Raw genomic sequence first — 220,096 nt, forward strand, 5'->3', positions numbered from 1 at the left:
TCCGGCATGTCCGGAGCCATTTGCATCGTCGCCAGAAGGAACCTCACGTGATTCGTAACCTGTTCAACGAGAAACATGTCCGTTACGCCGCTTGAATATTACGCACTATTTGATGAACTGGTCAGTAATGAGATAAAATCGCGCTGAATTACAACGACTCGGGCGGGAATAGAACTTCATGAGCCATATGACGGGGTTGGGAAGGGCGTGCGTATTGTTCGCCCTGGCGGGAGGCATGCAGGGCGCATATGCGCAAAGTCTGGCGGACAGCGGTTCGCCGGCCGTACAGCAGGCATCGGCGACGGTGGCGGCGATTCCGGTGATCGATTCGCAGACGTCGCTGCAGCCGCAGGCGGGCGAGTCCACGGGGCCGAGCACGGTCGACGACTTGCAGCGCCAGATCCAGGCGCACTCGCTGACGGAAATGCGCACGAGCTACAACGGCAGCTACGGCGCGAGCCTGCTGTTCAACGTGAAGGATGGTGCATACTTCGTCGCGCTGTTCCAGCAGAAGGCGTTCTGGCGTGTCATCAAGACTTACGACGAAACGCGTGCGGAAGCGATCTATCGCGATTTCTCGCGCCAGGCGGAGCGGCTGGCCGTGAACGAACTGCGGGCGGCGAAGCTGGAATCGCAGAAGGCGCAAATGGACAAGCAGATCGAAGTCACGCAGGATCGCGCGCGGCGTCTGCAGGCCGATATCTCGATCGCGCGCCAGCAGCAGGCGGCGGTCGCGGATCGCCAGAGGAGCGTACGCAACGAGACGGCCGCATTGCAGGCGCAGCAGGCCGAGCTTCAGTCGCAACTGCGTGCGTTGCAGCAGCAGGTGCGTTCGTTGCAGCGTGAGGCCGATGCGGGCCTGCCGACGACGGCACGCTGAACCCGGCAGCGGTGCGGCGACATGCCGCGCGGCAGCACAAGTAAAAAGGGCAAGCCGGTTGGCTTGCCCTTTTGCTTTACTGGCCGTCCGGCACGATTCGCCGGCGGCGCGTCACGATGACCGGCCCGCTGCCGCCGCGGGAATCCGACGACGAGGCGTTGCCGGATGCGTCGCCGGTGTCGCGCGGTGCGCCGTAGCTTTCGCGCGGTTCGCGAGGTTCGCGCGGGGCACCGTAGCCTTCGCGCGGCTCACGCGAGCCGTAACCCTCGCGCGGTTCGCGCGAGCCATAGCCTTCACGCGGTTCGCGGGAGCCGTAGCCGCCGTCGCCGCGCGATTCACGCGGGCCGCCGTGCGAGCCGTACGGGCTGTGACCGCCGCCTTCACGGCCGCCGGGGCGCCCGCCGGTGCGCGGCCCGCGGGGGCCGCTGCCGCCCGGGCGCGAGCCGCCCGTGTCGAGCTGGATCGTGGAAATCGCGCGCTTGTAGATGCCTTGCAGACCCACGGGGGTGCGCAGCATCACCAGGTACTGGTCGAACGACTCGATACACCCCGTCAGACGAATACCGTTGACGAGATAGATTTCAACGCGCTTACGTTCCTTGCGCGCCGAATTGATGAAGTCGTTTTGCGGATGGGATTCTGCGGGATTGGCCATTGAGGTGCGGCAGGAGCCTGCGTCAGAGAATATGTTGTGCGTGTGTGTGGCGTGTTCGTCCACAAGCCGTTTCGCGGAATTCTACCCTGTTCGATCGGGGAGCGCGAAGTCGTGATTGTGTCGAACCGTAACCCACTATAGACGTTCCAGCGCATTTTCGCGATTCGGCCAAACGGCAAATGCCATTTCGTTACGCCGCGTTACGACTCTCGCAAGGCCGTATCACCTTGGTTCGCGCGCCACGTTTACTTTAGTCGCGCGAGCCGGGCGGGCCGGTATATCAGGGATTCAGAACATGAACAAGAGGCAATGGGCAGGGTGGGTCGGGAGCGTGGCGTTGCTGGCTTCCGGCAGTGCGATGGCGGGGCATGTCGACCTGTCGGTCGGCATCGGCGTACCGGTCGCGCCGGTCTATGTCGAGCCGGCGCCGGTCTATGTGGCGCCGCAGCCGGCCGTGGTCGCCTATCCGGGCTATGGATACGGCTACGACGGCGATGACGACGACGATCGCTATCGCAAGTGGCGCAAGCACTATTACAAGCATTGGCACCGGCACCACGGCGACGATGATGACGATTGAGCCCGGGATCCACCCCGCCGGCGCGCATCAGAACGCGTAGTCGGGGTTTTTCGGGTCGAATGCGGTGTCGTCGAGCGTCGCCGGCGCGATTTTCTCGATGACGATCCGCTCGAAGATCCTGCCGTCGTTGTCATACGACTCGACGGTCCGGAAATAGGGCGCGTGCAGGTCGAGCCCGAGGACTTCCTTCTTCGCGTAGAACTGCGGCCGGCCGGTCGGTGTTTCGTAGGTGAGCGTAACGACGCGCACGCCGTTGATCGTTCTGGCTTCCACATCGGTCGGCCGCTGCACGCCGGCTTCCAGATATTTCTTCCCTTCGGTCAGGTACAGGTTCGTGATGAATTCGGTGCCGAGATCCTTCACCTGGTGATTCGACTGGGCGCGCGCGAGTGCGCCGTCGATGGCCGTCCACAGCGGAATCTTGCCGAGCAGGCCGCCGAGGTGGCCGTACATCTCGTCCTTGCGCTGCGTCGTGTCGTAGATGGTCTCCTGTCCGGCATGCGCGCCGCCCGGCAGCCATTTCGCATAGACGCGCAGCGGCTCGCGGGTGGTCTTCACGAGCATGCGGTCGGGCGTATCGGACCATTTTCCGCTGATGCGTTCCTGGCGCACCATCGTGAACTGGTAGGACGGATAGCCGTTGGGACCGTTACGGATATAGAGCGGCACGGCGAGCGGATCGAGTGCCTTGAAGAGCGCCGTGAGCGTCGCGTCATCGAGTTGCGCGAGCGTGCCGCGCTGCGCGGCCGTGCCGCGCTGCGCGGCCGTGCGCAGCCAGCGTGCCTGCTGCGCGACCGGCTCGCGTACGACTTTCGCGAGATCGGCCGGCAGGGCGATCTCCTGCGCCGCGCTCACGGCGCTGGCCGCTTCCTGCGCATGCAGGCCACTCTGGGCGAGCGACAGCATGCACACGACTGCCACGGCGGCGGCATGCCGCGCGTGGCGCTTCTTTCCTTCGTTCATCGACGGCGTCTCCCGGGGCGATGGATCGTTCAGCCTTGCTTCGCGGCCTTGATTTTGGCGAGTTCCTCGTCGCGCAACGCACGGCGCAGGATCTTGCCGACGTTCGTCTGCGGCAGCGCGTCGCGGAACTCGACGAATTTCGGCATCTTGTAGCCGGTCAGGTTCTTGCGGCAGTGTGCGAGCACGTCGTCGACCGTCAGCGACGGGTCGCGGCGCACGACGAACACCTTGATCCGTTCACCCTGTACCTCGTCAGGAATGCCGATCGCCGCGGCCTCGCTGATGCCCGGGTGCATCACCAGCACTTCCTCGATCTCGTTCGGATACACGTTGAAGCCCGACACGAGGATCATGTCCTTCTTGCGGTCGATCAGGCGGATGAAGCCGCGTTCGTCCATCACGCCGATGTCGCCGGTGCCGAGCCAGCCGTCGTCGTCGATCACCTTGGCCGTCTCGTCGGGGCGCTGCCAGTAGCCGCGCATCACCTGCGGGCCACGCACGCACAGCTCGCCCGGTTCGCCGACGGGCGCCCAGGTGCCGTCCTCGCGGCGAAAGCGCACGAGGGTGGACGGCGCGGGCAGGCCGATCGAACCGCTGAACGCGGCCATGTCGTTCAGGTCCACGGGGTTCATCGTGACGATCGGCGAGCACTCGGTCAGGCCGTAGCCCTCGACGACCGGCCGGCCCGTCACCTGCTGGAAGCGCTCGGCGACCGCGCGCTGCATCGCCATCCCGCCGGCCATCGCGAGCTTCAGCTTCGAGAAATCGCGCTTGCGGAATTCCTCGTTGTCGAGGAACGCGTTGTACAGCGTGTTGATGCCGGTGATCCCGGTGAACGTCTCGTTGCGAATGATCTTCATCACCATCGTCATGTCGCGCGGGTTCGCGATCAGGATGTTGCGCCCGCCGAGCCCCATGAAGATGAAGGCGTTCACCGTCAGCGAATAGATGTGATACAGCGGCAGCGGCGTGAGCACGGTTTCGACGTCGCCCGAGACCTGGTCGGCGATCCAGGCCTTCGCCTGCAGCAGGTTCGCGATCAGGTTGCCGTGCGTGAGCATCGCGCCTTTCGCGACGCCGGTCGTGCCGCCCGTGTATTGCAGGAACGCGAGGTCGTCGCGCGTGATCGGTACCGGCTGAGGCTTGCCGCGCGCACCGAGCGCGAGGGCGGAGCGCAACCGGATGGCCTGCGGCAGGTGGTAGGCCGGCACGAGCTTCTTCACGTGCTTCAGCACGAAATTGATCAGGCGTCCTTTCGCATTGAAGCCGTCGGCGAGCAGGTCGCCGAGCGCGGTGACGACGATGTTCTTCACCTGCGTTTCCGGCAGCGCGTCCTGCAGCGTGCGCGCGAAGTTCTCGAACACGACGATCGTTTGCGCGCCGCTGTCCTTCAGTTGGTGTGCGAGTTCGCGCACGGTGTAGAGCGGATTGACGTTGACGACGATCGCGCCGGCCTTCAGCGTGCCGAACAGCGCGACCGGGTACTGGAACGTGTTCGGCAGCATGATCGCGACGCGATCGCCGGGCTGGATGCCGATGCTTTGCAGGTACGACGCGAACGCGTCGACCTTCTGCGCGAGCGTGCGATAGGTCATCGATGCACCCGCGCTCACGTAGGCGACGCGCTCGACGAAGCGGCTCGTGCATTCGTCGAAGAACTGCACGAGCGACGCGTATTGCGTGACGTCGATGTCGTGCGGGACGCCGGGCGGGTATGACGCGTACCAGATGCCGTCGGTATTCGGCGGAACCTGGGCCGCTGCGGTTGCTGCGGAAGATGACATGACGAGTCTCCGGTCTTTGCTCTTGGCGAGGGTGGGCGCTTCGGCGCCGGCCCGTGCCCCGTGCCGCACGGTCGATCGACGGGGCGCCTCGACGCCCCGCACGACCGCGCGTTTCAATCAAATCGTGAACAGGACGCCGCGCGTGGCCTCGCGCGCTCAGTTCGTGGAATGCAGCGTCGCCGTATCGACGGGGCGCGTACCCGACTGCGGCAGCCCGAACGCTTCGCTGGCCCCCGCATCGTCGAGCACGGCCGCGAAGATCGACAGTTGCGCGCTGTCGGGCATCGGCGCTTTCAGCGCGGCGACGATCAGCGACGATAGTCGCGCGATCATCTGCACGTCGTTCATCGTGCGGCCTTGTGAAAACTCGTCGATCAGGCTTTCCGTTTCGGCGCCCGCGAGCGCGCCGGACAGCGCGCCGATCGCGAAGTGCAGCCGCCAGCCGAGCTCCGTGCGCGGCAGGTGGGGCAACGCGCGCTGGAACGCGTCGAAGAAGCGGCCCGCGACACTCGCATAGTGCGCGGTCAGAAAGTTGCGCACGAACGGCGACGGATCGGTGTACGCACGGCCGATCAGGCGCAGGAAGCCGGGCCCGCCGCGTTCGGGATTGCGCGAGGCCTTCAGCGCGGGAATGAACATCGCGCCGAGCACGTGCTCGCAGGTGATGTGCGTGCCGAGTTGTGCATCGAAGCGGTCGAGGATGCCGAGGCGCTCCTGGTTGAGCTGGTCGAGCCGGCGCGACAACATCGCGTGGATCAGCGCTTCCTTGCTGCCGAAGTGGTAGTTGACCGCGGCGAGGTTGACCGCCGCACGCGAGGTGATCTGCCGCATCGACATCGCCTCGAAGCCATGCTCGATGAACAGGTCCTCGGCCGCATCGAGGATGCGCGCCTTCGTCCCGCCGGTCTGCCGCGTGCCGGATGACCGTGCCCCGGACGGCCGTCCCGCGGATGGCCGCCCCTCCTGACTTACTGCCATGTCCCGCCTCCCATGCCGGTCGCCCGGCCGCGAACTGGTGATTTGTTTGTCTGATTCAAACAGTCGTTTTTATTAAGATAAAAAATCGCGGACCGAGCGGGCAAGCGGGGAATCTGGACAAATTCCTCTAGTTCGATGTGCGAATGCGGAAAGTATCGCGCGTGCCCTCGACAGGACGGGGCATGCGCGATGATGCGGTGCGGCAATGCGCGGGTTCAGGTGACCGTGCTACGTGTATTGACCGATTGCGTCATGTCGATGCCGCGCCGCTCGCGGCTGAACTGGATCAGCACGGCGATCACGACGGCGACGATGCCGGCCACGAGCGCGAGCGCGAAGCTGTAATTGTTGTTGTGCGAAACGGCGAGCGAGGCCTGCATCGTCGCGTTGCCCGACGCGAGCAGGTTGCCGAGCTGGTAGACGACGCCGGGGAAGGTCGCGCGGATCTCGTCGGGCGAGATCTCGTTCAGGTGGACCGGGATCACGCCCCACGCACCCTGCACCGAGATCTGCATCAGGAACGCCCCCGCGGCGAGGGCAACCGGGCCGCTCGAGAACGCCCACAGCGGCAGCACGGGCAGGGCGATCAACGCAGCGATGAAGATGGCGCGACGGCGGCCGATCCGTTCCGAGATCGCGCCGAACGACAGGCCGCCGACGATGGCGCCGATGTTCAGCACGATCGTGATCCACGACACGGTATGCGGATCGAAGTGATGCTGTTCGCGCAGGAACGTCGGATAGAGATCCTGCGTGCCGTGCGAGAAGAAGTTGAATGCGGTCATCAGCACGATCGCGTAGATCGTGAGTTTCCAGTTCTGCTTCAGCGTGGTGCCAAGGCTCGGGCGCGGGCGCTTTTCCATCTGCTTCCATGCCGGCGATTCGGGCACGTGCGAGCGCACGTACAGCACGAGCAGCGCGGGCAGCACGCCGACCATGAACATGCCGCGCCAGCCGATGTACTGGTAGAACAGGCCGAACACGACGGACGCAAGCAGGTAGCCGCTCGGATAGCCGGCCTGCAGCAGTCCCGACACGAAGCCGCGCGCATGGGTCGGCACGGTTTCCATCGTCAGTGCGGAGCCGACACCCCATTCGCCGCCCATCGCGACGCCGAACAACGCGCGCAGCACGAGCAGCGCGGTCAGGCTCGGCGCGAAACCCGATGCGAGTTCGAGCAGCGAGTAGCAGGCGATGTTGACCATCAGCGTCGGGCGACGGCCGAAACGATCGGCGAGCCGGCCGAAGATCAGTGCGCCGAGCGGGCGCATCGCGAGCGTCAGGGTGAGCGCGAACGCGACGGCAGGAATCGTCGACCCGAATTCGGCGGCGATGTCCTTCAGCACGAAGACCATCAGGAAGAAATCGAACGCATCGAGTGTCCAGCCGAGGTAGGCGGCGATCGTGACGTTGCGTTGTTCGCGGGTCCAGCTCATGTCCGAGGTCTCCTCGTTGGCTTGCGCGCTCACGTTGTGCATGCGGATGCCGGCCCGGCTTGCGCGTGGTGCGGGGGCATTGATCGAGTGTAGGCCGCGGCGTCGGACGATGTGGGGCGCGATAACGTTGAATCGGGAATAATCCCTAGGAAATGAACTGTTTCGGAAACGGCAATGCCGTCGCACGAAGCCGGCGACAGGCATCTGTATCATTCCGGAAGGCTGTTTGTATCTGTTTTGTAATGCGCCCGGTGCGCATCGTCACCGAATCAGGAGTCCCGATGACCGAACGTCCCGCCGCCACGCTGCCCGTGCTCGAGACTGCCCGGCTGTGGCTGCGTCCGCGTGTGCTGGCCGATCTCGACGCGTGCCTCGCGATGGATCGCGATCCCGAGGTCACGCGGCACATCGCGGGCCCGTGGCACGATCCCGTCGAGCATCGGCGCTTCGTCACGCACCGGATCACGTGTAACTATCCGCCGGGCCTCGGCTACTGGTCGATCTTCGAGAAGGCCGCGCCCGATGCATTCGTCGGCTGGATCCTGCTGATTCCCGACTACGTGGACGGTGCGCACGACGTCGAGATCGGCTGGCGGTTGCTGCGTGCGACATGGGGGCGCGGCATCGCGAGCGAAGCCGCGGCAGCCGTCGTGCGTCACGCGTTCGACACCGTGCGCCTGCCGCGCGTGATCGCCGATATTGCCGAGGCCAACAGCGGCTCGCTGAATGTCGCGCGCAAGCTCGGGATGCGTCGCGTGAGCGTCGTGCACGATAGCATTCCTTACATTCGACATCGTCTCGAGCGCAACGATCTGCGCGCGTAGCGCGGCGCCGTGCGAGGGCGGGGCGTCGGGCGGTTGTCAGAGATCGTCAACCGGACGCGTATCGAGGTCATGACGTATTAACGGCTCGCGCGATCAGGAGTATCGTTGCCGGAATTTCGCAACATGGGGTACGACCATGGCTCTCGGCAACGATGTTCACCTGATTCCCGTCAAGCTTGAAGACCTGCGTCCCACGCAGATGACGGTCGGCTATCGCGAAGTCAAGGCGAAGCGCAAGCACTGGAAGGCGCTCAGCAAGCGCGCGCGCAAGGCCGCGATCGATTCGCACTGGTTCCCGGCGGTGCTCGGCCCCGACGGGCTGCACTACATCACCGATCACCACCACCTCGGCCTCGCGCTGATCGAGGAAGGCGAGGCACGCGTGAACGCGATGCTGCTGAAGGATCTGTCATGGCTCGACGACACGATCTTCTGGCGGATGATGGAACACAACCAGTGGGTGCATCCGTTCGGCGCGGACGGCACGCGCCGCGACTACGCGAATCTGCCGAAGGCGCTGACGGGGCTCGTGGACGATCCGTACCGCAGCCTTGCCGGCGAACTGCGTACGGCGGGCGGCTATGCGAAGGATGCGACGCCGTTCAGCGAATTCCTGTGGGCCGACTACCTGCGCCAGCACGTGTCGCTCGACCAGATCCGCAAGAACTTCGCGAAGGCGCTCGACATCGCACTGCATCGCGCGCATGAGCAGGATGCACGCTATCTGCCCGGCTGGTCGGGCGTCATCGCCGTCAAGCCCTGACCGCCTCATGACGACCGCCCCGATCCGTCCCGATGCCGGCCCGCAGCATGCCGACCATTTCGCCGCGCTCGACACGGCCTCGCCGCCGCCCACGCGACGCATCGGCCTCGATGCGCTGGCCGGCCTGTCGATCGCGGGGCTGCTGATTCCCGAGGCGGTTGCGTATGCGGGGCTGGCGAACCTGCCGCCGCAGGCCGGTCTCATCGCGTTGCTGTCGGGGCTCGTCGTCTATGCGCTCACCGGCAGCAGCCGCTTCGCGATCGTGTCGTCGACGTCGTCGTCGGCCGCCGTGCTCGCGGCGACCGTGCTCGCGGAGTCGGGGGTGGCGCTCGCCGCGCAGCTCGCACTCGCGGCGGCGCTCGTCGCGATGACGGGTGTGCTGTTCATCCTGGCCGGTGCCGCGCGGCTCGGCGGCATGTCGGACTTCGTCGCACGGCCGGTGTTGCGCGGCTTCACGTTCGGCCTCGCGCTGACGATCGTCATCAAGCAGTTGCCGAAGATCCTCGCGATCTCCGTGCAGCACAGCGATGCGCCGCATGTCGCGCTCGACCTGATCACCGGCGCGCCGCATGCGAATCTCGCGAGCGTCGTACTCGGGGCGATCGCACTGGCGTTGCTGTTCGCGCTCGGGCGGAGCTCACGCGTGCCCGCGACGCTCGTCGTGATCGTGCTGTCGATCGCAGTCGGCTATGCGATCGAGTGGCAGCGATACGGGATCGCGATCGTCGGCCATATCGATTTCAAGCATATCGAGTTCGGCCTGCCGGCCCTCGACCGCAACGCGTGGATGCAGACCATCGAGCTTGCGTTCGCGCTGATGCTGATCCTGTACGCGGAATCGTACGGGTCGATCCGCAACTTCGCGCTGAAGCACGGCGACAGCGTGTCGCCGAACCGCGACCTCGTCGCGCTCGGCTGCGCGAACCTCGCGTCGGGCCTGCTGCACGGGATGCCGGTCGGCGCCGGCTATTCGGCGACCTCGGCGAACGAAGCGGCCGGCGCGCAGTCGCGCTTTGCCGGCCTGTGGGCGGCGGGCGTGGTCGCGCTGATCGTCTGGCTGCTGCTGCCGCAGCTCGCGCGCACGCCGGAGCCCGTGCTCGCGGCGATCGTGATCTTCGCGGTCAGCCACTCGCTGCATCCGTCGGTATTCCGGCCGTACTGGGCCTGGCATCGCGACCGGCTCGTGGTGATCGCCGCGCTGCTCGCGGTGCTCGTGCTCGGCGTGCTGCACGGGTTGCTCGCGGCCATCGGCGTGAGCCTGCTGCTGACGCTGCGCAAGCTGTCCGAGCCGAACGTCAGCGTGCTCGGCAGGCTGCGCGACAGTCACGATTTCGTCGACGTGGCGAGCCATGCCGATGCGAAGCCGGTGCCGGGCGTGCTGATCGTGCGGCCCGAGGCGCAACTGTTCTTCGCGAATGCGGACCGGATGCTGAACCGCGTGCGTGCGCTGATGAAGGCCGCGCCGGACGCGCATACCGTGATGCTGAGCCTCGAGGAAACGCCGGATGTCGACAGCACGACGATCGAATCGTTGCGCACGTTCGCGGCCGAATGCACGGCGCGCGGGTTGCGGCTCGCGATCGTGCGGCTCAAGGTGCACGCGCTGCACGCGTTGCGCCGCGCGGCCGACGATACGCTGCACGACGATGAAATGTCCGAACTGAGCGTCGACGAGAGCCTGCAACTGCTGCAAGCCCGGATGCCGCCGGACGGCAGCGACGGCACGACCGCCGCGTGACGGGGCGGCGCGCCGGCGCGCGCTATGGCGAAACCACGGCGTCGGCGGAGCGATCGATCATGGCGGTCACTTCGGCCGCCGTCGGCGCATAGGCGCCTGCATGCGCACAGGCGACCGCCGCGCACGCGGCTGCGTAGCGCAGATGTTCGGCGGCTGATGCATCGGGACGCGCGAGCTGGCTCGCGAGCCAGCCGCCGATGCTCGCATCGCCGCAGCCGACGGTGTCGGCCACGTCGGTCGGGAACGCGGGCTGGAACAGCACGATGTCACGATGCAAGAGCTGCATGCCGGATGCGCCGCGCGTGACGAGCATCGCGGCGTCCGGCGCCCACGTGCGCAGTTGCGCGAGTGCGGCGGCTTCATCGAGTTCGGGAAACAGCCCGCGCAGATCCTCGTCGGATACCTTGATCCAGTCGGCGAGCCCGGCCAGCCGGCGCAGTGTGTCGCGATACGACGGCGCGGCCATCGGTGCGCGGAAGTTCGGGTCGAACGAGATCCGCTTGCCGGCCGCCCGCGCAGCCTGCGCCACGTCGATCAGGCGCGACGCCAGCGGCTCGCGCACGACGCCGAGCGAACCGACGTGCACGATCTCGGCGGCGTCGAGTGCGCCGGCGGGCAGGTCCGCCGGATCGAACGCGAGATCGGCGCTGTTCTCGCCGATGAAGAAGTAGTGGGGCGGCTGCTTCGACACGACCATCGCGAGCAGCGGCGCGCGATCGACCTGCCGGATGAAGCGCAGGTCGAGCCCCGCGTCGGCGCTCTTGCGCATCAGCTCGTCACCGAAGGTGTCGCGACTGACCGTGCCGGCGAAGGCCGTCGGCACGCCGAGTCGCGCACCGACGCGCGCGACGTTCCAGCATGAGCCGCCGGCGACGCTATGCCAGTGCTGTGCGTCGTCGCGGATGAAATCGGTCAATGCTTCGCCGAATACGATCAGGCGGGGAAACGTCGTCGTCATGTCGAAACCTTGTGCCGCGGCGGGGTGCGCGGCGATGCAGCGATTGATCTGAAACGGCGGGCAGTGCGGGCCGTCGCACGCTGCGACGTGGCCCGGCACTGCCCGGTCGTGCGGACGGGGGGGCGCGATCAGCGCGGGGCGCTCCAGCCCTTGTAGCTCTTCACGTTGTCGCGCGTGATGAGCGTCGGCTCGATCAGGATCATCGGATTGGCTGGCTTCTGGCCGTTCATGATGCCGTAGCCGACGTTGACGGCCTGCTGCGCCATCGCCCAAGGGTCCTGGCTCGACGACGCCTGCACGAGCGTATTCGACTTGAGCGCGACCTCGATATCGGGCGCACCGTCGACCGACGTGATCACGATGTTCGGGCGGTTCAGCTGTTTCGCGGCGAGATCGCTGCCGATCGCCTGCGGGTCGTTGATCGTGAACACCGCGTCGAGCTTCGGAAAGCGCGTCAGGTAGCCCTGCATCGCATTCATCCCGCCTTCACGCGAGCCCTTGCCGTCCTGGTCGCTCGACAGCACCTTGATGCCGGCGCTTTTCGCGAGCACGGTCTTGCAGCCGTTGACGCGATCGATCACGGCCGACACCTGCGGGCCGTTCTCGATGATCACGTTGCCCTTGCCGTTGAGTTTCTTCGCGATGTAGTCGCAAGCCAGCTCGCCGGCCTTCACGTTGTTGGTCTGCACGGTCGCGTTCGCGCCGGCCGCCGCGACGTCGACCGCGACGACCGTGATGCCGGCCGCCTGCGCCTTCTTCACCGCCGGCTCGATCGCCTTCGGATCGGTTGCGTTGAGCAGGATCATGTCGACGTGCGCGGAGATGAAGTTGTCGATCTGCGTGAACTGCTTGTTCAGGTCGTAGTCGGCCGACACGGCCGTGACTTTCGCATTCGGGTTGAGCTGCTTGGCGCGCGCCTCGGCGCCCTTGACGATCGTGACGAAGTACGGGTTGCCGAGCGACCCGACCGTGACGCCGATCGATTTGAGCGGTTTGTCGGCCGCGTGCGCGGCGGAAGCGCCGAAGGCGAGTGCGCAGGCGACGGCGGTCAGGGCGGCTTTGTGCTTGAACATGTCGTGGTGTCTCCGTGAAGTTGCTTGGCGGGCGGGCGCAGGGATCGGCCTGCGCCGCCAGGTTGAATGGACGGGCAGGGGCTCAGGTACGGGCCGAATCGCGCTGGCGGTAGCGGTCGAGCGCGACGGCGCCGATGATCACGAGCCCCTTGATGATGTACTGCCAGATGTCGGACACGCCGAGCAGCACGAGCCCGTTGGTCAGCACCGCGATGATCAGCGCACCGATCAGCGTGCCGACGATCGAGCCGACGCCGCCGACGAAGCTCGTGCCGCCGAGGATCACTGCGGCGATCGCGTCGAGTTCGTACGACTGGCCGAGCTGCAGGCCGTTGGCCGCATAGAGCCGCGCGGCCGACATCACCGCGCCGAGGCCGGCGAGCAGCCCCGACGCCGCGTACACGAACAGCTGGATCGCCCGCACGTTGATGCCCGACAGGCGGGCGGCTTCCGGATTGCCGCCGACCGAATAGATGCGCATCCCGAGCACCGTGCGGCGCAGGATGAACCACGAGATCGCGATCACCGCGCATGCGATCACGACGAGCCACGGCACGCCGAGGATCGTGCCGTTGCCGATGAACGCGAACGGCAGTTGCGGATTGAACACGGTCGTGTCGTTGCCGATCAGGCGCGCGACGCCGCGCACGGCCGTCATCGCACCGAGCGTGACGATGAACGGCGGCAGGCGCAGGAACGAGATCAGCCCGCCGTTGATCGCGCCGAACACGAGGCCGACGACGAGCGCGAACGGCACGCCGAGCCAGCCCCAGCCCGGGATGGTCGACGCGAGCAGCGCCGCGACGGCCGCGGCGGCAAGCACCGAGCCGACCGACAGGTCGATGCCGCCCGTCAGGATCACGAAGGTCATGCCGGCGGCGAGCACGATGTTGATCGACGCCTGCTGCGTGACGATCGACAGGTTCTGCAGCGTGAAGAAACCGTCGGTCAGAAAGCCGAAGCCGATGCACAGGACCAGCAGCACCGGCAGCATGCCGGCCGTGCGGATCAGCGACTGCATGCGGGCGCGTTGATCGGCGCCGCGCAACAGCGGCGTACGGGTGGCCACCGGCTGGGCCGTCGCGGAAGCGAGGTTCCGCTGCTTGGTCGGGTTGATCATTTCGGTAACCTGAATGTAAGAAGAAGATGAAGAAGGCGAGGCTCAGTGCGCGTCGACGCGTTCGGCTTGCGAGCCGGTGGCGAGCGCGATGATGGCTTCCTGCGTGATGGGTGTGGGCGTGTAGCCGCCGAGTTCGCCGGCGATCTCGCCTTCGCGCATCACGAGCACACGGTCGGCGACACCGATGATTTCCGGCAGTTCGCTCGAGATCACGATGACACCCACGCCGGCCCGGGCCAGTTCGTTGATGATCCGGTAGATCTCGGATTTCGCGCCGATGTCGACGCCGCGCGTCGGTTCATCGAGGATCAGCACGCGCGGCTTCGTCTCGAGCAGGCGCGACAGCAGCACTTTCTGCTGGTTGCCGCCGGACAGCGCGCCGACGTTGACGTTCGCGTTCGGCACGCGGATCGACAGCGACGCAATGGCGTCCTTCGCGCGTTCGGCGCCGCGCGCGAGGTCGAGCGCACCGAGCCGCGCATCGCGGTTGCAGACCGAGATGTTGATGTTGTCGCGCACGCTCATGTCGAGGAACAGGCCCTGGCGCTTGCGGTCTTCGGTCAGGTAGACGAGGCCCGCATCGATCGCGTCGCGTGGCGAGTGCGCGCCGAACGTGCGCTCGCCCACCTTCACGTCGCCGCGCATGCGCGGTTCGGCGCCGAAGATCAGCCGCGCGAGTTCGGTGCGGCCTGCGCCGACGAGCCCCGCGATGCCGAGCACTTCGCCGGCATGCAGGTCGAGGCTGCAGCCGCGCACGCGCGCGCCATCGGCGATGTCGCGGACCGACAGCAGCAGGTGGCCGGGGTCGTATGGCGCGTGTTCCTTCTTGTAGAAACCGGAGATGTCGCGGCCGACCATCATCGCGACGAGGCGCTCGGCCGACAGCGATGCGCGTTCGAGCGTGCCGACGTATGCGCCGTCGCGCAGCACCGACACCCGGTCGGACAGCTCGTAGATCTCCGCCATCCGGTGGCTGATGTAGATGATCGCGAGACCTTCCTCGCGCAACTGGCGGATCAGGCGGAACAGGTGCTCGGTTTCGCGCGACGACAGCGGCGTGGTCGGCTCGTCCATCACGAGGATGCGCGCACGGGTGTGCACGGCGCGTGCGATCTCGACGAGCTGCTGCTCCGCGATCGACAGCGTGCCGACGAGCGTGTCGGGCCCGAACGATGCACCCAGGCGCGCGAGCACGTCCTCGCAGCCGCGCGCCATCGCCGCGCGGTCGATCGTGCCCCAGCGCCGGTTGCCGCGCCGCAGTTCGCGGCCGATGTAGATGTTTTCCGCGACGCTCAGGTTCGGCGACAGGCACAGCTCCTGGTAGATCACCGCGACGCCCGCATCGCGTGCGGCAAGCGGGCCGTCGATGTCGATGCGCTGGCCGTCGATCAGGATCTCGCCGCCGGCGTCGGCGCGGTACGCGCCCGACAGGATCTTCATCAGCGTCGATTTGCCGGCGCCGTTTTCGCCCATCAGCGAATGGATCTCGCCGGGATAGACGGTCAGGCTGACGTTGTCGAGCGCGCGCACGGCCGGGAACGTCTTGCTGATCCCGCGCATCTCGAGCAATGGGCGGGGCGACTCAGATCGCGACATGGTTGACCTCCTGCGAGTCGGTGCGGGCGCCCTTGAGGATGCCGGCCCGCGGGGAGAAGTTGAAGAACATCGGTAGCGTGGCGGCACCGATCGCACCGGCGTCGGCACCAAACGTGCCGCGTACGAGCACCGGCGTGCCGCGCGCTTCGGGCGCGGTGGCCACGAGCGCCGCGCGCAGGCGCGTGGTGACCGCGTCGAGCAGGCCCGCGTCCGTATCGGCGTCGAGCACGACCACCGGCGCGTCGACCACGCACAGCACCGCGCGCAATGCCGGCGCCAGCGCGTCGACGCAATCGTCGATCCATTCGTCGACGGCGGGCAGGCCGCGGGCGATGCACGCTTCGAGATCGGCCCGGTTGTCGACCGTTTCGCCGTGATGGCGCAGATGGCGCACCAGCGCATGCAGCGACGCGCGCGCGAGCAGGATGTCCCACGGGCCGCGCGGCGGCGGTGCGGAAGCCAGCCGGCTCGGTGGCACGGGAATCACGGCGATGTCGCCCGCATTGCCGGTCACGCCGCGCAGGCAGTCGCCATCGATCGCGATGCCGCCGCCGATTGCCGGCCCGATGAACAGGTAGACGAAGTCGTCGCACTGCCGGCCGTATCCGTAGAACAGCTCGGCGATCGCGGCGGCGTTGCCGTCGTTTTCCCCGAACACCGGAAGCGACAATGTGCGACCGAGGTCGGCCGCGAAGTCGACGTCTTCCCACGCGCGGAACGTGTCGGGTGCGAGGCCGAGTTCGCGCATCCACGCGCCGAGGTTGTACGGCTGAGCGACGCCGATGCCGGTCAGGCGCGCTCGGTCGTGGTCGGGAAGCAGGGCCTGCATCGCATCGATGTCGTGGCGGACGATCTCGAGCACGTCGGCAGGCGGCGGCAGCAGCGTGTCGTGCGAGCGGCGGCCGAGCACGTCGCCCGCGAAGTTGACGAGTGCGGTTTCGATGCGCATGCGGTCGAGATGGACGCCGATGCCGAACGCGCCGCGCGGATCGAGGCGGATCAGCGAGGCTGGCTGGCCACGCTGGCCTTCGGTGCGGCCCGCGAATTCGATCAGCTTCGCGTCGGCGAGTGACGCGATGATGCTGCCGACCGCCGTTCCCGTCATGCTCGCAAGGCGGGCGAGGTCCGCCTTCGACGCGCTGCCCGCGCGACGCAGCGTCTTCAGCAGCAGGCGCTCGTTGTAACGGCGCACGTTGGCCGAATTGCTTCCCTGGCCGAAGTGCGGGCTTCTCATGGTGTCTCCTTCCATGGTGCGCCGTTCGGCGGCGCATTAAATAAATCACGTTGATTTATTTAACCGCGTGAGCGACGTCATGTCAGCCTAGGGAAATCCCGGTTGAGGGCTGGATTGGCGGTGCGGGTGTCCGGAATCGGGGGCGGATCGTGGAGATCGAGAAAATTGGGCTGGGGTGGTTTGTGGGGCGGTCCGAACTGGGTAATGGCTCGTCGCCGGATTTGCCGCATGCCGTTACGGCTCGCCGGCGCTGGGGCGCGCAAACCGAGGCAACTGGATTGCTATGGGGACGAGGAGGGAGGTATGTTTCCGGGGCCGGTGTCAAGTCCTGGAATAGGTTGACAGTGTTCACCCGCTAAACGCCCGATGCACCGCATCGGGCGTTTTGTATTTGAGGGCGGCATGTGGCCGCTCGCAGTTGTAGATGTTCACCGACTGTTCGACCATCTTTGCGGCCTGCTTGAGATCGGCCGGGCGATGCAGCAAGAACTCGCCTTTGAGGATGCCGTTGATCCGCTCTGCCAGTGCATTCTGATAGCAGTCGTAGCCATCGGTCATCGAGCAGCGCAGACCATGGCGCCGATGGATGTCCTGGTAATACGTCGAGCAGTACTGGATTCCGCGATCGGAATGGTGAATCAACGGCTGGCGGCTTCGGCGCGTACGCAACGCCTTCTTGAGCGCCTGACTGACTTGCTCGGTCTGCAGACTGTCGTGGACGTGGTAGCCGACGATCTTGCGCGAGAACGCGTCGGTCACAAGGCTCAGGTACACGAACGGACCAGCGGTCGGCAGATAGGTGATGTCGGCAACCCAAACCTGCTCGGGGGCTTTCGGCACGATTTGCTCCGGGCCGGCTTTCAATAGGTTCGGATGGCGCCGGAAGCGATGATGGCTATGGGTGGTCTTGTGATACGCGCGGTGTGGCGCGACCAGTAGGCGCGCGGTGCGCAGCACGTCGAACAGCCGGTCCCGCCCCAGCTTGATACCATGCTCGACCAGCGTTGGTCCAAGCAAATGATGCAGCTTGCGCGTGCCCAACCTCGGTTGTCGCAGACGGATGTTTTGTACCAGTGAGGTGACGGTCTCGGCTTGCGAGCAGCGACGAGCCTCGCTCTGGCAACGCTTGTAATACGCTTGGCGGCTGATGCCCATGTATCGGCAGGCCCGTTCGACGCTCAGCTTTTCGACCCGCCTTTGCGCGACGACCTGCCCGAAGGCTTTTTTACGGTGATCCCGTAGTCCTTGCGCATCACGTCGATCACCGCCTCGAACAGCGCAGCTTTCTCCCGCGCTTCTCGCAACTGCGTCTCCAACTCCTTGATGCGCTGCTCAGGCGTGAGCGGCTTCGAATCTTGCTTCGGCATGGTGGAACCTGATCGCGCACGACCGGATGGATCGGCCCAATCCTGCAAGCCGTGCTTACGTAACCATACCAGCACTGTCGAGCGACCCTGGATGCCGTAGCGTCGCTGCGCCTCTTTGTAAGTCAGATCGCCTTTTTCGACTTGCGCCACCACCGACAGCTTAAAAGCCAGGCTGTAGTCCCGCTGCGTCCGCTTGATCCCTTGCTCCATCTGGCACCTCCTCGCCTCGGCGAAAAAGTGTCAACCTATTTCAGGATGGGTCACGGAAATGAAAAAAGGCCGGCTAGAAGCCGACCTTTTCAAAAACAGATGGTGCCCAGGAGAGGACTCGAACCTCCACGATGTTGCCACCGCTAGAACCTGAACCTAGTGCGTCTACCAATTCCGCCACCTGGGCACGTTTCGCTTGTTGCTGCATCGCGAAAGAACGCAATTATAGCGTGTTCGAAGGGGCTGTCAACACAATTTGAGGTCGCGAACGAAAATAATTGGGCGGGCTTGTTCGAGGCGTCGGGCAGGGCGAGCAAACACTGCGGCGGTCGACGTGTATCGTCGAAAAAACTTGGGATGCCGACCGGGAGCGTGAGCGCATCATTTCCGGATGCGGGAAATGAAAAAGTAGAAAGCGGATGGTGGTCAGCAGGGGAGCTCGATCACGCTTGCAAGCGGAGCCTTTCGAGATCTCGCGCGAAGCGAACAGGTGCTTTGCTTCCGGCGCTGGAAATGAAAAAAGGTCGGCTAGAAGCCGACCTTTTCAAAAACAGATGGTGCCCAGGAGAGGACTCGAACCTCCACGATGTTGCCACCGCTAGGACCTGAACCTAGTGCGTCTACCAATTCCGCCACCTGGGCACGTTTCGCTTGTTGCTGCATCGCGAAAGAACGCAATTATAGCGTGTTCGAAGGGGCTGTCAACACCATTTCATCGACGACGATGAAAATTATCGCCCTTCGCTGAACGGCCACTCACGCACCAACCGGTTCCGCCCGTTTCGCAGCGAAATTCCAGCGCTGCGCCTGGCTCGTATCGACGCGGGCGGGCAGCAGTCCGGCGGCCAGGAACGTGTCGGCGATCTGCTGCTGCTCGCCGAAATTTTGCGGCGCCACCGCACGGACGAGATAACTACGCCGCGCGTTCGCGCGCGCGATCGTCGCCGCGTCGAGTCCCCAGATCGGCGCGAGGGTATTCGCAGCCTCCTGCGGGTGGTCGCGCAGCCATGTGCCCGCCTGCGACAGCTGGTCGAACAGGATCTGGACGACGTCGGGCCGCGCGGCGGCGAAACTGCTGGATGCGAGGTAGTAGCGCTGGTACGACGCGAGTCCGTTGCCGTCGGCCAGAATCCGCACGTCGGGGTTCCGGTCGACCGACGCGACATAGGGATCCCACGTGATCCACGCGTCCACGCTGCCGCGCTCGAACGCTGCGCGGCCGTCCGCGGGCGTCAGGTAGTGGATCGTCGCATCGGCAGGCCCGAGCTTCGCGCGTGCGAGCGCGGCAAGCAGCAGGTAATGGCTGCCGGCTGCCTTCGTGACCGCAATGCGCTTGCCCTTGAGGTCTGCGAGCGTGCGCAGTGCGCCGTCCTGCTTGACGACGATCGCCTGTGCCTTCGGCGAAGGCGCTTCCTGCGCGACGTACACGAAACGCGCATGCGCGGCCTGCGCAAACACCGGAACCGTGTCGGCCACGTCGGCACTGAAATCGACGGCGCCAACGTTGAGCGCTTCGGTCAGCGGCAATCCGCTCGCGAATTCATGCCACGACACGCGCAAGCCGAACGGCGCGAGTGCCCGTTCAACGGTGCCGCGCGTCTTGAGCAGCGTGATGAGCGTCGACGATTTCTGGTAGCCGATACGCAACCCGTCGGGTGCGTTCTCGGCTTGCGTTCGGACGCCGGCGACAGTGAGACCTGCGGCCAGCAACGCGCGCGTAAATGCGCGGCGGTTCATCGACGTCATGGATCGTGCTCCTGGTTCGTTGCATCGAAGCGAGCCGTCTAACGTACCAACGAGGCGGGCGGACGATAACCGATAAATTCTGCTATCGATCCGGCTGGCGGGCATAAGAGAAGGCGAGGGCGCCCGATCGATGTCTCCTGCTTGCAATTTGATATGCGCATGGAGGACAAGGGGCTCGTCGAGCGTTGACGCAGCGTGAGCGATCGGCGGGTGGTGAGCATCGCGCTGACCGAAGCGGGGCAGGCGGTTGCCGTGCAGATCCCGGAGATTGCGCCGAAGGTGCTCAATGCCCGCTTGCGGAAATTTTCGAAGGCCGGTTTGATGAGCTGACCCGCCTGCTGCGCAAGTTCATCGGCGAATGAGCCGAGCGGCGTTTCCTGGGCTTGAAATGAAAAAAGGCCGGCTAGAAGCCGACCTTTTCAAAAAACAGATGGTGCCCAGGAGAGGACTCGAACCTCCACGATGTTGCCACCGCTAGGACCTGAACCTAGTGCGTCTACCAATTCCGCCACCTGGGCACGTTTTGCAGTAGCTGCTTGCTGCAAAGAAGCGAAATTATAGCGCCCCAATTATTCGTGTCAACACTTTTTTGCGATGCATCGCAAACCGGGCTCCGCCGCGCCGGCGGGCGGCATTCCGGTCATTTGGCGACACAGGCGGGTGATAGAATGACCCGCCGCCGTCAATATAGAACTGTCTGAAGGACACCTCTATGTTGATGCCGTGCACCATCAATCAACGCAACGAGAACAACCATCGATAAACCCTTGAGCAAATATCCGTACCCCATTCCGAGCCGTGAAGAGATTCTCGGCGTGCTGCGTACGAGCGACGCGCCGCTGGCCGCCAACGACATCGCAGAAGCACTGTCGATCAAGCGTCAGGAGCGCGAGGGGTTCTTCCGGCGTGTCGCCGCGATGGAACGCGACGGCCAGATCCGCCTCGACAAGCGCGGCCATTACCAGTTGACCCATCCGTCGAACTTTGTCGCCGGGCGCGTGCAGGGGCATCGCGACGGCTACGGGTTCGTGATCCGCGACGACGGCCAGGACGACCTGTTCCTGCCGAACGGCGAAATGCAGAAGGTGATGCACAACGATCGCGTGCTCGCGCGGATCGTCGGCTACGATCGACGCGGCCGTCCGGAAGGGCATGTCGTCGAAGTCACCGAGCGCGCGAACAAGCGCGTGATCGGCCGCCTGCTCAACGAGAACGGCGCGCTGATCGTCGCACCGGAAGACAAGCGCATCGGCCACGACATCCTGATCACGCAGAACGTGAAGAAGGCGAAGGTCGGGCAGGTCGTCGTCGTCGAGCTGACCGATTTCCCGAGCCGCCATTCGCAGCCGCTCGGCCGTGTCGTCGAGGTGCTCGGCGACATCGACGATCCGGGCATGGAAATCGAAATCGCGGTGCGCAAGTACGGCGTGCCGCACGAGTTCAGCCAGCCGGCGCTCGACGAAGCCGCCGCGCTGCCCGACAAGGTGCGGCCGACCGACCTGCGTTTCCGCGTCGACCTGCGCGACGTGCCGCTCGTGACGATCGACGGCGAGGACGCCCGCGACTTCGACGACGCCGTCTACTGCGAGCCGGTCAAGGTCGGCCGCGGCGACGGCTACCGGCTGATCGTCGCGATCGCCGACGTGTCGCACTACGTACAGCCGGGCAGCGGGCTCGATGCCGACGCGCTCGAGCGCAGCACGTCGGTCTACTTCCCGCGCCGCGTGATTCCGATGCTGCCGGAGAAGCTGTCGAACGGCCTGTGCTCGCTGAATCCGCAGGTCGACCGCTGCGTGCTCGCGTGCGACATGGTGATCACCGCGCGCGGCGAGATCAAGGCGTATCAGTTCTATCCGGCCGTCATCCATTCGGCGGCGCGCCTGACGTACACCGAAGTCGCCGCCGTCCTGTCGAACACGAAGGGGCCGGAGGCCGCGCGTCGCGCGGACCTGCTGCCGCACCTGCAGGACCTGTACGGCGTCTACAAGTCGCTGTTCGCCGCGCGGCAGAAGCGTGGCGCGATCGACTTCGACACGACCGAGACCTACATCGTCTGCAACTCGCAGGGCAAGATCGAGCAGATCGTGCCGCGCCAGCGTAACGATGCGCACAAGCTGATCGAGGAATGCATGCTGGCCGCGAACGTCTGCGCGGCCGACTTCCTGAAGCGTCACAAGCATCCGGGCCTGTACCGCGTGCACGCGGGGCCGACGCCGGAGAAGCTCGAGAACCTGCGCGCGTTCCTGCGCGGCATGGGCCTGTCGCTCGGCGGCGGCGAGAAGCCGCATGCGAGCGACTACGCGGCGCTGATGGCGCAAATTCGCGACCGGCCCGACGCGCAGATGCTGCAGCCGATGCTGCTGCGCTCGATGCAGCAGGCCGTCTACAGCCCGGACAACATCGGTCACTTCGGCCTGGCCTACGAGGCGTACGCGCACTTCACGAGCCCGATCCGCCGTTATCCGGACTTGCTCACGCACCGCGCGATCTACGCGATCCTGTCCGGCAAGAAGTACACGCCGAAGGCGCCGGACGGCTTCGAGCTGAACACCGCGCTGTCGCCGCGCGCCCGCGCGATGCAGCAGGCCGACGACGAATCGCGCGGCCGCTCGCGTTCGAACACGGCGATCTGGGAAGAGCTCGGCCTGCACTGCTCGGCGAACGAGCGCCGCGCGGATGAAGCATCGCGCGACGTCGAGGCTTGGCTCAAGTGCTACTTCATGCGCGACAAGCTCGGCGAGGAGTACGGCGGGATGGTGAACGGCGTCACGTCGTTCGGCATCTTCGTGCAGCTCGACACGCTCTTCATCGAAGGGCTCGTGCACGTCACGGAACTCGGCTCGGACTACTTCCAGTACGACGAGATCAAGAACGAGCTGCGCGGTGAACGCACGGGCATCCGCTACCGCCTGTCGGATCGGGTGCGCGTGCAGGTGAGCCGCGTCGATCTCGATGCACGCAAGATCGACTTCCGCCTCGTGCGCGATACGCCGGTGAAGGCGCCGCGTCCGTCGCCCGCGCCGGCTTCCGCTGGCGGCGGTGTCGACCGCGGCAATGGCCCGCGTGTACGCACGCTGCCGCAGGCGGACGAGCCCGCGCCGCGCCACAAGAAGGCCGCGAGTGCGCCGAGCGTCGCGGTGAAGGAAGCACGCGCCGCGCGCAAGAAGGGGGGTAGCGGTGGCGGTGCGGCGGCGAAGCCGACCGCGAAGAAGACACGCGCTCGCAAGAAGTACTGAGCGTTCGGGGCGGCGCCAGCGCCCGCCTGAAGTATCGAGAGACGCCGCGTGACCGGTCAGCCGGCAACGCGGCGCTTTCCTTTTCCATGGATCGCGGCTGCGCGTGTCGTGCGGCCGCACGTTTGATCGAAGGTTGTTCCAGTCATGTCACGTCTGAAGGTTCTTTACGGTTTTCATGCGGTGACCGCACGTTTGCGGCACGATGCATCGACGGTTGCGGAGGTGCTGTACGACCAGACGCGCCGCGACCGCCGCATGCAGGACTTCCTGCACACCGCGAAGGAAGCGGGCGTGCGGCTGATCGCGGCCGACGAAACGCGCCTGTGGGGCCTCGCGCATACCGAGCGTCACCAGGGCGTCGTCGCGCGTGTCGAGGACATCCCGCTCGCGCAGAACCTGTCCGAGCTGCTCGACGGCATCCAGGGCCCCGCGCTGCTGCTGGTGCTCGACGGTGTCACCGATCCGCACAACCTCGGCGCGTGCCTGCGTGTCGCCGATTCGGCCGGCGCGCACGCGGTGATCGCGCCGCGCGACCGTGCGGTCGGCCTGAACGCAACCGCGGCCAAGGTGGCGAGCGGCGCGGCGGATACGGTGCCGTACATCACGGTGACGAACCTCGCCCGTGCGCTGCGCGAGCTGAAGGACGCCGGCGTGTGGATCATCGGCACGTCGGACGAGGCATCGGCGACGCTCTACGAAACGAAGCTCGACGGCCCCGTCGCGCTCGTGATGGGCGCGGAAGGCGAAGGCATGCGCCGGCTGACGCGCGACACCTGCGACGAAGTGATGAGCATTCCGATGGCCGGCAGTGTGGAAAGCCTGAACGTATCGGTCGCAAGCGGCGTGTGCCTGTACGAAGCCGTGCGCCAGCGGCGCGTGAAGGGCTGACGCAGCCCGTCCCGCGCGCCCTGCGCGGGCCTCGAATGACCCGAACGACGCGTGCCGCGATGCGATGCGGCACGCGGCTCTCCGGAGCTCGCGACCGATGACCCTGTTTCGCGCTGGCGTATCCTGCGCCGTGCTGTGCCTGCTGGCTGCCTGCACGTCGCCGTCGCTCGTCGAACGCGGTACCTACTACGCCGACACGAGCCTGCACGCGCGCGGCGCCGATTCGCGGATCCGCTTTCTCGTGATGCATTACACCGAAAGCGACGAGGCGAAATCGCTGCGCACGCTGACCGGCGATTCGGTAAGCGTGCATTACGTCATCCCGCCGCAGCCGCGCGTCGAGCACGGAATGCCGGTCGTCTACCAGCTCGTTCCGGAATCGGAGCGCGCATGGCATGCGGGCGTCAGCGAGTGGCAGGGCACGACCGAGCTGAACGCGGTGTCGATCGGCATCGAGAACGTGAACCGCGGGCCGCTCGATCCGCAAAACCGCACCTGGCAACCCTATCCGCCCGAACAGGTCGCGGCGCTGACCCGGCTGTCGCAGGACATCGTCGCGCGTTACGGGATTCCGCCGACGCGCGTGGTCGGGCACAGCGACATCGCGCCGCAACGCAAGATCGATCCGGGGCCGCTGTTTCCCTGGCACGCGCTGGCCCTGGCCGGCGTCGGCGCGTGGCCGGACGATGCGGCCGTGGCCGCGCGGCTCGGCGGGCGTGATCCGCATGCGCCGGTCGACGTGCGCGAACTGCAGCTCAAGCTCGCGCGCTACGGTTACGACGTGGCCACCGACGGGGTGCTCGACGCACGCACGCGACGCGTGTTCGCGGCGTTCCAGATGCATTTCAGGCCGTCCGACTATGCGGGCAACCCGGACGCCGAAACCGACGCGATCGCGCAGGCGTTGCTCGACAAGTACCTCCCCGGCACGCAACCGGTGGACAACGCGCCTGCGGCGGGCGCGCCCTGAATCCGCCGTGCCCGGCACGCCGAAAAACGCGGGCCGTCAGCCGAGTCCGGTAAACTGGCGGTTTTCCGCAATCCCGCAGCATTACCACTCCATGACTCAAGACGAACTCAAACGCCTCGTCGGCCAGGCCGCCGCTGATTACGTGATCCAGAACGTGCCGGAAGGCGCCGTGATCGGCGTCGGCACCGGCTCGACCGCCAACTGCTTCATCGACGCGCTCGCCGTCGTCAAGGCGCGCTATCGCGGCGCCGTGTCGAGCTCCGTCGCCACGACCGAACGCCTGAAGTCGCACGGCATCAAGGTGTTCGACCTGAACGAGGTCGACTCGCTGCAGGTGTACGTCGACGGCGCCGACGAGATCGACGCGAGCGGCGCGATGATCAAGGGCGGCGGCGGCGCGCTGACGCGCGAGAAGATCGTCGCGTCGGTGGCCGATACGTTCGTCTGCATCGCGGACGCCAGCAAGCGCGTGCCGGTGCTCGGCGCGTTCCCGCTGCCGATCGAAGTCGTGCCGATGGCGCGCACGGCGATCGGCCGGCGCGTGACCGCGCTCGGCGGCGTGCCGGTGCTGCGCGTGACGAAGGACGGTGCGCCGTATATCACCGACAACGGCAACGAGATCATCGACGTGAAGGGGCTGCAGATCGCCGATCCGCGCGGTTTCGAAGCTCAGGTGAACGCATGGCCGGGCGTCGTGACGGTCGGCCTGTTCGCCGAGCGCGGCGCGAATCTGTGCTTGCTCGGCACGGAAAACGGCGTTGAAACGATCGTTTATTCGGCTAATTGAAAGATATGGAAAGCAGTCCGTAATGACATGTCGCATGTCGTAATGGACTGAATGTTTAAATCTTGTGGAAATCGGGCCCGGTAGGCGTAATGCGCTTCCCGGGCCTTATTTTTCGCCGTATAAATCACCCCGTCAAAAAGAGGGATAACCCTGTCAGGTGTTTACCAGATAGCGAAATATCGTCGAACTCATCAACTTATAGATCATAAGAACAGTCGTAACCAGGGCCGGCGGAACTGCGGAGCAGGTGTTCGCAAATCGACGCACGGGGAGGTGTCATGGAGCAGGGCAAAGACCGGTCACTGGTCGCGAAAGTGATGGATGGGCTTGTCTCGGGTATCGTCGAGGACAAGTACGGCGGCATCTTGCCGCCGCAGGACGTGCTGTCGAAAGAGTTCGATGTGAGTCGCACCGTGATGCGGGAAGCGCTATCGATGTTGCTTGCACGCGACATGCTCGACGTGCGTCCGAAAGTCGGCACGCGCGTGCGGCCGATGCGCGACTGGCGGATGATCGACGAAGACGTGGTGAGCTGGCGATTCCGGGCGAAACCCGATCCGCAGTTCATGCGCGACGTCATCGAATTCCGGATGCTGATCGAACCGCGCGCGACCGCGCAGGCGGCGGTGCGTGCGACGGCTGGCGACATCGCGGGCATCCGCGAAGCGTTCGATGCGTTCAAGGTGCTGCAGCCGGGCGACCCCGGCTACGACACGGCGGACGAGTTGCTGCACACGCGGATCGTGCAGGCGAGCGGCAACCAGTTTTTCCAGCAGATGGCGGCGATCGTGCGCGGTGCGGTGCGTCTCGTGAATCCGCGTGTCGTGCAGAAGGAAGGTGCACACGATGTCGTCGTGAAGGCGCATGCACGTGTGGTCGACGCGATCGAGCGTCGCGATCCGCGCGAAGCCGAAGCCGCTTCGCTCGCGCTGATCGATTTCAGCGCCGACGAGATCTCGCGCGATTTCTCCGTCGACGTGCCCATGCGCGCCTGACGCTGCGCGAGTCGCTCATCCGTGTGCCGCCGGGCCGTTTATCATGACGGCCGGCCGGCAGCGTGCCGGCCACCGTCATACGACCGACACGGAAGATCAGGATGAACGACAACGACCATCGCACGGTGCGCTTCGGCATCATTGGCGCAGGCAGCATCGCGCGCCGTTTCGCGCAAAGCCTCGCGCATGTGCCGGGCGCCACGCTTGCCGGTGCCTGGGCCCGCCGCGCCGATGCCGCGGCAGACTTTTGCGGAACGTACGGCGGTACGCCTGCCGCAAGCCTCGAAGCACTCCTCACGAGCGATATCGACGCGGTCTACATCGCGACGCTCCATGACAGTCACGCGCAGTACACGCTGGCCGCGCTTGCTGCCGGCAAGGCCGTGCTGTGCGAAAAACCCGCGACGCTGAACGCGGCGCAGCTCGACACCGTGCTGCGTGCGGCACGCGACGCCGGGCGGCTTTTCATGGAGGCGATGAAGCCGCCGTTCTTCCCGCTGTACCGTCAGTTACGTGCGCATCTGCATGACGATCCGATCGGCGAAATCCGGCTCGTGCGGGCAGGGTGTGCATCGTCGTCGGTGCCGGACGACCATGCCGTCTATCGCCTCGATCGCGCGGGCGGCGCGCTGCTCGATATCGGAATCTACGAGGCGTTTCTCGCGGTCGACTGGCTCGGCGCGGCGCTCGACGTGCAGACGCTCGGCCGCGTCGGGGCAACGGGTGTCGACCTGTTCGCAAGCCTGAACAGCGTGCACGCGAACGGCGGGATCGCGCAGCTCTTTTGCGGGCTCGACGTGATGGGGCGCGGCGACGCGCTGATCGCCGCGGCCGGCGGCCACGTGACGATTCACGAGAAATGGTGGAACCCCGCGCGTGCGACGATTCGCTATGCGGACGGGCGCACCGTCGAACTCGATGCGCCGGTCGACGGCGGCGGGCTGAACTACGAGACCGCGCATTTCTGCGACCTGCTGCGCGCGGGCAAGACCGAAAGCCCGATCATGACGCACGACCATTCGCGGCAGATGATCGCGATGACCGATGCCGCGCGCGCGGCGCTCGGCGTGCGTTATTCGGGCGAGTAAGCGGGAAGGCGGGAGCCGGGCACGCGTGCGCGGCCCGGTGGACGGCGTGCGCTCAGTGCCGCGACGGCAGCGACAGGCGCTTTTCGTACCAGCGCTGCACCCATTCGAGGATTTGGCACAGGATCCAGTACACGGCCGCGGCGGCGAGATAGAGCGGCAGCGGCTGATAGGTCGCCGCAATCACTTCCTGCGCGCTGCGCAGCAGTTCGGTCACGGTGATCACGGACACGAGCGACGTGTCCTTGATCAGGCTGATCAGGCTGTTCGACAGGCTCGGTACCGCGATGCGCAGCGCCTGCGGACCGATCACGTAGCGCAGCGTCTGCCCCCACGACAACCCGAGGCTGTACGCGGCGAGCCATTGGCCGCGCGCGATCCCGTTGATCGCACCGCGCATGCTTTCCGACATGTAGGCCGCGACGTTCGCGGATAGCGCGATGACGCCGGCGGGCGTCGGGTCGAGCGAGATGCCGAGGCTCGGCAGCCCGTAATAGATGACGAAGATCTGGACGAGCAACGGCGTGCCGCGCATCAGGCTCACGTACGCGCGTGCCAGCCACGCGAGCGCGTTGACCCAGATGCGTTCGAAGCCGTCGAGCGCTTCGCTTTGCCGGATGCCCATCATCGCGAGCACGACGGCGCCAAGCAGGCCGAACACCATCGACAGGACGGCGAACTTGACGGTCAGAACGGCGCCCTGGGCGAGCACCGGCAGCGATTGGACGAGCAGGGACGTTGTCGACATGGAATACGAATCGAATGCGTGCGCGAAAGCGCAATCATAAACCGGACGCATAAAACAAAGGGCGGCATCGTTACGGATGCCGCCCTTTCCGGCCCGCCGTCAGGCGGGAAATGCAGGCGTGCTTACTTGATCGGCTTCGTCACGTCGATGCCGAACCACTTGTCCGAGATCTTCGTGAAGGTGCCGTCGGCCTCGAGTTGCACCATCGCGTCGTCGATCGCCTTCTGGAACTTCGGGTTGCCCTTCTTGAACGGGATGCCCGACGGGTTCGCCGAACCGACGTTCGCGCCTGGGCGCAGCGGCAGTTGCGAGTTCTTCGTCAGGTACGCGAGCATCAGGCGGTCGTTGAGCGCCGCGTCGAGACGGCCGGCCGCAAGATCGCGCAGGTACTCGGGCGCGCCCGGGTACGTCTTCACGTCGATGCCCGGCACCGACTTCGCCATGTCCATGTAGTTCGTGCCGAGCGCGACGCCGAGCTTCTTGCCTTTCAGGTCTTCAAGCGACTTGAACTGGCGCGTATCGTCGTTGCGCTGGATCAGTTGCGCGGACGAGTACGTATACGCCGGCGAGAAGTCGAGCGTTTCCTTGCGCTTGTCGGTGATGCCGACCTGGTTGGCGATCACGTCGAACTTGCCGGCCTGCAGGCCTGCGATAATGCCGCTCCATTCGGTCGTCACGAATTCGGCCTTCACGCCGAGCTTCGCGGCCACGGCCTTCGCGATGTCGACGTCGAAGCCGACGAGTTCGCCTTGCGGGTTCTTCGAGTTGAACGGCGGGAACGTGCCTTCGAGGCCGACCCGCAGCGTGCCGCGTTGTTTCACCTGGTCGAGGAGGTCGGCCGCATGCGCGGTGGCAGCGGCGAACGACGTGCCGATCAGGCCGGCAACCAGCAGCTTCTTCAGCAGCGCAATCTTCATCGTGTGTTTCCTTGCCCTGTCCGGGTCATTGATTCTGGTAACGAGGCCGATGATAGCAAAAATGCAATCGACCACTAAATATCGTTTGTTTATGCCTATATTACGCGCTGCGTTCGCGGGCGACGGCCTTCACGCATTCCGCGACGAGCGCGGGACCGCGGTAGATGAACCCCGTGTAGAGCTGCACCAGCGCTGCGCCGGCCGCGAGCTTCGCCCGGGCATCCTCGCCCGAGAAAATGCCGCCGACGCCGATGATCGGCACTTCACTGCCGACTTCGGCGTGCAGCTTGCGGATCACTTCGTTCGACGCGTCGAACACGGGGCGGCCCGACAGGCCGCCGGCTTCGTCCGCATGCGGCAGGCCCTGGACGGCCGCGCGCGACAGCGTCGTGTTGGTGGCGATGACCGCCTCGATCTTGTGGCGCAGCAGTGTGTCGCCGATTTCCTTGACCTGTTCGTCGTCGAGATCGGGCGCGATTTTCAGGGCGAGCGGCACGAGCTTGCCGTGCAGGTCGGCGAGGCGCTGCTGCTTGTCCTTCAGCGCCGCGAGCAGTGCGTCGAGCTCGCCCGCGCCCTGCAGCTGGCGCAGGTTCTTCGTGTTCGGCGACGAGATGTTGATCGTCACGTAGCTCGCGAACGGGTACACGCGCTCGAGGCAGTACAGGTAGTCCTCGGCCGCGCGTTCGATCGGCGTGTCGGCGTTCTTGCCGATGTTCAGGCCAAGGATGCCGCGGTAGCGGGCGGCCTGGACGTTCTTCACGAACTGGTCGACGCCGTGGTTGTTGAAGCCCATCCGGTTGATCAGTGCTTCGGCCTGCGGCAGGCGGAACATCCGCGGGCGCGGGTTGCCGGGCTGCGGGCGCGGCGTGACCGTACCGACTTCGATGAAGCCGAAGCCGAGCGCCGCGAGGCCATCGATGGCCGCGCCGTCCTTGTCGAGGCCGGCTGCAAGGCCGACCGGGTTGCGGAAGGTGAGCCCCATCACGGTGCGCGGTGCGTCGGGCACGCGGGCCGACAGCGCGCAGGCAAGGCCCGTGCGGCCGGCCGCGCCGAGCGCGCGCAGCGTGAGGTGGTGAGCGTCTTCCGCATCCATCTTGAACAGGGATGCGCGGGCCAGCGGATAGAGGGAACTGAACACGGGAATAGGGCGGACAGCCGGAATGAATGACAACCCGCTATTTTACCGGGAGTTGGGCGGCAGGGGCGCGCTTCGCTTCGTTACCCTCGCGGCGCGCGTCAGCCCGAGCCGGAATGTCCGCCCGGCAACGGCGCGCGGGCCAGCGCCGCGTCGACCGGCGGCAGGTCGATCCGTTCCGGATCGAGTATCTTCCAGCGGCCGTCGATCAGCCCTTCGAGCGGGTGGAAGTTCGCCTTGTAGGCCATCTTCGGGCTCTCGCGGATCCAGTAGCCGAGGTACACGTAGGGCAGGCCGAGGCTCTTCGCCTGTTCGATCTGCCACAGGATGTTGTAGGTGCCGTAGCTCGTGTGCTGGTCGTCGGGCTCGAAGAACGTATAGACGGACGACAGCCCGTCGCCGAGGATGTCGATCATGCTGACCATGCGTAGCTTCCCGGGCTCGCCGCCCGCGGCGTCGAGGTCGCGAAATTCGACGAGGCGCGAGTTGATCCGGCTCTGCAGCAGGAATTGCTCGTACTGGTCGCGGCTGTCGCGATCCATGCCGCCGCCCGCGTGGCGTGCGGACTGGTAGCGCATGTAGAGCGCGTAGTGCTCTTCGTCGTAGTGCAGCGGCGAAACCGTCGCGACGAGCGTGCGGTGCCGTTTCCACATCCTGCGCTGCGTGCGCGACGGCGCGAACGCGTCGACGGGGACGCGCACCGGCACGCAGGCACGGCAGCCGTCGCAGTACGGGCGATACGTGAAGACACCCGAGCGCCGGAAGCCGGCCTTCACGAGCTCGGTGTAGATGTCGGAGTTGATCAGGTGGCTCGGCGTCGCGACTTGCGAGCGCGCGACGCGGCCGTCCAGATAGCTGCACGGATAGGGCGCCGTTGCATAGAATTGCAGCGCCGAAAGCGGTGAAAGCGGCAGCTCAGTCGGGTGAGTCATGGGCAGCTCTCGTTGCAGGGAGGGAGTGCCGCGCTAGCGCTCGATCCCGGAGGGGGCCGCCGTTTCGGCGCGGCCCGTCAGCGCGGCGAGCACGCGCTTGTCGAACTGCCACGGAATCGGCGGTTCGGCTACCGCGCTGCGCACGTGAGCGACAAAGGCCTTGCGTGCGATCTCGCGGCCGCCGAGCGACGCTAGATGCGACGTATTCTGCTGGCAGTCTATCATTTCCAGCCCCTGCTCGCGAAGGTGCGCGACGAGCGCGGCCAGCGCGATTTTCGACGCATCGGTCGCGTCCGCGTACATCGATTCGCCGAAAAACATTCGCCCGAACGACACGCCGTACAGGCCGCCGACGCGCCGCCCGTCGTGCCACGTCTCGATGCTGTGCGCGTTGCCGGAGCGGTAGAGCGACGTATACGCGTCGATGATCTCGGCCGTGATCCACGTGCCGCGCTGCCCTCGGCGCGGCGCCTGCGCGCACGCGCGCATCACGCCCGGAAAGTCGTGGTCGACGCGCACTTCCCATTCCGGCTCGCGCAGCACGCGCTTCAACGTCTTGCGCAGCGAGGGCGACACCTTGAATTCGGCCGGCACGAGGATCATGCGCGGGTCGGGGCTCCACCACAGCACGGGCTGGCCGTCGGAATACCACGGGAAGATGCCGCGCAGGTACGCGTCGATGAGGCGCGACGGCAGCAGGTCGGCGCTCGCGGCGAGCAGCCCGGGCGCGCCGGTCGCGGGACCGAGCGCGCGTTCGATGGGCGGAAACGGATCGTCCGGGCCGAGCCAGGGGACCATGGCGCAGGGGCTCAGCCGTTGCGCAGCGAGCGGAAGATATCGCCGGTGTGCACGCCGTAGTCGCCCGCGGCTCGATCGGCGAAGAAGAATCGCAGGGTCTGGCTGACGGTCGGGAACGCGATTTCGTCCCACGGGATGTCGGCTTCATCGAACAGCTTCACTTCGAGGCTTTCCTCGCCGGCTTCGAAACCCGGATCGGTGAGCCGCGCGAGGTAGAACAGGTGGACCTGATGCACGTGCGGCACGTTGAGCAGCGTGAACAGGTTCTGCACTTCGACGCGCGCACCGGCTTCCTCGAGCGTTTCGCGTGCAGCCGCTTCGGCCGTCGTCTCGCCCATTTCCATGAAGCCGGCGGGCAGCGTCCAGAACCCGTAGCGCGGTTCGATCGCGCGGCGGCACAGCAGGATCTGATCGCCCCAGACCGGGACCGTGCCGACGACGTTGCGCGGATTCTGGTAGTGGATCGTGCCGCAGTGATCGCAGACGAAGCGCTCGCGATTGTCACCCGGAGGAATGCGCGCGAGGACTTCGTGACCGCAGACGGAGCAGAATTTCATGTCGAGTGGAAGGGACGAGGTGATGCGAGTGTATCACCGGGGCGCGGCATTCTTGAACGCCTGCGCGTGCAGGCCGCGTGTCGCGCGAAGCGGGACGGGGCGGGCGGCGGAAAAACAAAAAGCCCGGCGCTGGGCCGGGCTTTTTGCATCATTCTGGACGTTGGTTGCGGGGGTAGGATTTGAACCTACGACCTTCGGGTTATGAGCCCGACGAGCTGCCAGACTGCTCCACCCCGCGTCCGTCGAAGAAATGAATTATAAGGAGTAACCCGAAGGCGTGCAAGCGCTTTCTGACAATTTCTTGTCGCCGCTTGTGGGGCCGGTACGGCGGGTGCGTGCGCTAGAATCGAGCGGTTTGTTTCGTTTCTTCGGCAGCGGGGCCGTGCGCGATCGCTTCGGCGCTGTTGCGACTCTCATTACTGTATCGACGGATTCATGGACATCGCTCACGATCTGCAATCGATCGGCGCGCAGGAACAGGCGCTTGTATTTCCCCATTTCGACCCGGCCCGCGCATGGGCGCTCGGCAACCGGATGCACGCGCTCGCGACGTCGCGCGGCCATGCGATCGCGATCGACATCGTCACGTTCGGCCAGCCGCTGTTCTACGCGGCGCTGGCTGGCGCCACGCCCGACAATGCCGACTGGGTACGCCGCAAGCGCAACGTCGTCGCACACTTCCGCCGCAGCTCGTACGCCATCGGCCTGCGCATGCAGCAGGCCGGCGCGACGCTCGCCGACAAGCACGGGCTGCCGGTCGCCGAATATTCGCCGCACGGCGGCTCGTTCCCGCTGACCGTCGCCGGTGCCGGCGTGATCGGCTCGATCACCGCGTCGGGGCTGCCGCAGCGCGCGGACCACGAATTCGTCGTCGAGGCACTGTGTGCCGAGCTCGGCCACGACTACGCCGTGCTGGCCCTCGCAAGGAGCTGAGCGATGCAGCTTCCCGGTTACGCATGGCTCGCGATCGCGATCGTCGCGGAAGTGATCGGCACGTCGGCGCTGCGCGCGGCGGACGGCTTCACGCGCCTCTGGCCGTCGTTGCTGGTCATCGCCGGTTATGGCATCGCGTTCTACTGCCTGTCGATCACGTTGCGCACGATGCCCGTCGGCATCATCTATGCAGTCTGGTCGGGCGCCGGCATCGTGCTGATCACCCTCGTTGCGATGCTGCTTTATCGCCAGGTGCCGGACCTGCCGGCCGTGATCGGCCTCGGCCTGATCATCGCCGGCGTCGTGGTGCTGAACCTGTTTTCGAAGATGCAGGCGCACTGAGCGTGCGACTGCCAATTGCCGGATGACCCTCATGACCGATTCCACTTTCGCTGCCGTTTCCGCCGAATCCACTCAGCCCGACGTGCGCGCGACAGTCGCGAACCGCATCGGCTTTCTCGAACTGAACCGGCCGAAGGCGCTGAATGCGCTGTCGGTCGGCATGATCCGGCTGATGCAGCAGGCGCTCGACGCGTGGCGCGACGATCCCGAGGTCGTCGCGGTCGTCGTGCACAGCCCGCATCCGCGCGCATTCTGCGCGGGCGGCGACGTGCGCTTCTTCCACGATGCGTGGCAGCGCGGCGACCGCGATGCGGTCGACACGTTCTTCATCGAGGAATACACGCTGAACCACACGATCTTCACGTATCCGAAGCCTTATATCGCGCTGATGCACGGCGTCGTTATGGGTGGCGGCATGGGGATTTCGCAGGCGGCGCGGCATACGGGCGGCCTGCGTGTCGTGACCGACTCGACGAAGATGGCGATGCCGGAAACGCGTATCGGCCTGTTCCCGGACGTCGGGATGAGCTGGTTCCTCGCGCGCACGCCCGGCGCGATCGGCCGCTATCTCGCCGTGACCGGCGCGACGCTCGACGCGGCCGGCGCGCTGTACGCGCAACTCGCCGACGTCTATCTGCCCGATGCCGCGCTGCCGGCGTTGCTCGATACGCTGCGCAGCGCGCGCATCGACAGCGGCGAGCAGGCGGTCGCGTGCGTGGCCGACGCGGCGGCCGCACACAAGGTCGTGCCGACGCCCGACACGTCGGCGCTGGCCGACGCGCGTGCCGGGATCGACCGGCATTTCGCGCAGCCGGACATCGGCGCGATCCTTGCGTCGCTCGACACCGAGCAGGATTGCGCGGCCGTCGACGGATGGGTGGAGAAGGCGACCCATGCGATGCGCGAACAGTTGTCGCCACTGTCGATGGCCGTATCGCTGGAAGTCGTCGAACGTGCCCGTGGGGCAACGATGGCCGATTGCCTGCGGCGCGATCTCGATCTCACGCGCTCGACGTTCGCGCGCGGCGACGTGATCGAAGGCGTGCGCGCGCTGATCGTCGACAAGGACCACCAGCCGGCCTGGCGTTTCAAGTCGTCCGCCGATATCGATCGCGCGGACGTGCTCGCGATGTTCGACAGCCCGTGGACGCCGGACACGCATCCGCTGCGGAAGCTGCAGGACTGACGTCGGTCGGACTGACCGAAGCGCGAGCTGGAAAAGAAAAGGCTGCCTGCATGTGTGCAGGCAGCCTTTTTCATGTGCGTCGACCGCGTTACTCGTCGCCTGCGTCGTCCGACATGAACGCGCGCATGAACACGAGTGCGCCGAAGCCCCATACCGCGTTCGCCGCGAAGCCGGCTGCGAGCACGGGCATCATGTTGCCCGACGGCCAGATGCCGCGCAGCGGATCGATCGCGAACACGCGTGCGGCCGTCAGCACGATGCCGCCGAACACCAGCGCGCCGATCCACGAGGCTTCGCGCTCCGGCGAGACGCGCAGCAGCCATGCCATCGGGATCGCACAGCACGCGCTGATCAGCGCATTCGCGACAAATTCAGGAATGCCGAGCGGCGCGAACGGCTGTGTCGAGAAGCCGGTTGCGGCGATCAGGTCGGCCGTATGAAGGAGTGCGAGCGTGGCTTCGCGGAAGAACAGGGCGGCCAGGAAGCCGGACAGGAATGGCAGGATGACTTTCTGCATCGATGAGTGCACCGCAGGCGCGCACGGCCGGGGCCGTCCGCGCGGAGTTATTCGGATAGGTGCGCCATTATAGGGCCCGCCCGCCGCGATATTCGCTCCAGCGTCGTGCTAATCACGAAAGCGGAAAACCTAAGCTCAAAAAAATCGTTCCAAAGCCCTGCACCGATCCCTAGACTGATTTCCCAGAAACAGCCGTGCAATCGCGTCCTCGCCCGCTGCACGGCCTGACCGGCGAGCCATCCCGATTCGAACGCACACCATGCATGCGCCGCTCATCCGCGACGCGAGCAGGGCGGTGTCTTTTTCAAATTCCGGCAAGGACAGTCAAGCAGGAGCAGCAGATGAATGTGTTCTGGTTTATCCCCACGCACGGCGACAGCCGCTATCTCGGTACGGCCGAAGGTGCGCGCGCCGCGGATTACGATTACTTCAAGCAGGTCGCGGTGGCGGCCGATACGCTCGGCTACGAGGGCGTGCTGCTGCCGACCGGCCGTTCCTGCGAGGATGCGTGGGTCGTTGCATCGAGCCTCATCCCGGCGACGCAGCGCCTGAAATTCCTGGTCGCGATCCGCCCCGGCATCGCATCGCCGGGGCTGTCGGCGCGGATGGCCGCGACGTTCGACCGCCTGTCGGGCGGCCGCCTGCTGATCAACGTCGTGACGGGCGGCGATGCCGCCGAGCTCGAAGGCGACGGCCTGTTCGCGGATCACGACACGCGCTATGAAATTACCGACGACTTCCTGAACATCTGGCGCGGGCTGCTGTCCGCGTCGCACGACAACGGCGGGTTCGACTACATCGGCAAGCATCTGCAGTCGAAGGGCGGCAAGGCGCTGTATCCGCCCGTGCAGCGTCCGCATCCGCCGCTGTGGTTCGGCGGCTCGTCGCCGGCTGCGCACGAAATCGCGGCCGATCACATCGACACCTACCTGACCTGGGGCGAGCCGCCCGAGGCCGTCGCGAAGAAGATCGCCGATATTCGCGCCCGCGCCGAGGCGCGCGGCCGCAAGATCAAGTTCGGCATTCGTCTGCACGTGATCGTGCGCGAGACCGAGGACGAAGCATGGCGCGACGCCGAGCGCCTGATCAGCCGCCTCGACGACGAAACCATCGCACGCGCGCAGAAGGCGTTCGCGAACATGGATTCGGAAGGCCAGCGCCGGATGGCCGCGCTGCACGGCGGCAAGCGCGGCGGCCGCGAGGCGCTCGAGGTGTACCCGAACCTGTGGGCCGGCGTCGGCCTCGTGCGCGGCGGCGCGGGCACCGCGCTCGTCGGCAATCCGGAGCAGGTCGCCGAGCGCATGCGCGAATACGCGGATCTCGGCATCGAGACCTTCATCCTGTCCGGCTATCCGCACCTGGAGGAGTCGTACCGTTTTGCGGAACTCGTATTCCCGCTGATCAAGGGCAACGGCGCGGCGAAGGCGACCGGCCCGCTGTCGGGCCCGTTCGGCGAGATCGTCGGCAACAGCTATCTGCCGAAAGCGGCCCAGAGCTGAGCGACAGGAGGCCTGCGATGACAACGAAAACGTCGACGACGGGCGCGGCCGTGGCTGCCCGCGCATGGCGCGGCGTCGCACCGTGGCTCGTGCCGCTCGCGCTGCTGGCGGCATGGGAAGTCGGTGCGCGCATCGGCTGGCTGTCGACCCGCGTGCTGCCCGAGCCGGTGGCGGTCGTGCGAGCGGCCTGGTCGCTCGTGACGTCGGGTGAAATGTGGGCGAACGTGAAGGTCAGCACCTGGCGTGCGCTGTTCGGTTTCGCGATCGGTGGCGGCGTCGGCCTCGCGCTGGGGCTCGCGACCGGCTTGTCGAAGGCGGCCGAGGTCGCGCTCGATTCGACGATCCAGATGATCCGCAACATCCCGGCGCTCGCGATGATTCCGCTCGTGATCCTGTGGTTCGGCATCGACGAGAAGGCGAAGCTGTTCCTCGTTGCGCTCGGGGTGTTCTTCCCGGTCTACATCAACACGTACCACGGGATCCGCTCGGTCGATGCAAACCTGATCGAGATGGCGAAGAGCTACGGCGTACGCGGCTTTGCGCTGTACCGCGACGTGATCCTGCCGGGTGCGTTGCCGTCGATTCTCGTCGGCGTGCGCTTTGCGCTCGGGCTGATGTGGGTGATGCTGATCGTCGCGGAAACGATCTCCGCGCAGTCGGGCATCGGCTACATGACGATGAACGCACGTGAATTCCTGCAAACCGACGTGGTGGTGGTCGGCATCCTGCTGTACGCGGTGCTCGGCAAGCTGGCCGATGTACTGGCGAAATGGCTCGAGCGTGTGACGCTGCGCTGGCACCCCGCTTATCAATCAGGAGCAAAGGCATGAATGCGACGACTTCGGCGGCCGCCTACGGCCCGCTCGCCGGCGCAGACCTCGAGGCCGAACTGGCGCAGGCGCGTGTCGCGGACGGCGACGCGCGGGACGCAGCGGTTCTCGAACGTGACGGCAGCGGATCCGTCGTTCCGCTCGCGCGGCGACGGCCAGGAAGCCCGGCGCCCGACGATGCCGTGACACTGTCGGGCGTCAGCAAGCGCTTCGGGGCACGCACGGTGCTCGACAACGTCGAGCTCGGCATCGCGCGCGGCAGTTTCGTCGCGATCGTCGGCCGCAGCGGCTGCGGGAAATCGACGCTGCTGCGTCTCGTTGCGGGACTCGAGCAGCCGAGCAGCGGCACGCTCCAGACGCGCGGCGAGGGCGGCGGCGAACTCGATACGCGGATCATGTACCAGGATGCGCGTCTGCTGCCGTGGAAGACCGTGCTGCAGAACGTGATGCTGGGCCTCGGACGCGGCGCGCGCGACCGGGCACGCGCGGTGCTCGATGAAGTCGGGCTGCTGGAACGCGCGAACGACTGGCCCGCGCAACTGTCGGGCGGCCAGCGACAGCGTGTCGCGCTGGCCCGTGCGCTCGTGCACCGGCCCCAACTGTTGTTGCTCGACGAGCCGCTCGGCGCGCTCGACGCGCTGACCCGTATCGAGATGCACGCACTGATCGAGCGGTTGTGGCGTGAGCATCGATTCACCGCGCTCCTCGTTACGCACGACGTGCAGGAGGCCGTCGCACTCGGCGACCGCATCCTGCTCATCGAGCAGGGGCGGGTGGCGCTGGATCAGCCGGTGCCGCTCGACCGGCCGCGGGCCCGCGCGTCGGCCGCGTTTGCGGCGCTCGAGGATCGCGTGCTGAAACGCGTGCTCGCCGGCGGGCCCGGTGCGGCCGACCACGGCGCACCGCATGAGACAGACAACGTTCGACCGGTCGGGCAGATCCGCTGGGCCGTTTAAATCCGGGCGGCAGCGGCCGCCCGTTCTGAGATCTTTTCTTCGGAGCGATCAACCTGATGAGCATCACCGCAATCAACGTACGTAACCAGTTCAAGGGCAAGGTCAAGGAGATCATTCGCGGATCGGTGGTTTCCGAGGTCGACGTCGAGACGCCGTTCGGCATCGTCACGTCGGTGATCACGACCCGTTCGGTTGACGAACTCGAACTGAAGGTGGGCGCGGAAGTCGTCGCGCTCGTGAAATCGACCGAAGTATCGATCGCGCGCCTCTGAGCCCGCGTGTCCTGCACCGGCGCGGCGCCGCGGGCAACCTGCCCGTTGGCGCCGCCCGACATTTGCGCAGCGCGTTTGCGTTGGTATTCGACGTCCGGACGAAGTGCTAGGATGGAGCGACACCGATGTCGGAGGCCAACGCATGACCCCCATCCTTTCTCCCGAAGCCATCGAGGCGCTGAAATGGATCGACCAGTTCGGTGAAAGCCGACCGGTTCCCGCTGCGTTCGACGACGTCGTTTACGCGTTGCTGAACGAGGGGCTGATCTACCAGGCGGCGGCCGACCGGGTCGACCTGACGGCCGATGGCAAGTCCTTTTTGTCCGACGAATACGATTGAGCGCACGGCGCCGGCCGCGCGGGCGGCCTGGCGCTGCGTCGCCACGGAGCGTGCGATGGAACCGAGAGGCAGCGACCTCGGCGATTTCAGCGAGCCGTACCGCGGCTTCGAGATCGAGGTGAAGACCGAGCAGGTCTGGGACGGCGAGCATGCGCATTACCGCGTGCTGCAGGGCGATGCCGTGCGGATCGACTGGCGGCGCGTCAAGGTCGACGGGATGCTGCTGACCGAACGACGCGTGATCGAGCGCGTGCTCGACGAGGCTCGGCGGGCGGTCGATGCGGAGCTGGGCGAGGGGTAGCACGCGTGCCGGGCAGGCACGGCCCGTGTTGCGGTAAAATACCCGGTTGTTTCCGCGCCGCCTGGCTTGTTGCCCGAAATCCATGTCCGTACCGTCTTCACTTCCTCCCCGCCGCGTATCCGTCGCGCCCATGCTCGACTGGACTGACCGCCATTGCCGGTCGTTCCACCGTACGCTGACGCGCGACACGTGGCTGTATACGGAGATGATCACGACGGGTGCGCTGCTGTTCGGCGATGCCCAGCGGCATCTCGCGTTCACGCCGAACGAATCGCCGGTCGCGCTGCAGCTGGGCGGCAGCGAGCGCGACGATCTCGCGCGCGCGGCGAAGCTCGGCGAGCAGTGGGGCTACGATGAAATCAACCTCAATTGCGGATGCCCGTCCGAGCGCGTGCAGCGCGGCGCGTTCGGCGCGTGCCTGATGAACGAGCCGCAGCTCGTCGCCGACTGCGTGAAGGCGATGCGCGATGCGGTGTCGGTGCCGGTCACGGTCAAGCACCGGATCGGGGTCGATGCGGTCGAGGACTACGCGTTCGTGCGCGACTTCGTCGGCACGGTGGCCGAAGCTGGCTGCGAAACGTTCGTCGTGCATGCGCGCAATGCGATCCTGAAGGGGCTGTCGCCGAAGGAGAATCGTGAGATCCCGCCGCTCAAGTACGACTATGCGTATCAGCTGAAGCGCGATTTTCCGTCGCTCGAGATCGTCATCAACGGCGGTATCACGACGCTCGACGAGGTTGCGCAGCATCTCGAGCATGTCGATGGCGTGATGCTCGGCCGTGAGGCGTATCACAACCCGTACGTGCTGGCGGAGGTCGATACGCGCTTCTACGGGTCGACTGCCGCGGTGCCGACGCGCGAAGAGGCCGAGGCGAAGCTGATCGAATACTGCGCGGCCGAACTGAAGCGCGGGACCTACCTCGGCGCGATCGTGCGGCACGCGCTCGGACTGTATCGCGGCATGCCCGGCGCACGCGGCTGGCGTCGTGTGCTGTCCGACAACAAGAAGCTCGCGCGAGCTGATCTGGCCGTGTTCGACGAGGCGCGCGCGCATCTGAACGAGGCCGAAGAAATTTTTGAAAAAAAAGCTTTGCAAGATTCAAAAGTGTTCGTATAATCTTGTTCTTCGCTGCTGAAACACAAAAGCAGCGAAGAACAAAAAGCAGTAACAGTGGTGGCTGTAGCTCAGTTGGTAGAGTCCAGGATTGTGATTCCTGTCGTCGTGGGTTCGAGTCCCATCAGCCACCCCAAAGAATTCCAAGCGGTATCAAGTTGTTAAAAACGGCACTGTCCCAAAAGACAGTGCCGTTTTTGTTTTGGAATTCCCAAATTGGGAATGACAGACCTCGTCGCTTTACGATCGTCATTCGATTGTTGTGCCGCCGGTGCAGCCGACCAACAACACGACACTCTGATCTTTGTTCAGTGATCTTGAACTTGGTCGAAGCGAGAAACGCCAGGACGAACAGAAACGACGACGATCTCGGCAGCGAACAACGCAGCTATACGCGCAACCCGTGCTTAACGATCGACCACATTGCTCGCGATCCCCACCTGAGCCGTTCGGGTATTTCTAAAAACCACCCACGACCACAACGCACCACCAGCCACCTTGGCGACGAACTGCAACGCGGCGATCGTCGGAAACACTGCCCCGAACGCAATAAGCGGGAAGACGATGGAGTCGACAGCCGCACCCGCGACGTTCGCGCCGTTGGCGCGCGCCAGTATCGGAAAGCGACGTGCGAGTTGAAACACGATTGCGCTTGCCACGGCTGCCGAACCGAACGCTACGAGAGACGCGAGGGCGATTTCCTTGGCAGCGGGATTGAGCGCGTAACTGACAACGCCGGCGGCTGCGATCAACGCAAACATCCGTGACCAAAGCGCGCGGCCACGCCAGTCCAGATGGAGCCGGTCTCGAATCGCGAGATCGAGTCCGATCAGAAAGAACGCGATGATCGGTGTAGCAGCGGGCCCGAAATGAGCGACCATCAGGTTCGCGACAGCGACTGCTGCGATATAGATCAAGACGTACATGATTTCCCTGCAATAAAGAGTGCGCGCTGCGTCGATTCGGAGCCGAAGTTTGCCATACATGGCTGATTAGACGGACAGGTAGCTTCACTACGAGCAAGCCGGGTGGAACGTCGCACGATTGGCGGACGGCCAGCGTTGCGAGCGACGGGCTATCGTCACTGTGTCGCCGGCTTTCATCAATGGATCTTCGACGCGAGATTGTATGGCCGTATCCCGTCGCCATGATGTTGCGAAGTTTCCTGTCCTAGCTAAGGTTCTTGCGCCCCGTGCCGTTATCTTCCATGGACAGCCCTCGTGCCTCGAATGCTGATCCATTTTCTTGCCTGCTCGCGTTCCGCGCGAGCAGGCTTTTTTCGTTTATGGCCGCGCTTTGCGCATGAATGGCGGAATGGGACAGGGAGTTGGCGTGAACCGACAGCGCGCAACAGTCTTACATTGGTGTAATGTGTCGGCTTCCTCGTGCCCTCATGCTTTGCAGGGCCGTTCGATCCCGACGACCAATGACGGTGTCGGGATTTTTTTTCTGCATCCCGTTGCACGGGCAACGAGTTGCAGCGATGCCCGGCGGGCAGGCGCTGACGTGATCGCGTCAGACGCGAAGAAGACGAGCGCTTGCGAACGTCACGAGCCAGTGGGTGGCGACGGCGCATGCGAGGCACGCGACGATAACGTGCGGAGTGCGATGCCTTGATTTCGTCGTCCCGGGATAGGCCGACACGGTATCGTTCGAGCGCAGCGTCGTTGAGGGTTGCATGCCGCAACGCGCGGTATATTTTGCGGCGAGACGTCCCGATCAAGAGAGCAAGCTGAAGGAGTGACCACCGATGCCGGAAACCCGGGCCACGCTGCGTACCGCGACAGCGCAAGACGCAAACCACATCGCTCGCCTGCACACGCTGAGCTGGCAAACCGCATACAGCCACATCCTGCCGGCTGCCTACCTGACCGACGAGGTGCCGACGGAACACGCGAACCGATGGCGGCACTATCTCGATCGCGATGAAAAAGAGTGGGGTCTCGTGCTGATCGCCGAGGTGGACGGCGAGCCCGTGGGCTTCGTCAGTGCCGAGCGTCCCGTCGACACGGTGCTCGGCGTGTTGCTCGACTGCCTGCACGTCCATCCTTCGCATCACGGAAGCGGCACGGGCAAGCGCATGATCGAAGCCGTCCGCGCCTGGGCGCGCACGATTGGCGTGGACAAGGTCCACCTGAAGGTGCTGGACGACAACAAACGCGCGATCGGTTTCTATGAATACAACGGTTGGCAACTGGCGGGTATCGAGACGAGCCGCATCGGCCAGACGGAGGTCACCGACCGGATCTATGCGATACAGGCGTAGCGGCCTGGCGACATTCGAGCGAACGGTCGCACGATGGGCGGCCGTCGCCGGGCGAAAGCCGAACGGACTCCGTCGCTACTCGCCGCAGTACCGCACGAGCAGATCGGCTTCGGTCTCGTGCACCTCGACGGGCAGGGTCGTTGCGCCTGCATAGGCAAGATAGCGCGCGCGATGCTGGCCGTTGCGGAACGACGCGACGCCGACCTTCGACAGGCCGGGGATGCCGAGCAGCGTTCGCGTTCTCGTCTCGCGAAACGTGATGTACGGCATGTCCGCAATCCTGTCCTGGTCAGGATCGAGGAATTCGCGAATGCCCGCGGCTTTTCCAGGGGCCCAGTACAGAACAGACGGCAACACGTAGTCCGTCGTGTCGCGGTCGGCACATGCCAGCAGTTTCGTCAGATCGATCGTGACGACCCGGTGTCGCGTATCGTCGGACGAGAAGACCCGCTTGAGGTGCGTATAGGCATAGGGGGTATGCCCGGGAAGCTGGATAACCCAGACTTCTACGCCATTTTCCTGTGCGTGGGCGAGTGCCATTGTTTCCTCTGATGTCGCAAGCGGCCTTATTGATTCCAGTTTAGCAGCGCGATTGCGGCGGCGCAGCAGGGCAATACCCGCAATAGGAAATCGGAGCGATTCGCGGCAGGAGCTGAACTGCAAGCAAAAATGCGGAGAGGAAGGGTGGGTAAATCGAATCCGGTCAGGTGTCGTCGATCGATATCGACAGGTCACGAGAATATCGCGATACTGCCCGCGGACATGATGCGCCGCGCGAATTTCATCGAAGATTCACGCAGTCTCGCGAAACCCAGTGCGCGGCTCATCATAAGAACAGAGCTGGCAGATTGATCGAAGAAAACCATGTCGTCGAAACTTGAAATCGAGTACCTCGATTACTGTTTCACCGCGACGCTTGAAATCAGGGCGTCCGGTCGGACAGGTGTTGTCGACTGGCATCTCGAATCCGATTCACGAAGCAAGACGCTCGCGTGGATCGTGTTCGACCGCTTTCTCGAGCGGCATGATTTCGTCGATGAAGAGGATGCGCGTGCCAACATCGTCGACTGGCTGGAGCGGCTGGCCGATCCGAGATCGGGCGCGTCGCTCGAAATGGCGAACGTGAATGCGGTTGTTGCCGGAGCGGTGGCGACGGGCGCATCGCCTACATCGACTGCCGAAATCGTCATCGATATCGCTGGCGAGCTCGACTGGATCGAGAGGGTCGCAGAATGGCTTTTCAGCTGACCGTCACGATGACGAAATCCGGTTGCCATGACGCGAGTCCCGGTGTTTGCAAAACGCGGTTTTGAAAAAATCGGTTCAGGAAAATGAAGCCCGAATCATGTCGATCGGAAAAATAGAATAAACCTGCTTTGACAAACACCCGCGACTGGCCGGAAACTGGGCCCGGGCCTGAAAATATCCGATTGAATCAAAACAAAATAAAACTCCAGACATGAAAAGAAGAACGCTGCTGACGGCGGGCGCGATCGTTGTCGCTGCCGGCCTGGCAGGCTGCACTGCAATGCTGTTCGAAGACGGCCATTACGAAGAGACAGTCGACCGATTCCTCGTCAGCGAGGACGGCAAGCAATTCGTCGTGCTCGGCAAGAAATATCACTACATCTTCGATATGCCGGAGCATCTCGGCGCGGTGCTGGCATCGCCTTACCGGAAATCGATCAAGGCGTCGCTATATGAGTTCGTCGCGCAAGGCAGCAAGATTTCGGGCGATTTCTCGCTGCGGCTCCACCGCGATGACATGACCGATGAGGATTGGAATCGTGCGCTGGAGGACGGCTTCACGAAGCTCGGAGACTGGGATCTGGGGATGAAGGGTGAACTGGCCGGATCGCGCTATCTCGCCGATGGTTTTGCGCAAGGCAAGACGTGGTCGTCGTTTACGCATTCGTACAAGATCCAGGTCACCGACCGCATCACGACGGCGGGCAAGGCCGTGCGTGTGCTCGCGACGCCCGTCACGCTCGCGGCCGACGGCGTGATGATGATCGGGGCCGTGGTGCTGTCGCCCATCATCGTGGTGACGCTCGCGCCGGTCGCGGGCGTTGGGCTCGGACCGTGACGCGATTCGCGCGGCACGCGAGCGAACCAATTGCTGCGGCATTGTCACCAAATGGTGAGTTGCCGCACAGATCGTTGCGCGGCCCACGCTCACAATTTGGCCGGTTGACCGTTCTACCCCGGCCCGGTCAACCGTTTCCCCGCTCGCTCGCGCAGGAGCGGGGGCTTTTTGCCCGTCCGACGCGGGAAGGCTGCGTCGACGGAACCGGACAGGCGTCCGGCGGGCGGCGTGATCGCATCGATTGCGCGCCCCGGCATCCGTTCGCCTGATCCGCACGAATCGCTTTCCTCGTGCCTGAGCGAACCCTCAGGCCCATCGCCGGTTTCGCCCGGTGATGCCTTGGTCCCGGCGGCGCGCAAGCATGCCGCCGGGATATTTTTTGCACCGGATGCGTTGCATCACGTGTCGCACAGCGGGCAGGTCGACTCGCTCAGCCAGCCTGTTCGACGCTGGTTTCCCATCCGTCGTAATCCCCGCCGAGTGCACGCACTTCGTGGTTGATCGCGATCGTATGGCGCGTGATGTCGGCCAGCGCCATGGTGCCTTCATGCGAAAACCGGACGGCCGACTTGCCGTCCTCGGTGGGCGCAACCGATTCGACCGGATAGCCTTTCGATTCGGCCCAATCCGCGAACTGATGCGCGTCGCTCGGGTCGGGGAAGTACGCCCAGTGCATCACGCGCCGGCTTACGTCGCTGGCGTCGCCTTTCTTCCGCAATTCATCCAGCACGCGCATGTCGCGCATGATCAGCCAGTCGTCGTCGGTCGGGTAGAGCGTCTGCCAGTACGCTTCCTTGTCCGGATCGTCCTGATGCGCGTACTGCAGTGCGTAGGTCGTCTGATCGGCCAGTGCGTCGACGATCTCCGCCGCGGCCTCTTCGTCGAACGGCACGTAGAAAAGGAAATCCCGGTGGCCGTCGACGGTGATGCGGCCAACCTGCACGCCACCTTTCGCGGTGATCGTGGCGTCGAGCAGATCCTCGATCTGCGCGAGACCGGCGAATTCGTCGCTGGTGGGCAGGCCTTCCGGCGACGGATGCGCAAAGGGGACGCGCACGCTGAGCAGCGACGTGCGCGGATCGCCTTCGGCGATTTCCGCAAAGCTGTGGTTGAAGCTGATGAAAGCCTGATGGTCGCCCATTCTGGCAGGGAAGGTTCCCCAGGCGTCGGTCATGTGTTTCTCCCGTGCACGATTGTCTGTTGACGGTTGTAAAGCGTCCCAATGTATCATCGAAAATCGCGTTGACCGGAGAAGCGCGCATGATCGCGAGTCTGGGCATCCTGGTGCCGGTCGAAGACGATCGCTTCCGGGCGGTGGTGGATTTCTATCGTTCGGCGCTCGCGCTGCCCGTGCATTCCGAAGGCGTGTCGGCTGCGGGGAATCCGTGGCATCGCTTTGTCGTGGATGGGGCGACGCTGACCATCCATACGGGCAGCGGTGGCAAGTTTCCGTACCCGGAGTTTCGTCCGACCGGCCATGGCATTGCGCTGGCCATCGAAGTGGCGCATGTCTCGGAAGCCGTCGCGCGACTTGAGTCGTGTCGCGTCAGTATCCTGAACGAATGGGACTCCGGCGACGGCACGATCGCGATTTCCGTGGCCGGTCCGGCGGGAAACGTCTGCGAGATCTGGGGCCGTCCGTGACCGTGCATCGGTACGGCGGGCCGCAAAAAAATCCGAAGGAGATGCTGATGTCGATGTTTGCGGTGAATGGTGTGCGAATCGATCCGCTCAGCGCGCGCGTGACGCACGTGCGCTGGGCGGCCGTGAATCCGTCTGACCGGTCGTGGGCGGCGACGCCAAGCGAGGCGCCGGTGGCGGACGTGGCGCGCGCGCTCGCGTCCGGAAACGATGTCCGTGCAATCTTCTCGGCATCGGACGCCACCGCGATCGGGCCCAGGCTGAAGCGCGTGCTGTATCGCGATGCGTCGGAAGGCATCGAGCTCGACATCGATGCAACGAACGAGTCGCGGACGCTGCGCGACCTGCCGCAAATCTGACCGGCGCGGCATGCGTCAGCGATAGCGGGTGCCATCGCTTCGATGCCGGCACCTGGCCGAACGGCCGCTAGTACGACGTCGATCGCGGGGAGTGGTATTGGACGATCGTCACCTGCTGCATTGCCGGTTGCGCTGAACGGTTCGACGGGCCACGGGATCTTCATCGAGCCGTTAACGGAAGCGAACACCGCAAACGCGTACGAGATCATGTCCAGACCGCTCATCGCCCTGTTGGCCTCCGCGCTTTGTCTGGCGCTGTCGGCTTGCCAGACCGCGCCCGAGCCGCCTCCGCTACCGTCACCCGACACCGCGTCGGCCGCTGCGGCCGTTCCGGCATCGTCGCCGTCCGAGCCGATCCGTGGAGTCGGCCAGGCACCTCATCTGGCAGGGCAGAGCCACTGGGCCATGGGTCAATGCACGACCAACGGCACCGTCAAGGTGTGCAACTGAACATGACCGATGCCGACGGAGCGTGGCCCGTTCCGCACGGACGAAGGCGCATTGTCGTGCGTCGATGCTTGCCTTCGCCGATCCCGACCATTTCCTGTCGGCAGGCCGCCTGGTCCGGTGCGTCGATAGGGTGTCCGGCCTCGATGAGCCGGTTGTCGTCGATGTGAGTGATCGCGCGATGAACGACGAAAGCGAAACCGCCGATTCCGGCTGGCACGTCGATCCCGTTGCGGAAACCGTCGTCGGCCAATTGCCGATGACACTGGCGGTCGACAGCCGGAGCCTGAAAAGAAGGGCGATCGTGTGCGCGGTGCTGGCCGTGGCGAGCCTGTGCGGTTTTGCGGCCGCGCCGGCGCTCTGGCCGGTGGCGGCACTGGCCGTGTTGCTGGCGCTGGCGGGGGCCGCCTTTTTCGTGTCGTCGCGGCGCAGGATGGCGCTGCATGTCGACGAGACGGGCTTCAGGCTGATCGGGGCTTTGCGCGAGCAACCCGTCACGCCGTGGCGTGACGTCACCGAATTCAGGATCATCAGCGTCGCCGGAAATCGCTACATCGGCTACCAATTTTCGGCGCTTTCATCGCGCAACAAGGTACCGGGTGGCGTGATGCTGCCGATCGCCCGGTTTGCCGATCTGCCGCTCGATGCGGTGGCCGGATTGCTGGAGGCATGCCGCCGGCAGTTCGGCATACCGGACAACGAGGCCGACCGACCGGGCCGATGACGCCCGATGTGGGGAACCCCGCGCGCCGATACCCGGGAAAACAAAAAAATGTCGGGCGCCGTGTCGATTTCCGCCGGGTTCGTCCGTCGTAGCATCGGAGGCGTGCGCATCGCGCGTCCGTCCCGATTCCGATACGACAACCGACCGAAGGAGCGACACCCATGTCCACGTCCGTCAAACCGATCCCGGAAGGGATGCGCACCCTGACGCCGCACCTGATCTGCGCCGGCGCAACAGCAGCCATCGACTTCTACAAGCGCGCGTTCAATGCGAGCGAACAGTTTCGCCTGGCGATGCCCGACGGCCGGCTCGCGCACGCGTGTCTCGTGATTGGCGATTCGACACTGATGCTGGTGGATGAAATGCCCGAGCACGGCGCGTTCGGGCCGAAGGCACTGAAAGGCACGCCGGTCTGCCTGCACCTGTACGTGCCGGACACCGACGCGGCGATCGCGAAGGCGGTCGCGGCCGGCGCGACGGTCACGATTCCGGCTGCCGACATGTTCTGGGGCGATCGCTACGGACAGGTCGAGGATCCGTTCGGCCATCGCTGGTCGCTCGCGACGCACCAGCGCGACCTGACGCCCGAGCAGATCGCGGAGGCCATGGCCAGCGCGCCGCCGTGCGGAAGCTGACGCAACCACGCAATCGCAGTTGAGCGGCAGGGCGGCGGCAGGCGCCTGCGCCCGGTCCGGCCGCGCTTACGTGCCGGCCGTCTTGCCGCGCTGCTTGTCCTCGTACATCCGTTGGTCGGCCGAGGCGAGCAGGCCGGCCACGTCGCGGTGGTGCGCGGGATCGTAGTCGACGTGCCCGACGCTGAACCGGATGTCATAGCCGCGCGCGTCGGCCGCGTTGCGTAGCGCGAGCGCCCGCGTCACGCGTTCGACCGGCTCGGCAACGTCGGCCGGGTCGATGGCGCTCAGCAGCACGACGAACTCGTCGCCGCCAAGCCGTGCGATCACGTCGCTGTCGCGCAGTGCGCCCGTCAGCGTTTCGGCGAATGCCTTGAGCGCGTGGTCGCCTTCGGCGTGGCCGAAGCGGTCGTTGATCGACTTGAAATCGTTCAGGTCGAAGAACAGCAGCACCGCGTGACGGTCGAGGCGATCGCACAGGCTCAGCACGTGGCGGGCGAGAATCTCGAAGCCGCGCCGGTTGGTCAGTTGCGTGAGTTCGTCGGTGGTCGCGAAATGCAGCGCGGCGATCTCGCGCTCGGTCATGTGGGCGAGATCGCCGAGCAGCGCGAGTTCGTCGGGTTCGAGCGAACGCGGCCGCGTGTCGATCAGGCACAGCGTGCCGATGGGCGCGCCGTTCGGCGCCGTGAGCGGTCGACCGGCGTAGAAGCGGATGCCGGGCGCGCCGGTGACGAGCGGGTTGTCGTGGAAGCGATCGTCGTTCAGCGCATCCTGGATCACCATCGTATTGCCCTCGAGCAGCGCATGGGCGCAGAACGACACGTCGCGCGACGTTTGCGTGACGTCGAGCCCGGCATGGCTCTTGAACCACTGCCGATCGTCGTCGACGAGGCTGACGAGTGCGATCGGTACGTCGAACAGCCTGCGTGCGAGACGCGTCAGGCGATCGAAGCGCTCTTCGGGCGGTGTGTCGAGGATCGAGAGCGAATGAAGCGTATCGAGCCGGGCCGCCTCGTCGGCCGGTTTCGGTGCGATTTGCATGGGCCTTGTCTTTTGTCCCGGCTGCGAGGCCGGTTACCGGATCGTCTGTCGGACAGTATCGCGCATTGTTCAGCGCATCGCCACGTTGAAAATCCGCCGACCGGTGGTTTCGGCCTGACACGAATCGATGCAGATGGGGTGAGAAGCGGGCGTCATGGGCCCGCGTTTCACCCCGATGCGCAATCGAAAGCGCGATACCTCAAGGTGCCCGACGCAGTGCCGTAAAACAGGGTGAGTCCATTCGTTCATCGCTCCCCATCGCACCATGGTTCGATTTCTCTACGCGGGCTATCTCGCGTTTGCGCTGTATCTTCTTTATCCGATGGTTCAGAACACGCTGGCATTCGGCGTCGTTTGCGTAAGCAGCGCGCTGCCGGGCGGCATCAGCGGCTTGCCGACGTCTCCGGCAAGCGGCGCGAGCGGACAGGCGAATCGCTGTGCGCCGACGGCGCAGGCCGGTGCCGCGACCGGGCGGGCGCCCGACATCCATTGAGTGCGGCGGCGCGCTGGCCATTCGGCTGAATTGCGCTTCGCGCCGCGCTCGCCGATCATCGGCAACACGGCGGATCGAACACGGGGCGCGCGCCGTGCGGCCTGCCTCAGTAGCTGGAGCGGTACGGCGTGCCCTGGTCGAAGCGGCTTTGCCAGTGCGTGAGATAACGCGACGCGAGTTGCGGGTTGTTCCACACCACGACGACGTTCTCGGAATTGCGGCTGGCCGCCGATGCGCTGTAGTTGAACGAGCCCGTTTCGACGTGCTCGGCGTCGATCACGAGGTACTTGTCGTGATGGATCGCATAGGCATCGATCGTGCGTGTCGGGATACCTGCGTTGACGAGCAGGTTCAACGCCTGCTTGCTGCTCTTTGCGCGATTGCCCTTGTCGTCGACGACCACCGCGACATTCACGCCGCGTCGCCTGGCCGCGAGCAGCGCGCGCGTGACGGGCGGCGACGTGAACGAATACGCGGCGACGCGGATCGAGCTGCGCGCGGCGCCGATCGCTTTCAGCACGAGCGCTTCGGCACCACCGTCGGGCGAAAATGCCGATTCGACGACCTGTGTCGCGGGTGCTTCGTGAGTGGGGGCCGGCAGCCAACGCGACACGTAGTCGATCGCCTGCTGGAGCAGCGATTCACTTTGCGTCTTGCCGAAGGCGGCGAACGGAGTGGCGAGCAGGGAGGCGGCGAGACAGGCAGCGGCGAGGCGATTGCGCGACAACATCTTGGACAGCGAACAATTTCGAGACAACGGGCCGTGAGTGTAACGCAGACGTGGCGGCCCGGTCACGTGTGGATGAGACGGGATGACGCATCGCGATGACCGCGATGGCAGAGGCGGTGACGCAAAGTTGCGTTGAGCGGGATCCCGTGATCGGGTTGATCCGCGGATGGGGGCGATAGCAGCGCGCGATTGCGCGTGCGATGGTGGGGCAGCGTATAAGCGCTGCGCGAGTGCAGCCGCGCAGGGTCGACGCGGCACGTGACAGCAGCACGAGTGCGACTAACGATCCGTGTGCGTTACACGTTCACTCACGGATGCGCGACGCTGCATCAATCCTCGGCCGCGGGCGCCCCGGCTGCTTCGGCTGCGATCCAACCGGGGCCACGCTCCGGCTGCACGTCGCGTGCGTCGAGCGGTTCGCCGCACGCGGAGCATACGGTGACCGCATGCATCAGATGGCCGCACGTGCGGTGACGCAACTGCACCGGCGGCCCCTGGCCGTCGTCTTTCCAGCGGTCGCCCCACGCAGTCAGCGCGAGCAGGGTCGGGTAGAGGTCGAGGCCCTTGTCCGTCAGCCGGTATTCGAACCGCGGCGGCCGCTCCTGGTACGCGCGCTTGACCAGCACGCCTTCGTCAACGAGTCGCGCAAGCCGCTCGGCCAGCACATGGCGCGTGAGGCCAAGCTGGGCCTGGAACGCGTCGAAGCGGCGGCAGCCGAGGAACGCGTTGCGGAGGATCAGCATGGTCCAGCGGTCGCCGAGCACGGCGAGCGTACGCGCGACCGAACAGTTCAGCGTGCCGATGTCATCCCATTTCATCGTCGAGTCTCTTGCATCCTTTGCGGCGGTTCGGCGAAATAGCGGGTTCGATTATAGAACCCGTCTTCGGTTTCAACGGGCCCGGCCACGTTGACAACCGGCGCCGTCGTTGCCAATAATTAGTTCCAATTTAGAACTTACTCGCGCGGCGACGCGCTTTCAACCCGGAGACAACCCGATGAACCCGCTTTCCCTGTCTGGTCTCGATCTGCTGCGCGCGGCGGTGTCGGGCGATGCACCGCTCGCGTCGATTGCCGAGACGATCCCGATGCGCCCGCTCGACGTCGAGCTCGGCTATGTGAAGTTTTCGGCGCGGGCGGACGGCCGGCACCTGAATCCGCTTGGTGGCGTCCACGGCGGGTTCGCCGCGACTGTGCTCGATTCGGTCACCGGGTGTGCGGTGCATTCGATGCTGGATGCGGGCGTCGGCTACGGCACGGTCGACCTGCATGTGAAGATGCTGCGGCCCGTGCCGCGCGACGTCGACCTGGTCGCGGAAGGGCGCGTGATTCACCTGTCGCGCTCGTTGGGCGTCGCGGAGGGCACGCTGAAGACCGCGGACGACAAGATCGTCGCGCATGCGTCGGCAACCTGCTTCATCCAGCGGCCGCAGTAACCGCGGGCGGCAGCGCCATCGTCCGGGGCGGCGCGTGAACTTCGTTGCCGGCGCCGAAGGCCGCCTGTAAGCGTAGGCGGAGCCTCTCTGAAGCAGTCGCTTCAATGTGATAGCGTTCCTGCTTTCCACTGACGCGACAGGAACAGCATGGAATACCGCACACTTGGCGATTCGGGCATCGAGGTCAGCCTGATCGGCCTGGGCACGATGACGTGGGGCGAGCAGAATTCGGAGCGCGATGCGCACGAGCAGATCGACTACGCGATCGGGCAGGGCGTCACGCTGATCGATGCCGCGGAGATGTATCCGGTGCCGCCGAAACCCGATACGCAGGGGCGCACCGAGGCGTACATCGGCACCTGGCTCGCGCAGCATCGCGCGCAGCGCGAGCGCATCGTGCTCGCGACGAAAATCGCCGGGCCGGCGCGGCAGCCGCACAATCCGCGCCATATTCGCGGCGAAGGCAACCAGTTCGACCGCAAGAACCTGACCGAAGCGCTCGACGGCAGCCTCAAGCGCCTGCAGACCGACTACGTCGATCTCTACCAGCTGCACTGGCCCGACCGCAGCACGACGACGTTCGGCCGTCCCGCCTATCCGTGGGTCGACGACGCCTATACGGTGCCGATCGAGGAAACCCTCGGCGTGCTCGCGGAATTCGTGAAGGCCGGCAAGGTGCGTGCGATCGGCGTGTCGAATGAAACGCCGTGGGGCGTCGCGCAGTTCCTGCGCGCGGCCGAGAAGCTCGGGCTGCCGCGCATCGCGAGCATCCAGAATCCGTACAGCCTGCTGAACCGCACGTTCGAGAACGGGCTGTCGGAATTCACGCATCGCGATGGCGTCGGCCTGCTCGCATATTCGCCGCTCGCGTTCGGCTGGCTGTCCGGCAAGTACGAGAACGGCGCGCGTCCGGCCGGCGCACGCATCACGTTGTTCGAACGCTTCCAGCGCTACAGCAAGCCGCAGGCCGTCGAGGCGACGTCGCGCTATGTTGCGCTCGCGCGGCGTCACGGGCTGTCGCCCGCGCAACTCGCGCTGGCGTTCGTCAATAGCCGCCCATTCACGCGCAGCAACCTGGTCGGGGCGACGTCACTCGAGCAGTTGAAGGAGAACATCGGCAGCGTCGACGTGAAACTGTCCGACGAGATCCTCGCCGAAATCGACGCGCTGCACGAACTGCAGCCGAACCCGGCGCCGTAAACGGCGCACGGCCCGCACGGCAGCGATGCCGCGGCGGGCCGCACCGGCGGCGCATCGTCGCGCCGCCGTTTCTTCCGTCATCGCATCTTGAGCCGTGTGCGCGCGACGAACAGCGCGGCGAGGCTCAGCAGCGCGCAGCCCATCAGATAGAGCGCCGGCGACAGCCGGTTGCCGGTCGCGCTGATCAGCCAGGTGATGACGAACGGCGCGAAGCCGCCGAACAGCGTGACACCCGTGTTGTAGCTGACCGCGAGCCCCGTTGCGCGGGTCTGCGACGGGAACAGCTCGGCCATCAGCGCCGGCAGCGCGCCGCAGTACATCGCCTTCAGCGCACCGATCCAGACCAGGGCGGCGAGCATCGTCGCGAACGACGCGTGACGCGTGAGCCACGCGAACGTCGGGTACACGGTGACGAGCATCAGGACCGCGGCGACCGCCATCATGCGGATCCGCCCGGTACGATCGGACAGGTGGCCGACGACCGGCGTGACGAGCGTGAGCACGAAGCCGGTCGCGAGCGTCGCCGCGAAGCCCGTCGATGCGGGCAGGCCGAGCTGCTTGATCGCATAGGTCGGCATGTACAGGATCATGTAGTTGATCGCGGTCGAGATCACGAGCGCGCCGATCGACAGCAGCACCCGCACCTTTTGTTCCGCGAACAGCTCGCGCACGGGCGCTTCCGAGCGTGCCTGCGTCTTGAACTCGACGCCTTCGTCGACGTAGCGGCGGATGTACAGCCCGACCGGGCCGATCGCGAGCCCGAACAGGAACGGCACGCGCCAGCCCCAGCTTTCGAGTTGCGCGGTCGTCAGCGTGGAGGTCAGCAACGCGCCGAAGCCCGACGCGAGCAACGTCGCGAGGCCCTGGCTCGCGAACTGCCAGCTCGACATGAAACCGCGCCGCTGCGGGGCGTGCTCGACGAGGAACGCGGTCGAGCTCGCGAATTCGCCGCCCGCGGAAAAGCCCTGCATCAGCCGCGACAGCATGATCCCGAGCGGCGCGAGCAGGCCGATCGATGCATAGGTCGGCATCAGCGCGATCAGCAGCGTGCCGGCCATCATCATCGCGATCGACAGCAGCAGCGACGCCTTGCGGCCCGCGCGATCCGCGTACGCGCCGAGCACGAAGCCGCCGATCGGCCGGATCAGGTAGGACAGCCCGAACGTGCCGAGCGTCAGCATCAGCGACGTCGCTTCGCTGGTGGCGGGGAAGAACAGCTTGGCGATCGTCACCGCGAAGAAGCCGTAGACGATCAGGTCGAACCATTCGAGTGCGTTGCCGATCGACGCCGCGAAGATGATGCGCCGGATCTTCGCGGCGCTGGGGCGGGCGGCTTCCTGCGAGGTCAGGGTGGTCGTATTCATCGTGTGTGCAGGTCCCGTGAAAGGGCGAAGCGCGTTACAGGGCGGCGCCGGCCGCGGCGGGCGGTCGGCGCGTCGTCGCCGAGATCCCAGAAGAGGCCGGCCATCATCTGCAGCCCCTCTCTGACGACGCTCGCGAGCAGGTGCTCGTCCGGTGCGTGCTGCGAGCACGCCGGGTACGAGTGCGGCACCCACAGCGTCGGCAGCCCGAGCGTGTCGGCGAACACTTCGTTCGGCAGCGTGCCGCCGAGATTCGGCAGGATCGCGGGCTTCTTGCCGGTGGTCCGCGCGAGCGACGCGACGGCCCAGCGCACCCACGGATCGTCCGGCGGCACGCGCGTCGCCGGTGCGCCGCGTTCGACGTCGATCTCGATATCGGCGAAGCCGTGTGCGTCGAGGTGCGTGCGCAGATGCGCGTGCAGCGCCTCCCAGTCGGTGCCGACGACGAAGCGCAACTGGCAGTGCGCATACGCGGCGGGCGGGATCGCGTTGACGGGGTGCTCGGGGTTGCCGGCCTTGAACGCGAGGATCTCGAACGTGTTCCAGCCGAACACGCGCTCGGGCGCGGTGAGGCCGGGCTCGCCCCAGTCGGCGTCGAGTGCCGGATCGCCGGGGCCGCCGCCGACGGAAAGATCGGCGAGCGCATCGCGCACGGCCGCCGGGATCGGCGGCGGACGCAGCCCCGCGACGCGAATCGCGCCGCGCGCGTCGACGAGGCTCGCGAGCGCATGCGCGAGCACGATCGCCGGATTGCGCAGCAGCCCGCCCCAGTTGCCGGAGTGATGCGCGCCGTCACGGGCGCGCAGGCTCAGCTTGAAATTGACCGAGCCGCGCGAGCCGAGGAACACCGTCGGGCGCGCGGCGGCGATGCGCGGGCCGTCGGATGCGATCAGCACGTCGGCCGCGAGCGCGTCGCGCTCCTGGCGGCACAGCGCGTCGAGGCCCGGCGAACCCGTTTCCTCGCCCATCTCGATCAGCAGTTTCGCGTTGAAGCCGAGCCGGCCGTCGCGCGCGTCGAGCACGCTCGCCAGCGCGGCCAGGTTGATGGTGTGCTGGCCCTTGTTGTCGGCGCTGCCGCGGCCGTACCAGCGGTCGCCGTCGGCCGTCAGCGTCCACGGCGACAGCGGCGCGCGCCACTGCGCGTCGTAGCCGCGCACGACGTCGCCGTGGCCGTAGATCAGCACGGTCGGCAGCGCGTCGTCTTCGTGGCGCGAGGCGAGCAGGAACGGGCCGCCGCCGTCGACGGGATTGTCGACGATCCGCGACGTGAAGCCGAGGCGCGCGGCTTCGGGGGCAATCTCGTCGGTCAGGTAGGCGCGCAGTGCGGCACCGTTGCCGCTTTCCTGGCTTTCGGTGCGCAGGCCGACGCGGCGGCTCAGGGTCGTGAAGAACGCACCGGATTCGAACTGGTTCAGCGCGTGCTGGATGGCGGCGGTACGGCTCAAGTCGGGTCTCCTCTGTCGGGTTCGCTGCACGCGCCGGATCGGGCATGCAGCGTGAAGTGCGATCGATTCTAGGAAGCCGTTTTTTTTGTCACAATGATCGAATTTCGAACCTTTCTTTGCCGAAAAGGCAAAGCAGCGCGGCCGGCAGCCGGGCGGAGACAGAACGATGGCGGCTTTCCTGCATGGCCTGGCGTTGCGGTATTTCGTCGAAGTGGCGCGTACCGGCTCGATCAGCGACGCGTCCGCGCGGCTGCACGTGGCCGTATCCGCGATCAGCCGCCAGATCGCGAAACTGGAGAGCGAGCTCGGCGCACCGCTGTTCGAGCGCCGGCCGCGCGGGATGGCGCTGTCGGAGGCCGGCGAGCGGCTGCTGGCATTCGCGCAGCGCAGCCTGCTGGAGGCCGAGCACGTGATGAAGGACATCGGCGGGCTCGACGCGCTGCACGGCAGCCTGCTGAAGATCGCGTGCTCGGAAGGGTTCGCGATCGACTTCCTCCCCGGCACGCTGGCCAGCTTCAAGGCGCGCCATCCGGGTGTCGATTTCTCCGTATGGGTGGTGTCGCCGGCGGACGCGACGCGGCGTGTGCGCGACGGCGATGTGGACATCGCGTTGAGCTTCAGCCTCGCGCCGGAGAAGGGCGTGCGCGTTGACCACACCGAACGCGCGCCGATTTTCGCGCTGGTGCGGCACGACCATCCGCTCGCGACGCGAGAAGCCGTGTCGCTCGCCGAGGTCGCGCGTTACCCGCACGTGCTGCCCGAGGCCGGCACGACGGTGCGCCAGCTGATCGACATCGCGTGTGCGCTCGACGGCCTGCTGCTCGAGCCCGAACTGACGAGCAACAACACGGCGGCGATGTACGGCTACGCGCGGCGCACGGGCGCGGTGATGTTCACGGGCCTGCTGTCGGTGCGTGACCGCTGCGCTGCGGACGGCTTCGTCGTCGTGCCCGTGACGAACCCGCAACTGCGCGAGCGCAGCATCCAGGTGCAGACGATGGCGGGGCGCGACCTGCCCGCGTCGGTTCGCGCATTCCGCGACCATCTGATCGATGCGATGCAGGCCGCGTCGGCGCCGCCGACTGCCGCGCGCGGCCCGAGAGGCCGGCCCGTGAGATAATCGTCAATCCGCCTTCCGTGTCCATGCGGCTCATCGAGCCGCATCGCCCCTGTTCGACGCCAAATTGAAGAACCTGATTGTCACCCTCGATCGCGCCGGCGAGTTCGACGAGATCATCGACGTGCGCACGCCGCTCGAGTTCGCCGAGGACCATATTCCCGGCGCGCTGAACGCGCCCGTGCTCAGCAACGAGGAGCGCGTGCTCGTCGGTACGATGTACCGCCAGGTGTCGCCGTACGAGGCGACCCGGGTCGGCGCGGCGATGGTCGCGCGCAACATCGCGCGCCATCTCGACACGACGTTCGCCGACCGTCCGCGCAACTGGCGGCCGCTGATCTACTGCTGGCGCGGCGGCAAGCGCTCGGGCTCGATGACGGCCTGGTTCAACCTGATCGGCTGGAAGGCGCGCCAGCTCGACGGCGGCTACAAGGCGTACCGCCAGTCGGTGTGCGCGACGCTCGATTCGCTGCCGACGCGCTTTCGCTACATCGCGCTCGTCGGCCATACGGGCTGCGGCAAGACGCGCCTGCTGAGCGCACTGCGCGACGTGGGCGCGCAGACGCTCGATCTCGAGGCGCTGGCGTGCCATCGCGGTTCGCTGCTCGGCGCGCTGCCAGGCAAGCCGCAACCGACGCAGAAGGGGTTCGATTCGGGGCTGGTCGAAACGCTTGGACGTTTCGACCCCGAATGGCCGGTGTTCGTCGAGTCGGAAAGCCGCCGGATCGGGCTCGTGCAGTTGCCGATCGCGTTGATCGAAGCGTTTCACGCGGGGCCGTGGGTGCATGTCGACGCGGCGCATGACGAGCGCATCGCCTTTCTCCTCGACGATTACGCGCACCTGTTCGACGAACCGGAGGCGTTCAAGGCGCAGCTCCATCGGCTGATCGGCCTGCACAGCCGCGAGCAGGTGACGCACTGGAAGGCGCTGATCGACGCGAACGCACGCGCCGAACTGTTCACCGAACTGATCGACAAGCATTACGATCCGGCCTACGCACGGACCTACCGCGCGGCATACAACAAGCCGAACCGGGCGCTGACGTTCACGTTCCGGCCCAACGCGGCCGACGGGCGCGATCAGGCGCGCACGCTGCTGGCCCAGCTCGCACAGGCCGGGCTACCCGCATCGGCCGCGTTTGCTGCAGGCGCGACATTCGAAACTGATCAAAACCAATCGACGACCACACGATGACGACCACACGCACCCAACCCAATCCGGCCCTCGGCTGGATGACCTTCCTGCTGATCGCGGTCGCGGGACTGTTCTATGTGAAATGGTTCCCGTACTACAACAAGGCGTTCGTGGCCGCCGAGCATCATTCGATCGGCCAGTCGATCCTGATGGGCACGTCAGCGGCCGCGCCCGAGCCGTCGCTGAAGGCCGCGCTCGACTACGCGTGGGCGTACGGCAAGGCGATCTGGCAGGCAATGGTGCTGGGCCTGCTGCTCGGCTCGGCCGTGCAGGCACTGCTGCCTGCGCACTGGGTCGCGCGCGTGCTCGGCCGTACCGGGTTCGGCAGCGTCGCCGCGGGCGGCCTGCTGTCGTTGCCCGGCATGATGTGCACGTGCTGCGCGGCGCCGGTCGTCGCGGGGCTGCGTGCGCGCCATGCATCGCCGGGCGGCGCGGTCGCGTTCTGGCTCGGCAACACGGTGCTGAACCCGGCGGCGCTGGTGTTCATGGGCTTCGTGCTCGGCTGGCACTGGAGTGCACTGCGCCTCGTGCTCGGCATCGCAATGGTGTTCGGGATCGGCTATCTGCTGAACCGTATCGCACGCCCCGAAGACCGCAGCATCGACGATGCACAGCTCGCCGCGCTGGCGGCCGAGCAGGCCGCGGCCGGCAATCCGTTCGTCCGCTGGATGAAACTGCTCGCGCGCATGGCCGTGCGGCTCGTGCCCGAATACATCGTGCTCGTGCTGCTGCTCGGCGCCGCGCGCGCGTGGCTGTTCCCGCATATCGGCCCGGACATCGGCAATCATCTCGGCTGGATCGTCGCGTTCGCGGTCGCGGGCATGCTGTTCGTGATCCCGACGGCAGGCGAGGTGCCGATCATCCAGGCGATGCTGTCGCTCGGCATGGGCGTCGGCCCGGCCGCCGCGCTGCTGATGACGCTGCCGCCGATCAGCGTGCCGTCGCTCGCGATGCTCGCGCGTTCGTTCAAGCCGTACATGCTGGCGATCGTCGCGACGCTCGTCGTCGTGTTCGGGATCGCGAGCGGCCTGCTCGCGATCGCGTTCGGGTTCTGACGCGCGCCAGCAGGGCGCAATCGTATTCATCCGGCGCCGCCGTTTCACCCGGGCGGCGCCATTTACAAGAAGCAAACAGGAAAACGCATGACCCAACCGAAGATCCATCCTCGACTCGAAAAGGCGCTGACGCGCGGCGATCTCGCGATCCGCCAGGCCAATTCCGCGCGGGCGACTGCCGTGCTGAACGCACTCGGCACGATGATCATCGAGGCCTCCGCGACGATCGGCGTCGAGGCCAGTATCGACATTCCGCAAGGCGACCGCATTTACGATCCGGTCAACGGCCTGTGGCCGCAGAAGATGCTGGTGTCGTTCGACGGCCCGGTGGACGAAGCCGACAAGGAAGAGCTGCGCACGGTCTATCTGCTGGCCGACGATCCGGGCATGCAGTTCCGCGTGGAGTGGCATCGCGCGGACGGCAAGCTCGGCCGCCAGGAAGGCGGCCCGCTCGCGACCGTCGCGTTCCTGACCGACGTCGAGATCCCGTGGAGCGACGACGACGAGTAACGTCGTCCGCATGAAGCCGGCGCCGGGTGCGCCGGCCGTCAGCGCATCATCCGCCGCCGGAACAGCCACGCGGACAGCAAGAATCCGCCGACCGCGTAACCGGCGAGCACCGCGACATGCAGCGCGATGTCGGTCGCCGGCCGGCCGAGCATCGCGGGCCGGATCAACTCGACGGCATTCGCGAGCGGCAGCGCCTGCGCCGCACGCTGCGCGATCGGCGGCAACTGCGTGATCGGGAAGAACACGCCCGACAGCAGCAGCATCGGCGTCAGCACGAGCGTCTGATAAAACATGAAGAAATCGTAGGACGGCGCGAGCGCCGTGACGATCATCGCAATGCTGGCAAACGCGAGGCCCGCGAGCGCGATCACGGGCAGCGCCGCGAGCATCGACGGAAACCGCGCATAGCCCAGCGCCCCCGCGACGAGCATGATCGCGGCCCCCGACAGCATCGCCTTGCTGGCCCCCCAGACGATCTCGCCGAGCACGATGTCGCCGAGCGCGAGCGGCGTATGCATGATCGCTTCCCACGTGCGCTGCACGTGCATCCGCGAGAATCCCGAATACATCGACTCGAAGCTCGCGGACATCATCACGCTCGACCCGACCGTGCCGGCCGCGAGGAACGCGATATACGACACGCCGTCGACATGGCCGAGCATCAGCCCGAGCCCGAACCCCAGCCCGAACAGATAGATCATCGGATCGGCAAGATTGCCGAACATCGACGCGAGCGCGAGCTTGCGCCAGACGAGATAGTTGCGCCGCCAGACGGCGATCCAGTTGGTCGCGTTCGCGGGCATGGCGATCGCGAAGCGCGACACGCGCGGGGGTGCCGACGGTGCGGCGGTGGAATAGTTGCGGACGTCCATGATCGATCAGTCCTGCATTTCGCGGCCGGTGAGCCGCAGGAACACATCTTCAAGATTGGCCGGGCGATGCAGATAGCGCAACCCCGTGCGACCCTTGAGTCGTGCACTGAGCGGCTCCGGATCGCTCACGTAGCAGAACAGCGTCTCGCCGCTGATCTCGGTGTGCTTCGCGAACGCCGACAGCTCGTCGCGCAGCGTGGCCGGATCGGGCCCGTAGATCTCGATCACGTCGCAGCCGATCTCCGATTCGATCAGCGCGTGCGGCGCGCCTTCGGCGATCTTGCGGCCTTCCTCGATCACGCACAGGCGGTCGCACAGGCGCTCGGCTTCTTCCATGAAGTGCGTGGTGATCAGGATCGTCTTGCCGCGCGCGAGCAGCGAGCGCAGCCGCTCCCACATGAGGTGACGCGCCTGCGGGTCGAGGCCCGTCGTCGGCTCGTCGAGCACCAGCACATCGGGATCGTTGACGAGCGCGCGAGCGAGCGTCAGGCGGCGCTTCATGCCGCCCGACAGCTCGCCGACCTTCGCATCGGCCTTGTTCTCGAGCTTCGCGAATTCGAGCAGCGGCTTCACGAGCGCGTGCGCAGCCTGCGCCGACATGCCGAAGTAGCGGCTGAAGACGAGCAGGTTCTCGCGCACGGTGAAGTCGGGGTCGAGATTGTCGAACTGCGGGACGACCCCGACGCGCTGGCGCGCATGTCGCGCACGCGATGGAACCGGTTCGCCGCAGAGCGAAATGGTGCCTGCGTCGGGATGCGTGAGGCCGAGCAGCATTTTCAGCGTGGTGGTCTTGCCGGCGCCGTTCGGCCCGAGCAGGCCATAGCATTCACCCGCCTGGACGGTGAAGGACAGGCCGTTGACGACGAGCTTGTCGCCATAGCGCTTTTCGACGTTCCGGAAATCGATCGGTGCAACGGACATGGGCATGTTGTCGTTGTAGGCGGGCGCGGAAGCGTTCCGCTGTTGCCGGATGCATGGCCGGTTGGCGAACCGATCGGACGATTGCGTGTCACACGGGCATGACCGAAGCGCACGACGCCGGCGCCTGATGGCCCGCTGGAGTACGAACGGGCCATTCTAGTGCATCGACTGCGTCTCTTCAGGGCATGCCTGCACGGTGCGATGCATGGACGCACCGATCTTGCACTGCATCATCGCGCACGAGCCGAGCGGGGCGAATCAGCGTTTTCCATCCCTTGCGTCCTGAATTGCGGCGCACCATGATGAATGCGTAGGCTCGGTGTTGCGACAGGGAGGTTTCATGGCTAGCTACAACAAGATTTTGCTGTGTTACGACGGCACGCTCGAAGGACGCAAGGCACTGCGTTGCGGCGCCAATCTCGCGATGGACCTGAAGGCCGAGACGCATTTGCTGTCGGTGGTCGACATGCGCTCGAGCATTGCACAGAGCGCGGGTTTGCTGACCGACGTCGCGTGCGGCCGGTTCGAGGAAACCGCACGTGAAATCCTGCAGGAAGGGGTGAACTGGCTGCGCGAGCGCGGCGTGCAGGCCGAAGGCCATTTCGCGTTCGGCTATCCGATCGACGAAATCGCGAACCTCGCGACGGAGCTGAAGGCCGACCTCGTCGTCGTCGGCCATCGGTGTCGCAGCGGGTTGTCCAGATGGTGGATGGGGTCGGGCAACACGCAACTGCTCGATCGCGTGAACTGCAGCATCCTGGTTGCGTGTTCGTCGGCGCAGGAGCAGAAGGAAGAAATCGCGCGGGAGCGTGAAGCGGCCACGGCGAACGGCAAATGATCCAATGATTCGATGACTGCCTGACCGGCGAATCGCGCCGGTCGGGCGTCGTGTCACGTCCGTGGGGCGGGCGCTGACCGCGGCCACTCAAGACCGGTCAAGCGTGCAGGTCGATCGCGGACAACTTCCACGAGAACAGCCCGAAGCGGTGGAATATCGCCGCATAGCGCGTGCCGTCGGCACTGCGCTGGTAGGTCACGACGAATTCATCGATATTCCGGTACCCGGCGCTGGTTTGCTGCTGGTGCGGCGCATGCGTTGCATCGACCGGGCTGGCCGGTGCGGCAGCGGCGGGTGGCGGCGATGACGCAGCTGGAGCGGCCGCATTGCTGCCCGGAGCGGCTGCGCTCGCCGGGGGAGCCGGATTGGCTGCAGGCGCAGCCGGCGCATTGCTGCCTGGCGGCAGATTCGACCATTCGGGTGGGCGCTCACCTGGATTGCCACGCGGTGGCAATCCGCTCATCAGCGCGGCTACGCCTTCCGGGGTCGCGTACGCATCGACCAGCGGGCCGATTAGTGCCGACCCGATCAGCGCGCCGATCACCGCGAACGGATTGTTCTTCTTTACCGCGTCGATCCGGCGCATCAACTCTTCCGTGACCTGCTGCTTCAGGCTGATGCGCAGCGACGGGAAATCGACATATTCACTGATGGCCTGCGCATCGCGCGCATCGATCGCCGATTTCAGGCGACCGAGCGCGACGTACGGCGACGCGTACGCATAGCCGATCGCCGTAATGCTGGCGACGGCCAGCACGACGATCAGCAGGGCCTTGAGCCGCCATGCGCGGCCCGAAGATCCGGTCACGTTGCCTCCGGTGCGGGGATGTTCCGCAATCAGAGACCGCCCGGCGTGGCCGATCGTTCCTCTGCGATGCAGCGATCGATCATCCGGCACACGGCATCGATCGTGCCGACCATGATCAGGCGCGAACGGCCGTGATAGACGCGCACCGGTGCACGGCGCGCGGGTTCGGCGTGATTCAGGCCGGCGTTCAGCGATACCCGCGCGAAAGCGGGGAGCGCCGACGGCAGCAGGGACGCCTGCCGTTCGACTGCGACTTCTTCTTGCACAGGCGCCGCCGCGGACAGCGGTGCGCAGGGCGTGCGGCCGCGCAGGTGACGCAGGCGGCCGAATTGACGGAAAGGCAGCAGACGGGCAAGGCGTTCCATGATGTTCTCCTAGCGAGACGGAATGTCAGAGTTCGCCCGAGCGAATCAGCCCGACGGCGATGCCTTCCAGCGCGAATTCCGCGCTGCCGGCCTTGACGAAGATGTTTTCGTAATCCGGGTTCTCCGCGATCAGTTCGAGACCGCCCGGCCGGCGCATCAAGCGCTTGACCGTGACGTCGTCGCCGAGGCGCGCGACGATGATCTGGCCGTCCTTCGCTTCCGTGCGCTTCTGCACGGCGAGGAGGTCGCCGTCGAGGATGCCGGCGTCGCGCATCGACAGGCCGCGTACTTTCAGCAGGTAGTCGGGCTTGCTGGAGAACAGCGCGGGATCGCACGCGTAATGCTGCGAGATGTGCTCCTGCGCAAGGATCGGGCTACCGGCCGCGACGCGGCCGACGAGCGGCAGCGACAACTGCATCAGGCCGGCGTGCGGCAGCGTGAACTGATGCGGGGCATCGTCGATGCCGAGCAGGCGGATGCCGCGCGACGCGCCGGCGGCCAGCTCGATCACACCCTTGCGCGCCAGCGCGCGCAGGTGCTCCTCGGCCGCATTCGGCGAACTGAAGCCCAGTTCGGCCGCGATCTCGGCACGGGTGGGCGGGAATCCGGAGCGCTCGATCGCGCGACGGATCAAGTCGAACACTTGCTGCTGACGGGCGGTGAGTTTGGTCATGGCTCAACTGTATGGATAGACAGTGAGCTGTATTTTTATACAGTAGTCCGCGAATTTCAAGTGTTACGTGAGGTTCGACGCGATCACGCCGGTTCCGACGCGATTTCACGACGCCCGGACGCCGGTTCATCTGCCACAACCGTCCATCCCGTCTGCGTTAGCACTTTTGAGTATTAAAAAATAAGGAACGATTATTTTTAATCATGTAACCCGTTCGTTAGACTGGCCCGACATCGCAATACCGACAACACTGGAGAACCAAGGATGGGCAAGCGCAACACGGGGCTGGTGGGCGGAGTGGGCCGCCTGATCGCAACACTCGCGCTGGGCGCGGCGGCGGCGCTGGGCGTCGCGACGCACGCACAGGCCGATACGACCTTCCTGAACGTGTCGTACGACCCGACGCGCGAGCTGTATCAGGACTTCAACCAGGCGTTCGGCAAGGAGTGGAAGGCGAAGACGGGCGAGACCGTCAACTTCAAGCAGTCGCACGGCGGTTCGGGCGCGCAGGCGCGCTCGGTGCTCGACGGCCTGCAGGCCGACGTCGTCACGCTGGCGCTCGCGTACGACATCGATGCCCTCGCGAACAAGGGGCTCGTCAACAAGGACTGGCAGAAGCGCCTGCCCGACAACGCGTCGCCGTACACGTCGACGATCGTGTTCCTGGTGCGCAAGGGCAATCCGAAGGGGATCAAGGACTGGGACGACCTGACCAAGCCGGGCATCTCGATCGTCACGCCGAATCCGAAGACGTCGGGCGGCGCGCGCTGGAACTACCTGGCTGCATGGGCGTACGCGGTGCGCAAGCCGGGCGGCAACGAGCAGACGGCGAAGGAATTCGTCACGAAGCTCTACAAGAACGCCGGCGTGCTCGATTCGGGCGCGCGTGGCGCGACCACGAGCTTCGTGCAGCGCGGGATCGGCGACGTGCTGATCGCATGGGAAAACGAGGCATTCCTGTCGGTCAAGGAATTCGGTACCGACAAGTTCGAGATCGTCGTGCCGTCGGTGAGCATTCTGGCCGAGCCGCCCGTCGCGGTGGTCGACAAGGTGGTCGACAAGAAGGGCACGCGCAAGCTGGCCGATGCCTACCTGAACTTCCTGTACAGCCCGCAGGGCCAGGAGATCGCGGCGCGCAACTACTACCGGCCGCGTTCGAAGAACGTGCCGGCGGAGCTGACGAAGCAGTTCCCGAAGCTGAAGCTGTACACGGTCGACGATACCTTCGGCGGCTGGACGAATGCGCAGAAGACGCATTTCGCGGACGGCGGCGTGTTCGATTCGATCTACAAGCCGCAGTAACGCCATAACGACAGCGGCGCGCCACGATAGCGCGCCGCATCCCCGACGGGCCGCCGGCGCGATTCACTGCGCCGGCGTTTGCGTCGGACCCGTGAGCAGCACCGACCCAGCAAGAGCATCCGATGACGACGTACACCTTTCGCAAGCCGAGCGCGCTGCCCGGTTTCGGCGTGACGCTAGGCATCACGGTGGCCTATTTGAGCCTCGTGGTGCTGATACCGCTCGCCGCCACGTTCCTGAAGACCGCGACGCTGTCGTGGGACCAGTTCGTCACCGCCGTCACGTCGCCGCGCGTGCTCGCGTCGTACCGGCTGACGTTTTCCGCCGCGCTCGGCGGCGCGCTGATCAACGCCGTGTTCGGTTTCCTCGTCGCGTGGGTGCTCGTGCGCTACACGTTCCCGTTGAAGCGGCTCGTCGATGCGATCGTCGACCTGCCGTTTGCACTTCCGACGTCGGTCGCCGGCATTTCGCTCGCGGCCGTTTACGCGACCAACGGCTGGGTCGGCCAGTATCTGGCGCCGCTCGGCATCAAGATCGCGTTCACGCCGGCCGGCGTGCTGGTCGCGCTGACCTTCATCGGGCTGCCGTTCGTCGTGCGCACGGTGCAGCCGGTGCTCGAGGATTTCGAGCGCGAGCAGGAAGAGGCCGCCGCGTGCCTCGGCGCGTCGCGCTGGCTGACGTTCCGCCGCGTCGTGCTGCCGGCCGTGCTGCCTGCGCTCCTCACCGGGTTCGCGCTTTCGTTCGCGCGCGCGCTCGGCGAATACGGCTCGGTGATCTTCATCGCCGGCAACGTGCCGATGAAATCCGAGATCACGTCGCTGCTCATCATCACGAAGCTCGAGCAGTACGACTACGCGGGCGCGACCGCGCTCGCGGTCGTGATGCTCGTCGTGTCGTTCCTGATGCTGCTGCTGATCAACACGCTGCAGTGGTATCTGCAGCGCCGCACGAGCAAGGGCGCGAGCGGCCCCGCGCCCGCCGCCGTCATCGCTACCGCAGCAGGAGGCCAGCAATGAGCCAGGAGGCCACCGTCGTGCTGAAAACCCCGTCGCCGGCCGCACGCGCCGCGAAACGGCTCGACCCCGTCAGCGAGTCACGTGTCGTGCGCTGGCTGCTCACGGGCATCGCGCTGGCGTTCCTCGCATTTTTCCTCGTCGTGCCGCTTGCCGCGGTGTTCGTCGAGGCGCTGAGAAAGGGCGTCGGCTTCTATTTCGAATCGCTGGCCGATCCCGATGCGTGGTCGGCGATCAAGCTGACACTGACCGTCGCCGTGATCGCGGTGCCGCTGAACCTCGTGTTCGGCGTGTGTGCATCGTGGGCGATCGCGAAGTTCGAATTCCGTGGCAAGGCGCTGCTGACGACGCTGATCGACCTGCCGTTCTCAGTGTCGCCGGTGATCTCGGGCCTTGTCTACGTGCTGTTGTTCGGCGCGCAAGGCTGGCTCGGCCCGTGGCTGCAGGAGCACGACGTGCAGATCATCTTCGCGGTGCCGGGCATCGTGCTCGCGACGATCTTCGTCACGTTCCCGTTCGTCGCGCGCGAACTGATTCCGCTGATGCAGGCGCAAGGCACCGACGAGGAAGAAGCCGCGCGCGTGCTCGGCGCGTCGGGCTGGCAGATCTTCCGCCGCGTGACGCTGCCGAACGTGAGGTGGGGCCTGCTGTATGGCGTGATCCTGTGCAATGCGCGCGCGATGGGCGAGTTCGGCGCGGTGTCGGTCGTATCCGGCCACATCCGCGGCGTGACCGACACGATGCCGCTGCACGTGGAGATCCTGTACAACGAATACAACTTCGCGGCGGCGTTCGCGGTGGCGTCGGTGCTGGCGCTGCTCGCGCTCGTCACGCTCGCGCTGAAGCTGATCGCCGAGCGTCATCTCGCGGCCGAACTGGCCGACGCGCACGACGCCGTTCCCGCACATGCCGGCCCCGTCGGCGCCGTTTCGTCGAAATCGTAAAGAGGCAACCAGAATGGGTATCACCGTCCGTAACCTTCAGAAGCGCTTCGGCGATTTCACGGCGCTCGACAACGTGTCGCTCGATTTCCCGCCGGGCGAGCTGGTCGCGCTGCTCGGGCCGTCCGGCTGCGGCAAGACCACGCTGCTGCGCGTGATCGCGGGCCTCGAGCACGCGGACGCCGGCCAGGTCGTGCTGCAGGGGCTCGACGTGGCATCCGTCGGCGCGCGCGACCGCCAGGTCGGCTTCGTGTTCCAGCACTACGCACTGTTCCGCCACATGACGGTCTTCGAGAACGTCGCGTTCGGGCTGCGCGTGAAGCCGCGCCGCGAGCGGCCGTCGGAAAGCGCGATCCGCGAGAAGGTGCACGAGTTGCTGAAGCTCGTGCAGCTCGACTGGCTCGCGCAGCGCTATCCGTCCGAGCTGTCGGGCGGCCAGCGCCAGCGCATCGCGCTCGCCCGCGCGCTCGCGGTCGAGCCGAAGGTGCTGCTGCTCGACGAGCCGTTCGGCGCGCTCGACGCGAAGGTCCGCAAGGAGCTGCGCGGCTGGTTGCGTCGTCTGCACGACGACCTGCACATCTCGACGATCTTCGTCACGCACGACCAGGAGGAGGCGCTGGAAGTCGCGGATCGCATCGTCGTGCTGAACCGCGGCCACGTCGAGCAGGTCGGCAGCCCGCAGGACGTCTACGATCATCCGCAGAGCGCATTCGTCTACGAGTTCCTCGGTGCGGCCAACCGGTTGCCGGGCACGGTCGCCGGGCGTGGCTTCGTCGCCGAGGGGGCGGCCGCGCCGATCGAGGTCGACGCCGATTTCGCCGGTCCCGCGAACGCCTATGTGCGCCCGCACGACCTTCAGCTGTGGCCGGTCGGCGAAGGGCACCGCGACGGCATCGCGGTGGACGTGCGCCGCGTGATCCCGCTCGGCGGCTCGGTGCGCGTGGAGCTCGAGGCGCGCGCGGGCGGTGCGCTCGAGGCCGAACTCGATCGCGACGCGTGGCGGGCGCTGTCGCTGCAGGTCGGCGACGGTGCGACGGCCGTGCCGCGCGCGGTGCGTGTGTTTCCCGCGCGTTGACGAGCAAATACAGGGCAGGGGGCGGAACATGCTCCGAATCGACAATCAAACAACGACAGCCTAAGAGGCATACCCATGAATTTTCAGCAATTGCGGTTCGTGCGCGAAGCGGTGCGCCAGAACATGAACCTGACGGAAGTCGCGAACGTGCTGTACACGTCGCAGTCGGGCGTGTCGAAGCAGATCAAGGATCTCGAGGATGAGCTGGGCGTCGACATCTTCATCCGGCGCGGCAAGCGGCTGACGGGGCTCACGGAGCCCGGCAAGGCCGTGCACCAGCTGATCGAACGGATGCTGCTCGACGCCGAGAACCTGCGCCGCGTCGCGCGCCAGTTCGCCGACCAGGACAGCGGTCACCTCGTCGTCGCGACGACGCACACGCAGGCGCGCTACGCACTGCCGAAGGTGATCCGCCAGTTCACCGACGTGTTCCCGAAGGTGCATCTCGCGCTGCGTCAGGGCAGCCCGCAGCAGATCGCGCAGATGATCCTGAACGGCGAGGCCGATCTCGGCATCTCGACCGAGGCGCTCGACCGCTATCCGGACATCGTCACGTTCCCGTGCTATTCGTGGCACCACACGGTCGTCGTGCCGAAGGGCCATCCGCTCGTCGGCCGCGAGAACCTGACGCTCGAGGAAATCGCCGAGTACCCGATCATCACGTACGACCAGGACTTCACGGGCCGCTCGCATATCGATCAGGCGTTCACGCAGGCGGGCGCCGTGCCCGACGTCGTGCTGACCGCGATCGACGCGGACGTGATCAAGACCTATGTCGAGCTCGGCATGGGGATCGGCGTGGTCGCGGCGATGGCCTACGATCCGCAGCGCGACACGGGGCTCGTCGCGCTCGATACGCAGCACCTGTTCGAGGCGAGCACGACGCGGGTCGGGCTGCGCAAGGGCGCGTTCCTGCGCGCATACGCATACCGGCTGATCGAGATGTTCGCGCCGCACCTGAACGAAGCGGAAATCGCGGGGCTGTTGCGCGAAGCCGTTTGACGACGGCGCGTCGCGCGCCATCCGCGCGCTCACCGCGGATGGCGCGACGTACCGGCGCGGGTTGTCATGAATTGGGCAGCGGCAGGCGATCCGCCGCTGCCTGGGTAGTTCGACTCACCGTATCATCGACCGCCATCGCGGTTTCCCGTCAGCCTCTTCGCCGCACGCGGCGAACGACATGTATTCGCTTGCCGGCACGACGACAAGAACACAAGAGGGTGCGCGCGTACGCCTCGTTTCGGGTTCGGCCATTTGCCCCATCGAGCGATCCATTGGCCGGCAAATGTGATTCAATGCGCGTGAATGCCGGGTGACGTGCGCTCGGGCCGTCCCTTGGCCGCCATCCTGCCGGCCGGATCGCACCAGCGACGCAATGCGTAACACCGGGAGACAGTGCGAAAGGCGAAGCCGGCAGCCCGTCCACCTTCACAAAACAAGGCATGCGGATTGCCGGTCCCGACACGCTTGGAGACATATCGCGCAGCACGCAACACGCGTGACGAAGAGGTAAACAATGAATCTGAAATGGTTTCTCTTCTCCTTCGAAGGCCGGATCGGGCGCCTGCCGTGGTGGATCTACGCGCTGGTTTCCACGGTGCTCAGCGCGATTTTCGATGCGAATTCGCGCAGTGCGCCGGAAGACGATCTGCCGCTGCTGGTGATGCTGGTGGTCGTCGTCATCGCGGTCGTCACGGTGTGGTCGTCGATTGCGGTCGGCGTGAAGCGGCTGCACGACATCGACAAGTCGGGATGGTGGATGCTGCTGCTGTTCGTGCCGATCGTCGGTGCGCTCGCGTTGTTCGTGATGAATGGCTTCATCGCCGGCACGCCGCATGCGAACCGCTTCGGCGAGCCGCCGTCGGCCGATGAAGACGAACCGGCGCCGCGGGACCCGGCGTGACTCGCGCTCCGAATAAACCCTTAAATATTGATCAGACAGGTTGCACACCGACGCGAATCGGTACAGCATAGCCTTCACTCCGCCGGCGTCCCGCCGGCGGCGGCGCGTCAACAACAGCACGCGCCAGGCAGTCGGCAGTCGGCCGTCTGCCTCGCCTCCATTCCGTGGTACCGACAGCAGCATCGATGGCCATTGCCCGGGTAGTGTGGCGCAAACGTTTGCTCACATTAAAACAACAGTCAAACAATAGTCCGGCCCGTGGGGGGCCGGTCGCCAGGAGATGAGTATGAATGTCCTCTTTCGCCGTCGCTTCCTGACCGCCGCGCTCGCCGCCGTCGCGGTTGCCGCCGCACCGGCCGTCCACGCGCAATCTGCAGCCAAGCCGAAGGTCGCGCTCGTGATGAAGTCGCTCGCCAACGAGTTCTTCCTGACGATGGAAACGGGCGCGAAGGAATACCAGAAACACAACGCGGGCCAGTTCGACCTGATCACCAACGGCATCAAGGACGAGACGGACACCGCGAACCAGATCCGCATCGTCGAGCAGATGATCGTGTCGAAGGTCGACGCGATCGTGCTCGCGCCGGCGGATTCGAAGGCGCTCGTGCCGGTCGTGAAGAAGGCGGTCGACGCGGGCATCGTCGTCGTGAACATCGACAACCGGCTCGATCCCGACGTGCTGAAGTCGAAGAACCTGAACGTGCCGTTCGTCGGCCCGGACAACCGCAAGGGCGCGCGCAAGATCGGCGATTACCTCGCGAAGCGGCTGAAGGCGGGCGACCAGGTCGGCATCGTCGAAGGCGTGTCGACGACGACCAATGCGCAGCAGCGCACGGCCGGCTTCCAGGACGCGATGAAGGCGGGCGGGATGAAGGTCGTGTCGGTGCAGTCCGGCGAATGGGAGATCGACAAGGGCAATGCGGTCGCCGCCGCGATGCTCAACGAATACCCGAACCTGAAGGCGCTGCTGTGCGGCAACGACAACATGGCGATCGGCGCCGTGTCGGCCGTGCGCGCGGCCGGCAAGCAGGGCAAGGTGCTCGTGGTCGGCTACGACAACATCAACGCGATCAAGCCGATGCTGAAGGACGGCCGCGTGCTCGCGACCGCCGATCAGTACGCGGCGAAGCAGGCCGTGTTCGGTATCGACACGGCGCTCAAGGCGATTGCCGAGCATCGCAAGCAGGCCGACATGTCGGGCGTGGTCGAGACGCCGGTGGATCTCGTGACGAAGTGACGCAGCCCCGATGCGGCCGCCGCCCTCAAGAATCTCGCGCGGCGGCCGTTATCCGAGGTGAGCGCGATCACGGCCACTGCATGCACATGCACTTGTGAGCGTCACACCCGCGCGCCGCGTGCGCGCGGCCGCAACCAGGATCGCGATGGACCCGACTTTCCAACCCTCCCGCGCAGCCACTCCCGTGCTGTCCGTATCCGGCGTCGGCAAGACCTACGCCGAACCCGTGCTCGCCGACGTCACGCTGACGCTCGAGGCGGGCCACGCGCTTGCGTTGACGGGCGAGAACGGCGCCGGCAAGAGCACGCTGTCGAAGATCATCGGTGGGCTCGTCGAACCGACCGCCGGCACGATGCAGCTCGGTGGCAAGCCGTATGCGCCGGCGAGCCGCACGCAGGCCGAGGCACTCGGCGTGCGCATGGTGATGCAGGAGCTGAACCTGCTGCCGACACTGACGGTTGCCGAAAACCTGTTCCTGAACCGCCTGCCGCGGCGTTTCGGGATCATTGATCGCGCGCGGCTGCGCGACGATGCGCGGGCCGCAATGGCGCAGGTCGGGCTCGACACGGTCGATCCCGATACGCCGGTAGGCGCGCTCGGCATCGGCCACCAGCAAATGGTCGAGATCGCGCGCAACCTGATCGGCGACTGCCGCGTGCTGATTCTCGACGAACCGACCGCGATGCTGACCGCGCGTGAAGTCGAGCTGCTGTTCGAGCAGATCGACCGGCTGAAGGCGCGCGGCGTCGCGATCGTCTACATCTCGCACCGGCTCGAGGAACTCGCGCGGGTCGCCGAGCGCGTCGCGGTGCTGCGCGACGGCCGGCTCGTCCATGCGGGCGACATGGCGGCGACGACGTCCGACGGGCTCGTCACGCTGATGGTTGGGCGCGAGATCGGCGAGCACATCGATCTCGGCGAGCGTCGTATCGGCGCGCCGCGGCTCGTCGTGTCGGGCCTCACCCGCGGGACAGCGGTGCGCGACGTGTCGCTCGAGGTGCGCGCGGGCGAGATCTTCGGCATCTCGGGGTTGATCGGTGCGGGACGTACCGAGCTGCTGCGGCTGATCTACGGCGCGGATGCGCCGGACGCGGGGGCGATCGCGATCGGCCAGCCGCCGAAGCCGGTGCGGATCGGTTCGCCCGTCGAGGCGGTGAAGCAAGGCATCGCGCTGATCACCGAGGATCGCAAGGGCGAAGGGCTGCTGCTGACGCAGTCGATCACCGCGAACGTGTCGCTCGGCCAGCTCGACCGGCTCGCGCGCGGCGGGATCGTCGACAGTGCGCGCGAAACGGCGCTCGCCGAGCAGCAGATCGACGCGCTGCGGATCCGCACGCACGGCGCGACGCAGGCGGTCGGCGAACTGTCGGGCGGCAACCAGCAGAAGGTCGTGATCGGCCGCTGGCTCGCACGCGACATGGGCGTGCTGCTGTTCGACGAGCCGACGCGCGGGATCGACGTCGGCGCAAAGTTCGAGATCTACACCTTGATGGGCGCGCTCGCGCGCGAAGGCCGCGCGCTCGTCGTCGTGTCGAGCGACCTGCGCGAGCTGATGCTGATCTGCGACCGGATCGGCGTGATGTCGGCCGGGCGCATGACCGCCGTGTTCGAGCGCGGCAACTGGACCCAGGATGCGCTGCTGGCCGCGGCGTTCGCCGGCTTCGGCCGCGAGACGCCGCCGGGCGGCGCGCAGCATCCGGACACGGGGCAGGCGCCAGGCGCCGCTCCCGGTACTTCGAATACAGGACGACAGCAATGACCCAGCCTCCCGTAACCCCGACCGACGCAGGCGCGCAGCAGGACCTGACGGGGCGCCGTGCGCGCACGCTGTCCGGCACGCGGCTCGGCCTGTCGAACTACCTCGGGCTCGCCGGTGCGCTCGCCGCGATGATTGCGCTGTTTTCGGTGCTGAGCTCGCATTTCCTGACCTACGATACGTTCAGCACGATCGCGAACCAGATTCCCGATCTCGTCGTGATGTCGGTCGGGATGACCTTCGTGCTGATCATCGCCGGGATCGACCTGTCGGTCGGCTCGGTGCTCGCGCTCGCCGCTTCGATGGTCAGCGTCGCCGCGCTGAAATGGCAGTGGGGGCCGCTGCCAGCCGCGCTGATCGGCATCGCGGTCGCGACCGCGACGGGCGCGCTGACGGGCGCGGTCACGGTCGGCTGGCGGATCCCGTCGTTCATCGTGTCGCTCGGCGTGCTGGAGGCCGCGCGCGGCCTCGCATACCAGCTGACGAATTCGCGCACGGCGTACATCGGCGACGCGTTCGATTTCCTGTCGAACCCGATCGCGCTCGGCATCTCGCCGGCGTTCCTGATCGCGGTCGCGGTGATGATCGCGGCCCAGTTCGTGCTGACGCGGACCGTGTTCGGACGCTATCTCGTCGGGATCGGCACGAACGAAGAAGCGGTCCGACTTGCAGGGGTTAACCCGAGGCCGTATAAAATTCTCGTATTCGCATTGATGGGCGCCCTCGCAGGGCTGGCGTCGCTGTTCCAGATTTCGCGGCTCGAGGCGGCCGACCCGAATGCGGGCGTCGGTCTCGAACTCCAGGTGATCGCCGCCGTCGTGATTGGCGGCACGAGCCTGATGGGCGGGCGCGGCTCGGTGATCAGCACGTTCTTTGGCGTGTTGATCATCTCCGTGCTCGCCGCGGGGCTGGCGCAGATCGGTGCGAACGAGCCGACGAAACGGATCATCACCGGCGCGGTGATCGTGGTGGCGGTCGTGCTCGATACGTATCGCAGCCGGCGCACACGCGTGCGGTAGAAAGACAGACAGAACAGACCAGAGAGAAACGGGAAATGGCGACGATCAAGGATGTGGCGGCCATGGCGGGCGTGTCGTTTACGACCGTCTCGCACGTGGTGAACAATTCGCGGCCGGTGTCCGCGGATGTGCGTGCGAAGGTCGAGGGCGCAATCCGCGAGCTGAATTACGTGCCGTCGGCCGTGGCGCGCTCGTTGAAGGCGCGTGCGACGGCGACCATCGGCCTCGTCGTGCCGAACAGCACGAACCCGTACTTCGCGGAGCTTGCGCGCGGGATCGAGGATCAATGCGCGGCCAACGGCTATTGCGTGTTCTTCTGCAACTCGGACGACGATCCCGTCAAGCAGCGCAACTACCTGCGCGTGCTGCAGGAAAAGCGCATCGACGGGCTGATCGTCGCATCGGCGGGCGAGGATGCGGTGCTCGCGCAGACGCTTGCGGATATCCACGCGCCGCTCGTCGTCGTCGACCGCAACATCGAGGGGCTCGCGGCCGACCTGGTGCAGATCGACCACGAGCGCGGAGCGTACCTGGCGACGCGTCACCTGCTCGAGCTCGGGCACGCGAAGATCGGCTGCATCACGGGGCCGACCGACACGGCGGTCAGCGCAATGCGCGTGCACGGCTTCATCCGCGCGATGGCCGAGCGCGGGGTCGACATCGTGCCGGGCGCGATCGCGGAAAGCGACTTCTCGTGCCTCGGCGGTTATCACGCGGCGTCGCGGCTGTTCGAATCGGTGCGGCCGAGCGCGATCTTCGCGGGCAACGACCTGATGGGCGTCGGCGCGCTGCGCGCGGCGGCCGAGCGCGGCATGCGCGTGCCCGACGACTGTTCGATCATCGGGTTCGACGACATCGAATTCTCCCGCTACACGTATCCGGCCCTGTCGACGGTCGGCCAGTCGGTGCGCGCGCTCGGCGAAATGGCCGCGCAGACGCTGATCGAGCGCATCGGCGGCGGCTCGACCGCCGTGCCGAGCCGCCGCCGCGTCGTGTCGCCGCGCCTCGTGCTGCGCGAATCGACGGCGGTCTATCGCGAGCCGCCGGCCTCCGGCGGTCGCGCATGACGGCGCCCGCGGCAGGCGCCGGCCGCGTGACGGTGGTCGGCAGCCTCAACATGGATCTCGTCGTGCGCGCGCCGCGCCTGCCGCTGCCGGGCGAAACGCTCGCCGGTCATGCGTTCGCGCAGGCGGCGGGCGGCAAAGGCGGCAACCAGGCCGTCGCGGCCGCCCGGCTCGGCGCGCAGGTCGCAATGATCGGCTGCGTCGGCGCGGATGCCCACGGCGCGGCCCTGCGCGCGGGGCTCGAAGCCGAGGGGATCGACTGTGCGGGGCTCGCGACGAGCGCATCGGCGTCGACCGGCGTCGCGCTGATCGTCGTCGACGATGCGAGCCAGAACGCAATCGTGATCGTCGCGGGCGGCAACGGCGAGGTCACGACCGAGACGGTCGCCCGGCACGAGGCTGCACTGGCGTCGGCCGACGTGCTGATCTGCCAGCTCGAGACGCCGCCGGACGCGGTGTTCGCGGCGCTGTCGGCCGGGCGTCGGCTCGGCCGCACGGTGGTGCTCAATCCGGCCCCGGCCGTCGCACCGCTGCCGGACGGCTGGCTGCCGCTCGTCGATTACCTGATCCCGAACGAGGTCGAGGCGGCCGCGCTGACCGCGCTGCCGGTGCGCGACCCGGCGGAGGCGGAAGCCGCCGCGCGCGTGCTGCAGGCGGGCGGCGCGCGCAACGTGCTGGTTACGCTGGGCGCGCGCGGCGTGCTGGCGCTGACGGCCGACGGCGCGGCGCGGCATTATCCGGCGCCGGTCGTGCAGGCCGTCGACACGACGGCGGCCGGCGATACCTTCATCGGCGGCTTTTCCGCACGGCTTGCGGCCGGCGCGGACGTCGACACGGCCATCCGCTTCGCGCAACGTGCAGCGGCACTGTCGGTCACGCGAGCGGGCGCGCAACCGTCGATTCCAACGCTTGCCGAACTGGCCGGATAGGGCCCGATCAAGCATCGTGGCCGGTTCGTCGCCAACGACGGCCGGCCGCGTCTCCACGACGCTCGCCGGCAGCGGAGCGCCTCCCATCCTTGACTTCCAACGTGCGCTGAAACACGCATTTTCATTCAGCTATTTGTAATAAACAGACGAATAATTCGAAAAAATAGCGGAAACACCATCAAGTTGTGCGATGCATGGTCGTAAATGCATCGAGTGAAGCAATGCTTCGAAGCGACGGGCCCGTCCCGTCCATCACGACGCAACACAGGAAGGATGATGGTGTTCAAAAACCTGACGATTCGTGCGCGCATCGGTTTCACGATGGCGTTTCTGGCGGTGCTCCTGGGGGTGATCGGCGGGCTCGGCGTGTACGGCATGACACGCGCGAACGATGCGACGCGCGAAATTTTCACGAACCAGATGCCGAGCGCGGTCGATGTGTCGGTGGCCGATATCTACGCCGCGCGTGAACGCCTTGCGCTCGACCGTGCGGCACTCCTGGCCGGCACGCCCGACGCGGCCGCCGCAGTCGAGCGAAGCCGCGGGATGCGCGCGCAGTCCGACGCGTGGTGGCAGAAATACCTCGCGTTGCCGCGCGGCCCGGAGGAAGACCGGATCGCCCAGGACGTCGCCGCGAAGCGGCAGGCGCTGCAGCGCGAGTGCGACGCGTTCGCGAGCGTGGTCGGGGCGAATCAGGCCGACCGGATCGGCGACGGCGCGAAGCGGCTCCAGGCGAGCTTCAACGACCTCGCGACGGCAAGCGAGGCGCTGCGCAACTTCCAGTTCACGGATGCGCAAGCCGGCTTCGATCACGCGGAATCCGTATACGACACGCTGCGCGTGCTGGCGATCGTCACGCTGGTGGCCGGCTTCGGCGCCGCGGTCGTGTCGTGGCTGACGCTGAGCCGCGCGATCGGCCGTCCGATTGCCGACGCGCTCGCGCATTTCGACGCGATTGCCGCCGGCGACCTGCGCCGGCCGATCGTCGTGGATCGCCGTGACGAGATGGGCCAGCTTCTCGAGGGCCTCGGCAAGATGCAGCGTGGGCTCGTCGACACGGTGCGCACCGTGCGCGGCGGCAGCGAGTCGATCGCGACCGCGGCGCGCCAGATCGCGGCCGGTAACATCGACCTGTCGTCGCGCACCGAGGAACAGGCCGCGGCGCTGCAGGAAACCGCGTCGAGCATGGAGCAACTGACCGGCACCGTGAAACAGAACGCGGACAATGCACGCCAGGCGAGTTCGCTGGCCGCGAACGCGTCGGAGATTGCAAACAAGGGCAATACGGTGGTCGGCCAGGTGGTCGGCACGATGGGCGAGATCAACGACAGCTCGGCGAAGATCGCGGACATCATCGCGATCATCGAAGGAATCGCGTTCCAGACCAACATTCTTGCGCTGAATGCGGCAGTCGAAGCCGCGCGGGCAGGCGAGGAAGGCCGCGGTTTCGCGGTCGTCGCGGGCGAGGTGCGCAGCTTGGCCCAGCGTTCGTCGACCGCGGCCAAGGAGATCAAGGTGCTGATCGACGCATCGGTGGAGCGCATTCGGTCGGGTTCCACGCTGGTCGACGAAGCAGGGCGCACGATGAGCGACGTGATCAGTGCGGTGCAGCGCGTGACGGACATCATGGGCGAGATCGCGGCGGCGTCGGAGGAACAGAGTGGCGGGATCGACCAGGTGGCGCGCGCGGTCGCGCAGATGGACGAGGTCACGCAGCAGAATGCGGCGCTCGTCGAGGAAGCCGCAGCTGCCGCGCAATCGCTCGACGAACAGGCCGGGCGCCTGCGTGAAACGGCGGCGGTCTTCCAGCTCGATGACGACACGGCACGCCCGGTCGGCGCGGCGCCGGTTGCAGTGCGTCACGCACCGCGTGCGGTGGCCGCCACGGTTGCGGTGCCCGTCCAGGCGGCTGCGCGCGACGATCGCGACGCACCGCCGAAACGCGTCGCCGCAGCGGCGCCGGTACGCAAGCCCGCCGCTGCTTCCGCGGCGCCCGCGCAAACGGCCGCCACCGCTGACGCGGACGATTGGGAAACCTTCTGATTCGCGCGCGCCGCGCATCTATCCCCATTTGGTGACGAACGACGCCCGCGACCTGCGGGCGTCGTCGTTTCTGCGACGGAAAAAATGTGACAGGCGACGTCATGAATGACGATCGTGCAACGTCGCATGCAGGGTGAAACCTGCATCGAAGGATGCGTGCACAGGTTGTGTGCCATGTTCCCGCATCCGTCGTACGGGTATTTCCGTAAGGGCGCTGCGAAAAAAATTTGTAACGGCGCACGCAACGTGTCGTCGAAAACGACCGCTCGAACGTATAGGGATGAAGGGGGAGGTGACGACGTCGGATGTGTCCAACACACAAGACGTTCCGTTGTTCGACGAGACGCGACGGATGCAGTTTCTGCGGCTCGGGACGTCGATTGTAAAACGACGAAATGTGTTGTCCAAGCGGTGTTGTCGAGAATGACGAACTTCATACGAAGAGTTCGTGAAAAAAAATAAGAAAGGGTTTAGGATGAATTCGAACGCGCTTGCTTCTGCGCAGTCGTACGAAGGCAGGCAAGTCTTCAGACTCAGGCGAGGGAGGTAGCATGGATATTTACAGCAGCTTCGCGAACCGCTTCGAAAAAACGCGAGAGGAAGAGCTCTCGCTGGAGGAGTATCTCGCGCTCTGCAAGAACGATCCATCCGCGTACGCGACGGCTGGTGAACGCATGCTGGCAGCAATCGGGGAACCTGAACACATCGATACCCGCAACGAGCCGCGCCTGTCGCGGATCTTTGCGAACAAGGTCATCAAGGTCTATCCCGCATTCCGTGAGTTCTACGGAATGGAGGAGGTGATCGAGCAGGTGGTCGCCTATTTCCGCCACGCTGCGCAAGGGCTCGAAGAGAAGAAGCAGATCCTCTATCTGCTTGGCCCGGTGGGCGGCGGCAAGTCGTCGATCGCCGAGCGTCTGAAGCAACTGATGGAGCGCGTGCCGTTCTATTCGCTGAAGGGTTCGCCCGTCAACGAATCGCCGCTCGGGCTGTTCGACTACGACGAAGACGGCCCGATCCTCGAGGAACAGTACGGCATTCCGCGCCGCTACCTGAAGAACATCCTGAGTCCGTGGGCCGTCAAGCGGCTGCACGAATACAACGGCGACATCCGCCAGTTCCGCGTGGTGCGCCGCTATCCGTCGATCCTGCGGCAGGTCGGCATCGCGAAGACGGAGCCGGGTGACGAGAATAATCAGGACATCTCGTCGCTCGTCGGCAAGGTCGATATCCGCAAGCTCGAACAGTACGCGCAGGACGACGCCGACGCGTACAGCTACTCGGGCGGCCTGTGCTTGGCGAACCAGGGGCTGCTCGAGTTCGTCGAAATGTTCAAGGCGCCGATCAAGGTGTTGCACCCGCTGCTCACCGCCACGCAGGAAGGCAACTTCAAGGGCACCGAGGGCTTCGGCGCGATTCCGTTCGACGGGATCATCCTCGCGCACTCGAACGAGTCGGAGTGGAAGGCGTTCCGCAACAACCGCAACAACGAGGCACTGCTCGACCGGATCTTCGTCGTGAAGGTGCCGTACTGCCTGCGCGTGTCGGAAGAAACCAAGATCTACGAGAAGCTGATCCGCAACTCGTCGCTGGCCGAGGCTGTCTGCGCGCCCGGCACGCTGAAGATGATGTCGCAGTTCTCGGTGCTGTCGCGCCTGCACGAGCCGGAGAATTCGAGCCTGTTCTCGAAGATGCAGGTGTATGACGGCGAAAACCTGAAGGACACCGATCCGAAGGCGAAGTCGTACCAGGAATACCGCGACTACGCGGGCGTGGACGAAGGGATGACGGGCGTGTCGACACGCTTCGCGTTCAAGATCCTGTCGCGCGTGTTCAACTTCGATTCGAGCGAGGTCGCGGCCAACCCCGTGCACCTGATGTACGTGCTCGAACAGCAGATCGAACGCGAGCAGTTCCCGCCGGAAACCGAGCAGAAGTACCTGTCCTTCGTGAAGGACGTGCTCGCGTCGCGCTACGCGGAATTCATCGGCAAGGAGATCCAGACGGCCTACCTCGAGTCGTATTCGGAGTACGGCCAGAACATCTTCGACCGCTACGTCACGTATGCGGACTTCTGGATCCAGGACCAGGAATTCCGCGATCACGACACGGGCGAGAGCTTCGACCGCGCCGCGCTGAACGCGGAGCTGGAGAAGATCGAGAAGCCGGCCGGCATCAGTAATCCGAAGGATTACCGCAACGAGATCGTGAACTTCGTGTTGCGTGCACGGGCGGCGAATGCCGGCAAGAACCCCGTGTGGACGAGCTACGAGAAGTTGCGCGTCGTGATCGAGAAGAAGATGTTCTCGAACACCGAGGAACTGTTGCCGGTGATTTCGTTCAACGCCAAGGGTTCGGCGGAGGAGCAGCGCAAGCATGAGGACTTTGTGAACCGGATGGTCGCGAAGGGCTATACGCCGAAGCAGGTGCGGCTGCTTTGCGACTGGTACCTGCGCGTGCGCAAGTCGTCATGACACGCGCGGTACCGCGCCCGTACGGCGTCGCCGTACGGGTGTTTTCAGAGACGCCGCCCGCATGACGGGAGACGGCATGTGCGGCGAGCGTCCCGGCGTATCGATTTTCGAGCGGGAGACCGGGAGTGCTTCATCAAATCATCGACCGCAGGCTGGCCGGCAAGAACAAGAGTATCGCCAACCGCGAACGCTTTTTGCGTCGCGTCAAGAACTACATTCGTCGTGCCGTGTCCGACGCGGTGCGCGACCGTAGCATCAAGGATATCCAGAGCACGCAGAGCATCACGATCCCGCGCAAGGACATCGCGGAGCCGAATTTTCGGCACGCGCCTGGCGGGCGTCGTGAATACGTGCACCCCGGCAACGAGGACTACGTGCGCGGCGACAAGATCCCGCGTCCGCAGGGTGGCTCGGGCGGCGGGGGGAGTCAGGCGAGCAACGAGGGCGAAGGGCAGGACGACTTCGTGTTCGAGTTGTCGCGTGACGAGTTCATGCAGTACTTCTTCGACGATCTCGAACTCCCGCGCCTCGTGAAGACGCACCTCCTGACGGTGCCGAGCTGGAAGAACGTGCGCGCGGGCTGGTCGGCGGAAGGCACGCCGAACAACATCGACGTCGTGCGTTCGCTGCGCAGCGCGCTCGGTCGCCGCATCGCGCTCGGCTCGCCGCTCGTCAACGAGCTGCGCGAACTCGAGGCGCAGCTCGAGGCGATGAAGACCGATCCGGAAGACCGGCGCGCGGAGATCGCGGTGCTCGAGGCCGAGATCCATCACCTGAAGGGGCGCATCTGGCGGATTCCGTTCATCGATCCGTTCGATCTGCGCTACATCAACCGCGTGAAGCAGCCGCAACCGTCGAGCCAGGCCGTGATGTTCTGCCTGATGGACGTGTCGGGCTCGATGGACGAGCAGCGCAAGGACCTGTCGAAGCGCTTCTTCATCCTGCTTTACCTCTTCCTCAAGCGGAACTACGAGCGCATCGAGGTCGTGTTCATCCGTCACCACACGCGAGCCGAGGAAGTCGACGAGGACACCTTCTTCCATTCGACCGAGAGCGGCGGCACGGTGGTGTCGAGCGCGCTCGAGCTGATGCGCAAGGTGATGAACGAGCGCTACTCGCCGACCGAGTGGAACATCTACGGCGCGCAGGCGTCCGACGGCGACAACTGGACCGACGATTCGCCCAAGTGTCGCAAAATCCTGGAAGAGGATATCCTCACGAAGACGCGTTACTTCGCGTATATCCAGGTCGCGCCGGAAGAGCAGAACCTGTGGCTGGAATACGCGCAACTGGCCTTGTCTCAGCCGCATCTCGCGATGAAAAAAGTCGAATCGGCTGCCGATATTTACCCGGTGTTTCGCGAATTGTTCGAAAAGCAGGTGGAAATGTCATGACGACCCGCCATCTGCACAACGAGTCGCGCGGCTATGCGCCGCGCCCTTCCGGCGACGACACGGCCGGCCCTGCCGCACCGCAGCAACGCGGGCAGGCCGAACCACCGCCGCCGCCGGCCGCCGACTTGCCCGGCCCAGGGCAAAAGGAAGCGCGTATGAACGTTGCCGAACGCAAGCCGCTGCCGTGCCCGTCCGACTGGACGTTCGAACTCCTCGAGGAATACGACACGCACATCTCGCAGGTCGCCGAACAATACGAGCTCGACATCTATCCGATCCAGCTCGAACTGATCAGCGCCGAGCAGATGATGGACGCGTATGCGTCGGTCGGGATGCCCGTCAACTACCGTCACTGGTCGTTCGGCAAGCATTTCCTGTCGACCGAGAAAAGCTACCGTCGCGGCCAGATGGGGCTCGCGTACGAAATCGTCATCAACTCGAACCCGTGCATCGCGTATCTGATGGAAGAGAACACGATGACGATGCAGGCGCTTGTCATCGCGCACGCGGCGTACGGGCACAACTCGTTCTTCAAGGGCAACTACCTGTTCCGGCTGTGGACCGACGCACACGCGATCATCGACTATCTCGTGTACGCGAAGAACTATGTCGCGGAATGCGAGGAGCGCTACGGCCTCGATCGCGTCGAGGAACTGCTCGATTCGTGCCATGCGCTGATGAACTATGGCGTCGACCGCTACAAGCGGCCGCAGAAGCCTTCGCTGTCGAAGGAAGCCGCGCTGCGGCGCGAGCGCGAGGCGTACCTGCAGTCGCAGGTGAACGAACTGTGGCGCACGCTGCCGGGCAAGAAGCCCGAGTTGATGGAGGAACAGGAAGAACGCTATCCGCCCGAGCCGCAGGAGAACCTGCTGTATTTCGCGGAGAAGAATGCGCCGCTGCTCGAACCGTGGGAGAGGGAGGTGATCCGCATCGTGCGCAAGATCGGCCAGTATTTCTACCCGCAGCGGCAGACGCAGGTGATGAACGAAGGCTGGGCGACGTTCTGGCACTACACGCTGCTGAACACGCTGTACAACCAGGGGAAGCTGGAAGACAGCTTCATGATGGAGTTCCTGCACTCGCACAGCAACGTGGTCTACCAGCCGCCCGTCACGAAGCCGTACTACAGCGGGATCAACCCGTATGCGCTCGGCTTCTCGATGATGAGCGACATCCGGCGGATCTGCGAAGCGCCGACGGAAGAAGACTACAAGTGGTTTCCGGAGATCGCGGGCACCCCGTGGCTGCCGGCGATGCACTATGCGATGCGCAACTTCAAGGACGAGAGCTTCATCGCGCAGTATCTGTCGCCGAGCCTGATTCGCGACATGCGGCTCTTCTCGGTGCTCGACGACGACATGCGCGATTCGCTCGAGGTGTCGGCAATCCACGACGATTCGGGTTACCAGTACGTGCGGCAGGCGCTGTCGCGGCAATACGACATCCATCACCGCGAGCCGAACATCCAGGTGTGGGCGGTGAACACGCGCGGCGACCGCAGCCTCACGCTGCGCCACTTCATGACCGACAACCGTCACCTGTCGAACGACAGTGACGAGGTGCTCAAGCACATGGCGCGGCTCTGGCAGTTCGACGTGTTCCTGGAAAGCGTCGACGAGGCCGGCACCGTGCGCAAGCGCTACGAGTGCCGCTACGTGCCGCCGGAGGTGCGGATCTGAACATCGTCAGCAGAAAGTTTGCATCGGACGCCAGCCTTGCGGCTGGCGTTTTCATATGACGAACGCGTGGCAGGAGAAAAATCTTCTACATCGGGACGAACCCGGAGAGCCCGTTACTTTACATTTCGCTAAAATCCTGTAGCGCCGTGCGCCGGAACCGGTGCCACGTACGATCGCACGCGGCGGCCCCCAGCCGTCTCGCCCAGAAAGCACTAAAAGGAACTGACCAATCCATGGACGTCCAGACCGACCAAGCTGCGCTGTCCGCGCATGACACCCGGCGGCGCGTATTCGCCATCGTCGGCGCCTCGTCGGGCAACCTCGTCGAGTGGTTCGACTTCTACATCTACTCGTTCTGTGCGCTGTACTTCGCGCCGGCGTTCTTCCCGAGCGGCAACACGACGACGCAGCTGCTGAACACCGCCGGTGTGTTCGCGGCCGGCTTCCTGATGCGTCCGATCGGCGGCTGGCTGTTCGGCCGCATCGCCGACCGCCATGGCCGCCGCAACGCGATGATGATCTCGGTGCTGATGATGTGCGGCGGCTCGCTCGTGATCGCGGTGCTGCCGACCTATGCGCAGATCGGCGCGCTTGCGCCGGCGCTGCTGCTGGTCGCGCGGCTGTTCCAGGGGCTGTCGGTGGGCGGCGAATACGGCACGAGCGCGACCTACATGAGCGAGGTGGCGCTGAAGGGCCGCCGCGGCTTCTTCGCGTCGTTCCAGTACGTGACGCTGATCGGCGGCCAGCTGTGCGCGCTGCTCGTGCTCGTGATCCTGCAGCAGACGCTGTCGGCCGGCGAACTGAAGGCGTGGGGCTGGCGCATTCCGTTCGTGGTCGGCGCGGCGGCCGCGCTGATCTCGCTGTACCTGCGCAAGTCGCTCGACGAAACGTCGACGACGGCATCGCGCGACAAGAAAGACGCGGGCACGATCCGCGGCGTGTGGCAGCACAAGGGCGCATTCTTCACGGTGGTCGGCTTCACGGCCGGCGGCTCGCTGATCTTCTACACGTTCACGACGTACATGCAGAAGTACCTCGTGAACACGGCCGGCATGCATGCGAAGACGGCCAGCAACGTGATGACCGTCGCGCTGCTCGTCTACATGCTGATGCAGCCGGTGTTCGGCGCGCTGTCCGACAAGATCGGCCGCCGCACGTCGATGATCCTGTTCGGTTCGTTCGCGGTGATCGGCACGGTGCCGCTGATGCATGCGCTGAAGGACGTGACGAGCCCGGTGGCCGCATTCGTGCTGATCACCGTCGCGCTCGCGATCGTCAGCTTCTACACGTCGATCAGCGGGCTGATCAAGGCCGAGATGTTCCCGCCGGAAGTGCGCGCGATGGGCGTCGGCCTGTCGTACGCGGTCGCGAACGCGATCTTCGGCGGTTCCGCCGAGTACGTCGCGCTGTGGTTCAAGTCGATCGGCAGCGAGGAAACCTTCTACTGGTACGTGACCGTGCTGTGTGCGATCTCGCTGCTCGTGTCGTGGCGGATGCGCGATCCGAGCAAGGAAGGGTATCTGCGTCACGAGCCGTGATCGCGTGCGGCGCAGCCCGGCCTTGCGGCCGCGGTTGCCCGCTGCGACAGGCAGTCAGCGGCGTCCCGCCATCATGGCGGGGCGCCGTTTTTTTTGGGGCGGGCGGCGGTGGCTCGGCGGCTCGGAAGGTCATCCCGGTGCCGGCGATATCGATATCGGAATCGCTTCGTTGTCCGGGGCAGGCGATCCCCTTATTCTGAGTCCGTAGTTCGTGTGACACCTCCTTGACTGGGATTCGCGCCCGCTGCTTGCAGCGGGCGTCTTTTTTTGTGCGCGGCGTTTCACACTGGCCGTTTGGCGGACTGGGTGACACAGGGCGGCACACCTATGATGGGTGATGCCTGTCCGCACGGCGATCCGGATCGGTCGGGCCGATGACGGTTCGACGATGCGTCGCGTCAAGGAGGAACACGATGAGCCCACCTGTGATCATGCATGGTTTCCGGGCTGGCGCCGTGCACCGGGCGAGCGCGATCGGTGATCACCCTGGTCGACGCGGCGGCTTCGCTCGCCGGATGACGCAAGCGCAGGGCGCGCGCGTTGCCGCGTTCCACGCTTGCGCGATAACGCGCGTCTCGTCACGAAGCGGCGGGCCGCCCGTTGCTTCCGGACGGATACCGATTCCTGTCCGCCGGCGGCGCCGCATGAGCCGGATCGCGTGCGGTTTGCCTGCACACGCATTCAGCGAAATGCGGTGCTGCGATGAGACATCGATCTCGAAACCCTGACTGGCATGCCGATTGGCGATTTTCGTTTGCCATCCGTGGCCGGGGAAAGATGGCGCGCTGGAAATTTATTTGACTTGTCCTATATGCATTTTTTCTGGATAGGAAATTTATCAATTTTTCACCTTATATTTAGCTTTGTTTTGGTTTTTGAATTAAATATTTCAATTGTTTACGGTTTTGAATTTATTCGATTGGCAGTATTGAGTCGTCGCCGTAGTGCACGTTGCGCACGCCGTTGTCAATGACCGGCCGGAAGGCCGTTTCGCCCGTCTGAGTCGTCGTTCTCCAATACGGCGGATCGGCAAATGATCCTTATATTTCTTACTTGTACTATTTGAGGAAAATTTGCCTGTAAATAGAATGGCGAGGTCGTCATTTTCTTGAATGGAAATTTAATTATTCGAGATGAGGCGATGCGATCTGCATTTCGGGAAAGCGGGCCTTCCTCAAAATTCCCAAGCCGATCGGGCTGTTCCGAGAACAATCATCCATTTTGAAAGGAACTTCAAAGATGAAAATGAACTTGCTTCGCGGTTGCGTCGTGGCGGGCATGGCGAGCGTTGCACTGGTGCCGTCGCTGGCTCACGCATTCGACGGCGAGCTGGCCTTTTACGGCAACATCACCGACGTCACCTGCAACATCAACGGCCAGGCGCCCGGCGAGGGCAACCGGCTTGAAGTGAAGCTCGGCGACCGAGTCAGCCCGGGGGTGTTCAACAAGGTCGGCGCGACGTCGGCGGCTGTTCCGTTCAACCTGCAGGTCGGTGGCAACGCGGGGTGCACCAACGGCACGAAGGTCGTGATCGATTTCGATCCGGTTTCGACCAACATCAATCCGGCCACCGGCAACCTGAAGCTCGTCGGCACCAAGCCGGCCGACGGCGTCGAGATCCAGATCAACGATGCGGGCAACGGCAAGGCCGGCAAGATCGTGCTCGGCAAGCCGCAGAACCTGACGGAGGCGCAGGTCGCGACCATCAAGGACAACGCTGCGACGCTGAGCTATACGGCGCAGTACGTGTCGACGGCCGCCACGGTCGGTACGGGTACGGGCAATTCGTTCATCCGCTACATGCTCGCTTACTACTGATCGGCACCTTTCCTCTTCCACGTCATGACCTTGTCAATTCGCATTCCTTATTTCCGCGTCGTGACCGGCGTCGTGGCGTGGGCCGCCTGCGCCACGCTGGCGCAGGCGGCGCTCCTGCTGGATGGTACCCGGGTGATTTTCCCCGAGCAGGCTCGCGACGTGACGGTCCGGATGGAAAACTCCGGCACGGAGCCGGTACTCGCACAGAGCTGGATCGACGACGGTCGCACCGAGGTGCCGCCCGAGCAAATGCGCACGCCGTTTGTCGTTGCGCCGACATTGGTGCGCGTCGAGGCGGGGCGAAGTGCCGTGCTGCGCATCACGAACATGCAGGAGCCCATGCCCGTCGATCGTGAATCGGTGTTCTGGCTGAACGTGCTCGAGGTGCCGGCGGTGCAGCAAGACGCGGACAACCGGTTGCGCTTCGCTTTCCGAACGCGCATCAAATTGTTCTATCGGCCCGCGGCGCTCGCGAACGACGCTGACACCGCGCAGGGCAAACTGATCTGGAAAGTATCTGCCGACGCGTCGCGCGCGGGCGGGCGACAGGTGTCGCTCGAGGTGTCCAATCCGACGCCGTACTACGTCTCGTTCGGGATGGTCGAGGGCGATGTCGGCGGAACCCTTGTCCCGGCCGGTGGCGGGATGGTCGCACCGTTCGGCACCCAGCGTTTCCCGTTGCCGGGCGGCGCCACGCAGTCGCATCGCCCGACGGCGGTGCGCTACATGGCCATCGACGACTACGGCGGGCGCAGCACGATAACAAAAAAACTGTCCGACTAATCAGTCGGCCATCGCAACGCTTTCAGAAGGCACGGCCCAGCATGCCGAGTCATCCATATAGATTCGGTATGCGAAATTAACGTATCCACATGCGCAGTTCAGCAGGTTTTCATTCTTCGTGCGCGTCGGAGAGGGAGCCGCGGCTTCCGCGGCGGCCTTGTCTCCTGGCAGTTGCTTCGGTATTCGCGTCGGTCGCGATGGTGTCGGGTACGGACGCCTTCGCAGATACGGCCGCGCGGGACGATGCGCGCCACGCGCCCTCCGACGCCTTGCCCGCTGTGCCGGCGGCCGGCGCGACGCATTTCGACGATTCGATGCTGATGGTCGGCTCGGGCAGCGAGCCGATCGATACGACGCCATTCGAACGTCCGAACGCCGTCGTGCCGGGGCTGCATCGTGCGGATCTGATCGTCAACGGGCAGTGGCGCGGTGCAGAGGACATCACGTTCCGTCGCGATGAACGCGGCGACGTGTTGCCTTGCTACGACCGGCGGCTGTTGCAGCGGGCCGGCGTCGACCTCGATCGCAGCGCGCGGGGCCAGGACGGCAGCCAGCCGCCGAATCCGATTCCCGACGGGCTGATTTGCGATGCTGCGCTGTCGCAGTACGTACCCGGCGCGGGACTGTCGTTCGATGCGGCCGAACAGAAACTGTATCTCACGGTGCCGCAGTTCTACATGCGGCTTGCCAGCCAGAGCACCTACGTCGATCCGGCGAACTGGACGAACGGCGTGCCGGCCGCGTTGCTGAACTACAACGCCAGCGCATTCACGACACGCTCCGGCGGCTACGAATTCTCGCAGCTGTACACGGGCCTCTCGATGGCGGCGAGCGCCGGGCGCTTTCGGATCCGCCACAACGGCAACCTCACGTGGTCGCAGCGCGGCGGCACCCGTTATCAGCGTGGCTATGTCTACGCGCAAACCGATCTCCCCGACTGGCACGCGCAGTTGCTGGCCGGCGAAAGTTCGACCAGCGGTGAATTGTTCGACGCAGTGTCGTTCCGCGGCGTGCAACTCGCCAGCGACGACCGGATGCTGCCCGACGAGCAGCGCTACTACGCGCCGGTCGTGCGAGGCGTTGCGCAGACGAACGCCAAGGTATCGATCTACCAGCGCGGCTATCTCGTTCATGAGACGACCGTCGCGCCAGGGCCGTTCGCGATCGACAACCTGCAGGCGATGAGCTACGGCGGCGACCTGAACGTGACGGTGACCGAGGCCAACGGCGAAGTGCGCAGCTTCTTGGTGCCGTTTGCGACGACCGCCCAACTGCTTCGCCCGGGCAGCACGCGGTTCAGCGCGATGGCGGGCCGGGCGATCGAGCTCGGCGGCGATATCGGCACGCAGTACGTCGGCCAGTTCACGGTGCAGCGCGGTGTCAGCAACGTGGTGACAGCCTATGGCGGCGCCGCGTTTGCGAACCGCTACCAGTCGATGCTGATGGGCGTCGCGCTCAATACGTCGATCGGCGGCTTCGGCACGGACATCACGATCGCGCGGACCCAGCCGCCAGGCGGCGAGCGCCTGACCGGGTCGAGTGTCCGCGTGTCATACAGCCGGAACCTGCCGAACAGCGGCACGAACTTTTCGCTGCTCGCGTATCGCTACTCGACGAAGGGGTATCTCGGCCTGCGCGACGCGTTGCTGCTGAACGGCCGCAGCGACGAGCGCGCCGGCGTCGCGTCGTCTTCGCGGCTGCGCAATCGGGTCGATCTCAACGTGAGCCAGCAGGTCGGACGGTCGGGCAACGTTTATGCGAACGGATCGGCGCTCAGCTATTGGGGGGGAAACGGGCAGTCGCTCAGCTTCACGCTCGGCTACAGCACGCAATGGCGTGACGCCACGCTGACCGCATCGGTGCAGCGCGTGCGCAACCTGTCCACGCGGGAATCGTTCGGCGGCGGAACGGGCAGCACGCTCGTCAGCGTGAACGTGTCGATTCCGCTCGGACGCAATTCGCGGCGCGCACCGATCTTCAGTACGCTCATGACGCACGACAGCAGCGCCGGCACGAGCGCGACGGCCAGTCTGGCGGGCCGTTTCGGCGAGCTGGGCGACGGCTCGTATTCGGTGTCGTCGAGCTACGACGGCAACAACCGGGCGTCGTCGGGCAGTTTCGGCGTCGGCTATCAGTTGCCGGCCGCGTCGCTGTCGGCGAATCTCGGCCTCGGACGCGACTACCAGCAGGCGTCGGCGAACGCGACGGGCGGACTGGTGTTGCACCCGGGAGGCCTGACGGCGGCGCCTATCCTGGGCGAGACGATCGGCGTCGTGCACGCACCGGACGCGCGCGGCGCGCTGGTGGCAAATACGAGCGCACGCATCGACCGGTTCGGGTATGCGATCGTGCCGAGCCTCATCCCGTATCAGCTCAACAAGGTCGATATCGATCCGAAGGACGTCCCCGAGGATGTCGAGGTCAAGACGGTGTCGCGCAGCGTCGCGCCGCGCTCGGGCTCGGTCGTCATGCTGTCGTACGACACGCTGAAGGCGCGCGCGCTGTTGATCGACGCGCAGACCGACGACGGGCGCCCGCTGCCGTTCGCGGCGCGCGCGCTCGACGCACGCACGGGCGCCATGCTGGGTGGCGTCGGGCAAGGTAGCCGCCTGCTGGTGCGCAGCCCCGACGACGAAGGGCAGATCCGTGTCGAATGGGGCTCGCGGGCGGATCAGCAGTGCGTGATCGACTACGCGGTGCCCGCGCAGGAGCGTACGACCCGAGGCTACGTGACGCTGACGCGCGTTTGCCGCGCGACGCCGACGATTGCGCCCGTCGCTGTTCCGGCGAACGGCCAGCGCAAGGAGCGATAGGTCCGATGCACCGTCTCGATTTTCGTTCTGCTCCCGCGGCGTTCCGGCCGTCGCGCCGCGCGCGCGAAAGGGCCGGCCTTGCCCGCATCGTGCGTGCGGCGGCGGTGGCGTGCGCGGCGAGCATCGTCGCAGTCACCGGCCACGCGGCGCTGTCCGTGGTTGGCACCCGCTTCGTCTATCCCGGCGATGCGCGTTCGCTGACGATCCTCGCGCGCAACGGCGGCAACGCGCCGATCCTGGTTCAGTCGTGGCTCGACGAGGGCGACGCGAATGCCGATCCCGCCCGCTTGCGCGTGCCGTTCATCGTCTCGCCGCCGCTGGCGCGACTCGATCCGGCACGGCCGCAGGCGTTCCGCGTGCAGTTCGTCGGCGGCGACTTGCCGGCGGACCGGGAGTCCTGCTTCTGGATCAACCTGCTCGAAGTGCCGCCGGCCGTGCCGACGCACGGCAACGCGCTGCACATCGCGTATCGGCTGCGCATGAAGCTCCTGTATCGGCCGCCCGGCCTGGCCGGCGATCCCGAGCAGGCGCCGAACGCGCTGGCTTGGGCACGCACAGGCCAGCCGGCCGCCCCATCGATCGTCGCCACCAATCCCACGCCGTACTACGTGACGCTGACACGTGTGCTGCTGCACGGCGTGCCGGTCGCACTGGCCGGTGGGGCCGTGGATGTCGTGCCGTTCGGCCAGGCCCGCATCCCGGTCGGTGCGCCGGCTGCTGAACAGCCGGGCGAGATCGTGTTCGACGCGGTCGACGACAGCGGCGCATCACAGGCCTATCGGGCACGGCTCGAACCGTAGCGAACGGGCGGCGCGTGGCGTCATGCGCCGGCCGCCGCGTACCAGCCCTTGGAGTACCCGTCCTGTCGGGGCATCGACAGGGTTTCAACCACAACACGGAAAAACAAACATGAACAAGACATACGCTTTGGTATGGAACGTCAGGCAGGGCGTCTGGCAGGCGGTCGGCGAACGGGTACGCCGCCACGGCAAGTCCGCGACGCGCGCGCGCGTCGTCGCGGTGCTGGTGCTGCTCGCGGGCGGCACGGCGGTGACGTCCGCGTATGCGCTGCCGGTCGGCGAGAACATCGTGTCCGGGAAAGCCGACATTCTTCGCTACGGCAACGGGCAGCAGATGTCGATCAACCAGCACAGCGACAAGCTGGTGACGGACTGGCACTCGTTCGACATCGACAAAGGGCAGCGCGTCACGTTCAACCAGCCGGGCGCGACGTCGATCGCGCTGAACCGGGTGGTCGGCCAGGACGGCAGCGCAATCTACGGCAATCTCGATGCGAACGGCCGCGTGTTCCTCGTCAATCCGAACGGCATCCTGTTCGGAAAGGGCGCGCAGATCAATGTCGGCGGCCTGGTGGCGACGACGCTGGACATCAAGAACGATGACTTCGATGCCGACCGCTTCCGGTTCTCCGGCCAGTCTCCGAGCGAAGTACAAAACTACGGCAATCTCGCGGCGAGCGAAGGCGGCGCGATCGCGCTGCTCGGCGCGACCGTCGTCAACCGGGGGATCGTTCAGGCGCAGATGGGCACCGTTGCACTGGCCGCGGGCAGCGACGCCACGCTGAACTTCGACGGCGGCAAGCTGCTCAGCGTGCAGATCGGCCAGGCGGCTGTCAACGCGCTGGTCAGCAACGAACAGTTGCTGAAAGCCGATGGCGGGCAGGTGCTGATGAGCGCGAAGACCGCCGATACGCTGCTGCGCACGGTGGTCAACAACCAGGGCACGATCGAGGCGCGCACGCTGAAGAATACGGCGGGCCGAATCTCGCTGGACGGCCACGACGCCGGTACCGTCAACGTCGCGGGCGTGCTGAACGCGAGCGCGCCGACGCCGGGCAATGGCGGCACGGTCGACACCCGCGGCGCCGACGTGAAGGTGGCGCTCGGCGCAATGGTCGACACGCGCGCGACCAACGGCCGCAGCGGCACCTGGCGCATCGCGTCGTCCGATGTGTCGGTCAAGGCGGGCGCGAACCAGCCGGGTACGATCGCGGCCGACACGCTGTCGCGCAATCTTGCGACCACCGACGTCGAACTGGTCGCCGAACGCGGCCCGACGTCGGTCGACGGGCCGGTGACCTGGGCCAGCGGCAACCGGCTGACGCTCGCCAGCCGGCAAGGCGACGTATCGGTCAACGGTGCGTTGCGTGCGACCGGGGCGAATGCGCGCGTGGCCATCGACGCGAAAGGAAGTGCGCGGATCGCGGCGCCGATGGCGCTGACCGGCCCGAACGCGCTGCTGACGCTCGACTACGGCGTCGCGTATTCGCTCGCGGGCGCCGCAGCCGTGACCCTGTCGGGCGCCGGGGCCGGGTTCGAGTCGAACGGCTATCGTTATACCGTGATCCAGAACCTGCAGCAGTTGCAGGCCATCAACGCGAATCTGGACGGGCTGTACGTCCTCGGCAACAACATCGCCGGCTCCTATTACGGCACCGCGTTCAAGACCATTGGCTCGGGCGCATCGTTCGCCGGCGTGTTCGACGGCCTCGGCAACACGATCAGTAACCTCAACATCGCGAGCAGCGACCCGTATGCGGGGCTGTTCGGCCGCAATACGGGAACCCTCGCGAACCTCAACCTGAAGTCGTTGCGCGTCAGCGCGTCGTCCGGTGTCGGCCCGGTGGCCATCGGCGGGTTGGTGGGCGAAAACGCCGGCAAGATCGCGAACGTGACCGCGACCGGCATGCAGGTGAATGCCGGCGCCAGCCGCAGCAATGCGCTGGGCGGCCTGGTGGGCATCAATCGCGGCGAGATTTCCCAGGCGTCGTATGCCGGATCGGTGGCGGGCAACGGGATGTCGTATGCCGTCGGCGGTCTGGTCGGCGAGAACAGCGTGGATCAGTCCAGCGGCATCGTGCTCGACAGCGAGTCCAACGCGACCGTATCGGGCGGTGCTTCGAATCTCGCATCGATCGGCGGTCTCGTCGGCGTGAACCGGGGCGGCGACATTCTGCGGTCGACCAGTCGCGGCACCACATCGGGCGCCAGTATCGCCGGCGTGAACGTCGGCGGGCTCGTGGGTGCGAACCTGCTCGGCAAGATCGCCGACGGCGCGGCGCTGGGGCGCGTGACGGGCGGCTCGAGCGGTACGGTGGGCGGGCTCGTCGGCATCAATACCGGCAAGATCGTCCGGTCGAGCGCGAGCGGTCTCGTCGACGGCCGATACGCGCAAGCGATCGGCGGCTTCGTCGGCCTGAACCAGGGCATCGTGGCCAACAGCAACGCACTGGGCGCCGTCACGAGCGCATCGACGGGGTCGACCGGCGGTTTCGTCGGCATCAACCTGGGCGCCGACGCGAGCATCGACATGGCGGAAGCGCATGGCACGGTCACCGGCGGCCAGGGCGCCAACGGCGGCTTCGTCGGCAGTCACCTCGGGGGCCGGATTGCCCACTCGGTCGCGCGCGGCAAGACGATCGGCGGCAACTACAGCAAGACGGGCGGCTTTGTCGGCAGCAACGCGGCGGCACTGTCCAACGTCGATGCGAGCGGCGACGTGTCCGGCGGGAGCTATGCGTCGGTGGGCGGCTTCGCGGGCGCCAACACGGCGTCCGGCACGATCGAGATCGCGTCGGCCACCGGCAGCGTGACGGGCGGTTCGTCGAGCACCGTGGGCGGGTTTGCCGGCGAGAACCTCGGCACGGTGCGCGATGCGTCGGCGTCGGGAGCGGTTCGCGCCGGCTATTACGCGACGCTCGGCGGCCTGATCGGCCTGAATGCGGGGTTCGTCGAGCGCTCGGCCGCGAGCGGGCGGATCAACGTGTCGTCGTACCAGACCTTCGGCGGCCTCGTCGGCATCAACCGGGGCACTTTCCGAAACAGCATCACGTCCGGCGAGGCGGCGCTGCAGAAAGTTGCCGGTCTTAATCTCGGCGTGATCGAGTAATGCGACGGGCGGCGGGCGCGCATGACGGGCGCCCGCCGCCGATGCAACGGGAGACAGCATGAAGACGATTCAATGGCGCAGGCCCGGGCGAGTCGGCCGGGCGTTGCGTCGCCTGGCGATGGCGGGATACATGATGCTTGCCTTCGGCACGCACGTCATGGCGCAAGGCAGTACCGGCGCGACGGCGCTGGAGTGCAGTTTCAGCAACATCGACGCGTCGGCCTGGCGCATGGTGACGCCGTTGACGAGTACGACCCCGGTAAACGCGATTCTGTATCAACGCACCGTGACGCTCTTCGTCTCGTTCACGTACGGCTCGGCTCCGACGGCGCACGAACTCGTGAGTGCGGCGCATTGGACGTCGGGCAGTCTCGTCGAGAACGGTGTCGCGCAAACAAATGTCAATGGTATCGGCTTCAAATGGGCCGGCGTGTCCGGCGATAGCGTCGAGCGCATGCTGCAGCAAAGCGTGCTGCCGATGGCGACCGCGAAGCACGCGCTCGTTCGCTCGGGTGAAGGCGGTATCGACTCGCGGGTGATGCGCTTCCGGCAGTTTCTGGTGCTCGACAAGCCGGTTTCGCAGTTGCCGCAGGGCAAGCTGGTCGTCAATAACCTGCCGGGCAATCCGACCGTCGCGATTTATGCGATCGACTTGCCGAAAGGTGTCGCGTCGGAGGGAAGCCCCGTGACGGTGCCGGAGCAGACGACGCCCCCGAACCTGTGCAAGCAGTTGAAGGCGTTTGTCGGCGTCGGCAACGTCTGCATCGGCAGCGAGTGCGAGATCCACGTGCCGAACCGCTGCGAGATCGGGTCGAACATGATCGTGCCGGTGACGCTCGGCAATTTCGCGATCAACAATTTTCCGACATTGCACGCGATGTCGAAGCCGGTCAGTTTCGATATCACGCTCAGCCAGTGTGCGGCCGCGGCGAAGCCGTCGATCAGTTTCCGCGACAAGGCCGTGCAGCCGAATCCGGACAAGACGCTGCTGCAGCTGAACGCAGCGGCCGGCCAGCCGGTCGCGCACGGATTCAACATCGTGATGACGAACGAGATGACCGGCGAGCGGATTGCCTATGGCGAACCGGGCACGGCCACCGCCTATCCGATGCGGCGCACGGGCGACCTGGCGACGCTCCCGCTGAGCGCGCGGTACATCCGCACCGGCACGGATGGCGAGCTGCGGCCCGGAAGCGCGAACGGGGCGGCGGAATTCACGTTTACGTTTCCGTGATGGCGCGCACCGCAACGGGCGCTCCTCATCACGAAACCCGCAGAGCAAAGCACCATTTGTTGGTTCGGATTCGCCGCACGCGCTGATACGTTAGCGGCTTCGCGACGACACACATCCGTCGTGATGTTCTTCGAACCGGGCCGCCGCGCGATCCGCGGCGGCCTTCATAACAAATCAGGTCGTGCTCATGAAATTCCACACGCTCGCTACGTGGCTCGTCGGAGCTGCGCTCATCACCGCCGGCGCCGTCGCGCACGCGGACCGTCTCGACGACATCAAGAAGGCCGGTGTGCTGCGCGTCGCAACGTTCGACAGCAACCCGCCGTTCGGCTATGTCGACGGCAAGAGCAATCACATCGTCGGCCTCGACGTCGACTATGCGAAGGCGCTCGCCGACAAGCTCGGCGTGAAGCTGCAGCTCCAGCCGACCAACCCCGCGAACCGCATTCCGTTCCTGACGTCCGGCAAGGTCGATCTCGTGCTCGCGAACTTCACGATCACCGACGAGCGCGCGAAGCAGGTCGACTTCAGCATTCCGTATTTCTCGTCGGGCCAGCAGTTTCTCGCGAAGAAGGGCGTGCTGAAATCGGCCGACCAGCTGAACGCGCTGCGCGTCGGCGCCGACAAGGGCACGACCAACGAGATCACGCTGCGCGAGAAATTCCCGAAGACGACGATCGTCGCGTATGACGACACGCCGTTCGCGTTCGCCGCGCTGCGCGCCGGCAACGTGCAGGCGATCACGCAGGACGGCCCGAAGCTCATCGGGCTGCTCGCGAACGTGCCCGACAAGCAGAACTACGAGATCCCGGCGTTCACGATCTCGAACGACTACATGGGCGTCGGCGTGCCGAAGGGCGAGACGCGCCTGCTCGGCTTCGTCAACGACACGCTGAAGGGGCTCGAGGCCAACGGCCGCGCCGGGCAGATCTACGACGCATGGTTCGGGCCGACGACGAAGACGCCGCTCACGCGCATCTTCCGGATCGGCGACAAGACCTGATCCGCATCGCACGCGCGCCGCGACCGGCCGGACCCTCGGCCGCGCGGCGCTTTCCGTTTTCTTCCGATCGCGCGCTTCGCGCCCGCAACACAGCATGCTCGGGTTGGCTCCCAAATATCTGTCCTGGCTCTGGCAGGGCTTCCTGCTGACGCTCGGCCTCGCGGCCGCGTCGGCCGTCGTCGCGACCGCCGGCGGGCTGCTGCTCGCGGTCATGCGGCATGCGCGCGGCACGGCGCCGCGCAAGGTGGCGGCCGCGTACGTCGTCACGTTCCGCAACACGCCGTTGCTCGTGCAGTTGCTGTTCTGGTATTTCGGCGTCGCGTCGCTGCTGCCCGATACATGGATCGCGTGGCTGAACGCGCGTCATGCGTCGAGCATCGGCCCGTTCACGCTTGCGTGGCCGTCGTTCGAGTTCGTCGCGGGCTGGGTCGGGTTGAGTGCCTATACGGCCGCGTTCGTCGCCGAGGAGTGCGAAGCCGGCCTGCGCGGCGTGCGGCGCGCACAGCACGATGCGGCGGCCGCACTCGGCCTCACGCCGATGCAGTCGCTGCGTTACGTGGTGCTGCCGCAGGCGGTGCGCATCGCGTTGCCGCCGCTGTTCGGCCAATACATGAATCTCGTGAAGAACTCGTCGCTCGCGATGGCGATCGGCGTGGCCGAACTGTCGTATGCATCGCGGCAGGTCGAGACCGAGACGTTCAAGACGTTCGCCGCCTTCGGCGTGGCGACCGTGCTGTACGTCGCGGCGGTGGCCGCGATCGAAGCGGGCGCGTATGCCGCCACGCAATGGCGCGACCGGCTGGGAGCGGGGCGCTGACGATGGATTTTTCGCTGCTGCTCGCCAATCTGCCGTACCTGCTCGTCGGCGCCTTTCCGGAAGGGCCGCTCGGCGGCGCCGCGCTGTCGCTGCTGCTCGCGATCGCGTCGGCCGTCGCCTCGGCCGTGCTCGGCATCGCGCTCGGCGTTGCGATGGCGCTCGCGCGCGGCCCCGTGCGCGTGCTGTTGCTCGCGTTCATCGGCTTCTTCCGCGCGATTCCCGTACTGATGCTGATTTTCTGGACCTACTTCCTGATGCCCATGCTGCTGCACATGGACGTGCCGGGGCTCGCGACGGTCGTGTGCGCACTCGCGCTGATCGGCGGCGCGTATCTCGCGCACGCGGTGCATGCGGGCATCGTCGCGGCCGGCGACGGGCAATGGCAGGCCGGGCTGTCGCTCGGGCTCACGCGCTGGCAGACGGTGCGCTACGTGCTGCTGCCGCAGGCGATCCGGATCATGACGCCGTCGTTCGTCAACCAGTGGGTCGCGCTCGTGAAGGACACGTCGCTCGCGTATATCGTCGGCGTGCCGGAGCTGTCGTTCGTCGCGACGCAGGTGAACAACCGGCTGATGGTGTATCCGGCACCGATCTTCCTGCTCGTCGCGCTGATCTATCTGGTGTTGTGCACGTCGCTCGACGGCGCGGCCCGCTGGCTGCTGTCGCGGCGCCCGCGCGCGGAACGCGCCGCGCACGCGGCAGCCGACTATACGGAACCCGCGCGGTGACGGCATGCCGCGGCCGTTTCGAATGGCCGACGAGGCCGTATCGATGAAAGTATGCCGCGGACAGCACGCCGGGCAGCACGGACCACGACGGTAGCGGGCCGGCCGCGCGCGCCGCTGCTCATCGAGCGACGGCGGGCGGCACGTGCATCACGACGCCGAGTAATGCGTATTGAAGACGGCGCGCAGCGTCGATGAATCGGTCGCGAAATCGCCCCACAGCGGCCCGTCGTTCTGCGCGAACGCGAACGGCGCCGTACTGATCGACGCGAGACGGAAGCGCCATTGCGCCGCTTCCTGGCGGAAGGCGGTGAGCTGCATGTCGGACAGCGCCGTCTGCGCGCTCGCGAGCGTGACGAGCGGATCGACCGGATTGTTCGCGACGCGCACCTCGAAGTGCAGGTGCGGGCCCGTCGCGGCGCCCGTCATCCCGACCGAGCCGATACGCTGGCCTTGCTTCACGGTCTCGCCCGTCTTGAGGCCGTGCGCGAACGCGGACAGGTGCGCGTAGTAGGTCGAGTACCCATCGGCGTGATCGACGATCACATAGCGGCCGTAGCCGCCCGGATCGGTGCCGACGAACGATACGACGCCGTCGGCCGCCGCATCGACGGGCGTGCCGCTCGGCGCGGCGAGATCGACACCCGTGTGGAACGCCATCGCCTGCGACAGCGGGTGAATGCGCTCGCCGAAGAACGAGCTGATGCGCGTCCACTTGACCGGCATCGTGAAGGCGGCGGCCTCGAGCGGCGAGCCGTCGAGCGCGTAGTACGCGCCGTGCTCGGCGCCCGGCGCGCGGAACCAGATCGCGCCGAACGTGCGGCCGGCAATGCGCAGTTCGAGCGCGGTGAGGCGCGGCGTGCCGTCGCTCGTATCGAACGCGACGCGGTAGTAGTCGCCGCGCTGCGCGCTCGCCCGCATCGCCACCTTGCCGCTGACGAGATCGCCGAGCTGGATGCGCACCTCGGGCGGCACGTCGAGACGGTTCAGCGTATCGGACAGCGTGAGCTCGATGTCGCCCGCGCGCATCCCGTGCTGGTTTTCGGGGGCCGCGAACTGGAACAGGCTCGCATAGCCGAGCATGTCGTTGCGGTGCGCGCTGAGCGGCGCGAACAGCCCCGGCTGCTGGCTGCGGTCGTTGCGTTCGCCGGCATCGTTGCGCTCGCCGATCGTGCGGGCGAGCTCGCTCGTCACGAAATGCTGCGCGGTGGGAAACGGCGTGTCGGACAGCACGCGCTGCGGCAGCGCGGCCGTGCCCGAGTCGACGGCGCCCGGCAGTTGCGACACGGCCGGCAGCGCGGCGAGGCCGAGTGCGGCGAGGGCGCCGAGCACGGCGGCCGGCACGAGTGCGCGCGCAATGCGCTGCGCGCGGCCGGGCGCGAAAGCATCAGGGGTAGCGGCAGACTTGACCAAGGTGTCCACATCCAGGAAAGCGGTTCAAAGGGGTGTGGGCAGGGTCCACCGGCGGCACATCCGCCGGGCAGCGACGGGGCGGGCGGCGGGCGTGCAACAAAACAGGCCCCGCCAGGGGCCTGTGTCGTTTCCGTTCGACCCAACGCGCGGGGCGGGCCCGCTTCGAACGGCGGCGTGCAGACCGGGTCGTACCCGGTTATCACGAAGACGCTAAAGAAAGATGACAGCGTCAGTCTACCGATGTTCCGCGAAACGTTAAAAATTTTAAAGGGGGTCAGCTCATTCGTTTCGTAGTGCGGTAAATCGGGTTAAATCAGCATTTATTACGACAAATTGCGTCAGTCCGGCAATTTGTGCGCGCGGATGCGCAGCGCGGCGGACGTGCGCACGGTGTCGAAGCCGGCGTCGAGCATGGCCTCGGCGTCGTTCCACAGGTTGCCGCGCAGCCGGTTGGTCCAGATCATCGACGCGAACACGCCTTCGAGCAGCGAGACGAGATAGACGGCGGCCAGGTGCACGTCGAGATCGGCGGCGACTTCGCCGGCCGCGATCGCGCGGCGCAGCAGCGCCTTCGTGATCCGCAGCATCTGCAATTCGAGCAGCATGCGGCGCCGCTGCAGCGCGCCGTTTTCCTCGCTCTGCTCGCACTTCGTATAGAGGATCACGAGCACGCGCTGCATCGGGCCCGGCTCGCCGCATTCCTGCAGATAGTGCGACGCGGCGCGCCGCAGCGTGGCGAGCGGGGGCAGCCCTTCGCCCGCGTCGAAGCCTTCCGACGTGCGCGCGAACGCGCGGTCGCACATCGCGAGACACACTTCCATCTTGTTGCGGTAATGGCCGTAGACGGCGCCGCGCGACATTCCGGCGGCCTCGGCGAGGTCCGCCATCGCGGTTTGCGCCACGCCTTTCTCGAGCAGCACGAGCTCGGCGGCGTCGAGGATCCGGTGCTTGATGGCGAGCGATTCTTCGCGGGTCTTGCGGGCCATGTCCTGAAATTCCTTACAATTCGCTGTCGTTTTATTGAGACAGTGTGGCGGTCAGATTGAAACGGTGTGTATTTAATCAGTCGTGACTGATTATAATCGGCCACCCTGAGCCGCCGCATTTTATCGGTGGCGAACGATCCGAGGTCACACATGAATAACAATCGCTCCCTGTTGCGCCACCGACTGGCGCCGTTCGCGCTGGCGGCCGTGCTGGCCCTGGCCGGATGTGGAAAGGGCGACAAGGACGCCGCGCCGGAGGCCGCGAAACAGGCGACGGTCGTGACGGTGCGCCCGACGGCCGTGCCGATGACCGTCGAATTGCCGGGCCGGCTCGATGCGTACCGGCAGGCGGAAGTGCGTGCGCGGGTCGCGGGCATCGTCACCGCGCGCACCTACGAGGAAGGCCAGGAAGTGAAGCAGGGCGCGGTGCTGTTCCGCATCGATCCCGCGCCGTTGAAGGCCGCGCGCGACGCCGCGCAGGGGGCGCTCGCGAAGGCGCAGGCCGCCGCGCTTGCGGCGAGCGACAAGCGCCGCCGTTACGACGATCTCGTGCGCGACCGCGCGGTGAGCGAACGCGACCACACCGAGGCCGTCGCGGCCGACACGCAGGCGAAGGCCGACGTTGCTTCCGCGAAGGCGGAACTCGCGCGCGCGCAGTTGCAGCTCGACTATGCGACCGTCACCGCGCCGATCGCGGGCCGCGCCCGGCGCGCGCTCGTGACCGAAGGCGCGCTCGTCGGCCAGGACCAGGCGACGCCGCTCACGACCGTCGAGCAGCTCGATCCGATCTACGTGAACTTCTCGCAGCCGGCCGCCGACGTCGACGCGCTGCGCCGCGCGGTGACGAGCGGGCGTGCGACGGGCATCGCGCAGCACGACGTCGCGGTGACGCTGCTGCGCGCCGACGGCACGGCGTATCCGCTGAAGGGCAAGCTGCTGTTCAGCGATCTCGCGGTCGATCCGACCACCGACACCGTCGCGATGCGCGCGCTGTTCCCGAATCCGGAGCGCGAGCTGCTGCCGGGCGCGTATGTGCGGATCGCGCTCGACACGGCAGTCGACCAGCGGGCGATCCTCGTGCCGCGCGATGCGCTGCTGCGCGCGGCCGACCGCTCGTCGGTGCGGGTCGTCGGCACGAACGGCAAGGTCAAGGACGTCGAGGTCACGGCCGACCAGATGAGCGGCCATGACTGGCGCATCACGCGCGGCCTCGCGGGCGGCGAGCGCGTGATCGTCGACAACGCCGCGCAGTTCGCGCCCGACACGGCCGTCAAGCCCGTCGAGAAGGCGCCGCCGTCGAAGGCAGCGCCGGCAGCGGCCGCTTCGCAGGCGGCCGCCCGTCAAACCTGACTGGTCAACACCACACCACCATGGCACGTTTCTTCATCGATCGCCCCGTCTTCGCGTGGGTGATCGCAATCTTCATCATGCTGGGCGGCGCATTCGCGATCCGCGCGCTACCCGTTGCGCAGTACCCGGACATCGCGCCGCCCGTCGTCAGCATCTATGCGACGTACCCGGGCGCGTCCGCGCAGGTCGTCGAGGAATCGGTGACCGCGCTGATCGAGCGCGAAATGAACGGCGCGCCGGGGCTGATGTATACGTCGGCCACCAGCAGTGCGGGGGCCGCGTCGCTGTACCTGACGTTCAGGCAGGGCGTGAACGCCGATCTCGCGGCCGTCGAAGTGCAGAACCGGCTGAAGACGGTCGAGGCGCGGCTGCCCGAGCCGGTGCGACGCGACGGCATCCAGGTCGAGAAGGCCGCCGACAACATCCAGCTCGTGGTCTCGCTGACGTCCGACGACGGGCGGATGACCGACGTGCAGCTCGGCGAATATGCGTCGGCGAACGTCGTGCAGGCGCTGCGTCGCGTCGAGGGCGTCGGCCGCGTGCAGTTCTGGGGCGCCGAGTACGCGATGCGGATCTGGCCCGACCCGGTGAAGATGGCCGGGCACGGCCTCACCGCGTCGGATATCGCATCGGCGGTGCGTGCGCACAACGCGCGCGTGACGATCGGCGACATCGGCCGCGCCGCGGTGCCGGCCAGCGCGCCGATCGCGGCGACCGTGTTCGCCGATGCGCCGCTGAAGACGCCGGCCGATTTCGGCGCGATCGCGCTGCGCACGCAGGCCGACGGCTCCGCGCTGTATCTGCGCGACGTCGCACGCGTCGAGTTCGGCGGCAACGACTACAACTATCCGTCGTACGTGAACGGCAAGGTCGCGACCGGGATGGGCATCAAGCTTGCGCCGGGCTCGAACGCGGTCTCGACCGAGAAGCGCGTGCGCGCGACGATGGACGAGCTGTCCGCGTATTTCCCGCCGGGCGTGAAGTACCAGATCCCGTACGAGACGTCGTCGTTCGTGCGCGTGTCGATGAACAAGGTCGTCACGACGCTGATCGAGGCCGGCGTGCTCGTGTTCCTCGTGATGTTCCTGTTCATGCAGAACCTGCGTGCGACGCTGATCCCGACGCTGGTCGTGCCGGTCGCGCTCGCGGGCACGTTCGGCGTGATGTATGCGGCCGGTTTCTCGATCAACGTGCTGACGATGTTCGGGATGGTGCTCGCGATCGGCATCCTCGTCGACGACGCGATCGTCGTGGTCGAGAACGTCGAGCGGCTGATGGTCGAGGAGGGGCTCGGGCCCTATGACGCGACCGTCAAGGCGATGAAGCAGATCAGCGGCGCGATCGTCGGGATCACCGTGGTGCTGACGTCGGTGTTCCTGCCGATGGCGTTCTTCGGCGGCGCGGTGGGCAACATCTACCGGCAGTTCGCGCTGTCGCTCGCGGTGTCGATCGGCTTCTCGGCCTTCCTTGCACTGTCACTGACGCCCGCGCTGTGCGCGACGCTGCTCAAGCCCGTGTCGGGCGACCATCACGAGAAGCGCGGCTTCTTCGGCTGGTTCAACCGCCTGGTCGCGAGCTCGACGCAGCGCTATGCCACGCGCGTCGGCAAGATGCTGAAGAAGCCGGTGCGCTGGCTCGTCGTGTACGGCGCGCTGACCGGCGCCGCGGTGCTGATGCTCACGCAGCTGCCGACCGCGTTCCTGCCGGACGAGGATCAGGGCAACTTCATGGTGATGGTGATCCGGCCGCAAGGCACGCCGCTCGCGGAAACGATGCAGAGCGTGCGGGAAGTCGAGTCGACCATCCGCCGCGACGAGCCGACCGCGTTCACGTATGCGCTCGGCGGCTTCAACCTGTACGGCGAAGGGCCGAACGGCGGGATGATCTTCGTCACGCTGAAGAACTGGAAGGAACGCAAGAACGAGGACGCGCACGTGCAGGCGATCGTCGCGCGTATCAACGAGCGCTTCGCGAGCACGCCGAACACGACGGTATTCGCGATGAACTCGCCGGCGCTGCCCGATCTCGGCTCGTCGAGCGGCTTCGACTTCCGGCTGCAGAACCGCGGCGGGCTCGACTACGCGACGTTCAGCGCCGCGCGCGAGCAGTTGCTGGAGACGGGCCGCAAGGATCCGGCGCTGACCGACCTGATGTTCGCCGGTACGCAGGACGCGCCGCAGCTGAAGCTCGACATCGATCGCGCGAAGGCGTCCGCGCTCGGCGTGTCGATGGACGAGATCAACACGACGCTCGCGGTGATGTTCGGCTCCGACTATATCGGCGACTTCATGCACGGCACGCAGGTGCGGCGCGTGGTCGTGCAGGCCGACGGGCTGCACCGGCTCGATCCGGACGACGTGAAGAAGCTGCGCGTGCGCAACACGCATGGCGAGATGGTGCCGCTCGCTGCGTTCACGACGCTGCACTGGACGCTCGGGCCGCCGCAGCTCACGCGCTACAACGGCTTTCCGTCGTTCACGATCAACGGCTCGGCCGCGGCAGGCCACAGCAGCGGCGAGGCGATGGCGGCGATCGAGCGGCTCGCCGGGAAGCTGCCGGCCGGCACCGGCTTCGCGTGGTCGGGGCAGTCGTTCGAGGAGCGGCTGTCGGGTGCGCAGGCGCCGATGCTGTTCGCGCTGTCGGTGCTCGTCGTGTTCCTCGCGCTCGCGGCGCTCTACGAGAGCTGGTCGATTCCGTTCGCGGTGATGCTGGTCGTGCCGCTCGGCGTGATCGGCGCGGTGCTCGGCGTCACGCTGCGGATGATGCCGAACGACATCTACTTCAAGGTGGGGCTGATCGCGACGATCGGGTTGTCGGCGAAGAACGCGATCCTGATCGTCGAAGTCGCGAAGGACCTGGTCGCGCAGCGCATGTCGCTCGTCGACGCGGCGCTCGAGGCCGCGCGCCTGCGGCTGCGGCCGATCGTGATGACGTCGCTCGCGTTCGGCGTCGGCGTGCTGCCGCTCGCGTTCGCGTCGGGCGCCGCGTCCGGCGCGCAGATGGCGATCGGCACCGGCGTGCTGGGCGGCGTGATCACGGCGACCGTGCTCGCGGTGTTCCTCGTCCCGCTGTTTTTCGTGATCGTCGGCCGCCTGTTCGACGTCGGCCCGCGCCGGCGCGGCGGGGCACAGCCGGCGACGATGGAGGGTTCTCGATAATGTTTGCGCTGAATGCCCGCGCCGTGCTGCGGGCCCAGGTTGCGCTGGCCGCCGCGCTCGCGCTGGCCGGCTGCACACTCGCGCCGCGTAACGAGCGGCCGGCGGCACCGGTGCCTGCGACCTATGCGCCGGTCGACGGCAGTGCCGCACCGGCGGCCGAGGTGTCGCCCGCCGACACCGCGCTGCTCGACGACTGGCGCGCCTACTTTACCGATGCCGCGCTGCAGGCGTGGATCGACGCGGCGCTCGCGAACAACCGCGACCTGCGGGTCGCGGCCGGCCGCCTCGAGGAAGCGCGCGCGCTGTACTGCGTGCAGCGCGCGGATCAGATGCCGTCGGTCGATGCGAATCTGGGTTATGACCGTACGCGCCAGTACGACCCGGTCGTGCGCGAAAGCGCGATCAGCGGGCTGTATCGCGCGGGCGTCGGCATCAGCGCGTACGAGCTCGACCTGTTCGGCCGCGTGCGCAGCCTGTCCGATGCGGCGCTCGCCGAATATTTCGCGACGGCGAACGCGCAACGCACGGTACGCATCGGCGTGATCGCCGACGTGGCGGGCGCGTACGTATCGGAGCGCTCGCTGCACGAGCAGCTCGCGCTGGCGCAGCGCACGCTGGATGCGCGCCAACGCATGGCCGCGCTCACGCAGCGCCGTTATGCGGCCGGCACGAGCGACGCGATCGAGCTGCGCTCGGCCGAGATGCTGGTGGCATCCGCGCGTGCATCGCAGGCTGCGCTGCAGCGCGAGCATGCGCAGTCCGTGCGGGCGCTGCAGTTGCTCGCGGGCGACTTCGCGCGCAACGTGCCGGATGACACGACTGCGCTCGACGCACTGTCGATCGCGCCGGTGGCGCCCGGTGCACCGAGTGCGCTGCTCGAACGGCGGCCGGACATCCGGCAGGCAGAGGCACGCCTCAAGGCCGCCAACGCGCAGATCGGCGCCGCGCGCGCGGCGTTCTTCCCGCGCATCACGCTGACGAGCGACTATGGCTCGGTCAGCGATGCGTTCTCGAGCCTGTTCAGCGGCGGCACGAACGTGTGGACGTTCGCGCCGCGCCTCACGCTGCCGATCTTCGCGGGCGGACGCAATCGCGCGAACCTCGATGTCGCGAACGCGCGCAAGCACATCGCGGTTGCCGATTACGAGAAGACGGTGCAGACCGCGTTCCGCGAAGTGGCCGACGCATTCGCCGCGCGCGACTGGATCGATCGCCAGCTTGCCGCACAGCAGGACGTGTATGCGGCCGACGGTGCACGGTTGAAGCTCGCCGAGCGCCGCTACGCGGGCGGTGTCGCGACGTATCTCGAACTGCTCGACGCGCAGCGCAGCACGTACGAGTCGGGGCAGGAGCTGATCCGGCTCAAGCAGCTCAGGCTCGCGAATGCGATCACGCTGTACCGTGCGCTCGGCGGCGGCTGGTCGCCGGCGTCGGCCGAGGCGGAGGCATCCGCGTAACGCCTGTCGCCTGACGCGACGACGCGTCGGGCGGCATGACGGCGGCGGTACGCTTCGGCGTGCTGCCGCCGCTTCCTTCAATCCGCACCGCAGCTCCAGCGATATCTTTCCCCACTGACAGGCCGGTCAGGACGCTTTTCATCGTGTCGCAACCGCACGCGTGCGTTCCGGAACAGCCCTCGTCTTGCGACCGCTCGTGTTGCCATTTCGCGCAAACGTGTGCGGGACATTTCTCCTTCCTTCTCCCATGCGATGTGGTCCGGATGTCGAGTTCCGGCGACCGCTCATGCGTGCGATTTACGATCCGGAATTGACGATCGAATTAATCATTTATTGGAAATAATGAGGGCGGCAAAGTGTCGCAGTAAAACGTTTGTACTCATTGCGCAATCGTTTGCGCGAAAAAATTATATTGATTGAATCGATCTTTAATTTCCTGTTTGTTGAAAATGATTTGATATCGGCGTTGCTGCCGGACAACGATGGCGGCTCTGGACAATGTTTTGTCCTTTTCGTGGATGATTTCACCAGAGCTAATGCCAGCAAGGAAGAGCGGGGCGGCGGCGACTATCTATCGAAAATTTCTTTAATCTTCAATTGCTTCCGTCGAATAAAAAAGGACTGCGGATAAAAATCACGGGATTGGAAATTGACGAGAAATAGTGTGGATTTAGAGGGCTAAATCGAACATTGTCAGAAGCATTTGACAATGATTTACAGAAAACTTTCACGATTATCTCGATAATGCGGCCTCGTGACGGACGGGAGCCACCACACGCTGCCGTTTGTGTCCGCCACGTCATCTACTCCATTTGTACTCCTTACGGGTAACGTCATGAAAAAATCCCTCCTGACCGCTGTCGCACTCGCGGCCCTGTCGACCTCGGCCTTCGCAGCGGGCACCGGCACGATCAACTTCACGGGCGAGATCGTCGCGGGCGCATGCGGCATCGATTCGGGTTCGGTCAACCAGACCGTGAACCTCGGCAAGGTGCCGACGAACGTGTTCAAGCAGGCCGGCGACAAGTCCACGCCGACCAACTTCGACATCAAGCTGACCGACTGCGACACGAGCGTCGCGCAGAACGCGTACTTCACGTTCACGGGCACGTCGAGCGCAGGCCAGCCGAAGCTGCTCGCGACGATCGGTTCGGCAACCAACGTCGGCATCCGCCTGCAGGCAGCATCGGGCGAATACCTCGACAACGGCGCCGAGCAGAAGGCACCGACCGTGCTGCAGAACGGCACGAACATCGCACGCTTCGCAGCCATGTACGAAGCGACCGCAGCCGGCGTGACGCCGGGTACCGCCGAGGGTGTCGCGAACTTCACCGTCCGCTACCAGTAAGTCGCCGTACCGGGGAAGGGTGCGCGCACCCTTCCTCGTTCGTTTTTCCTCCTTTTCTCCCTCCCTGGACTTCCGGTAGCACCGCGTGCGAATCAGACATTCCTTCCTTTGCGTCTCCGTGCTGGTTGTCGGCAGCCAGAGCCATGCGACGGAATTCAATTCGTCGTTCCTGAACATCGACGGCTCGAACAACGTCGATCTGTCGCAGTTCTCGCAGGCGGACTTCACGCTGCCGGGCGAGTACATGCTCGACGTGCAGGTCAACGACCTGTTCTACGGGCTGCAGGCGATCGAATTCATCGCCGTCGACACATCGGGGGCGGGCAAGCCGTGCCTGCCGCCGGAACTCGTCGCGCAGTTCGGACTGAAGCCGTCGCTCCTGAAGGACCTGCCGCGCTTCCAGGGCGGACGTTGCGTCGACCTCGGCGCGATCGAGGGCGCGACCGTGCGCTACCTCAAAAGCGACGGGCGGCTCAAGATCACGATTCCGCAGGCCGCGCTCGAGTTCACCGATTCGACCTACCTGCCGCCGTCGCGCTGGTCCGAAGGGATTCCGGGTGCGATGCTCGACTATCGCGTGATCGCGAACACGAACCGCAACTTCGGGACGGGCGGCAGCCAGACGAATTCGATCCAGGCCTACGGGACGGTTGGCGCGAACTGGGATGCATGGCGCTTTCGCGGCGACTACCAGGCGCAATCGAACGTGGGCAATACGGCCTACGCGGACCGCACGTTCCGCTTCAGCCGGCTTTACGCATTTCGCGCGCTGCCGTCGATCCAGTCGACGGTGACGTTCGGCGACGACTACCTCACCTCGGACATCTTCGACACGTTCGCGCTGACGGGCGCGTCGATCCGAAGCGACGACCGCATGCTGCCGCCGTCGTTGCGCGGCTATGCGCCGCTGATCTCGGGCGTCGCGCGCACCAACGCGACCGTGACCGTGTCGCAGGCAGGCCGCGTGTTGTACGTGACGCGCGTGTCGCCGGGCGCCTTCGCGCTGCAGAACATCAATACGAGCGTGCAGGGCACGCTCGACGTCGCGGTCGAGGAAGAGGACGGCAGCGTGCAGCGCTTCCAGGTGACGACGGCCGCCGTGCCGTTCCTCGCGCGCGCCGGGCAGTTGCGCTACAAGGCCGCCGTCGGCAAGCCGCGGCTGTTCGGCGGCGCCGGCATCACGCCGTTCTTCGGCTTCGGTGAAATCGCCTATGGCCTGCCGTTCGACGTCACGGCGTATGGCGGTTTCATCGCCGCGTCGGGCTACACGTCGATCGCGCTCGGCGTGGGCCGCGATTTCGGCGCGTTCGGCGCGCTGTCGGCCGACGTCACGCATGCGCGGGCGAAGCTGTGGTGGAACGGCGCGACCCGCAACGGCAACTCGTACCGCATCAACTATTCGAAGCACTTCGACGGGCTCGATGCCGACGTGCGTTTCTTCGGCTATCGCTTCTCCGAACGCGAATACACGAACTTCGCGCAGTTCTCGGGCGACCCGACCGCGTACGGCCTCGCCAACAGCAAGCAACGCTACTCCGCGACGCTGTCGAAGCGTTTCGGCGACACGTCGACTTATTTTTCCTACGACCAGACGACCTACTGGGAACGTGCGAACGAGCAGCGCGTCGGCCTCACGCTGACGCGGGCGTTCTCGATCGGCACGCTGCGCAACCTGAACGTGAGCGTGTCGGCTTTTCGTACGCAGAGCGCCGGTGCAAGCGGCAACCAGGTCTCGGTCACCGCGACGTTGCCGATCGGCGGCCGCCACACCGTCACGTCGAACCTGACGACGGGCAGCGGCAGCACGAGCGTGAACGCGGGCTACATCTACGACGATCCGAATGGCCGGACCTACCAGGTCAACGCGGGCGCGACCGACGGGCGTGCGTCGGCGAACGCGAGCTACCGCCAGCGCTCGTCCGCGTATCAGCTGACCGCGCAGGCGTCGACGCTGGCCAATGCGTATGCGGCGGCATCGCTCGAAGTCGACGGTTCGTTCGTCGCGACGCAATACGGTGTGTCGGCGCACGCGAACGGCAATTCGGGCGACACGCGCCTGCTGGTGTCGACCGACGGCGTGCCCGACGTGCCGCTGTCCGGCACGCTCTCGCATACCGATTCGCGCGGCTATGCGGTGCTCGACGGCATCTCGCCGTACAACGTGTACGACGCGACCGTCAACGTTGAGAAGCTGCCGCTCGAAGTGCAGGTGACGAACCCGATCCAGCGCATGGTGCTGACCGACGGCGCGATCGGCTTCGTGAAGTTTTCCGCCGCGCGCGGCAGCAACCTGTACCTGACGCTGACCGACGCGGCCGGCAAGCCGCTGCCGTTCGGTGCATCGGTGCAGGACGTGGCGAACGGCAAGGAACTCGGCATCGTCGGCGAGGGCGGTGCGGCGTTCCTGACCCAGGTTCAGCCGAAATCCACGCTGGCGGTGCGGGCGGGCGAACGCACGCTCTGCACGATCGACACGCTGCCGAGCCAGCTCCAACTCGAAGGCACGCCGATTCCGGTGACGTGCCAGACGCCCGGCGAGTCGCATGCAGCGGCCGCACGGGTCGAACGATGAATTCACGGATCCCGCGATGAAAAATTCCTTCTCCCTTTCCTTTCCGCGGCGCGCATGGTGCGTGCTCGCGACCGCCGGCGCGCTGTTCGCAGGCGCCGCGCAGGCGGCGATCGTGCCCGATCGCACGCGCGTGATCTTCAACGAAGGCGAACAGGCCGCGATCGTCACGATCACCAACAAGAGCACGACGTACCCGTATCTCGTGCAGTCGTGGCTCGAGGACGCGAAGGGCAACAAGATCACGTCGCCGCTGATGGTCGTGCCGCCGCTGCAGCGCGTCGAGGCGAACGAGCGCAACGTGCTGCGGATCGCGAAGCTGCCGGGCACCGGGCTGCCGGCCGATCGCGAATCGGTGTTCTACCTGAACATCCGCGAAGTGCCGCCGAAGACGGATACGCCGAACACGCTGCAGATCGCGCTGCATACGCAGATGAAGCTGTTCTATCGCCCGAAGGCCGTACAGCCGGCGCGCGACGAGGACTGGACGCTGCCGATGACGTTGCGGGTCGATTCGGCCGCGCACACGCTCGCGTTCGACAACCCGACGCCGTATCACATCACGATCGTCAACCTGGCTTCGGGGGCGCAGAAGACGCCCGTGCCGCTGGAGCCGGTGATGGTGAGCCCGATGAGCACGTCCGACGTGCCGTTCAAGGCCGCGACGCCGTCGACGCTGTTCGTCACGCATGTGGACGACTACGGCGGCCAGGTGGCGGTCGAGTATGCGTGTGAGGCAGGTGCTTGCAAGAGCGTGAAGAAATGAGCGGGGGCGCAAGACAACGCCTGTCGCCGCTCGCGGCATGGCTGCGCTGGGTCGTGCTCGCGATGCTGATCGCGGTGGTGCAGCCGGCATGGGCGCTGCGCTGCCTGAGCGACGGCGGCGCGGATTCGCTTACTGAGCCGATCGGCGGCGTCGCATCGTATCCGACGGACGCGCAGGACGGGTACGTGATCTGGGTATCGCCGCCGCGCACGACGACGGGGTACTGCTACAAGGACTACGGCGGGGACGCACTGGCCTTTTCCGAGAAGGTTTACTTCTACGCGAACCCGAGAATGCAGGATCCCGCCGCATGGGGACTGGAAATCGGCATTCGCTATGGTGGCCGGGACTATTTCGGCCTGGGTAGCGGGCCGGGCGCGCGCGTGGAAACCACCACCACCGTGGGGCCGTGCTCGCCCCGGGACTTTGCATTGGGGCGCTGCGAGAAGGTGCCGCTCAGCATTACCTATCAGGTGGTGGTGCGCAAGAAGGGTCAATGGATGCAGCCGCCGAACGATATCTATGCGGTCTTCCAGTTCGACGGCAGAGGCGGGCTCAATGCGGCTCGATCGAGTTTCCAGTACCGGTTGAGCGGGTTGTCGCGTCTGAAGCCGACACCCTGCCTCGTCGACGTGCTGGTGACGCCCGAGCCCGGCATCGTCAATTTCGGTCAGGTGCAGACCACCGGCAACGGCTTCCTGCCTGCCGTGCCGCGCCGGCGGTTCTCGCTGTCGCTGTCGAAGAAATGCAGTATCCCGATTCGCGTCGACGGCTATTTCGAGGCGACCAAGGGCACCGTGCAGAACGGTTTGCTGGTACCGGCGGCGAACAGCAATTTCGGGATCGGCCTCGAGGATAGTCAGGGCAAGGCGATCGAATTCAACAAGCAGTTCACGCTCACGCAGTTTGCGGCCAACGTCGCGAATCAGACCGTGATGCTCGATGCGGTGCTCAAGTCGTTCGGACCACCGAAGATCGGGCCGTTTGACGCCGCCGCCACGATCCGGATTTTCCTGTATTGAGCGTGGTGCAGCATGAGCGGCGTGCGCCGCGCAACATGCTGCCCGCACTGAATTTTCATTGATGTACGGACGGAGGAGAAGGGGGATGCATCCGAGACGCAGTGTCGTCGCGGCCGTGCTGGCCGTGTCGGCAATGAGCGCGGTTCACGCGCAGACGGTATCGGCCGGCGGTTATTCGCTGACGGTGATTGGAGACCTGGGCGGGCCGCGCGGCGTGCAGTACAACGGCAATGCCGTCAGCGCGGACGGCAAGACGATCATCGGTTCCTACTGGAGTGCAGCGCAGCCCGGCAACTCGATGGCCTTTTCTTGGTCGGCCGCGACGGGCTGGCAGAGGCTGGCCGCGCCGGCAAACGCTTACGATTCGATGGCACAGACGGTGTCGGCCGATGGGCGGGTGATCGGCGGTTCGATCAGCGCGCGCCAGGCGGACAGCAGCAACCTCGATCGATGGGCGGTGCGATGGCCCGGCGACGGTCGCACACAGAAACTCGTTCCGGATACGGCGGGCTGGGGTGCATGGGTCGAAGTTGCGAACCTCGCCGGCACGAGGATGACGGGCAGTTTCACGGCGACAGGTGGCCGGAATGCACGGTTCATGTGGGACCAGCCGAGGGGTTTCCGCGAGCTGCCGCCGGGCGGCGACTATGCCGTGCACCTCCTGTCGATGACCTCGTCCGGGAATGCGGCAACCGGGTTCGCCGGCAATGTCGACGGCGTGTATGGTTCGCGCGCGCTCCTTTGGACAGAACGAACCGGCGAACGACTGTTGCCGACGATCAACGCGGGCGTGGCCAGAATGGATATGGCCCGTGGCGTGACCGAAGACGAACGGACGATCGCCGGCTCGCTCGGCACCCTCGTGGACACGCCGGATGGACAACGGCTCGATTCGGAAGCCGTGCTGTGGACGAACGGCGGCGACAGCATCCAGCGGCTCGGTTTTCTCGACGGCGATGACAGCAGCTACGCGTCATCGATCAGCACGGACGGGCGGGTCGTCATCGGCGAATCGAGCAACGGGCAGACCGGTGTCGCGCGCGTCTTCGTGTGGACGCCGCAAAGCGGCATGCGCAGCCTCGTTGCGTTGCTCGAAGCGGCCGGCCTGTCGGCCGGCACGCTGAACCTGACCCACGTGATCGGCGTGAGCCCCGACGGGCAGACCATCACGGGGCAGGGCTATCGCGAAGACGACCCCGACGGGAGGCCGCAATTCTGGCAAGTGCACATCGATGCGGCGACGCTGCGTGCATTGCGGCCGGCGAGCCCGGGTGCGGACGCATCGCGGGTACAGGCGTCGCAGCCGAAGGCGATGTCACGCATGCTGGCGGCAAAGCCGAACGCAGCGATCCGGCGAGACGTCTGCCGCATGCCGGTCACTCCGGCGCGGCTGGTGCAATGCCGGCTGCTACCGGCCGCACGCTAGCGATCACGGTCGCATGCAGGTAAAGCGATGAAGCAAGGCGCCGGTTCCCCGGCGCCTTGTGTCGTTTACCGCACCCAGCGGCAAACCTTGTGATGGTGATGCTCGAAGTGACACACGCGGTGCGGATGGGCTTCGGCGATCGCCGGCACGAGTACGGCGGCGGCGAGCGCCGCGACGGTCAGGGTCTTGAGTAGCGTCTTCATATTGAGGTCCTGTCGTTGAATAGCGGGTCACGGGAGCGGCAGCGCATTACCACTGCGGCCGCTGATCGTCGCGGCGGTCGTCCCGGCGATCGTCGTGGCGGTCGTCATGCCCGCCGCGATGCTGAGCCTCCCAGTCGCGGCGCTCCCAGTAGCGATTTCCGTCCCAGTAACGATCGCCATGCCAGCCGATCGTGACTTCGGCCGGGCCAGGATAGGCGACGCAGCCGGTGAGCATCACGCTCGACAGCGCGCCAATCATGACGGCGGATAACACGATGGATTTCATGTTGTTCTCCCTTGGGGAAACGGCACGTCGATCGTACGGGCCCTCAAAATTTCACGTGGTAAGAAGTTGCTACCGCACATGACACCCGCAGGCATTTCGTCAGAATCTTGACAGCAAGCGGCAGCCGTATCCGCCGGGCAGACGCATCGGTCGCCGCTGCCACGACCGACTGCATACGTCCCATCTGCCCGAGCAACGATTCCATCGATTGTTCAGACAAATCCTGACAACCGAAAGGGTTATCTCGTAATCGAATTGAGAATGATTTGCGTTTACGTTAAATTGCGCTATCTCGGAATTTGACGGAGCAGATCGATGGCGATGGCGGAAGTGCTCGACCGACCGGTGGCGGCAGCGGCGAACCCGTTCCTCGGCAGTTATCCCGACCGGCCGCCGCGTGCGCGCCGCACCGCGGAGCCCCGTGCGCAGGGCGCGTTGCTGGACGTGCTGATCTCGCATCGCACGATGCTCGTCAATGTCGCGCGCGGCTTCGTCGGCTGCGCGAGCCGCGCCGAGGACGTCGTGCACGACGTGTTCGTGAAGCTCGTCGAATTCCCGAACCAGGACGCGGTGCGCCAGCCGGTCGCGTACGTGACGCGGATGGTGCGCAATGCGTCGATCGACGCGTGCCGCCGGCAAAGCCTCGAGAACGTCTATCACACGGAAGAGGACGACGGCTTCGACGTGCCGTCGCCCGAGCCGACGCCGGAAGCCGCGCTGCTGACGCGCGACACGCTGCGGCGCGTGTGGGCGGCGCTCGACGACCTGCCGGCGCGCAGCCGTGCGGCGTTCGAGATGGTGCGGCTGCGCGAGGAGACGCTGCAGACCGCGGCGCGCGCGCTCAACGTGTCGCAGACGCTCGTGCATTTCATGGTGCGCGACGCGGAACGCCACTGCGCGGAATGCCTCGACGCGTGCCATCGCGGCGTCGCGTGCCCGGTGTTCCTGGGCGGCCGCGCACGGCGCCGGTAAAAAACCGCGCCGGCCAAACGTCTATCAGACAGGAGCGGCCGAAACCGCCGCTTCGCCACCTTCAACCGCCTCAGCGATTCCCGATCATGACGCAAGCCACGACGCCTTCCGCCGACACCGATGACCTCGTCTATACGGTCGTCATCAACGACGAAGAACAGTATTCGATCTGGCCGACGTTCCGGCCCGTGCCGGCCGGCTGGCGCGAGATCGGCGTGAGCGGCCCGAAAGCCGACTGTCTCGCGCACATCGAGACCGTCTGGACCGACATGCGCCCCGCGAGCCTGCGCCGCGCGATGGACGGCGAGCGCGCATCGCGCGCGTCGTGACCTGCTGCGCCGAGGTTCGGCGCACCACCTGAAGAGGACGTTGCATGACCCTGCTTTCGTTGCCGACGCTCGACGACCTGCGTATCGAGCCGGGGCTGCCCACCGTCGTGTCGCCGCGCGGCAGCGACGGCATGTCGATCGACGACGTCGCGCCGATGGCGCGCGAGATCGCGGCCGACACGCTCGAACGGGCGGGCGGCGTGCTGTTCACGGGTTTTCACGTGCCGTCGATCGACGCATTCCAGCAATTCGCGGCGTCGTTTGGCGATCCGCTGATCGGCTATGAATACGCATCGACGCCGCGCAGCCAGGTCGAAGGCGCGGTCTACACGTCGACCGAATATCCGCCGCACCGCGCGATTCCGCTGCACAACGAGCAGTCGTATACGCGCGAATGGCCGCTGCGGATCTGGTTCCACTGCGCGCTCGCCGCGCCGAAGGGCGGGGCGACGCCGATCGCGGACAGCCGCGCCGTCTATCGCGCGCTCGATCCGGCGTTGATTGCGCGTTTCGAGAAGCGCGAGCTGCTGTACGTGCGCAATTTCGGGCAGGGGCTCGACCTGCCGTGGCAGCAGTCGTTCGGCACGGACGAGCCGGCCGAGGTAGAACGGATGTGCGCGGCGCGCGGCATCGAATGCGCATGGCGCACCGACGATGACGGCGAGCTGCTGCTGCGCACGCGCGAACGCTGCCAGGCCGTCGCGCGGCATCCGCGCACGGGGGACCGCGTGTGGTTCAACCAGGCGAACCTGTTTCACCTGTCGGCGCTCGACGACGACATGCAGGAAGCGCTCGTCGACGCGGTCGGGCTCGAGAACGTGCCGCGCAACGTGTATTACGGCGACGGCGAACCGCTCGAAGCCGACGCGCTCGCGCAGATCCGCGGCGTGCTCGACCAGCAGCGCATCGTGTTCCCGTGGCGCACGGGCGACGTGCTGATGCTCGACAACATGCTGACCGCGCATGCGCGCGACCCGTTCGAGGGGCCGCGCAAGGTCGTCGTCGCGATGGCGCAGAGTTATACGGTCCCGCGCGACCGAACGGAGGATTGATGACGCGTAGTACCGCCGCGCTTGCCGCGCGCGGGCTGTCGGTAGGGTATCGCGACCATGTCGTGATCGACGGGCTGGACCTGTCGATCGCGGCCGGCCGCGTAACCGCGCTGTGCGGACCGAACGGCTGCGGCAAGAGCACGCTGCTGCGCACGCTCGCGGGCCTGCAGCCCGCGCGTGCCGGCCATGTCGAAGTCAACGGCCAGCCGCTCGCGGCGTTTCGCCGCCGCGCACTCGCGCGCGAGCTGACGATGCTCGCGCAGTTCAACCAGATTCCATCGGGCCTCACGGTGCGCGAGCTCGTCGCGTACGGGCGCTATGCGTACGGCGGCTTCCTGCGCGGCCTGTCGCGGGCCGACCATGCGGCGATCGACGAGGCGCTCGAGACGAGCGGCCTCGCCGACGATGCGGACCGCGACGTCGGTGCGCTGTCGGGCGGCGAGCGCCAGCGCGCATGGATCGCGATGGCGCTCGCGCAGCAGGCGCCGATCGTGCTGCTCGACGAACCGACGACCTACCTCGACATCCATCACCAGCTCGACATCCTCGATGCGCTGCGCACGCTGAACCGCACGCGCGGGCTGACGATCGTGTGGGTGCTGCACGACCTGAACCAGGCGGCCGCGTACAGCGACGAGATCGTGCTGATGCGCGCGGGCCGCCTCGTCGCGCAGGGCACGCCCGATGCGATGCTCGATCCGGCGCGGCTGCGCGCGGCGTTCGGCGTCGAGATGCTGAAGCTTTCGCATCCGCAGACGGGCGCGCCGATGTGCGTGCCGGCCTACGGGCCGACGACCGACGGCGCGCCGCAGGCGGTGGGCGCTTTCGACCGGGATCTCGCCGTATGACGACGTTCGCGATGCGCAAGCGCCTCGCGGCGGCGGGGAAGGGCATGGCGTCGGGCCGGGCGGGCGCGATCGCGCTCGGCCTCGTCGCGCTGATCGCGGCACTCGCGGCGCTGCGCGTCGCGCCCGATCTGCGCGTGTGGTGGGGCGCCTTGCCCGGCAGCGATGCCGCCGCGCTCGCGCACGTGTTCCTGTTCGACCTCAACCTGCCGCGCGTCGCGGCCGCGCTCGTCGCGGGCGGCTGCCTCGGCATCGCGGGCGCGCTGTTCCAGTCGCTCACGCGCAATCCGCTCGCGTCGCCCGACCTGCTCGGCGTGACGGGCGGCGCCCAGCTCGGCTTGCTCGCGGCGATGCTTGTACCGGCGCTGGCCGGCGTTGCGTCGGTGCCGCTGCTGTTCGTCTGCGGGCTGGCCGCGGCCGCCTGCGCGATCGTCGCGGCCGGCGGCTGGCGCGCGACGCCGTTGCGGCTCGTGCTCGCGGGCAGCGTGTGCATGCTGCTGTTCGCGGCACTGTCGACGCTCGTGCTCGCGTTCTTCGAGCAGAACATCGCGGGCGCCGCGCTGTGGACCAACGGCAGCCTCTACCAGCCGGGCGCGACGGGCCTCGCGCTCGCCGCGCGCTGGCTCGTCGTGCCGCTCGTCGCGTTGCCGTTCGTGATCCGGCCGCTCAATCCGCTCACGCTCGGCGACGATGCGGCCGCCGCGGCCGGCGTGCGTGTCGATGCGACGCGGCTCGCCGCGACGATCGTCGCGGTCGCGTTCACGAGCGTGGCGGTCAGTATTGCGGGCCCGCTGTCGTATGTCGGCCTCGTCGCGCCGAACCTGCTGCGCCAGGTGCGCGGCGCGCGTGCGGCTCGGCTCGGCGTGCTGGTGCCGCTGTCGGCGCTCGCGGGCGGTGCGCTCGTGCTCATCACCGACAGTGCGGTGCTCGCGTCGGGTCTCGACGCCACGCTGTCGACCGGCGTCGCGATCGCGCTGGTCGGCACGCCGCTGATGCTCGCGATGATCCGGCGCGGCGCCGCGTGGTCTGGCGTGCTGCACGCGGATGCCGAACGCGCGTCGGGCGGCGGCTCGACGCGGCTCGTCGGCTGGCTCGAACGGCTCGGCTGGCCGCTGCGCACGGCGCTGTTCGTCGTGGCAGGCGCGCTGATCGTGTTCGTCGGCGTGTCGGCCGGCCCCGAGTGGCTGTCGATCGCGCGCTGGTCCGATGCGCTGTCCGGCCACGATGCGCTCGCGCGGATGCTGATCGACCTGCGCATGCCGCGCCTGTTGTGTGCGCTGCTTGCCGGCGCGTTGCTGGCGGTGAGTGGCGTCGCGATGCAAAGCGTCGTGCGCAATCCGCTCGCGGGCCCCGAAGTGCTCGGCGTCACGCAAGGCGCGGGGCTCGTCACGCTGTTCGCGTTGTCGACGTGGCCGCTGATGGGTCATGTGACGCTCGCGGCGGCCGCGCTGATCGGTGGCGGGCTGTCGCTCGCGATCACGCTCGCGCTGAATCACCGGCATCGCTATGCGCCGCTCGCGGTGGCGCTGACGGGTATCGTGATCGGCGCGCTGTGGACCACGCTCGCGCAATGGCTGATCACGCAGGAAAGCGTGCAGCCCGCGCGCTTCGTCGTGTGGCTCGTCGGCGGTACCTATGGCCGGAGCTGGGGCGAGGTGTCGATGCTGCTGCCGTGGTGCGTGCTCGCGGTGCCCGTGTTCGCATGGCTCGCGAAACCGCTCGACATGCTCGCGCTCGGCGAGGACCAGGCCGCCGCGCTCGGCCTGCCGGTGGCCGCGCTGCGGCCGCTCGCGCTGACGATCGCGACGCTCGCCGCGTGCGCGGCCGTCGCGGCGGTCGGGCCGGTCGGCTTCATCGGGTTGATGGCGCCGCACGTCGCGACGATGCTCGGCGCGCGCCGGCACCGGACGCGGCTGTGGCTCGCGGCCGCTTGCGGTGCGCTGATCCTTGGCGTGGCGGATCTCGCGGCGCGTACGGTCGTCGCGCCGCGCGAAGTGCCGGCCGGCGTGCTGACCGCGCTGGTCGGTGCGCCGTACCTGCTCGGGCTGCTGATCCTCGAGGGGCGCCGCGCCCGGCGCGCAGGGCGATGACGCCCGCGCTCGACGGCGCGCGCGCCACGCGTTTTTCGACGTTCGCGCCCGAACCGTTCGCCGAACACCTCGACGTCGTCTGGCTCGGGATGCCGGACGACGCTCACGATGCGCCGGGCCGCATCGTCGTACCCGTCAGCGCGTTGCCCGCGCATCGCGACATCGTGCTCGACGCGATGGTCGGCCATTACGGCGGCGATCCGGCGCAGCATGCGCGCGCGCTGATGTCGCAATGGAGCAAATACTATTTCGGCCGGGCGGCGCCGGCCGGCGTCGTTGCGGCGCTGACGCTCGGCCGGCCGCTCGACATGTCGCCCGAGCGCACGTTCGTCGCGCTCGACGACGGGATGCCCGCCGCGCTGTACTTCCCGCACGATGCGCTCGGCGTACCGTGCGACGACCCGGCGCCCCGCTATGCGGGGCTCGTCGCGCATCTCGGCGCGGTGATCGACCTGCTCGCGGCGATGGGTCGCGTCACGCCGCGCGTGCTGTGGAGCAACGCGGGCAACCTGCTCGACTATCTGCTCGATACGTATCGTTCGCTGCCATGCGCGGCCGATCCCGTCCGCGATGCGGACTGGCTGTTCGGTTCGCGCTGCGTGCATGGCGAGCCGAATCCGCTGCGCGTCCCCGTGCGCGATGCCGTGCCGCGCTCGATGCTGCTGCCGACGCCGTTTCGTGCGCGCCGCGTGTGCTGCCTGCGCTATGAAATTCCTGGAGAAACGCAACTGTGTGGAAGCTGCCCCCTGCTACTGACGATGGACGACGCGGCGCTGGCCGAACAGGACGCGATCCGGTGATGGATGCCGGCCGCCGGCACGCGCTCGGCGCACTCGCGGCGCTCGGCGCCGCGTGCTGCGGCGCGCTTTCCGCTTCGTCCGGCGCCGTTGCCGCGACGCTCGATGCCCACCGCGCGCAAGGGACGGTGTCGCTGGCCGGCAATCCTGTCGTGTCGCAGGCGAGTGCAACGATGCCGGTGCGCCCGCAACGCGTGGTCGCGCTCGACTTCATGTTCGCGGAAAGCGTGATCGCGCTCGACATCGTGCCGGTCGGGATGGCCGATACCGCGTTCTATCCGGGCTGGCTCGGCTATCGAAGCGACCGGCTCGCGAACGTGACCGATGTCGGTTCGCGCCAGGAGCCGGGCCTCGAAGCAATTGCGGCGGTCAAGCCCGACCTGATCATCGGAGTCGGTTTCCGCCATGCGCCGATCTTCGACGCGCTCGACCGGATCGCACCGACGATCCTGTTTCAATTCAGCCCGAACGTGTCGGACGGCGGCGTGCCGGTCACGCAGCTCGACTGGATGCGGCGGATCTTCCGGACGATCGGTGCGGTGACGGGGCGCGACGCGCGCGCGCAGGCGGTCGAGGCGCAGCTCGATGCGGGCATCGCGCGCAATGCGGCGCGGCTCGCGGCCGCGGGCCGCAAGGGCGAGCGCGTCGCGCTGCTGCAGGATCTCGGCTTGCCCGACCGTTACTGGGCCTATACGGGCAACAGCACGTCGGCGGGTCTCGCGCGGGCGCTCGGGCTCGATCCGTGGCCGAAGAAGCCGACGCGGGAAGGCACGCTGTACGTGACGTCGGCCGACTTGCTCAGGCAGCGCGAGCTGGCCGTACTGTTCGTGACTGCATCGGGAATGGACGTGCCGCTATCCGCGAAACTCGATTCGCCGGTGTGGCGCTTCGTGCCCGCGATGAAGGAACACCGGATCGCGCTGATCGAACGCAATATCTGGGGGTTCGGCGGGCCGATGTCGGCACTGAAGCTGGCCGACGTGATGACCGATACGATGCTGAAGCTGCCGGCCGTGCGTTGAGCGGAGTGCGCGGCGGTCGATCGGCGGATGACGTCGCTTCGACTTCGACGGGCAGGGCGCTGCGGTCGGCCTGACGCTTGGTGATCCGAGCGAGCCGCTACATGAACGCGCCACGCGCCCGTCATACTTCCTTCTGAAACGAAAATCGCCGACGCACTGCCATTGCAGTGCGTCGGCGATTTTTTCATCCACTGCCTGTTACGCGCTCAGCGCATCGACACCGTCCTGCGCGCGCGACCGCGCCGGCGTCGTATCGCTGACGATGCGCCCGTTGTCGAGCTTCAACAGGCGGTCGGCGAGATCGAAGTAGCGGTCGTCGTGCGTGATCACGATTACGGCCTTGCCGCGCGCACGCAGCTCGGGCAGCAGTTGCTCGTAGAACACGGCCTTGAACGACGGGTCCTGGTCGGCCGCCCATTCGTCGAACAGGTAGAACGGCCGGTCCTCCAGGTACGCGACGACGAGCGCGAGCCGCTTGCGCTGCCCGGTCGACAGCGCGCGGGTCGAGAACGCGCCGTCCACCACTTTCACCTTGTGATCGAGCGCGAGCTTCGCGACGAGCGCGTTCGCGCGCGCATCGGCCTGCGCGCGGGACGGATCGTCGGGATCGACGATGCCGAGCAGCGCATCGAACAGGTGGAAATCGTTGAACACCGCGCTGAAGCGTTGCCGGTACGCGGCGCGCTCGCGCCAGCCGATCGGGCGGCCGTCGACCTCGATCGTGCCTTCCTCGGGCTCGTAGAGGCCCGTCAGCACCTTCGCGAGCGTCGTCTTGCCGCTGCCGTTGCCGCCGACGATGAACACCAGCTCGCCCGGCTGGATCGTCAAATCGATCGGCCCGATGCTGAACATCCGTTCGTCGCGCTCGTGGAAGTACGCATGCGTGACGCCGCGCAGCGTGACGGCGCCGGCCGGCGGCACGTCGGGTGCGTCGGCTGCCGGCGGCACCGTGCGCAGCGCGCCGAATTCGGCCATCACGCCTTCGATCCGCGTGAGCGACACGCGGGCCGCGTTGACGGTCGGCAGGTTGTTCAGCAGCCCGTCGAGCGGCACGAGCATGAACAGGAACACGACGACGTAGCCGGCGGCCGCGGCCGGATCGGCATGCACGCCGAGCTGCGGCCAGAACGACGCGATGCCGAGGAACACATAGAACAGGAAGATGATCCAGCCGACCCCGACCGCATACGCGCTGAACGCGCGGCGGCGGTGGTCGCGCACTTCGCCGATCGCGGCGCCGAGCTGGCCGTCGACGAACTGGCGGGCGCGTTCATCGTGCAGCTTCAGTTCCTTCGCGCCGGAAAACAGCGAGCCGAGATAGCCGAACAGCCGGTCCTGCGCCTGGCCGGCCGCTTCGAGCGACGCGATCGCGCGGCGGTCGCCGGTGTGATAGCCGAGCGAGCCGGCGAGGATCGCGGCCAGCGCGAGCAGGCACACCGGCCACGACAGCCACGCGAGGTAGCCGAGGCAGCCGAACACGATCGAGCCGTGCATGACCAGGTTCGGCAGCGCGAAGAACAGCATCGACACGTTGGTGGCGTCGTCGGTCAGCACCGACTGCACGGGCGCCGCGCCGATCCGCTCGATGTCGCGCAGTTCGGCCGCGCCGACGCGCCGCGCGAGATGCACGCGCAGCCGCGCCATCGTGTCCTGCGACAGGCGGGCAAACAGCGTGCCCGACACGATCCGCGTGACGAGTGCGATCACCGCGCACAGCGCGAAGCGCCACGCGAGCGACGCATCGGCCGCGCCCGGCTGCGAGAGCGCGCGGTTCAGCGTCGCGACGAGCAGCACGCTCGCGACGCCGTTCAGCACACATGCAGTGAGCGCCAGCGCGAGCGACACACGGCTTTCGCGCAACAGCGCAAGGATCAGGCGCGCCGCGGGGCGGCCGGGGGAAGCGTCGAGGGACGGCGGGGAAGAAGGCTCGTGGGCGGCTGTCATCGGCAACGTCGGTAATGGGAAGGCAAGCGAAAACGCGGAAACGGCAAAACGGGCGCGAAAGCGGCGGGCGAGGCGGGCCCCGTTCCGGCTTTCCTCCCTGATAGACGAACGGGCCGCGCAAATATTTAGCGGCGCGTTCAAAAAAAGCGTCCGCACGCGCTTTGCGCACAAAACGGTAAAAAATCGGCCGCGCCGTTCGTCACACCAGTGAAGCCGCCCCAAGCGGCCCCGAGACTTGGCCGAAGCGGCCGGACCGAAGGACTTCACGCACATGACGAGTTTCCCGACTGCGCTGCATCACCGAATCCGCGAACTGGCGCGCATCGCGCCCGATGCACCCGCCATCGCGGTCCCTTTCCAGAATGACTTGCGCCTGTCGCGCGGCGCGCTCGACGCGCGGGCGTCGCGGCTGGCCCGGCAACTGCGCGCGGCCGGCGTCGGCGCGGAAGTGCGGGTGGGCGTGTGCGTCGAGCGCTCGGGCGAACTGTTCGTCGCGCTGCTGGCCGTGCTGAAGGCGGGCGGCGTGTTCGTGCCGCTCGATCCGCGTCATCCGGCCGCGCGCCTCGACTGGATCGTCCAGGATGCGCAGTTGCGGCACGGGATCGTCGACGCGGCCGGCCGTGCGGCGCTCGGCAAGCCGTTCGAACACGCGTTTGACGCAGCAGCAGAAGCTGGAGCGGCGGACGGGCAGGAGATTGCCGCCGATGAAGGGGGCGTGACCGTCCACCCGCGTTCGGCCGCCTACATGATCTATACGTCGGGTTCGACCGGCACGCCGAAGGCGGTCGTCGTCGAACACGGGCCGCTCGCCGCGCACTGCGACGCGCTCGCGGCCGCGCTGCCGATCGAGGCCGGCGACCGCCTGCTGCATTTCGCGTCGGTCAATTTCGACGCCGCGCACGAATGCTGGCTGGCGCCGCTCGCGACCGGCGCCAGCATCGTCGTGGCGCCGCCGCAGCCGTTCGCGCCGGATGCCGCGCATGCGCTGATGGCGAATGAATCGGTCAACGTGGCCGCGTTCCCGCCCGCGTACCTGCGCGAGTTCGCGGCGGTGGCCGCGCGCGACGGTGTGCCGCCGGCACTGCACGTGCTCGCGTTCGGCGGCGAAGCGCTGCCGCAGCAGGCGTTCGAATTCGTGCGCGGCACGTTCCCGTCGGTACGCCTGATCAACGGCTACGGACCGACCGAGGCCGTCATTTCGCCGATGCTGTGGCCGGTCGAGCCGGGCGAGACGCCCGTGCTGGCCGCCGACGATGCGTACGCGTCGTTGCCGATCGGCCGCGTGATCGGGCCGCGCGTCGCGCGTGTCGACGGCGGCGAGGCCGACGGCGTGGGTGAACTGCTGCTTGGCGGCGTCTGCGTCGCGCGCGGCTATCACGGCCGCCCGGCGCTGACGGCCGAACGTTTCATTCCCGATGCGGACGGCGAACCCGGTGCGCGCGTATACCGCACGGGCGACCTCGCACGGCTGCGCGACGACGGCGCATTCGACTATCTCGGGCGCCTCGACGATCAGGTCCAGGTGCGCGGCGTACGTGTGGAGCCCGCTGAAATCGCCGCGTGCCTGCGTTCGCATCCGGCCGTGGCCGACGCGGCCGTGGTCGCTGAAACCGGCAGCGGGCCGGCGCGGCTGATCGCGTGCGTCGCGCTGCGTGCGGCGGCCGACGATGCGGCGCTGAAAGCGCATGTGGCCGCGCAGCTGCCGGCCGCCTGGCAGCCGCATCGGTTCGTGCGGTGCGATGCGCTGCCGTACACGCTGAACGGCAAGATCGACCGTGCCGCGCTGCGCGAAAAGATCGCCGCCGCGCGCGACACCGCGCAAGGCAGCGGCGACGCGCCGCGCACGCCGACCGAACAACAGCTCGCGGGCCTCTGGCAGACGCTGCTCGGCCTCGACGTCACGCCGTCGCGTGACGACCGTTTCTTCGCGCTGGGCGCCGATTCGCTCGCCGCGATGCAGTTGCAGGCCGCGATCCGTGCCGCGGTACGCGTGAACCTGCGGCTCGACACGCTGTTCGCCGATCCGGCGCTCTTCGAACTGGCCGAAGCGGTCGATCGTGCGGAGCGCGAAACCGGCGAGCCGCTGGCCGCTATTGCCGCGCGCCGTGTGACGCCCGATGCGGGTGCGGCGGGTGTACCGCACGTCGACCGCGCCGCGTCGCTCGCACAGCAACGTTTCTGGGTACTCGCACAAACGCGCGATGCAAGCGCCGCGTATCACATCGCCGCACACTGGACGATCGACGGCACGCTCGATCGCGCGGCGCTGCAGCGCGCGCTCGATCACGTGATCGAGCGCCACGAAGCCTGGCGCACGACGCTCGTCGACAACGGCGACGGCGTCGTGATGCAGCGGATTCATGCCCATCTGCCGGTGTCGATCGCCGACATCGACCTGCGCGACCAGCTGCCCGCCGCCCGCGACATGCAAGCCGCGCGTCTCGCCGAGCGCGATGCGGCCGAACCGTTCGATCTCGCACGCGGCCCGCTGCTGCGCGCAACGCTGGTCGCACTCGCCGACGATCGTCACCGTCTGCTGCTGACCGCCCATCACGCGATCACCGACGGCTGGAGCTCGCGCTGCGCGTTCGACGAACTGTCGGCCGCCTATTGCGCGTATACCGAAGGCCGCGAGCCTTCGCTGCCCGACCTGCCGATCCAGTACGCCGACTATGCGGACTGGCAACGCGACATGCTGGCCGGCGGCGAGGGTGAGCGTCAGCTCGACTACTGGCGCGGCGCGTTGCGCGACGTGCCGGGCCCGCTCGCGCTGCCGGTCGATCGTCAACCGGGCACCACACGCACGCTGCAAGGCGCGCGCGTGTCGCTGCGGCTGCCCGACGCGGTCGCGGCCGACGTGCGGCAACTCGCGCGCGACGCGCAGGCAACGGTCTTCACGGTGCTGCTGGCCGGGCTCGACGCGTGGCTGTCGCGCCTGACCGGTGCAACGGACGTCGTCGTCGCGGTGCCGGTCGCGCATCGCCAGCGGCCGGAAACGCGCGCGCTGCTCGGCCTGTTCCTGAATACGGTCGCGCTGCGTGTGCAAGTGGCGCCGACGCTGCCGTTCCGCGCGCTCGTCGATGCGGCCCGCACGGCGGCGCTCGACGCGGTCGCGCATCAGGACGTGCCGTTCGAGCGCGTCGTCGATGCGGTGAAGCCGCCGGTCAAGCGCGGTGACGAATGGCTGCGCGTGAAATTCGCGCAGCAGTTCGACGCGCGGCACGACAGCGTGCTGCCGGGCGCGACGGCCGTTGCAACGCCGGGGCCCGACCTCGCCGCACGCTTCGATTTCGCCGTGGATTTCACCGACGATGCGAATGGCATCGAACTGGTCGCGGCCTATGCGACCGACTGCATCGACGCCGACACCGCGCGGGTGTGGCTCGACAGCTACGCGGCGCTCGTCGGCGCGGCCGCGCGCGATCCGCACCAAACGACGGCCGTATTGCCGTGCGACGCGTCGGCCGCTTCACGCCAGCCGCGCGACGGCCGTGCGCTGCGCGTCGAACATGCGGACATCGTCGCCGCGTTCGCGCGGCAGGCCGCCGCGTATCCGCATCGCGTCGCGCTCGCCGATGCGTCGGCGTCGCTGACGTTCGCCGAACTCGACGACACATCGAACCGCATCGCACGCGCGCTGACCCAGCGCGGCGTGGCCGCCGAAGCGTCCGTCATCGTCTGCATCGAACGCTCGGCGCGCTTCGTCGTCGGCCTGCTCGGCGCGCTGAAGGCCGGTGCGCTCGCCGTGTTGCTCGATCCCGCGCAGCCCGCCGCGCGACTGGCCGCGGCGGCAGCCGACTGCGGCGCGCGCTGGGCGCTCGTCGCGGACCCGGCCGCATGGCCTGCCGGCATCGACGCACAGCCGCTCGACGTCGACGCGCTCGCGCAGGACGCAACCCTCGCGCATGCGGCCGGCGTGCGCATCGCACCGCATCCGGAACAGGGCGCGTACCTGATCTATACGTCGGGCTCGACCGGCACGCCGAAGGGCGTCGTCGTGTCGCACGGCGCGCTGGCCGACTACGTGCAGGGGATGCTCGACGAACTCGCGTTCGCCCCGGACGCGTCGTTCGCGATGGTGTCGACCGTCGCGGCCGATCTCGGCCACACGACGCTGTTCGGCGCGCTGTGCGCGGGCCGCACGCTGCACCTGTTGCCGACCGCGTGCGCGTTCGATCCCGACCTGTTCGCCGAAGAAATGCGCCGCCGCGACGTCGGCGTGCTGAAGATCGTGCCGAGCCACCTGCAGGCGCTGCTCGATGCGCGTGTGCCGGCCGACGTGCTGCCGCGCCACGCGCTCGTGACGGGCGGCGAAACGCTCACGTGGGCGCTCGTCGCGCGCCTGGCAGCGCTTGCGCCGGCCTGCCGCGTGATCAACCACTACGGGCCGACCGAAGCGACCGTCGGCGCGATCGCCTGCGACACGGCGTCGATCGCCGCCGATGCGCGCGATCCGGCGAGCGGCGTGCCGCTCGGCCTGCCGCTGCCGAATGCGCGCGCGCTGGTGCTCGACGCGTTCGGCGCGTGCGTGCCGGCCGGTGCGGCGGGCGAGTTGTACCTGGGCGGGCCGGGCGTCGCGCGCGGCTACCTGGGGCGGCCGGCGCAGACCGCCGAGCGCTTCGTACCCGATCCGTTCGCGCCCGGTGCGCGGCTGTATCGCACGGGTGACCGCGTGCGCTTGCGTGCGGACGGCCGTCTCGCGTTCCTCGGCCGTATCGACGACCAGGTGAAGATTCGCGGCTACCGCGTCGAACCGGGCGAGGTGAGTGCGGCGGTGCGTGCGGCCGGCCCGGTTGCACAGGCTGAAACGCTCGCGATCGAACAAGACGGCCGCGTGCGGCTCGCGACGTTCGTCGTGATGCGCGATGGCGCGAACTTCGACGAGTCTGCCGTGCGCGCGGCGCTCGCCGCGAAGCTGCCTGACTACATGGTGCCGGCGCAGTTCGTCGCGCTCGCGCGCCTGCCGGTGACCGCGAACGGCAAGATCGATCGCGCCGCGTTGCGTGAACTGGCGGCCGTACCGGTCGTGACGGTCTCCGGCGATGCACCGCAGGGCGCGGTCGAAACGGTGCTCGCCGAAGTCTGGCAGGCCGTGCTGAAGGCGCCGAAGGTAGGCCGTGACGACAACTTCTTCGAGCTCGGCGGCGATTCGATTCTCGTGCTGCAGGTGATCGCCCGCGCGCGCAAACGCGGCGTGCGCTTCACGCCGAAGCAATTGTTCGACGGCCCGACGGTCGCCGAACTCGCGCGTATCGCGAAGACGGAGGACGTGACTGCCGCTGCCGCTGCCGCGCAGCCTGCCGTTGCAGTCGCAGCCAGCGCGCCGGTGACGGCGCAGATCCTGACACCAGCGCAGCAGCGCTTCTTCGCGCTCGATATCCCGCATCCGGGCCACTGGAACCAGTCGGTCGCGTTCGACGTGCGCGGGCGGTTCGACGCCGACGCATTCGCGCGCGCGTTCGACGCGTTGCTGACGCACCACGACGCGTTCCGCCAGCGTTTCGCGCGCGGCGCGGACGGTACGTGGCACGCCAGCGATGCCGCGAAGCCACACGACGCGCTGCCGTTCGTCGAGGTCTCCGCCCGCGACGCAGCCGACGCGCTCGCGCGCTTCGACGCGTTGCAGCGCCGTCTCGACCTCGGCCGCGGGCCGCTTGCCTGCGCTTGCGCGGCACGCTTGCCGGACGGCTCGACGCAGCTCTATCTCGCGATTCACCATGCGATCGTCGATGGCGTGTCGTGGCGCATCCTGCTCGACGACCTCGACACGGCCTATCGTGCCGCATGCGAACGCGCGCCGGTTCGACTGTCGCAGCCGGGCCTGCGCGCGGACGTGTGGGCCGCGCGGCTTGCCCGTGCGGCAACGGAACCGGCATCGCCGTTCGCGGCCGAAGCCGCTTACTGGGCCGGCATGGCGCAAGGTGACGACATCGTGCCCGACCATCCCGACGCAGCGGCGACGAATGCCGATGCGGCCGTCGTCGTGCAGACGATCGACGCGGCCTTGACCCGCGCGGCGCTGACCGATGCGCACGCCGCCTATCGCACGCAGACGATCGAACTGCTGGGCGCGGCGCTCGCCCTGGCGCTGGCCGGCGTGAGCGGTGCCGCATCGTGCCGTGTCGAACTGGAAGGGCACGGCCGCGAGGCGCTGTTCGACGACGTGGATGCCAGCCGCACCATCGGCTGGCTGACGAGCCATTACCCGGTGATGCTGCCGGTGGCAGCCACGGCAAGCGACACGCTGTGCGCGGTCAAGGACGTGCTGCGCGCGGTGCCGCACAAGGGGCTCGGCTTCGGCATGCTCGCGCACTACGGCGATGCGGCGACGCGTGCGGCGCTGGCCGCCGTGCCGCGTCCGCGCGTCACGCTCAACTATCTCGGTCAGTTCGACGCGCCGCGCGATGCCACGCTCGTGCCGCGCTTCGGCGGCACCGGCGTCGAGCGCGATCCACAGGGCCCGCTCGGCAATACGCTCGCGATCCACGCGTATCTCGACACGGATCGCGACGGCGCACGCACGCTGAAAGTGCACTGGATCTACGGCGCACCGCAATTCGAGCGCGCGACGATCGACGCATTTGCCGAACGCTTCGCATCGGCGCTGCGCGAGCTCGTCGACGCCTGCGCGTCGCGCGTCGCGCATCGCGGCGGTGGCGCGACGCCGGGCGATTTCCCGCTCGCGCAGGCCGCCGGGCTCACGCAGGCCGCGATCGAGCGCACGCCGCTCGACTGGCGCACGATCGACGACGTGTATCCGTTGTCGCCGATGCAGCAGGGCATCCTGTTCCATGCGCTGTTCGCGCCCGGTCACGCCAGCTACGTGAACCAGCTCGTCGCGACCGCGACCGCGCTGGACGCCGACCGGCTCGCGGCTGCGTTCGACGCGTCGATCGCGCGCCACGACATCCTGCGCACGAGCGTGATGCCGGACGAAGCCGCGCCGCTGCAGTGCGTGCATCGTCATGCGCGGATGCCGGTCGAACAACTCGACTGGCGCACGCGCGGCGACACGTTCGATGCCGACTTCGACGCATGGCTCGCGGCCGATCGCGCCCGCGGCTTCGACTGGCGCGAGCCGCCGCTGATGCGGCTCACGCTGATCCGCGTGACCGACGACGCATGGCGCGTCGTGTGGACGCGTCACCACGTGCTGCTCGACGGCTGGAGCACCGCGCGCCTGCTCGCCGATGTGCTGCGCGACTATCGCGACCCGGATGCCGTGTCACCGTTCGCGAGCCGCCCGGCGCTGCGCTATCGCGACTTCATCGCCTGGCTCGGCACGCGCGACCGCGTTGCCGACGAGCGCTTCTGGACCGAACGACTCGCACGACTCGACGCACCGACGCTGATCGCGGAACGGACGGCCGACCGCGCGGATGCCGAAATGGTCACGTGGCGTGCGACGCTCGATGCCGACACGCTGACGCGTGTCGCGCAGACGGCGCGCGCACTGAAGCTGACGGTCAACACGCTGGTGCAGGGCGCGTGGGCGCTCGCGCTGCAGCGGATGACGCACCAGCCGGCCGTCGCGTTCGGCGCGACCGTCGCGGGCCGCCCCGATGCGCTCGCGGATGTCGACAGCGTGCTCGGTCTCTTCATCAACACGCTGCCGGTGATCACGGCGCCCGCGCCGCAGCAACGCGCGGCCGACTGGCTGCAAACGCTGCAACGCGAGAACGCGGCCGCCGCCGAGCACGCCCACACGCCGCTCGCCGACATCCAGCGCTGGGCGCGCGGCGCGGGCGGCGCACTGTTCGACACGCTGGTCGTGTTCGAGAACTACCCGGTCGACGATACGGCGCGCGACGCCGATCCGCGCGCACTCGCGTTGAGCGGCGTGCGCAGCATCGAAGCGACCGATTTCGCGCTGACGCTCGTGATCGAGAGCGGTGTCGAGCTGACGATCGACTATGGCTACGACAGCGCGCGCGTCGACGCGCGGCAGGTTGAAACCTGGCACCGCGCGTTCGCGTGCGCACTCGATGCACTGGCCCGCACGCCGGATGCGCGGCTCGGCACGCTGTCGATCGCCGACGAAGCCACCCGTGACGCACTGGCGCGGGCGCAAGACACCGCCCACGCATGGCCGGCTGCGCAGCAACAGCCGCTGCATCTGCAATTCGCCGATGCCGCACGGGCGACGCCCGACGCGATCGCGCTCGAATACGCGGACGTTCACGGTGGCGTCCATCGCGCGACCTATCGCGAACTGGATGTCAGCACGTCGCGCATCGCGGCAGCGCTGCGCCGACGCGGCGTGCAGCCCGACACGCCGGTCGCGCTGTGCGTCGAGCGCTCGTTCGACATGGTGATGGCGCTGGTCGGCGTGCTGAAGGCCGGTGCGGCTTACCTGCCGATCGATCCCGACTATCCGGCCGAGCGCGTTGCCTACATGCTGCGCGACGCGCGGCCGGCCGTGGCGATCACGCAGGCCCACCTGCACGAGCAGGTCGAGGCCGCGCTCGGCGACGGCGTCGCGACGCAGTTGCTGACGGTGGCAGACCTGCTCGCCGATGAAGCCGCCAGCGGCGCCGCCGGCGCGACCGCCACGATCGACGACGCGCAGCTCGCGTACCTGATCTACACGTCCGGTTCGACCGGCAAGCCGAAGGGCGCCGGCAACACGCACGGCGCGCTCGCGAACCGGATCGCATGGATGCAGCACGCCTACCGGCTGACGCGCGACGACGTGGTGTTGCACAAGACGCCGTTCGGCTTCGACGTGTCGGTGTGGGAATTCGTGTGGCCGCTGGCGATCGGCTCGAAGCTCGCGATCGCCGCGCCCGGCGACCATCGCGATCCGGCGCGCCTGGCGGCCGCGATCGATGCGCACGGCGTGACGGTGTTGCACTTCGTGCCGTCGATGCTCGCCGCGTTCGCCGCGTATCTCGACGATTTCTCGGCCGCTGCACAGTGCGACAGCGTGCGCCTGATCGTCGCGAGCGGCGAGGCGCTCGCGCCTGAACTCGTCGCGAAGATGGCGCGACTGCTGCCGAATGCGACGCTCGTGAACCTGTACGGGCCGACCGAAGCGGCAATCGACGTGTCGCACTGGACCTGCGGCCCCGACGATGCGCATGCGCTTGCGGTGCCGATCGGCCATCCGATCGCGAACCTGCAACTGCACGTGCTCGATGCGGCATGGCAGCCGGTGCCGGCCGGCGCGACCGGTGAACTGTATCTCGCGGGCGCGGGCCTCGCGCGCGGCTATCTCGGCCGTCCGGCGCTGACCGCCGAGCGCTTCGTGCCCGATCCGTTCGTGCCGGGCGCGCGCATGTACCGCACGGGCGACCTCGCGCGCCGGCGCGCCGACGGTGCGCTCGACTACCTCGGCCGCGTCGACACGCAGGTGAAGCTGCGCGGCCAGCGGATCGAGCCGGGCGAGATCGAGGCGCCGCTGCGCGCGGCGCCTGGCGTGAACGACGCGGTCGTGATCGTGCGCGACGAGCAACTGATCGGCTATGTCGCATGCGGCGACGCGGGTCCGCTCGACCGGGCGGCGCTGCTCGACGCGCTGCGCGCGCAGTTGCCGGCCTACATGGTGCCGTCGCAACTGATCGAACTCGACGCGTTGCCCGTGACGCCGAACGGCAAGTGCGACCGCCATGCGCTGCCCGCGCCGGTGCGCGAAGCGGCGGCCGAAGTCGAGCTGGCGACCGACACGGAACGCGCGCTCGCCGAAATCTGGCAACGCGTGCTGCACGTGGATGCGATCGACCGCGACGGCGACTTCTTCCTGCTCGGTGGCCATTCGCTGCTCGCGACGCAGGCTCACGCGCAGGCGAACCTGCACTGGGGGCTCACGCTGCCGCTGCGCACGCTGTTCGACACACGCACGCTCGCGCGCTGCGCGGAAGCGATCGACGCAGCCTGCGCGGCCCGTGGCGAGACCGATGCGGCGAGCGCGATCGACGCGCTGCTCGGCGAACTGGAAACCCAATAAGGACGACGGATGACGAAGGTTCAACCCGACTGGCTCGCGCTCGCGACGCGTTTCGCGCAACTGCCCGACGCGCAGCGCGCGGTCTTCATCGACAAGCTCGGCGCGGCCGGCATCGACTTCCGCGTGCTGCCGATTCCGCCGCGCACGCCGCGCCACGACCGCGTGCCGGCGTCGTTCGCGCAGACGCGGCTGTGGCTGCACGCGCGGCTGATCGATGCGCCGGACGCGTATCACATCACCGAGCGCCTGGCGCTGACGGGCCCGCTCGACGCGCATGCGCTGCGCCTTGCGTGCGACGCGCTGATCGCGCGCCATGAGGCGCTGCGCACGACCTTCGACGAAGCGCAGGACGGCGTCGCGCAAACGATCCACGCACCGCTGCGCTGCCCGTGGCGTGAAACCGATCTCGAAGCGCTGCCGGACGCGCAGCGCATGGCGCGCGCGGAAGCCGTCGCGACGGCCGACGAAGCGGAGCCTTTCGATCTCGGCGCGGCGCCGCTCGTCCGCGCGCATCTGGTGCGCTTCGACGCGACGCATCACTGGCTCGCGCTGACCGTGCATCACATCGTGTCGGACGGCTGGTCGTCGAGCGTGATGCTGTTCGAGCTTGCGTCGTTCTATCGCGCCTATGCGTCGGGCGAACCGGTGCCGCTCGCGCCGCTGCCGATCCAGTACGCCGACTACGCGCTGTGGCAGCGCCGCTGGCTCGACGCCGGCGAGCGCGACCGCCAGCTCGCGTTCTGGCGCGAACGGCTCGATCCGCAACGCGGCGTGCTGACGCTGCCGGGCGCGACGGCACGACCGGCGCGCCGCAGTGCGCGCGGCGCACGCCATGTGTTTTCGCTCGACGCGCGCATCGGCGCGCAACTGCGCGCATTCGCGGCTGCATCGGGCGCCACGCCGTTCGCGGTGCTGCTCGCCGCGCTCGATGCGCTGCTGGCGCGCGCGACCGGCGACGCGCGGATCTGCGTCGGCGTGCCGGCCGCGAACCGCGAACGCGCGGAAGTCGCCGGCCTGATCGGCTTCTTCGTCAACACGCTGGCGATCGACGTCGACGTGCCCGCGCACGGCGATTTCGCGTCGCTGGTCGCACGCACGCAGCGCGCGCTCGTCGACGCGCAGATGCACCAGGACGTGCCGTTCGAGCAGGTGGTCGATGCGCTCGGCGTGCCGCGCAGCGCGAGCCACCATCCGCTGTTCCAGGTGATGGCCGCCTACGGCGAGCGCCGCGCGCTGCCGGCGCTCGGCGCGGCATCGGCTGCATTGTTGCCGTCGGGCACGCCGTCCGCGAAATTCGACCTGACGCTGTCGGTCGAAGCGACGCCGGACGGCACGTTCGATGCCGCCTTCATCTACGCGCTCGACCTGTTCGAGGCGGACGCGATCGCACGGCTGGCGGCTCGCTTCGTCACGCTGCTCGCCGATGCGCTCGCGCGCCCGGACATGCCGATCGGCGATCTCGACTGGCTGCCCGCCGATGAGCGCGCGCAACTCTTCGCATGGAACGCACCGGCAGGCGCAACCGAATCCGAACCGTTCGTGCCGGTGCATGCCCGCATCGCCGCGCATGCTCAGGCACGGCCCGACGCACGCGGCGTCGCCGATATCGATCGCGCGCTGACGCGCGGTGAAGTCGATGCGCGCGCGGCGCGCCTGGCGCGTCACCTGGTGGCGGCCGGCGTCCGCCCGGAAATGCGCGTCGGCGTTGCGCTGCAGCGCTCGGTCGACCTGCTCGTCGCGCTGATCGCGGTGCTGAAGTCGGGCGCCGCGTTCGTGCCGCTCGATCCGGCGCATCCGCGCGAACGGCTCGCGCAGATCGTCGGCGACGCGAACATCGCGCACGTGCTGACCGACCGCGCGAGCGCCGCGTCGCTGCCCGAACTGCCGGATCTGCGCGTGTGGCGCGCCGATGAAATCGATGCCCTCGACGAAGCCGCGCACGTCGTGCTGCCGGACGTACTGCCGGGCCACGCGGCCTATGCGATCTACACGTCGGGTTCGACCGGCAAGCCGAAGGGCGTGATCGTCGACCACGCGTCGTTCGCGCTGCATTGCGCGGCGATCGCCGAGCGCTACGGTGCGGGCGAGAACGACGTGTTCCTGCTGTTCCAGTCGGTCAACTTCGACGGCGCGCACGAAGGCTGGTTTTCGCAATACATGTCGGGCGCCGCCGTATCGGTGACGGCCGACGTGCTGTGGCCGCCCGCGCAGACCTGCGCGATGATGGTCCGCGACGGCGTGACGATGACCTACGTGCCGCCCGGCTGCGCCGCGCAGCTCGCCGAATGGGCGCTCGCGCACGGCGCACCGCCGACGCTGCGTTCCCTGACGGTCGGTGGCGAGGCGACGTCGCGCGAGGCGTTTGCGATGCTGCGCCGCGCGCTGCCGAACGTGCGCGTGGTCAACGGCTACGGCCCGACCGAGACGGTCATCACGCCGACGCTGTGGATGTTCCGGCCCGGCGACGATCTCGCGAAACTCGGCGACGCCGCGTACCTGCCGATCGGCACGCTGGTCGGTGCGCGCACCGCGCACGTGCTCGACGAACGGCTGCATCCGCTGCCGGTCGGCGTGATCGGCGAGCTGTACCTGGGCGGCGAGGGGATCGGCGTCGCGCGCGGTTATCTCGACCGCCCGGCGCTGACGGCCGAGCGCTTCGTGCCCGATCCGTACGGCGCACCGGGCGCGCGGCTGTACCGCACGGGCGACCTCGTGCGGCGTCGCGCGGATGGCGTGTTCGACTTCATCGGCCGCGTGGACCACCAGGTGAAGCTGCGCGGGCTGCGCATCGAACTCGGCGAGATCGAGGCCCAGCTTGCCGCGCACGACGCGGTGCGCGAAGCCTGCGCGGTCGTGCACGGGCAGGGCGCACTGGCGCAGCTCGTCGCGTATGTCGAACTGACCGCCGACGCGCAGGCGGCCGCGCAGCCGGTGGAAGCCGCGACGCTCGACGCGCACCTGCGCCGCACGCTGCCCGATTACATGGTGCCCGCCCAGCTGATCGTGCTCGACGCGCTGCCGCGCAACGCGAACAGCAAGGTCGACCGCGCACGGCTGCCGGCGCCGGTACGCGTCGAACGGGCGTACGAAGCGCCGCGCGACGGCGACGAAGCCGCGCTCGCGGCGATCTGGTGCGACGTGCTGAATCTCGAGCGCGTGGGCCGTGGCGATCACTTTTTCGATCTCGGCGGCCATTCGCTCGCCGCCGTGCGCGTCGCGACGCGCGTGGCCGAACGGCTCGGCCGCGACGTGCCGGTGCGCGCGCTGTTCGAGGCGCCGGTGCTCGCGCAGTATGCGTTGCAGGTGGCCGACGCGCCGCTCGCGGCGCATGCCGGTGCGGCGGCGCCGGGCGTGGCTGTCGCCAAGCCGGATGCACACGGCGTGTGGCCGCTGTCGCCGGCGCAGCTCGGCCTGTGGTTCCTGTGGCGTGCGCAGCCGGACAGCGCCGCGTACAACATTCCGGTCGCGCTGCGGGTGCGCGGCCCGCTCGACGTCGATGCGCTGCGTGCGGCGTTCGCGGATGTCACCGCCGTGCATCCGGCGCTGCGCGCGCGGCTCGTGGCACGTGACGGTGCACTGCCGGGCCAGCGGATCGATGCTACCGTTTCTGTCGAACTTCCGATGATCGATTTGTCGGCGCAAACCGATGCGCTCGCCCGCGCCGCAGCGCTGACCGACGAGGATGCACTCGCGCCGTTCGACCTCGCTGCCGATGCGCCGCTGTGGCGTGCGCGCGTGCTGCGTCTGGGCGCGGACGATCACGTGCTGTCGGTGACGATTCATCACATCGTGTCGGATGGCGAATCGATCGAGCTGTGGCTCGACGCGATTCGTGCGCGCTATGTCGCCCGCGTGCAGGGCGGCGCCGGCGCCGTGCCGGCCGATGAGGCCGTCCAGCTGGCCGCCCAACCGCTCGTGCTGCCCGCACCGTGCCATCCGGCCCGCGTCGCCTACTGGCGCGATGCGCTGGCCGATCTGCCGGCGCGCGTGCTGCCGCAGCGCGATGACGCACCGGCGGTGCCGCAATGGCGCGCGGCCCGCATCGCGTTCGAATTCGACGGCGCGCTGATCCGCGCCGCACGCGACACGGCATCGGCCGCGCACGCGACGCTGCCGATGCTGCTGCACGCGGCGCTCAACACCGCGCTGTTCCGCGCGACGGGTGCGGCCGACCAGCCGGTCGGCGTGCTCGCGTCGACGCGCGAGCTGACGGGCGATGCGGCCCGCGACGCGCTCGGCCTTTTCATCAACTCGGTTGTCGTGCGCACGCGGATCGACCCGGCCGCGCGTCGCGCGGATGTGCTCGCGCAAGTGCGCGACACGGCGCTTGCGGCCTACGCGCACGCCGACGTGCCGTTCGCGGACGTCGTCGCGGCGCTGCGCGCGCCGCGTGCGGCGCACGCCAATCCGCTGTTCCAGGTGATGTTCAACTACCTGCGCCCGACGGGTGCCGCGGCGCGCGACTGGGCCGGCCTGTCGCTGGCCGGCTTCGACGACGTGCGCCATCGCGTCGTATTTACGCTGGAGCTGGACGTCGTCGAGCATCCGGACGGCCGCGTGAGCGCCGCGTTCTCGTATGCGGACGAACTGCTCGATAGCGGCTTCGTCGATGCGCTCGTCGAGCTCTATCACGACGAAGTCGCGCGTTTCGCCGGCGCGTCGGAAGCGGTGCTCGGTGCGCCCGACAAGCGTGCCGTTGCGCAGGCGTCGCATCGCGCGCAGACCGAAAGCCATGCTCGCGCCGCAACGCCGCCCCGCGCACCGCATGCGGCTGCCGTGCTCGCGGCGTTGTGGTCCGACACGTTCGCGACGGCCGCGCCCGAACCCGATGCCGACCTGTTCGAAGCCGGCGCGACGTCGTTCGACGTCGTGCGCTTCGTCGACGCGGCCAGCCGCGCCGGTCACGCGTTGACGGTCGCCGACGTGTTCGCGTCGCCGACGCTCGCGGCACTCGGCGCGCGGCTCGATGCGCACACGGAAACGGGACAGGAGGCGCGTCATGCTGGCTGAAGTGCGTCCGGACGGATTCACGATGCTCGATACCTACCGACTCGCGTTCGCGGACGGCCTGTTCGCCGTGCGTGACGGCGCGGAAATCCGCGTCGCGCAGGGCGACGGCATCGGCGCGCAGTTGCTGCGCGCACAACTCGGCGACGACGGCGCGCTGCGCCTCGTCGCGTACAACCATCGCGCGGCGGCGGCCGACCAGCGGCGTGCGCTGCTGGCGGCACTGGCCGCGGCGTTTTCGGACAGCGCGCGCCACGCCGCGATCCGGCTCGACCCGGCCGCGTGGCCGGCGGTCGCGCTCGATGCGCTGCGCGCGAGCGGCGTGCTCGCCGACGGCGGCCGCTGCATGCGTGAAGGCTGGGCGCAGCAGGCCGATCTGTGGCGCGTCGGCCCGCATCTACCGTGCGCGACGTTGCCGACGTTCACCGACGGCCGTCGTCATCCGCGCCGGCCGCCCGCGCCGCGCGGCGACGTCTACGCGCGCGACCTGCCGGCGCTCGGCGTGCGCTTCACGCTGCGCGGCTGGCAGCCGGCCGAGGACACCGCGCGACTCGCGCGCTGGTTCGACGAGCCGCGCGTGCGCAACGGCTGGCCGGGCACGCCGCCCGGTGCGGACGGTACGCAAGGCGCCGCGCCCGACACCGATCCGCACGTGATTCCGCTCGTCGGCTGCTTCGACGGCGAACCGTTCGCGTATGTCGAGGCGTACTGGCTGAAGGAAGACGCGCTCGCGCCGCACGTCGCGGCGCGCGACTACGACCGCGGGCTGCGGATGCTGGTCGGCGAGTCGCGCTGGCGCGGCCCGCATTGCGTGGCGGGCTGGCTGCCGTCCGTCGTTCATTACCTGTTTCTCGACGACCCGCGTACCGAAGCGGTCGGCTGTGCCGTTCCGGCCGGCCACGCGCGGGTTGCCGACCATCTCGCGCGGCACGGCTTCGCGCGGCAGCGCCGTCTCGCGCTGGCCGACGCGCAGCCGCTGTGGATGCGCACGCTGCGCGAGACGTTCTTCTCCGGCCGTCACGTCTGACGCGCCGGATTCACCGACAAGGGAGCTGAGACATGCAGAGAGAAACCGTATTCGACCTGATCGGCGTCGGCTTCGGGCCGTCGAATCTGGCGCTGGCCATCCGCCTCGAGGAACGGCGAGCGGCGCGCCCGCTCACCCATTGTTTCGTCGAGCGCCAGCCTGAATTCGGCTGGCATCGCGGCATGCTGCTCGACGACTGCCGGATGCAGATCTCGTTTTTGAAGGATCTCGTCACGATGCGCGATCCGAAAAGCCGCTACACGTTCATCAACTACCTGTTCGAACGCGGCCGGCTGAACGAATTCGTCAACCTGAAGAATTTCTATCCGACCCGCGTCGAATTCCACGACTACCTGAGCTGGGTGGCCGAGGCGTTCGACGATCGCGTCCATTACAGCGAGACCGTCCTCGCGATCGAGCCGGTGCATGGCGACGGCGCGAGGATCGACGCGCTGCGCGTGCTGTCGCGGGACGCGGCCGGCCACGAGCGCCAGCGCGTCACGCGCGCGCTGTCGGTCGGCGTCGGCGGCACGCCGGCGGTGCCGGACGCGTTCGCCGCACTCGGCCGCGACCGTGTGATCCACTCGTCGTCGTACCTGACCGACATCGACCGGCTCGTCGCGTCGCCGGACGGTGAGCGTCGCCGCGTCGCGGTGATCGGCGCGGGGCAGAGCGCGGCCGAGGTGTTCATCGACCTCGCGCGCCGCTTCCCGCACGTCGACGCGAGCCTTGTGATGCGCGCGGGCGCCCTGAAGCCGGCGGACGACAGCCCGTTCGTCAACGAGATCTTCAGCCCCGAGTTCACCGATGTCGTCTATGCGCAGCCGCACGACGCGCGCCGCGCGCTGCTCGAGCGCTATCGCGACACGAACTACGCGGTGGTCGACCGGCCGCTGATCGAACAGATCTACGAAATGCTGTACCTGCAGCGCATCGACGGCACGCCGCGTCACGCGCTGCTCGCGAACAGCGCGATCGAGGCCGCGGTGCGCACCGCCGACGGCCGCATCGAGCTGACGCTGCGCGACCGGATGAGCGGCGACACGCGCGTCGAGCGCTTCGACGCGCTCGTGCTGGCCACCGGCTATCGCCGCGACACGCATTCGGCGCTGCTCGAAGGGCTCGCGCCGCACCTGGGCGATGCGCTCTCACGGGGAGACGTCACGCGCGACTACCTGCTCGCGACGCCCGAGCATTTCGCGCCGCGCATCTACCTGCAAGGCTGCTGCGAAGACAGCCACGGCCTGTCCGACACGCTGCTGTCGGTACTGGCGCGCCGCGCGGACGAAATCTGCGCGTCGCTCGAAGACGGGATCGCGCCCGCCCATGAAGAAGGCGCGGCCCGGGCAACACAGGAAAAACGACAGGAAAACGGGGCGAGCGCAAGCCGGATGGCTTTCGCTCTTTGACAAAGGCGCGGTCGGAGACCGCATGAAAAAAGTGGAGCAGAGAAAGATGGAGTGGGCAACAGGCACGCGTTTGCGTGCGATCGCAGCCGCGGCGAGCGTGGCGTTCGGTGTGGCGGCAGGGCAGGCACATGCCCAGACGGCGCCAGCCGTGAACGCAGGCGCAGCGGCGGCGGCCGGCAGTGCGCAGAACGGTGCGGCGGCGAGTGCGTCGGCCGGCACGCTGCCGACGATCAACGTCAACGCGGGCTCGGAAGGAGACGGCACGGTCGGGCTCGTCGCGAAGCGCAGCCGCACCGGCACGAAGACCAGTACGTCGATCAACGAGATCCCGCAGACGATCAACGTCGTCACCGCGCAGCAGATCGAGATGACCGGCGCGACCGACGTGAACGCGGCCCTGCGCTACGTGCCGGGCTTCTCGTCGTACGGCTCGGACAACCGTTCCGACTGGTACGCGGCGCTGCGCGGCTTCACGCCGACCGCGTACGTGAACGGGCTGCAGGTGCCGAACACGATCAACCTCGCGAGCTGGCGCGTCGATCCGTACATGATCGACAGCATCAGCGTGCTGCGCGGGCCGACGTCGGTGCTGTACGGCGCGGGCGACCCGGGTGCGATCGTCGACGTGCAGACCAAGCTCGCCGACGGCGAGCGCGTGCGCGAGGCCGGCGTGCAGATCGGCAACTACGCGCGCAAGCAGTTCATGATCGACGTCGGCGACAAGCTCGACCCGGACGGCAAATACGCGTACCGCTTCGTCGGCGTCGCGCGCGACGGCAACGCGCTGACCGGCCCGAACAACGACCAGCGCGTCGCGCTCGCGCCGTCGTTCCGCTGGCGTCCGAACGCGGATACGTCGCTGACGCTGTCGGCCACCTATCTGCAGGACTGGGGCGATATCTCGTCGAACTTCCTGCCCGCGCAGGGTACGGTGCTGCCGAACCCGAACGGGCAGATCAACAAGGACGTGTACGAAGGCGATCCGAACTTCAACTACTACCGGAAGAAGCAGTGGTCGGTCGGCTATCAGTTCGAGCGGAACCTGACACCGGCGTGGACGTTCCGCCAGAACACGCGCCTGATGCACCTGTCGCTCGACAACGGTTCGGTATTCGGCAACGGCTTCGTCGAAGGCAGCACGACCGACGTGTCGCGCTGGGCCGGCGTGTTCCAGATGAACTACAGCCGCTTCGACATCGACAACAACCTCGAAGGCCGCTTCGCGACGGGCCCGCTCCAGCACACGCTGCTGCTCGGCTTCCAGTACAACCGCCAGACCGCGACCGACAGCGAATGGCTTGCCGCCGCGCCGCCGCTGAACATCTACAACCCGGTCTACCCGCCCGTCACGACGGCGGTGTTCACGCCCGACTCGACGTTCCGCACCAACACGTACACGACGATGAACACGTTCGGCCTGTACGCGCAGGACCAGATCAAGTGGAACCGCTGGACGCTGACGCTCGGCGGCCGCGAGGACTGGGTCAACATGCGGATGGACGACCGTGCGGCCGGCACGTCGACGAAGGCGGACGTCACGGCGTTCACCGGCCGCGTCGGCCTCACGTACCAGGGCGACTACGGGCTGTCGCCGTACGTCAGCTACGCGACGTCGTTCAATCCGCTGATCGGCGTGAACCTGGTCGGCGGCGGGCTGGCGCAGCCGACCCGCGGCAAGCAGATCGAAGCCGGCCTGCGCTGGCAGCCGCCCGGCAAGAACCTGATGCTGAACGCGGCGATCTACCAGATCAACCAGACCAACGTGCTCACGACCGCGCTGCCGGCCCAGGACCCGACCGGCACGAAGTCGGTACAGACCGGCGAGGTGCGTTCGCGCGGGATCGAGCTGAGCGCGACCGGCAAGGTCACGCGCAACCTGTCGGTGATTGCCTCGTACGTGTATCAGGACGTGAAGAACGTGAAGGCCAACGACAGCTCGCTGAACAACTGGCCGGTCGACATTCCGCGTCCGCGCCAGATGGCGTCGCTGTGGACCGACTGGACGTGGCACACGGGGCCGCTCGCGGGCTTCGGCCTCGGCGGCGGCATTCGTTACCAGAGCGCGTCGGCCGGTGCGGCCGACAACTCGCTGACGGTATCGAGCGTCACGCTGTTCGACGCGGGCGTGCACTACGACACGCGTAACTGGCGCTTCGCCGTGAACGGAACGAACCTGGCCAACCGTCACTACATCAGCGGCTGCCAGTCGACGAACGTCTGTGTGTTCGGCACCGACCGTACCGTGATCGCGACCGCGAAATACAACTGGTGACGTCGCGCGCCGCGGCCCGCCGGCCGGCCTTCGTGGCCGGCGCGGGCGGGCCTCGGCGCCTTCGTCCGCTTTTCCACGACGCATCCATGCCGAAGAAAAATCTCGTCTACATCCAGTCGCTGCGCAACGGCGCGGCCGATCGTGCCGGGCAGCCGGTCGCTTATCAGGGCGGTACGCGCTACATGAAGGCGCCGCTCGAATATCTCGTCGAACGCCTGAACGACTCGTCGCTCGGCGAGCGTTACACGCTCAAGGGCGTGATCGTCGACGACGACGACGGTTCGCCGGCCGACCGCGCGAAAGTCGCCGACTACGGCTTCGCCCGCACGCCGGGCCGTCCGTGGATCCTGCCGGAAGGGTTGGCGGTGCAGGGCCGGCCGGTCGACGAACTGTTCTGCACGATTGCGTCGACGTACCGGCGGCTGCCGCGCGACGCGCGCGAGCGCGTGGCCGGCAAACAGGCATTCGAGCGCCGCCTGCTCGAGCGCCTGCTCGAACTCGACGCCGACGTCGTCGTGCTCGACGGGCTGCTCGTGATCCTCGACGAGCTCGTGCGGCCCGGCGCGCGCTTTCACCGGCGCATCGCCAACATCCACCCGGGCATCACGGCCGACGGCTCGCCGTTCCAGCGGCGCGGCGCGTGGGCGACGCTCGACGCGCTGCACGGCGCGCGCGGAGAACGGGTCGACTGGTCGAACGGCACGACCTCGGCCGTCGCGCCCGTGATGATGACGGGCGCGTCGTTTCACTACGTCGACAACGGCATCGATTCCGGCGAGGTGATCTGCGACGTGCTCGACACGCCGATCGCGCCGGACGACACGATTCTCGAACTGCGCTGGAACAACTTCCAGCGCAGCCTGTTTCCGGCGCTCGAGCGGGGGCTGCACATCCTCGCCGACCGCCACGACGCGGGAGCACTGTGATGGAAGACACGCTCACGAAACCGGCCGGCACGGCGGACGCCGTCGAAGGCGAGGTGGCTGCAGCGCTTGACGGCGCGGCGCCCGCGCATGCGACGGCCGCCGCCGAGCGCACGCTCGACGCGTGGCGGCCCGACGATCCGCCGGACGAACTGCTCGCGGCGTTCGTCGCGCTGTTCAACACCGACACGCGCTACGACGCGGCGACGATCACGGTGCCGCTCGGCGGCGCCGACGCGGCAGCCGTGGCGGCGTACGTCGCGCGCGCGGTGCGCGAGGGCGTGATCGACGGCGCGCAGGTCGCCGGCGACACGCTGCGCTTCACCGTATCGCGTGCGACGTTCTGGCAGAACCCGCGGCCGTGGCTGAAGGCGCCCGCATCGGGCGGGATGCCGCTGCGCCATGTGATTACGAACGGCCACCGGCATCCGGTGCGGCCGCTGTCGCCGGCCGGCGAGATCTATGCACGCTATATGCCGCAGGTCGGGATGACGTTCAGCCTGCGCACCGTCGACGTCGACGCGCACGCGGACCTGTTCAGCGGCTGGATGAACCTCGATCGCGTCGCGCATTTCTGGGACCAGCGCGGCACGCGCGACGAGCACGCGGCGTATCTCGCCGAGCGGCTCGCCGATCCGCACATGCACCCGATGATCGGCTATTTCGACGACACGCCGTTTGGCTATTTCGAGTTCTACTGGGCGAAGGAGGACCGTCTCGCGCCGTTCTACGACGCGCACGACTACGACCGCGGGCTGCACCTGCTGATCGGCGATTCGCGCTTCCAGAGCGCCGGCAAGCTGCATGCCTGGTGGAGCGGGGTGCTGCACTACATGTTCGTCGACGAACCGCGCACGCAGCGGCTCGTGGGCGAGCCGCGCGTCGATCACGTGCGGCACATCGCGTACATGCACCGGCTCGGGTTCTACACGCTGAAGGAGTTCGACTTCCCGCACAAGCGCGCGGCGCTCACCGTGATCGAGCGCGATACATTCTTCGACACTTTCCGGTTGCCGTGACGGCGCGGGGGCGCGGTGCGGCGCGAGGTGGCGCGCGGCGCCGTGGCTCGCGGGCATCGGCCGTCCGGGATATGGACCGCGCGGCCTGCGTCGTGAAGAATGGATCGCTCTCCTCATCGACGACAGGCCCGCGACATGGCAAAAACATCCGCGACAACATGGGGCGCGACATCCGGTTTGCACGCGCCCACATTGACATATGCTGGCATATGCCTAAAATGGGCGCATCGTACTCCCATGGAGTGGCTCATGCGCACCGTTTCCATTTTCAAGAACGCCCGTAACCAGGCAATCCGCATCCCGAAGGACATGGAGTTCGAGGGCGTGACCGAACTCGAGATCCGCCGCGAGGGCGACACACTGCTGCTGCGGCCGGTACGGCCCACGTGGCTCTCGTTCGTGAGCGAACCGCTGGCCGACGCCGACTTCCTCGCCGAACGCCCGGCCGTCATCGAGTCCGGCCGCTTCGACCTGTCCGATGGTGGCGCCGCGCCGACGGAGTCCGGCCAGTGACCACGCTCTACATGCTCGATACGAACATCTGTTCGTTCATCATGCGCGAGCGGCCGCCCGTGGTGCTGTCGCGGTTGCAATCGTGTGTCAATGCGCAGCACCGGATCGTCGTCTCGGCGATTACCTATGCCGAAATGCGGTTCGGCGCGGTTGGCCGGAAGGCGTCGCCGAAGCATGCGGAACTCGTGACGGCCTTTGTTGCGCGGCTGGATGGCGTGCTGTCGTGGGATACGGCGGCGGTCGATGCAACCGCCGCGATTCGTGCCGATCTTGCCGCGCGCGGCACGCCGATCGGCGCGAACGACGCGTCGATCGCCGGCCATGCGATCGCGGCCGGTGCGGTGCTCGTCACGCACAACAGCCGCGAGTTCGGCCGGGTCGCCGGGTTGTCGCTCGAAGACTGGGCGGCCTGAGCGCCGTTCGGGATCTGTTCGATCGCTCGGCTATTGCACATCGGCGCGTCAAGCGCGCGACGCGGGTTCGTCAGCGAGAAAGGCGTTGCGGAATGCGTCGAGATACCGGTCGGCGTCGTCGCTGAATTCACCGAACAGCGCAAATGCACGTGCCAGCAGATCCTGGCCGAGCACGGCAAAAGTTGCTTCGTCCGACAACAGCGTACGGATCGCGTCACGCGTTTGCGGCGAAGCGATGCGTTTCGCCTCTCGCGCGAGCAGCGCGGCAGCGGCGAGTCCCGGCTGGAACGCGTGGATTTCGAGCAGGTCCGGCGCGGCATCCCAGATACGTTCGCGATTGCCGGCGTCGTGAAAATTCCGCAGCAGGAACAGCAGGTCGTACGCATCGCTGTTCTGGCGCGCACGCCGGTCCTTCCAGGCGAGCAGCTTCAGTAGCGCCAGTGCCGGCAGGCTGGCCACCGGTACCACGGTGCGCGCATCGATCGACACAGGCAGTGCGGTGTCCACCGCTTCCTGAAACCCGAGCACGTTCAGCACGAATTCACCGCCGGGCGGCCATGCGATTTCGCCCGGGGGCGTTTCGAGCGGCCCGAACGGAACGAGATCCAGCTCCGTGCGAAAACCGTGCGCGCCGCTTTCGAACAGCAGTTTCTGCTGCGCGCGTGAACTGCCCGGTCGCGACAAGTACCTCGACTAGCTGCGCGTGAAACGGCCAGCTCACCGCGCACACTGCGACGTCGACATCTCTCGTCGCGCGCACCGGCCGGATGCCGTGCACGTGCCACATCAGGATGTCGCGCGCGGTTGCGCCGGCGACCACGAACGCCGTGTCGAGGCGCGCGCAGGCCGAGCCTACGGCCTGCAGCAACGCGACCGCCGCGGGCTCCAGCGGCCGGCGTGCGTCGACCTCAAGCGGGCGGTTGGGCGAGGTATCGGTCATGGATGCGATCGGCGATGGAAAGATTGCGGCTGTCGCCGGACGCGACGAGATCCGCGTAGATCAGCAGCGGCGGTACGACCGGTACTTCCTGCTCGCGCCAGGCAAGCTCCGCGGACCGCGGCCAGAACGCTTCGACGATCTCGACATCGCCGCGCTCGTCCGGACGCAGGCGGCCCTGAAGCAGCAGCCGGTTCGACGCGGTGCCGTGCGTATAGACGGTGATCGCGGCGGGTTTCAGGCCGTGCGTCAGCAGGTCGGCTGCCGGCTCGCCGCCGAATCGCGCATCGAATGCTGCGAAATCTACGCCGCGCCACCAGTCGGGCGCGAGGCTGGCAAACCGGCGGCTCGGCAGTTTCGCGCGCAAGCGGCTCGGATAGAGCGCGACCCATTCCTGCACGAAGCGCGGCCAGTCGGGCATCAGGCGCTCGCCGTTGCGGCGTTGCCCGACGAGGCCACGCGCGATCAGGTCGTCCATCGCGAGATTGACGGTACCGAGTGCGACGTCCGATGCAGCGGCGATGGCCCGATACGGTTGCGCGACCAGGCCTGGCTGTGTCGCGAGTGCGAACATCACGGCCAGCCCCTTCGGCGTCGTCGCGCGCGACGCCTGTTGGCGCGGTGTGCGTGCGGGCTTCGGCCGGCCCGCGATCATCACGGTCGCCTCCGGTTCGATCAGGCATGCGTTGCCGGCGGTATCGAGAAACGGGATGCCCTGGTCGGTCAGGCCGGCGGCCAGTTCCGCCGAAAGATACGGTGCGACCAGCATCAGCGACCGTTCGCGGGGCGCTGCAGTGTCGCCGCGGCGGCGCAATTCCGCGAGCGCGCCCGCCACCGATTCGACGCGCAGGCTGATGGCGACCGGCATCTCGAATGCCTGCCCGGCAACGTCGAAGCGGATCATGGCGTCGGCGCGCGCCTTCCAGGCGGCCGACACACGCACGGGCCGGGCACGAAAGCGCCGGGTCGCGCTTTCGAACGCTGCGCAGGCTTCGTCGAGCACGTGCTGTTCCGACACGGAGAGGGAAGTGTTCACGGGCATCAAAGGGAATTGCTTGTTCACTTTTTTGTCAGCGTACACAAAAAAATGTACAAGCGTCAAAAAGTGAACAAGAATTCGCAAGATCTTGATGCATAGGAACTATTTGATGATTCTGAACGATAGCCACCGGGGCCCTCATGCGCAAGAAATCGATGGGTGCCACACAGTTTTGCGCGTTCGGCTCCCGCGCGGCAGTCGTCCGGATGGCCGGCTCGCGCTTGCCGCGCATCATGCCGAATATGGCAACTACCAGTTGCTACCACGACGACTTTCCGTCTGCCCGGTTGTCGTCGAACCCACTATCCTTGCCTGCATATTCCCCACAGGACAGGAGACGACACCGTGACGCACAGCGTGATTCCCGCAGGCCTCGCCGACGAAATGATCGAGATCCGGCACCGCATCCACGCCCACCCCGAGCTCGGCTTCGAGGAATTCGCGACGAGCGACCTCGTCGCGGAGCAACTGCAGTCGTGGGGCTACACGGTGCATCGCGGGCTGGGCGGCACGGGCGTCGTCGCGCAGTTGAAGGTCGGCGACGGCGCGCAGCGTCTCGGCCTGCGCGCCGACATGGACGCACTGCCGATCCACGAGGCCACGGGCCTGCCGTACGAGAGCAGGATCGCCGGCAAGATGCATGCGTGCGGCCACGACGGCCACACGGCGATGCTGCTCGCGGCCGCGAAGCATCTTGCGCGCGAGCGCCGTTTCTCCGGCACGCTGAACCTGATTTTCCAGCCGGCCGAGGAAGGGCTCGGCGGCGCGAAGAAAATGCTCGACGAAGGGCTGTTCGAGCTGTTCCCGTGCGACGCGATCTTCGCGATGCACAACATGCCCGGCTTCCCGACGGGCAAGTTCGGTTTCCTGCCGGGGTCGTTCATGGCGTCGTCGGATACGGTGATCGTCGACGTGCAGGGCCGGGGCGGCCACGGCGCGGTGCCGCACAAGGCGGTCGATTCGGTGGTCGTTTGCGCGCAGATCGTCATCGCGCTGCAGACGATCGTGTCGCGCAACGTGTCGCCGCTCGACATGGCGATCGTCACGGTCGGCGCGATCCACGCGGGCGAGGCGCCGAACGTGATTCCCGATCGCGCGCAGATGCGCCTGTCGGTGCGCGCGCTGAAGCCGGAGGTACGCGACCTGCTCGAGACGCGCATCAAGGAAGTCGTGCACGCGCAGGCGGCCGTGTTCGGCGCGACCGCGACGATCGACTACCAGCGCCGCTACCCGGTGCTCGTCAACGATGCGGAAATGACCGCGTTCGCGCGCAACGTCGCACGCGAGTGGGTGGGCGATGCGAACCTGATCGACGGGATGGTGCCGCTCACCGGCAGCGAGGATTTCGCGTTCCTGCTCGAGAAGCGGCCGGGCTGCTACCTGATCATCGGTAACGGCGACGGGGAGGGCGGCTGCATGGTGCACAACCCCGGCTACGACTTCAACGACGCGGCGCTGCCCACCGGCGCGTCGTACTGGGTGAAGCTGGCGGAGTCGTTCCTGGTTTGACGGAGGAAACGACGCATACACCGCGAGGCTCGGAATCAACAAGGTCTCCGCAGCGGTTGAGCGACGGAAGTACCAAACTTTGGTATATGATGGTCCCATTGAAAAGGAGGTGACTCATGTCGCGAAACACATCCGTTTCCCTGGGCGACCACTTTGCCGAATTCGTCGATGCTCAAGTGCAGTCGGGACGATACGGTTCCGCGAGCGACGTCGTTCGAGCCGGTTTACGGCTGCTCGAGTCACACGAAACGCAGGTGCGTGCGTTGCAGGAAGCGCTGAAGGCCGGTGAGGCATCGGGAGCGCCCAAGCCATTCGACAGCGAGGCCTTCCTGGCCCGCATGCGGGCGACGCATGGCGGTTAAAAGCAGGCAGCTTCAGCTCGCACCGCTGGCCGAACTCGATCTCGAAGACATTTGGCGCTACACCGTCGAGCGTTGGTCGCTCAAGCAAGCCGACCTTTATCACCGCGATCTGATCGGAACCATGGAAGCGCTGGCGCGCGGTGAAAAAGCCGGTCGGACTTGCATTGTTCGCGATGGATATTTCCGGTACGCAGTGGGGTCCCACGTCGTGTTCTATCGCGAAACGGAATACACGATCGATGTGATTCGGGTCCTGCATCAACGCATGGACATCGAACAACATCTGTAGTCGCACAAAACAGGCACGTGATCGTTGCGACGGGGCATGCAATCCCGGTATGCCTTGAGCGATCCCGAGTCTAGAACGCTTCCCCGCTGAACAACGCCACGACCGCATCCGGATTCGAAGGCCAGTACATGTGCATGTACGTCGCGACGATCGCATCGCGACAATAGACGGCTTCGCCGCTGCCCGATGCGCCGTCGGGGCGTACGGCATGCGCGACCGGTTCCATTGGCGTCGCGAGCCGCGAATAATGGAACGTATGCCCCCGCATCGTCCCGCTGCGCGTGTCGAGCTGCTGCATGCCGAGCGCCGCGAACCGGCGCTGCATCGTCGCCTGACCCGGCAACAGCCCGAGCATCGGCGTCGTCACGCCGTCCACGTCGGTCAGCGATTCACACAGATACACCATCCCCCCGCATTCCGCGACGATCGGCCGGCCGGCCGCCGCGTGTGCGCGAATCGACCGCGCGGTCGCGGCATTCGCGGCGAGTGCCGCCGCATGCAATTCCGGATAGCCGCCCGGCAGGAACAGTGCGTCGCAGTCGTCCGGCACGGGTTCGTCGGCGAGCGGCGAAAAGAATCGCAACTGCACGCCGAGCGTGTCGAGCAACGCGAGATTCGCCGGATAAATGAACGAAAAGGCCGCATCGCGCGCCACCGCGATCCGCTTTCCGCCGAGCGCACGCGGTAGCGGCGCTGTTGCATCCGGTTCCGCGAACGCCACAGCCGGCGGCAACTCGGCAAGCGCCGTTTGCGCGAGCACATCGGCCGCGCGATCGAGCCGCGCGTCGAGATCGTCGATGTCGTTCGGCTGGTGCAGGCCGAGATGCCGCTCCGGCAGCGCGATGCCCGCATCGGCCGGCACGTGCCCGAGCCAGCGCAGGTCGTCGGGCAGCGCCTGTTGCAGCAGTTCCGCGTGCCGGGCCGAGCCGACGCGGTTCGCCAGCACGCCGTGAAACGGCAGCCCCGGCCGGAACCGCGCGAGCCCGAACGCGATCGCCGCGAACGTCTGCGCCATCGACTTCGCGGAAATCACCGCGACGACCGGCACGCCGAACGCAGCCGCGAGGTCGGCGCTGCTCGGCGTACCGTCGAACAAGCCCATCACGCCTTCGATCAGGACCAGGTCCGCCTCGCGCGCGGCGTCGGCCAGCAGCGCGCGGCAGCCGGCCTCGCCGACCATCCCGAGGTCGAGCGCATGCACGGGTGCGCCGCTCGCGCGTTCGAGCAGCATCGGATCGAGAAAATCGGGCCCGGTCTTGAACACGCGCACGCGCCGGCCGAGCCGGCGGTGCAGCCGCGCCAGGCCAGCCGTCACCGACGTCTTGCCCTGGCCCGACGCGGGCGCGCTGACGAACAGCGCGGGGCAGGCGGGCATGCTCAGAACTCCACGCCGCGCTGCGCCTTCACGCCTTGCTCCTTGTACGGATGCTTGACGAGCCGCATTTCGGTGACGAGGTCGGCCGCGTCGATCAGCGCGTCGGGCGCATGCCGCCCGGTCACGACGACGTGCACCGAATCGGGACGCGCGGCGAGCGTCGCGAGCACTTCGTCGAGCGGCAGGTACTCGTACTTCAGCACCGTGTTCAGCTCGTCGAGGATCACCATCCGGTAATCGCCGCTCTCGATCATCCGGCGCGCCTCGTCCCAGCCCTTGCGCGCGGTCGCGATGTCGGCGTCGCGGTTCTGCGTGTTCCACGTATAGCCGTCGCCCATCGTCACGAAATCGCATTCGGCCACCGCGCCGAGGAAGTCGCGCTCGGACGTGTGCAGCGCGCCCTTGATGAACTGCACGACACCGAGCCGCATGCCGTGGCCGAGCACGCGCACGGCCATGCCGAACGCGGCCGTGCTCTTGCCCTTGCCGTTGCCGGTGTTGACGATCAGCAGGCCCTTTTCGTTGACGGCGGCGGCCTGCTTCTTCTCGTGGCCCGCACGGCGGCGTTCGGTCATCCGTTGATGGGATTCGGCGTCGGTTTTCATCGGATTCGTCCTGTCGAAAGAAAGCGAAACAAAGGGTTCAAAGCGGGCCGGCGAGTGCGACCGTCACGCCGTCCCGAATGCATTTGGGGCCCAGCAGCCGGCCGTGCGGCGCCGCGAGCTGCGCGCATGGCTCGGCCACGCCCGCGACGCCGAAGCGGGCGAGCGCGGCGGCCGACGGGCCGCTCGCGGCCAGTTCCGGGCGGCTCGCGAGTTGCGCCGCATCGAACGCGACGAGCGGCCAGCCGCGTCGCGCGCACAGCGTGCGCAGCGCGCGGGCGCGCGCCTTGTCGGCGAGCGTGGCCACGAGCGCCGGTTCGGCGGCCGGGTACGGTATCAGCGCCGCACGGATCGCGGCATCGAGTTGCGCGGCCGTCACGCCTGCGCGAAAACCAATGCCGAGCGCGACACGCATCATGCGCCGCCGCCAAGCGCGGCACGTACCGCGGGATCGTCGGCGAACGCCGCGACGCGGCCGATCACGACGATCGCCGGCGAACCGATGCCGGTCGTGCCGATGCGCTCGACGAGCGTGTCGAGCGTCGCGAGCACGTGGCGTTGTTCGGGGCGCGTCGCGTTCTCGATCGCCGCGCACGGCGTCTCGCCGGGCAGGCCGCCTTCGCGCAGCGCCGTTGCGATCGCGTCGAGCCGGCGGATGCCCATGTAGATGACGATCGTCATGCGCGTGGCCGCGAGCGCGCGCCAGTCGGGTTCGTCGGCGCCCGCGCCGTGGCCCGTGACGAAGATCACGCCCTGCGCGTCGCCGCGCTGCGTGACCGGGATGCCGATTGCGGCCGGCGCGGCGATGCCCGCGGTGACGCCATTCACGACCTCGACCGGGAATCCCGCCGCGCCGAGCGCGGCCAGTTCCTCGCCGCCGCGGCCGAACACGAACGGATCGCCGCCCTTGAGCCGCGCGACGCTGCGGCCCGCGCGCAGATGCGCGAGCATCGCGGCGACGATCGTCTCCTGCGGCGTCGACGCATGACCGCCGCGCTTGCCGACGTGCTCGATGTGCGCATCGGCGCGCGCATGGCGCAGCACGTCGGGATTCACGAGATCGTCGACGAGCAGCACGTCCGCCGCGCCGATCGCGTGGACGGCCTTGAGCGTCAGCAGGTCGGCGTCGCCGGGGCCGGCGCCGACGAGCCAGGCGCGGCTCATCGGGCGCGGCACGGCGCGCACCGTGTCGTCACAGTGGAAAAGGGCAGGCGGGCGGCACGGCGGCGGCCAGCGGACAGGAAAACCATGGCGGATCGAACGAAGCCCGCGCGGACGCGGGCGGAATGCGCACCTCATCCGTCCCCCGCGGATCGGGCGTTCGGCGAGCGTCGGGCTCGCCCCTTGCGTCGGCCGGTATCCGGGCTGGCCGCTTGCCAGGCCGCAGCCTTCCCGCCCGGCTGACGGGCAGTGGCATCGTGGGCGGCCTGGGCGCGTGCGCGGGGAAGCGCGTCGCGCGGGCGGCGTACCGTTGCGGGGACAGCACAGGCCGGGCGGTGGTCCGCCTCCTGTTTCCCGTTTAACTGCAGGCGCGGAATGCGCATGCGAGCACCGAACGCGGCGCTACGATAGCACAGCGACTCCCCCGCGCGAACCGCCGCGCCCGGCTTCCGGCCATGCGCGGCAGCCATCCGGAACCGGGCCCGGCGGCCCGCTCCGCCTTGACGCTCCCCGCACCGCCGCCTACACTCGCACGCGTTTTGGTGCTCGCGCGCGCCGCTCCGGTGCGCGCAGTTAAACGGGAAACAGGGAGCCTGCCTGCGCCGCAGTCGAGCCAACCTGTGCTGCCCCCGCAACGGTAAGCGAACGCGTCGCGCGCATGCGCCACGCAACGCCGCTTCGCCGCATGCCACGCGCATGCGGACGACCGCCACTGGATGCCGCGCGCATCCGGGAAGGCGAAGCGGCGTGTTCGTCAGCCCGGATACCGGCCGAAACGTTGGGGTTCAGCGCCGCGGGGAGGCGGCGCATCGTCCACGGCCGCAGCAGGCCCGACGCCCGCGTGTTGCCCGATTCCTCCACCGATCCGTCTCCGCGCGAACCCGCGCCGGCCGGCGTGGCGAATGGCAAGCAGCGCGAGCGGGGCCGGCGGCAGCCGTGTTGGCATTCACGATGTCGACCGTTCGCAAGGAAGCACCATGTCCGATTCGTCGTCCCGCCCGTCCCGCGACTGTCCGTCCGGATCGCGCGGCGGCATGCCCGCGATCCGCCAGACGAACTGCCACGCCGCCATCGACGCGACGATCCCGGGCTGATTCCATTTTCGACACAGGACCTACCATGACCCTACGCAAGCTTCCCGTCACGATCGTCACGGGCTTTCTCGGCAGCGGCAAGACGACGCTGATGCGCCACATCCTGCAGCACGCCGAAGGCCGCCGCATCGCGGTGATCGTCAACGAATTCGGCGAGCTCGGCATCGACGGCGAAATCCTCAAGGGCTGCGGCATCGGCTGCGAGGATGCCGAAGGCGCGCAGGGCGAAGCGGCGGGCCAGCTGTACGAACTCGCGAACGGCTGCCTGTGCTGCACCGTGCAGGAAGAGTTCTATCCGGTGATGGAAGCGCTCGTCGAGCGCCGCGCGGACATCGACCACGTGCTGATCGAGACGTCGGGCCTCGCGCTGCCGAAGCCGCTCGTGCAGGCGTTCAACTGGCCGACGATCCGCAACAGCTTCACGGTCGACGCGGTCGTGACCGTGGTCGACGGGCCGGCCGCCGCCAGCGGCCAGTTCGCGGAAAACCCGCAGGCCGTCGACGCGCAGCGCCGCGCCGATCCGAACCTCGACCACGAATCGCCGCTGCACGAGCTGTTCGCCGATCAACTGTCGTCCGCCGATCTCGTGATCGTGAACAAGGCCGATCTCGTCGGCGACGCCGAGTTCGCGCAGATCGAAACCGCGATCCGCGAAGAAATCCCGCCGCAGGTGAAGATCGTGCGCGCGACGCGCGGCGAGCTCGACCTCGCGATGCTGCTCGGCCTCGAATCGGCATCGGAAGAATCGATCCACCTGCGTCACGACCATCACGGTTCGGCCGACGACGGCGATCACGATCACCATCACGACGATTTCGACTCGGTGGTCGTGTCGGGCGACGCCGGCACGCGCGAAGCGACGATCGCCGCGCTGCAGCGCGTCGTCGAGGCACACACGATCTATCGCGCGAAAGGCTTCGCCGCGCTGCCCGGCGCGCCGATGCGGCTCGTGATCCAGGGCGTCGGCCGCCGCTTCGACAGCTATTTCGACCGTCGCTGGCAGGACGGCGAAACGCGCGCGAGCCGCTTCGTGCTGATCGGCGAAGATCTCGACGCGGCCGCGCTGCAACGTGCGTTCGACGCCGCGTGCGCGGCCGAGCCGCAACAGGCGTAACGCACGATGCATCTGCTGCGCACCACGCCGGGCGGCTTCGTCGACGATACGCAGGGCGTCGTCCGGATCGACCAGCAACCGGCCGACATCGTGATCCTGAGCTCGGCCGACACGACGCTGTCGCTCCTCGCGAGCGTCGTGCCGCATCTGCCGGCCGGCTTCCCGAGCGTGCGGCTCGCGAACGTCACGTTCCTGCGGCAGCCGGCGTCGGTCGACTTCTACGTCGACGACGTGCTGCAGCATGCGAAGTCGGTCGTGATCGATCATCTCGGCGGCGAGGCGTACTGGCCGTACGGAATCGAGCAGGCCGTGTCGCTCGCGTCGAAGCGCGGGCAGCAGCTCGCGATGTTCTCGGGCGACCTGCAGGAAGACCCGAACCTCGTCGCGAAGAGCACCGTCGCGCCCGATCTGTGCCGGCTGTGGTGGCGCTACCTGCGTGAGGGCGGCGTGCACAACGCCGAGGCGCTGCTGCGCAGCATTGCATTCCACACGCTCGGGTTCGGCGAAGAACCCGAATTGCCGCGCCCGCTGCCGGCCGCCGCGCTGTATCACCCGGCGCGCGACCGTGCGAGCGCTGACGACTGGCGGCCGCGCTGGACGCCCGGCGCGCCCGTCGTCGCGATCCTGTTCTATCGCGCGCACTGGCAGGCCGCGAACACGGCCGTGTTCGACGCGCTCGCCGAGGCGCTCATCGAGGAAGGGCTGAATCCGCTGCCGATCGCGGTCACGTCGCTGAAGGATGCGGTGAGCCGCGAAGTCATCACGCAGCTCTGCGACTCGCACGATGTCGCACTCGTGCTGAACACGACCGCATTCGCGGCGGGCGCGATCGACAGCCCCGAACACGACGTGCTCGCCGGCGACGCGCCGGTACTGCAGGTGATCCTGTCCGGCGGCAATCGCGACGCGTGGGTGGCCGACAACCAGGGCCTGCATGCGCGCGATATCGCGATGCACATCGCGCTGCCCGAGGTCGACGGGCGCATCGTCACGCGCGCGGTGAGCTTCAAGGGGCTCGCGTACCGCTGCCCGCACACCGAGGTCGACGTCGTGCGCTACCAGCCGGATGCCGAGCGGATCGCGTTCGTCGCGGCGCTCGCGCGCGGCTGGTGCCGGCTGCGCACGCTCGACCACGCCGACAAGCGCGTCGCGCTGATTCTCGCGAACTATCCGCAAAGCGAAGGCCGGATCGGCAACGGGGTCGGGCTCGACACGCCGGCGTCCGCGCTGCGCGTGCTCGCGGCGCTGCGCGACGCGGGCTACGCTGTGGCCGACTTGCCGCCCGACGGCGACGCGCTGATCGCGCGGCTCACAGAAGGCGTGACCAACGACGCGGCCGTGCATGCGTTGCGGCCCGCATTCCAGAGTTTCCCGCTGGCCGACTACGTCGCGCGTTTCGCGCGGCTGCCGGCGGCCGTGCGCGATGCGCTGAACGAACGCTGGGGGCCGCCCGAAGCCGACCCGACACTGCGGCAAGGGCGCTTCACGATTGCCGGCTGGCGCGCGGGCAACGTCTTCGTCGGCATCCAGCCGTCGCGCTCGCGCGGTGAAAACGACTACGCGAGCTACCACGACGCGGATCTCGTGCCGCCGCATGCGTATCTCGCGTTCTATTTCTGGCTGCGCGATGCGTATCGCATCGACGCGGTGATCCACCTCGGCAAGCACGGCAACCTCGAATGGCTGCCGGGCAAGAGCGTCGCGCTGTCCGACGCGTGCTGGCCCGACCTGACGCTCGGGCCGCTGCCGCACCTGTATCCGTTCATCGTCAACGATCCGGGCGAGGGCAGCCAGGCGAAGCGCCGCGCGCAGGCCGTGATCATCGATCACCTGATGCCGCCGCTCACGCGCGCGGAAAACTACGGCCCGCTGCAGGATCTCGAGCGACAGGTCGACGAATACTACGAAGCGCTGATGGTCGATGCGCGGCGCGCGAAGCTGCTGCGCAAGACGATCCTCGCGACGATCGCCGAGCACCGGCTGCACGACGAACTGAGCGTGTCGCCGCCGCGCGATACGGGCGACGAGGACGCGCTGCTCACGCGCGTCGACGCGTGGCTGTGCGAACTGAAGGAAGCGCAGATCCGCGACGGGCTGCATGTGTTCGGCGAGTCGCCGATCGATCGTCAGCGGCGCGACACGCTGCTCGCGCTTGCGCGCTTTCCGGTGGGCGACGGCAAGGATGCGCGCGCCGGGCTGATCGGTGCGCTCGCACGCGATCTCGCGCTCGGCGATGACTTCGATCCGCTCGCGGCCGACTGGGCCGCGCCGTGGGTTGGCCCGCGTCCGGCGATCCTGCTGGCGCTCGACGCATCGCCGTGGCGCCATGCGGGCGATACGCGCGAGCGGCTCGAACGGCTCGCGCAGCAATGGCTCGACGGGCTGTGTGCAGCGGACGGCGGCAACACCGGCACCGACTCGACACCGCCCGGCGATTGGCCGCACACGCTCGCCGTGATCGAACGCGTCCGCGCGACGCTGCTGCCCGCGCTCGACGCGTGCGGCGGCGAGGAAATGCGTCAGCTGCTGCGCGGGCTCGACGGCCGCTTCGTGCCGCCGGGGCCGAGCGGATCGCCGTCGCGCGGCCGCCCCGACGTGCTGCCGACCGGCCGCAATTTCTATTCGGTCGACACGCGCGCGGTGCCGACGCAGGCCGCGTGGTCGCTCGGCCTGAAATCCGCGCAGCAACTGATCGAGCGCCATCTGCAGGATCACGGCGACTATCCGCGCGCGATCGGCCTGTCGGTTTGGGGCACGGCGACGATGCGCACGGGCGGCGACGACATCGCGCAGGCGTTCGCGCTGCTGGGCGTGCGGCCGAAATGGGCGCACGGCAGCCACCGCGTGACCGACTTCGAGATCCTGCCGATCGAGATCTTCGACCGGCCGCGCATCGACGTGACGCTGCGCGTGTCGGGCTTCTTCCGCGACGCGTTCCCGAACCTGATGCACCTGTTCGACGCGGCCGTGCAGGCGGTGGCCGCGCTCGACGAGCCCGAGGCGCTGAACCCGATCCGCGCGCGCATCGAGCGCGAACGCGAGAAATGGGTCGCGCAGGGCATGGCGCCGGACGAAGCGCGACGCCGTGCCGGCTGGCGCGTATTCGGCGCGCGGCCGGGCAGCTACGGCGCGGGCCTGCAGGACCTGATCGACCAGCGCCGCTGGCAGACCGACGCGGATCTCGCCGATGCCTACCGCCAGTGGGGCGGCCATGCGTACGCACAGAACAGCGCGGGCGATGCCGCGGCCGACGTGTTCGGCGAGCGGCTCGCGACGATCGACGTCGTCGTGCAGAACCAGGACAGCCGCGAGCACGACATCCTCGATTCGAACGACTACTACCAGTTCCAGGGCGGGATGACGGCGGCCGTGCGGCATCTGTCCGGGCAGCAGCCGAGCATCTATCACGGCGACCACGCGAACCCGGTCGCGCCGAAGATGCGCACGCTGCGCGAGGAAATCGCGCGCGTGATCCGCTCGCGCGTCGTCAACCCGAAATGGCTCGACGGCGTGAAGCGCCACGGTTACAAGGGCGCGGCCGAGCTGGCCGCGACGGTCGACTACCTGTACGGCTATGACGCGACCGCGCGCGTGCTGTCCGACCACCAGTACGCGCTCGTCGCCGACGCGTACCTGTTCGACGACGCCACCCGCGCGTTCCTCGAACGGCACAATCCGAAGGCGCTGCACGGCATCTGCGAACGCTTCGTCGAGGCGATGCAGCGCGGCCTGTGGCAGCAGCCGGGCGACTATCGCGAACGGATCGAAGCGGTCTGGCTCGCGAGCGAACAACTCCAGGAAGGGGGACGGCGATGACCGATCCGACGATGCACCGCGCCCGCGCGGTTTTTCCGTTTGCGGCGCTCGTCGCGCAGGATGCGCTGCAGCAGGCGCTGCTGCTCGCCGCGATCGACCCGTCGCTCGGCGGCGTGCTCGTGAGCGGGCCGCGCGGCACCGCGAAATCGACCGCGGCGCGCGGCCTCGCGGAGCTGTTGCCCGAAGGGCAGTTCGTCACGCTGCCGCTGTCGGCGAGCGACGAGCAGGTGACGGGTACGCTCGATCTCGCGCATGCGCTCGCTGAAAACGGCGTGCGCTTCCGCCCGGGCCTGCTTGCGCGGGCGCACCTCGGCGTGCTGTACGTCGACGAAGTGAACCTGCTCGCCGACGGGCTCGTCGACACGCTGCTCGACGTCGCCGCGAGCGGCGTGAACATCGTCGAGCGCGATGGCGTGTCGCACGCGCACGATGCGCGCTTCGTGCTCATCGGTACGATGAATCCGGAGGAGGGCGAGCTGCGTCCGCAATTGCTCGACCGCTTCGGTCTGATGGTCGAGCTGGAGAACTGCTTCGACGCCGCACAGCGCGAGCGGATCGTGAAGGCGCGGCTTGCATTCGATCTCGATCCGGATGCGTTTCGCGCACGTCATGCCTCCGCGCAATGCGAACTCGGCGACCGGATTCGCGCGGCACGCGCACGGCTCGCGGCGCTCGATTTCGACGATGCGGTCCATGCGCGTGTCAGCGCGCTGTGCATCGACGCGGCTGTCGACGGGCTGCGTGCCGATCTCGTGATGCTGCGCGCGGCGCGTGCGCTCGCCGCGCTGGAGCAGGCCGACGCGGTGACGGTGTCGCATGTGGAGCGGGTGGCCGACGCGGTGCTGCGGCATCGGCGCCACGCGGGGACGCCGTCCTCGTCCAGCGCGCCGCAACCCGGCGACGAACGTGACGGTCGCTCTGCGCCCGATGCGCGCGAGCGCCCCGATGATGCGTCGGATGTGGCGAAGAATGATGCCACGGCATCCCAGGGCGACTGGGGCTACCTGCCACCCGAGCCGGCCGGGTTGCGCGACGTGAAAGGCGTGGTGCCGCTGCCGCTAAAAAAACGCTGAGCCATCGAGCCGGCGCCGCCGCGGACACCGCCCGCGGTCCTCGATGGCAATCAGGCGCAGCCGCGCGCGTGCCGGGCACGGTGCGCGCCGGCACGGCCGTGGCGTGGCCGGCGACGCTCGCCGCGAAGCGCGGCGGCCCGCTGCGTCGCGACCATCTGCGCTTCCGCAAACGCGCCGGCACGCCGGACGCACTGCATTGCTTCGTGCTCGACTGCTCGGCGTCGATGCTGTCGCACGAGCGGCTCGCGTTGGCGAAGGGGCTGATCGTCGCGTATTTCGACCAGGCCGCGCGCGACCGTGTCGAAACCGCGCTGATCTGTTTCGGCGGCAATGGCGCCGCGCGCCGCTTCGGCCCGGCCGTGCCGCGCTGGTGGAATGCGCGCTGGCTCGAACCGGTCGAAGGCGGCGGCGGCACGCCGCTCGCGGACGGCATCGCGGCCGCCGCGCAATTGCTCGCACGCGCGGCGCGGCGCGCGCCGGCCAAGCAGCGCTGGCTGTGGGTGTTGTCCGACGGACGCACGCGCGAGGCGCCCGCGAAACCCGCAGCGGCCGATCACGTCGTGTTCGTCGACTTCGACGACGCGGCCGTGCGGATCGGGCAGGGCGCCCGGCTGGCCGCGGGGTGGGGCGCGCAGTGGGTGACGGCCGACGCGCTGTGCACGGGCCGCGCCGGCTGATGGCCGGCCGGCGGTGCGCTATGATCGCCGTTTCTGCTTCAACCCATTGGAACAACCCGCCATGCAAGTACTGGTCGATGCCGACGCGTGTCCCGCCGTCATCAAGGACATGCTGTTTCGCGCCGCGCGTCGTGCCGAAATCAGCGTGACGCTGGTCGCGAACCAGTTTCTGCGCACGCCGCCGTCGCCGTTCATCAAGGCGGTGCAGGTACCGGCCGGCTTCGACGTGGCCGATGCGCGCATCGTCGAGCTGGTGGAAGCGGGCGACCTCGTGATCACCGCCGACATTCCGCTGGCCGCCGCCGTGCTCGACAAGGGCGCGCATGCGCTCGACCCGCGCGGCAACTGGTTCAGCCGCGAGAACATCGAGGAACGCCTGTCGACGCGCGCGATGATGGATCAGTTGCGCAGCGCGGGCATCGACACGGGCGGGCCGGCGCCGTTCAGCGCACGCGACGGCAAGGCGTTTGCCTCGCAGTTCGACCGGTTCCTGGCGCGACAGGGCAAGCCTTGAGGTTGCGTCGCGGCGGCCGCGTGTCGTGATCGCCCTGCGTGGGGCTGCCCCTGCGCGCCATGCGCTGCATCACCGAATCCGCGTTGAATCGCACGCATCGCCCATGCGCGGATGCAGGTTCGTGCCGGCGCTGTTATCGTGGCGGAAACCACAACACAGCATAGGAGCGCACGCGTGTCACCGACTCAACTTCTCGTTCCGACCTTCACCCAGATGCTGCGCGCGCAGTCCGCGTGGCTCGACAAGGCTGCCGCACACCGCGAGGCCGCGGGCGACGCGCCCGACGCGGCGATGTTGCTGAAGCTGGCGCCCGACATGTATCCGCTCGCGGCACAGGTGCGCTTCTCGTGCTTCCAAGCGATGGAGCCCATCCACCGGCTGCGCGACGAATCGCTGCCGGCCGCGCTGCTCGCATTGCGCGAGGCGGGATGGCATGCGGATGCGCAGCCCGGCACGCTCGCCGACGCGCAGGCGATCATCGCCGGCACGCTGACCTTTCTCGGCGACCTCGCGCCGGATGCGCTCGATGGCGGTGCCGCGCGGCCGATCGCGCTCGACATGCCGAACGGGATCGCGTTCGACATGACGGGCGAGCAGTACGCGCGCGACTGGGCGCTGCCGCAGTTCTACTTCCATGCGATCGCCGCTTACGCGATCCTGCGCCACCACGGCGTCGAACTCGGCAAGGCCGACTACGTGCCGCACATGCTCGCGTACGTCCGGCCGGGCACGATTCCGCAAGGTTGAGCCGGCCGGCGCCGGGCAAACGCGAAGCGACATGACGCGGGCACTCTTCATCTGCAGCCGCAACCGGCTGCGCAGCCCGACGGCCGAGGCGGTATTCGCCGCGTGGCCTGGCGTCGAAACCGACTCCGCGGGCCTCGCGCCCGATGCGGACACGCGCGTGTCCGCCGAGCAGCTCGACTGGGCCGACGTCGTATTCGTGATGGAGCGTGCGCACAAGGCGAGGTTGGCGGCGCAATTCGGCGCGCATCTGCGGCACAAGAAGATCGTGTGCCTCGACATTCCCGACCGTTACGCTTACATGCAGCCGGAACTCGTCACGTTGCTCGAACGCAAGGCCGGCCCGTTGCTGCGCGCGTGACCGGCGCGGGTGACAGGGATGTCAGCGCAGCCGGCCGTTCGCGATCGCCGAGAAACAGTCGAGGCGCAGCAACTCGATGATCTTGCGCGTCGGCACGCTCGCACGCAGCGTGTCGAGCCGGTCGACGGTGAACCACTTGCAGCGGGCGATCTCGTTGCTCGCGCGCGGCGTCAGGTGCGCCGGCACGTCGGCCACGAACACGTGATGGAGCTTCGTCAGCCCGCCGAACTGCACCGCGTAGTCGAGCGCGAGCCCCTCCAGCCGGGTTTCCTCGGCAAGCTCCCGCAATGCAGCATCGAGCGGCGTTTCACCACGCCGGATCGTGCCGCCCGGCAGCGACCAGCGCGACGCGGTGCGGGCGACCAGCAGCACGCTGCTGCGCTGACGGCACACGATCGTGGCGCGTTCCTTGATGACGGCGAGAGTGTCCAGCCCGGTACTCATGTTCGGTAAAACAGGTGCTGAATCGTGGAGAAAAATGCGTGTCGGCGGCGCGTTCCCGGCAGCAGGCCGCAACGGCGTACAGGCACCCCGCACCGATCTTAGCGGCCGTTCATGACAGTTCCATGCACGCCTTCGCGGGACAAACGACGGCTCAAGCGTGCGTATAGATGCCGCTGCGCGCGGGCTTCGCGTGGCGCGACTGGCGGCGCTTGTGAACGGCACGCCGATGGTGGGACGGCGGCGGCGTGACGTGCCGGCGCGCGGGCGCGGGCCGTGCGGTCGGTGAAGCCGACTGCGGCGATCCGCCCGGCATCCCGGTCTGTCCCTCGCCGAAATGGAACGTCTGGGTTTGCGCGTGTCCGACGCCCAGCGTCGAAGCCAGCATGAAGGCCGCCAGCAGCATCCGTTTCATGAATGATCCGTCCGATTTTTTGAGATGAAGATTGCACGCCAGCTTAGCGAAAGGCGGGACGCCACCGCAACTGGCCCGTGTTCGGTGCGGCTCCCACTTGCGCGCGGCGGTGCCGTCCGCTGCGCCTCAGGGTGCCGCCGGGGTTGACAACGAAATTCCTGGGTGTGAATATAAATTCATGCACAAGAATTATTCGCCGAATCCGGAAGGCCGCGCCCAAGCGCCGGGACTGCCGGGACCGGCAGTCCGATCAACCGGAACCAGGAGCGGGACGCATGGCGGAACACGAGCAGCAGGGCGCGTTGGCGGGATTGCGCATCATCGATCTGTCGCGGGTGCTGGGGGGGCCGTATGCCACGCAGATCCTGGCCGACCACGGCGCGGAGGTGATCAAGGTCGAACCGCCGTCCGGCGACGAGACGCGCACCTGGGGCCCGCCGTTCGACGGTGATACCGCGTCGTACTTCCTCGGCGTGAACCGCAACAAGCTCGGCATCGCGCTCGACCTGACGCAACCGGCCGACCGCGAGCGGCTGCTCGGCCTGCTCGAACATGCGGACGCGATCGTCGAGAACTTCAAGATCGGCACGATGGAGCGCTGGGGGCTCGGCTTCGACGCGCTGCATGCGCGGTTTCCGCGCCTCGTCCATTGCCGCGTGTCGGGCTTCGGCGCGGACGGCCCGCTCGGCGGGCTGCCCGGCTACGACGCGGCCGTGCAGGCGCTCGCGGGGCTGATGAGCGTCAATGGCGAAGCCGGTGGCGCGCCGCTGCGGGTCGGCGTGCCGATCGTCGATCTCGTCACCGGGCTGAACGCGGCGCTCGGTGTGCTGATGGCATTGCGTGAGCGCGACGCGAGCGGCCGCGGCCAGTTCGTCGAATCGACGCTGTTCGACTGCGCGCTGTCGATCCTGCATCCGCATACGCCGAACTTCTTCCATTCGGGGAATGCGCCGGTGCGCACCGGCAACGCGCATCCGAACATCACGCCGTACGACAGCTTTCCGACGGCGAGCGTCGATATCTTTCTGGCGGTTGGCAACAACGGGCAGTTCGCGGGCTTGTGCGACGTGCTCGGCACGCGCGACTGGCTCGACGATCCGCGTTTCGCGGACAACCGCGCGCGCAGCGCGAATCGCGCCGCACTGCGCACGCTGCTCGAAACGGCGCTGGCCGGACACGACGGCGCGGTGCTCGCCGAGCAGCTGATGCGCCGCGGCGTGCCGTGCGCGCCGGTGCTCGGGCTCGACGCGGCGCTCGACCATCCGCATGTCGCGCATCGGCAGATGAAAGTCGAGCTGGGCCGGCATCGTGGCATCGCGTCGCCGATCAAGCTCGGCCGCACGCCGGCCACGTACCGGCGGCCGCCGCCCGCGCTGAACGAACACGCAGCGCAGGTGTTCGCCGACGCGGACGCGTGCGACCACGACACACGCCGGGACTGACCGGCATCGCGGCCGCCGCCCGTGTCGCGCGCCCGACGGCGCCGTACGATCACGCGTGCCGCACGACCCTTCGAACACCATGCCGGGCGCCTGCACAGGCGCACCGACTGAAGAGGAGACGCATCATGCTTGCATGGATCGGCGCGATCGCCATCGTCGCGCTGTTCGGCCTGATCATCACGAAGCGGCTGTCGCCGCTCGTCGCGCTGATCGTCGTGCCGGTAGCCGCGTCGCTCGCGGCCGGGTTCGGACTCGCGACCGGCAAGTTCATCGTGCACGGCGTACAGAACATCGGCCCGATCGCCGGGATGTTCGTTTTTGCGATTCTTTTTTTCGGAATCCTCACCGACGCCGGGATGCTCGATCCGATCATCGCGGGCGTGCTGCGCGTGATCGGCTGCCATCCGCCGCGTATCGTGATGGGCTCGGCGCTGCTCGCGCTGCTGATCCATCTCGACGGCTCGGGCGCCGTCACGTTTCTCGTCACGCTGCCCGCGATGATGCCGCTCTATACGCGGCTCGGGATGGATCGCCGCATCCTCGCGTGTGTCGCGTCGATGGCGGCCGGCGTCAATTTCCTGCCGTGGGTCGGGCCGATGCTGCGCGCGTCGGCGGCGCTGCACATTCCCGGCTCCGCGATCTTCATGCCGATGATTCCGGTGCAGATCGTCGGGCTGGTGTTCGTGTTCGGCACCGCCTACGTGCTCGGCGTGCGCGAGGCGAAGCGGCTCGGGCTCGATCGTGCCGGCGCGGCGTCGCTCGCGATCGCGCCACGGGCGCTGACCGATGCCGAGCGCGCGTTGCGCCGGCCGGAGCGCTTCCGGATCAATCTCGTGCTGACGCTCGTCGTGCTCGTCACGCTCGTGTCGGGCATCGTCGACCCGATGGTGATGTTCATGCTCGGCACGGTCGCCGCGCTCGTGATCAACTACCCGGACGTGCAGGCCCAGCGCGAACGGATCGATGCGCATGCCAAGGCCGCGCTGATGATGGCGAGCGTGCTGCTCGCGGCCGGCGCGTTCACCGGCATCATGTCCGGCACCGGGATGCTGAAGGCGATGGCGGACGTGGTCGTCGCACACGTGCCGGTCGAGCATGCGCGCCACATGCCGTTCGTGCTCGGGTTGCTGTCGATGCCGCTCAGCCTGCTGTTCGACCCCGATTCGTTCTACTTCGGCGTGCTGCCGGTGCTCGCCGAAAGCGCGAAGCTGCTCGGCGTGCCGCCGATCCAGATGGCGCTGGCCGCGCTGCTCGGCCAGATGACGACCGGCTTTCCGGTGAGCCCGCTCACGCCCGCGACGTTCCTGATCGTCGGCCTGACCGGCGTCGAGCTGGCCGAGCACCAGAAATTCACGATTCCGTTCCTGTTCGCCGCCACCGTGCTGATGGTGTTCGCCGCCGTGATCGTGGGCGTGTTTCCGTTGTGAGCGTGCGAGACCTGCCGCTTCGTGCCGGCACGCCCGGCAAAGGGGCGTCGTTCGGAGCGGAAACTCCGGCGCCGCCTGTCGCTTTCTTGAGAGCGGCGCGACCGCTCACCTTTTTCCGGGAGTGCATGCCATGCAGTTCGACCTGACCGATGACCAGCGCGCGATCGAAAGCGCGATCGAGAAAATCTGCGCGCGCTTCGGCGACGACTACTGGCTCGAACGCGATCGCGCGGGCGGGTTTCCGGCCGATTTCCACGCGGCGCTCGCCGAAGCCGGCTGGCTCGGCATCGCGATGGACCCGGCCCATGGCGGCGCCGGGCTCGGCATGACCGAGGCCGCGCTGATGATGCGCACGATCAGCGCATCGGGCGCGGGCCTGTCCGGCGCGTCGGCCGTCCACATGAACATCTTCGGGCTGAATCCGGTGCAGGTGTTCGGCAACGACGCGCAGAAGGCGCGCTTCCTGCCGCCGCTGATCGCCGGGCGCGACAAGGCGTGCTTCGCGGTGACGGAACCCGATGCGGGCCTCGACACCACGCACCTGACCACGCAGGCGCGCCGCGACGGCAATCATTACGTGCTGAGCGGGCGCAAGATCTGGATCTCGACCGCGCAGGTCGCGAACAAGATGCTGATCATCGCGCGCACGACACCGCTCGACCAGGTCGCGAAGCCGACCGACGGGCTGAGCCTGTTCTATACCGACCTCGACCGCTCGCGTGTCGAGGTGCGCGAGATCGAGAAGATGGGCCGCAAGGCGGTCGATTCGAACATGCTGTTCATCGACAACCTGCGCGTGCCGGAAGGCGACCTGATCGGCAACGAGGGCGACGGCTTCCGCTACCTGCTGCACGGGCTGAATCCCGAACGGATCCTGATCGCCGCGGAGGCGATCGGGCTCGGGCAGGCCGCGCTGCGCCGCGCGACGCAGTACGCGTGCGAGCGCGTCGTGTTCGGCCGGCCGATCGGGCAGAACCAGTCGATCCAGCATCCGCTCGCGCAGGCGTGGATGCAGCTCGAGGCCGCGTGGCTGATGGTGATGAAGGCCGCGACGCGCTACGACGCGGGGCAGTCGTGCGGCGCGGAGGCCAACGCCGCGAAATACCTCGGCGCGGAAGCCGCGTTCCAGGCCTGCCAGACGGCGGTCGCGACGCACGGCGGAATGGGCTATGCGAAGGAATACCATGTCGAGCGCTACCTGCGCGAGTGTATGATTCCGAGGCTCGCGCCCGTGAGTCCGCAACTGATCCTGTGCTACATCGCGGAGAAGGTGCTCGGGCTGCCGAAGTCGTACTGACCGGTCCGCCCAGGCGGCCGGCCCGGTGCGCGGTTTCCCGTTCCGATTCAAGCCCTCGTCATGGACGTCAAACTCGTTGCCCGCACGCTCGACCTGTTCGAGCTGTTCGCCGCCGAACGGCGGCCGCTGCCGCTCACCGAACTCGCGCGCCTGCTCAATGTGCCGGCGTCGAGCTGCCTCGCGATGGCGCGCACGCTCGTGAGCCGCGGCTACCTGTACGAAGTGCGCAAGCGCGGCGGCTACTACCCGACGCGCCGCCTGCAGACGCTCGCCGCCGCGATCGACGCGACCGACCCGGTCGTCGACATCGTCCATCCGCATCTCGTCGCGCTGCGCGACGCGAGCCGCGAGACGGCCGTGCTCGGCAAGATCCAGGGGGTGTCCGTCACGTATCTCGACGTCGTCGAATCGGAGCAGGCGATCCGCTATACGCGCGCGCCGGGCGAACTGCGCCCGCTGCATGCGAACTCGATCGGCAAGGCGATCTTCGCGGAACTGGCCGGCGACGCGCAGCAGGCGCTCGGCGCGCAGTTGCCGTTCGAGCGCTTCACCGATGCGACGGTGGCGGATCTACCCGCGCTCGTCGCGCAAACCGCCCGGTTTCGCGAACTCGGCTGGGCCGAGAACTTCGGCGAGAGCGCGCCCGAGCTGTCGGCGATCGCGGTTGCGTTGACGCTCGACGGCGACTGGTACGGGCTGTCGGTGGTCGGGCCGACCGAGCGGATTCGCCAGCATCGCGACACGCATGCGGCGCTGCTCGTCGACGCGAAGGCCAGGCTGCTGGCCGAGCACGCGCGCGACTGAAAGCGGGCAGGGCGCGCCGACCAACGGGCCGTCCGGCGGCGATCCGGTAGCGGGCGATCGCCGTGAACGGCCCCCGATGCACAGGCCTCGCGCCTAGCGACGGCCGCTACGCCACATCACGACTTCACCCACACACCGCCCGCACTCGGGTTGTCGCCTTGCGTCCACCATTTCGCGCAGTATTTCGCGCCCTGGTACATCACGCAGGTGCCGCCTGAATACGCGGTGGTTGCCGACCACGTGGGCGTGCCGCCGCCGACCACTTTCCACACGGCGGCCTGGCCGGGCACGTCGCCCTGCGTCCACCATTGCGCCTGGTACGTCGTGCCCTGATAGGTGACCGTCGCGCCGGCCGTATAGACCTGGCCGGCCGCCCAGGGCGCGCCCGGCTGCGGCGTGCCGCCGTCCGAGCCGCCGCCGTAGTTCGGATCCTGCGTGACGCCCGCACCCCACTTGCCGTCGAGCCGCTTGAAGATCGTCGCGAACGCGTACGGCTGCTGCGCGACGCCCGAGCAGGTCGGCGACGCATACGCGCCGCCCGACGGGCAGGCCTGATCGCGGCCGACCGACCAGTTGCCGAAGAAGCCGTAGCCGTTGCTGACGGCCGCGTTCAGCACGCTTTGCGCGTTCGCGAGCGTGAAGGTTTCGCCTTGGACGTCGTTCACGCCGATCATCGGCGTGACGCCGACCATCTGCCAGAGCTGCGCGTTGGTCTTCGGCTGGCCGGCCGACTTGAAGGCCGTATCGAGCTGCGAGTACAGCGCCTGCGCGGCACTGATCGCGGCCGCGCCCATGTCGAGGTTCGCGGGGCCGTAGTCCATCGCCATCACGTTCACCGCATCGAACACGGTCTTGTTCGAGATCGCCGCATTGACGACGTTCAGGCCGTCCTGCGTGAGCCCGGTCGGCATCGTCGGCAGCGTCAGCGTGACGTGCAGCGGCTTGCCTTTCGCCGCGTAGCTCGCCTGCAGTTGCGTGACCGCCTGGAAGTTGCGCGCGACCGCGGCCGTGTCCGTTTGCGACGCACCTTCGATGTCGAAGTCGACGTGCGTGAGGCCGTACGTGTCGATCACGGTCTGGTACGCGCTCGCCAGCGCGGGGACCGTCGTGCATGCCTGCATCAGCGGCGTGCCGTTCGCACCGCCGAACGACACGGCGACTTCACCGCCTTTCGCGCGATAGCTCGCGATCGACGTCGACAGCGCGGTCAGTAGGCCGCCGCTCGCGCCGTTGCCGATCGGCTGCACGCCGCCCCACGACGGCACACAGCCGTTGCCCGCGACCACGAACGCGAGCGTGAACTGCTGGATGCCTTGCCGGACGCCGATCTGGTCGACGAGCGGCGTCGGATAGAGCGTCACGTCGACATAGGGCGCATAGACACCGGCGCCCTGGGACACGCTCGCCACTGCAAGCAGGCAACCCGCTGCAAATGCGCGCGGGATGAAACGCGGCAACACATTGTTGTGCATTGTGTTCTCCAAGTGGAAGAGGGATACGCTGGCCCGCGTATCGCCGCCGGTCGGGCGACCGGGCATGCCCGGCCGACGGCGTGCCCATCTTGGAGGATTCGCGTCGAATAGTGAATAGTCAGGAGTTCTTTTTGTTATTTGATTCCCGATACGTAACGATCTTGCCGATTCGACACAGTTCCTGAATGCGTGACGCGGGTGATTTTTCCGATCGACCGGGTGAGGCCCGACGCGTGTCGTTCGTCGCGCTTCAAGCCGATGGCGGCTGCACGAGCGAGCGTGCCAGTGCGACGAAGCGCTCGACGCACACCGACGCGAACGGCTCGTTCCATGACACGATCTGCTCGACCGCGCGCGTGCCGGCAAGCGGCACGTAGACGACGCCCGGACGCTGCAGCGTCGCCGTGAAGCCCGGCACGATCGCGATCCCGCGTTCGGCGGCCACCAGCGACACGAGTGTCGTGATCTGTGCCGCAGTCGCGCCGATCCGCGGCGTGAATCCGGCTTGCGCGCACAGGTCGTGCAGTGCAGCGGTCAACGCCGAGCCGTAACCGGGCGGAAAGGTGACGAAGGTTGCGTGCGCAAGCGCCGCGACGTCGACGTTCGCACGGCCCGCGAGCGGATCGCCGGCCGGCACGGCCGCGACGAGCGGTTCGCGCGACACGACGAGCGATGCCACCGGCACGCCGGGCGCACCGTGCCACGCCCAGCCGAAACCGATGTCCATCGTGCCGTCCGCGATCTGCTGGCGCTGGCTCGCGGTCGCCGCCTCGCGGAACGTCAGCTCGACGTCGGGCATCGTCCGGCTCGCGACGCGGATGACGTCAGGGAACGTGTCGGACATCGGAATCGAACTCGCATAGCCGATCACGATTCGCCCGGCGATGCCTTGCGCGATCTTGCGCGCGCTCGCTTCGGCCTCGGCGGCCGCGCTGACGACGTGGCGCGCATGGTCGAGGAACGCGGCGCCTTCCGGCGTCAGTCGCACCGCACGCGTCGAACGCTCGAACAGCCGGACGCCGAGCTCGCTCTCGAGTGCGGCGATATGGCGCGTCAGCGGCGGCTGCGCGACCCGCAGGCGCAACGCGGCGCGGCCGAAGTGCAGTTCGTCGGCGACGACCACGAAATAGCGGAGGCGGCGCAGGTCGAGCATTGTTGTCGTTCCGGTATCAATGGCGTTTGAAAACGGTATTGGCGTGCACGCGGCGCACTCGTCAGACTGTCGGCATCGACGACCAGGCCGCTCCGATGAACGACAGGACCACGCGCATCGCGTTCTTTCTCTGCGGCTTCGCCGCGTTTCTCAATCTGTATTCGACGCAGGGAATCCTGCACGAACTCGCGGCCACCTTCGGCGTCAGCGCGGAGCGTGCGGGGCAGGGCGTGAGCGCCACCACGACGGCCGTCGCCATTATCGCGCCGTTCGTCGGCGTGCTGGCCGCGCGCATCGAGCGGCGCGTCGCGATCTCGCTCGCGGCGGTGGCCGTCGCGCTGCCGGTCGTGTGGTCCGCGCATGCGGGCAGTTTCGCGTCGTTCCTCGGCGCGCGCTTTGCCGCCGGTCTCGTCATGCCGTTCGTCTTCGCGCTGTCGATCGCCTATATCGCCGAGCGCTTCGATCGCGGCACGTCGGCCGAGATCAGCGCGCTATTCGTCGCCGGCACGACGCTCGGCGGTTTCGCCGGCCGCTTCGCGACCAACCTGATGACGTCGATCTGGGGCTGGCGGCATGCGCTCGACGTCGTCGCGGCGCTGTGTCTCGTCACGGGCGTCGCGATCTACGCGAGCCTGCCGGCGTCCGGCGCGATCGCGCGGCGCGTCGACCGCGGTGCGGATAGCGGTGCGGGGCCGTCCTGGCGCATCGTCACGCGCGGCCCGCTGCTCGCGTCGTTCGCGATCGGCGCATGCGTGCTCGCGTCGCAGGTCGCGGCGTTCACGTTCGTCGGCCTGCGCCTGGCCCGCGCGCCGTTCGGCTTCGGCACGGTCGGGATCGGTGCGATCTATGCGGTGTTTCTGGTGGCGGTGGTCGTGACCCCGCTGGCAGGACGCCTCGCGCGGCACCGCGGCCCGCGCGTGCCGGGGCTTGCGGCGGCCGCGCTCGCGATCGGCGGGGCGCTGCTCACGCTGTCCGACAACGTGCCGGTGATCCTGGCCGGCCTCGCGCTCAGCTCGACCGCGGTGTTCGTCGAACAGGCGTCGGCCAACACGTTCATCTCGCAGGCGGCGTCGAGCGCGCGCTCGACGGCGATCGGCATCTACCTGTCCTGCTATTACTTCGGCGGCAGCCTCGGCTCGATCCTGCCGGTGCCCGGCTGGCATCGGTGGGGATGGGCCGGCTGCGTCGCGTTCGTGGTCGCGGCGCAAGCGATCGTCGGCGTGCTCGTATACCGGTTCTGGCATGCCGACGGCGCAGCCGGCACCGCGCAGGCCGACGCAAGCAGCGTCACGCCGACGCGCTGACCGGGTTCAGCGATACCAGCGCGGCGTATAGACCCACTCGCGTGCGTTGCCGATCGCGAAGCACCGCGTCGTCGACGAGCCGACGATCACCATCGTGCGCATGTCGACCTGGTCGCTACGCAGCGCGCCGAGCGTCGTCGTCGTGAGCGTCGCGCCCGGCCGGCCGATGTCACGGCCGAGCACGACCACCGTATTGGCGTTGCGGTGCGCGCGCACGACATCGAGCGCGCGATCGAGCTGCCACGGCCGAGCACGCGAAATCGGGTTGTAGAACGCCATCACCAGATCGGCCTGCGCCGCGTGCCGCAGGCGCGTCTCGATCACGTCCCACGGCTTCAGGTTGTCCGACAGCGAGATCGCGCAAAAGTCGTGGCCAAGCGGCGCCCCGGCCTGCGCGGCCGTCGCGAGCGATGCCGAGATGCCGGGTTCCACGCGCAGGTCGACCGCGGCCCAGTGCGGATAGCGCGCTTCGTCGAGCGCTTCGAGCACGGCCGCGGCCATCGCGAACACGCCCGGGTCGCCCGACGACACGACCGCGACGCGCCGGCCCTCGGCGGCAAGCTCGAACGCATGGCGCGCGCGCTGCATTTCCTCGCGATTGTCGGTGCCGTGCACGCGCTGGTCGTCGCGGAACGGGCCGGCCATGTTCACGTAGGTCGTGTAGCCGAGGATGTCGGTCGCGTCCGAAAGCGCGGTGCGCGCGGCCGGCGTGAGCCAGTCGGCACCGCCCGGGCCGAGGCCGAGCACCGTCAGGCGGCCGCGCGCACGGCCGAGCGTGGCGGGATCGACCGGATGCGACGCGACCGCGCATGCGATGCCGTTCGTCGTGGCGCGCAGCGTGTGCGCGCCACGCAACGCGCGGCCGAGCAGGGTGGCCGCATCGTCTGTCGCATCAGCATCAGCGTCAGCGTCGGTATCGGCATCGACGAAGCGCAGCGGCACGTCGAGCGTTCTCGCGGCGTCTTCCAGCACGGCATCACCGATTTCCGATGCGGGCGCAACGATGGCCGCGAGCGCCAGCCGCGCGAGACCTTGCGCATCGAGCGCGGCGTCGATGCGCGCAGCGAGCGCTTCATCGCCGTGGATAGCCTGCGCATCGACACCGACCACCACGCTGCGCGGATGAATCACGAGTTCGTCGCGCGTACCACGCCAGGCATCGGGGGTCACGCGGATCGCATGCGCTGCCGCGTCGTCGCGCGGCAGCGCGACATCGTCGAGCCACGGCGCCGCGCCGTCGATGCGCGTCGATGCGCCCGCGAGCAGATCGGATACGAAGCGCTTGCCCTGCGCGAGATCGGCGAGCGCATAGCCTTCCGGCGGATTGAGCACGCACGCGCCGAAGCGCAGTTCGCCGCTCGTCGTGATCGCCGGTGCGACACCGACGCATGCGGCGATTTCCCGCGCGATCACGTTGACGCCCGTCAGCCCGCCCAGCAGCGGCACGACCGCCGAGCCGTCTTCCGCCACGGCGAGCACGGGCGGCTCGACGCCCTTGTCGGCGAGCGCGGGGGCGATGCAGCGGATCACGATGCCGGCCGCGCACAGCGCGACGATCGGCAGGCCGCGCGCATAGAGTTCGCGCAGGTGCGCGCCGAGATCGTCGAACGGCACATCGGCTGCGACGCGCGACGCGAGGCCATGCACGAGCGCCCCCGGATAACGCGCCTGGATGCGCCGCGCGGTATCGAGCGCGCCCGCGCCGAGAATCACGATCGCGGGCGGCGTGGTCATCCTTGCCATTTTTCCCCCGGCACGACGAGCAGCGAGAAATACGGCGACGCCATCGGGTCGACTTCGTCAAGCGGCACGATGCGCTGGCTCGCCATCGTCGCGCGCTCGACATACAGCGCGCGCTTCGCGAGCCCCAGCTCGTCGAGCACCCGCCGCACCTTGTCGAAATTGCGGCCGAGCTTCATCACGACGGCCGCGTCGGCCCGCGCAAGCCGCTCGCGCAGTTCGTGCTCGGGCAGCACGCCCGACAGCACCGACAGGCTCTGGTTGCGATAGACGAGCGGCTGGCCGAGCACCGCGGTACCGCCGAGCATCGCGCACACGCCGGGGATCACCTCGGTGTCGTAGCGCGGCGCGAGGCGGTCGTGCAGGTACATGTACGAGCCGTAGAAGAACGGGTCGCCTTCGCAGATCACCGCGACGTCGCGCCCCGCGTCGAGATGCGCGGCAACGATCTCGGCGGCCGTATCGTAGAAGTCGGCGATCACCGTCTCGTAGCACAGCGGCGGCGGCAGCGCCTCGGTCGTCACCGGATAGACGAGCGGCAGTTGCGTCTGCCCGTCCTGCAGGTGCGCTTCGACGATGCCGTACGCATTGCCTTTCTTGCCCTTCGCGACGAAATACGCGACCACGGGCGCGGCCTGCAGCACACGCAGCGCCTTGATCGTCATCAGTTCAGGATCGCCGGGGCCGACACCGACCCCGAACAGGCGTCCGCGCGCGTTCGTCATTCGACCTCCGTCGCGAGTGCGTTGACCGCCGCAGCGGCCATCGCGCTGCCGCCGCGCCGGCCGAGCAGGGCGACGTACGGCACGCCGCGGCTGTCGGCATCGAGCAGCGCCTTCGATTCGGCCGCGCCGATGAAGCCGACCGGGAAACCGAGGATCAGCGCGGGGCGCGGCGCGCCGGCGTCGATCATGTCGAGCAGGTGGAACAGCGCGGTCGGCGCATTGCCGATCACGACGACGCTGCCCGCGAGGTGCGGGCGCCACAGCTCGAGCGCGGCGGCCGAACGCGTGTTGCCGAGATGCCGCGCGAGATCGGGCACCTCCGGCTCGCCGAGCGTGCAGATCACGCGGTTGGCCGCCGGCAACCGCGCGCGCGTGATGCCTTCGGCAACCATCCTCGCGTCGCACAGGATCGGCGCGCCGGCTGCGAGCGCCGTGCGGCCCGCCGTGCCGGCGCCGGCCGAGAAGCGCAGGTCGTAGACGACGTCGACCATCCCGCACGCATGGATCACGCGCACCGCGAGTTTCTCGAGGTCGGGCGGAACCTGCGACAGGTCGGCCTCGGCGCGGATCGTCGCGAACGACTGGCGGTAGATTTCCTGCCCGTCGCGAATGTAGTCAAGCATCGGTGGTGTCCTGGCTGTGCCGCGCGTCCGTCAGTCGGGCCGCGGCCTGGTCAATCGTCAGATGGCGCGCGAGCGGGGCGCCGAGGCCCGCAGCGGCGTCGCGCCGGTAAAGGTCGTAGTGCGCGGGCGCAACCGCGACGAGCGTGTGCGTCGCGGGATGCGGCAGCGCGCAGTGGCGCTCGCAGCCGGTCAGGTGCACGTCGACTGCATGGCCGATGCGGGCGGCGAGCGCGAGTGCGTCGTGCTTCGTGTCGGCGCGCGCCTTCGCGCAGCCCGCGCTGCCGGCGCACGCGACCAGCGTCGCCAGCGGATCGGACGACACGCAGACGAGGCCGAGCGACGCGAGCGCATCGAGCGTGGCCGGTGCGCGTTCGCGCGATACGCGATGCAGGAATACACCTTGCCATGGCGTCATCGACAGCGTGCCGTCCCCGTCGCGTTCGGCCAGCGCGGCGAGCCGTTCCAGTTGGGTGGCATCGAGCCGGCCGAGCACGAATTGGGCGCCGACGTTGCAACGCGTCGCCTCGCGCGACGGGCGCACGCCGAAACGCAGCGTCGGGTCGGTGCGCGTGCGGCGCCAGCCGGCGAGCGCCGGATCGGCTGCAAGCGGAAAGGGCAGGTAGTGCTGCGCGCGTTCGAGCAATGCGCGTTCGCCGCATGTTGCGAGCAGCGCGCGCATCCGCGAGACGTCCGCCGGTGCGAGATCGAGAAACGCGAGCAGCAGCGCGCGAACCAGCGCAGCAGCTTGATCCGGCGCCACGTCGACCGAAGCGGGCAGGTCGTCGTGCGCAACCGGTGGGCAGCCGGCCAGCCCGGCCGCGATGCGCACCGCGCCGTCGCCACGACGCCAGGCGGCCAGCCAGATGTCGTGCGGATGATCGAGCGCCGCAACCGATTCGCCGCCGTCGAGCTGGATCGAGAATTTCGGCGACAGCTCGCCGCGACGCGGCTCGCGCGCCAGCAAGTCGAAGAGCGGCGCGGCGAGCGCGCGGCTGTCGACGAGCGCGGCAGGGTCGTGGCCGGCGAGCGGGCTGAGCATCACGTTGCGCACGTCGTCGCTCGCGGCGAGCGCCGCCGTATCGGCGGCTGCATTCGAGGTGGCGTCGACGGGCGGGCCGAGACCCGCTTCGAGCAACGCACGCGTCAGCGCGTCGGCCGCGCCGTCGCGAATGCCGCGCAGCTGGAGATTCGCGCGATTGGTCGCGTCGATCGCGCCGGAGCCGAATGCACGCGCGGCGGCGGCGATCGCCCGTGCCTGGCGCGCATCGAGCCGGCCGCCCGGCAGCTTGATCCGGCACAGTCCGCCGTCGGCGGCCGCGACCATGCGCACGAGCCCCGGGCAGGCCGACGGGCGCACGATGGGCGACGCAGGAATCGAAACGGGGGCGGAACTCAACGGGGTACCGGGACAGTGTCGCGCCGCGGCCAACGCATCGGTACACCCCGCCCGACGCCGACTGGCACGCACGCACTTTCTGGCCGGCAGGTCTCCTGGCTGACAGGTCGGCGCCGGCTCCCGGCCTTCCCGGTGGAACCAGTGGCATGAGGGGGAGATCGGCTCGCTGTCTACAGTTGCGGGGGCAGCCACAGCGGCGCGTGGCGCGCCCTGTGTTCCCTCTTCGGCCCCGAAGGGCACCGGCGAACGAACGGCCGTAGGATACCCGATTTTCGCGACGATCCGGCATCGGTAATTTGCCGCGCAACCGCGTCGCAGCACGGCCGCAGCCGGGTTTGCACTGTCTCGCAAATGGTACGATTGGCGGCTCGACATCAGATCGGCGACTGTCGGCATTCGCCATGAAACTCGTCAGGACGGAGCTGTTCGGCATGGGTATTGCACTGGGCTTGCTGGCCATCCCGGCCTGGATGCTGCTCGAGCGCATACTGATTCCGCTTGCACCGTCGGCCGAGTGGCCGAAGAATGTCGCGCTCGCCGGACTCGGCGTGCCGATCATGGCGGGCGGAACGTTCCTGTACCGGAAAACCGATGCACGCTCGCTCATGTGGCTGCTACTCGGCTGGCTGCTGATCGCGTCGATCGGCGGCATGATTCTGGCCTTGTTGACGTTTGTCGTCGGCGTGCCGCTCGGCTGAAGTCGTAGTCGTAGCCGCATCGCCCCGGCGGGCGGGCGATGCGCACGGCACATGAACGGATCCACGCGCGGCGGCCCGGCCGCCGCGCATCGCAACACACGGTAGGGAATCGAACGATGGGGAAGGGTGCATGACGGCGTGGCTGACGGTAGTGGGCATCGGCGACGACGGTTACGCGGGGCTCGGACGCAGCGCGCGGCGCGCACTGCTCGACGCGACGCTCGTCGTCGGCGCGAAGCGGCATCTCGACATGCTGCCCGCGCGGTTGCCGGCCGCGCGCGAAGCGTGGCCGTCGCCGTTCGATCTGGCGGGCGTGCTCGCGCGGCGCGCGTCGCCCGTCTGCGTGCTCGCCAGCGGCGACCCGATGCTGTTCGGCGTCGGCGCCACGCTCGCGCGCCAGCTTTCCCCCGACGAATGGCGCGTCCTGCCCGCGCCGTCGTCGCTGTCGCTTGCGGCCGCGCGACTCGGCTGGGCGCTGCAGGATGTCGGCGCGGTTTCGCTCGTCGGCCGCCCGCTGGCGACGCTCGCGCGTCACCTGCTACCCGGCCGCCGCCTGTTCGTGCTGAGCGCCGACGGCCGCACGCCGGCCGCCGTCGCGGCCGAACTCGTCGCACGCGGCTTCGGGCCGACGCGCATCAGCGTGTTCGAACATCTCGGCGGCCCGCTCGAGCGGCGTCTCGACGGGCTCGCGCAGGACTGGCGCATCGACGAAACGGCCGCGCTCAACCTGGTCGCGCTCGACTGCCTGGCCGGCCCCGACGCGCCGCGCCGCGCGCTCACGCCCGGCCTGCCCGACGATGCGTACCGTCACGACGGCCAGCTCACCAAGCGCGACCTGCGCGCGATGACGCTCGGGCGTCTCGCACCCGCGCCCGGCGAGCTGCTGTGGGACGTCGGCGCCGGCAGCGGCTCGATCGGCATCGAATGGATGCGCACACATCCGTCCTGCCAGGCGATCGCGATCGAAGCGCATGCGGAGCGGCAGCGCTTCATCGAGCACAACCGCGACGCGCTCGGCGTGCCGGGCCTGCAGCTCGTCGCGGGCCGCGCCCCCGATGCGCTCGCGGGGCTCGCCGCGCCCGACGCGATCTTCATCGGCGGCGGGGCGACTGTACCCGGCGTGCTCGACGCGTGCTGGGCAACGCTGAAGCCCGGCGGCCGACTGGTTGCGAACGCGGTCACGCTGCAGGGCGAGATGACGCTCGCCGCATGGCGCGATGCGCACGGCGGCACGCTCACGCGCGTGTCGCTCGCCCACGCCGAGCCGCTCGGCCGCTTCGATACGTGGCGACAACCGTTGCCGGTCACGCTGTACGACGTGCGCAAGCCCGACATGACCGACACGCCCGCATCGTCGGCCACGACGAACGCAACGGACGCGTGATGCGCGACGAGACTCCCGAACAGCCCGCGCCGCTACGCTTCGGCTATACGACCGGCAGTTGCGCGACCGCGACGTCGCTCGCCGCCGCGCGGCTGCTGCTCGCGGGCCAGGCGGACGACGCGGTCGAGATCGTGCTGCCGAAGGGGCAGCGCGTGATGATGCGGCTCGCGTTCTGCCGTACCACCGCCGACGGTGCGGAAGCCGGCACGATCAAGGATGCCGGCGACGATCCGGACGTCACGCACGGCGCGCTGATCTTCGCGCGCGTCGCGCTCGCGGCGGCGCCCGGCGTGCGGTTTCATGCGGGGCCGGGCGTCGGTACGGTCACGCGTGCGGGGCTGACGCTGCCGGTCGGCGAACCGGCGATCAACCCGGTGCCGCGCCAGATGATGACGACGCACCTGGACGCGCTGGCGGCCGAGCACGGCTATGCGGGCGGCTTCGACGTGACGATCGGCGTCGAAGGCGGCGAAGCGCTTGCGCTGAAGACGATGAATCCGCGCCTCGGCATCGTCGGCGGGCTGTCGATCCTCGGCACGACCGGCATCGTGCGGCCGTTCTCGTGCTCGGCCTATATCGCGTCGATCCACCAGGGCATCGACGTCGCCCGCGCGAACGGCATCGCGCACATCGCCGCGTGCACCGGCAACGCGAGCGAGGACGCGATGCGCGCGCACTACCAACTGCCCGACATGGCGCTGATCGAGATGGGCGATTTCGCAGGCGCGGTGCTCAAGCATCTGCGGCGCGCGCCGGTCGCGCGGCTGTCGATGTGCGGCGGCTTCGGCAAGCTCAGCAAGCTCGCGGCCGGCCACCTCGACCTGCACAGCCGCCATTCGAGCATCGACCTGCCGCTGCTCGCGCAGTGGGCGGCCGAGGCGGGTGCAAGCGATGCGCTGCAGGCCGCGATGCGCGCCGCGAACACGAGCCAGGAAGCACTGAAGCTCGCGCACGCCGACGGCGTGCCGCTCGGCGATCTCGTCTGTGCACAGGCGTTGCGCGTCGCGCGCGACATCGTGCCGCCGTCGGTGGCCGTCGAGATGTTCGCGATCGACCGGCAGGGCCGCTTCGTCGGGGAGGCGCGATGAGCACGCGCATCCTGCTGCTCGGCGGCACCGGCGATGCGCTGAAGATCGCGCGCGCGCTCGGTCCTCACCATGTCTACAGCCTGGCCGGCCTCGGCAAGGTGCCCGACGACCTGCGCTGCGACGTGCGCGTCGGCGGCTTCGGTGGCGCGGCCGGGCTGGCCGCGTATCTGCGCAGCGCCGGCATCGGCCTCGTGATCGACGCGACGCATCCGTATGCCGCGCGGATCAGCGCGAACGCCGCCGCCGCGGCGCGTGAAGCAGGCGTGCCGCTGTGGGCGCTGCGCCGCGCGCCGTGGGAACCGCAACCCGGCGACGACTGGCGCATGGTCGACGACTGGGCCGGCATCGAGGCCGCGCTCGCGCCGTTCAGGCGGCCGCTGTTCACGCTCGGCCGCGAACCGCTCGCGCATCTCGACGCGATCCCGCCGCACCAGTTCTGGCTCGTGCGCTGCCTCGACGCGCATCCCGGCAATGCGCATGCGCAGATCGTCGCCGCGCGCGGGCCGTTCACGCTCGACGGCGAGCGCGCGCTGTTCGCGCTGATGGCCATCGACGTCGTCGTCAGCAAGAACAGCGGCGGCGCGGCCACGGAAGCCAAGCTCGACGTCGCGCGCGAACGCAGGCTGCCGGTCGTGATGCTGCGCCGGCCGCCGCTGCCCGACGCCGACCGCGCGTTCGATTCGGCCGCGGCGCTCATCGACGCGCTCGATCCGGCCGCGCGCGCATGACGCCGCGCGGCCGGTCATCCCATGAATTGACGGAGATTTTTCGATGACGGTGTATTTCATCGGCGCGGGCCCCGGCGACCCGGAGCTGATCACGGTGAAGGGCCAGCGCCTCGTGCGCACGTGCCCGGTGATCCTGTATGCGGGTTCGCTGGTGCCGGCGGCCGTGCTCGACGGCCATCGCGCGGAGCAGGTCGTCAATACGGCCGAACTCGACCTCGATGCAATCGTCGCGCTGCTGGCCGACGCGCACGTGAAAGGGCAGGATGTCGCGCGCGTGCATTCGGGTGACCCGTCGTTGTACGGTGCGATCGGCGAGCAGATTCGCCGATTGAAAGCGCTCGGGATTCCGTATGAAATCGTGCCCGGCGTAACGGCCACGGCCGCGTGCGCGGCGACGCTCGGCGTCGAGCTGACGCTGCCCGGTGTCGCGCAGACGGTGATCCTCACGCGCTTCGCGGGCAAGACGACGATGCCGGAAGGCGAAGCGCTCGGCGCGCTCGCCGCGCACTGCGCGACGCTCGCGATCCATCTCGGCGTGCGCCATCTCGCCCGTATCGTCGACGAAGTGCTGCCGCACTACGGCGCCGATTGCCCGGTCGCGGTGATCTATCGCGCGAGCTGGCCGGATGAAGCGCGCGTGACCGGCACGCTCGCCGACATCGTCGGCAAGGTGCAGGGCACGCAGATCGAGCGCACCGCGCTGATCCTGATCGGGCGCGTGCTGGACGCCGAAGGGTTCGCGGATTCGACGCTGTACGCGAGCGCGGGCTGATCACGCACGGGCTGGCCTGGGTTCGGTACGGCGTTCGCGCCGGTGCGTGTAGCGCGCCGCGCCGATCGTGATTGCGCGGCCGACGAAGTAGATCGGCGACGCCGATTCGCCGAGGATCAGGATCGACGCGTCGATGCCGGCGACAGGGGACAGGGACCAGGTTGAGCACGACCACCGCTCGATCCGATCGCGGCGGGTCAACAGGCGCGGGAAACGCTACGCTCGCGCGGCGTGCAGCACCCGCTTCGGCGCAAACCCCGCCGCCAGCGCGAACAGCACGACACACAGGCAGGCCATCGCGATCCATGCGGGCGTCAGGTCCGCGAGGTGCTGGCGCACGATGCCCGCCGCGAACGGAAACATCCCGGCGATCAGGTAGCCAATGCCCTGCACGAACCCCGTCAGCGATGCAGCATCGGCCGGCGTCGCGGCATGGTCAACGGTGACGATCAGCGACAGCGGAAACAGCGCGCCGATCCCCGCGCCCATCAACAGCGCGGCCGGCAGCGCGAGCGCTTCCGGCGCGGCCAGCATCACCAGCAAACCGACGAACAGCGACGCGATCGCCGCATGCAGCGCGGGCCGGCGATCGGGCAGGCGGTCGATCGTCGCCGAGATCGTCAGCCCCGCGACGACTTCCGCGAGCGTCACGCCGCCGAGCAGGCTGCCGGCCGCCGTCGGCGACCAGCCGAGCCGCATGTAGTACGGCGGCAGCCATGCGAGCACGAGCGTATACGCGCCCGTCGCGATGCCGAAGAACAGCGCGAGCCGCCACGCGCGCGGCGAGCGAGACGGCTGCGCGTTCGACGCCGACGTCGGCCCGGCGGCGAGCGTGTCGCCGCCGCGACTGGCCAGCGGCCACGCCAGCGCGGCCACCAGCGCCGGCAGCGCCCAGCCCGCGAGCGCGGGGAGCCAGCCCCAGCGCGCCGCGGCGAACGGCGCGACGACGCTCGCGAGCACGGCGCCGCCCATGATCGACGTCGAATAGACGCCCATCGCACCGCCGATCCGCGTCGCGAAATGCGCCTTCACGAAGCCGGGCAGCAGCGCCTGCACCATCGCGATCCCGACGCCCGCGCAGCAGGCGCTCGCGAGCAGCAGCCACGCGTGTTGCGCGCCGAGGCGCGCCACGCAGGCGAACCCGATCAGCGCGACGCCGAGCCAGACGCCGCCCGCGATCCCGGTCAGGCGCTGCAGGCGCCGCGCACTCAGCGCGCCGAGGCCCATCAGCAGGATCGGGATCGTCGTCAGCAGGCTGGCCGCGCCGTCACTGATGCCGGTCGCGCGCTGGATCATGTCGAGCAGCGGGCCGACCGCGGCAAGCGCCGGCCGCAGGTTCAGCCCGACAAGGACGATGGCGGCAAGCCGCCATCCGGGGGAAGTGAAGCGATTCATTGCAAGGCCCTCGATATCGGTGCGCAGCCCCGGTGAGGCGCCGCGTGTTTTTCAGGTAAAGTATCTCGACATCAAGATAAATGCTGATTTATCTCGACGTCAAGATAACTGGTGAGCCGAGGAGGGTTAATGGATCGAGCCGCGCATGCGCTCGCACAATGGCGCGCCGAGCGTCCGGATCTCGACGCGTCGTCGATGGTGGTGATGGGGCGGCTGCAGGAAGCGGCGCTCGTGATCGCGCGCGACCGTCTCAATCCGCTGTTCGCGCGCTACGGGATGCAGCCGGGCGAATTCGACGTGCTGGCCACGCTGCGGCGCGGCGGGGCGCCGTTCGCGCTGACGCCGACGGCGCTGTACGACGCGCTGATGATGTCGTCGGGCGGGATGACCGCGCGCATCGACCGGCTGCAGAAGGCGGGGTGGGTGGAGCGCCGGCCGAACCCGGCCGACGGGCGTGGCACGCTCGTTGCGCTGACGGATGCGGGCCGCGCGCTGATCGATGAGGCAGTCGTCGCACACATCGACAATCAGCGGGAGTTGCTGGCCGTGCTGTCGGATGCGGAACAGGCGCAGTTGTCGGAATTGCTGGGAAAGTTGCTGGCGGGGCTGGGAGACGGGGCGTCGACGGCGGCGGAGGGAAAGTAGCGCCGCGGCATGCGTGACGCGAACGCACGAGGCGGACAAAGAAATCGTCGTGAATGGTCGTGGACGTCGCTTGCCGAGCCGTGGCGGACACCCGGTCACGCGGAATCCGCGTCCGTTCCTTACCGAAAAAGCGGCCAAGCCAAGCTTCTCGTACGACACGTAACCGTTGAAGCATGTCGTTGCGGTCGAGCCCGAAGGTACGGCTCCCTTACCGCAAAAGCTCGACCATCACGACATCGGTGTCGTCTCGTGCCACCAACGTGAGCCGCGATTCGTCGCGAACGGCAACCCCGTCGCGCGGCGCGAGCCGGACTTCGCCGACATCGAGCCGGCCATGATCCGCAATCAGATACGCCACGCCCGCCCCCGGCAACACGTGATGCACCGTCGTGCCCTGGCGTAACGTCGCGATGCGCACGCGCGCGTCGGCGTGAATGGGCAGCGCACCCGCACACACGTCATCGGGATCGCCGCTCGCCAGCGTGACGAAGCGGCCTTCGCGACATTCGCGTGAACAGGTTCGCGTCGCCAAACGCGGCGTGCCGCCTGGCGTGCGCGGATGCAGCCAGATCCGGAACAGCCGCGCAGGGACGTTCTCGTCGTTGCGCTCGGCAAGATGGATAGCGGCGCCCGCACGCATCGCCTGGATGGAATCGGCGACCAGCCGCGTGCGATTGCCCGCGTCATCTTCGAACGTGACCGCGCCTGAGCGCACCCACGTCACGATCTCGACGTTCCGGTGAGCGTGCAGGCCCAAGCCGGCATGCGGGGCGAACGCTTCGTCGTCCAAAGCATAGAGCGCACCGAGCGAACCATGACCGGGGCGTCCGCAGGCGCCGACGCGGAAATGCATCCGTGTGTCGCGCCAGTCGCTGCGGGTCGCGCCAAGCAACTGAAACGATCGATGTTCGATCATGATGTGTCCGGGTTCAAATGCACGTACGCGCCGGGCGCGGGTTCGATCATCGAAGATCGCATCCGCGCCCGGGGCCACGCTTAAATCTGCTGCTGGCCGCCATCGACGAACAGCTCGACGCCGTTCACGAAGCTCGCGTCGTCCGACGCGAGGAACAGCGCGGCACTCGCGATCTCGCCAGGTTCGCCGAGGCGTCCCATCGGGATCTGGGCAGCCAGGTAATCGGCGAGACCCTGGCGCTGTGCGGCGTCGTCACCGGCGAGGTCGAGCAGGCCGGGCGTGCGGGTCGCCCCCGGGCTGATCGTGTTCACGCGGACGCGGCGGTCCTTCAGGTCGAGAATCCAGCTGCGTGCGAAGGCGCGCACCGCGGCTTTCGACGCCGAGTACACGCTGAAGGCAGCGGTGCCGGCACTGCCTGCGGTCGAACCGGTGAGAATCACCGATGCGCCTTCGGCGAGCAGCGGCAGCGCTTTTTGCACCGTGAACAACACGCCCTTCACGTTGCGATCGAAGGTGTCGTCGTAGTGTTCTTCGGTGATGTCGCCGAGCGGCAGCATCGAACCGCCGCCGGCGTTCGCGAACAACACGTCGAGGCGCCCCTGTTCTTCCTTGATCTGCGCGTACAACGCGTCGAGTTCATCGAGCTTCGTGGAGTCGACGCGGACGCCCGTCGCGTGGCCGCCCGCTGCCCGGATGCCGTTCACGGCGGCATCGAGTTCGGCCTGACGGCGACCGGTGAGGTAGACGTGCGCGCCTTCTGCCGCGAAGCGCTGGGCGGTGGCAAGGCCGATGCCGCTGGTTGCGCCGGTGACGAGGGCGATCTTGCTGTCGAGTTTGCGTGCCATTTTGCTTCTCCTTCGGTTCGATGAGTGGGACTGCGTTCGGTGTTGCGTGCTGCGATGTGAGGAGAATATCGACGCCCCGATCATTTCGAAATAGAATTGATTGCAATCCAACGTTGCATAAATGAAAAGATGAGGGGCGATGGCCAAGCTGCCGGATTTCGAAGGACTCGCGATGTTCGCGAAGGTCGCCGAGGAAGGATCGTTCGCGGCGGCGGCACGTGCGATGGGGGTGTCCGTCGCGACCGTCTCGCGTGGCGTCGCCCGTCTGGAAGACCGGCTGGGTGCGCGGCTCTTCAATCGCACGTCGCGACAGCTCGCGCTGACCGAGTTCGGCCGGACCATTTGCGAGACGGCCGGCGAGATCTATCGTCGGGCCGAGGAGGCGGAAAGCGCCGCGCGCGAGATGTCGTTGCAGCCGCGGGGATTGGTGCGTCTCGCCGTGCCGATGTCGTTCGGGCTGCGCTGGGTTGCCCCGTTGTTACCCGGTTTCTTTCGCGCGTACCCCGAGGTGTCGATCGACTTGCATCTTTCCGATGCGTCGGTCGATCTGGTTGCCGACGGTTTTGACGCCGCGCTGCGCATCGCCGCGCTGCCGGATTCCTCGCTGGTCGCGCGCCGGCTGTGCGCGGTCACCCAGTTCGTGGTGGCGTCGCCGGCGTATCTGAAGCGGGAAGGGCGGCCCGCCCATCCGCGCGAACTGGTCGATCGGCCGTGCCTTTCCTATGCGTATCGCGCACGCGGCGATGTGTGGCGGTTCACGAACGGCGCGGGTGAGGAAGAGCCGATCATACCGACCGGACCGCTGCGCGTGACGAATGCCGATGCGTTGCTGCCCACGCTGCTCGATGGCCTCGCGATTGCGGAACTGCCCGAATTCATCGCCGGCGAATATCTGGCCGATGGCCGCCTCGAGGCGCTCCTGACCGACTGGTCGTTGACGAAGGGCGGCCTTTACTTCGTCACGCCGTCCGCGCGTGCCCGGCCGGCCAAGGTGGCTGCGCTGTCCGACTACTTTGCGGAACACCTGTCCGATCCGTCGTGGCGGTGGCCCACGTGACGCGCCTGCGCAACTGAAACCGCCACCTCGGCCACGCGCACTTCCGCCTCTGCGCCGGACACCGACCGTCTTCCGGCGTTCCCCGGAAATTCGCGTTGAATTTCAAATAAAAAACCCGCCGCGCAATGCGGTGGGTTTTTCAGATCGCGGCCTGCACGGCGTGCACCCGCTCGGCCCGTCAACCCCGTGCCGGAATATTGAGCCCACGCTCGACCGCCGGACGCGCAACGAACGCGTCGAGCACCCGCTTGACGTTCCGGAATTCGCTGAAGCCCACGAGATCACCCGCTTCATAGAACCCGACGAGGTTGCGCACCCACGGGAAGATCGCGATGTCGGCGATCGTGTAGGTATCGCCCATCACCCACTGGCGGTTCGCGAGATGCGCGTCGAGCACGCCGAGCAGGCGCTTGGACTCGTCGACGTAGCGGTCGCGCGGACGCTTGTCCTCGTAGTCGCGGCCGGCGAACCTGTGGAAGAAGCCGACCTGGCCGAACATCGGCCCGATGCCGCCCATCTGGAACATCACCCACTGGATCGTCTCGTAGCGGCCCGCGAGATCCTTCGGGATCAGCTGGCCCGTCTTGTCCGCGAGATAGATCAGGATCGCGCCCGATTCGAACAGCGGCAGCGGCTTGCCGTCCGGGCCGTTCGGATCGATGATCGCCGGGATCTTGTTGTTCGGGTTCAGCGACAGGAACGCGGGCGAGAACTGGTCGTTCGTGTCGAAGCGCACGAGGTGCGGCTCGTACGGCAGGCCGGTTTCCTCGAGCATGATCGACACCTTGACGCCGTTCGGCGTCGGCAGCGAGTAGAGCTGGAGACGGTCGGGATGCTGGGCCGGCCACTTTTGCGTGATCGGGAAGGCGGACAGGTCGGACATGGAGGGTCGCTCGTCGAAGTGAAGGATCCGCGCCCCGTTCCTGCTGCCGCACGCGCCACGGTCGATGGCGAGACGGCAGGGCGGAGCGCGCCGAAAACGCCCACTGTAGCCGATCCCGCGGATCGATGCAGGCGGTGGCCACGCGCGACCGCCGTGGCATCGCAGGCGCCGCCGGCAACCGTCAGAAGTTGTGCCGCAGCCCGATCATCGCGGCCGTCGTGCCGACGCCCGGCGCGACCGGCTGCCCGTATACGAGCATCTGGTCCATCGTGCCGCGATTGTTCACGTGGCCGATCTGCGCATAGACCATCGTCCGCTTCGACAGGCTGTAGTCGGCCGCGAGCACGACCGCCGTCGACTTGTTCGCCGAGATGTTGCGGTCCTTCAGGTAATACACCGCGGACGTCACCTGCAGCGCGGGCGTGAAGCGATAGCCGATGCCGGCCGACAGCATGTCGAGGTTCACCTTGTCCGCATGCGACGGATTCCTGCCGTTGCCGTACGACGCCGACACCGAGAAGTCGTGGATCGTGTATTTCGCGCCGAAGTAGATGAAGCGGTTGTTGTCGACGCCGGTCGGCGCGACGCCCGGCACCGGGCTCGTGTCGTGGCCGTTGTAGTAGGCGGCCGAAGCGTTCAGCCCGTCGTTCGCATACCTGAGCACGACCGACTCGCGCGTGCCGCCCTGGAATTGCCCGGCCACGCCGCCCGGTGCGTATTCGAGCGCGATCGACGCGCCCGCGAAGGTCGGCGACTGGTAGACGAGCGCATTGCTGTCGTACAGCGCGCCGATCGCTGCGTTGGTGCTCGTCCCCGACCAGCCGGCCGCCGTGTTCAGGCCGAGCCACGCGATCAGCACGCTGCCGAAGAACTGCGCGTTGCGCACGTCGGTGTCGGCCATCGCGTAGATCATCGGCACGATCTGGCGGCCGGCCGTGAATGTGCCGAACGGGCCCGACACGCCGAGCGACGCAACCTGGTTGAAGATCGCGACGGCGCCCGGCGTATCGCTCAGCTGCAGCTTGCCGGTGCCGCTGTCGAACGAACCCTGCAGCTTGAAGTTGACCTTGTAGCCGCCGCCGATGTCCTCGCTGCCCTTGATGCCCCAGAAGCTCGAGTAGATACCGCCGTCCTTCATGCGGAACACCTTGCCGGTATTCGGCGCGGTCGGGCTGAACGACGCCGCCGACGTGCTCTGGTACAGCAGGCCCGAGTCGATCACGCCGTAGAGCGTGACGGAGGATTGCGCGTGCGCGAGCGCCGAACAGCCGGCAAGCGCCGCGAGCGCGGCCAGTTTCGTCTTCATCCAAGTCTCCAGGGTTTTGTGTCGTGACCGGACGGGATCGAGCCCGGCCGGGTGAAGCGGGGAAACATCGAGGCTGGCGGGCAGGCGTGACAGGCATCGCCCGCATGAGCCGTGCGGAAAGACTACGCAACGGCGGGCGGCCGCTCCCCCCCATGCGCGGGGGGCAGGGTTGCGGAGAATCGGAGGAAGGCGGGCGCGACGATGCGCCCGATTGGCGGAACCGGCTTTACAACGTCACGGCGCGCTTTCGAGCAGACCCAGCACCAGCGCGCGGCGCACCGCATGCTTGCGCGAGCTGGCGTCGAGCTTGCCGAACAGGTTCTTCAGGTGCCACTTCACGGTTTCCTCGCCGACGGCGAGCGCCACCGCGATCTCCTTGTTCGACAGGTTGCGCGCGAGCAACTCGAGAATCGCGCGCTCCTTCGGCGTCAGCACGACGCTCGGTACCGCGCGCGGGCTGGCCGCGGTGCGCGGCGCGGGCGGCACGATGCGCGGTTGCGGCAGCGCGTGCCGCGCGGCGCCGGTGCCGGCGGCCGCTTCGTCGCCGGCGCGGCGCGCCCAGTCCGCGATGGCCGGATGCGCATCGGCGAGCGTGCGCGTCAGCCCGAAGAGATCCGCGAGGTTCATCGCTTCGTCGAGCAACGCGCGGCCGCCGCCGCCCGACTGTTCGCGCGCGAACGCGCTGAGCGCCATGATCTCGATGCGCGCCTGCCCCATGCTCATTTCGCGGGCCAGCACGGCGGCTTCGTCGAGCGCCGCGCGCGCGTCGTCCCAGCGGCGCGCGGCCAGCGCCGCGCCCGCATGCGCGGTCGCCTGCAGCAGCACGACGGGGCGCCGCCACAACGGCCCGTGCGATGGAAACTCGGCCGCGGCGATCGCATCGATCCGCTCGACGAGCGCATGACAGGTCGCCTCGCGATAGCGCGCCGCGTGAATGCGCACCTGTTCGGCGAGACTCGCGACCGACAGGCGCGGCAGGCGGCGCGCGACGCCCATCGCATCGAGCGCTTCCAGCAGGTCGATCGCGCGGTGCTCGACGCCGCGCAGCAGCGCGATGCGCGCGGCGGTGCAGTAGCCGAGCAGCACGGTATCGGGCGTGCCCGCATGCTCGAGCACGTCGAGCCGGTTCGCGAGCAGCGCGGCGGCCTGGTCGACGCGGTCGGCCTCGTACGCGAGCGCCGCGCACATCGCCGCGAGCATGCAGGTGAGTGGATGGCGGCGCCCGAGATCGGCTTCCGCACGCGCCAGCGCCGGCGACAGCGCGTCGTCGGCCAGCCGGACCTGGCCCTCGCGCAGGTAGCTCAGGCCCGTGATCAGCTCGCCCCAGCGCGCGACGTAGCCGAACCCGGCCGCCGTCTCGCCGCGCGGCGCGGCGTGCTGGAAGCGGCGTGCCTGCGCCGGTTCGCCGACGATGATCGCGCGCGCCGACAGACGGTTCGCATGCATTTGCGCGAGCCACGTCGCCGCCGGCGGCGTGAAGTCGGCCCACGGCTCGAACAGCTCGACGAAGCGATCGATTTCGTCGGCGTAATACGCGGCCGCGCTGAGGATCAACGCGCATTCGTAGCGCATCGCCGCGGGCGTGCCGGGATCCGCGAGGATGCCCGCGATCTGGCGTTGCGCCTCGACATGGCGCTCGCCGAGCGCCAGCGCCCACGCCACCGCGACGCGCAGCGTCGGGCGCTTGTCGAGCTCCGCATCGGGCAGCAGCGCGAGCCAGTCGAGCACGTCGTTGATGCGGCCCTGCTTGATCGCATCCTCGAGACAGCGCTGCGCGAGCGCGTACGCCACCTCGAACTGGCCAGCCGCATACGCGTGACGGGCGGCTTCCTCGGTCATCCCGTGCGTGTCGAGCCACGCGGCCGCGCGCGCATGCAGCGCGCTGCGCTCGGCTTCCGGGCCCGCGGCCAGGCGGTCACGCAGCGTGTCGCGCACGAGTGGATGCAGCCGGCACCAGTCCGAATCGTCCGACGCAATGAACAGCGGCGTGTCGCGCGCGAGCCGTGCGAGACGGTCGGGTGCGTCTGCGTCGTCGAGCAGCGCGGCGCACAGCGACGGATGCAGGCGATCGGCGACGCTCGTGCGGATCAGGAACGCGGTGTCGTCGGCCGACAGGTTCGCGAGCAGCAGCTCGACGAGCCGGTCGCGCGTACCGTCCACGCGTGCAGCGAGTGCGTCGACCGCCTGGCGTGGGTCGGCCGAGCGCGCCATCGCGGCCATCGCGAGCTGCAGGCCGAGCGGCCAGCCGTCGACGCGTTCGAACAGCCGCGCGCACGCGTCGGCGTCGACCCGCTGCGCAAAGCGCGCGCCGACCAGCGCAATCGTCTCGTCGAGCGTGAAGCGCAGCCAGTCGGGGCCCGCGAGCGTGCATTGCCCGCCGGCGAGCAGATCACCGGCCACGTGATCGAGCCCGCGCCGCGCGGCAACCACGACATGCAGGTTTTGCGGCGCGTTGTGCAGCACGTAGGTCAGCGCATCGAGGCCGGCGGGCGGCAGCCGCTCCGCATCGTCGACGATCAGCAGCGCATCGATCGACAGTTGCGCGACCTCGGCCAGCCACGCGGTCACGCCTTCCAGCGCGCGCGCCGCGTCGGCCGCGCCGACCGGGATCAGGCGCCCGAAGCCGGGCCGCGCGCAGCCGGTCCGCACCGCCTGCACGAGCCCTTGCAGCAGCCGCGCCGCATCGTCGCGCTCGTCGGCCGACAGCCACACGACCGCGCGGCCGAGCGCGAGGGTTTCGCGGCGCCATTGCGCGAGCAGCGACGTCTTGCCGTAACCGGCCGGCGCCTGCACGAGCGCGACCGGCCGGCCGTCGAAAGCGGGCGCGGCGAGGCTCAGCCGCGCGCGGGCCAGCAACTGCGCCGGCACGCGCGGCGCGGTCGTCTTCAGGACCAGTTCGGTGGGAGGCGCGTCGGCGCGATCGGGTGGGTGGGCCATCGGGGCAGCAGTCGGAATCCGGCGGTGCCGTGCGGGCCAGCGTCCGGGGTGGGTGTGGGGGGAAGGATCGGTCGAACCGCGCTCGCCCGTCAATCCCCCCCGCGACGAGTGGGGCCGCACCGGCACCGCATCGATAGCATGGGTTCCGATGCATGACGAACACCACGAGGAGCCCACCCATGAAGATCGTATCGACCGGCACGCGGCGCAGCGCGCCGCTCGCCGGATAAGCGGAGCGGCACGATGTACCGCCATCTGCTCGTGACGGTCGACGGCACGCCCGGCGGCATCGACGCGATCGGCCATGCGCTCGAACTGGCGCGTGCGGTCGGCGCCCGGGTCACGTTCATGCTGACCGGCGCTGCGCCGGACTCGCGTTTATCCGGAGCGCGGCTGCCGGAGCACGGTGCGAAAGTGGAAGCCGCTGCGCGGGCGCAGGGGTTGTCCCATGCGATCGCGGGGGCCGGCCATCCGGCGGCGGCCGGCGGCGCAGCGCCTGGCGCGCTGGCGGCCGAACTCGGCTGCGACCTGATCGGCGTCGCGGCGCTGCCGCACGACGCCGACGCGGCGGCCTGCGCGCAACGGCAGCACCTGCTCGCAACGAGCGGCGTGCCGGTGCTCGTGTGCACGTCGCGGCGAACGCCTGCCGAGGCGCGCGTGATGGCGCGTTGCCTCGATGCGCATCGTGCGGTCGAAGGGTGGCTGCATGCGTTGATGGCCTCCGGCACTGACTCGAACGAGCCGCAGCAGCAGATGATCGACACGCAGGATGCGCTGGCATCGCTCGCCGCGCTGCAGCGCGCCCGGGTCGGCACCGCCGCCGAAGCGCGTCTCTTCGCGGCATTGCGCGTCCGTGCGGAGTGCGTCGCGGCCGAACTGGACGAACTCGACCGCCAGCGGCAGCGCGATGCGCAAGCGCTCGATGCGCTCCTGCGGATCGCCGCGGAAGGGCTGCCGTCGGCCGCGTTCGACACGGCGCTCGCCCGCTATGCGCACGGCGCGTTCGAGCAGATGGGACGGATGGAAGGCGTGATTTTCCCGGCCGCGCGGCGCTATCTCGGCGACGCGGACTGGGCCGGACTGGATGAATCGCTGGCGGACGGCGCAGCCGCGACGCCGCCACGCGCGAACGAACCGAACGAACCCGACGATGCGCGACGCGCATCCGACTGACACCCTACGGAGAAAACCATGGCACATGCAGTGCGATTCCACGAAACCGGCGGCCCTGAGGTCCTGCGCTGGGAGGAAGTCGACGTCGGCGACCCGGGCCCCGGCCAGGTGCGCCTGCGGCACGACGCGGTCGGCCTGAATTTCGCCGACACGTATTTCCGCAGCGGCCTGTATCCGGTGCCGCTGCCTGCCGGCCTCGGCGTCGAGGCGGCCGGCGTGGTCGAAGCGGTCGGCCCCGGCGTGACGAACGTCGCCGTGGGCGACCGCGTGACCTACACGGGCTTCCTGAACACGCTCGGCGCGTACAGCACCGAACGACTGATTCCCGCCGCGCCGCTCGTGCGGCTGCCGGCCGGCATTTCGTGCGAGACGGCCGCGGCGATGACGATGCGCGGCCTGACGTCGGCCTACCTGCTGCGGCGCATCCATGCGTTCGCACCGGGCGACACGATCCTGCTGCACGCGGCCGCCGGCGGCGTCGGGCTGATCGTGTCGCAATGGGCGAAGCTGCTCGGGCTCACGGTGATCGGCACGGTCTCCAGCGAGCACAAGGCCGGGATCGCCCGCGCGCACGGTTGCGACCATACGATCGACTACAGCCGCGAGGATGTCGCGAAGCGCGTGCGCGAACTGACGGACGGCGCGGGCGTCGACGTCGTGTTCGACAGCGTCGGCAAGGACACCTTCGAAGGCTCGCTCGATTCGCTGAAGCGGCGCGGGCTGATGGTGTGCGTCGGCACCGCGTCGGGCCCGATCCCGCCGTTCGATCCGCAGCGCCTCGCGATGAAGGGCTCGCTGTATCTGACGCGCCCGGCGCTGGCCGACTACATCGCCGATCCTGCCGAGAAGAACGACCTGGCCGGCGAACTGTTCGCGCACGTCGCCGCCGGCCGGATCCGGATCGAGATCAACCAGCGCTACGCGCTGCAGGACGCCGCACAGGCGCACCGCGATCTCGAATCGCGCAAGACGACCGGTTCGTCGGTGTTCATCGTCTGAGGAGGCGCGCATGCGAGTCGAACCCCTGACCTGCGCGATCGGCGCGGAACTGCTGGATGTGAGCCTCGCCGACGCCGTGCACGACGACGGCCTGTTCGCCGAGATCCGCGCGCAGTTGCTCCGGCATCGCGTGCTGTTCCTGCGCGACCAGGACATCACGCGCGCCGAGCACGTCGCATTCGCACGCCGCTTCGGCGAGCTCGAGGATCATCCGGTGGCCGGCAGCGATCCCGAGCACCCGGGACTCGTGCGGATCTACAAGTCGCCCGACCAGCCGAACGACCGCTACGAGAATGCGTGGCACAGCGATGCGAGCTGGCGCGTGGCGCCGCCGTTCGGCTGTGTGCTGCGCTGCGTCGACGGTCCGCCGGTTGGCGGCGACACGATGTGGGCGAACATGGTGCTCGCGTACGAGCGCCTGCCTGAACACGTGAAGCAGCAGATCGACGACTTGCGTGCACGCCACAGCATCGAGGCGAGCTTCGGCGCGGCGATGCCGATCGACAAGCGCCTCGCGCTGAAGGCGCAGTACCCGGACGCCGAGCATCCGGTCGTGCGCACGCATCCCGAAACGGGCGAGAAGGTGCTGTACGTGAATGCGTTCACCACGCATTTCACGAACTTCCACACGCCGGCGCGCGTGCGGGTCGGGCAGGACGCGAATCCCGGCGCCGGCCAGTTGCTGCAATACCTGATCAGCCAGGCCATGATCCCCGAATACCAGGTGCGCTGGCGCTGGAAGAAGAACAGCGTCGCGATCTGGGACAACCGCAGCACCCAGCACTACGCAGTGATGGACTACCCGCCGTGCGTGCGCAAGATGGAGCGCGCGGGCATCGTCGGCGACGTGCCGTTCTGAGCGCGTCAGCCCCGTAACTGGTCCGCACCCCTGAACCACGCGCCGGGCCTGCCGCCCGGCGCGGCGGGATACGCACGCCCGTACGCCCGAAATACAACGATTTCCACTGGAGGACGACATGCAATTTCTCGACGATTCGCTGCACCCGGAAAACCAGGACAAGGTAGTCATCACGGTCGCGCCGTACGGCCCCGAATGGATGCCGGCCGACTTTCCGGAAGACATTCCGGTGACGATGGACGAACACGTACAGAAGGCCGTCGACTGCTACAACGCCGGCGCGACGGTGCTGCACATGCATGTGCGCGAGCTCGACGGCAAGGGCAGCAAGCGGCTGTCGAAGTTCAACGAACTGCTCGGCCGGCTGCGCGAGGCGGTGCCCGACATGATCCTGCAGGTGGGCGGCTCGATCTCGTTCGCGCCGGAAGGCGAGGGGGCGGACGCGAAATGGCTGTCCGACGACACGCGCCACATGCTCGCCGAGCTGACGCCGAAGCCCGACCAGGTGACGGTCGCGATCAACACCGTGCAGATGAACATCACCGAGCTGATGAACCGCCAGGACATTGCCGGCACGTCGTTGAACGAGGCCGCGTACTGGGACGCGTACCGCGAGATGACCGTGCCGGCCGGCCCGGGCTGGGTCGACGAGCACCTGCGCCGCCTGCAGGCGGCCGGCATCCAGCCGCATTTCCAGCTCACCGGCATGCACGCGCTGGAAACGCTCGAACGGATCATCCGCCGCGGCGTCTATCGCGGCCCGCTGAACGTCACGTGGGTCGGCATCGGCGGCGGCTTCGACGGCCCGAATCCGTACAACTTCATGGAATTCGTGCGGCGTTGCCCGGACGGCGCGTGCATCACGCTCGAATCGCTGATGAAGAACGTGCTGCCGATCAACACGATCGCGATGGCGCTGGGCCTGCATCCGCGCTGCGGGATCGAGGACACGATCATCGACCAGAAGGGCAAGCGCATGACGTCGGTGCAGCAGGTCGAACAGTGCGCCCGGATCGCGCGCGAACTCGGCCGCGACATCGCCACCGGCAAGGAGGCGAAGGCGATCTACCGGATCGGCGTGCAGTACGACGGCATCGACGAGACGCTGGCGCACCTCGGGATGGCGCCGAACCGCCGGCCGGGCCAGGCGAACGTGCCGCTGCGGGCGGCCTGACGCATCGCGCATCCGCGCATCCGGGTAAGCGGCCGTGACGGCCGCCGCCCGCCGATCGTTGTGGCGTGGCACCCACCCCTGCGCACGGCGCGGGGGCTGACTCCGGTCAACGGAGCGGGGCCACGCAAGCCGCGCCGGAGCACGACCTCCGGCGCCGGAGGAGACACGCATGCTGATCCATCATGTCGAGCCGTCGATGCAGGACGTCGCCGCCGCCGGCCGGCGTGCGCCCGCCTATGCGTGGCTCGTGTTCGGGCTGACCGTCGGCCTGCTGCTGTCGGACTACATGTCGCGGCAGGTGCTCAACGCCGTGTTCCCGCTGCTCAAGCACGCGTGGGCGCTGTCGGACACGCAGCTCGGCTCGCTGTCCGGCGTCGTCGCGCTGCTGGTCGGGCTGCTGACGTTTCCGCTGTCGGTGCTCGCCGACCGCTTCGGGCGCGTGCGCAGCATCGTGCTGATGGCCGCGTTGTGGAGCGTCGCGACGCTCGGCTGCGCGCTGTCGACCAATTATGCGGAGATGCTCGTCGCACGCGGCCTCGTCGGGCTCGGCGAGGCCGCGTACGGCAGCGTCGGCGTCGCGCTGATCCTCAGCATTTTTCCGGCACGGCTGCGCGCGACGCTGACCGGCGCATTCATGGCCGGCGGCGCGTTCGGCTCCGTGTTCGGGATGGCGCTCGGCGGGCTGGTCGGCGCGCATCTCGGCTGGCGCTGGTCGTTCGGCGTGATGGCCGCGCTCGGCATCGTGCTGCTCGTCGCGTATCGCTGCGTCGTGACCGAACGGCGGCTCGCCGCGTATCGCATCGAACCGTGCCGGCGCGACGCCAGCGCACCGCGCGACCTGCGCGGCAACGTGCGCGCGCTGATGTCGGGGCTGTTCGCGTCGCGTTCGGTGATCTGCGCGTATCTCGGCAGCGGGCTGCACCTGTTCGTGCCGGGCGCGCTGTTCGCGTGGCTGCCGAGCTACCTGAACCGCTACTACGCGATGGCGCCCGACCGCGCGGCCGTGCTCGCGGCCGGCTTCGTGCTGCTCGCGGGCGTCGGGATGGTCGGCTGCGGGATCGTCACCGACCGCGTCGGCAAGACCGACGGCAAACGCAAGTGGCTGACCGCGATCGCGTATTGCGTACTCACGGGCGTGTGCCTCGCGATTGCGTTCCGGCTGCCGCCCGGACCGCTGCAGCTCGCGCTGATCTGCGCGGGGATGCTGGTCGGCGCGGGCGCATCCGGTGCGTCGGGCGCGATGGTCGCGAACCTGACGCCGGCCGCGATCCACGCGTCGGCGTTCGCGACGCTCACGCTCGCCAACAACCTGCTCGGCATGGCGCCGGGCCCGCTGCTGACGGGGTGGGTCGCCGATCGTGCCGGGCTCGTCGGCGCACTGCAATGGATTCCCGTCGTGCCGCTCATGGCCGCCGTGCTGTTCGCGATCGGACGCGCGAGCTACGTGGCCGACCTCGCGCGCGTCGAACGCGACCGGCGCGCGTCCCACCTTTCCTGAACGCTTCGGAGACTGCATGACCCTGACGACCACCCCCACCATCCTGATCGTGCCCGGCTTGCGCGATCACGTCGAAGACCACTGGCAGACGCACCTCGAACGGCGCCTGCCGAACGCGCGCGCCGTCGCGCCGCTCGAAGCGGACAAGCTGAGCCGCACCGCGCGCGTCGCGGCGCTCGATGCTGCGCTGGCCGCGATCGACGGCCCCGTGATCCTCGTCGCGCACAGCGCGGGCGTGATGATTACCGTGCACTGGGCGCGCCAGGCCACGCGCAAGATCCACGGCGCGCTGCTCGCGGCGCCGGCCGATCTCGAGTCGCCGATGCCCGCCGGTTATCCGGCGCCCGATGCGATCGCCGCGAACGGCTGGACGCCGGTACCGACCGGACGTCTGCCATTTCCGAGCATCGTCGCCGCGAGCCGCAACGATCCGCTCGCGCGTTTCGAACGCGTCGAGGCGCTGGCGGCCGGGTGGGGCAGCCAGCTCGTCGATCTGGGGGAGGTCGGGCACCTGAACCCGGCGTCCGGGTATGGCGAGTGGCAGGATGCCGAACGGTTGATCGAAGAGGTGGCCGCACTCGGCGCCGCCTGACTGACTGAATATTCCCGCCTTCCGCGCGCCGCACCCGACCGGGTGCCCGGCGCGCGCCCCGTCACCGTCGGGTCGCGACGCGGCCCCGAACCGATTCCATTTCGCTTCCCGCCGAGATACGACGTCTTAACACGCGGCACAATCGACACGGCACGGCTCCCCACCAGCGATTGACACACAAATCGTCAATAACCGGAAGGTGTTTGTCAGGGAAAGTCCCGCCCCGCGCGCCGTGGTTTTTTGTTGACCGACATCGTATAACGCCGTCATGATTTCCTGAAAAGAAAGGTCCCATCCACCGACCGAAGTGAGGAGACATGAACACCACCACGATCGCTCGCCGTGTCCGCCGGATCACACTCGCCCTGGGCTTCACGCTGTCTGCCGCGGCCGCCGTTGCCGCCCCCGTCTCGTTGAACATCGTCGATGTCGCGGGCAACCTGCAGCTCACGCAGAAGGCCATCGAAGCCTTCAAGGAAAAGAACCCGAATCTCGTCTCGAACGTCACGTTCACCAACGCGCCCGCGCCGCAGTTGCCGGGCAAGATCAAGGCGATGCAGGCGGCGGGGCGCGCCGACATCGACCTCGTGCTGACGGGCACCGACGCGCTGGCCGCCGGCATCGAGCAGAACCTGTGGCAGAAGCTGCTGCCCGACGACGCGGCCGCGTTGCCCGGCGTGCTCGACAAATATGCGCCCGGCCCGCGCAAGATGCAGGATCTCGCGCAGGGCTACGGCCTCGAGGTCACCTACATGCCGGCCGGCCCGCTGCTCGAATACAACCCGGCGAAGGTCAGCGACCCGCCGAAGACGCCCGATCAGCTGCTCGCGTGGTGCAAGGCGCATCCGAACAAACTGATCTATGCGCGCCCGGCGAACTCGGGCCCCGGCCGCACGTTCCTGATGGGGCTGCCGTACGTGCTCGGCGACAAGAATCCGCAGGATCCGATCAACGGCTGGGACAAGACCTGGGCGTTCCTCAAGGCATTGAACGACTGCGTGCCGTACTACCCGGGCGGCACCTCGGCGGTGATGAAAGAGCTCGGCGAAGGCACACGCGACATGACCGTGACCGTCACCGGCTGGGACCTCAACCCACGCGCGCTCGGCATCGTGCCGGCCGAATTCAAAATCCAGGCGTTCGACAACATGACGTGGGTCAACGACGCGCACTACATGGTGATCCCGAAGGGCGTGCCGAAGGAAAAGCTCGACGTGCTGTTCAAGCTGATGAACTTCCTGCTCGAACCGGCGCAACAGTCGATGACCTACGACGACGGCTACTTCTATCCGGGCCCGGCGGTGAAGGGCGTGACGCTCGAGATGGCGCCCGCGCACAGCCAGGAGGTGGTCCGCAAGTTCGGCCGCCCCGAGTACGCGAAGCTGCTCGCGGATCGCCCGCACGTGCAGCCGCTCAGCGCGCAGGCGATGGTCGCCGCGTTCCAGAAGTGGGATCGCGAGATCGGATCGCAGAAGTCGAAGTAACGCATGGACCGGCGGGCGCCGCGGCGCCCGCGTCGATGGAGTTCGCGCAATGAAGCACAGTTTCGAACGGCTGCGGCTCGATGGCGTGTGTCGCAGCTTCACCAATGCCGAAGGCGCGCAGGTCGCCGCGCTGAACGGGCTCGATCTCGAGATCCGGCGTGGCGAATTCATCGCGCTGCTCGGCCCGTCGGGCTGCGGCAAGTCGACCGCGCTCAACTGCATCGCGGGGCTGCAGCCGCTCACGCGCGGCGGCATCTGGCTCGACGACACGCGCATCGACGTGCTGCCGCCCGAGCGGCGCGGCTTCGGGATGGTGTTCCAGAACTACGCGCTGTTTCCGCACATGTCGGTGCTCGACAACGTCGGCTTCGGCCTCAAGATGCGCGGCGTGCCGAAGCAGGAAACGCGGCGGCGCGCGCAGCAGGCGCTCGAACTCGTGCAGCTCGTCGGCCACGAGGGCAAGCTGCCCGGGCAGCTGTCGGGCGGGCAGCAGCAGCGCGTCGCGATTGCGCGCGCGATCGTGATCGAGCCGCCGCTCGTGCTGATGGACGAACCGCTGTCGAACCTCGACACGAAGCTGCGCATCGAGATGCGCGCCGAGATCCGCCGTATCCACACGCAGCTCGAACGCGCGACGATCTACGTGACGCACGACCAGGACGAGGCGCTGTCGATGGCCGACCGCATCGTCGTGATGAAGGAGGGCGTCGTGCAGCAGGTCGCGACGCCGAAGGACGTCTACACGCGCCCGCACAACCTGCATGTCGCGCGCTTCATGGGCTATCGCAACGTGCTGCCGTTCACACTCGAAGGGATGGCCGGCGATTACGTGAGCGTCGCGGCCGGTGGCGTTCGCGTCACGGGCGTGCCGATGGCCGGCTTCGACGCGAAGGAGGTCGTGGTCGCGCTGCGCCCCGACGACATCGAGCGCGCGGACGAAGGCGGCGACAACACGTTCGACGCGACGGTCGAAACGGTCGAGTACGGCGGCCGCGATTCGCTGATCCGCGCGATCACGCCGTTCGGCCCGATCTGGGCGCGCGTCGCCGGCGAATTCACGGAAGGCGAGTCGCTGCGGCTGCGCGTTGCGCCGTCGCGCACGCTCGTCTACCCGGGAGCGCCGACATGAGCGGCGCAGCCGCAGCGCGGTTACACCAGGAGGCCGCATGAGCACGTTCGCGTCCGGCGGCACGCCGCGCGACGCGAAAGCGTGGCTCGTCACGCCCGCGCTCGCGTTCATCGTCGCACTGTTCATCTATCCGTTCGCGTACGGCCTCGTGCTGTCGTTCCAGCCGATGAACGGCGGCGGCGCGCTCGCGAACTACCTGCTGTTCTTCACCGACACGGCGATGTGGCCGACCGTGCTCGTCACGCTGAAGCTCGCGGTGCCGGCGACGCTGATCAACGTCGGCATCGCGGTGCCCGTCGCGTTCGCGCTGCGCCGCCATTCGCCGTACCAGAAATTCGTCACGACGCTGCTCGTGATTCCCGTCACGCTCGGCACGGTGCTCGTCGCCGACGGGATGCTGACGTATTTCGGGCCGAACGGCTGGTTCCCGCAGGCGCTGCAGGGGCTGCACCTGTACACGGACGAAGTGCGCCTCACGCACAACTACTGGGGCGTGCTGCTGTCGCTGATCGTGTCGGGCTTTCCGTTCGCGTTCCTGCTGATGCTGTCGTACATCAGCGGCATCGACCCGACGCTCGCGCGCGCAGCGGCAACGCTCGGTGCGAACCCGTGGCAGCAGTTCCGGCAGATCTACCTGCCGCTGCTCGTGCCGGGGCTGACGATGGCCGCATGCCTGTCGTTCGTGCAGGCGTTTTCGGTGTTTCCGTCGGCCGTGCTGCTCGGCGCGCCGGCCGGCCCCACGCGCGTGATCTCGATCGCGGCGGCGGAAGCCGCGTTCGAGAGCTACGACTATTCGCTGGCGTCGGCGATCGCGATCGTGATGGGCTTCGTGCAGTTGCTGGTGGTCGCGTCGATGCTCGGCGCGCGCCGCTTCTTCTATACGGGTGCGGTGACGGGAGGCAAGGGCTGATGGCGACCGACAACCATGCCGCGCGCACCTGGCCACCGAAGCACGACACACCCGACGCGCCCGATGCGCGCCCCGTCGATGCGAGGAAACCGCAGAAGATGACAAGCAATCTCGCCGGCCGCGCATGGAAGGCGCTCGTCTGGGGGCTGATGGCGTTCTTCCTGCTGAACGTGATGCTGCTGATCGCGACCGTCGCGGTGAATTCGATCGCGACCCGCTGGTTCGGCACGCCGCTGCCGCAGGGTTTCACGCTGCACTGGTATGCGAAGGCGTGGGAGGACTTCCAGCTCGCGAGCGTGCTGTGGGTGACCGTCGAGGTCGTCGGCGCGGTCGTGCTGCTGTCGATCGCGCTCGGCGTGCCGGCCGCGTATGCGCTGGCGCGCGTGCAGTTTCGCGGCAAGCGCTTCGCGCTGCTGGTGTTCCTGCTGCCGCTGATGGTGCCGCCCGTCACGTACGGGATCCCGATGGCCACCGTGATGTACAAGGTCGGGCTCGCGGGCACGCTGCCGGGCGTGATCCTCGCGAACCTCGTGCCGGCGCTGCCGTTCGTGATCCTCGTGATGACGCCGTTCATCGAGCAGATCGATCCGAATCTCGAGTCCGCCGCGCGGATCTTCGGCGCGAATACGTGGCGCTATTTCCGCTACGTGCTGCTGCCGCTGCTGGTGCCCGGCATGCTCGCCGCCGGGTTGCTCGTGCTGGTGCGCACGATCGGGATGTTCGAGCTGACCTTCTTCACCGCGGGGCCGAGCACGCAGACGCTCGTCGTCGCGCTGTATTACGCGGTGTTCTCGACCGGCGTGCGCGCGCCGCAGTCGATCGACGCGATGGCGATGATCTACATGGCCATCACGCTCGTGTGGGTCGTGATCGCGCTGCAGTTCGTGAGCCCGACGCAGCTCGTCAGCCGCGTGAAGCAGGAGCGGCAGTAGCCGAGGGCGACGCACGGGCACGCGATGCCGCTTGCGCCTCCGTGCAATTGGTTACAAATGGATACCGCGCACCGCGCGCGGACGTTGCAGACTACGCGGCGTTCACCCGATAACGGATACACATGAAGTTCCACACGCTGCTGACACTCGCCGGTGCATCGACGCTGCTGGCCGCCTGCAATCTCCTCCACGAGGGCCCCGGGTCGAGCGACGTCGACGCCGCCGTGCGCCGCGCGCTCGAGGCGGAAAACCACGGCGGCCTGAATGCGCTGTTCGGCCAGCCGCTGCCCGTCTCGGCCGATGTCGTGTCGGCAAAGCCCGACGGCGACTGCAAGAAGCTCGGCGATCGCACGTACTCGTGCGACGTCGTGGTCACGTGGCGCAATGCGGACTACAAGCCTTCGCGTGCGAACCTGACCTTCGTGAAGGCCGCCGACGGCACGTGGCAGACGTCCGGCGTCGACGCCGCGATCGTGACCGGCGCCGCGAAATCGCTGGTCGACGAGATCGGCAAGGCGTGGCCCGGCAATGCGGCGAGCGGCGCGTCGGCGCCGCAGTAGGTCGGCGGGGACATCGTTCACGCTTTCTCCCTGGCCCGATCACGCCGACACATCGACAAGCCGCCATGGCGACGCGAATCCGCATGTCCGGCCCGTGCGGCGCATTCTCCCGCGTTGAAACCCCGAACTTGCCGAATGCCGTCGCACGGTTTGCCCGCTGCGAAGGCGGGTGCCGCGCTGCGCACACCATGCCCGATCCGGAACGGACGAGCCAGTTCCAGCAACAAAATCGCGCATTGAAAACCGGATCGAAATTCCGCTGACGCGATGCCATGGCGCAACGTTCTCGATCGACGACCTTGCCCAGTCCTGCGGCTTGCAGTGCCAAGGGATGCCACCTATACATATGACTAATCGGGCGCCATATCACGGCAAGGGTGCGGCGTGTCACGGGGGACCATCACCCGTTCGAGCCAACGGGTGCCGAAGGGGGACCCAACATGGGCAAGTGCGTGTCGGCCACGCGGATGTGTTCTGATACCGGGTCTTCGAAGGGGTTGCACGCATTCACCCGGTGCGGCTGCAGGCGCGGTTCGCCGGTCGCTCGCAGCGCGAACGCGTTCGCGCAGGGAACGACGGTCCGCTCCGTCGAGTTCGAGCACGGCTGTCCCGGCAGTCGACCCATGCGCTGCGCGGGACTCGGGCGAGCGCTGGTGCTCATCGCGTGCTTCGTCGCGATGACGGGCCCCGGCGCCAGCGTCGCGGCGGAACCCGGCGTGACCGACGATGCGATCCGCCTTGGCATGGTCAACGCGCAGTCGGGCAATTCCTCGGGCCTGGGACACGGGCTGCTGGTCGGCGCGCAAGCCGTATTCGACGATGCGAACGCGCACGGCGGCGTACATGGCAGGAGGATCGACCTCGTGGTCGCCGACGATCGCTACGAGCCCGACCGGACCGTGGACGACACGCTGGAGATGATCGAGCGGCGCAACGTCCTCGCCCTGTTCGGCTACGTCGGCACGCCGACGACCACCGCGGTGCTGCCGATGATCCGGGATGCGGGCATTCCGCTCATCGGCGTCTTCAGCGGCGCGACGGCACTGCGCAGGCCCGTCATTCCGGAGGTATTCAACATTCGGGCGAGCTATGACGACGAAACGCGCGTGCTGGTCGAGCATTTGATCGCGCACGATCGCGCAAGGCGTTTCGCGGTGTTCTACCAGGACGACGGCTTCGGGCTTGCGGTACTGGCGGGCACGCGGCTCGCGTTGCAGCGCCATGGCCTCGACGTCGTCGCCACGGGCACGTTTCGCCGCGGCACGACCGCGGTCGCCACGGGCCTTGCGGCCGTGCTCGGCGGCCGGCCCGACGTCGTGATCATGGTCGGGCCGTATACGCCGGTGGCCGCATTCATTCGCGCGGTGCATCGGGAAGGCCTCGATGCACGGCTCGCGGCGGTGTCGTTCGTCGGCACCGACGACCTGTTGCGCCTGATCGGCGACGAAGGCAACGGCACGCTGATCTCGCAGGTCGTGCCGCTGCCGCGGAATGAACGCCCCGTGATCCAGGATTGCGCACGGCTGATCGCGCAGCGCTTTCCGGACGAACAGGTGGGCGTGGTGCACATCGAGGGCTGCCTCGACGCGAAGATCGCGCTGATCGGGCTGGAACGCGCGGGCCCGAAGCCGACCCGGGCAACCCTGAAGCAGGCGCTCGAATCGATTCATCATCTCGATCTGGGCGGCCTGGTGGCCAACCTGGGCGCCGACGATCACCAGGCACTGAACGACGTGTTCCTCACCGAAATCGCACACGGTCGCGTCACACCGCTGGACGCGCCGGCCAGATAACGGACCGGATGGCCGCGGGCAGGCCATTCCGATCCTGGAGGGCTGCATGGACATCAAGGCGAAACTCGTCACCAGCACCGGCCTGATGCTGCTCGGCGCGGTGGCGACTTCCCTGACGAGCCTGACCGCCGTGCACGGCATTGCATCCGGTGTGCGCATGCTGACGACGGAATCGATGCCGCAGCAGGTGCGCAGCAACGAACTGGAGCGTGCGTACGCGGAACTGGCGGTCGATTTCGGCCGGCTCGAACGGGCCCGCGACGCGTCGGAGCGCGAGCAGTCGTCGTCGGAGATCGAAACGCAATTGCAGCGGATCGCCGACATTACGACCGCCGTGCGCGCGATCGACGGGCACGGGATCGACGAGCCGTCCGCCGATATCCGGACGATGCTCGCGTCGATGAACGAAGGCGTCGAGAAGCGCCTGCGGAGCGACGCGCAGCTCGTCGCCGAACGCCAGTTCATCGAACGCGTCCAGGCACGCGGCGCCAGGCTGCTGAGCGAGGTCGCCAAGGAGACCGAGCAGCTCGACCACGAAGCCGATGCCGCGGTGAGCAGTGCGCTTGCGGCCAATTCTGCCTACAACCGGACGATTCATGCGCTCGACCAGGTCCGCCTGAACGTCAAGGACATCATCACCCTTGCCGGTCGCGTCGACGTCGCACCGAACCGATACCGGCTCGCGCCGCTGCGGGAACGCATGCAGGCGTCGCTCGACGGCGCGAGCAATGCACTCTCGACCGCGGCGCCGAACCTCGACGGCACCGCGGCGCAGGGTGCGGCGAACGCGCTCGGGCGCCTGGCGGCCGACATCCTCGACGGCAACGACGGTCTGCTCGCGCTGCGCGGCGGCATGTTCGCGGCGCCGTCCGTCGCGGCACGCTACCGCGCGAAAGAGGAGCGGGTCCTGCAGTCGCTCGATGCACTCGACGTGACGCTGGCGGAGATCGCGGATCCGTTCGCGCTGCGAATCGTCGATGCACGACATCGACTCGACGAAGCCGTCGCATTCCAGCGCCGGGCGGTACGGATCGCGTCGCTGTCGACCATCGTCAATGGCGGAATCAAGGAACTCGCGGCCGACCTGCGTGCGGTCGCGCAGAGCGAAGGCACCGACCGCATCGAGCGCGGCGAAGGCGTGCGCAAGAATATCGGCGCGCTCGCCGCATCCGCCGCCGCCTTGCGCGATGCGCTCGTCGCGGACCGGCTCGGCAGCGCGAGCCGCGCACGGGAAGTGGCTGCGCTGGCGACGGAACTGGCCGGATCCGCCCGTCGCATCCTCGCGGTGAAGTCGGACGTGCTGTCCAACGACTTGGCCATGCAGCGCATCGTCGCGGACGTCGACACGACCGCGAACCGCCTCGCGGCCTACTCGGAACAGCAGGCCGTACGCGTCGATCTGCAGCAGCGCGCCGTCGTATCCGACGTCTACCGGGCCGTGACGAGCGCGTTCCTGATGATCGTGGCGGTATCGTTCCTGCTCGCGATCGGCGGCCTCGTGATCAGCCATCGTCTCGGCACGTCGATCGCCCGCCCGCTGTCGAACCTGACGCGCACGATGGCGCGCATCCGCCACGGCAACGATCTGTCGCTGCGCATGGCCCACAAAGGCCGCGACGAAGTCGCGGCCCTGATCGCCGGCTTCAACATGATGCTCGACGAAATCGAGCGGCGCGATGTCGATCTGCAGGCGGCGATCGCGACGGCCGAAGCCGCGAACTCGGCGAAATCGGAATTTCTCGCGAGGATGAGCCACGAGATCCGCACGCCGATGAACGGCGTGCTCGGCATGACCGAACTGCTGCAGCGCACGCGGCTGACGTCGAGGCAACGCAAGTTCGTCGACACCGTGTATCGATCCGGGCAGACGCTGCTCGTCATCATCGACGACATTCTCGATTTTTCGAAGATCGAGGCCGGCAAGCTGACGCTGGAGCGCATCGATTTCAACCTGCATCAATTGCTCGACGATGTCGTCGCCCTGCTGGAGCCGAACGCAGGACGCAAGGCACTCGCGCTCGTGTACCGGCGCGCCGCCAACGTGCCGGAATGGATGCGCGGCGACCCGGTGCGCCTGCGGCAGGTCCTGACGAACCTGATGGGCAATGCGATCAAGTTCACCGAGCACGGGCACGTCGAGCTGAGCGCATCGTATGCGGAAGACGGTCGCATCGTGTTCGTGATCGCCGACAGCGGCATCGGCATCGCGCCCGATGTGTCCGCGCAGTTGTTCCAGCCGTTCCAGCAGGCCGACAGCTCGATCGCACGCAAATACGGCGGGACCGGCCTGGGGCTCGTGATTGCCCGGCAGCTGGCCGAGATGATGGGCGGCTCGCTCGCGCTCGACTCGACGCCGGGAAAGGGCTCGGTATTTACCGTGACGATGCGGTTCGAGCCGGCATCCGGCGGGGGCGGCATCGCGGCGCACGCGAGGTCGTCGCTCGCGGGCCTGAAGGTGCTGATCGTGGACGACAGCGAGACCGATCGCAGCGTGTTGCTCGAGCACGCGATCGAATGGCAGCTGTGCGTGGCCACGGCGATCGGCGGCGACGACGCGCTGTCGCAGTTGCGCGCGGCCGTCGCCGACGGTGCGCCGTTCGACCTCGCGATCGTCGACGTCCGGATGCCCGGCATGGACGGCATCTCGCTCGTGCAGCACATCCGCCATGATCCGTCGCTGCGTGCGCTCAGGATCATCACGCTGACCGCGTTCGAGATGATGGACAGCGTCCAGGTCGCGCGCGAACTCGACATCGCCGCGCGACTGACGAAGCCGCTGCATGGCGCCGACCTTTATGCGGCGATCGCATCGACGATGCAGGTGATGCCGCACCGCATGCCGCCGGCGGCCGATGAAGCCGGGCCGGACCCGGACAGGCCACTCGACGCAATCCCCGCGCATGTGCTGCTGGTCGAGGACAACGCGGTCAACCAGCAGATCGCGCTCGCGATGCTGGAGGACACCGACTATCGGGTCGCCGTGGCCGACAACGGCGAGCAGGCGTTGAAAATGCTGGACGACGACGCCTTCGACGTGGTTCTGATGGACTGCCAGATGCCGCTGCTGGACGGCTTCGAGGCCACGCGGCGGCTGCGACGGCGCGAAGCCGAAGCCGGCGCGCCGCGCATGCCGGTCATTGCGTTGACGGCCAACGCGCTCAGCGGCGACCGCGAACGCTGCCTGGCCGCCGGCATGGACGACTATCTCGGCAAGCCGTTCCACCGCGATGCGCTGCTGCGGATGCTCGCGCGCCATGTTCGCGCCGACGCAAGCGTGCCGGCCGCCAAGAGCGATGAGGCAGGGGCGCCGGTCGACATCGAAACGGGCACGCAGGCGACGCCCGGCGCGAGCGAGACGGCGGCCGCCGGTCAGGACGAGAGCGCCGGCGTGATCGACCGCAAGGCGCTCGATGCATTGCGCGCGCTCCAGCGGCCCGGCCGCCCGGATGTGCTGACCCGGATCATCGATCAATTCACGGCCGACGCGCCGCGGCTGATCCGCGACATGCACGCAGCGGTCGAAGCAGGGGACGCCGATGCGCTGAAGCTGGCCGCCCATACGCTGAAATCGAGCAGCGCGAACGTCGGCGCGCACCTGCTGTCAGCCCGCTGCCGCGAGATCGAGCGTCTGGCGCGCGCTGCCGACGTGAGCGCCGCAGAGACGCTCGTCGCCGGCACGGATACGGAATTCGGGCACGCGCACGCCGCGCTGATCGCCGAGCGCGTGGACGGTTGAAGATTGAACGATCGCCGGCCGGTCGCCGCGGCGATCGCGCGTCGGCGCAAACAGGAGGACGGTCGTGAACCAGGACAATGCCGATTTGCCGGCGATTCTGATCATCGATGACGATGCAATGACGCGCCTGCTGGTCGTGGAAACGCTCGAGCCCGAAGGTTTCCGCGTCGAGGAGGCGACGGGGCCGCAGGAGGGCATCGACGCGTTCCTGCGTTGTCGTCCCGCCGTCGTGCTGCTCGATGTCGAAATGCCCGGTGGCGACGGCTTCGACTGTTGCCGCGCGCTGCGCGCCTTGCCGGAGGGTCGCCGCGTGCCGATCGTGATGCTCACGGGCAACGACGACGACGAATCGATCGCCAGCGCGTTCGATGCCGGCGCGACCGACTTCGTGTCCAAGCCGATGCGGTGGAAGCTGCTGGGCTACCGGATCCGGTATCTGCTGCGCGCCGCCGCTGCCGTCGAAAAACTGGCGACGACCGAGGTCAGCCTCACGCACGCGCAGGCGCTCGCGCACCTGGGCAACTGGGAGTACCAGGCCGGGCGCACGGACGGCTACTGGTCGCCGGAGCTGTACCGGATTCTCGGGCTCGACGCCACGCGCGCGCCGCCGACGTTCGAGCGGCTGGTGCAAGCCGTTCCGGCCGACGAGCAGCCGCTGCTCGTGCAGTCGTACACGAGCCTGCGCACCGAGGGCGTCGCATTCTCGCTCGAGCATCGACTGATTCACGAGGACGGCACCGAGCGCTACGTGCTGCACCAGGCGGAGTCCGGGCGCGATCCGAACCACGCGATCATCCTGCGCGGCATCGTTCAGGACATCACCGAGCGCAAGATGCAGCAGGGGCGTATCGAATACCTGGCCAACCACGATGCGCTCACCGGCCTGCCCAACCGCAACCTGCTCGGCGACCGGATGGAGCAGGCGATGTCGCAGGCGAGACGCACCGGGCAGCTGATCGCGGTGATGGTGCTCGACCTGGACCGTTTCAAGCACGTCAACGACAGCTTCGGCCACTCGGTCGGCGACGGGCTGCTGCGGGTCGTCGCCGCGCGCCTGACGAGTTCCGTGCGCGACGGCGACACGGTCGCGCGGCTCGGCGGCGACGAGTTCGTCGTGATGCTGGTCAACCTGTCGACGCCATCGGATGCGGATGTGATCGCACGCAAGATCCTGGACACCTTCATCGCGCCGTTCGTGCTGGAAGGGCACGATCTGCACGTGACGACCAGCGTCGGCGTCAGCCTCTGTCCGACCGACGGCACGAACGCGGAGGCGCTGCTGAAAACCGCCGATGCCGCGCTGTACTGCGCGAAGGAACACGGGCGCAACTGCTACAGCTTCTATACCCGCGAACTGGGTGCGCGCGTGGAAGAGCAGACCATCCTGGAAAACGCGCTGCACCGGGCCGTCGCAAACGGCGAACTCGAGCTGTACTACCAGCCGAAGGTCGATCTCAAGACCGGCCAGATCAGCGGGGTCGAGGCGCTGATTCGATGGCGACGCCCGGGAATCGGCATCATTCCGCCGGACCGCTTCATCCCGATCGCCGAGGAATCCGGACTGATTCTGCCGATCGGAGAGTGGGTGCTGCGCACCGCGTGCGCACAGGCCGTCGCCTGGCAACAGGACGGGCATCCCCCGATCCGGATCGCCGTCAACCTGTCGGCGTGCCAGTTCCGGCAACAGGACGTGGCCGCCATGGTACGCAAGACGCTCCGGGAAACGGGACTGGCGCCGGCCTCGCTCGAACTCGAGCTGACCGAAAGCGTACTGATGCAGGACTGCAATACGATCGCGCACACGCTGCGCGAACTGAAGGCGCTCGGCGTCGTCCTGTCGCTGGATGATTTCGGCACCGGCTATTCGAGCCTGTCGTACCTGAAAGACTTGCCGATCGATGTCGTCAAGATCGATCGGTCGTTCCTCAGCGACGTCACCACCAGCGCGGAAGGCGCGTCGCTGACGCGCTCGATCATCGCGATGGCGGAGTCGCTGCACATGGAGACGGTGGCCGAAGGCGTCGAAACCGAAGCACAGCTGTCGTTCCTGAACCGGCACCGCTGCCACTCGATGCAGGGCTACTACTTCAGCCATCCGGTGACCGGCGATGAAATCGCCGGCATGCTGTCGGCCGGCTCGGAACTGCCCGAACACTGCCGGCAGCGCGAACTGCTGCACCGGACGCTGCTGCTGGTGGACGACGATCGCGCCACCCTGCAGATGCTCAGGCAGGCGCTGGGCCGCGACGGCTACGAGATCCTCGACACCACCGACCCCGACGAGGCGCTCGGCCTGCTCGCCCGGCATCGCGTCGGCGTCATCGTGTCCGACTTCCACTTGCCGAGCGCGTCGGGAATCGACCTGCTGCAGCGCGTCAAGGCGTTGTACCCGGACATCGTGCGCATCCTGCTGTCGGGTTACGGCGACGGGCAATCGATCGCCAGCGCATCCGGCGACGGATCGGTCCAGAAGCTCCTGATCAAGCCTTGGGATGTCGCGCTGCTGCGCAAGCACATCGTCGAGTCGTTCCAGCGATTCGAGCACGATTCGCTGCACAACGGGCTCGGCATCGGCGCGGGGCGCCTCGGCGCGCACCGATCGCCGCTCCGGCCCGTCGGCGCGCCGGAACCGCGCGACCAGGCCTGAGCATGGGCCACGCGAAACGGCGGGGGACGACCGTGATAAAGGGTACGACCAGGCTGATAAACGGTATGCGGCCCGGGTTATAGGGAAAACCCTTATTTCGAGATATAATCACGGCCTGAGAGATAGGTCGAACCATGCCCGAACGTTTCCAAACCCTTGAAAAATTTGTGTTTTCCCTCGTCGTGATGTCCGCGGTCGTGTGCTCGGCATTCCTCGCGTACGAGCGTCACCCCGAGATCAAGATCGCACTGCACGAAGGCGAAGCGCTGATGCGCGAGAGCGCCAAGTACTCGGTCATCTGCTCGCCGTCCAAGGTCGATCCTTGCGTCGAGATGTCTGCTTACTGAAATTCGCGTCGATAGCGGTGCGCTGCTATCGAAACGGACGTTTCCAGAATTCGTCCCATTCAGTTTCGGACTCGTCCTATATCGTTGGCCGTCTGGATTCCTTAAAGTAGAGCCCTTCAGGCATTCAGAAACCGGCCGCAAGATAGGGCGGATGCACGAACCCGTAACGTGCCGAGTCGCTGGCGTAAGCAGCCCCCGAATTCAGCCGGCCCCGCTTCGAGCCATCGAGCGGGGCCGTTCTGTTTGCGCGGTTCAAAATCACCTTCCGTCGCGCCGTGTGCCCCGTGCGTCACACCACGTGCCGCGGCATCCCACCCACGAACGCGGCGACGTTGTCCACGAGCTGATCGGCGAGCGCCTGCATTGCTTCGTCACTCGCCCACGCGACGTGCGGCGTCAGGATGAATGCCGGATGCGACAGGATCGCGTGGAACGGATGCGCGGCCGGCAGCGGCTCCTGCGTGACCACGTCGAACCCCGCGCCCGCGATCTGCCCCGACTGCAACGCATCGACGAGCGCGCTTTCATCCACGAGCCCGCCGCGCGCGGTATTGATCAGCAGCGGCCGGCGCGCCATCCGCGCGAACGCGGCCGCATCGATCACGTGCCGCGTCGCCGGCGTGAGCGGGCAGTGCAGCGTGATCACGTCGCTGTCGCGCAGCAGCGTGTCGAGCGGCGCGTAGTCGTCTCCTGCCGCATCGCCGTGCGCCGCGAACCGCACCCGCATGTCGAGCGCGCGGGCGATGCCGGCCACCGCGCGCCCGAGCACGCCGTCGCCGACGATCCCGATCGTCGAGCCGGCCAGATCGCGAATCGGATGATCGAAAAAGCAGAACTGCCCGCTGTCGAGCCAGCGCCCCGCGCGCACCGCGTCGCGGTACGCGACGAGGCTGCGGCGCAGCGCGAAGATCAGCGCGAACGTGTGCTCGGGCACCGTGCGGACCGCATACCCGCGAATGTTGCTCACGACGATGCCCCGCGCCGCGCACGCGTCGAGATCGACGATGTCGGTGCCCGTCGCGGCGATCGCGATCATCCGCAGGCGCCGTGCATCGGCGAGCGTTGCCGCGTCCAGCCGCACCTTGTTCGTCACGACGATGTCCGCGTCGCCGATGCGCGCGGCAATCTCGTGCGCGGCCGTCCGGTCGAACGTGCGCAACGCGTGCGGGAAAGGGAATGGTTTCAGCACGGTGTGCGGCGACAGCGTCGCGCGATCGAGAAACACGATCGTCGCGGGGGAGGAAACAGAAAACATGGCGGGTCTCGCTGACAGGCGCCCGGCGGGCGCGGAACGAGTTCGATTCTGCCGGCGGCGCGCGCGCTGTCGTTTGACCGTTGCGCGAGCGCGCTTTCCCGGATGGAAAGGCTGACGCAACGCCTGTGGGAGGGGCGCGACGCACGCCTTTCCGAAACGGAAAGGCTGGTTGAGCATCGATCGATTTTCGCCGGGCGCGAACGTCGTCATGATCGCCTTCATCGACAACACGATTTCATCGGAGACAGCCATGACACGCCCCCTGGACGGCATCCGCGTGCTGGAACTCGGCCAACTGATCGCCGGACCGTTCGCGGGCCGGATGCTCGCCGAATTCGGCGCCGACGTGCTCAAGGTCGAGCCGCCCGGGCTCGGCGATCCGCTGCGCAAATGGCGGCTGCTGCATGAAGGCACGTCGGTCTGGTGGGCCGCGCAGTCGCGCAACAAGACCTCGCTCACGCTCGACCTGCGCACGCCCGAAGGGCAGGACGTCGTGCGCCGCCTCGTGGCCGAGACCGACGTGCTGATCGAGAACTTCCGGCCCGGCACGCTCGAGGGCTGGGGGCTCGGCTGGGACGCGCTGTCCGCGATCAACCCGGGGCTCGTGATGCTGCGCGTGTCGGGCTTCGGGCAGACGGGCCCGTACCGCGACCGCCCCGGCTTCGGCGTGATCGCCGAGGCGATGGGCGGCCTGCGGCACCTGACCGGCGAGCCCGGCCGCATACCGGTGCGCGTCGGCATCTCGCTCGGCGATTCGCTGTCGGCGCTGCACGGCGTGATCGGCGTGCTGCTTGCGCTGCGGCATCGCGAGCAGCAGGGCGGCAAGGGGCAGGTCGTCGACGTCGCGCTGTACGAGTCGGTATTCAACATGATGGAAAGCCTGCTGCCCGAATACTCGGCGTTCGGTGCCGTGCGCGAGGCGGCCGGCAGCAGCCTGCCCGGCATCGCGCCGACCAACGCGTACCGCTGCCGCGACGGCAAGTACGCGCTGATCGCCGGCAACGGCGACAGCATCTTCCGGCGCCTGATGGAGCTGATCGGCCGGCCCGATCTCGGCAACGATCCCGCGCTCGCGCACAACGACGGGCGCGTCGCGCAGGTCGAGCGCATCGACGCGGCAATCGGCGAATGGAGCGCGCGGCACGATCTCGACGCCGTGCTGGCCGCGCTGAACGAAGCACGCATTCCGTCCGGACGCATTTACGACGTGGCCGACATCGCGGCCGATCCGCATTACCGCGCACGCGACATGCTCGTCGATGCCGCGTTGCCCGACGGCACGCCCGTGCTCGTGCCGGGTATCGTGCCGAAGCTCGGTGCGACGCCCGGGCGTATCGAACACGCGGCGCCCGCGCTCGGCGCGGATACCGACGCGGTACTCGAATCGCTCGGTATCGATGCGGCGACGCGCGGCGACTGGCGCACGCGCGGTGTGATCTGAGAAGCGGATACAGGAGCAGACAACATGAGTGGGCAACGCAAACGGCTGTACCTCCACGAAGTCGCGACGCGCGACGGTTTCCAGAACGAAGCGGCATTCGTCGACACCGACGACAAGATCGCGCTCGTCGACGCGCTGAGCGCGTGCGGCTACGCAAAGATCGAGGTCACGTCGTTCACGTCGCCGAAAGCGATCCCTGCGTTGCGCGACGCGGAGGCCGTGATGCACGGCATCGCGCGCGCACCGGGTGTGGTCTATACGGTGCTCGTGCCGAACGTGCGCGGCGCGGAGCGCGCGCTGTCGTGCGGCGTCGACGAAGTCAACCTCGTGATGTCGATGAGCGAAAGCCACAACCGCGCGAACCTGCGGATGACGCGCGAGCAATCGTTCGCGCAGTTGCGCGACGTGATCGACGCGGTACGCGGCACGGGCGTCGCGATCAACGTGTCGCTGTCGACCGCGATGGGCTGCCCGATGGAAGGGGACGTACCGGCCGAAGGCGTGCTCGCATGGATGCAGCGCTTCGCGGATCTCGGCGTGCACGGCTTCACGCTGTGCGATACGACCGGCATGGCGTTTCCGTCGCAGGTGCGCGACCTGTCGGCACGTGCCCGCGAGCGCTTCGGCGCGCTGCAGCTCACGCTGCACTTCCACAACACGCGCGGGATGGCGCTCGCGAATACGCTCGCGGCGCTCGACGCCGGGATCGACCGCTTCGACGCGTCGCTCGGCGGGCTCGGCGGCTGCCCGTACGCACCGGGCGCGACCGGCAACGCGTGCACCGAAGAACTCGTGCACATGCTCGAACTCGACGGCTACGATACGGGCATCGATCTCGCGGCGGTGCTGGCCGCGTCGGCACGGCTGCCCGCGCTGATCGGGCATGACGTGCCGAGCCAGATCCTGAAGGCCGGGCGCCGCTCGGACCTTCATCCGCCGCCGCGCGCGGACGCCGGCGACATGCCCGCGCAGCGCGCGTTCTCATGAACCACGAACAGGAGCGAACCTCATGGCGCTGATCGACCACCTCGACCATCTCGTGCTGACCTGCGTCGATCCCGACCGGACGAAGCATTTCTACACCGAGGTGCTGCAGATGCAGCTCGAAACCTTCGGCGCGGGCCGGATCGCATTCTGCTTCGGCAACCAGAAGATCAACCTGCACGTTCGCGGCGCGGAATTCGAACCGAAAGCGCATGTGCCGGTGCCCGGCGCGCTCGACCTGTGCTTCATCGCGTCGGTGCCGCTCGACGACGTGATCGCACACCTGAAGCGAGTCGATTGGCCGATCGTCGAAGGGCCCGTCGAGCGCACGGGCGCGACGCAGAAGATCCGGTCGGTCTACGTACGCGATCCCGACCTGAACCTGATCGAGATTTCCGAGTTGATCTGAGTGCCGGCGCACAGCCGCGCCGTATCGCGCCTTCGCACGTGCGTGTGCGGACCAGATCACGGTGCGGCCGCATGCCGCGCCGATCTCCCGCCGAAAACGGACAGCCGGTTTCCGCGCTCGCCGATTCCGGATAGCCGGCCCGTGTCGCACTGCGGATAATGCAGGCATCGGCGACTGAGAAGCCGCCTTCGCATCGGACGCGACGCACGCGTCCGCGCTTCCGCAACCCGACCCAGACGATTCCCAATGACGATCCTCTATCGCGGCATGGACCGCGCGGCGCTCGATGCCGCTTATCTGAACACGAAGGTGGTGCCCGATTTCCCTGCGTTGCTGGCGTCGATGCAGGCGCGCAGCGCAGCGCTCTATGAAGCCGCGTCCGTCAGGCGCGACCTGCGTTACGGCGCGCAACCCGCGCAGCGTTTCGACTGGCTGTCGTGTGGTCAGCCCGATGCGCCGCTGTTCGTGTTCATTCACGGCGGCTACTGGCAGCACTGCGCGAAAGAGGATTTCGCCTACGCGGCAAGCGGGCCGCTCGCGCGCGGTTTCGACGTGATACTCGCCGAATACACGCTTGCACCGGTCGCGACGATGACCGACATCGTCGGCGAGATCGGCGCGCTGCTCGACTACCTGGCGAACGACCCCGACGGCCTCGGCACGGCGAAGCGGCCGATTCACCTGAGCGGCCATTCGGCCGGCGGCCACCTGACGGCCGTGCACCGCGCGCATCCGGCCGTCGTGTCGGCGCTTGCGATCAGCCCGCTCGTCGATCTCGAACCGATCTCGCTGTGCTGCCTGAACGACAAGCTGCAGCTCACAGCGCACGAAGTCGAAACGTACAGCCCGCTGCACCATGTCGGGCCCGGCGCACCGACGGTCGTTGCGGTCGGCGACGCCGAGCTGCCCGAACTCGTCCGGCAGGCACGCGACTACGCAGCGGCGTGCGACGCGGCCGGCGAACGGATCGTCCATGTCGGGTTGCCCGGCATGAAGCACTTCGACGTGCTCGACGATCTCGCGAAGCCGGACGGAGCGATGCTTGCCGCATTACGGTCGATCGCGCCGCGCCAGGCGTGCCGTTTCGCGCTCACACGGCCGGGCGTATGATCGGCGTCAGGCCGCCGCGCTGACGGCAAGCGCCGGCACGGCACTCCCAGGAAACACGACATGGTGAACCCGCTTCATTTCGATCTGCAGTCGCTGCGCGTGTTCGCGCTCGTCGCCGAGCACGGCAGCCTGACGAAAGCGGCCGAACACGGCCAGCTCACGCTGTCCGCGGTCAGCAAGCGCATCGCCGAGCTCGAAAGCGTGACGGGCAGTGCGCTGTTCGTCCGGCACGCGCGCGGTGTCGAGCTGACGCCCGCGGGCCGCGCGCTGCTCGACCATGCGGCAAAGGTGATCGAGCAGGTCAACCGGATGGCGCACGAGATGAGCGACTACGTCGCCGGCGTGCGCGGCCACATCCACGTGTGGACCAACACGTCCGCGATCGTGCAGTTCCTGCCCGCCGATCTCGCCGCGTTTCTCACCGACAATCCGGGCATCAAGGTCAGCCTCGAGGAGCGGCTGAGCCACGAGATCGTCGACGCACTCGCATCCGGCAAGGCCGATCTCGGCGTGTTCGCCGACAACGTACCGGCCCCCGGCATCGAGCGGCGGCTGTACCGGCGCGACGAGCTCGTGCTGCTCGTGCCGCGCACGCACCGGTTCGCCGCGCGCGACAGCATCCGCTTCGCGGATACGCTCGACGAGGACTACGTGGGGCTCAGCGACGGCAGTTCGCTGCTCGCGCGCATGACCGACGCGGCGTTCGCGGTCGAGCGCTCGCTGAAGCTGCGGATCCAGGTATCGAATTTCGACGGCGTGAGCCGCATGATCGAGGCGGGGCTCGGCATCGGCATCCTGCCGCGCGATGCGGTGACCGGCGAGCGCGCGGCGCGGCTCGGGGTCGTGAAGCTCGACGATGCGTGGGCAACGCGCACGCTGTGGGTTGGCGTGAAGGCGGGCAGCGTGCTGACGACCGATATCGCGAAGCTGTTCGATTTCATGTCGGCGCGGTGAAGCGGTCGGCAAGCGTCAAAAAATGGCGCGGCATGGCCGCACCGGGCGTGCGATCACCTGTGCGCGTTCCAAGGTTCATGCGTGAATCGTCGCGGAAGCTGACTCAAGCAGCACCGAGGCGCGCAAGCGTGGCGTGTTCCTTCGGTGCGCTCAGCGCGTCGACCAGCAATGGTGACGCGGTCTCGGCGCCAGCTTCCCGCGTCCAGTCGAGCGTGTCCTGAATAGTTCGCGCGAGAGGCGAAAACGCGAGACCACTCCGTAGCGCGCGGCTGTTGTCGGCGAAGAATATGCCGCCCGCCTCAGCATCGCTTTCCGCGATCCAGAGCGGAAGCTCCGTCCATCCTTCGATACCCGCGTCGAGAACCTGTTGATCCGTGAGCCATACCAGCTGTGCGCGGCTCGAGGCAACCTCGATGCACCGGCTGAGAAACTGCTCCATCGTCAACGTCGATGCAGGGCCCACTGCGTTCAATACAGCGTTCGCGTTGCTTTCCGCCATCTGCACGCACCATTGCGCAACATCCCGCGCATCGATGAACTGGATCGGGCGATCAGGCCGCCCGGGTGCAAGGATGCGGCCTCCTGTCGCGACGCGGCGAATCCAGTACGTGAACCGGCCGGTGGGATCGTAGGGGCCAACGATCAACCCCGGCCTGAGAATCGCGACGCGCCCCGGCATGGCCGACTGAATGGCCGCTTCCGTTCTGGCCTTCAGCGCACCATAACCTTCGTGGCCCGGAAGGGTGTCCGCGTTCTCGTCATAGCGCGTACCGGGCGGGAAGCTGCGATAGACGGAAATGCTGGAAATGAACGTGTAAGCCTTCGACATGAAATGTCTCTACAATCATGGTTCGAACTGGACGGGACGAGCAACGAAGCTGATGGCATTGAAAGCGCTGGAACTGACGCAGGAAGAACGTACAAAGCTTGAAGCGATGGCGAGAAGCCGTCGTGATTGGCGAATACGAGACCGGTCGCGGACGATTCTGATGTTCAGCGACGGCGTGCGAGCGAAAGAGATCGCCAGACGACAGGAACTGACGTTGGAGGCGGTGTATGAG

191 protein-coding genes, 5 tRNA genes, 2 pseudogenes and 3 riboswitches are annotated in these 220,096 nt (G+C 67.6%); of the genes and pseudogenes, 134 read left to right on the forward strand and 64 right to left on the reverse strand.

The window, feature by feature from the left end:
- Window positions 1–178 precede the first annotated feature (178 nt).
- On the forward strand, window positions 179–880 hold the full coding sequence (locus CFB82_RS08420) for a DUF2968 domain-containing protein (RefSeq protein ID WP_089483901.1): 702 nt from the start codon (window positions 179–181) through the stop codon (window positions 878–880).
- A gap of 76 nt (window positions 881–956) precedes the next feature.
- On the opposite strand, the gene hfq is transcribed toward CFB82_RS08420, so the two are convergent.
- Entirely contained in the window at window positions 957–1,535 is a 579-nt protein-coding gene (hfq, locus tag CFB82_RS08425; RefSeq protein WP_069247846.1) for an RNA chaperone Hfq, read from the reverse strand.
- A 295-nt stretch (window positions 1,536–1,830) separates the two neighbouring features.
- Between hfq and CFB82_RS08430 the strand changes: the two genes are divergently transcribed.
- On the forward strand, window positions 1,831–2,115 hold the full coding sequence (locus CFB82_RS08430) for a hypothetical protein (protein WP_069247847.1): 285 nt from the start codon (window positions 1,831–1,833) through the stop codon (window positions 2,113–2,115).
- Between the two features lie 27 nt (window positions 2,116–2,142).
- Here CFB82_RS08430 and CFB82_RS08435 read toward each other — a convergent pair whose 3' ends face one another.
- The 4 genes from CFB82_RS08435 to CFB82_RS08450 all read right to left on the reverse strand — a co-directional run bounded on the left by CFB82_RS08435 (window position 2,143) and on the right by CFB82_RS08450 (window position 7,276).
- A complete protein-coding gene (locus CFB82_RS08435) occupies window positions 2,143–3,078 on the reverse strand; it encodes a DUF1571 domain-containing protein (protein ID WP_089483902.1) in 936 nt (311 codons plus the stop codon).
- Between the two features lie 29 nt (window positions 3,079–3,107).
- Window positions 3,108–4,862 (reverse strand): AMP-binding protein, encoded by a 1,755-nt coding sequence (locus CFB82_RS08440; protein WP_089483903.1) that lies wholly within the window; start codon window positions 4,860–4,862, stop codon window positions 3,108–3,110.
- Between the two features lie 156 nt (window positions 4,863–5,018).
- Window positions 5,019–5,840 carry a TetR/AcrR family transcriptional regulator gene (locus CFB82_RS08445; RefSeq protein ID WP_069247850.1) on the reverse strand — a complete coding sequence of 274 codons (822 nt, stop codon included), beginning with the start codon at window positions 5,838–5,840 and terminating at the stop codon, window positions 5,019–5,021.
- Window positions 5,841–6,055: 215 nt separating this feature from the next.
- Entirely contained in the window at window positions 6,056–7,276 is a 1,221-nt protein-coding gene (locus CFB82_RS08450; RefSeq protein WP_089483904.1) for an MFS transporter, read from the reverse strand.
- 281 nt (window positions 7,277–7,557) lie between these two features.
- Here CFB82_RS08450 and CFB82_RS08455 point away from each other — a divergent pair, with 281 nt between their 5' ends.
- The 3 genes from CFB82_RS08455 to CFB82_RS08465 all read left to right on the forward strand — a co-directional run bounded on the left by CFB82_RS08455 (window position 7,558) and on the right by CFB82_RS08465 (window position 10,601).
- Window positions 7,558–8,100, forward strand: a complete 543-nt coding sequence (locus tag CFB82_RS08455; RefSeq protein ID WP_089483905.1) for a GNAT family N-acetyltransferase — start codon at window positions 7,558–7,560, stop codon at window positions 8,098–8,100.
- Window positions 8,101–8,236: 136 nt separating this feature from the next.
- On the forward strand, window positions 8,237–8,863 hold the full coding sequence (locus CFB82_RS08460) for a ParB-like protein (RefSeq protein WP_089483906.1): 627 nt from the start codon (window positions 8,237–8,239) through the stop codon (window positions 8,861–8,863).
- 7 nt (window positions 8,864–8,870) lie between these two features.
- Window positions 8,871–10,601, forward strand: a complete 1,731-nt coding sequence (locus CFB82_RS08465; RefSeq protein WP_089483907.1) for a SulP family inorganic anion transporter — start codon at window positions 8,871–8,873, stop codon at window positions 10,599–10,601.
- A 22-nt stretch (window positions 10,602–10,623) separates the two neighbouring features.
- On the opposite strand, the gene CFB82_RS08470 is transcribed toward CFB82_RS08465, so the two are convergent.
- The 9 genes from CFB82_RS08470 to CFB82_RS08510 form a co-directional block, all read right to left on the reverse strand.
- The gene (locus CFB82_RS08470) at window positions 10,624–11,559 is read right to left on the reverse strand and encodes a carbohydrate kinase family protein (RefSeq protein WP_089446066.1); all 936 of its coding nucleotides are present in this window, start codon (window positions 11,557–11,559) and stop codon (window positions 10,624–10,626) included.
- Between the two features lie 128 nt (window positions 11,560–11,687).
- Entirely contained in the window at window positions 11,688–12,632 is a 945-nt protein-coding gene (locus CFB82_RS08475) for an ABC transporter substrate-binding protein (protein ID WP_069247853.1), read from the reverse strand.
- A gap of 82 nt (window positions 12,633–12,714) precedes the next feature.
- Window positions 12,715–13,752 (reverse strand): ABC transporter permease subunit, encoded by a 1,038-nt coding sequence (locus CFB82_RS08480; RefSeq protein WP_089439984.1) that lies wholly within the window; start codon window positions 13,750–13,752, stop codon window positions 12,715–12,717.
- 42 nt (window positions 13,753–13,794) lie between these two features.
- Window positions 13,795–15,348 (reverse strand): sugar ABC transporter ATP-binding protein, encoded by a 1,554-nt coding sequence (locus CFB82_RS08485; RefSeq protein ID WP_089483908.1) that lies wholly within the window; start codon window positions 15,346–15,348, stop codon window positions 13,795–13,797.
- Entirely contained in the window at window positions 15,335–16,582 is a 1,248-nt protein-coding gene (locus tag CFB82_RS08490; RefSeq protein WP_069249285.1) for an ROK family protein, read from the reverse strand. The genes CFB82_RS08485 and CFB82_RS08490 overlap by 14 nt, the downstream gene beginning before the upstream one ends.
- 348 nt (window positions 16,583–16,930) lie before the next feature.
- A protein-coding gene (locus tag CFB82_RS08495; protein ID WP_089483909.1) for an IS3 family transposase occupies window positions 16,931–18,159 on the reverse strand; the annotation gives its coding sequence in 2 pieces (ribosomal slippage) (window positions 16,931–17,791 and window positions 17,794–18,159; 1,227 coding nt in all).
- Between the two features lie 100 nt (window positions 18,160–18,259).
- Window positions 18,260–18,346, reverse strand: a tRNA-Leu gene (locus tag CFB82_RS08500).
- 368 nt (window positions 18,347–18,714) lie between these two features.
- Window positions 18,715–18,801: transfer RNA gene (locus tag CFB82_RS08505), tRNA-Leu, on the reverse strand.
- Between the two features lie 114 nt (window positions 18,802–18,915).
- Window positions 18,916–19,905 carry an aliphatic sulfonate ABC transporter substrate-binding protein gene (locus tag CFB82_RS08510; RefSeq protein WP_089483910.1) on the reverse strand — a complete coding sequence of 330 codons (990 nt, stop codon included), beginning with the start codon at window positions 19,903–19,905 and terminating at the stop codon, window positions 18,916–18,918.
- Window positions 19,906–20,061: 156 nt separating this feature from the next.
- Here CFB82_RS08510 and CFB82_RS43930 point away from each other — a divergent pair.
- Window positions 20,062–20,267, forward strand: a pseudogene (locus tag CFB82_RS43930) (MarR family winged helix-turn-helix transcriptional regulator); the annotation flags it as partial.
- A gap of 69 nt (window positions 20,268–20,336) precedes the next feature.
- Here CFB82_RS43930 and CFB82_RS08520 read toward each other — a convergent pair.
- Window positions 20,337–20,423: transfer RNA gene (locus CFB82_RS08520), tRNA-Leu, on the reverse strand.
- A 249-nt stretch (window positions 20,424–20,672) separates the two neighbouring features.
- Between CFB82_RS08520 and rnr the strand changes: the two genes are divergently transcribed.
- The 6 genes from rnr (at window position 20,673) to CFB82_RS08555 (ending at window position 27,869) form a co-directional block, all read left to right on the forward strand.
- Window positions 20,673–23,141 carry a ribonuclease R gene (gene rnr / locus CFB82_RS08525; RefSeq protein ID WP_089483911.1) on the forward strand — a complete coding sequence of 823 codons (2,469 nt, stop codon included), beginning with the start codon at window positions 20,673–20,675 and terminating at the stop codon, window positions 23,139–23,141.
- 144 nt (window positions 23,142–23,285) lie between these two features.
- Window positions 23,286–24,029, forward strand: coding sequence for a 23S rRNA (guanosine(2251)-2'-O)-methyltransferase RlmB (gene rlmB / locus CFB82_RS08535; protein WP_039358863.1), 744 nt, complete (start codon window positions 23,286–23,288; stop codon window positions 24,027–24,029).
- Window positions 24,030–24,126: 97 nt separating this feature from the next.
- Complete coding sequence (locus tag CFB82_RS08540; protein ID WP_089483912.1) at window positions 24,127–24,999, forward strand: N-acetylmuramoyl-L-alanine amidase; 873 nt, start codon at window positions 24,127–24,129, stop codon at window positions 24,997–24,999.
- Window positions 25,000–25,090: 91 nt separating this feature from the next.
- Window positions 25,091–25,786 carry a ribose-5-phosphate isomerase RpiA gene (gene rpiA, locus CFB82_RS08545; protein WP_011351848.1) on the forward strand — a complete coding sequence of 232 codons (696 nt, stop codon included), beginning with the start codon at window positions 25,091–25,093 and terminating at the stop codon, window positions 25,784–25,786.
- A 278-nt stretch (window positions 25,787–26,064) separates the two neighbouring features.
- A complete protein-coding gene (locus tag CFB82_RS08550; RefSeq protein ID WP_089483913.1) occupies window positions 26,065–26,781 on the forward strand; it encodes a FadR/GntR family transcriptional regulator in 717 nt (238 codons plus the stop codon).
- A gap of 101 nt (window positions 26,782–26,882) precedes the next feature.
- Complete coding sequence (locus CFB82_RS08555) at window positions 26,883–27,869, forward strand: Gfo/Idh/MocA family protein (protein WP_089483914.1); 987 nt, start codon at window positions 26,883–26,885, stop codon at window positions 27,867–27,869.
- A 52-nt stretch (window positions 27,870–27,921) separates the two neighbouring features.
- On the opposite strand, the gene CFB82_RS08560 is transcribed toward CFB82_RS08555, so the two are convergent.
- The 7 genes from CFB82_RS08560 to CFB82_RS08590 all read right to left on the reverse strand — a co-directional run bounded on the left by CFB82_RS08560 (window position 27,922) and on the right by CFB82_RS08590 (window position 33,191).
- Window positions 27,922–28,614, reverse strand: a complete 693-nt coding sequence (locus tag CFB82_RS08560; protein WP_006484207.1) for an amino acid ABC transporter permease — start codon at window positions 28,612–28,614, stop codon at window positions 27,922–27,924.
- 122 nt (window positions 28,615–28,736) lie between these two features.
- Window positions 28,737–29,531, reverse strand: a complete 795-nt coding sequence (locus CFB82_RS08565; RefSeq protein WP_089483915.1) for a cystine ABC transporter substrate-binding protein — start codon at window positions 29,529–29,531, stop codon at window positions 28,737–28,739.
- Window positions 29,532–29,631: 100 nt separating this feature from the next.
- Entirely contained in the window at window positions 29,632–30,669 is a 1,038-nt protein-coding gene (locus CFB82_RS08570) for a quinone-dependent dihydroorotate dehydrogenase (RefSeq protein ID WP_089483916.1), read from the reverse strand.
- Between the two features lie 98 nt (window positions 30,670–30,767).
- On the reverse strand, window positions 30,768–31,598 hold the full coding sequence (locus CFB82_RS08575) for an arginyltransferase (RefSeq protein ID WP_069247863.1): 831 nt from the start codon (window positions 31,596–31,598) through the stop codon (window positions 30,768–30,770).
- 33 nt (window positions 31,599–31,631) lie between these two features.
- On the reverse strand, window positions 31,632–32,396 hold the full coding sequence (gene aat / locus CFB82_RS08580) for a leucyl/phenylalanyl-tRNA--protein transferase (protein ID WP_069247864.1): 765 nt from the start codon (window positions 32,394–32,396) through the stop codon (window positions 31,632–31,634).
- Window positions 32,397–32,407: 11 nt separating this feature from the next.
- Entirely contained in the window at window positions 32,408–32,953 is a 546-nt protein-coding gene (locus tag CFB82_RS08585; protein ID WP_006476111.1) for an NUDIX hydrolase, read from the reverse strand.
- Window positions 32,954–33,114: 161 nt separating this feature from the next.
- A tRNA-Met gene (locus CFB82_RS08590) sits at window positions 33,115–33,191 on the reverse strand.
- 197 nt (window positions 33,192–33,388) lie between these two features.
- On the opposite strand from CFB82_RS08590, the gene CFB82_RS08595 reads away from it, so the two are divergent.
- The 3 genes from CFB82_RS08595 to CFB82_RS08605 are packed head-to-tail and all read left to right on the forward strand — an operon-like array spanning window position 33,389 to window position 35,414.
- Window positions 33,389–33,886, forward strand: a complete 498-nt coding sequence (locus CFB82_RS08595) for a heme-degrading domain-containing protein (protein WP_089483917.1) — start codon at window positions 33,389–33,391, stop codon at window positions 33,884–33,886.
- Between the two features lie 3 nt (window positions 33,887–33,889).
- Entirely contained in the window at window positions 33,890–34,228 is a 339-nt protein-coding gene (locus CFB82_RS08600; RefSeq protein WP_069247865.1) for a DMT family transporter, read from the forward strand.
- Between the two features lie 31 nt (window positions 34,229–34,259).
- On the forward strand, window positions 34,260–35,414 hold the full coding sequence (locus tag CFB82_RS08605) for an enoyl-CoA hydratase/isomerase family protein (protein ID WP_089483918.1): 1,155 nt from the start codon (window positions 34,260–34,262) through the stop codon (window positions 35,412–35,414).
- An 88-nt stretch (window positions 35,415–35,502) separates the two neighbouring features.
- Here CFB82_RS08605 and CFB82_RS08610 read toward each other — a convergent pair whose 3' ends face one another.
- On the reverse strand, window positions 35,503–35,931 hold the full coding sequence (locus CFB82_RS08610; protein WP_006484223.1) for a hypothetical protein: 429 nt from the start codon (window positions 35,929–35,931) through the stop codon (window positions 35,503–35,505).
- Between the two features lie 341 nt (window positions 35,932–36,272).
- Between CFB82_RS08610 and ssuD the strand changes: the two genes are divergently transcribed.
- From ssuD to CFB82_RS08650, 8 genes are all read left to right on the forward strand, one after another.
- Window positions 36,273–37,430: an FMNH2-dependent alkanesulfonate monooxygenase gene (gene ssuD, locus CFB82_RS08615; RefSeq protein ID WP_089425272.1), complete on the forward strand. Its 1,158-nt coding sequence runs from the start codon at window positions 36,273–36,275 to the stop codon at window positions 37,428–37,430.
- Between the two features lie 17 nt (window positions 37,431–37,447).
- Window positions 37,448–38,260 carry an aliphatic sulfonate ABC transporter permease SsuC gene (gene ssuC / locus CFB82_RS08620; protein ID WP_069247868.1) on the forward strand — a complete coding sequence of 271 codons (813 nt, stop codon included), beginning with the start codon at window positions 37,448–37,450 and terminating at the stop codon, window positions 38,258–38,260.
- The gene (locus CFB82_RS08625; protein WP_089483919.1) at window positions 38,257–39,216 is read left to right on the forward strand and encodes an ATP-binding cassette domain-containing protein; all 960 of its coding nucleotides are present in this window, start codon (window positions 38,257–38,259) and stop codon (window positions 39,214–39,216) included. Before ssuC ends, CFB82_RS08625 begins: the two co-directional genes overlap by 4 nt.
- A 56-nt stretch (window positions 39,217–39,272) precedes the next feature.
- On the forward strand, window positions 39,273–39,488 hold the full coding sequence (locus CFB82_RS08630; RefSeq protein ID WP_006476104.1) for a TOBE domain-containing protein: 216 nt from the start codon (window positions 39,273–39,275) through the stop codon (window positions 39,486–39,488).
- A gap of 142 nt (window positions 39,489–39,630) precedes the next feature.
- Window positions 39,631–39,828 carry a hypothetical protein gene (locus CFB82_RS08635; RefSeq protein ID WP_027787628.1) on the forward strand — a complete coding sequence of 66 codons (198 nt, stop codon included), beginning with the start codon at window positions 39,631–39,633 and terminating at the stop codon, window positions 39,826–39,828.
- Window positions 39,829–39,883: 55 nt separating this feature from the next.
- A complete protein-coding gene (locus CFB82_RS08640; protein WP_069247870.1) occupies window positions 39,884–40,129 on the forward strand; it encodes a hypothetical protein in 246 nt (81 codons plus the stop codon).
- Window positions 40,130–40,259: 130 nt separating this feature from the next.
- Window positions 40,260–41,246, forward strand: coding sequence for a tRNA dihydrouridine(20/20a) synthase DusA (gene dusA, locus CFB82_RS08645; RefSeq protein ID WP_235986660.1), 987 nt, complete (start codon window positions 40,260–40,262; stop codon window positions 41,244–41,246).
- 57 nt (window positions 41,247–41,303) lie between these two features.
- Window positions 41,304–41,379: transfer RNA gene (locus CFB82_RS08650), tRNA-His, on the forward strand.
- 271 nt (window positions 41,380–41,650) lie between these two features.
- Here CFB82_RS08650 and CFB82_RS08655 read toward each other — a convergent pair.
- The gene (locus CFB82_RS08655) at window positions 41,651–42,169 is read right to left on the reverse strand and encodes a VUT family protein (protein ID WP_089483921.1); all 519 of its coding nucleotides are present in this window, start codon (window positions 42,167–42,169) and stop codon (window positions 41,651–41,653) included.
- Window positions 42,170–42,993: 824 nt separating this feature from the next.
- On the opposite strand from CFB82_RS08655, the gene CFB82_RS08660 reads away from it, so the two are divergent.
- On the forward strand, window positions 42,994–43,509 hold the full coding sequence (locus CFB82_RS08660) for a GNAT family N-acetyltransferase (RefSeq protein ID WP_089483922.1): 516 nt from the start codon (window positions 42,994–42,996) through the stop codon (window positions 43,507–43,509).
- 75 nt (window positions 43,510–43,584) lie between these two features.
- Here CFB82_RS08660 and CFB82_RS08665 read toward each other — a convergent pair whose 3' ends face one another.
- Entirely contained in the window at window positions 43,585–44,049 is a 465-nt protein-coding gene (locus CFB82_RS08665; RefSeq protein ID WP_069247873.1) for a plasmid fertility inhibition factor family protein, read from the reverse strand.
- 324 nt (window positions 44,050–44,373) lie between these two features.
- Here CFB82_RS08665 and CFB82_RS08670 point away from each other — a divergent pair, with 324 nt between their 5' ends.
- Window positions 44,374–44,757, forward strand: a complete 384-nt coding sequence (locus CFB82_RS08670) for a hypothetical protein (protein WP_089483923.1) — start codon at window positions 44,374–44,376, stop codon at window positions 44,755–44,757.
- Between the two features lie 211 nt (window positions 44,758–44,968).
- On the forward strand, window positions 44,969–45,595 hold the full coding sequence (locus tag CFB82_RS08675; protein WP_089483924.1) for a hypothetical protein: 627 nt from the start codon (window positions 44,969–44,971) through the stop codon (window positions 45,593–45,595).
- Between the two features lie 430 nt (window positions 45,596–46,025).
- On the opposite strand, the gene CFB82_RS08680 is transcribed toward CFB82_RS08675, so the two are convergent.
- Window positions 46,026–46,769 carry a DUF695 domain-containing protein gene (locus CFB82_RS08680; protein ID WP_069247876.1) on the reverse strand — a complete coding sequence of 248 codons (744 nt, stop codon included), beginning with the start codon at window positions 46,767–46,769 and terminating at the stop codon, window positions 46,026–46,028.
- Window positions 46,770–46,855: 86 nt separating this feature from the next.
- Here CFB82_RS08680 and CFB82_RS08685 point away from each other — a divergent pair, with 86 nt between their 5' ends.
- From CFB82_RS08685 to CFB82_RS08705, 5 genes are all read left to right on the forward strand, one after another.
- On the forward strand, window positions 46,856–47,239 hold the full coding sequence (locus tag CFB82_RS08685; protein WP_089483925.1) for a VOC family protein: 384 nt from the start codon (window positions 46,856–46,858) through the stop codon (window positions 47,237–47,239).
- Between the two features lie 47 nt (window positions 47,240–47,286).
- Window positions 47,287–47,595 (forward strand): phosphatidylserine/phosphatidylglycerophosphate/cardiolipin synthase, encoded by a 309-nt coding sequence (locus CFB82_RS08690; RefSeq protein ID WP_048020799.1) that lies wholly within the window; start codon window positions 47,287–47,289, stop codon window positions 47,593–47,595.
- A gap of 207 nt (window positions 47,596–47,802) precedes the next feature.
- Window positions 47,803–48,045 carry a hypothetical protein gene (locus CFB82_RS44425; RefSeq protein ID WP_089483963.1) on the forward strand — a complete coding sequence of 81 codons (243 nt, stop codon included), beginning with the start codon at window positions 47,803–47,805 and terminating at the stop codon, window positions 48,043–48,045.
- Window positions 48,046–48,223: 178 nt separating this feature from the next.
- Window positions 48,224–48,766 (forward strand): aspartyl-tRNA synthetase, encoded by a 543-nt coding sequence (locus tag CFB82_RS08700; RefSeq protein ID WP_089483964.1) that lies wholly within the window; start codon window positions 48,224–48,226, stop codon window positions 48,764–48,766.
- Window positions 48,767–48,927: 161 nt separating this feature from the next.
- Window positions 48,928–49,401, forward strand: coding sequence for a VOC family protein (locus tag CFB82_RS08705; protein ID WP_089445560.1), 474 nt, complete (start codon window positions 48,928–48,930; stop codon window positions 49,399–49,401).
- 66 nt (window positions 49,402–49,467) lie between these two features.
- Here the strand turns inward: CFB82_RS08705 and CFB82_RS08710 are convergent, their stop codons facing one another.
- Window positions 49,468–50,439, reverse strand: a complete 972-nt coding sequence (locus tag CFB82_RS08710; protein ID WP_089483926.1) for a GGDEF domain-containing protein — start codon at window positions 50,437–50,439, stop codon at window positions 49,468–49,470.
- A gap of 265 nt (window positions 50,440–50,704) precedes the next feature.
- On the opposite strand from CFB82_RS08710, the gene CFB82_RS43935 reads away from it, so the two are divergent.
- The gene (locus tag CFB82_RS43935) at window positions 50,705–50,932 is read left to right on the forward strand and encodes a hypothetical protein (RefSeq protein ID WP_083265875.1); all 228 of its coding nucleotides are present in this window, start codon (window positions 50,705–50,707) and stop codon (window positions 50,930–50,932) included.
- Window positions 50,933–51,038: 106 nt separating this feature from the next.
- On the opposite strand, the gene CFB82_RS08720 is transcribed toward CFB82_RS43935, so the two are convergent.
- Together CFB82_RS08720 and CFB82_RS08725 are read right to left on the reverse strand one after the other, a co-directional pair.
- Entirely contained in the window at window positions 51,039–51,662 is a 624-nt protein-coding gene (locus CFB82_RS08720; protein WP_069247881.1) for a phospholipase D family nuclease, read from the reverse strand.
- Between the two features lie 329 nt (window positions 51,663–51,991).
- Entirely contained in the window at window positions 51,992–52,480 is a 489-nt protein-coding gene (locus tag CFB82_RS08725) for a winged helix-turn-helix transcriptional regulator (RefSeq protein ID WP_069247882.1), read from the reverse strand.
- 178 nt (window positions 52,481–52,658) lie between these two features.
- Here CFB82_RS08725 and CFB82_RS08730 point away from each other — a divergent pair, with 178 nt between their 5' ends.
- Window positions 52,659–53,096, forward strand: a complete 438-nt coding sequence (locus CFB82_RS08730) for a PaaI family thioesterase (protein ID WP_089483927.1) — start codon at window positions 52,659–52,661, stop codon at window positions 53,094–53,096.
- A 147-nt stretch (window positions 53,097–53,243) separates the two neighbouring features.
- Complete coding sequence (locus tag CFB82_RS08735) at window positions 53,244–54,296, forward strand: NADP(H)-dependent aldo-keto reductase (RefSeq protein ID WP_069247884.1); 1,053 nt, start codon at window positions 53,244–53,246, stop codon at window positions 54,294–54,296.
- A 77-nt stretch (window positions 54,297–54,373) separates the two neighbouring features.
- On the opposite strand, the gene CFB82_RS08740 is transcribed toward CFB82_RS08735, so the two are convergent.
- Together CFB82_RS08740 and CFB82_RS08745 are read right to left on the reverse strand one after the other, a co-directional pair.
- Window positions 54,374–55,660: an MFS transporter gene (locus CFB82_RS08740; protein WP_089483928.1), complete on the reverse strand. Its 1,287-nt coding sequence runs from the start codon at window positions 55,658–55,660 to the stop codon at window positions 54,374–54,376.
- Window positions 55,657–57,102 (reverse strand): M20 family metallopeptidase, encoded by a 1,446-nt coding sequence (locus CFB82_RS08745; protein ID WP_256990308.1) that lies wholly within the window; start codon window positions 57,100–57,102, stop codon window positions 55,657–55,659. The genes CFB82_RS08740 and CFB82_RS08745 overlap by 4 nt, the downstream gene beginning before the upstream one ends.
- Before the next feature lie 166 nt (window positions 57,103–57,268).
- Here CFB82_RS08745 and CFB82_RS08750 point away from each other — a divergent pair, with 166 nt between their 5' ends.
- The 4 genes from CFB82_RS08750 (at window position 57,269) to CFB82_RS08765 (ending at window position 60,979) form a co-directional block, all read left to right on the forward strand.
- Complete coding sequence (locus CFB82_RS08750) at window positions 57,269–58,222, forward strand: LysR substrate-binding domain-containing protein (protein ID WP_089483929.1); 954 nt, start codon at window positions 57,269–57,271, stop codon at window positions 58,220–58,222.
- Window positions 58,223–58,286: 64 nt separating this feature from the next.
- On the forward strand, window positions 58,287–59,414 hold the full coding sequence (mnmH, locus tag CFB82_RS08755) for a tRNA 2-selenouridine(34) synthase MnmH (RefSeq protein WP_089483930.1): 1,128 nt from the start codon (window positions 58,287–58,289) through the stop codon (window positions 59,412–59,414).
- Window positions 59,411–60,469, forward strand: coding sequence for a permease (locus CFB82_RS08760; RefSeq protein WP_089445569.1), 1,059 nt, complete (start codon window positions 59,411–59,413; stop codon window positions 60,467–60,469). The genes mnmH and CFB82_RS08760 overlap by 4 nt, the downstream gene beginning before the upstream one ends.
- Before the next feature lie 87 nt (window positions 60,470–60,556).
- The gene (locus CFB82_RS08765; protein ID WP_179255385.1) at window positions 60,557–60,979 is read left to right on the forward strand and encodes a hypothetical protein; all 423 of its coding nucleotides are present in this window, start codon (window positions 60,557–60,559) and stop codon (window positions 60,977–60,979) included.
- A gap of 38 nt (window positions 60,980–61,017) precedes the next feature.
- On the opposite strand, the gene CFB82_RS08770 is transcribed toward CFB82_RS08765, so the two are convergent.
- Together CFB82_RS08770 and nodI are read right to left on the reverse strand one after the other, a co-directional pair.
- Window positions 61,018–61,851 carry an ABC transporter permease gene (locus tag CFB82_RS08770; RefSeq protein ID WP_089483932.1) on the reverse strand — a complete coding sequence of 278 codons (834 nt, stop codon included), beginning with the start codon at window positions 61,849–61,851 and terminating at the stop codon, window positions 61,018–61,020.
- Between the two features lie 6 nt (window positions 61,852–61,857).
- A complete protein-coding gene (gene nodI, locus CFB82_RS08775) occupies window positions 61,858–62,772 on the reverse strand; it encodes a nodulation factor ABC transporter ATP-binding protein NodI (protein WP_069247891.1) in 915 nt (304 codons plus the stop codon).
- 340 nt (window positions 62,773–63,112) lie between these two features.
- Between nodI and CFB82_RS08780 the strand changes: the two genes are divergently transcribed.
- Window positions 63,113–63,610: a universal stress protein gene (locus CFB82_RS08780; protein WP_039358765.1), complete on the forward strand. Its 498-nt coding sequence runs from the start codon at window positions 63,113–63,115 to the stop codon at window positions 63,608–63,610.
- Between the two features lie 97 nt (window positions 63,611–63,707).
- Here CFB82_RS08780 and CFB82_RS08785 read toward each other — a convergent pair whose 3' ends face one another.
- Genes CFB82_RS08785 through lexA form a run of 3 tightly spaced genes read right to left on the reverse strand, consistent with a single transcriptional unit; the run spans window position 63,708 to window position 65,456 of the window.
- Window positions 63,708–64,418 carry a DUF2939 domain-containing protein gene (locus CFB82_RS08785; protein WP_089483933.1) on the reverse strand — a complete coding sequence of 237 codons (711 nt, stop codon included), beginning with the start codon at window positions 64,416–64,418 and terminating at the stop codon, window positions 63,708–63,710.
- 29 nt (window positions 64,419–64,447) lie between these two features.
- On the reverse strand, window positions 64,448–64,783 hold the full coding sequence (locus CFB82_RS08790) for a hypothetical protein (RefSeq protein ID WP_006476078.1): 336 nt from the start codon (window positions 64,781–64,783) through the stop codon (window positions 64,448–64,450).
- Window positions 64,784–64,808: 25 nt separating this feature from the next.
- Window positions 64,809–65,456: a transcriptional repressor LexA gene (lexA, locus tag CFB82_RS08795; RefSeq protein WP_009689103.1), complete on the reverse strand. Its 648-nt coding sequence runs from the start codon at window positions 65,454–65,456 to the stop codon at window positions 64,809–64,811.
- Between the two features lie 264 nt (window positions 65,457–65,720).
- Here lexA and CFB82_RS08805 point away from each other — a divergent pair, with 264 nt between their 5' ends.
- From CFB82_RS08805 to CFB82_RS08930, 26 genes are all read left to right on the forward strand, one after another.
- Window positions 65,721–66,758, forward strand: coding sequence for a sulfate ABC transporter substrate-binding protein (locus tag CFB82_RS08805; protein WP_089483934.1), 1,038 nt, complete (start codon window positions 65,721–65,723; stop codon window positions 66,756–66,758).
- Window positions 66,759–66,880: 122 nt separating this feature from the next.
- On the forward strand, window positions 66,881–67,774 hold the full coding sequence (cysT, locus tag CFB82_RS08810; RefSeq protein ID WP_089483935.1) for a sulfate ABC transporter permease subunit CysT: 894 nt from the start codon (window positions 66,881–66,883) through the stop codon (window positions 67,772–67,774).
- Window positions 67,771–68,715, forward strand: a complete 945-nt coding sequence (cysW, locus tag CFB82_RS08815) for a sulfate ABC transporter permease subunit CysW (RefSeq protein WP_089445574.1) — start codon at window positions 67,771–67,773, stop codon at window positions 68,713–68,715. Before cysT ends, cysW begins: the two co-directional genes overlap by 4 nt.
- 13 nt (window positions 68,716–68,728) lie before the next feature.
- Window positions 68,729–69,787, forward strand: coding sequence for a sulfate/molybdate ABC transporter ATP-binding protein (locus CFB82_RS08820; protein ID WP_069247896.1), 1,059 nt, complete (start codon window positions 68,729–68,731; stop codon window positions 69,785–69,787).
- A 75-nt stretch (window positions 69,788–69,862) separates the two neighbouring features.
- Window positions 69,863–70,789 carry a CysB family HTH-type transcriptional regulator gene (locus CFB82_RS08825; protein WP_006484201.1) on the forward strand — a complete coding sequence of 309 codons (927 nt, stop codon included), beginning with the start codon at window positions 69,863–69,865 and terminating at the stop codon, window positions 70,787–70,789.
- A gap of 514 nt (window positions 70,790–71,303) precedes the next feature.
- Complete coding sequence (locus CFB82_RS08830; protein WP_069247897.1) at window positions 71,304–71,690, forward strand: DUF805 domain-containing protein; 387 nt, start codon at window positions 71,304–71,306, stop codon at window positions 71,688–71,690.
- Between the two features lie 286 nt (window positions 71,691–71,976).
- Window positions 71,977–72,927 carry a sugar ABC transporter substrate-binding protein gene (locus tag CFB82_RS08835; RefSeq protein ID WP_089425352.1) on the forward strand — a complete coding sequence of 317 codons (951 nt, stop codon included), beginning with the start codon at window positions 71,977–71,979 and terminating at the stop codon, window positions 72,925–72,927.
- A gap of 145 nt (window positions 72,928–73,072) precedes the next feature.
- The gene (locus CFB82_RS08840) at window positions 73,073–74,686 is read left to right on the forward strand and encodes a sugar ABC transporter ATP-binding protein (RefSeq protein WP_069247899.1); all 1,614 of its coding nucleotides are present in this window, start codon (window positions 73,073–73,075) and stop codon (window positions 74,684–74,686) included.
- On the forward strand, window positions 74,683–75,702 hold the full coding sequence (locus CFB82_RS08845) for an ABC transporter permease (RefSeq protein ID WP_089445577.1): 1,020 nt from the start codon (window positions 74,683–74,685) through the stop codon (window positions 75,700–75,702). The genes CFB82_RS08840 and CFB82_RS08845 overlap by 4 nt, the downstream gene beginning before the upstream one ends.
- Before the next feature lie 35 nt (window positions 75,703–75,737).
- On the forward strand, window positions 75,738–76,769 hold the full coding sequence (locus CFB82_RS08850; RefSeq protein WP_039358736.1) for a LacI family DNA-binding transcriptional regulator: 1,032 nt from the start codon (window positions 75,738–75,740) through the stop codon (window positions 76,767–76,769).
- The gene (rbsK, locus tag CFB82_RS08855) at window positions 76,766–77,695 is read left to right on the forward strand and encodes a ribokinase (RefSeq protein ID WP_069247901.1); all 930 of its coding nucleotides are present in this window, start codon (window positions 76,766–76,768) and stop codon (window positions 77,693–77,695) included. Before CFB82_RS08850 ends, rbsK begins: the two co-directional genes overlap by 4 nt.
- A 276-nt stretch (window positions 77,696–77,971) precedes the next feature.
- Window positions 77,972–79,738: a methyl-accepting chemotaxis protein gene (locus tag CFB82_RS08860; protein ID WP_089483936.1), complete on the forward strand. Its 1,767-nt coding sequence runs from the start codon at window positions 77,972–77,974 to the stop codon at window positions 79,736–79,738.
- A 551-nt stretch (window positions 79,739–80,289) separates the two neighbouring features.
- Entirely contained in the window at window positions 80,290–82,212 is a 1,923-nt protein-coding gene (locus CFB82_RS08870) for a PrkA family serine protein kinase (protein WP_043182748.1), read from the forward strand.
- Window positions 82,213–82,337: 125 nt separating this feature from the next.
- Window positions 82,338–83,606, forward strand: coding sequence for a YeaH/YhbH family protein (locus CFB82_RS08875; RefSeq protein WP_069247902.1), 1,269 nt, complete (start codon window positions 82,338–82,340; stop codon window positions 83,604–83,606).
- The gene (locus CFB82_RS08880; protein ID WP_069247903.1) at window positions 83,603–85,285 is read left to right on the forward strand and encodes a SpoVR family protein; all 1,683 of its coding nucleotides are present in this window, start codon (window positions 83,603–83,605) and stop codon (window positions 85,283–85,285) included. The genes CFB82_RS08875 and CFB82_RS08880 overlap by 4 nt, the downstream gene beginning before the upstream one ends.
- A 233-nt stretch (window positions 85,286–85,518) precedes the next feature.
- Window positions 85,519–86,823, forward strand: a complete 1,305-nt coding sequence (locus tag CFB82_RS08885; RefSeq protein WP_069247904.1) for an MFS family transporter — start codon at window positions 85,519–85,521, stop codon at window positions 86,821–86,823.
- 733 nt (window positions 86,824–87,556) lie between these two features.
- On the forward strand, window positions 87,557–87,796 hold the full coding sequence (locus tag CFB82_RS42020) for a hypothetical protein (RefSeq protein ID WP_143750887.1): 240 nt from the start codon (window positions 87,557–87,559) through the stop codon (window positions 87,794–87,796).
- Between the two features lie 266 nt (window positions 87,797–88,062).
- Window positions 88,063–88,641, forward strand: coding sequence for a fimbrial protein (locus CFB82_RS08890; protein WP_069247905.1), 579 nt, complete (start codon window positions 88,063–88,065; stop codon window positions 88,639–88,641).
- A 24-nt stretch (window positions 88,642–88,665) separates the two neighbouring features.
- Window positions 88,666–89,424 (forward strand): fimbrial biogenesis chaperone, encoded by a 759-nt coding sequence (locus CFB82_RS08895; protein ID WP_069247906.1) that lies wholly within the window; start codon window positions 88,666–88,668, stop codon window positions 89,422–89,424.
- 278 nt (window positions 89,425–89,702) lie between these two features.
- The gene (locus CFB82_RS08900; protein ID WP_256990312.1) at window positions 89,703–92,237 is read left to right on the forward strand and encodes a fimbria/pilus outer membrane usher protein; all 2,535 of its coding nucleotides are present in this window, start codon (window positions 89,703–89,705) and stop codon (window positions 92,235–92,237) included.
- Between the two features lie 5 nt (window positions 92,238–92,242).
- The gene (locus CFB82_RS08905) at window positions 92,243–93,037 is read left to right on the forward strand and encodes a fimbrial biogenesis chaperone (RefSeq protein ID WP_069247908.1); all 795 of its coding nucleotides are present in this window, start codon (window positions 92,243–92,245) and stop codon (window positions 93,035–93,037) included.
- A 109-nt stretch (window positions 93,038–93,146) separates the two neighbouring features.
- Entirely contained in the window at window positions 93,147–96,146 is a 3,000-nt protein-coding gene (locus CFB82_RS08910) for a two-partner secretion domain-containing protein (protein WP_069247909.1), read from the forward strand.
- A gap of 58 nt (window positions 96,147–96,204) precedes the next feature.
- Complete coding sequence (locus CFB82_RS08915; protein ID WP_069247910.1) at window positions 96,205–97,380, forward strand: fimbrial protein; 1,176 nt, start codon at window positions 96,205–96,207, stop codon at window positions 97,378–97,380.
- A 187-nt stretch (window positions 97,381–97,567) separates the two neighbouring features.
- Window positions 97,568–98,383 (forward strand): ABC transporter substrate-binding protein, encoded by an 816-nt coding sequence (locus CFB82_RS08920; RefSeq protein ID WP_069247911.1) that lies wholly within the window; start codon window positions 97,568–97,570, stop codon window positions 98,381–98,383.
- Window positions 98,384–98,477: 94 nt separating this feature from the next.
- The gene (locus CFB82_RS08925) at window positions 98,478–99,200 is read left to right on the forward strand and encodes an amino acid ABC transporter permease (RefSeq protein ID WP_069247912.1); all 723 of its coding nucleotides are present in this window, start codon (window positions 98,478–98,480) and stop codon (window positions 99,198–99,200) included.
- A 2-nt stretch (window positions 99,201–99,202) separates the two neighbouring features.
- Complete coding sequence (locus tag CFB82_RS08930; RefSeq protein ID WP_069249289.1) at window positions 99,203–99,928, forward strand: amino acid ABC transporter permease; 726 nt, start codon at window positions 99,203–99,205, stop codon at window positions 99,926–99,928.
- A gap of 147 nt (window positions 99,929–100,075) precedes the next feature.
- On the opposite strand, the gene CFB82_RS08935 is transcribed toward CFB82_RS08930, so the two are convergent.
- A complete protein-coding gene (locus CFB82_RS08935; protein ID WP_069247913.1) occupies window positions 100,076–101,338 on the reverse strand; it encodes a M23 family metallopeptidase in 1,263 nt (420 codons plus the stop codon).
- A 338-nt stretch (window positions 101,339–101,676) separates the two neighbouring features.
- Window positions 101,677–102,324, reverse strand: coding sequence for a TetR family transcriptional regulator (locus CFB82_RS08940; protein ID WP_047850920.1), 648 nt, complete (start codon window positions 102,322–102,324; stop codon window positions 101,677–101,679).
- Between the two features lie 150 nt (window positions 102,325–102,474).
- Between CFB82_RS08940 and CFB82_RS08945 the strand changes: the two genes are divergently transcribed.
- The 9 genes from CFB82_RS08945 (at window position 102,475) to CFB82_RS08980 (ending at window position 115,420) form a co-directional block, all read left to right on the forward strand.
- On the forward strand, window positions 102,475–103,674 hold the full coding sequence (locus tag CFB82_RS08945; protein WP_069247914.1) for a MexX/AxyX family multidrug efflux RND transporter periplasmic adaptor subunit: 1,200 nt from the start codon (window positions 102,475–102,477) through the stop codon (window positions 103,672–103,674).
- A gap of 20 nt (window positions 103,675–103,694) precedes the next feature.
- Window positions 103,695–106,832 (forward strand): multidrug efflux RND transporter permease subunit, encoded by a 3,138-nt coding sequence (locus tag CFB82_RS08950; protein ID WP_069247915.1) that lies wholly within the window; start codon window positions 103,695–103,697, stop codon window positions 106,830–106,832.
- Window positions 106,832–108,289, forward strand: coding sequence for an efflux transporter outer membrane subunit (locus tag CFB82_RS08955; RefSeq protein WP_089483938.1), 1,458 nt, complete (start codon window positions 106,832–106,834; stop codon window positions 108,287–108,289). The genes CFB82_RS08950 and CFB82_RS08955 overlap by 1 nt, the downstream gene beginning before the upstream one ends.
- A gap of 412 nt (window positions 108,290–108,701) precedes the next feature.
- Window positions 108,702–108,920: a hypothetical protein gene (locus tag CFB82_RS42025; RefSeq protein ID WP_143750888.1), complete on the forward strand. Its 219-nt coding sequence runs from the start codon at window positions 108,702–108,704 to the stop codon at window positions 108,918–108,920.
- 204 nt (window positions 108,921–109,124) lie between these two features.
- The gene (locus tag CFB82_RS08960; protein ID WP_069247917.1) at window positions 109,125–109,637 is read left to right on the forward strand and encodes a fimbrial protein; all 513 of its coding nucleotides are present in this window, start codon (window positions 109,125–109,127) and stop codon (window positions 109,635–109,637) included.
- A 118-nt stretch (window positions 109,638–109,755) separates the two neighbouring features.
- A complete protein-coding gene (locus CFB82_RS08965) occupies window positions 109,756–112,209 on the forward strand; it encodes a fimbria/pilus outer membrane usher protein (protein ID WP_069247918.1) in 2,454 nt (817 codons plus the stop codon).
- A 16-nt stretch (window positions 112,210–112,225) separates the two neighbouring features.
- On the forward strand, window positions 112,226–112,972 hold the full coding sequence (locus CFB82_RS08970) for a fimbrial biogenesis chaperone (protein WP_069249290.1): 747 nt from the start codon (window positions 112,226–112,228) through the stop codon (window positions 112,970–112,972).
- Window positions 112,969–113,994, forward strand: coding sequence for a fimbrial protein (locus CFB82_RS08975; protein ID WP_069247919.1), 1,026 nt, complete (start codon window positions 112,969–112,971; stop codon window positions 113,992–113,994). Before CFB82_RS08970 ends, CFB82_RS08975 begins: the two co-directional genes overlap by 4 nt.
- An 85-nt stretch (window positions 113,995–114,079) precedes the next feature.
- Window positions 114,080–115,420, forward strand: a complete 1,341-nt coding sequence (locus CFB82_RS08980; RefSeq protein ID WP_069247920.1) for a calcium-binding protein — start codon at window positions 114,080–114,082, stop codon at window positions 115,418–115,420.
- Between the two features lie 65 nt (window positions 115,421–115,485).
- Here CFB82_RS08980 and CFB82_RS43165 read toward each other — a convergent pair whose 3' ends face one another.
- Window positions 115,486–115,623 (reverse strand): HHHH-motif protein, encoded by a 138-nt coding sequence (locus tag CFB82_RS43165; RefSeq protein ID WP_163008971.1) that lies wholly within the window; start codon window positions 115,621–115,623, stop codon window positions 115,486–115,488.
- 46 nt (window positions 115,624–115,669) lie between these two features.
- The gene (locus CFB82_RS08985; RefSeq protein WP_069247921.1) at window positions 115,670–115,909 is read right to left on the reverse strand and encodes a hypothetical protein; all 240 of its coding nucleotides are present in this window, start codon (window positions 115,907–115,909) and stop codon (window positions 115,670–115,672) included.
- A 315-nt stretch (window positions 115,910–116,224) separates the two neighbouring features.
- On the opposite strand from CFB82_RS08985, the gene CFB82_RS08990 reads away from it, so the two are divergent.
- The 7 genes from CFB82_RS08990 (at window position 116,225) to CFB82_RS09020 (ending at window position 123,016) form a co-directional block, all read left to right on the forward strand.
- Entirely contained in the window at window positions 116,225–116,881 is a 657-nt protein-coding gene (locus CFB82_RS08990; RefSeq protein ID WP_069247922.1) for an RNA polymerase factor sigma-70, read from the forward strand.
- Between the two features lie 86 nt (window positions 116,882–116,967).
- The gene (locus CFB82_RS08995) at window positions 116,968–117,210 is read left to right on the forward strand and encodes an MbtH family protein (RefSeq protein WP_011351933.1); all 243 of its coding nucleotides are present in this window, start codon (window positions 116,968–116,970) and stop codon (window positions 117,208–117,210) included.
- A 44-nt stretch (window positions 117,211–117,254) separates the two neighbouring features.
- Complete coding sequence (locus CFB82_RS09000; RefSeq protein WP_069247923.1) at window positions 117,255–118,262, forward strand: TauD/TfdA family dioxygenase; 1,008 nt, start codon at window positions 117,255–117,257, stop codon at window positions 118,260–118,262.
- A complete protein-coding gene (locus tag CFB82_RS09005) occupies window positions 118,262–119,110 on the forward strand; it encodes an ABC transporter ATP-binding protein (RefSeq protein ID WP_069247924.1) in 849 nt (282 codons plus the stop codon). Before CFB82_RS09000 ends, CFB82_RS09005 begins: the two co-directional genes overlap by 1 nt.
- Window positions 119,107–121,197 (forward strand): Fe(3+)-hydroxamate ABC transporter permease FhuB, encoded by a 2,091-nt coding sequence (gene fhuB / locus CFB82_RS09010; protein ID WP_069247925.1) that lies wholly within the window; start codon window positions 119,107–119,109, stop codon window positions 121,195–121,197. Before CFB82_RS09005 ends, fhuB begins: the two co-directional genes overlap by 4 nt.
- Window positions 121,194–121,997 carry a siderophore-iron reductase FhuF gene (fhuF, locus tag CFB82_RS09015; RefSeq protein WP_069247926.1) on the forward strand — a complete coding sequence of 268 codons (804 nt, stop codon included), beginning with the start codon at window positions 121,194–121,196 and terminating at the stop codon, window positions 121,995–121,997. Before fhuB ends, fhuF begins: the two co-directional genes overlap by 4 nt.
- Entirely contained in the window at window positions 121,994–123,016 is a 1,023-nt protein-coding gene (locus CFB82_RS09020; protein ID WP_069247927.1) for an ABC transporter substrate-binding protein, read from the forward strand. The genes fhuF and CFB82_RS09020 overlap by 4 nt, the downstream gene beginning before the upstream one ends.
- Before the next feature lie 198 nt (window positions 123,017–123,214).
- Here CFB82_RS09020 and CFB82_RS09025 read toward each other — a convergent pair whose 3' ends face one another.
- Complete coding sequence (locus CFB82_RS09025) at window positions 123,215–124,960, reverse strand: cyclic peptide export ABC transporter (RefSeq protein ID WP_089483939.1); 1,746 nt, start codon at window positions 124,958–124,960, stop codon at window positions 123,215–123,217.
- Window positions 124,961–125,231: 271 nt separating this feature from the next.
- On the opposite strand from CFB82_RS09025, the gene CFB82_RS09030 reads away from it, so the two are divergent.
- From CFB82_RS09030 to CFB82_RS09070, 9 genes are all read left to right on the forward strand, one after another.
- Window positions 125,232–134,906 carry a non-ribosomal peptide synthetase gene (locus CFB82_RS09030; protein WP_089483965.1) on the forward strand — a complete coding sequence of 3,225 codons (9,675 nt, stop codon included), beginning with the start codon at window positions 125,232–125,234 and terminating at the stop codon, window positions 134,904–134,906.
- A 9-nt stretch (window positions 134,907–134,915) separates the two neighbouring features.
- Entirely contained in the window at window positions 134,916–139,916 is a 5,001-nt protein-coding gene (locus CFB82_RS09035) for a non-ribosomal peptide synthetase (RefSeq protein ID WP_069247928.1), read from the forward strand.
- Complete coding sequence (locus CFB82_RS09040) at window positions 139,906–140,940, forward strand: GNAT family N-acetyltransferase (RefSeq protein ID WP_069247929.1); 1,035 nt, start codon at window positions 139,906–139,908, stop codon at window positions 140,938–140,940. The genes CFB82_RS09035 and CFB82_RS09040 overlap by 11 nt, the downstream gene beginning before the upstream one ends.
- Before the next feature lie 32 nt (window positions 140,941–140,972).
- A complete protein-coding gene (locus tag CFB82_RS09045; RefSeq protein WP_069247930.1) occupies window positions 140,973–142,349 on the forward strand; it encodes a lysine N(6)-hydroxylase/L-ornithine N(5)-oxygenase family protein in 1,377 nt (458 codons plus the stop codon).
- A 22-nt stretch (window positions 142,350–142,371) separates the two neighbouring features.
- Window positions 142,372–144,621, forward strand: coding sequence for a TonB-dependent siderophore receptor (locus CFB82_RS09050; RefSeq protein WP_069247931.1), 2,250 nt, complete (start codon window positions 142,372–142,374; stop codon window positions 144,619–144,621).
- Window positions 144,622–144,707: 86 nt separating this feature from the next.
- Window positions 144,708–145,547, forward strand: coding sequence for a formyltransferase family protein (locus CFB82_RS09055; protein WP_069247932.1), 840 nt, complete (start codon window positions 144,708–144,710; stop codon window positions 145,545–145,547).
- Entirely contained in the window at window positions 145,547–146,563 is a 1,017-nt protein-coding gene (locus CFB82_RS09060) for a GNAT family N-acetyltransferase (protein ID WP_069247933.1), read from the forward strand. The genes CFB82_RS09055 and CFB82_RS09060 overlap by 1 nt, the downstream gene beginning before the upstream one ends.
- Before the next feature lie 249 nt (window positions 146,564–146,812).
- The gene (gene vapB / locus CFB82_RS09065) at window positions 146,813–147,076 is read left to right on the forward strand and encodes a type II toxin-antitoxin system VapB family antitoxin (RefSeq protein ID WP_069249292.1); all 264 of its coding nucleotides are present in this window, start codon (window positions 146,813–146,815) and stop codon (window positions 147,074–147,076) included.
- Complete coding sequence (locus CFB82_RS09070) at window positions 147,073–147,489, forward strand: PIN domain-containing protein (protein ID WP_083265877.1); 417 nt, start codon at window positions 147,073–147,075, stop codon at window positions 147,487–147,489. Before vapB ends, CFB82_RS09070 begins: the two co-directional genes overlap by 4 nt.
- A 48-nt stretch (window positions 147,490–147,537) precedes the next feature.
- Here the strand turns inward: CFB82_RS09070 and CFB82_RS09075 are convergent.
- Window positions 147,538–148,429, reverse strand: a pseudogene (locus CFB82_RS09075) (nucleotidyl transferase AbiEii/AbiGii toxin family protein).
- Entirely contained in the window at window positions 148,398–149,468 is a 1,071-nt protein-coding gene (locus CFB82_RS09080; RefSeq protein WP_069247934.1) for a type IV toxin-antitoxin system AbiEi family antitoxin, read from the reverse strand. Before CFB82_RS09080 ends, CFB82_RS09075 begins: the two are co-directional and overlap by 32 nt.
- Before the next feature lie 342 nt (window positions 149,469–149,810).
- Here CFB82_RS09080 and CFB82_RS09085 point away from each other — a divergent pair, with 342 nt between their 5' ends.
- The 3 genes from CFB82_RS09085 to CFB82_RS09095 all read left to right on the forward strand — a co-directional run bounded on the left by CFB82_RS09085 (window position 149,811) and on the right by CFB82_RS09095 (window position 151,625).
- Window positions 149,811–150,974: a M20 aminoacylase family protein gene (locus tag CFB82_RS09085; protein WP_069247935.1), complete on the forward strand. Its 1,164-nt coding sequence runs from the start codon at window positions 149,811–149,813 to the stop codon at window positions 150,972–150,974.
- 116 nt (window positions 150,975–151,090) lie between these two features.
- Window positions 151,091–151,336, forward strand: coding sequence for a type II toxin-antitoxin system ParD family antitoxin (locus CFB82_RS09090; RefSeq protein WP_069247936.1), 246 nt, complete (start codon window positions 151,091–151,093; stop codon window positions 151,334–151,336).
- Window positions 151,326–151,625, forward strand: a complete 300-nt coding sequence (locus CFB82_RS09095) for a type II toxin-antitoxin system RelE/ParE family toxin (protein WP_069247937.1) — start codon at window positions 151,326–151,328, stop codon at window positions 151,623–151,625. Before CFB82_RS09090 ends, CFB82_RS09095 begins: the two co-directional genes overlap by 11 nt.
- A 70-nt stretch (window positions 151,626–151,695) precedes the next feature.
- On the opposite strand, the gene CFB82_RS09100 is transcribed toward CFB82_RS09095, so the two are convergent.
- From CFB82_RS09100 to cobA, 4 genes are read right to left on the reverse strand one after another with little or no spacing between them, the layout of a single operon-like run.
- Entirely contained in the window at window positions 151,696–153,000 is a 1,305-nt protein-coding gene (locus CFB82_RS09100) for a cobyrinate a,c-diamide synthase (RefSeq protein ID WP_069247938.1), read from the reverse strand.
- Window positions 153,001–153,002: 2 nt separating this feature from the next.
- Window positions 153,003–153,605 carry a cob(I)yrinic acid a,c-diamide adenosyltransferase gene (gene cobO, locus CFB82_RS09105; protein WP_021160089.1) on the reverse strand — a complete coding sequence of 201 codons (603 nt, stop codon included), beginning with the start codon at window positions 153,603–153,605 and terminating at the stop codon, window positions 153,003–153,005.
- 37 nt (window positions 153,606–153,642) lie between these two features.
- Window positions 153,643–154,020: a cobalamin biosynthesis protein gene (locus CFB82_RS09110; RefSeq protein WP_069247939.1), complete on the reverse strand. Its 378-nt coding sequence runs from the start codon at window positions 154,018–154,020 to the stop codon at window positions 153,643–153,645.
- Entirely contained in the window at window positions 154,017–154,766 is a 750-nt protein-coding gene (cobA, locus tag CFB82_RS09115; RefSeq protein ID WP_069249294.1) for a uroporphyrinogen-III C-methyltransferase, read from the reverse strand. The genes CFB82_RS09110 and cobA overlap by 4 nt, the downstream gene beginning before the upstream one ends.
- A 170-nt stretch (window positions 154,767–154,936) precedes the next feature.
- Window positions 154,937–155,173: riboswitch (cobalamin riboswitch) on the reverse strand.
- Between the two features lie 113 nt (window positions 155,174–155,286).
- Window positions 155,287–155,552, forward strand: a riboswitch (cobalamin riboswitch).
- A gap of 330 nt (window positions 155,553–155,882) precedes the next feature.
- Between cobA and cobW the strand changes: the two genes are divergently transcribed.
- From cobW to CFB82_RS09150, 7 genes are all read left to right on the forward strand, one after another.
- On the forward strand, window positions 155,883–156,971 hold the full coding sequence (cobW, locus tag CFB82_RS09120; RefSeq protein ID WP_069247940.1) for a cobalamin biosynthesis protein CobW: 1,089 nt from the start codon (window positions 155,883–155,885) through the stop codon (window positions 156,969–156,971).
- 6 nt (window positions 156,972–156,977) lie between these two features.
- The gene (gene cobN / locus CFB82_RS09125) at window positions 156,978–160,787 is read left to right on the forward strand and encodes a cobaltochelatase subunit CobN (RefSeq protein WP_069247941.1); all 3,810 of its coding nucleotides are present in this window, start codon (window positions 156,978–156,980) and stop codon (window positions 160,785–160,787) included.
- The gene (locus tag CFB82_RS09130) at window positions 160,784–161,860 is read left to right on the forward strand and encodes an ATP-binding protein (protein WP_069247942.1); all 1,077 of its coding nucleotides are present in this window, start codon (window positions 160,784–160,786) and stop codon (window positions 161,858–161,860) included. Before cobN ends, CFB82_RS09130 begins: the two co-directional genes overlap by 4 nt.
- A gap of 68 nt (window positions 161,861–161,928) precedes the next feature.
- Window positions 161,929–162,537, forward strand: coding sequence for a vWA domain-containing protein (locus tag CFB82_RS09135; protein ID WP_069247943.1), 609 nt, complete (start codon window positions 161,929–161,931; stop codon window positions 162,535–162,537).
- A gap of 61 nt (window positions 162,538–162,598) precedes the next feature.
- Window positions 162,599–163,051, forward strand: coding sequence for a YaiI/YqxD family protein (locus CFB82_RS09140; RefSeq protein ID WP_069247944.1), 453 nt, complete (start codon window positions 162,599–162,601; stop codon window positions 163,049–163,051).
- Window positions 163,052–163,225: 174 nt separating this feature from the next.
- Window positions 163,226–163,798 (forward strand): DUF1993 domain-containing protein, encoded by a 573-nt coding sequence (locus tag CFB82_RS09145; RefSeq protein WP_089483940.1) that lies wholly within the window; start codon window positions 163,226–163,228, stop codon window positions 163,796–163,798.
- A 31-nt stretch (window positions 163,799–163,829) separates the two neighbouring features.
- A complete protein-coding gene (locus CFB82_RS09150) occupies window positions 163,830–164,156 on the forward strand; it encodes a low molecular weight protein tyrosine phosphatase family protein (protein ID WP_069247946.1) in 327 nt (108 codons plus the stop codon).
- 21 nt (window positions 164,157–164,177) lie between these two features.
- On the opposite strand, the gene CFB82_RS09155 is transcribed toward CFB82_RS09150, so the two are convergent.
- Complete coding sequence (locus CFB82_RS09155) at window positions 164,178–164,600, reverse strand: NUDIX hydrolase (RefSeq protein ID WP_069247947.1); 423 nt, start codon at window positions 164,598–164,600, stop codon at window positions 164,178–164,180.
- Between the two features lie 151 nt (window positions 164,601–164,751).
- Window positions 164,752–165,012 carry a hypothetical protein gene (locus CFB82_RS09160; RefSeq protein ID WP_069247948.1) on the reverse strand — a complete coding sequence of 87 codons (261 nt, stop codon included), beginning with the start codon at window positions 165,010–165,012 and terminating at the stop codon, window positions 164,752–164,754.
- Window positions 165,013–165,287: 275 nt separating this feature from the next.
- Here CFB82_RS09160 and CFB82_RS09165 point away from each other — a divergent pair, with 275 nt between their 5' ends.
- The 4 genes from CFB82_RS09165 (at window position 165,288) to CFB82_RS09180 (ending at window position 169,982) form a co-directional block, all read left to right on the forward strand.
- Complete coding sequence (locus CFB82_RS09165; protein ID WP_069247949.1) at window positions 165,288–166,454, forward strand: CaiB/BaiF CoA transferase family protein; 1,167 nt, start codon at window positions 165,288–165,290, stop codon at window positions 166,452–166,454.
- Between the two features lie 125 nt (window positions 166,455–166,579).
- Complete coding sequence (locus CFB82_RS09170) at window positions 166,580–167,881, forward strand: CitMHS family transporter (protein ID WP_089483941.1); 1,302 nt, start codon at window positions 166,580–166,582, stop codon at window positions 167,879–167,881.
- A 130-nt stretch (window positions 167,882–168,011) separates the two neighbouring features.
- Window positions 168,012–169,178 (forward strand): acyl-CoA dehydrogenase family protein, encoded by a 1,167-nt coding sequence (locus tag CFB82_RS09175; RefSeq protein ID WP_069247951.1) that lies wholly within the window; start codon window positions 168,012–168,014, stop codon window positions 169,176–169,178.
- A 60-nt stretch (window positions 169,179–169,238) separates the two neighbouring features.
- A complete protein-coding gene (locus CFB82_RS09180) occupies window positions 169,239–169,982 on the forward strand; it encodes an IclR family transcriptional regulator (RefSeq protein WP_069247952.1) in 744 nt (247 codons plus the stop codon).
- Window positions 169,983–170,098: 116 nt separating this feature from the next.
- Here the strand turns inward: CFB82_RS09180 and CFB82_RS09185 are convergent, their stop codons facing one another.
- The gene (locus CFB82_RS09185) at window positions 170,099–171,454 is read right to left on the reverse strand and encodes a chitinase (RefSeq protein ID WP_069247953.1); all 1,356 of its coding nucleotides are present in this window, start codon (window positions 171,452–171,454) and stop codon (window positions 170,099–170,101) included.
- Between the two features lie 250 nt (window positions 171,455–171,704).
- Window positions 171,705–172,607, reverse strand: a complete 903-nt coding sequence (locus CFB82_RS09190) for a LysR substrate-binding domain-containing protein (protein ID WP_069247954.1) — start codon at window positions 172,605–172,607, stop codon at window positions 171,705–171,707.
- A 95-nt stretch (window positions 172,608–172,702) separates the two neighbouring features.
- On the opposite strand from CFB82_RS09190, the gene CFB82_RS09195 reads away from it, so the two are divergent.
- A complete protein-coding gene (locus tag CFB82_RS09195) occupies window positions 172,703–173,911 on the forward strand; it encodes an MFS transporter (protein WP_069247955.1) in 1,209 nt (402 codons plus the stop codon).
- Window positions 173,912–173,917: 6 nt separating this feature from the next.
- Here the strand turns inward: CFB82_RS09195 and cobJ are convergent, their stop codons facing one another.
- From cobJ to cobG, 4 genes are read right to left on the reverse strand one after another with little or no spacing between them, the layout of a single operon-like run.
- Window positions 173,918–175,645 carry a precorrin-3B C(17)-methyltransferase gene (gene cobJ / locus CFB82_RS09200; RefSeq protein ID WP_089483942.1) on the reverse strand — a complete coding sequence of 576 codons (1,728 nt, stop codon included), beginning with the start codon at window positions 175,643–175,645 and terminating at the stop codon, window positions 173,918–173,920.
- Window positions 175,642–176,376, reverse strand: a complete 735-nt coding sequence (locus tag CFB82_RS09205; RefSeq protein WP_069247957.1) for a precorrin-2 C(20)-methyltransferase — start codon at window positions 176,374–176,376, stop codon at window positions 175,642–175,644. Before CFB82_RS09205 ends, cobJ begins: the two co-directional genes overlap by 4 nt.
- Entirely contained in the window at window positions 176,373–176,999 is a 627-nt protein-coding gene (locus CFB82_RS09210) for a precorrin-8X methylmutase (RefSeq protein WP_069247958.1), read from the reverse strand. Before CFB82_RS09210 ends, CFB82_RS09205 begins: the two co-directional genes overlap by 4 nt.
- Window positions 176,992–178,356 carry a precorrin-3B synthase gene (gene cobG, locus CFB82_RS09215; protein ID WP_306426972.1) on the reverse strand — a complete coding sequence of 455 codons (1,365 nt, stop codon included), beginning with the start codon at window positions 178,354–178,356 and terminating at the stop codon, window positions 176,992–176,994. The genes CFB82_RS09210 and cobG overlap by 8 nt, the downstream gene beginning before the upstream one ends.
- A 107-nt stretch (window positions 178,357–178,463) precedes the next feature.
- Window positions 178,464–178,654: riboswitch (cobalamin riboswitch) on the reverse strand.
- Between the two features lie 142 nt (window positions 178,655–178,796).
- Between cobG and CFB82_RS09220 the strand changes: the two genes are divergently transcribed.
- The 5 genes from CFB82_RS09220 to cobM all read left to right on the forward strand — a co-directional run bounded on the left by CFB82_RS09220 (window position 178,797) and on the right by cobM (window position 183,065).
- Complete coding sequence (locus CFB82_RS09220; RefSeq protein ID WP_069247960.1) at window positions 178,797–179,093, forward strand: hypothetical protein; 297 nt, start codon at window positions 178,797–178,799, stop codon at window positions 179,091–179,093.
- A 130-nt stretch (window positions 179,094–179,223) separates the two neighbouring features.
- Complete coding sequence (gene cbiE / locus CFB82_RS09225; protein WP_089483943.1) at window positions 179,224–180,477, forward strand: precorrin-6y C5,15-methyltransferase (decarboxylating) subunit CbiE; 1,254 nt, start codon at window positions 179,224–179,226, stop codon at window positions 180,475–180,477.
- Entirely contained in the window at window positions 180,477–181,565 is a 1,089-nt protein-coding gene (locus tag CFB82_RS09230) for a cobalt-precorrin-5B (C(1))-methyltransferase (protein ID WP_069247962.1), read from the forward strand. The genes cbiE and CFB82_RS09230 overlap by 1 nt, the downstream gene beginning before the upstream one ends.
- Window positions 181,562–182,293, forward strand: a complete 732-nt coding sequence (locus CFB82_RS09235; RefSeq protein ID WP_069247963.1) for a cobalt-precorrin-6A reductase — start codon at window positions 181,562–181,564, stop codon at window positions 182,291–182,293. Before CFB82_RS09230 ends, CFB82_RS09235 begins: the two co-directional genes overlap by 4 nt.
- Before the next feature lie 43 nt (window positions 182,294–182,336).
- Window positions 182,337–183,065, forward strand: coding sequence for a precorrin-4 C(11)-methyltransferase (gene cobM, locus CFB82_RS09240; RefSeq protein WP_069247964.1), 729 nt, complete (start codon window positions 182,337–182,339; stop codon window positions 183,063–183,065).
- On the opposite strand, the gene CFB82_RS09245 is transcribed toward cobM, so the two are convergent.
- Both CFB82_RS09245 and CFB82_RS09250 read right to left on the reverse strand, forming a co-directional pair.
- On the reverse strand, window positions 183,066–183,266 hold the full coding sequence (locus CFB82_RS09245; RefSeq protein WP_069247965.1) for a hypothetical protein: 201 nt from the start codon (window positions 183,264–183,266) through the stop codon (window positions 183,066–183,068).
- Between the two features lie 15 nt (window positions 183,267–183,281).
- A complete protein-coding gene (locus tag CFB82_RS09250; protein WP_069247966.1) occupies window positions 183,282–184,460 on the reverse strand; it encodes an MFS transporter in 1,179 nt (392 codons plus the stop codon).
- A 129-nt stretch (window positions 184,461–184,589) separates the two neighbouring features.
- On the opposite strand from CFB82_RS09250, the gene CFB82_RS09255 reads away from it, so the two are divergent.
- Window positions 184,590–185,105 carry a MarR family winged helix-turn-helix transcriptional regulator gene (locus CFB82_RS09255; protein ID WP_069247967.1) on the forward strand — a complete coding sequence of 172 codons (516 nt, stop codon included), beginning with the start codon at window positions 184,590–184,592 and terminating at the stop codon, window positions 185,103–185,105.
- Window positions 185,106–185,313: 208 nt separating this feature from the next.
- On the opposite strand, the gene CFB82_RS09260 is transcribed toward CFB82_RS09255, so the two are convergent.
- Window positions 185,314–186,021, reverse strand: a complete 708-nt coding sequence (locus tag CFB82_RS09260) for a pirin family protein (RefSeq protein WP_069247968.1) — start codon at window positions 186,019–186,021, stop codon at window positions 185,314–185,316.
- Between the two features lie 80 nt (window positions 186,022–186,101).
- On the reverse strand, window positions 186,102–186,866 hold the full coding sequence (locus CFB82_RS09265) for an SDR family NAD(P)-dependent oxidoreductase (RefSeq protein WP_069247969.1): 765 nt from the start codon (window positions 186,864–186,866) through the stop codon (window positions 186,102–186,104).
- 139 nt (window positions 186,867–187,005) lie between these two features.
- Between CFB82_RS09265 and CFB82_RS09270 the strand changes: the two genes are divergently transcribed.
- On the forward strand, window positions 187,006–187,923 hold the full coding sequence (locus tag CFB82_RS09270) for a LysR family transcriptional regulator (RefSeq protein WP_069247970.1): 918 nt from the start codon (window positions 187,006–187,008) through the stop codon (window positions 187,921–187,923).
- A gap of 178 nt (window positions 187,924–188,101) precedes the next feature.
- Here the strand turns inward: CFB82_RS09270 and CFB82_RS09275 are convergent, their stop codons facing one another.
- The 3 genes from CFB82_RS09275 to CFB82_RS09285 all read right to left on the reverse strand — a co-directional run bounded on the left by CFB82_RS09275 (window position 188,102) and on the right by CFB82_RS09285 (window position 193,049).
- A complete protein-coding gene (locus CFB82_RS09275) occupies window positions 188,102–188,806 on the reverse strand; it encodes a glutathione binding-like protein (protein WP_089483944.1) in 705 nt (234 codons plus the stop codon).
- A 181-nt stretch (window positions 188,807–188,987) separates the two neighbouring features.
- The gene (locus CFB82_RS09280; protein ID WP_069247972.1) at window positions 188,988–190,112 is read right to left on the reverse strand and encodes a porin; all 1,125 of its coding nucleotides are present in this window, start codon (window positions 190,110–190,112) and stop codon (window positions 188,988–188,990) included.
- Window positions 190,113–190,346: 234 nt separating this feature from the next.
- Complete coding sequence (locus CFB82_RS09285; protein ID WP_089483945.1) at window positions 190,347–193,049, reverse strand: LuxR C-terminal-related transcriptional regulator; 2,703 nt, start codon at window positions 193,047–193,049, stop codon at window positions 190,347–190,349.
- Between the two features lie 243 nt (window positions 193,050–193,292).
- Here CFB82_RS09285 and CFB82_RS09290 point away from each other — a divergent pair, with 243 nt between their 5' ends.
- The 16 genes from CFB82_RS09290 to CFB82_RS09360 all read left to right on the forward strand — a co-directional run bounded on the left by CFB82_RS09290 (window position 193,293) and on the right by CFB82_RS09360 (window position 212,882).
- Window positions 193,293–194,222 (forward strand): universal stress protein, encoded by a 930-nt coding sequence (locus CFB82_RS09290; protein WP_089483946.1) that lies wholly within the window; start codon window positions 193,293–193,295, stop codon window positions 194,220–194,222.
- A gap of 18 nt (window positions 194,223–194,240) precedes the next feature.
- Window positions 194,241–195,221 (forward strand): quinone oxidoreductase family protein, encoded by a 981-nt coding sequence (locus CFB82_RS09295; protein WP_069247975.1) that lies wholly within the window; start codon window positions 194,241–194,243, stop codon window positions 195,219–195,221.
- A gap of 10 nt (window positions 195,222–195,231) precedes the next feature.
- Complete coding sequence (locus CFB82_RS09300; RefSeq protein WP_089445645.1) at window positions 195,232–196,080, forward strand: TauD/TfdA dioxygenase family protein; 849 nt, start codon at window positions 195,232–195,234, stop codon at window positions 196,078–196,080.
- A 118-nt stretch (window positions 196,081–196,198) separates the two neighbouring features.
- Window positions 196,199–197,254: a 3-keto-5-aminohexanoate cleavage protein gene (locus tag CFB82_RS09305; protein ID WP_089483947.1), complete on the forward strand. Its 1,056-nt coding sequence runs from the start codon at window positions 196,199–196,201 to the stop codon at window positions 197,252–197,254.
- Between the two features lie 169 nt (window positions 197,255–197,423).
- Complete coding sequence (locus CFB82_RS09310; protein ID WP_089483948.1) at window positions 197,424–198,752, forward strand: MFS transporter; 1,329 nt, start codon at window positions 197,424–197,426, stop codon at window positions 198,750–198,752.
- Between the two features lie 16 nt (window positions 198,753–198,768).
- A complete protein-coding gene (locus tag CFB82_RS09315; protein WP_089483949.1) occupies window positions 198,769–199,344 on the forward strand; it encodes an RBBP9/YdeN family alpha/beta hydrolase in 576 nt (191 codons plus the stop codon).
- 317 nt (window positions 199,345–199,661) lie between these two features.
- On the forward strand, window positions 199,662–200,828 hold the full coding sequence (locus CFB82_RS09320; RefSeq protein ID WP_089483950.1) for an ABC transporter substrate-binding protein: 1,167 nt from the start codon (window positions 199,662–199,664) through the stop codon (window positions 200,826–200,828).
- A 49-nt stretch (window positions 200,829–200,877) separates the two neighbouring features.
- On the forward strand, window positions 200,878–201,957 hold the full coding sequence (locus CFB82_RS09325) for an ABC transporter ATP-binding protein (RefSeq protein ID WP_089483951.1): 1,080 nt from the start codon (window positions 200,878–200,880) through the stop codon (window positions 201,955–201,957).
- A 37-nt stretch (window positions 201,958–201,994) separates the two neighbouring features.
- The gene (locus tag CFB82_RS09330) at window positions 201,995–202,867 is read left to right on the forward strand and encodes an ABC transporter permease (RefSeq protein ID WP_089483952.1); all 873 of its coding nucleotides are present in this window, start codon (window positions 201,995–201,997) and stop codon (window positions 202,865–202,867) included.
- Window positions 202,867–203,799, forward strand: a complete 933-nt coding sequence (locus CFB82_RS09335) for an ABC transporter permease (RefSeq protein ID WP_089483953.1) — start codon at window positions 202,867–202,869, stop codon at window positions 203,797–203,799. Before CFB82_RS09330 ends, CFB82_RS09335 begins: the two co-directional genes overlap by 1 nt.
- A gap of 122 nt (window positions 203,800–203,921) precedes the next feature.
- Complete coding sequence (locus CFB82_RS09340) at window positions 203,922–204,359, forward strand: hypothetical protein (RefSeq protein ID WP_089483954.1); 438 nt, start codon at window positions 203,922–203,924, stop codon at window positions 204,357–204,359.
- Between the two features lie 65 nt (window positions 204,360–204,424).
- Window positions 204,425–204,622 (forward strand): hypothetical protein, encoded by a 198-nt coding sequence (locus CFB82_RS42030; protein ID WP_143750889.1) that lies wholly within the window; start codon window positions 204,425–204,427, stop codon window positions 204,620–204,622.
- Window positions 204,623–204,982: 360 nt separating this feature from the next.
- On the forward strand, window positions 204,983–206,152 hold the full coding sequence (locus CFB82_RS09345) for an ABC transporter substrate-binding protein (protein WP_089483955.1): 1,170 nt from the start codon (window positions 204,983–204,985) through the stop codon (window positions 206,150–206,152).
- A 46-nt stretch (window positions 206,153–206,198) separates the two neighbouring features.
- Complete coding sequence (locus CFB82_RS09350) at window positions 206,199–209,888, forward strand: response regulator (RefSeq protein WP_089483956.1); 3,690 nt, start codon at window positions 206,199–206,201, stop codon at window positions 209,886–209,888.
- 64 nt (window positions 209,889–209,952) lie between these two features.
- The gene (locus CFB82_RS09355) at window positions 209,953–212,535 is read left to right on the forward strand and encodes an EAL domain-containing protein (RefSeq protein WP_089483957.1); all 2,583 of its coding nucleotides are present in this window, start codon (window positions 209,953–209,955) and stop codon (window positions 212,533–212,535) included.
- Between the two features lie 134 nt (window positions 212,536–212,669).
- A complete protein-coding gene (locus CFB82_RS09360) occupies window positions 212,670–212,882 on the forward strand; it encodes a hypothetical protein (RefSeq protein ID WP_006497261.1) in 213 nt (70 codons plus the stop codon).
- A gap of 289 nt (window positions 212,883–213,171) precedes the next feature.
- Here the strand turns inward: CFB82_RS09360 and CFB82_RS09365 are convergent, their stop codons facing one another.
- Window positions 213,172–214,137, reverse strand: coding sequence for a D-2-hydroxyacid dehydrogenase (locus CFB82_RS09365; protein WP_089483958.1), 966 nt, complete (start codon window positions 214,135–214,137; stop codon window positions 213,172–213,174).
- A gap of 250 nt (window positions 214,138–214,387) precedes the next feature.
- Between CFB82_RS09365 and CFB82_RS09370 the strand changes: the two genes are divergently transcribed.
- From CFB82_RS09370 to CFB82_RS09390, 5 genes are all read left to right on the forward strand, one after another.
- Window positions 214,388–215,578, forward strand: coding sequence for a CaiB/BaiF CoA transferase family protein (locus CFB82_RS09370; RefSeq protein WP_089483966.1), 1,191 nt, complete (start codon window positions 214,388–214,390; stop codon window positions 215,576–215,578).
- Window positions 215,579–215,602: 24 nt separating this feature from the next.
- Window positions 215,603–216,565 carry a hydroxymethylglutaryl-CoA lyase gene (locus tag CFB82_RS09375; protein ID WP_089483959.1) on the forward strand — a complete coding sequence of 321 codons (963 nt, stop codon included), beginning with the start codon at window positions 215,603–215,605 and terminating at the stop codon, window positions 216,563–216,565.
- Between the two features lie 22 nt (window positions 216,566–216,587).
- A complete protein-coding gene (locus tag CFB82_RS09380; RefSeq protein WP_089483960.1) occupies window positions 216,588–216,971 on the forward strand; it encodes a VOC family protein in 384 nt (127 codons plus the stop codon).
- A gap of 246 nt (window positions 216,972–217,217) precedes the next feature.
- Window positions 217,218–218,081 carry an alpha/beta hydrolase gene (locus CFB82_RS09385; RefSeq protein WP_089483961.1) on the forward strand — a complete coding sequence of 288 codons (864 nt, stop codon included), beginning with the start codon at window positions 217,218–217,220 and terminating at the stop codon, window positions 218,079–218,081.
- A gap of 60 nt (window positions 218,082–218,141) precedes the next feature.
- On the forward strand, window positions 218,142–219,035 hold the full coding sequence (locus CFB82_RS09390; protein WP_043182881.1) for a LysR family transcriptional regulator: 894 nt from the start codon (window positions 218,142–218,144) through the stop codon (window positions 219,033–219,035).
- Window positions 219,036–219,138: 103 nt separating this feature from the next.
- Here the strand turns inward: CFB82_RS09390 and CFB82_RS09395 are convergent, their stop codons facing one another.
- Window positions 219,139–219,864, reverse strand: coding sequence for an NAD-dependent epimerase/dehydratase family protein (locus tag CFB82_RS09395; protein ID WP_089483962.1), 726 nt, complete (start codon window positions 219,862–219,864; stop codon window positions 219,139–219,141).
- Here CFB82_RS09395 and CFB82_RS42035 point away from each other — a divergent pair.
- Window positions 219,863–220,096 (forward strand): hypothetical protein (locus tag CFB82_RS42035; RefSeq protein WP_218829056.1); only part of this gene is annotated, 234 nt, incomplete at its 3' end. The two genes, CFB82_RS09395 and CFB82_RS42035, sit on opposite strands and share 2 nt — an antisense overlap.

The sequence above is a fragment of the Burkholderia sp. HI2714 genome, assembly GCF_002223085.1.
Classification (GTDB): domain Bacteria; phylum Pseudomonadota; class Gammaproteobacteria; order Burkholderiales; family Burkholderiaceae; genus Burkholderia; species Burkholderia lata_D.

Bases quoted from the DNA above. Each gene is read 5' to 3' on its own strand.
- CFB82_RS09235 (WP_069247963.1), top strand. From the start codon at position 181,562: ATGAGCACGCGCATCCTGCTGCTCGGCGGCACCGGCGATGCGCTGAAG.
- CFB82_RS09345 (WP_089483955.1), top strand. From the start codon at position 204,983: ATGCGCTGCGCGGGACTCGGGCGAGCGCTGGTGCTCATCGCGTGCTTC.
- CFB82_RS09360 (WP_006497261.1), top strand. From the start codon at position 212,670: ATGCCCGAACGTTTCCAAACCCTTGAAAAATTTGTGTTTTCCCTCGTC.
- CFB82_RS08635 (WP_027787628.1), top strand. From the start codon at position 39,631: ATGACCCCCATCCTTTCTCCCGAAGCCATCGAGGCGCTGAAATGGATC.
- CFB82_RS08430 (WP_069247847.1), top strand. From the start codon at position 1,831: ATGAACAAGAGGCAATGGGCAGGGTGGGTCGGGAGCGTGGCGTTGCTG.
- CFB82_RS09275 (WP_089483944.1), bottom strand. From the start codon at position 188,806: ATGTCCGACCTGTCCGCCTTCCCGATCACGCAAAAGTGGCCGGCCCAG.
- CFB82_RS09090 (WP_069247936.1), top strand. From the start codon at position 151,091: ATGTCGCGAAACACATCCGTTTCCCTGGGCGACCACTTTGCCGAATTC.
- CFB82_RS08905 (WP_069247908.1), top strand. From the start codon at position 92,243: ATGCACCGTCTCGATTTTCGTTCTGCTCCCGCGGCGTTCCGGCCGTCG.
- CFB82_RS09265 (WP_069247969.1), bottom strand. From the start codon at position 186,866: ATGGCACGCAAACTCGACAGCAAGATCGCCCTCGTCACCGGCGCAACC.
- CFB82_RS08685 (WP_089483925.1), top strand. From the start codon at position 46,856: ATGATCGCGAGTCTGGGCATCCTGGTGCCGGTCGAAGACGATCGCTTC.
- vapB (WP_069249292.1), top strand. From the start codon at position 146,813: ATGCGCACCGTTTCCATTTTCAAGAACGCCCGTAACCAGGCAATCCGC.
- CFB82_RS08660 (WP_089483922.1), top strand. From the start codon at position 42,994: ATGCCGGAAACCCGGGCCACGCTGCGTACCGCGACAGCGCAAGACGCA.
- CFB82_RS09390 (WP_043182881.1), top strand. From the start codon at position 218,142: ATGGTGAACCCGCTTCATTTCGATCTGCAGTCGCTGCGCGTGTTCGCG.
- CFB82_RS08995 (WP_011351933.1), top strand. From the start codon at position 116,968: ATGACGCAAGCCACGACGCCTTCCGCCGACACCGATGACCTCGTCTAT.
- ssuD (WP_089425272.1), top strand. From the start codon at position 36,273: ATGAATGTGTTCTGGTTTATCCCCACGCACGGCGACAGCCGCTATCTC.
- CFB82_RS09335 (WP_089483953.1), top strand. From the start codon at position 202,867: ATGGCGACCGACAACCATGCCGCGCGCACCTGGCCACCGAAGCACGAC.
- rbsK (WP_069247901.1), top strand. From the start codon at position 76,766: ATGACGGCGCCCGCGGCAGGCGCCGGCCGCGTGACGGTGGTCGGCAGC.
- CFB82_RS08770 (WP_089483932.1), bottom strand. From the start codon at position 61,851: ATGGACGTCCGCAACTATTCCACCGCCGCACCGTCGGCACCCCCGCGC.
- CFB82_RS43935 (WP_083265875.1), top strand. From the start codon at position 50,705: ATGGTTCGATTTCTCTACGCGGGCTATCTCGCGTTTGCGCTGTATCTT.
- CFB82_RS09035 (WP_069247928.1), top strand. From the start codon at position 134,916: ATGACGAAGGTTCAACCCGACTGGCTCGCGCTCGCGACGCGTTTCGCG.
- CFB82_RS09305 (WP_089483947.1), top strand. From the start codon at position 196,199: ATGCAATTTCTCGACGATTCGCTGCACCCGGAAAACCAGGACAAGGTA.
- CFB82_RS08675 (WP_089483924.1), top strand. From the start codon at position 44,969: ATGAAAAGAAGAACGCTGCTGACGGCGGGCGCGATCGTTGTCGCTGCC.
- cobW (WP_069247940.1), top strand. From the start codon at position 155,883: ATGACCCTACGCAAGCTTCCCGTCACGATCGTCACGGGCTTTCTCGGC.
- CFB82_RS08655 (WP_089483921.1), bottom strand. From the start codon at position 42,169: ATGTACGTCTTGATCTATATCGCAGCAGTCGCTGTCGCGAACCTGATG.
- CFB82_RS09060 (WP_069247933.1), top strand. From the start codon at position 145,547: ATGGAAGACACGCTCACGAAACCGGCCGGCACGGCGGACGCCGTCGAA.
- CFB82_RS08895 (WP_069247906.1), top strand. From the start codon at position 88,666: ATGACCTTGTCAATTCGCATTCCTTATTTCCGCGTCGTGACCGGCGTC.
- CFB82_RS09095 (WP_069247937.1), top strand. From the start codon at position 151,326: ATGGCGGTTAAAAGCAGGCAGCTTCAGCTCGCACCGCTGGCCGAACTC.
- CFB82_RS09175 (WP_069247951.1), top strand. From the start codon at position 168,012: ATGCAGTTCGACCTGACCGATGACCAGCGCGCGATCGAAAGCGCGATC.
- CFB82_RS08870 (WP_043182748.1), top strand. From the start codon at position 80,290: ATGGATATTTACAGCAGCTTCGCGAACCGCTTCGAAAAAACGCGAGAG.
- dusA (WP_235986660.1), top strand. From the start codon at position 40,260: ATGCTCGACTGGACTGACCGCCATTGCCGGTCGTTCCACCGTACGCTG.
- CFB82_RS09130 (WP_069247942.1), top strand. From the start codon at position 160,784: ATGACCGATCCGACGATGCACCGCGCCCGCGCGGTTTTTCCGTTTGCG.
- cobJ (WP_089483942.1), bottom strand. From the start codon at position 175,645: ATGACCACGCCGCCCGCGATCGTGATTCTCGGCGCGGGCGCGCTCGAT.
- CFB82_RS09210 (WP_069247958.1), bottom strand. From the start codon at position 176,999: ATGCTTGACTACATTCGCGACGGGCAGGAAATCTACCGCCAGTCGTTC.
- CFB82_RS08600 (WP_069247865.1), top strand. From the start codon at position 33,890: ATGCAGCTTCCCGGTTACGCATGGCTCGCGATCGCGATCGTCGCGGAA.
- CFB82_RS08960 (WP_069247917.1), top strand. From the start codon at position 109,125: ATGAAAAAATCCCTCCTGACCGCTGTCGCACTCGCGGCCCTGTCGACC.
- CFB82_RS09040 (WP_069247929.1), top strand. From the start codon at position 139,906: ATGCTGGCTGAAGTGCGTCCGGACGGATTCACGATGCTCGATACCTAC.
- CFB82_RS08910 (WP_069247909.1), top strand. From the start codon at position 93,147: ATGAACAAGACATACGCTTTGGTATGGAACGTCAGGCAGGGCGTCTGG.
- CFB82_RS08605 (WP_089483918.1), top strand. From the start codon at position 34,260: ATGACCGATTCCACTTTCGCTGCCGTTTCCGCCGAATCCACTCAGCCC.
- CFB82_RS09000 (WP_069247923.1), top strand. From the start codon at position 117,255: ATGACCCTGCTTTCGTTGCCGACGCTCGACGACCTGCGTATCGAGCCG.
- CFB82_RS08670 (WP_089483923.1), top strand. From the start codon at position 44,374: ATGTCGTCGAAACTTGAAATCGAGTACCTCGATTACTGTTTCACCGCG.
- CFB82_RS09230 (WP_069247962.1), top strand. From the start codon at position 180,477: ATGCGCGACGAGACTCCCGAACAGCCCGCGCCGCTACGCTTCGGCTAT.
- nodI (WP_069247891.1), bottom strand. From the start codon at position 62,772: ATGTCCGTTGCACCGATCGATTTCCGGAACGTCGAAAAGCGCTATGGC.
- CFB82_RS09155 (WP_069247947.1), bottom strand. From the start codon at position 164,600: ATGAGTACCGGGCTGGACACTCTCGCCGTCATCAAGGAACGCGCCACG.
- CFB82_RS09310 (WP_089483948.1), top strand. From the start codon at position 197,424: ATGCTGATCCATCATGTCGAGCCGTCGATGCAGGACGTCGCCGCCGCC.
- CFB82_RS08840 (WP_069247899.1), top strand. From the start codon at position 73,073: ATGGACCCGACTTTCCAACCCTCCCGCGCAGCCACTCCCGTGCTGTCC.
- CFB82_RS09190 (WP_069247954.1), bottom strand. From the start codon at position 172,607: ATGCTCGACCTGCGCCGCCTCCGCTATTTCGTGGTCGTCGCCGACGAA.
- CFB82_RS09005 (WP_069247924.1), top strand. From the start codon at position 118,262: ATGACGCGTAGTACCGCCGCGCTTGCCGCGCGCGGGCTGTCGGTAGGG.
- CFB82_RS09285 (WP_089483945.1), bottom strand. From the start codon at position 193,049: ATGGCCCACCCACCCGATCGCGCCGACGCGCCTCCCACCGAACTGGTC.
- CFB82_RS09165 (WP_069247949.1), top strand. From the start codon at position 165,288: ATGGCGGAACACGAGCAGCAGGGCGCGTTGGCGGGATTGCGCATCATC.
- CFB82_RS08705 (WP_089445560.1), top strand. From the start codon at position 48,928: ATGTCCACGTCCGTCAAACCGATCCCGGAAGGGATGCGCACCCTGACG.
- CFB82_RS42020 (WP_143750887.1), top strand. From the start codon at position 87,557: ATGCCGATTGGCGATTTTCGTTTGCCATCCGTGGCCGGGGAAAGATGG.
- CFB82_RS09100 (WP_069247938.1), bottom strand. From the start codon at position 153,000: ATGCCCGCCTGCCCCGCGCTGTTCGTCAGCGCGCCCGCGTCGGGCCAG.
- CFB82_RS09170 (WP_089483941.1), top strand. From the start codon at position 166,580: ATGCTTGCATGGATCGGCGCGATCGCCATCGTCGCGCTGTTCGGCCTG.
- CFB82_RS09325 (WP_089483951.1), top strand. From the start codon at position 200,878: ATGAAGCACAGTTTCGAACGGCTGCGGCTCGATGGCGTGTGTCGCAGC.
- CFB82_RS08560 (WP_006484207.1), bottom strand. From the start codon at position 28,614: ATGTCGACAACGTCCCTGCTCGTCCAATCGCTGCCGGTGCTCGCCCAG.
- CFB82_RS08665 (WP_069247873.1), bottom strand. From the start codon at position 44,049: ATGGCACTCGCCCACGCACAGGAAAATGGCGTAGAAGTCTGGGTTATC.
- CFB82_RS09365 (WP_089483958.1), bottom strand. From the start codon at position 214,137: ATGTTTTCTGTTTCCTCCCCCGCGACGATCGTGTTTCTCGATCGCGCG.
- CFB82_RS08925 (WP_069247912.1), top strand. From the start codon at position 98,478: ATGCTCGGGTTGGCTCCCAAATATCTGTCCTGGCTCTGGCAGGGCTTC.
- rpiA (WP_011351848.1), top strand. From the start codon at position 25,091: ATGACTCAAGACGAACTCAAACGCCTCGTCGGCCAGGCCGCCGCTGAT.
- cbiE (WP_089483943.1), top strand. From the start codon at position 179,224: ATGACGGCGTGGCTGACGGTAGTGGGCATCGGCGACGACGGTTACGCG.
- CFB82_RS09370 (WP_089483966.1), top strand. From the start codon at position 214,388: ATGACACGCCCCCTGGACGGCATCCGCGTGCTGGAACTCGGCCAACTG.
- CFB82_RS08990 (WP_069247922.1), top strand. From the start codon at position 116,225: ATGGCGATGGCGGAAGTGCTCGACCGACCGGTGGCGGCAGCGGCGAAC.
- CFB82_RS44425 (WP_089483963.1), top strand. From the start codon at position 47,803: ATGTCCAGACCGCTCATCGCCCTGTTGGCCTCCGCGCTTTGTCTGGCG.
- CFB82_RS08730 (WP_089483927.1), top strand. From the start codon at position 52,659: ATGAACCCGCTTTCCCTGTCTGGTCTCGATCTGCTGCGCGCGGCGGTG.
- CFB82_RS08455 (WP_089483905.1), top strand. From the start codon at position 7,558: ATGACCGAACGTCCCGCCGCCACGCTGCCCGTGCTCGAGACTGCCCGG.
- CFB82_RS08720 (WP_069247881.1), bottom strand. From the start codon at position 51,662: ATGTTGTCGCGCAATCGCCTCGCCGCTGCCTGTCTCGCCGCCTCCCTG.
- CFB82_RS08625 (WP_089483919.1), top strand. From the start codon at position 38,257: ATGAATGCGACGACTTCGGCGGCCGCCTACGGCCCGCTCGCCGGCGCA.
- CFB82_RS09025 (WP_089483939.1), bottom strand. From the start codon at position 124,960: ATGACAGCCGCCCACGAGCCTTCTTCCCCGCCGTCCCTCGACGCTTCC.
- CFB82_RS08845 (WP_089445577.1), top strand. From the start codon at position 74,683: ATGACCCAGCCTCCCGTAACCCCGACCGACGCAGGCGCGCAGCAGGAC.
- hfq (WP_069247846.1), bottom strand. From the start codon at position 1,535: ATGGCCAATCCCGCAGAATCCCATCCGCAAAACGACTTCATCAATTCG.
- CFB82_RS08470 (WP_089446066.1), bottom strand. From the start codon at position 11,559: ATGACGACGACGTTTCCCCGCCTGATCGTATTCGGCGAAGCATTGACC.
- CFB82_RS09250 (WP_069247966.1), bottom strand. From the start codon at position 184,460: ATGAATCGCTTCACTTCCCCCGGATGGCGGCTTGCCGCCATCGTCCTT.
- CFB82_RS08565 (WP_089483915.1), bottom strand. From the start codon at position 29,531: ATGAAGATTGCGCTGCTGAAGAAGCTGCTGGTTGCCGGCCTGATCGGC.
- CFB82_RS08725 (WP_069247882.1), bottom strand. From the start codon at position 52,480: ATGAAATGGGATGACATCGGCACGCTGAACTGTTCGGTCGCGCGTACG.
- CFB82_RS09290 (WP_089483946.1), top strand. From the start codon at position 193,293: ATGTACCGCCATCTGCTCGTGACGGTCGACGGCACGCCCGGCGGCATC.
- CFB82_RS08880 (WP_069247903.1), top strand. From the start codon at position 83,603: ATGACGACCCGCCATCTGCACAACGAGTCGCGCGGCTATGCGCCGCGC.
- cobN (WP_069247941.1), top strand. From the start codon at position 156,978: ATGCATCTGCTGCGCACCACGCCGGGCGGCTTCGTCGACGATACGCAG.
- CFB82_RS08550 (WP_089483913.1), top strand. From the start codon at position 26,065: ATGGAGCAGGGCAAAGACCGGTCACTGGTCGCGAAAGTGATGGATGGG.
- CFB82_RS09150 (WP_069247946.1), top strand. From the start codon at position 163,830: ATGACGCGGGCACTCTTCATCTGCAGCCGCAACCGGCTGCGCAGCCCG.
- CFB82_RS08640 (WP_069247870.1), top strand. From the start codon at position 39,884: ATGGAACCGAGAGGCAGCGACCTCGGCGATTTCAGCGAGCCGTACCGC.
- CFB82_RS08920 (WP_069247911.1), top strand. From the start codon at position 97,568: ATGAAATTCCACACGCTCGCTACGTGGCTCGTCGGAGCTGCGCTCATC.
- CFB82_RS08735 (WP_069247884.1), top strand. From the start codon at position 53,244: ATGGAATACCGCACACTTGGCGATTCGGGCATCGAGGTCAGCCTGATC.
- CFB82_RS08850 (WP_039358736.1), top strand. From the start codon at position 75,738: ATGGCGACGATCAAGGATGTGGCGGCCATGGCGGGCGTGTCGTTTACG.
- CFB82_RS09395 (WP_089483962.1), bottom strand. From the start codon at position 219,864: ATGTCGAAGGCTTACACGTTCATTTCCAGCATTTCCGTCTATCGCAGC.
- CFB82_RS08440 (WP_089483903.1), bottom strand. From the start codon at position 4,862: ATGTCATCTTCCGCAGCAACCGCAGCGGCCCAGGTTCCGCCGAATACC.
- CFB82_RS09255 (WP_069247967.1), top strand. From the start codon at position 184,590: ATGGATCGAGCCGCGCATGCGCTCGCACAATGGCGCGCCGAGCGTCCG.
- CFB82_RS09080 (WP_069247934.1), bottom strand. From the start codon at position 149,468: ATGCCCGTGAACACTTCCCTCTCCGTGTCGGAACAGCACGTGCTCGAC.
- CFB82_RS09205 (WP_069247957.1), bottom strand. From the start codon at position 176,376: ATGACGAACGCGCGCGGACGCCTGTTCGGGGTCGGTGTCGGCCCCGGC.
- CFB82_RS09260 (WP_069247968.1), bottom strand. From the start codon at position 186,021: ATGATCGAACATCGATCGTTTCAGTTGCTTGGCGCGACCCGCAGCGAC.
- CFB82_RS08760 (WP_089445569.1), top strand. From the start codon at position 59,411: ATGACGACCACACGCACCCAACCCAATCCGGCCCTCGGCTGGATGACC.
- CFB82_RS08480 (WP_089439984.1), bottom strand. From the start codon at position 13,752: ATGATCAACCCGACCAAGCAGCGGAACCTCGCTTCCGCGACGGCCCAG.
- CFB82_RS09160 (WP_069247948.1), bottom strand. From the start codon at position 165,012: ATGAAACGGATGCTGCTGGCGGCCTTCATGCTGGCTTCGACGCTGGGC.
- cobA (WP_069249294.1), bottom strand. From the start codon at position 154,766: ATGAGCCGCGCCTGGCTCGTCGGCGCCGGCCCCGGCGACGCCGACCTG.
- CFB82_RS08825 (WP_006484201.1), top strand. From the start codon at position 69,863: ATGAATTTTCAGCAATTGCGGTTCGTGCGCGAAGCGGTGCGCCAGAAC.
- cysT (WP_089483935.1), top strand. From the start codon at position 66,881: ATGACGACGTACACCTTTCGCAAGCCGAGCGCGCTGCCCGGTTTCGGC.
- ssuC (WP_069247868.1), top strand. From the start codon at position 37,448: ATGACAACGAAAACGTCGACGACGGGCGCGGCCGTGGCTGCCCGCGCA.
- CFB82_RS09295 (WP_069247975.1), top strand. From the start codon at position 194,241: ATGGCACATGCAGTGCGATTCCACGAAACCGGCGGCCCTGAGGTCCTG.
- CFB82_RS08540 (WP_089483912.1), top strand. From the start codon at position 24,127: ATGACCCTGTTTCGCGCTGGCGTATCCTGCGCCGTGCTGTGCCTGCTG.
- CFB82_RS09185 (WP_069247953.1), bottom strand. From the start codon at position 171,454: ATGCACAACAATGTGTTGCCGCGTTTCATCCCGCGCGCATTTGCAGCG.
- CFB82_RS08765 (WP_179255385.1), top strand. From the start codon at position 60,557: ATGACCCAACCGAAGATCCATCCTCGACTCGAAAAGGCGCTGACGCGC.
- CFB82_RS09270 (WP_069247970.1), top strand. From the start codon at position 187,006: ATGGCCAAGCTGCCGGATTTCGAAGGACTCGCGATGTTCGCGAAGGTC.
- cysW (WP_089445574.1), top strand. From the start codon at position 67,771: ATGAGCCAGGAGGCCACCGTCGTGCTGAAAACCCCGTCGCCGGCCGCA.
- CFB82_RS08465 (WP_089483907.1), top strand. From the start codon at position 8,871: ATGACGACCGCCCCGATCCGTCCCGATGCCGGCCCGCAGCATGCCGAC.
- CFB82_RS08830 (WP_069247897.1), top strand. From the start codon at position 71,304: ATGAATCTGAAATGGTTTCTCTTCTCCTTCGAAGGCCGGATCGGGCGC.
- fhuF (WP_069247926.1), top strand. From the start codon at position 121,194: ATGACGCCCGCGCTCGACGGCGCGCGCGCCACGCGTTTTTCGACGTTC.
- cobO (WP_021160089.1), bottom strand. From the start codon at position 153,605: ATGAAAACCGACGCCGAATCCCATCAACGGATGACCGAACGCCGCCGT.
- CFB82_RS08420 (WP_089483901.1), top strand. From the start codon at position 179: ATGAGCCATATGACGGGGTTGGGAAGGGCGTGCGTATTGTTCGCCCTG.
- CFB82_RS08805 (WP_089483934.1), top strand. From the start codon at position 65,721: ATGGGCAAGCGCAACACGGGGCTGGTGGGCGGAGTGGGCCGCCTGATC.
- CFB82_RS08630 (WP_006476104.1), top strand. From the start codon at position 39,273: ATGAGCATCACCGCAATCAACGTACGTAACCAGTTCAAGGGCAAGGTC.
- CFB82_RS08980 (WP_069247920.1), top strand. From the start codon at position 114,080: ATGCATCCGAGACGCAGTGTCGTCGCGGCCGTGCTGGCCGTGTCGGCA.
- CFB82_RS08485 (WP_089483908.1), bottom strand. From the start codon at position 15,348: ATGTCGCGATCTGAGTCGCCCCGCCCATTGCTCGAGATGCGCGGGATC.
- CFB82_RS08585 (WP_006476111.1), bottom strand. From the start codon at position 32,953: ATGAAATTCTGCTCCGTCTGCGGTCACGAAGTCCTCGCGCGCATTCCT.
- CFB82_RS08790 (WP_006476078.1), bottom strand. From the start codon at position 64,783: ATGGAACGCCTTGCCCGTCTGCTGCCTTTCCGTCAATTCGGCCGCCTG.
- CFB82_RS09180 (WP_069247952.1), top strand. From the start codon at position 169,239: ATGGACGTCAAACTCGTTGCCCGCACGCTCGACCTGTTCGAGCTGTTC.
- CFB82_RS09300 (WP_089445645.1), top strand. From the start codon at position 195,232: ATGCGAGTCGAACCCCTGACCTGCGCGATCGGCGCGGAACTGCTGGAT.
- CFB82_RS08680 (WP_069247876.1), bottom strand. From the start codon at position 46,769: ATGACCGACGCCTGGGGAACCTTCCCTGCCAGAATGGGCGACCATCAG.
- CFB82_RS08975 (WP_069247919.1), top strand. From the start codon at position 112,969: ATGAGCGGGGGCGCAAGACAACGCCTGTCGCCGCTCGCGGCATGGCTG.
- CFB82_RS08835 (WP_089425352.1), top strand. From the start codon at position 71,977: ATGAATGTCCTCTTTCGCCGTCGCTTCCTGACCGCCGCGCTCGCCGCC.
- CFB82_RS08450 (WP_089483904.1), bottom strand. From the start codon at position 7,276: ATGAGCTGGACCCGCGAACAACGCAACGTCACGATCGCCGCCTACCTC.
- CFB82_RS08940 (WP_047850920.1), bottom strand. From the start codon at position 102,324: ATGGCCCGCAAGACCCGCGAAGAATCGCTCGCCATCAAGCACCGGATC.
- CFB82_RS09140 (WP_069247944.1), top strand. From the start codon at position 162,599: ATGCAAGTACTGGTCGATGCCGACGCGTGTCCCGCCGTCATCAAGGAC.
- CFB82_RS09350 (WP_089483956.1), top strand. From the start codon at position 206,199: ATGGACATCAAGGCGAAACTCGTCACCAGCACCGGCCTGATGCTGCTC.
- CFB82_RS09320 (WP_089483950.1), top strand. From the start codon at position 199,662: ATGAACACCACCACGATCGCTCGCCGTGTCCGCCGGATCACACTCGCC.
- CFB82_RS09195 (WP_069247955.1), top strand. From the start codon at position 172,703: ATGAACGACAGGACCACGCGCATCGCGTTCTTTCTCTGCGGCTTCGCC.
- CFB82_RS09110 (WP_069247939.1), bottom strand. From the start codon at position 154,020: ATGATGCGTGTCGCGCTCGGCATTGGTTTTCGCGCAGGCGTGACGGCC.
- CFB82_RS08490 (WP_069249285.1), bottom strand. From the start codon at position 16,582: ATGAGAAGCCCGCACTTCGGCCAGGGAAGCAATTCGGCCAACGTGCGC.
- CFB82_RS08930 (WP_069249289.1), top strand. From the start codon at position 99,203: ATGGATTTTTCGCTGCTGCTCGCCAATCTGCCGTACCTGCTCGTCGGC.
- CFB82_RS08555 (WP_089483914.1), top strand. From the start codon at position 26,883: ATGAACGACAACGACCATCGCACGGTGCGCTTCGGCATCATTGGCGCA.
- CFB82_RS09385 (WP_089483961.1), top strand. From the start codon at position 217,218: ATGACGATCCTCTATCGCGGCATGGACCGCGCGGCGCTCGATGCCGCT.
- CFB82_RS08710 (WP_089483926.1), bottom strand. From the start codon at position 50,439: ATGCAAATCGCACCGAAACCGGCCGACGAGGCGGCCCGGCTCGATACG.
- lexA (WP_009689103.1), bottom strand. From the start codon at position 65,456: ATGACCAAACTCACCGCCCGTCAGCAGCAAGTGTTCGACTTGATCCGT.
- CFB82_RS08510 (WP_089483910.1), bottom strand. From the start codon at position 19,905: ATGACGTCGATGAACCGCCGCGCATTTACGCGCGCGTTGCTGGCCGCA.
- aat (WP_069247864.1), bottom strand. From the start codon at position 32,396: ATGGTCCCCTGGCTCGGCCCGGACGATCCGTTTCCGCCCATCGAACGC.
- CFB82_RS09380 (WP_089483960.1), top strand. From the start codon at position 216,588: ATGGCGCTGATCGACCACCTCGACCATCTCGTGCTGACCTGCGTCGAT.
- CFB82_RS43165 (WP_163008971.1), bottom strand. From the start codon at position 115,623: ATGAAGACGCTACTCAAGACCCTGACCGTCGCGGCGCTCGCCGCCGCC.
- CFB82_RS08860 (WP_089483936.1), top strand. From the start codon at position 77,972: ATGGTGTTCAAAAACCTGACGATTCGTGCGCGCATCGGTTTCACGATG.
- CFB82_RS08750 (WP_089483929.1), top strand. From the start codon at position 57,269: ATGGCGGCTTTCCTGCATGGCCTGGCGTTGCGGTATTTCGTCGAAGTG.
- CFB82_RS09375 (WP_089483959.1), top strand. From the start codon at position 215,603: ATGAGTGGGCAACGCAAACGGCTGTACCTCCACGAAGTCGCGACGCGC.
- CFB82_RS09030 (WP_089483965.1), top strand. From the start codon at position 125,232: ATGACGAGTTTCCCGACTGCGCTGCATCACCGAATCCGCGAACTGGCG.
- CFB82_RS08460 (WP_089483906.1), top strand. From the start codon at position 8,237: ATGGCTCTCGGCAACGATGTTCACCTGATTCCCGTCAAGCTTGAAGAC.
- CFB82_RS09220 (WP_069247960.1), top strand. From the start codon at position 178,797: ATGAAACTCGTCAGGACGGAGCTGTTCGGCATGGGTATTGCACTGGGC.
- CFB82_RS08435 (WP_089483902.1), bottom strand. From the start codon at position 3,078: ATGAACGAAGGAAAGAAGCGCCACGCGCGGCATGCCGCCGCCGTGGCA.
- CFB82_RS08700 (WP_089483964.1), top strand. From the start codon at position 48,224: ATGAACGACGAAAGCGAAACCGCCGATTCCGGCTGGCACGTCGATCCC.
- CFB82_RS09315 (WP_089483949.1), top strand. From the start codon at position 198,769: ATGACCCTGACGACCACCCCCACCATCCTGATCGTGCCCGGCTTGCGC.
- CFB82_RS08950 (WP_069247915.1), top strand. From the start codon at position 103,695: ATGGCACGTTTCTTCATCGATCGCCCCGTCTTCGCGTGGGTGATCGCA.
- CFB82_RS08690 (WP_048020799.1), top strand. From the start codon at position 47,287: ATGTCGATGTTTGCGGTGAATGGTGTGCGAATCGATCCGCTCAGCGCG.
- CFB82_RS08780 (WP_039358765.1), top strand. From the start codon at position 63,113: ATGGCTAGCTACAACAAGATTTTGCTGTGTTACGACGGCACGCTCGAA.
- CFB82_RS42030 (WP_143750889.1), top strand. From the start codon at position 204,425: ATGGCGACGCGAATCCGCATGTCCGGCCCGTGCGGCGCATTCTCCCGC.
- CFB82_RS08595 (WP_089483917.1), top strand. From the start codon at position 33,389: ATGGACATCGCTCACGATCTGCAATCGATCGGCGCGCAGGAACAGGCG.
- CFB82_RS08945 (WP_069247914.1), top strand. From the start codon at position 102,475: ATGAATAACAATCGCTCCCTGTTGCGCCACCGACTGGCGCCGTTCGCG.
- CFB82_RS09330 (WP_089483952.1), top strand. From the start codon at position 201,995: ATGAGCACGTTCGCGTCCGGCGGCACGCCGCGCGACGCGAAAGCGTGG.
- CFB82_RS08985 (WP_069247921.1), bottom strand. From the start codon at position 115,909: ATGAAATCCATCGTGTTATCCGCCGTCATGATTGGCGCGCTGTCGAGC.
- CFB82_RS08890 (WP_069247905.1), top strand. From the start codon at position 88,063: ATGAAAATGAACTTGCTTCGCGGTTGCGTCGTGGCGGGCATGGCGAGC.
- rlmB (WP_039358863.1), top strand. From the start codon at position 23,286: ATGTCACGTCTGAAGGTTCTTTACGGTTTTCATGCGGTGACCGCACGT.
- CFB82_RS08885 (WP_069247904.1), top strand. From the start codon at position 85,519: ATGGACGTCCAGACCGACCAAGCTGCGCTGTCCGCGCATGACACCCGG.
- CFB82_RS08915 (WP_069247910.1), top strand. From the start codon at position 96,205: ATGAAGACGATTCAATGGCGCAGGCCCGGGCGAGTCGGCCGGGCGTTG.
- CFB82_RS08445 (WP_069247850.1), bottom strand. From the start codon at position 5,840: ATGGCAGTAAGTCAGGAGGGGCGGCCATCCGCGGGACGGCCGTCCGGG.
- CFB82_RS08740 (WP_089483928.1), bottom strand. From the start codon at position 55,660: ATGAATACGACCACCCTGACCTCGCAGGAAGCCGCCCGCCCCAGCGCC.
- CFB82_RS09050 (WP_069247931.1), top strand. From the start codon at position 142,372: ATGAAAAAAGTGGAGCAGAGAAAGATGGAGTGGGCAACAGGCACGCGT.
- fhuB (WP_069247925.1), top strand. From the start codon at position 119,107: ATGACGACGTTCGCGATGCGCAAGCGCCTCGCGGCGGCGGGGAAGGGC.
- cobM (WP_069247964.1), top strand. From the start codon at position 182,337: ATGACGGTGTATTTCATCGGCGCGGGCCCCGGCGACCCGGAGCTGATC.
- CFB82_RS08610 (WP_006484223.1), bottom strand. From the start codon at position 35,931: ATGCAGAAAGTCATCCTGCCATTCCTGTCCGGCTTCCTGGCCGCCCTG.
- CFB82_RS09055 (WP_069247932.1), top strand. From the start codon at position 144,708: ATGCCGAAGAAAAATCTCGTCTACATCCAGTCGCTGCGCAACGGCGCG.
- CFB82_RS08970 (WP_069249290.1), top strand. From the start codon at position 112,226: ATGAAAAATTCCTTCTCCCTTTCCTTTCCGCGGCGCGCATGGTGCGTG.
- CFB82_RS08955 (WP_089483938.1), top strand. From the start codon at position 106,832: ATGTTTGCGCTGAATGCCCGCGCCGTGCTGCGGGCCCAGGTTGCGCTG.
- CFB82_RS09340 (WP_089483954.1), top strand. From the start codon at position 203,922: ATGAAGTTCCACACGCTGCTGACACTCGCCGGTGCATCGACGCTGCTG.
- CFB82_RS08820 (WP_069247896.1), top strand. From the start codon at position 68,729: ATGGGTATCACCGTCCGTAACCTTCAGAAGCGCTTCGGCGATTTCACG.
- CFB82_RS08575 (WP_069247863.1), bottom strand. From the start codon at position 31,598: ATGACTCACCCGACTGAGCTGCCGCTTTCACCGCTTTCGGCGCTGCAA.
- CFB82_RS09045 (WP_069247930.1), top strand. From the start codon at position 140,973: ATGCAGAGAGAAACCGTATTCGACCTGATCGGCGTCGGCTTCGGGCCG.
- CFB82_RS08475 (WP_069247853.1), bottom strand. From the start codon at position 12,632: ATGTTCAAGCACAAAGCCGCCCTGACCGCCGTCGCCTGCGCACTCGCC.
- CFB82_RS09280 (WP_069247972.1), bottom strand. From the start codon at position 190,112: ATGAAGACGAAACTGGCCGCGCTCGCGGCGCTTGCCGGCTGTTCGGCG.